Raw genomic sequence first — 227900 nt, forward strand, 5'->3', positions numbered from 1 at the left:
CGCCGCGGTCGGCGGGGTCGGCATCGCCGGGGCGCTCGGCGAGGGCGTGGCGCTGGTCGCCGATTACGGCTTCGAGGTGCGGCGCGACCAGACCGACCACGCGGTCACCGCCGGGCTCCGCATCCGCTGGTAGGCACAGAACCTACCGCGGCAGCAGCACCGTCGCCCGCAATCCACCCTCCGGCCGGTTGGCGAGCGTCACGTCGCCGCCGTGCCGCCGCAGGATGGTGCGGGCGGTGGACAGGCCCAGCCCGACGCCGCCGGTGTCGCGGGAGCGGGAGCGCTCCAGCCGGTAGAAGGGGGCGAAGACTTTCTCCGCCTCCTCCACCGGGATGCCGGGGCCGTCGTCGTCGATGGTGATGCGGGCGTTCCCGACCTCCGCCGCCAGCCCGACGCGGCAGCCGCCGCCATAGGCGATGGCGTTGTCCATCAGGTTGGCGAGCGCGCGGCGCAGCGCCACCGGCCGGCCGTCCACCGTCAGATGGCCGGGGCCCTGGTAGGTGGCGTCGCAGCCGGCGTCCACCCGGTCGTCGCACAGGCTTTGCAGCAGGTCGGCGAGGTCCAGCGGCCCGCGCGGCTCCTTCTGCGCGTCGTCGCGGGCGAAGGCCAGGGTGGCCTTGATCATCTGCTCCATCTCGTCGAGATCGGCCAGCATCTTGCGCTGCATCTCCGGGTCCTCGACCAGCTCGGCGCGCAGGCGCAGGCGGGTCAGCGGCGTGCGCAGGTCGTGGCTGATGGCGGCCAGCATCTGCGTGCGGTCGGCAACGAAGCGGCGCAGACGCTCCTGCATCAGGTTGAAGGCGCGGGTGGCGGTGCGCAGCTCGCGCGGGCCGACCTCGGCCAGCGGCGCCGCCTCGCCGTCAACGCCCAGCCGCTCCGACGCGGCGGCGAAGCCGGCGAGCGGGGCGGTCAGCCGGCGCGCCGCCCACAGCGACAGCGCCGCCACCACGGCGACGATGCCGGCCATCCACAGCCCGAAGCGCAGCATCTGGAACGGTCCGTCGGGCGGCTCACCGCTGGTGAAGACCAGCCAGCTCCCGTCGGTGAGCTGGACGAACAGCCGGACCATGCTGGGCCCACGCGGATCGTCCGGCAAGGGCAAGGGGCGCGGCGGCCCCAACCCGCGGTCGTGCCGCATCTCGATCAGGACCGGGCGGTCGGGATCGCCGATCGCCTGCCGGACGCGGCGGCGCAGGAACTCCAGCGGCATGCCGGGCGGGTCGGGCCGCACGCGCGGCGCCTTGTCGCGCCAGTCCACGCCCAGGATCGGGTCGTCGAGCGCCCGCACCACCCGCGGCCGCTCGGCCTGCGGCGTCGATTCGACGAGCTGGACGATGGCGGACACGCGGCCGACCCAGACACGGAAGCTGTGCACCGGCGGCCCCTCCGGCCGGTCGGTCAGATAGATCAGCGCGCTGACCGCCTGGGTCAGGAACAGGGCCAGCACCACGGTGGCCGCGGTGCGGGCGGCGATGCTGTCCGGCAGCAGCCGGCGGGCGATGCGGCGGATCATGGCGCGGCGGGGCCGGTGGTGACGGCGGGGGTGAATATGTAGCCGCCGCCGCGCACCGTCTTGATGATGGTGGGGTCGGCCGGGTCCGGCTCGATCTTGCGGCGCAGTCGGCTGACCTGCACATCGACCGAGCGGTCGAAGGGCACCGCCGCCCGCCCGCGCGCGAGGTCGAGAAGCTGGTCGCGGTTCAGCACCCGCTGCGGGTGCTCCACGAAGGCGACCAGCAGGTCGTATTCCCCGGCGGACAGCTGCACCAGCACGCCGTCGGGCGAGCGCAGCTCGCGCTTCGCCACGTCCAGGCTCCAGCCCTCGAAGCGCAGCAGCGTGCCGGTGGGGGCGGCGCCGGGGGCCGCCGGCACGGCGACGGCGCGGCGCAGCACCGCCTTGATGCGGGCCAGCAGCTCGCGCGGGCCGAAGGGCTTCGCCAGATAATCGTCGGCCCCCATCTCCAGCCCGATGATGCGGTCGGTCTCCTCGCCCATGGCGGTCAGCATGATGATGGGGACGGCCGCGGTGGCGGACCCGGCGCGCAGCCGGCGGCACAGCGACAGCCCGTCCTCCCCCGGCAGCATCAGGTCGAGCACGATCAGGTCGATGCGCGCCGTCTCCAGCGCCTTCATCATCTCCTGCCCGTCGCGCGCCGCGGTCACGCGGAAGCCGTGGCGCGTCAGGAACTGGGAGACGAGGCTGCGGATTTCCCGGTCGTCATCGACCACGAGAAGGTGGGGCGTGCGGTCCATGGCCGCATGATCCGCCACCGCCGCCCGGCGGTTAAGAGGAAAAGTGTTACGGCCCGTAACCAGCCCGGCGGCGGTTACACAGCGTTACGAAACCCCCCATTGGTGGACATGAAGCGGCAAAGCTCCGGCCCCATCCTTTGCTCATCGGGGCGACGGACACGAGCTTCGGACCCCGATCCGAGATCAAGGAGCACAGACCATGAAACGCACCCTTCTTTCCACCGCCATCCTGGCCGTCGGCATCGCCGTCGCGATCCCGGTCGCGGCCCAGCAGTTCGGTCCCGGTCAGGGCCGGGGCGGCATGCACGGGGCGCATTGGGGCGGCGGTCCCGGCATGGGCCGCATGTGCGAGGAGGGCGAGGCCCGCGCCGCCGGCATGCTGGCCTACGCCGAAAAGCGCCTGAACATCACCGACGCCCAGCGCGCCGCCTGGACCAAGCTGGCCGATCAGGTGCGCACCAGCGCCGCCGAGATGCAGAAGACCTGCCTCGCCAACCGCCCGCAGCCGCCGCAGCCCGGCCAGGGCCCGCAGCAGACGACCCTGCCGGATCGCCTGGGCCATATGGAAACCATGATGACGGCCGGCCTGGAGTCGATCAAGCGCGTCAAGCCCGCGCTCGACGACCTCTACGCCCAGCTCACGCCCGAGCAGAAGAAGCTCGCCGACGAGTTCGTGAACCGCGGCATGCGCGGGATGCAGGGCGGCCCCGGCAAGCCGGGCGGGCCGGGTATGCCGGGTGGTCCGGGCGCGCCGCGTCAGCCGGGCTGAGTCTCGGCACCAGCCACGGGCAACCGTTGGGTTGAGAGCGTGGCGTGACGGAGCCCGGACGGCACAAAGCCCCTGTGCCGTCCGGGCCGACCGTCCCTGGAATCCGCCTATGCATCGCCGGACGACCGCGTTACTCTACCCCGGCGCGAGCGGCGTGGGCGGACATTCGGAACAGCGCGGGCATGGCGGAGATCGCGTTAAACCACATCACCCGCTGGGCCGGCGAGAAGGACAGCCAAGACGGGCTGCCTGAACTGGTGCACCGCCTGATCCGCGAGACGCCGGGGATCCGCCGGCTGTACCTGCCCACCGGTGACGCCACCCGCTACCGCGGCTGGGACGGGCTGGCCACGGCGGTGGAGGGCGGCGGCAACATCCGCCTGCCCGCCGGCGAGTCCGCCTGGGAAATGGGCGTCACGGCCGACATCAAGGGCAAGGCCGACGAGGATTACGACAAGCGCAGCACGGCGCCACTCCCCGACACGACCTTCGTCTTCGTCACACCGCGGCAATGGCCGGGCGGCAAGGCGTGGGCCGACGCCCGCCGGGCGGAGGGGCTGTGGCGGGACGTGCGGGTGCTGGACGGCGGCGACCTGCACCAGTGGCTCGCCGATTCGCCGCGCGCCGCCCTGTGGTTCGCGGCCAAGCATCTGGGCTTGGCGGAGGCCAAGGCCGATTGGTCCGACCCCGTCATCGCCTGGGACGACGACGCGCTCCGCGTCGAGACCGGCCCGCTGGCGTGGCTGACCTGGACGGCGCGGCTGACGCCGCTGCTGGGCCGCGAGGACGAGAAGCGGGCGCTTCTGGACTGGGCGCGGACGGGCGGCGGTGTGCGCTTCCGCTTCTTGGTGGGGGAAGGCGGATCGGGCAAGACCCGTCTGGCCCACGAGGTGGCCTTCGAACTGGCCGCGTCCGATCCGCTGTGGGCGGCCGGTCGGGTGGAGGCGGACACGCCCTTCCCGCTCGACGCCGGCCTGCGCGGCTGCCTGCTGCTGGTCGATTACCCGGAGGAGCGGCGGGACGCGGTGCGCGAGCGGCTGCGCCAACTGGCCGCGGCCCCCGGCGACCCCGCCCGCCCGGTGCGCGTGCTGTTCCTCAGCCGCCGCGGCGCCGACCTCTGGCAGGACGTGGTGGACGAGGCCCGCGCCGTCACCCGCCAGGACCCCGACATCCCCTTGCCGGAAGGGCTCCCCGCCGACGACGCCTGGGCGCTGTTCCGGGCGGCGGTGCCGCGGGTGCCGCGCGCGGCGGACGGCCCCCCGCCCGCGCTGCTGGACGAAGCGGCCTTCCGGGAGTGGTTCGCGCGGATGCCGGTCAACCAGCGCCCGCTGCTGGTGACCGCCGCGGCGGTCGAGACGGCGCTGAACCCCGACCACCCGGCGGTGCGCCTGTCCGCCGACATGGTGATCGACGCGCTCGCCCGGCGGGAGGCGGAACGGCTGCACAACCTCACCCGCCTCCACGGCCTGCCGCGCCGTGCGCTGAGCCGCCTGTCGGCCCTGGCGGCGGTGCGCGGAAGCCTGGACGAGCCGGCCATCGAGCGGCTGGCGGCCCCGGCGCTCGGCCTCGACGTCGGCCCCGCCCCCGGCCTGATCGACCGCCTGACGGACACCGGCTGCCTGAAGGCCGGCGCGCTGCCGGCCCCCCAGCCCGACATCGTGGCGGCGGCCCTGCTGGTCCGCGAACTGTCCGACCGCCCCGCCAAGGCCCCCGAATGGCTGTGGACCGCACTGGACGGCCGCGAGGCGGAAGCCATCGACCGCCTGGGCCGCCTGACATGGGACGCCGAGGTGGTGCTGGGCCTGCACAAGTCCGGCTTCACCGGCTGGCTGGCCGCCATGGTCCAGGGCCGCCCGGATCGCTGCGAGCGGCTGGAACCGCTGTTGCTCGAGGTCACGCTTCCGCACGGCCTGCTGCCGCTGTCGGCTGCCGTCTACCGGACGCAAATCGAGGGCGCACCGGACGACGAAGCCCGCGCGAGGGCGGCGTCCAATCTGTCGGTGCGCCTCAGCGCGCTGGGCGACGGACCAGGGGCGCTGGCGACGATTTGGGACGCGGTGGCGATATACCGTCGTCTGGCGGCGCAGACCCCGGCGCGCTTCGAGCCGGACTTGGCTTTGAGCCTGAACAACCTGTCCAACCGTCTGTCGAACGCCGGGGAGGGTGCGGAGGCGCTGGCGGCGAGCCGGGAGGCGGTGGAGTTGTACCGTCGTCTGGCGGCGCACTCGCCGGCGCGCTTCGAGCCGGTCTTGGCGGCGAGCCTGAACAACCTGTCCGTTCAGCTGTCGAACCCCGGGGAGCGTGCGAAGGCGCTGGCGGCGAGCCGGGAGGCGGTGGAGTTGTACCGTCGTCTGGCGGCGCACTCGCCGGCGCGCTTCGAGCCGGTCTTGGCGGCGAGCCTGAACAACCTGTCCCTTTGGCTGGCAGACGCCGGGGAGGGTGCGGCGGCACTAGCGGCGATCTGGGAGGCCGTCGAGCTGTACCGTCGTTTGGCGGCGCAGGCTCCAGCGCGCTTCGAGTCGAACTTGGCAGCGAGCCTGAACAACCTGTCCGTTCAGCTGTCGAACCCCGGGGAGCGTGCGAAGGCGCTGGCGGCGAGCCGGGAGGCGGTGGCGATCCGGCGGCGTCTGGCGGCGCTGGCCCCGGCGCGATTCGAACCGGTCTTGGCGGCGAGCCTGAACAACCTGTCCGTTCAGCTGTCGAACCCCGGGGAGCGTGCGAAGGCGCTGGCGGCGAGCCGGGAGGCGGTGGCGATCCGGCGGCGTCTGGCGGCGCTGGCCCCGGCGCGATTCGAACCGGTCTTGGCGGCGAGCCTGAACAACCTGTCCCTTCGGCTGTCGGATGCCGGGGAGGGTGCGGGGGCGCTGGCGGCAATCCGGGAGACGGTGGAGCTGTACCGGCGTCTGGCGGCGCAATCCCCGGCTCGCTTCGAGCCGGACTTGGCGCGGAGCCTCTACGTCCTGGCTCTCAGGCTGGACGAGGCGGGCGCTCCCGACGACGCCCTGCCCTGCGCCGAAGAGGCGGAGCGCCTGTGCGCCCCTTACGCCGCGGCGGTTCCGGGCGGCCCCGCCGGGCGGCTGCACCGGGCGATCCTCGGCGAACTCGCCCGGCTGCGCGCCAAGGCGGCGGGGGTGGCGGAGGGGTGAGTGGCCGTTCGACAACCCGTCATGAACCGGCCGATGTGCCTTGATCCGTCATCCCCGCGAAGGCGGGGATCCAGTCTTTTCAGGGGCTTGTCGCGTCGGCCTGGATCCCCGGTCGAGCCGGGGATGACGGATCGAGGACGGATCTTCGGCGAACGCGAGGTGTCGAGGCGGTCTCCCGTGTGGCTGACGATGCTTCGGGAAGCCCGGTCGTCGTCATGCCTGCGCGGCAAAATCACCCCTCCCTCGCCTCCGGCGGGGGAGGGAGGGGCCCGGCCGAAGGCTGGGAGGGTGGGGGCTAGGTCTTGCCGGAAGAGCCGGCGCCACTGTTCTGCAACGAATGGGCGCCGGATTCTGGCAAGACCTAGCCCCCATCCGGCGTCCTTAGGACGCCACCCTCCCCCGCCGGAGGCGGGAGAGGGTTTTCCCGCTCACGCGGCCCCAGGCACGCCCTTCGACGTCGAATACTCGAAATGCAGCGCCTCGCCCGGATGCACCAACGGGTGGATGGCGTGCGCCGCCTGCGCCGCTTCGGCGAAGCCGCAGAGGATCAGTTTCAGCTTGCCGGGGTAGCTGGCGATGTCGCCGATGGCGAAGACGCCGGGGGCCGAGGTGGCGCAGGAGGGCGGCAGCACGTGGATGTGGTTGCGGTCCAGGTTCAGGCCCCAGTCGGCGATGGGGCCGAGATTCATCGACAGGCCGAAGAAGGCCAGCAGCGCGTCGGCCGGCAGGGTCTTCTCCTGCCCGTCGAGCGTGGCGACGCGCACGCCGGTGAGTTGGCCGTCCGCCCCCTCCAGCCCGGAGAGCTGGTAGGGCACCACCATCTCCACCTTGCCCGCGCGCACCAGCGCATCCATGCGGGCGACGCTTTCGGGCGCGGCGCGGAACTTGGGCCGGCGGTGGATGACGTAGACGCGCTCGGCGATGTCGGCCAGGGACAAGGTCCAGTCCACCGCACTGTCGCCGCCACCGGCGATCACCACCCGCTTGCCGGCGAAGTCCTGCTTGCGGCGCACCATGTAGAACACCGATGTGCCCTCATAGGCCGCCAGCCCGTCCAGCGGCGGGCGGTTGGGGCCGAAGGCGCCGACGCCGGCCGCCACGACCACCGCCTGGGCGTCGATCACCGTGCCGACGCTGGTGGTGAGCTGCCAGCGCCCCTCGTGCGTGCGCTCCAGCTTTTCCACCTGCTGGCCCAGATGGTAGGTAGGGGCGAAGGGGGCGGCCTGCTCGGCCAGCCGGTCGATCAGGTCGGCGGCGTCGATGCTGGGATGGCCGGGAATGTCGTAGATGGGCTTTTCCGGGTAGAGCGCCGTGCACTGGCCGCCCACCATGTCCAGCGCGTCCACCACGTGGCAGCGCATCTTCAGCATGCCGCATTCGAAGATGGCGAACAGCCCCACGGGGCCGGCCCCGATGATGGCGACATCGGTGCGATGGAAAGTGCTCGACATGGGCGTTCCCGGCGGTGAGCGATGAGGGTGGTGATGCGCGTTTCCGATGCAACGTTTCGCCCGCGCGGTCAACCCTTCGCGTCGCAGGGCCGCGCGATGCGCATGGATTGCCATGGCGACGGAGCGCAACAAATGGTAGACATGGGCTATACGGACGTATGATCGGATCGCGCCATGAAGGAGCTGCGCTGCCTCGTCTTCTCCGACCAGGAGGTGGTGAGCGCCATCATCGATCGCCGCCGTCGGCGGCGCGAGCCGAACCTGGACGGCACGGTCGCCGGCATCGCCTACAAGGCCGAGGACGGGCTGGACGCCGTGCTGCATCTGGCGACCGAGCGCGGCGACACCGAGTCGGTGGTGGTGCCGGAGGAGGAGGTGACCGCCGCCCTCATCGCCTATTGCATGAACCGCCGCATCCCGCTGCCGGCCGACGCCGACAAGTTCCTCTATCTGGTCAACGACAACCTGACCCTGATGATCACGCTGAACTTCAACCGCGCCCCGCGGCTGGTCAGCGACGCCGAGGGACGGCACGGGCGGGGTCGCCGCATCCTGCACCCGACCGCGCATTAGCGGCACGCGCGGCTTGCCCCGCCGCCCCTCCTTCGACAACAATCCGGCCCATGCCGGACACCGCCCCCCACCGCCATCTGTCCCTGCCCGACGAGGAGGCCACCGTGGCCCTCGCCCGCCGCGTCGCCGACGCGCTCAGGCCGGGCGATGTGCTGTGCCTCCGCGGCGATCTGGGGGCCGGCAAGACCGCCTTCGCCCGCGCCGCCATCCGCCACCTGTCGGGAGCGGAGGTGGAGGTGCCGTCGCCCACCTTCACGCTGGTCCAGACCTACGACACCGCCGCCGGCCCGGTCTGGCATTTCGACCTCTACCGCCTGTCCGGTCCCGACGAGGTGACCGAACTGGGGTGGGACGACGCGGTGGCGGAGGGGATCTCTCTGGTGGAATGGCCCGACCGGCTGGGGCCGCTGCTGCCCCCCGACCGGCTGGAGATCACGCTCGGGACCGTGGAGGCGGGGGCGGGGGTGCAGGCCCGCACCGCTGATGTGCGCGGCTATGGACGGTGGGCCGACCGGCTCGCCGCGGTGGAGTGGACGTGACCGACCGCATCGACGATTTTCTGCGCCGCCATGGGCTGGCCGGCGCCGCTCGCGCGCCGCTGACCGGCGACGCGTCGGCCCGGCGCTACATCCGGCTGACCGGGGCGGACGGGCGCAGCCTGCTGCTGATGGACACGCCGGCCCCGGCGGACGATCTGGTGCCCTTCATCGCCATCGGCCGGCTGCTCGCCCGGCTGGGCTTCTCCGTCCCCACCATCGTCGCGGCGGATTCGGCCGCAGGCTTGGCGTTGCTGGAGGATTTCGGGGACGACACGTTCTCCCGCCTGCTGGCCGCGGGGGCGGATCCGGAACCGCTCTACGATCTCGCCACCGACGTGCTGATCGCGCTGCACCAGCGCTTCCGTCCCGACGACGCGGAGGAGCTGGGCATCCCGCTCTACGACACCCGGCTGTTCGCCGAGCAGGTGATGCTGTTCGCCGACGTCTACATTCCCGTCGCCACCGGCGCCACCCTGCACCCGGTGGACCGTTACGCGCTCGAAACGGCCTGGATGTCGGTGATCGTTCCGGCTTGCGAAGGACCTTGGTCGCTGCTGCTGCGCGACTATCACATCGACAATCTGATGCGGCTGCCGCGGGATGGCGTGCGGGCAGCGGGGCTGCTGGATTTCCAGAACGCCGGGGTGGGGCCGGTCGCCTACGACCTCGCGTCGCTGCTGGAGGATGCGCGGCGCGACGTGCCGGCCGATCTCGCCGCCGCCATGACCAGCCGCTATCTGGACGCCTTTCCCGGCCTCAACGCCGCCGCCTTCCGCCGCTCCATGGCGGTGCTGGGCGCGGTGCGGCACGCCCGGGTCATCGCCATCTTCGCCCGGCTGGCGCTGCGCGACGGGCGCCGCGCCTACCTCGATCATCTGCCGCGCGTCTGGCGCCTTCTGGAGGGGCATCTCGCCCGGCCGGAGCTGGCGCCGGTGGCGGCCTGGTTCGACCAGCATCTCCCGCCGGACAAGCGCGGGGGCTTTATCATTCCGGAGGCGGTACAATGAGCGCGACACACGGGTCACCCAAAACGGCCATGGTGCTGGCGGCGGGGCTCGGCCTGCGCATGCGACCGCTGACGCTGGACCGCCCCAAGCCGCTGATCCCGGTGGCCGGCCGCGCCCTGCTCGACCACGCGCTCGACCGGCTGGTCGATGCCGGGGTGGAGACCGCCGTGGTGAACAGCCATTACCTGGGCGGGATGATCACCGCGCACCTTGCCGGGCGCCGCGACCTCCACATCGTTCCGTCACCGGAAGAAACCCCGCTGGACACCGGCGGGGCCGTGCGCCGTGCGCTGCCGCATCTGGGGACGGAGCCGGTCCTGACGGTGAACGCCGACATCCTCTGGCTCGACGGCCCCACCCCGGCGCTGCGCCGGCTGGCCGCCAACTGGGACCCGGAGCGGATGGACGCCCTGCTTCTGCTGATGGCGACCACCAAGTCGGTGGGCTATGACGGGCGCGGCGACTTCCACATGGACCCGCTGGGCCTGCTGTCCCGCCGCGGGGAGAGCGAGATCGCGCCCTTCGTCTACGCCGGGGTGCAGATCGTGAAGCCCGCGCTGTTCGGGCAGGACACGCCGGACGGCGCCTTCTCCACCAACCTCGTCTGGGACCGCGCGATGGAGGCGGGGCGGCTCTACGGCCTCGCCCATGACGGGGCGTGGTTCCATGTCGGCACCCCCGACGCGCTGGTGGAGTCGGAGGAGCTGCTGGCCCAGGGCGGCATGCGCTGGATCGGCCCGTGACGGCGCGCCGCGCCAACGTCTTCACCATCCCGCACGGCGTGGCCTTCGTGGACACGCTGGCGGAGGGGATCGTGGCGCGGGTGGGCGAGGATCCGCTGGATCTGGCCGCCGTGACCGTTCTGCTGCCCACCCGGCGCGCCTGCCGCAGCCTGCGCGAGGCGTTCCTGCGCCGCTCCGACGGGCGCCCCACCCTGCTGCCGCGCATGAGCCCGCTGGGCGACCTCGACGCCGACGCACTGGCCCTGGCGGCGGAGGAGCTGCCGGGCATGGCCGGCACGCTGGACCTGCCGGAGGCGGTGAGCGGGCTCGACCGCCAGCTCCGCCTCGCCACGCTGGTGATGGGGGCACCGGACCTCGCCTCCACACCGGTGCAGGCGGTGCGGCTGGCCGCCGATCTCGGCCGCTTCCTGGACGCGGTGGCGACGGAGCGGACCGGCTTCGAGAAGCTGGCCGGGCTGGTGCCTGAGGACTTCGCCGAGCACTGGCAGGTGACGCTGAAGTTCCTGGCCGTCGTCACCGAGCATTGGCCGGGCATCCTGGCCGAGACCGGCATGATCGACCCCGCCGCCCGCCGCAACACGGTGCTGGAGGCGCAGGCCGCCCTGTGGGCCGCGACGCCGCCCCCCGGCCCGGTGATCGCCGCCGGCTCCACCGGCTCCATCCCCGCCACCGCCGATCTGCTGGCGGTGATCGCCGGCCTGCCCAACGGCTCCGTGGTGCTGCCCGGCCTGGACCTGGAGGCCGACGACGCCTCGTGGGACGCCATCCGCGACGACGAGACCCACCCGCAGCACGGCATGGCGCGGTTGGTGCGCCGCCTGGCCGTCGAGCGCGCCGCCGTCCGCCCCTGGGTCGAGCGCCCCGACCCGCGCGCCGCGCGCACCCGCATCGTGGCGGAGGCGATGCGCCCCGCCGCCACGACCGAGGCGTGGCGGACGCTCGACCGGCCCGACCCGGCGGCACTCGACGGGTTGACCCGCATCGACACCGCCACCTCGGAGGACGAGGCGCTGGTGGTGGCGCTGCTGATGCGCGACGCGCTGGAGACGCCGGAGCGCACCGCGGCGCTGGTCACCCCCGACCGCGCGCTGGCCCGCCGCGTCGCCATGGCGCTGCGCCGCTGGAACGTCGAGGTGGACGACAGCGCCGGCCGGCCGCTGACCGACACCGCCGTCGGCACCTACCTGCGCCTTGCCGCGCAGTTCGCCGCCAGCCGCGCCCACCCGCTGGCCCTGCTGGCGCTCGCCAAGCACCCGCTGTCGGCCGGCGGGCGCGATCCGTCGGACTTCCGGTCCATGGCCCGCGCGCTGGAACGCGCCGTGCTGCGCGGCCCGCGTCCGCCGGAGGGGTTCGCCGGGCTGCGCGCCGCGCTGGAGGCCGCCGACCGCCACCGCTTCGACCACCGCGACCAGCGCGCGGACCTCGCCCGCTGGCTCGATCGGCTGGAGGGCCTCGCCGCCCCTCTGATGGAGCTGATGGAGCGCGAGGCGCCGCTGGCGACGCTGGTGGACGCGCACGCCCGCTTCGCCGAGGCGCTGGCTGGCGACGGTCCCAACCCCGGCGCGCTGCGGCTGTGGCGCCACGACGACGGCGAGGAGGCGGCGCGCTTCGTCCACGAGCTGCTGGACGCCGCGCCGGTCTTCCCTCCCCTGCGCGGGCGCGACTACCCCGCGCTGATCGAGGCGATGATGGCGGCGCGCGCGGTGCGCCCGCGCTATGGCCTGCACCCACGCCTGTCGATCCTGGGGCCGCTGGAGGCGCGGCTCCAGCATTACGACCTGATGATCCTCGGCGGGCTGAACGAGGGAACCTGGCCGCCCGAGCCGTCGGCCGATCCCTGGATGTCGCGCCCCATGCGCAAGGCCTTCGGCCTGCCCAGCCCGGAGCGGCAGATCGGCCTGTCCGCCCACGACTTCGCCCAGGCGCTGGGGGCGGAGCGGGTGGTGCTGACCCGCGCCCAGCGGGTGGACGGGACGCCGACCGTGCCGTCGCGCTGGCTGCTGCGACTGGAGGCGGTGCTGCGCGCGCTGGGGCTGGAGGGCGTCATCGAGCGCGGCGGCGACCGCTGGATCGGCTACGCCCACGCCATCGACGAGCCGGAGCGGGTGCAGCCGGTGCAGCCGCCCGAACCGCGCCCGCCGGTCGACGCCCGGCCGCGCCAACTGTCGGTCACCCAGGTCGAGACCTGGATGCGCGACCCCTATGCCATCTACGCCCGCCACATCCTGAGGTTGGAGCCGCTGGACCCGATCGCCGCCGATCCCGGCGCCGCCGAGCGCGGCCAGTTCATCCACGCCGCCCTCGACGCCTTCCTGCGCGCGCGGCCGGGGGTTCTGGGCGACGACGCGCTGGGCGAGCTGCTGCGCTGCGGGCGGGCGGCCTTCGGGCCGCTGCTGGAGACGCAGCCGGACGTCTGGGCATTCTGGTGGCCGCGCTTCGAGCGCATCGCCGGCTGGTTCGTGGCGCTCGAGCGGGAACGGCGGCAGACCATCCGCAACCTCGCCACCGAGCTGCGCGGGCGGCTGGAGCTGTCCGGCCCGGCCGGCCCCTTCACCCTGACCGCCAAGGCCGACCGCATCGACCGCGCCCCCGACGGCGGGCTGATCCTGATCGACTACAAGACCGGCTATCCGCCGTCGGCCCGCGAGATCGAGCTGGGCTTCGCGCCCCAACTGCCGCTGGAGGCGGCCATCGCGGAGGCCGGGGGCTTCACGGAGATCCCCGCCGGAACGGTGGGGGAGCTGGCCTTCTGGCGCCTGTCCGGCGGCGACCCGCCGGGCGAGGAGAAGCCGGTGAAGGGCGACACCGCCACCCTGGCAACCGAGGCCCGCGCCGGTCTGGAAGCCCTGATCCGCACCTTCGACGACCCCCGCACCCCCTACCCCAGCCGCCCCCGCCCGGCCATGGCCCCCCGCTACACCGACTACGCCCACCTCGCCCGCGTGCAGGAGTGGAGTGCCGGGGATGGCGGCGGGGAGGTTTAGGCCCCTTCCCTCACGCCCGGCTCATCATATCGACCACCACGTCGCGGGCCGGAACCGGCATGCCGGCGCGCTTGCGGTCCCAGTCCGCCAGGAAGGGCGCGATCCGCTCGGGCGGGAGGGGGCGGCTGACCAGCCAGCCCTGGATGGTGTCGCAGCCCAGCCGGGCCAGCGGGTCCCATTGCTCCTCCTCCTCGACCCCCTCCGCCACGACGGACAGCTTGAGGTCGCGGGCGATGCGGACGATGGAGGCGACCATGCTGCGGGCGTCGGAGCGGCGGTGGACGTCGTCGATGAAGCCCTTGTCGAGCTTGAGCGTGTGGATCGGCAGCCGGCGCAGGTAGGTGAGCGAGGAATAGCCGGTCCCGAAATCGTCGAGCGCCAGCCGCACCCCGGCGCCGCAGAGCTCGTTCAGCTTGTCGACCGAGGCTTCGAAGCACCCCATCATCAGGGACTCGGTGATCTCCAGCTCCAGCCGGCCGGCGGGAAGGCCGGTGCGCTCCAGCACCTCCAGCACGCGGGACACGAAATCCGGCTGTGCCAGTTGCACGACCGAAACGTTCACGCTGATGGTCAGGTCGGGCAGCCCCCGCTGCTTCATCCGCACGGCTTCGGCGCAGGCCGTCTCCAGCACCCACATGCCGAGCGGCACGATCAGGCCGGATTCTTCGCAGGCCGGTATGAAGCGGGCCGGAGATACGGTGCCCAGCTCGCTGTCGGTCCAACGCACCAGCGCCTCGAATCCGCGCACGGAACGATCCAAGGCCGAAGCCTGCGGCTGATAGACCAGGGTGAAGGCACCGTCGTCGAGCGTGTGCCGGATGCGGGTCAGCAACCGGACGCGATCCACCACCTTGCGGTTCATGTCGGGGGTGAAGGCGCCGACCCGGCCGCGGGCGTTGTCCTTGGCCCAGTACATGGCGGTGTCGGCGTTCTGCAGCAGTTCGTCGAAGCTGCGGCCGTCCCACGGGTGGCGGGCGATGCCGATGCTGGCGGAGATGAAGAAGTTCTGGCCTTCCACCAGGAACGGCATGGCAAGGCCCTGTTCGAGCCGCCGCGCCACCTCCATCGCGTCGGTGCCGGCGGTGCCGGGCACCACGATGACGAATTCGTCGCCGCCCAGCCGCGAGACGAAGGTCCCCTCGCCGGCGATCCGCAGGATGCGCTGTCCGAAATCCACCAGCAGGTCGTCGCCGGCCCGGTGCCCGAAGCTGTCATTGATGAACTTGAAATTGTCCATGTCGAGGAACAGCAACGATAGGGACTGCGAGCCGCCCGCGGGCCGGTCCCCCCGGATCAACTGATCCACATGCTCCGACAGCTTCAGACGGTTCGGCAGCCCGGTCAGCTGGTCGTAGTGGGCGAGATGGTCCAGCCGCGCCTGCTGGACCTTTTCGGCGGTGATGTCGGTGTAGCTGCCGGCCATGATGGTCGGCTGGCCCTGTTCGTCGAACAGTGCCTTTCCAGTGGCGTAGATCCAGATGTAATAGCCGTCGCGGTGACGCATCCTGTATTCGGCGCGGAACTCCGCCGTTTCCCCCTTCAGATGCCGCCGCAACAGGTCCTTGCAGCGGTCGATGTCGGCGGGGTGCATCCGCGCGTACCAGGCATCGACGGTGGCCAGCGCCTTGGGGTCGACACCCAGCAGTTCCTGCACGCGACCGGACATGACGCGGCGGCCGGTCTTGAAATCCCGATTCCAGATGATGTCGCGCGAGGCTTCGGCGATCAGCCGCAGCGAACGCTCGCTGTCGCGCAGCTTCTCCCGACTCTCGGTCAGCTCGGCGAGGTTGGCTTCGAGCGTGCGCCGCGAGTCGATCAAGGCCCGGTTGCTGATGCGCAGCTCGGCCTCCGCACGCCAGCGCCGGCTCAGCGCCGACGCCAGCGCGATCACCATACCCGCGAGGATCAGGATCACCCCGCCGACCCCAATGATCAGGGTGCGATAGGCATCGAAGACGCTGAAGGGCTTGTTCACGACCACGTCCGGCGGGGGGGTCAAGTCCACCGACAGCCCGAAGCGCTGGAACTGCGCGTGGTCGATCGCGCGCACGCTCGATTGCCGGGGATGGGACAGAAGCCCCTCGACCCGGCCGTTCTTCAGCACCGCCGCGGCCAGTTCGCCGACCGCCCGGCCATGCGCGCGTGCGCTGAGCAGACTGCCGCCGGCAAGGCCATGGCCCAGCAGATACTCCTGGAGCCCGAAGATCGGCACGGCGCTCCGCTCGCTCATCCGTTCCAGAAATCTCGTCGGCGGCATGGTCAGGCCGTGACCGTCGTCGGCGTAGGTGCCGAGCAGGATGGCACTGTCGGACGGCAGCGTCTCCAACAACCGCAGAAGCTGCTCGAACGGTGGGTTGGGCAATGTGTGCAGCTCCAACGGCATCTGGCCGGCCTCCACCGCCGCCATGAGCTCCGCATCGAGACCAATGCCGGACTCGGTGGTGTCACGGAGATAGTGGATGCGGCGAAGATGAGGGCCGGCAGCCATGGCCAGAGCGACGGTGCCGGGAATGTCCTTGACCTCCGTCACACCGACCGTCTCCGGCCGCCCCGCGATCAAGTCACGCCCGGCCGCAGGCAGCACGCCACCGTGGATCAGCGGAATAGCGCCATACTCGGTGTCGCGCAGGCGCAGCCCGAAGCCGAGCGCCGCGTCGTCGGTGGTCACGATGGCCTTGACACTGCCCTTGCCGTGACGGTGGCGGATCAGGGCGGCGAGCTGGTCGAGCCCGGTCGCGTCGGGATGCCGTTTCCAATCGAGATAATGGACCTCCGGCTCGATGTCGGGAGCCAGAGCGGCAAGCGCTTCCGCGATCCCGGCCGCCTGCCCGTCGGTCCATTCGTAGCCGTCGTGGTAGGAATGGATGATGAGCACCGTGTGTTCATGGCGATCCCCATCGGCAGCCGACGCGGTACCAATGATCCCGGCCAGAACGAGGCCGCACAACACTACGATGCGTAGGATCGATCTCATATCCACTCTGCGTGAACGCCATCCTCGCCTGGACAGCGACAGCATTCACTGGCACCGTCCTTGTTTCCAAGACGACATCTTGCGCCGACCTCCGGCGAAATCAACCCACCCTGAACTCATCCCACAAAAATGATCCTTTGTTCCGTGGAGAGATCGTGATTCTGAATTCTTCATCGAACCAGGCCTTTTCAGATTTTTCTCTATCGGGGTCCAAACGTGACGATCAAGCGAAAGGATCGCACACCGCTCCACCGCGGACCATCGGCCGAACGCTGCAGACCACCGGCGCAGCCCTGCACGGGCGGTGAGTCCGGCCGAAGCGGCCTGCGGGTTTTTCCACCGTTCCCTCCCGGGCCGGATCGCCTACACTGCGCGTCCCGGCGGCCGCGGCCGCTCAACCACCCGGTCCCGCCGTGACGACCCAGCTGCCCCTGCCCCTTCCGCTGGACCCCAACGTCGCGCAGCGCCGCGCGTCGGACCCCTACGCGTCGGTGTGGGTGGGGGCGTCGGCGGGGTCCGGCAAGACGAAGGTGCTGACCGACCGGGTGCTGCGGCTGATGCTGGCGGGCACGGCGCCGGCCCGCATCCTCTGCCTGACCTTCACCAAGGCGGCGGCGGCGGAGATGGCGATCCGCATCAACCGCACGCTGGGCCTGTGGGCCACCATGCCGGAGGATGCGCTGACCGACCGGCTGCACGAGCTGTGCGGCGAGATGCCGTCGGCCGCGACGCGCACGGCGGCGCGGCGGCTGTTCGCGCGGGTGGTGGACTGCCCCGGCAGCATGAAGATCCAGACCATCCACGCCTTCTGCCAGTCGCTGCTGCGCCGCTTCCCGCTGGAGGCCGGACTGCCGCCGCATTTCGAGGTGATGGACGACCGCACCGCCGCCGCCCTGCTGACCGAGGCGCGCGACGGCGCGCTGCACGCCGGCCGGCGCGCGCCGGACAGCCCGCTGGGCCGTGCCGTTGCCCGCCTGACCGCGGAACTGAACGCGGAGGATTTCGCGGCCCTGCTGGCCGAACTGGCGGGCGAGCGCGGCCGCATCGCCCGCATCCTGGAGGATCATGGCGGGCTGGACGGCACGCTGGCGGAGCTTCACCGCACGCTGGGGCTGGAGCCCGGCACGACCGAGGCCGGCGTCCTGATTGATGCCTGCGCCGACCACGCCTTCGACGCGCCCACCCTGCGCGAGGCGTGCAAGGCGCTGTCCATGGGCTCGGCGGCCGACCAGGAGCGGGGCGTCGGCCTGCAGCAGTGGATCGACGCGGCCGAACGGCGGGTGGACGCCTTCCATGCCTATGTCCGGCTGTTCCTGACCGCCGAGGGGTCGCCGCGCAAGGCGCTGATGACCAAGAAGCCGGCCGGCCTGTTCCCGCACGCGCTGCGCGCGATGGAGGAGGAGGCGGGGCGGCTGGCGCTGGTGCTCCAGGCGCTGCGCACCGCCGGGGTGGCGGCGTCCACCACCGCGCTGCTGACGCTCGCCGACGCCGTGCTCGGCCATTACGAGCGGGCCAAGCGGGCCCGCGCGCTGCTCGACTACGACGATCTGATCCACCACGCGCAGCTGCTGTTGAACGGCCGCGTGCCCTGGGTGCTGTTCAAACTGGACGGTGGGCTGGACCACATCCTGATCGACGAGGCGCAGGACACCAACCCCGAGCAGTGGCGCGTGGTGTCCGCCATCGCCGAGGAGTTCTTCGCCGGCCTGTCGGCGCGCGACGGGCAGGGGATCGTGCGCACGGTCTTCGCGGTGGGCGACGAGAAGCAGTCCATCTTCAGCTTCCAGCGCGCCGATCCCGCCGAGTTCGCCCGCATGCGCCGCCATTTCCAGGAGCGGGCGGAGGCGGCCGAGCGGACGTGGCAGGCGGTCGACCTCGACATCTCCTTCCGCTCCACCGCCGCGGTGCTGGAGACGGTGGACGCCGTCTTCGCGCTCGACCACGCGCGCGACGGCGTGGCGTCGGCGGTGGCTCCCGTCATCCGCCATCGCGCCTTCCGCCGCGGGCAGGCGGGACTGGTGGAGCTGTGGCCACCGGTGAAGCCCGCCGATCCGGAGGAGCCGCCGGCCTGGGCGCCGCCGGTGACGCGCGAGCCGGGCGAGTCGGCGTCCGCCCGCCTCGCCGCGGTGATCGCCGCCACCATCCGCGACTGGATCGACCGCGGGGAAGAGCTGCCGGCGCGCGGCCGGCCGATCCAGCCGGGCGACGTGATGATCCTGGTGCGCCGCCGCACGTCCTTCGTCGGCGAGCTGGTGCGCGCGCTGAAGGAGCGCGCGGTGCCGGTGGCGGGTGTGGACCGCATGGTGCTGACCGGCCAGCTGGCCGTGCAGGACCTGATGGCGCTGGCCGGCTTCCTGCTGCTGCCGGAGGACGACCTGACTCTCGCCACGGTGTTGAAGGGGCCGCTGATCGGCCTGACCGAGGATGAACTGTTCACGCTGGCGCACGGGCGCCACGGCTCGCTCTGGCACGCGCTGGTCGCCAGGGCCGAATTGGACGGGGCCTACCGGCCGGCGCGCGGCTGGCTCGGCACGCTGCTGGCGCGCACCGACTTCACCCCGCCCTACGAGCTGATCGCCGGCGTGCTCAGCAGCCCCTGCCCGGCCGACACGGTCAGCGGCCGGCGCGCCATCCTGCGCCGGCTCGGCCCCGACGCGCTCGACCCGCTCGACGAGTTCCTGGCGACCGCGCTGACCTTCGAGCGGACGGAGCCGCCGTCGCTCCAGAATTTCCTGGCCTGGCTGGAGGCCAGCGAGGCGGAGATCAAGCGCGAGCTGGAGCAGGGCTCGGGCCGCGTGCGCATCATGACGGTGCACGGCTCCAAGGGGCTGCAGGCACCCATCGTCTTCCTGCCCGACACGCTGGGCACACCGACCCAGGGGCCGTCCATCCTGTGGCCGGACGGCGGTGTCACCGTGCCGCTGTACGCCACCCGCCGCGGGCAGGAGGACCAGCTCTGCCAGGAAGCACGGGCCCGCGCCAACCGGCGCCGCGACCAGGAGTACCGGCGGCTGCTGTACGTGGCGCTGACGCGGGCGGAGGACCGGCTGTACGTCTGCGGCTGGCAGGGGCGCAAGGATCCGCCGGCCGGCTGCTGGTACAAGCTGGTGGCCGAGGCGATGGCCGGTATCGCCGCACCGGAGAGCTTCGATTTCACGACACTCGGCCCGATGGGCTGGGCCGGCGACGGCTGGCGGCTGCGGCACGTGCAGACGGCCCGCCCGCGGGACAGCGGGCCGGTCGCCATCGAGCGGGCCGGGGGCCACGCACCCCCGGACTGGTGGCGCTCGCCGGCCCCGCCGGAGGCCGAACCGTCGCGCCCCCTCACCCCGTCGCGCCCGGACGGGGCGGAGCCGGCCGTACGCTCGCCGCTCGGCGAGGAGGACGGCGCCCGCTTCAAGCGCGGCATCCTGATCCACCGCCTGCTCCAGACCCTGCCGGAGCTGCCCGCCGGCGCCCGCGCCGCCGCCTGCCGCCGCTTCCTGGCCCAGGCGGCGCACGGCCTGACCCCCGAGCGGCAGGCGGAGATCGCGGCGGAGACCATGGCGGTGGTGGAGGATCCCCGCTTCGCCCACCTGTTCGGGCCGGCGTCGCGCGCCGAGGTGCCGGTGGTGGGGGTGGTCGCCGGCCGCGCCCTGTCCGGCCAGATCGACCGGCTGACGGTCGACGGCGACACGGTGTGGATCGTCGATTACAAGACCAACCGGCCGCCGCCGACCGAGGTCGGGGGCGTGCCGCCCATCTATCTGCGCCAGATGGCCGCCTACCGCGAGGCGCTGGCCGCCGTCTATCCCGGCCGCGCCGTGCGCTGCGTGCTCCTGTGGACCGACGGGCCCTTCGCCATGGAGCTTCCGGGAGCGTTGCTGGACGGGGCCCTCGCGCCCACGTCATGACCGACCCCCAGCTCTTGACGCGCCCCCATGTCTTGACCGGGACGACGCCGACACCCTACATTTTGCTCAATCGACGACGGAACGGGTTGCGTCCCGGCCGGTTCTCCGGACCGCCGCCGCGGCACCCAGGAAAGAGGTAACATGAGCAGCCCCATCAAGGTCACCGACGCCAGCTTCGAACAGGACGTCCTGAAGGCGCCCGGTCCCGTTCTGGTCGACTTCTGGGCGGAATGGTGCGGTCCGTGCAAGATGATCGCCCCGGCGCTCGATGATTTGGCCGGCCAGTACGATGGCAAGGTGACCGTCGCCAAGCTCAACATCGACGAGAACCCCAACACCCCGACGCGTTACGGCGTGCGTGGCATTCCCACGCTGATGCTGTTCAAGGACGGCAACGTGGCCGCCACCAAGATCGGCGCCCTGCCGAAGTCGGGCCTGTTCAGCTGGGTCGACTCGGTTCTCTGACCCTCATTCAGACCCTCTCCCGCTCCCGGCGGGAGAGGGGGCATCACATCGCCTGGGGCACGATCAGCGACACCCGCGCCCCAGTTCCGGGCGATGACTCCACCCGCACCCGTCCGGCCAGCGGACCGGTGACGGTGTTGTAGACGATGGTCATGCCAAGCCCCTTGTGCCCGCGGTGCCGCGCGGTGGTGAAGAACGCGTCGTAAAGCTTGCGGGCGTTCTCCTCGGGGATGCCGCGACCGCGGTCGGCGACGGTCACCCGCCAAGCCGGACACTCCTCCAGCCGGTCGCCGGACACCGAGATCTCGACCTCGCGCCGCTCCACCGGGATCGCGTCCTCCGGGGGGTAGGCGTGGGCGCCGGCGTTGGACAGCAGCTCGATCACCGCCCGTTGCATGTGCGCCCGGTAGCCCAGCCAGGGCCGCGCGCGATCGTCCTGAATGCGCACCGTCAGGCGCGACTCCGGATGGTCCATGGCGAACAGGGCCGCGGTGTGCTCCAGCACCTCCACCAGATCCAGGTCTTCCAGCGGCTCGGCGTGGTGCAGGGCGGCGATGGTGGTGAAGGTCTGCACCAGATTGACCGCGCGATCCAGGTTCTCGGCCAGCAGAGCCGCCGGCTCGCGCAGCTCTTCCACGCTCACCTCGGCGAGGCTCTGGATGTGGCTGGCGGTGGTCACGCAGATGCCGAGCGGCGTGTTCAGCTCGTGCGCCAGCCCGGTGACGGCGATGGTGATGGCGCGGTGGCGGGCCACCTCCGCCTCGGCGGTTTTGGTGCGGCGCTCCAGATCCTCCTGCACAACCCGTTCGGACACGTCGCGGATCTTGCGCGACAGCTCGTGCAGCAGCTTCGCCAGCATCAGCGGGGACGGCGACACCACGTCCAGGAACACCGCGCGCTCCAGCTTGAACAGGCGGCAGGCGGTCTGGGTGACCACCGTGGCCGAGCGCGGCCCCCCGTCGATCAACGCCATTTCCCCGAAACAGTCGCCGGCCCGGCGCAGCCCGATTTCCACCGGCACGCCGATGGCGTCGCGCCGCAGCACGCGCACCATTCCTTCCAGGATGACGTAGAGCGCGTCGCCTTCGTCGTCCTGCTGCATCAGCACGCATCCCGCCGGCACCTCCAGCACCTGCCCGCGCTCGACGACGGACTGGCGCTCCTCGGGTGTGAAGCGGTCGAACAGAGGAATCCCGTCGAGCACGCCGGGCGGGCTGGCTGTCACCGGGCTTCCTCCGAAAACGTTGGACTACCACCATAGCGCATCGGGCCGTGGCAGCACGAGTGCGCGAAGCACCGAACTTACCCGACATGAAGCCGGACGATGCGCGCCACCGACGCGCCGCAGGATCCACCAAACAATCACACGTGCACAAGCAATGGATGGAGGTTGTGCGCGTCAGGGAGCGGTGGGTGTCACAGCCGCTCCCGTCGGATATGGCCGAGCAGGGCGTCGGCCCCGGTCTCCACCAGATCCAGCACCTCGGTGAAGTGCTGGCCCTCGCCGTAGTAGGGGTCCGGGACGTCGCGGCGCGGCGGGTCGGGCGTGAAGCCCATGAACAGCCGGATCTCCGCCGTACCGCCCGGCGGCGCCATGCGGCGCAGCTTCGCCAGATGCCCCTCGTCCATGGCGAGGATGTAGTCGAACTCCGTGAAATCCCGCAGCGTCACCTGCCGCGCCCGCAGGTCCGACAGATCGACGCCGCGCGTCCGGGCGGCGCGGACGCTGCGCGGGTCCGGCGGGTCGCCGATGTGGTAGTCGCTGGTGCCGGCGCTGTCGGCGCCGATGCGGTCCTCCAGCCCGGCCTCGCGGACCCGGTGGCGGAACACCCCCTCGGCGGTGGGCGAACGGCAGATGTTGCCGGTGCAGACGAACAGGACCTTGACCATCCCGGCTCCCTCGGGCTTTGGTGGCGCGTTGCGCGACCATAGCGGCAAAACGCCCGCCACCGCAAAGGGGCCACGCCCATGCTTCCCAGACTGTCTGGAAACGCGACCATCGTGATCCTGACCGGGGCCGGCATCTCCCGCGAGTCGGGGCTGGAGACGTTCCGCGATCCGGACGGCATCTGGGCGCGCGTCCGCATCGAGGATGTGGCGACGCCCGAGGCGTTCCGCCGCAACCCGAAGCTGGTCCACGAGTTCTACAACGCCAGGCGCCGCGGCCTGCTGGACCCGGCCGTGCAGCCCAACCCCGCCCACCACGCGCTGGTGGCGCTGGAACGGCGCTGGCCGGGTCGGGTGCTGGTGGTGACGCAGAACATCGACGACCTGCACGACCGCGCCGGCCAGACCAACCTGATCCACATGCACGGCGAGCTTCTGAAGATCTTCTGCGCCCATTGCCGGACGGAGCAGGAATGCCGCGGCGACCTGTCGGTGGAGGACATCTGCCCCCACTGCCAGCGCAAGGGCGGCCTGCGGCCCGACGTGGTGTGGTTCGGCGAGATGCCTTACCGGATGGAGGAGATCGGCGAGGCGTTGCGCGACGCCGACCTGTTCCTGTCCATCGGCACCTCGGGCAACGTCTACCCCGCCGCCGGCTTCGTGGCCGAGGCCAGCGCCGCCGGCGCCCACACGGTGGAGCTGAACCTGGAGCCGTCCTCGGGCGCCACCCTGTTCGATCAGGCCATCCACGGCCCTGCCAGCGCCCTTGTTCCCGCCTTCGTCGCCGAACTGCTCGGCGACCGCGCCACCGCGTGACCGGCGACACGCTCGCTGAACTGGTCGAACGCGCCCGAGCCTGCACGGTGTGCGCGGGCGCGCTGCCGCACGGCTGCCGGCCGGTGCTGCGGGCGCGGCCGACGGCGCGGCTGCTGATCGTCGGGCAGGCGCCGGGTGCGCGGGTGCACGCAACCGGCATCCCCTGGAACGACCCGTCCGGCGACCGGCTGCGCCAGTGGCTCGCCATGGACCGCGCGGCCTTCTACGACGACCGTCGTATCGCCATCGTGCCGATGGGGCTGTGCTACCCCGGCACCGACCCCAAGGGCGGCGACTTCCCCCCGCGGCCGGAATGCGCGCCGCTCTGGCACCCGCCGCTGCGCGCGGCGCTGGCGGAGGTGCGGCTGACCCTGCTGGTCGGCCAGTACGCCCAAGCCTGGTATCTGGGCGACCGGCGCCGGCGAACGATGACGGAGACGGTAGCGGCGTGGCGCGACTTCGCCCCCGATTTCATCCCCCTGCCCCACCCGAGCTGGCGCAACACCGCGTGGCTGCGCAAGAATCCCTGGTTCGACGCCGATCTGCTGCCCCATCTGCGCGGCCGGGTAGCCGAGGCCCTGGACGGCTCCTGACCCGAAGGGGGTGCCCTGTCTGCCGGTCTTCCCGCACGCGCGAAGGGGCTGATACACCGGCCGTCATGATCCTGGATGCGACCGCCACCGACCGGCTGGAAACCCGCTACGAGCTCGTGGTGATCGGCTCGGGCTTCGGGTCGCTGTTCTTCGTGCAGCGCTGGCTCGAGAAGCGTCCGGACAGCCGCGTGCTGGTGCTGGAATGGGGCGGGCACAACGACCATGCCTGGCAGATGGAGCACGACCGCACCTCCCCCATCCGCCCCGGCGACACCATCGACGCCCCGCACCCGGAGAAGGAGTGGAACTTCACCATCGGGCTCGGCGGCGGGACCAACTGCTGGTACGCGCAGTCGCCGCGGCTGCACCCCAACGACTTCCGCACGAAGAGCCTTTACGGGGTCGGCCGCGACTGGCCCATGTCCTACGACGAGCTGGAGCCCTTCTACGGGCAGGCGGAGCGGATCATGTCCATCTCCGGGCCGGAGGACATCGCCGCCGTCTACCCCCGCTCCACCCCCTACCCGCAGCCGCCGCACCGCATGACCTCGGTGGACCGGGTGATGAAGGCGGCCCAGCCCGACCGCCACTTCGTCATCCCCACCGGCCGCGCACGGCTGGCGACCGAGCAGCGCCCGGCCTGCTGCGCCAGCGGCCGCTGCTACGTCTGCCCCGCCGACGCCAAGTTCACCGCGCTGAACGGCATGCGCCCGGTGTTGGACCACCCGCGGGCGACGGTGGCGCTCGGCTGCCGGGTGACCGCCATCGAGACGGCGGGCGGTGTGGCGACCGGGGTGGTCTTCCAGAACGGCGGGCGCGAACGGCGGGTGGCCGCCGATCTGGTCGTGCTCGGCGCCAACGCCATCCACAGCCCGCACATCCTGTTGTCGTCCGGCATCGACCACCCGATGACCGGGCGCGGCCTGCACGAGCAGTTGGGCTTCGGGGTGGAGGTGCTGCTGGACGGGCTCGACAATTTCGACGGCAGCACCATCACCACCGGCATCAACCTGTCGCTGCTCGACGGCCCGTTCCGCAAGGAGCATGGCGGGGCGCTCGTCTATTTCGAGAACCGCTGGACCTACGGCCTGCGCAAGGAGTACGGGCGCTGGCGCCAGACGCTGCCGCTGGTCGTGGTGGTGGAGGACCTGCCGCAGGACGGGAACCGCGTGCTGCCCGATCCCGGCGCGCGCGCCCGCGTCGAGTACTCCGATGCCGCCGGCTACGCCCACCGCGGCGTGCAGGCCGCCATCGACAAGCTGCCGCAGGTGCTGGCCCCGCTGCCGGTGGAGGACATCATCCTGCACGCCATGCGGCGCACGGAATCGCACGTGCAGGGGACGCTGCGCATGGGCACCGACCCGGCGGAGACGGTGGTCGACCGCCACCTCGTCCACCACGGCGTGCGCAACCTGATCGCGGTCGGCACCGCGGTCTTCCCCACCTCGGCCTGCGCCAACCCCAGCCTGACCGCCGCCGCCCTGTCGCTGTGGGCGGCGGAGCATGCGGCGTGAGGAGGCTTTCATGCGCGTGACCAGACGCGGCCTGCTGGCCGGCATCGGCGGGGTGGGCGTCGCGGCGGCGGGGGGTGTCGCCCTGTTCGCCACGGCGGCGGAAGCCGGCATCGTCGAGGGGATCGTCCGCGACCGTTTCGCCCCTCTCGCCATCGATCCCGCCGAGCTCGGCCGGTTCGCCGCGGACTTCCTGGCCGCCCGCACCGGCAACGGCGCCCGCCCACCCTGGGCGGAGCCGGGGGTGCTGCCCGCCCTGTCGCGCGCCTGCTCGGTGCTCGGCATGGACGGGGTGCGCAGCCTTGCCGTGGGGCCGCTGGCCTGGCGGGTCGAAAGCCTGGAACGCTCCGTGGTGTCCGACTTCGCCCTGACCACCAACGCCGTCGAGGTCTGCGAGCGCGGCCGCGGACAGGTCCGCTATCACGGCTTCCAGGAAGCCTGCGGCAACCCCTTCGCCCGCTTCGACCTGGAGTGACGAACAGCGCCGGTCCGGCGCGCCATTCACGCGATCGACCCCAGCCCCTTGGTACGGACGAGGTTCAACAGCTTGAGGGATGTCCCTCTCGGACGCTTCTCGCCACGCTCCCACTGGCTGACGAGACCTTTGGTGACATTGAGGTAGCGTGCGAAGACCGGTTGGGAAACGTCCTCGCGCTCCCGCAGCGCCCGGATCTCCTCGGGCGACAATTCCTCGATCGGGGTGAGGCAGAGTTCGTCGAACTCGCGCATCGTCCGCGGTGCCAGGAGCCCGGCATCCGACAGGTCACTGGCCGTCTCATGGATGGCTGCCAGCGCCTCACTCCGGTAGGTCTTCGCCTTCGCCATGACACGCAACCTCCGTCAGAGCCCCACGATCAAGCAGCAAAGCCAGCTCCTGCCCGTCGAGTGCCAGCATTTCCCTGGCGAGCTTCTTGAACGCCTTCACGTCCTGACCGCCGATGTTGTCCATCGCACTCTTCGGGAATCCGAAAACGAAGAAGGCCTTATCGCCGCACCGGAACAGGATGATGCTCCGGTATCCGCCGGATTCACCTTGGCCAGGGCGTGCGATCCGTTGCTTGATCACGCCACCCCCCAGGTCGGCGTCGATGAGACCGGTTTCGGCCTTGCGCACCGCAAGGCAGAGGCTTCGATCCGGAATGCCTTCCCTGCTCGCGAACCTCACGAACCATTTGTTCTTGAACACCCGCACGGACAGCCACCCGATCACACAAAGTATGACACCGGGTGCTACACGTCAACGAACCCGGAGGCGTGATCGACCATACGCTTCCCTTGGCCCGGCCGGACCGCGACCTATCGCCCCCCGGTCGTCTCGATGCGGTCCATGTCCTCGTCGGAGAGGCCGAAATGGTGGCCGATCTCGTGGATCAGGACGTGGCGGATGACGTGGAACAGGTCCTCCCCCGTCTCGCACCAGTAATCCAGGATCGGGCGGCGGTAGAGGTAGATGGCGTCGAAGTCCGTCCGCACGTCGATCACACTCTGCCGCGTCATATCCACGCCGCGGTACAGGCCCAGCAGGTCGAAGGGGCTTTCCAGTTCCATGTCGCGCTCGGTCTCCTCGTCGGGGAAGTCCTCGACGCGGATCAGCACGTTGCCCACATGGGACAGGAGTTCCCGGGGGATGGTGTCCAACGCCTCCTCCGCCATCGTCTCGAAATCGGCGATGGTCGGCGGTGTGGTGAAAGGCCGCGGTGGCTTCTGGGTCATGGCGGTACGATACTTAGCGGAGCGGGCCGCCGACGCCAAGCGGTGGCGCGACAAAAGAAGGAGGTACGTCCATGTCGGAAAAGCTGGTGGGTGCCAAGCGCCAGACCGCGCTGAAGGAGCTGCACGGCTGGGCCGAGGTTCTGGAGCGGGACGCCATCCGCAAGACCTACCATTTCCCGGACTTTCCCACCGCCTGGGGCTTCATGAACCAGGTAGCCCTGCTGACCGAGAAGTGCGGCCACCATCCCGAATGGTTCAACGACCGCGGCCGGGTCGAGATCATCCTGTTCACGCGCGAGGTGGACGGCGTCACTGGAAAGGATGTGGAGCTGGCCCACCGCATCGACCAGATGGCGCCCGCGCACGACCGCTGAGCGGTACCGCCCCGTCGGCGCGGTGATCGGGAACGTCCGGCGCCATCGCCGGTTGGTCGACCAATGACCGCCACGGCGGTTGCTGGGGTAGACCGACCATGTCGACACGATTCACGATCGCCGCGCTGATCTATGGGATGGTCACCGCCGTGCTGTTCGGCGGCGGCACCGTTCTCGTGCTCTCCGTTCCCGCCCTGGCCGCGCAAGCCATGTGGCTGCTGCCGGCCATCGTCGGCGCCAGCGTCCTGGTGGCCGGGCCGATCGCGTGGTGGCTGGCGCCGCGGCTGCGGCTGCGTTCCCGACACGACAGCCGTGTGCGGCACCAGGATGAAGCGGGCCACTGGATCCCGCGGCATCCAGCGGAACGGGGTGCGTGAGCCGGCTCAGACCGGCTCCAGCGTCACCTTGACGTCGGCGGGCTTCGCGAAATACGGGGCCGACGTGACCAGCACGGCGCAGCCGGCCGCGGCGTAGGCGGCGGCGTTGGTCTCGTCCACGCCGCCGGCCGCCGCGATCACCGGGGCCGGGGCTAGACCCCGCGTACGCGCCACCACCCGCGCCGCCGCCTCCGGCGGCAGCTTTTCGAGCTGGATGACGTCGGCACCGGCCTCGGCCAGCATCACCGCGTCCTCGACGGAGTCCGTCTCCACCACCAGCCGCTTTTCCGGCAGCCGGCGCTTGAGGTCGGCGATCCAGTCCGCCGCCGGACGGTCGAGGAAGGCGCGGTGCTCCGGAAAGATCAGCAGCGTCTCCGACAGGCCCAGCCGGTGCATGGTCGCCCCGCCCGCCTGCACCGCCTTGACCGCGATGGGTTTGGCGCCCGGAAAGCTCTTGCGGGTGCAGGCGACAGCGGTGCCGGGGGCGGCGTCCACGATGCGGCGCGCCCGCGTGGCGATGCCGGAGGCGTATTCCATCAGCGTCTGCGCCACCTTCCACGCCCGGTGCAGCGACCCGGCCGTGCCGGTGGCGGTCAGCAGCAGCGCCCCCGGCTCCACCTCCGTGCCGCTCGCCACCACGTCGGCGGGCACCGCGCCGACGCGGGTGAAGAGCGCCGCGGCCTCCTCGCCGGCGCAGACCACCATGGCCCCGCGCGCCGCGAAGCGGATGCGGGCGGGACGCTGGGCGATGCCCAGTGCATCGGTGGTGAGATCGCCGTAAGGGACGTCCTGCGCCAGCATCGCGTCGAGTGCGGCGTCCGTCAGCGTGATCACAGCCACCCCCGCCGCCGGAAGTACCAGAGCGGCAGGATGGCCGACACGATCATCAGGGCGATCGCCATCGGGTAACCCCAGGACCAGTGCAGTTCCGGCATGTTCTCGAAGTTCATGCCATAGGCCGACGCGATCAGCGTCGGCGGCAGGAAGGCAACGGCGACGACCGAGAAGATCTTGATGATGCCGTTCTGCTCGATGTTGATCAGCCCCAGCGTGGCGTCGAGCAGGAAGTTCACCTCGTGCGCCAGGAAACCGGCGTGCTCGTTCAGGGAGCGCAGGTCGCGGGTGACGGTCTTCAGGAGCGCCTTCTGCTCCTTGCCGAGCCGCCCGGTGGTGACGGAGGTGAGGAAGGCGACCAGCCGGTCGAGGCTGGCCAGGCTGTCGCGCACCTTGTGCACGAGGTCGCCGGCGCGCCCCACCCCCTTCAGCACGTCCTGCAGCTCGTCCGGCTGCCGGCCGCGACGGCGCTTGTGCTCCAGCCCGTCGGTGAAGATGCGGGCGGACAGCCCGTCGATGCGCCCGCCGACCAGCTCGATCACGTCGGCCACCCGGTCGATCACCGCGTCGAGGATGCCGAGCAGCGCGTCGTCCGCGCTCGCCAGCAGCTCGGGCTGTCGCCCGGTGCGGGCGGCGAAGGTGGCGACCGAGCGCGGCTCGGTGAAGCGCAGCGTGATCATGTGGCGGGGGGTCAGCACGAAGGTGACCTCTCCCTGCTCCGGCATCGGCGTATCGGCGCGCGCGATGACGGTGGCGGTGAGGTAGACGGCGTCGCCCTCCACATAGGTGGTGCTGGACGCCTCGATCTCCCGCATCTCCTCGCGGGTCGGCAATTCGCAGCCGGTGAGCGCGCCCACCCGCGCCCGCTCCGCGTCGTCGGGGCGCAGCAGGTCGATCCACACCGTGCCCGGCGGCAGCGTGTCGGACGCGCCCAGCGGCTGCTCGATGACCCGGCCGTCGACCCGCCCGTAGACGGTGATCACGGGGCGGCCTCGGCCGGCACGGGTGCCCCGGCCGCGCGGCAGGCTGACGCCAGCGTGTTCAGCATCAGGCAGGCGATCGTCATCGGCCCCACCCCGCCCGGCACCGGCGTGACCGCCGACGCCACCTGCATCGCCTCCTCGAACGCCACATCGCCGACCAGCCGCGTCTTGCCCGGCTCGGCCGTCGACACGCGGTTCATGCCGACGTCGATGACCACCGCGCCCGGCTTGATCCAGTCGCCGCGCACCAGCTCGGGCCGTCCGACGGCGGCCACCAGGATGTCGGCGCGCCGGCACTCCTCCGCGATGTCCACGGTGCGGGAATGGGCGATGGTCACCGTGCAGTCGGCCTGGAGCAGGAGCTGCGCCATCGGCTTGCCGACGATGTTGGAGCGGCCGATCACCAGCGCCCGCCGGCCGCGCAGGTTCCGCCCCATGACGTCGCGCACCAGCATCAGGCAGCCCAGCGGCGTGCAGGGGATGGTGGCGCCGGGGATGCCGGCCGCGAGCTTGCCGGCGTTCACCACATGGAAGCCGTCCACGTCCTTGGCCGGGTCGATGGCGGCCAGCGCGCGGGCGGTGTCGATGTGCTTGGGAAGCGGTAGCTGGACCAGGATTCCGTTGACCGCCGGGTCGGCGTTGAGGCGCTCGATCAGCTCCAGAAGCTGCTGCTCGGTGGCCTCGGCCGGCAAGCGGTGGTCGAAGGAGGCCATGCCCGCCTCCTGCGTCGCCTTGCCCTTGGAGCGCACATAGACCTGGCTCGCCGGGTCCTCGCCGACCAGCACGACGGCAAGGCCGGGGGTCACGCCGAAATCGCGCTTCAGCGACCACACCTTCTTGGCGACGCGGGCGCGCAGGCCGAGCGCGAACTGCTTGCCGTCGATGATCCTGGCCTCAGCCATGGCTCCCCCCGTCCTCCAGCGTCGCCGGCAGGCGCCGCATCAGTTCGGCCGGATCGCCGGCCACATGCAGGATCTTGTTGCGGTCGGCGGCCCCGGCCAGCACCGTGATGCCGGTCCTGGGCACGCCCCACGCCTTGGACAACAGTTTCACGACCGCCGCGTTCGCCTTGCCGTCCTCCGGCACGGCGGTCACCGCGACCTTCAGCGCCTTGCCCCCGTCCGCGGTGTCGGCGGTGCCGGTGACGGCGTTGCGCGACGCCTTGGGCGTCACCCGCAGCGCCACCCGCACGCCGTCGGCGACCGGGGTGAAGGGACCGGGTGCCGCCATGCCCGTCAGAACCGTGGCCAGTATTCGGCGAGCAGGTTGCGGACGAAGAAGACCAGCAGGATCAGCACCATCGGCGACAGGTCGATGCCGCCGAAGTTGGGCAGGATGCCGCGGATGGGACGCAGCAGCGGTTCGGTGATGCGGTAGAGGAAATCGCCGATCACATAGATCGCGCGGTTGTTGGTGTTGATCACGTTGAACGCGATCAGCCAGCTCAGCACCGCCTGGGCGATGAGCAGCCAGACGAAGATGCCGAGGACGGTGTCGATGAGCATGTAGAGCGCAATCATTCCGCGGGTCCGTCCCTCGCTGCCGTGTGCGACGGCACCCTAAACGGAGCCGCGGGGGCTGGCAAGGGCCGCCGGGCGGGGAGCCCGGCGGGCGGCGGTGCGCGGATTCGCGGGGGCTACTTCACGCCCTTGCCGTTGAAGAAGGGGCCGTATTTCCGGTCGGTGCCCTGGATGTGCTTGACCAGCCAGTTCTTGAGGAAGTTCATGACCTCCATGCTCAGCGTGGCGGTGGCGCCGCTGTGGTATTTCTGCTGCACCTCGATCACCTGCCGGGTCAGCGCCTCGTGCTCGGCGCGGTGGGCGGCCATGTCGGGATAGCCGTGCTGCTGCATGAAGCGCTCCTCGTTGGCGAAGTGCGTCTTCGTGTAGGTGATCAGCCCGTCCAGGATTTTGCCGAGCGCGTCCTTGCCGCGCCCGCCCTGCACCGCGTCGAACAGCTCGTTCACCATGGCGACGAGCCTCTTGTGCTCGTCGTCGAACTGGGTGACGCCCACGCTCATCTTGGTGGTCCACTCCATCAGCGGCATGTTTCCGTCCCCCATCGCGGCCGAATCTTGCTTGGACCGCGAAGGCTACTGGGATCACGTCCGCGCTTCAACGCCGCCCCGCCGGCACGGCACCCCCCGCGGCAACGCGTCGCTCCCCGGCCGGCGTCGGCGCCGGTTCAGCCGGTGGCCGGTGCGATGCCGCGCAGCACGGCGGCCAGCTCCTCCGCCTGCACCCGGGCGGCGGGGAGCGCCGGGGAATTCTCCGCCTCGGCGCGCGCCAGTGCGGCGGCGACGGTCGTCTCCAGCGCGGCAAGGCGGCGCTCCAGACCCTCCTGTATGGCCTCGACACGCGCCGGCCGCAGCGGCGCGCGGAGTGCGGCGCACAGGCGCTGGACGCAGCCGGCCTGCCGGATCAGGCTGCGGAAGAAGGTGCCGCCGCGCTCCGGCCGCGCCGCGGCCTTCTCCAGCATCGTCAGCAGCGTTTCCGAAAGCTGGCCAAGGGCCCGTGCGAAGGTGTCGAACGCCTGCTGGTCGGCCGTCTCGACGAAGGCGGTGCGCTCCTCCTCCTCCGCTGCCAACGCGTCCAGGAGGCGCAGGACCACGACCAGCAGATTGTCGACCTGCGCCACGACGGAGGCGTTGTCGTACAGCGTCAGCAGGTCGCGGCCGATCAGGAAGGCATCGACGGTGGCCGTCGCCTGACGCAACGCCACCCGCGCCACCCGCCGCGAGCGGTAGGCCAGTTCCTCCGCCAACTTCCGATCGCCCAGCGTCTCCACCACCCAGCGCAGCCCCTCCAGCCGCAGCAGGTCGTAGGACAGTGCGGACAGGTCGGGAAAGTCACGCGACTCCAGCGCCGTCCGCAGCGCCTCGGAACTGCGGTCGGCGCGGTGCAGCACCGCGTCGGCCAGCACCACCGGCAGCGGCAGCCCGCCTCCCGGCCGTGCCCCGCCGGCCACCACCGGCCGCAGCGCGGCGTAGGCGTCGGCGAGCGTGATCAGGTCCGGCGCGCTCTCGGTGTCACGCAGCACCGCGGCCATCCAGGCCTCCAGCGCCGGCAGGTACACGCGCTCCAGGGCCGGGCGCAGCAGGCGGAGCATGTCCTCGCGGTGCGGCTTTATGCCGTGCTGGAGCGCGAAGGCGCGGACCAGCGCGTCCGACCGTTCGGGCGCGTCCAGCATGCGGGCGATGCGCAACGCTTCGCGCACCACGGGGAGGGAGGGGGGCGTCCGCTTCACCCCACCACTTTAGACGAGTCGCCCTGCCCCGTCACCGGTGGGAACCAACCGCCGCGCACGATGGTTCTCGCCATGACGGACGAAGGAGAACAAAGGATGAATCGCAAGACCGATGCACCGGCTGCCCACGATGCCGAAAACCCGAAGGCCGGCGACAGCTTCTCCAACCGCGACAAGGATCCGGACGATTGGGTCAGCGGCGACGAGAAGATGACCGGCGCCCAGGCCTCCTACCTCAAGACCCTGTCGGAGGAGGCGCACGAGCCGTTCGACCCCGAACTCAGCAAGGCCGAGGCGTCCAAACGCATCGACGCGCTGAAGGAGAAGACCGGCCGGGGGACGTGAGACGGGGCGAAAACGTCACGCGTTGCGCCCCCACCCCGGCCCTCCCCCATCTTCGACGGGGGAGGGAGAAACAAAAAGCCCTCCCCCGCGAAGTGGGGGAGGGTTGGGTGGGGGCCCGACGCAACAACGCCGCCTCACTCCCCCAGATACCGCCGCTCCAGATGCCGGCGGAACACCGCGGGGTCGAGCGGGCGGCCGGTGGCCTCCGCCAGGAGGGCGTCGGTGGAGTCGGGGATGCTTCCCTTGCCGTGGACGTTGGCGCGCAGCCAGCGCACCAGCGGGCCGAAGTCGCCGCGCCCCAACGCCGGGCGCAGATCCGGGTCGGCGGACGCGGCGGCGTCGAAGAGCTGGGCGGCGGTCATCGCGCCCAGCGTGTAGGTCGGGAAGTACCCCCAGCCGCCGGACGGCCAGTGGATGTCCTGGAGGCAGCCGCGCCGGTCGTCGGGCGGTACCACGCCCAGCAGCCCGCGCATCCCTTCGGCCCACGCACCCGGCAGGTCGGCCAGGGCGAGGTCGCCGGCCACCAGCGCCTTCTCCAGCCGGTAACGCAGGATGACATGCGCGGGGTAGGTCACCTCGTCCGCGTCCACGCGGATGAAGCCACGTTCGACGCGGGTGTAGAGGCGGTGCAGGTTGCCGGCTTCCCAGGCCTCACCGCTGCCGCCGAACACCTCCCGCGCCAGCGGGGCCAGCCAGCCGATGAATTCGGCGGAGCGCGATGCCTGCATCTCCACGATCAGCGATTGCGACTCGTGCGCCGCCATGCCGCGGGCACGCCCCACCGGCTGGCTCTCCAGCCCGGCCGGCCGGCCCTGCTCGTAGAGCGCGTGCCCCGTATGTCGCCTAAGCCTGTGTACTGTCCGTCCGATATCCAGCAGCTACAATGGCTTAGCGGCAGGACAGATGCCAAAATGTATATGGGGAATCTGTATATCGGGCGGCAAAATCAGCATTCCCGTCCCCTTCCCCGCCTTGGAATGCCGCACTCGCAGCCGTGCCATATACATTTTCCAGCAGGCTCCTGAACATGCTCGCGGAGCGGATGGCGGGCAGCGACACCGGGCATTCGCACCCGCCCTAAGGAGCGCTGGAACGCCATCAGCGCGGCGCTCGAGCTTGCCGAGAGGCGGTGTTCAGGACCGCCATCGACGATGCCCAACGCTCGTTTCAGGGATCCCAACCACAGCCGGTGGTCGAGGTCAGGAACCGCCTCCGCCTTCTCGCTCCCGTTCTGACCGACTTGCCCAAGACGGCGAAGATGGCGGCGCGATGGGCCAAGGCGACGCTGGAGATCAACCCCGCCAAGGACGCCCCACCCTCGTGAAAGCGACGAAACGCCTGGGCAGCACAAAGGCCGACGGCGCGCCGCCATAAAGCCCATGACGAAATTAAAGAATGTTTTCATCATCGCGCCGTCGATTCCGCTCTGCTTCTATGCGAGAGTAGGCGGCGTCAAACGTGATGCCGGAGCGAGACATATCCCTCACTCGTTTCAACTCTTCCTGACTGAGGTCCTTTAGGCGGGCATCGTTCTGCGGCTTCCATCGCTGCCCTTTTGCCTCTACGTTGCCTATAATATCTTCTTCATAAACGGATCGGCGCCCAATGTCCTCACCATACGAGACTCCCTTGTTGTAAAGCTGCTTGGCAAGAATGGTATTTTCAAGATTTGCGGTGATCGGCATTTCGGGCCACCCTCGGATTTTTCTAAGGTCAACGTTGCGGATGTCGGCGGCAAATTCAAACAGCGTTCGAGCATCCATTTGAGCGGATGTATTCTCGCGATTGAGCGTGTTGGCAACCCGTTGCCAAGCCCTTAGATACTCCCTCCGGCCAACGTCATCATGAGGCCGCCGCATGCAAAGGAGACCGAGAACACGATCCATTGGCGCATCACTATCGAGGAGATCCCTTCCGTTATCGAATTGCCCTTTCAGGTCGACAACCTCGAAGATGACTCCCGTTCCAGGCACCTGAAATTTATCCGGCATGTTTGGCGCGCCGTTTCCAGTATAATACACGCGCTGGCGCACAATAGGAAAATCCCCATTCTCATTGCGATAGTACATTAAGAGCAGAGCCTTGTATTGATACATACGCCATGGCATTTCTGGGTCATTTGAACTCTGGAATTCGATATGCCAGATGCTGTCATCCATCAATCGAATAACATTGTCCGCATGGAGCGTGCGAACAACCTGGAGCTCAGTCGGTAGGGCGCCTTTAATGTCAAATCCAGTGGCGCGCGCAAAGAATGCGCTGTTCCTTGATAGAGTTATTTGCTTTAGAGTAATATCGTTCTTTTGATCGATTCTTTTTGCTGAGGCATGATACACCAATTTCTGCTAAAGATTTGGGCGTATAAATTTGAGGACGTGCTTCGTGTCTGTCACATGCCGACCTGCATCATTGCTACGCTAGGCGCGAAGAGCTGCCACGGCAGCCAACACATCATCCCGCTTGGCGCATCCCCGGCATTGGCCGCAAGGATACTCAGAGGCATGGCAGGAGAAGGATCGCCCCAGCATGTCATCCGGGACGCCGGAGCGCAGCACGAGATCGACGGCGGTCATCGCTGCCGCCGGTGCCGTGATCCTGACGCGCCCCTCTTGCACCGCCATCAGCGCGTCCATGGCGGCCAGGAACTCCGGCCTGCCGTCGGCATGCGCGCTGTCGCTCGCGACGGTGCCGAGCATCACCTCGCTCAGTCCTTCGTTGACCAGCCGCATGCCCGCCAGCGTCACCAGCAGCTGGTTCCTGTACGGCCACCACTCCGGGGTGGGCGCCAAACGACCGATCTCGGCTTGTCCCGCCAAGTGCCCGATGCCCAGTGCCCGGCAGTCGACCCGCACGATCTCATGGCGGATGCCCAGCTTCGCGCAGGTGGCCGCCGCCACCTCGATCTCCGCGGCGGCGGGGAGTTGCCCGTAGTCGACGGTCACCGCGACGTCGGGGCGGATCCAGTGGGCGAGCGCCATGGAGTCCACCCCTCCGGACAGGAGCAGCGCCTTCACTGGACGGAGGCCCAGACCGCCCGGTAGATCGCCGTCGCGAAGTCGCCGACGATCTCGCAGCCGAGCCCGCGGGGCATGGTCAGGTCCGACGGTCGCACCGCCTCGGCCAGGACGATCACAGGGATGCCCCGGGCCCGCGCCCAGCCGACCTCGACCAGCGAGCCCGGGTCGCCGCCGTCCAGGAGCGCGAGCACGGCCGTGCAGCGCTCGAGACCAGCGATGTCAGCTTTGGCGATGACGTCGTCGGGATCACCGGTGCCAACCTCATGGAGTGGCGAGAACACGTCAGCGCCGAGCGCAAGCAGCGATGCCTGTGCCTCCTCCACCAGCCAGCGTTGGCCGATGGTGAAGAAGGGCGCCGCAATGTAGACCATCCCGGCCGTGCTGGTGCGCAACGGCGTGAGCGAAGCCAGCACCGCTGGATCGGCTGGAATGGGGAGTGCGCGCGTCCCGCAGTACAACGCCACCGCCCGCGACGCCAGATCGGCCGCTTCGGCGGGCGACTTCCCTGCTTCGGCCCAGAAGTGGGTGAACGCACCGCTGAAGACGTCCCCTGACCCAATCTTGAACACGGCGTCGGAGAAGTAGGCGGGCACCTCCGCCCGACCGCCGCCCGCCTCGTACACGGTCGCGCCCTTGGTGCCGCGCTTGGTAACGATCACGTCCGCGCCTTCGGACGCGATTAGGGCCGTGGCCGCTGCATCCAGGTCCTCCTCGTTCGCCATCGACCTGAGCTCGCTCTCGTTCAGAACGATGGTGAGCCTGTCCGCGGTCGAGCCGTTCGCCCGGAACGGCTCCCTCACTCCACCGGACTGCGGGTCGTACACCACCGTCTTCGCCTCGACGATCGCCTCACCTTCCATGAAGCTGAAGCGCAGGACCACGTCGCCTTTCACGCGCAAAGGTGCGGCGCGCGGAATGCTGGCCGGTGCCGGATGGATCTCCGGGATGGACAAGGGGTGGAAGTAGGTGAACTCCACCATCTCGCTGGAGGGTGAGGCCGTCACTCCGATTCCGTAGGTGCCCATCACGGCCTGGACCTTCTGTTCGCTGCCCGGCGGGCAGAAGGTGTGGAGTTCCGTCCCCGGTGACAGGTCGCCGACGGCCGCGGCGGCCCGGCCTCCGGAACCGAACAGCTGGTCCCAGGCCGGTAGCGTGCAGCGTTCCGTGTAGCAGCCGCCCGTGACGATCATCGCGTTCCCCCCGCCCGGCTCACAATGACGTCGCACCGCCGGTCAGCAACCAGGGTGACGCGGGCGACGTACGCCACGCGGCGCTTCAGGCACTCGATGAGTGCCGCCAATTCGTCGGAGGTGATGGATCCTGCGACCTGCCCCGTTGGGGGGTCGATGCAAACAACGATGTCGAAAGCACCCGGACGCTGGTGCTCAACGCGAAGCATGCTTCCAACGCCAAGGCCGGACAAAACGGCGGCGTTGGGACGCTGCAAGGTCGCCGCGAACAACAGGTCGCATTCGGATTGCGGAGGGGTGTCGCCCCCACCTCCACCGCCACCTAGGCCGCCGCCTCCATTACCCATGCCGTCACCAGCTCCGCCGCCCTCACCCCCGGTGCCGCCAACGTTCTTCCCGCCTCGCGGCTTGCGACGCCCGCTGCTGCCCGTCCCACCCACGCCAAACCTCCACCATCGTATACGAGGAAAAGATCATAGCGCGCAGCCTATTACGCGCAAGACTGATGACTTCAGGTGTTAAAGAGCACTTCGCTCCCATGCATTTTCGGCAGAATATCCTTAGATACCGAAGTGTCTGCCATTTTAGGACGAGTATGGGGGGTTTCCGGCACGCCCAGGATACGCATTTGCGTCCACATGATGGCGTCCAGCACGCTGGCAGGAACGCCGATGCCGGTGGCGAACGCGAGGAACCGGCGCTCGAGCGCCGCGTAGTCCCTCGGTAGCGTCCAGGTGTCTTCGATGACGCCGATCACCCGACATGCCCTAAGGATATGGATGTCGAGGATGGCGACGTCGTCCGTGCCCAACCAGTTTCTGGCGACCCAGGACGCCGTCTTGGGGCCAATGCCTGGGATGCGCAGCAGCGCATTCCGGAAGGCTAGTGGGTCGTCCTCGGATGGTGGCGCTTGATGCAGTTCCCTCATGGCGATGGCCAGCCGTGCTGCGCGCTGCCGCGGGAAGCGGTAGCGGACCTGACGACCGGCGACGGAGAGGGGCGCCATCAAGGCAGCCTCGATCGGAGTATGGTCGGCGTTCGGGGACGGGGTCAGAAGGCCGAGATCGCGTAGGCGTTCGAAGGCCGCTTGGCCGAGCTCGGCCGTGACACCGAATCCACCCAAGATGCAGAAGGCGACTTCCTCGGCCAGTGTCCCCGAATGTGAGACGAAAGCGCCGTCCCATCCCGGGCGCATTAGGGCAAGCGCCGCCCAATAGGCGGGACTCGGCACCTCGTCGGCCCGGCCCCAGCGCACTCCGGGAACGACCTCCTCGTCCTCGTTGGGCAATGTCCATTCCCGGTATTGCCCGTCCACGAGCGCGCTGACGACCTGCATGTCGATACTCCCTTGCATCTATGCGGATTATGCGTTTCTATCGCCGACATGCAAGGAGGATCGGAACGCAGTGTTGCGCGGGTCGTCGAAGACGCCCTCGCGTTGATGGATCGGGAGCGCCTGACTCAGGGCGTGCTCGCCGAGACGCTGGGCGTCAGCCAGGGACATCTGTCGCGCGTTCTCCGAGGGGAGGTGCGGCGCCGCTCAAGAACGATCAGGGCATTGGCGGAGTGGGTGGAGAGCCATGGCGGCGTTCATCGTCCCGCGGCCGGAGCGTTGGCGGTCGCCTTGGCTGAGGCGGCGATGGTCTCGCCCGAGTTCAGGGATGCGCTCGAAGAGGCCGTGGAGATAATGCGGAATATGCATTCTTAGGTATAGCCAGAGCATCGTGGCTGGTGACTTCACCTCGATTCACCGACAGCGGCACTCAGTCGAGGCCCAACGCACGGACACCAAGGCTAGGATCTTCCCACCAGAGGAGCCGCCGATCCAAACTGGAAGGAGGTTCATGGTGGTGAGCAAACGTGCAGACCGATTTTGTCCTGATGAGCGTGGAAGACGCCGCCGCTGCCGTGGAGCGGTACATCCAAACTTTCGCTTGGGATCTCCTCGTACACGAAGCCCTCCCAGGCCACGCTCAGGGAGGCGTCGCAATGGCGTCGCCGTCCTCGCCACCGTAGACCAGGATCTCGATCTCCGTCCCGTCGGCGGTCTCCCGCTCAACCAGCAGCCGGGCGATGCACTCGAGCTCTTGCCGGTGCCGTTGGATCAGGTCCTTGGCCTCGGCGTAGCCGTCCGCCAGCATCGCTGACACCTGCGCCCCCATATCAGGGCGCAGCGACAGCGTCGCGGGCAGCGTGTCCGGCGTCGGAAGGCCGCGCCAGAGCAGGCCGTCAACACCGTCATCAAGCCCGTAGGCGTTCAGCGCCGCGGCCGCCAGCATCGTCGCCTGGGCCAAGTCCGACGACGCATTCCCGCCCGAGCCGGTCGACACGTCGCCAAACACGACCTCCTCGGCGGCGCGCCCGGCCAGCAGCATCCGCAGCCGACCAGCGACCTCCTTGCGCGTGACCGGCTTCCGGTCGCGCCGGTCGGCCACGACGCCGCCCTGGGTGTCGGCGGTCTGGCGGATGGACGCGCTGACCAAGGCGCCCGGTTCCTCGACCACCAGAACCAGCGCGTGCCCAGCTTCATGAACGGCGTACCGGTACGCCTCGTCGGCGGTCCGTGCCCGCTGGAGCCCGCGTATCTCGTCGAGCACGTCGTCGATTACAAGGTCCCGGCCACCATGCCGGGCGCGCCGTCGGGCACCGCGCACCCAGCGCTCGCAGTCAGCGCCGGTACCGCCCAGCGCCAACAAGGATGCCTTGGACAAGTCCGCCTCCGGCAGGTCACCGCCCAGGTGGTGGCGCAGAATTCTGGCCAGCGCCTGCTGGTCAGGCAGCGGGATGGCGATGGTCCTGTCCAGACGCCCGGACCGCGTGATCGCCGGATCCAGGCGGCCGGGGTGGTTGCAGGCGCCGATAACGACGACGCCCTCGCGGCCACCGATTCCGTCCAGTTCCTCGAGCAATCCATTCACCACCTGGATGCTGTAATCCTTGTTATCGTGGGTGAATCTCGTCCGATCGCCGAAGGAGTCGATCTCGTCGATGAACAGGATGGCGGGCGCCGCCGCACGTGCTTCGGCGAAGGCTGCGCGCATCACCTTCAGCAGATCGTTCAGGTATCCGGCCGCCTGCCACTGGCTCAGCGTACCGCTGATCAGCGGCACGCCGCAGCTTCCGGCCAACGCCTTCGCGAACGTCGTCTTCCCGGTGCCTGGCGGACCATACAATAGGACACCGCGGTCGACCGCCGACCACGGCAAGACGCCACGCCGGTACTCGGCTAGGTCGCGCACCAGCGCCATCCCCCAGGTGACGGCCTCGTCCATGCCGTGGAGCTGGCCGAGCACCACGCCCGTAGAGGCCGCCTTGGCCTCGAGCAGGCGCCGGAGGCGGCCCATGTAGCCATTGGCATCCGTCCCGGGGCGCCACGCCAGCCGCAGGTCCTCGAGGGCGATGCGGCGGCACAGAGTTTCGGACAGAGCGGCCGTCGGCAGCGTGCCGGTCAGCACACCGAGCGTCTCGGCCAATGCCGCTGCGTCCAGTGGCGGGATGACGATCCGGAGGTCGGCGACGCGCATGAGGTCGCGCGGGAGGTGGCGCTCGGGGACCGGGCTGAAGCCGACCACCGGGCATCCGGCGCTGAGCGCGGCCGACACTCCGGCGTTCCCCCGGCCCGGGCTGAGGTCCTTCTGGGTGCCATCGCGGCGGTAGACGACCCAGGCCGTGTGGTGGGCTGGAAACCGCCAGAACGGAGTCTTGATGCTGTCACCATCCTGATCCACGTCGCTGTGCGGCCACACCACGCGCCCCCAGACCGTCTTCACCGGACCCATCCAGCCCGCTCCCGGCATCTGGACGACAACGGCGACGCCCGCGGCAGCCAGCGCCTTCTTCAAATCCGGCGCGGCGTCCAGTGCCCGGCGGAGTATCACCTCGGCGGCGGCCTCGACGGGGTCGATCTGCGGTGCCTTGGCGGCGTCCTCCGCCGCCGCGGCGCCCCTGTCGATTTCAGGATCGGCATCCTTCGGCGTCACCATGGCGTCACTTCTCCCGGCCGCGGGTCAGCTCAACGACAACAGGATGTCGTCGAGCGGGCGGAGAATGTGCAGCATCCGTCCACCGGTGACCGTGACGACGCACTCGTCGCCGAGATCGTCGAGTTCGCTCACGCCTTGGACGTCGTCCGGCCGTAGGGCATGGCGGCGCCCAGCAGCATCGCGAAGGATCACGTATCCGGTCTGGCGGGGCTGTTTGCTCATGTCCATTGGGCTCTCCCTAGTCGCTGTTGCCGACGGTGCCGATACTGGCCACATGCTCTGCCTCGACGACGGCGGTGTCGTCGCCCCAGAGCCGCAGGAGGCGGGCACCGACGAACCGGTTGGTGGTGAGCAGGCGTTCCGCTTGCGCCCAGGCGGCGTGCTCGCTGATGCAGACGAGGCGCTCGCCAGGGCACAGGGTGCTGCCCGCGGTGGCCGGATCACGCCGAGTCAGCGTTAGGACAACATGCATCTTCACGGACAACCATCCCTACTTCTTGGCGGATGGCAGGAGAATGTTCCTTAAACGTTTTCTCGGCAATACGCCTTTTGGTTCGCCTACAGAGAGGTTTTCGACGTCTTCCGCCTGCCAGGCCGGACACGAGGCGTCCTCGCCAAAGTCGGTACCTCTGAAGAGTCTGCTGCGTGGCGCTCAAAGAGATCGCGTGCGCATCCTCCCTTCGGCGACGAAGGCCCCGAGCACAAGGTGAGTCGCGGCCTTGCTGCCCATGGTAGCCGCCATAGCTGTTGAGAGAGCGATGCGACCTGGGAGGTGGTGCATGGGGGGTGATTCGGGGTGGGTCCGCACCCTCGCGGCCGTTCTGTTCGTGATCGGCGCCATCGGCTTTGTCTGGTACGTGCAGCACGCTGCCCGCGCCATCGCCCTGCTGCGGGTCATCCGCGCGCAACGACAACGGCTGCGTCGAGGCAGCGATCGTCTGACGGCGCGCAGACCGGAGCAGCCGTAGGCCTCCCCGCCGCGAACGGCGATGCTTCCTGGCAGCGCACATACCGAACTTGAACAAGAGGGTGGCGTCATGAGGCTGGAAGACAAGCTGGCGCCCCTTCGTATTCGGCGCTACAGCGATGACCGGACTCTGCGGATGGACGTGCTGGCCGAGACGGTGCACCGGGTCCGCGACGAGGCCCGGCGCGGTTTCTTCCGGCGCCGGTGACCGTAGCCCGTGCTGGCCTGCGCCAGCCCGCGGCCTGGGAACGATCGCATCCGATCAGGATGCAGGTGCAGGCGACTCAAGATGGTCGACGAAAGGAATGTCGATCCCATTCAAAGGCTTAGTCGCCGGAATCCGGGAGAATCATTGACTCTAAAGAGGACGCCCGCGGACATGGCCACCGTCAGCCGCGCCGACCTCGAACTCCCCGCGGCGTCAGGGACCTTCGTAGTAGCCGATCAATGGTGGGTTCTCCGGGTCACCCCGGCGCATCATCCTGTCCAGCGACGGCGCGACATCGGCTGGCGGCGGCGCGAAGGTCTGGTCCACGATGATGACCTGCCAGTCGGCCAGCACGCTGCCGAGCAGGGCGTACAGGTGCGCGTAAAAATTCCTGAAAATGTCCGGATTCACGTCCGGAGTGATGTTTTTCATCGGAGAGTCGATGATGAGCACCCGTGGAACCGGCAGGCGCTGCTCCGCGGCCGTTTTGTGGAGCGCCAGCGCGAAGGCGATCTTCATCAGGATCTTCTTGCCGCCGCTGCCTACGGTGAAGAAGGAGAAGGCCCGGCTTTCGTCGCCCTTCGGCCATATCACGGGGATCAGGTTGCGGCGTCCGAGCACAACCTGGTCGTTGGCCGAGAACGCCGGGAACTTGATCGCGCCGAGCACGGCTGCGTAGTTCTCCTCCAGCTTCGTCAGGTTCTGTTCGGCGCCGACGAGCTTGGCTTCCTCCTCCTCGAGCTTGCGCTGCACCGCCTCAATATCGGCCGACAGAAGGTCGGCCTGGACAAAGAGCCGGGCGATCTCGGCGGGCAGCGCCCGAATGCGCTCCAGGAACGAGGAGCGCTCCCGGATGACGGCAAGTCGCTGCTCGCCAACACGGCTTCGTGCCAGGAAGTCCGATTCATACCCGTGAAGCGACTCCGCTACGCGACCGTCCACCTCGCGCCGGGCTTGCCGTACCTCCGCGAGTTTGGCTTGCAGCGGGCCGCGTGACTTGCGGTGCCGCGACACCGAGTCCTGAAGGTCGGCGATGCGCGCATCCAAGTCCTGGCGCACGACATCCGCGGTGAGCGCCTGCCCGCGCGGCTGCTGGCCGGACGGTGTGTGGCACAGGTAGCAGGCGTCGTCCGTGTGTTCGGCTTTTACCGGGAGCCCGGACCCGCAGCGCGGGCAGCACTCGAACTCCACGCCGTCGAGGACGCGGTGGGAAATGTCCACCCGCGCCGCTTTCATCTTGAGCTGCATGAGCTCGGCCGCCAACGCCTCCTGTTCGCCGATGCGGGCGCTGACCTCGTCGATCGCGTCCTCAAGGGTCACCACCTGGGCGGCCAGCTCCTTCAGCCTCCTGCGGTTTTCATCGGAGATCCGCGTGTCCGGCCGATACCCCGCGCGCAACGCAGCAAGCTCCTCTTCGATCCGCCTTGCTTCGGCGTTCAGCTCCTCCAGCTCCGCGGCAATGCGCTCCTCAGAGTCGAACCCGAAGGGGGCCAGGAACGCGCGAACCTTCGTGATGGAGTCGCGTTGGGCGCGCTGCTCCTGCTTCAGGCGCTGAAGCTCGATCTGGAGTTCGTTCAGCCGCTCGCTCAGGTGGCCGACGAAGAACCGCAGGGTGTCTTGGCTCTTCTCCTTCCGGATCGGCACGTCGAGCAGGAAGAAGTCCGAGTCGAGGTTGTCTTGGTCGAGATAGACGAACTTGAAGATGTCGCGGATGCTGAGGCGCACCAGCGGCGAGTCGCTGTCGTAGGTGCGCCGCCGGACTTTCACGACCGGGATCCCCAGGAGCCGGAGGATCAGGTCGCTGAAACTGAAGACGTCCTCACCGAAGATCGGCTCCGCCCGCGGTCTCATGGGCGCCGACACCATGTAGGTCTCGCCCGCGGCGGTCTGCCAGGTGACCTGCGCCGAACCGGCGTCCTGGGCGACCCGCTCGATGACCACGGTGTTCGTGCCCATCCGCGTCTGCAACGCGACGGAGACGAGCTCCTGCTTGAGCGCCGGGGTGCCCGGGAACCGGCCGCCGAGGCAGAAGTCGATGAGGGCCGGGATGCTGGACTTACCGGCCGACATTTCGCCATGGAAGAACGAGACCCGTTCGGCGAAGCGCACCGTCTCGACGCTCGCACGGCAACGCAGCTGGAGGTACTCGAAGCGCAGCTTCATGGCGTGATGGCCTCGTCGTAGGCGAGCGTCGCGATCTCGGGGAAGGTGGCGTAGATGAACTTCATGATGTCCGCCGCCCCGATGTCGATCCTCTGGCGGAGCATGCGAGCACGGGCCGCCAACGGTTTGGTGGCGTCTTCTTCCGCCAACGCGGCCGCAATCTCCATCCCGCGCGCCGTCAAGGACAGCCGGACGGTGCGGCCGTCGGTGTCGACCCGTGCCAAGCCCTTGGCGGACAGGATGTTGATGAAGCGTCGGTAGCGATGGTCCCACGGCCCAAAGCGGTACCGGACCATCGTCGCTTCGACAGTGCGGCGTTCGTAGGCCTCCACCGGCACGCGCTCGGGCGTGACCCCGCGGGCGACCATCGCGCGCTCGAAGTACGACGGGTACCTGAGCAGGAAATCCAGCTTGGCGAGTTTGGTGATGCCGTGGATCGCCGCGTCATCCGGCCTGCTGAACGCCAGCAGGAGGACGAGCATGCGGGCCAGGTGAACCGGCTCGTCGCGGTCGAGGCTGGTCACGATGTCGGCGAGCGTGAGCCTCATCGGACAGCCTTCAGATCGAACCGGTCACTCCACCAGACCGTACACTCCTCGGTCAGAATCCCGGCCGTACCAAGCAGGTGCTCCCGTGCGCAATCGAACATCGGCAAGGTACTCGTACGCAGCCGATCTTCCAGCATCTGCCGAAGGGCTGTGTACATCGCGCTCGCATACTTCTGGCCCGGCTGCTCAACGGACAGCTGAGCCTCGACGCAATCGTCCCTAACCAAGGTTTTCAGATGCTGCAAACGCCGGTTGGCCTCGTCGAGACCGTAGCGGTAAACCCATTTGACATACAGTGTCTCCATGGACTTCTTGAAGTCCTTCAACGAGTCGACACGCGCCATCTGGAGGCCACCGTGCTCGAGCTTCTCGACCATGACGTCGAACCCTGGCGGAAGTGCGTCTGCCGAGACGCCTCCTGACGAGACCAGAAGGTTGTCCGCCCCTTCGACCAGGGACTGCCGGATGACCTCTTCCACCCGGTCCGCGGTGATCGTCTTGCCCGCCAGCAGCAGGGCATCCCGCTGAGCATCGAAATCCATCACCAAACTGTACAGGTCAGCGACGCTGCCGCCGAGAACGCAGCTGGAGGCCTGTTGGCAAAGGTAGATGAGGTTGTCGGCAACCCTGGTGAGGGTGTGGAACGTCTGCGTTCGCCGGTAGTCCCGAACATCGCCGACGTTTTCGCGCAGATCCTTGTACGGCCGCTCCAGGTCCGTTTGCTGACCGAGAAGAAGCAGCTTGAGCACGGCGGCAACGACGTGTGCCTCGTCACAGCCGTGCTCACCGCACAGGCCGGACACAAACTTCTTGAGCAGGTGCGCCTTGGTCAAGCCATCGAGGTTGCCACGCTCGCAGATCTGGGCGCGAATGTAGGAAAGGTTGTTCCCGTTCTCCTTCTCACCCCAAAACCCGTGGTTGGTGATGAAATGGAAGTTGTCAAACCGAGCCGGATAGGCTTTTTCAAGTTTGGCAAACCGGCCAATGCTGTTCTTGACAGCATCATCATTGGCCTTGAAGGGTTCCAAGTCGAAACGGCGTGTCTTGACCTGGAGAGCATCATAGGTCCCCCCCGGCTTCCGGAGCAGGATGTCTTCGTGATTCTCGCAATAGACGGCTTCCAGCTGGCCGGACAGCAGCCGCAGACACTGAAGAGCTGCGAAACAATGCTGGTACGAGAACCGCGCTTGGGTGTCAGCGCCGGGATCCGTCTTGTCGAGCACCGCGCCTGGGTCCGGCGACGCCGTCGTCACGCACTACTCCTCACCATTGCGCTCGATGGTTTGTTCGGCCTTTAAGGCTCAGCCTCGACCAATGGGTATGCAGCAGGCAATCTGAGTTCACAAGAACTTCTTTTTCAGGTGGTAGGTGGTGACGCCGATGTGACCGGCTTCTCGAATCCGCTGCGCCAGTTCTGCGTTGTTCGCACGGACTTGCAGAGACGCGAACGGCAGCGACTTCTCGCTGCCAACTCGGAGGAACACCCCCTCCTGAACCAAGCCGACGGGCAAGGCCTGCACCGGTAACGGAAGCTCTCCGACCTCGTGGAGGAAGAGCGCGCCGTCAGCCGCACGCAAGGCGTAGCCGCGGCGCAGCGCGTTGGCTCCGATGAATGCCCCCCTTCGCGTGCACGAACACCTCGCTGCCGATCAGGTCTGCCGGGGTGGCGGCACAGTTCACCGCCATGAAGGGCGCCTCGACGCGCTGCGAAATCCGTTGGACGAAGCTGGTCACCACCTCCTTACCTCATGGTGGGAGGATAGCTAACCGCCGGATCCTGCGCTCTACCATCAGCCAGTCATGCAAAACCGCCCCGGCATAGCCATGTAAACTATTCAGGAGAAGCTATGGAGTTTTCCACCCCGAAATCACGCACTGCATAGCGACAGTCCACGCTTCAGATGGCAGGTTTGTGCTGCCTGACGAAAGCATGGAGGCGGCGAATGGGGGTGATGACGACCAGGCACTCCGAGAAGCGTGTGCGCCAACGCGGGGTAACGGACGACGTCCTCGACACCCTTGTTGGCTGGGCGGACATCGCCATCCCGGTAGGCGGGGGTGACACCAGTCTTTGGCTGAGCCGGGAAGGAGCCGAGGAGCTTGCCGCCGAGGGGATCTCACGGCACCACCTCGACCGCATGAAGGGCTTGGCCGCGGTGGTCACCGGGGACGGCGTGGTCAAGACGGTGCTGGTGGTGCGCAAGTCGGGCCGGGGAAAGCGGCGCTACCGCCGCGGGGCCAAATGAGGAAGGCCTGATGAGCGACAAGCAGAAGCAAACCGTCAGCGAACTAATGCGCCAAGCGGAGATCGCCCGCGCCCGGGTCATCGAGCAGCGGATGGTCGAACACACCGGGAGGCTGACCGAGAAGGAGCGCGAGCGGCTTGCCATCAACCTCGGCAAGCTGCTGCAACGGGCGAAGGAGGCCGGAGTAGCGATGGGCAGTGTCGTGGCCAAATCCGGGGTGGCTCCGGGTACGGCCAAGCCCGAGAATGCCCTCGGCGCCTACCGGATTTACGAAGGCGGCAAACGGATCGCCAAGCCTCGCCTACACGGCTCCGTACGGAACTACCACAAGCTGGCGATGGCGGTGGCCGAGCTCGCCGGGATACCGGAGCACGAGGCTATCCTTGCGTTGGCACAAGGGACGATCCTCTTCGAACAACGTGTGGGTCCCGACGCCGAACTCGGTCCCGCGGAGCAAGTCTGCACACTGCTGACCACCATGTTGAGGGAGGTCGCCACCCGGCACGACCTCGACGGCTACTTCCGGGAGGTCTACGCGCTGCGCGTTCTGCCGCAATGGGAGTGGGTTGGTGACGTTCCCCAGGTGAAGGGGTGGCAATCGGAATTGCACGGTTTCGATTTCCAGGAGACGGATGCTTGGCCGGGCGTTCTGTTGACAGCCGTGATCCGGTCGACCGCCCCGGCGCGCCTCCTGGTGGACGACAAGGAGATGACCGGTGAGGTGATGTACATCGAGAAGGCATACCTCAATCTCGGATGGGACAGCGCCGCGTCCACTGTTCGGCCGTACTTGGAATTCACCGCGAACACCGCACTGCGTCCCACCGGGCGGGACGCATGGCGTTGGCTGGATGCGCCGTGGACGACATGGGGATACCCGCCGCGCACCGGCATGGGCGCCATCCACTCACAGAAGGGCAAGGTGATCAAGTTCGAGATCCGTCCAGGCAGCAAGCTGAACCTGCCGAGCGGCCTCAACGAGCCAGATAACCGTGCGCTGGCCAACCAGGATCCCTACAACTGCTCACGTCTCGAGCGGTTGGAGCCCGCCGTGCTCGTCGAGAGCTTCGTCGACCGGCGTACGCTTGCTGTGGATCGCCAATTCCTACCGATCGCGATCGACGCGAGCAGCCTGCTGTCGCCGCCGGGGTCCACGTTGGCAGTCATCGAGGGCGCTCTCCTGGCCCGGGAAAGCCTCGGCACCGCCCAACAGGACTTCGGCAATATGCCCGGGTTCATCGAGGAGCTCGACCGCAAGGCGACCATGTTGACCTCGACCTTTCGGGAATGGCGTCAGGATGCCAAGGCCAAGGCGCGGGAGGACCACCGTCGGCTGCTGGCCAAGGTGGAGGGCAGGTTGGCCGAGATGCGGATGAACGCGCCGCCGCCGGACGGGATCGTGTAAGCGATCAACAGGAGGAAAGAATGGCCTGCCTGATTGCGCCGGTGACGGAACCAACCACCGTCGGGACCCTGGCCGCCAACTTGGCTGCGAGCCATGCCGATCTTGTTCAGGCCGTGGAGCATCACCTTGCCGACGTATCGGCGGCGTCCCGGGAGCGCGCGGACTATGGCAGCCGGTTCAAGCGCGCCCGGGTGGACCTTAGGGGCGGTCTCGACCACAACTTCAGTGAAATCATCAACCAATTGGCCACGGTCGAACGTCTGATGGACGCCCTGACGTGGTTCGGCGCGTCGCCTGAATTCCGCGACCATCAGGTCATCCTTTGCAACCCGACCACCAGCAGCGCCGGTGTCTGGTTACCCGACGGGCATGTCGCAAAGAACGACCTGGTGCTCGCCGCCGCCTCGGGGCCCGTCGTCCGGTGCGAGGTGTGGGACGGCGCCGGACGCGACCGGATCAACAACGGCAAGGACAAGAGCGTCCTAGCGGCCCTGGGTTTGGTCAAGCAGGACGACAGCGCGAAGGGCGGCTACGCCCTGCTTCCGCGGTCCCCCGGCGTCGAGGAGCGCCTGCTGCTGGTGTGCAGCGACAGCGACCGCTTGAAGCTGCGCTTCGACGGAATCCGGTACGTGGACCTGGGCAAGCATGGGATCACGTGCATCGTAGAGGCTCAGCCGACAACGCCGCTGGGACGGTGAGGCGCCGCCGGTAGGCTTGCCGACTGCCGGTTGCCACCGCATCATACCGCCGGGCGACGGGGAGGCGGGTTGATAGCGACGTGCGTGTACTGCGGTTCCACGCGGAGCATGACGAAGGACCACATCGTGCCCCTGTCGATCATGTCGTCCCGGCGGCGCAAGGGAGGAGAGCACCGCTCCGGCGAGGTCGTAGACGCATGCAGCACATGCAACGCGATCCTCGGTAACAGGTACCTCCTATCAAAGGCTAAGAGGTCGATGTACTTGGTCGACCAGTATGCTAACAGATTGCTGTAGTATGACGCCCCCAGGATCAGGACGAGACGCTGGAGCGGATCAAGTCGTGCGTCCTGGGGTATGAGATACTGTGTTGACAGTCAAGCGGGTTTGAAGGGTTGGCGTGTTTTCATGACGCCGTATGCGATGACGAGGAGTTTCCGGGCAATGACGACATCATCAACCAAGGCCAAGATCCTCACCGGCTATCTGGTGCTCAAGGAGTAGGCGGGCCTGGGTTAGCCGCAAAAGAAAAGCCCGCCCGGGCAGTCCGGGCGGGAAGGCTCACTTCGGATCTGTCGGGGCGGCACCCCGACTCCAACCGGCGTCGAACGGACGGAGGCCCCATGACGTACCCCCGCGACCTCCTGGCCGACTTCGTTGGGCGCACGAAGGCGAACCTAGACCTGATCCGGGCCGAGCGGCAGCGGCGCAAGGCGGACGGGGCACCTCGGGGCGAGGGCCCCTATGAGGTGACGCAGTTGCTGAACAGCATGCTGGGGCTGCTGGTGTTCCCGCAGCAGCGGGCGCTGGACGTGCTGATCGAGGCGGTCGAGAGCGCACCCGAGGAGATGGTGAGCCGCATCAGGGTGTGGGTCGAGGGATGCCCGCGGTGCCAGCGCAACGGCACCGACGGCGAGGACGGCGGCACCGGGGTTCCGCCCTGCCCGTACTCCCAGCTGTCCGATCCGTCCGGGTTGGTCAGGATGCTGCGGAACGGCATCGCGCACTTCAACCTCGACCTGCTGGGTTCGCACGGGGGCGACATCACCGGGCTGCGGGTCTGGAATACGAAAGACGAGCAACGGACGTGGACCGCCGAGATCGACCTGCCCGACCTGGAGCGCCTGTTCGACTTCGTCACCAACCGGATGTTGGCCCTGGCGCGGAACCGCAAGATCACGGTGACGGCGGTGGGGGGAGGCTCCGACGATGTGCCGGTGCTCGCCGTCGAGGGGACCGCCGCGGCCGCCATCCTGGAGGTGGCCGACGGGTGCGCGACCAAGGCCGCCCTGCTGCTGGACGGGGCCGTACGCACGGCCCACGAGGCGTGGGCCGCCGAGACGGCGCGCCTGGGGACGCGCGCGGAGCCGCTGCGGGTGCTGAGCCACACGCCCGACCCGCCGACCGGCGCCGGGGAGGACGGACCGCCGCGCGTCACGCTAACCGCGCGCTCGGCCGAGCAGGTGCTGGAGATGGCCGTGAACCGCAAACGGGAGGCGAAGTTGGTGGCGACGCGAATCGCCCTGCTGATCGGCCGGAGGCAGCCGCTGCTGCGGTGATGCGGGAGGTCACCCTCAACAACCTTTAATGCGACAGCCGTCCGGCCGATCCCATTAAAGGTTTCCTGGATAGCCTTTAATGGCCCGCCCGAAACGACGACGGCGTCTGCCCGACCTGCCGCCGCCCGCGGGCGCCCAGTGCGCTTTACGGCGGTCCACAGCCTCCGGAAGAGATGGCCGAGGAACTCCACCGTGGTGTGCACCAGCCAGCCGAAGATGAAGAACACGGCGGCGATGATCACGCCCATATCCGCGTGCCAAAGAGGAAGAAGAGGCCATAACGTTATTGGACGGCAAATGCTGGGATGACGGGCAGCCTTCATGAGGGCAAAGGCAAGCAGGCGGTGATGAACCCTGCTGACATGCTGGCCTGGCCGATAGGCTTCCTGGAGTTGGGACCCTGCACCATAGCATTCATCGGTCTTTCACCGGCTCGATCAGGCTGTGATGAATCCATCCGGCTGGCTCCTTGTCGCCGATCTGAACCCAGTCACCCCCACGGCCGAAAACCGTAAACCGCTCGCCCCTGCGCGCGGTCTTGATGACGGGGGCGTTGGCGCCGCCGTCCTTCCGAACGTTGGCTCCCTGGGCACGCACCACGACCACATCCCGCACGGGCGTCTTGTCGGAGAGGGGCGCCTCAGTGCCTGCGGGAACCACGGCCGGGGATGGGGATGGTGAAGGAGGCGGGGGTGGAGCTGAAGGACTGGTGGCGGGTGATGCCGATGGCATTTCAGGGGCTCGCGTTTGCGATGCCGGAAGGTTGCCCGTTGCGTGATTGGCCGACGCAACCAAGTCATTTGCCGCTGTCCGAAACTCGGGAACCGTCAGCCACGCGGTCACCAGCGTCGCCGCGAACGCCACGAAAACCCCGTCAAGGACCAGGAGGGGACGCCGCCGGGGCTGAGCCTCTCCATCGGCCTCGACCTCGATCGCGGTTTCCAGCGACGCCGCATCGGCCGCGTCGGCCGCAGGGGTGATCGATGGACTGCTTTTGGCCTCGGCAGCAAGGGCCTGCTGGTAACGCGAGAACGCGCGCCCGAAGGAGAGCACCGCATCCGCGCTGCTGACCATGTAGGCCTCGTTGAGGCCGGTGTTGCTTCGAACCGTCAGCTCGCCGTAACGGGCGATCGGAACCTGGTGGTTGTTGTTGAAGCGCTTGTCGCGCGAACCGTCCTTGTTGGCCTTCTTCCAAGTGTGACCGACCACCGCGGCGTCACCTGGCACCGACTCCTCTTCAATGAAGCGGGTTTCGTTCGCCCAGATGTCCAAATCGGCAATGTCGACAAGGGCGAATTCGCCGCTCTTCTCCCGAACGAGCACAAAGCCTGGGTAGAGCCGGAGGTCCTCACCGTTCGCGTTTCCGAAGTGCAGCGCTTCCCAGCGGGCCTTTACAAGGTCACTGCGCGATACGTCGAAGCGGACCGGCCTTCTTGTCACGGATTTGTACGCTGTCGTCCTCTCGACGTAGCGGTTGGTCGCAATCTCAGTGGTTACGTCCCAAATGCGTGAACTCATGCGCAGCCGCGCGTAGGCTTGGCGAACTTCCTCGTACAGAGCCAGAGTCTGCGCATCAAAGTCGAAGTCCAGCTGGATCGTTGCGAACTCCAACTCCTGCTTGGCGGTCTCGATCTCAACGCACCGGGTTGCTGTCCGTTCCTCGAAGCGTGCAATCCAGGGACTTGTGAGAAGCCGAACGACAAACAGCTTTGAAAATCCCGTGAACACACGCCAGGCAAAAAGAGCCCGCTTGTGACCGGCAATTTCCCTCTGAAGAACGCGACGGCGATCAGCGGCCTCGTTCACAAGCATTTTCAGCTTGACCAAGCCCGGACTGGTCAGAGCGCTGACGGCCGCACTTCGGATCTCGCCGGGGAGCGCCCCGATCGGATGGGTGGTTGGTCCGGGGACGAATGACCGGCCACCAAGCGGCGAATCGGCTGTCGGCACCGCAGGGACATGCCGTTGTGGCGGTGGCGTCAGGCTGGCTCGGTATGAAATGCCGGTGCCTGGAATGCCGAGCGTCATGTGAGCCCGACCGTCCAAGCCAACGTTCAGAGACGCTCCCGGCACGCCCAGCGTCGTGCTGATCCGCCCCCCAGAGACGTTCAGCTTCACCCCAGGAAACAGCCGAACGGATTTGCGGAACCGTAACCCCATGGGTGTCCTCCTCAGGCCGCCACCGCAGGCGCGCGCTCGATTCGCTCAATCACTCCGGTCCGTGTCTTCCCGCCACTCAGGTCGATCTCAATTTCGTCCTCGAGTGCGCTGCCGAGCAGCACCTTGGCCAGCGGCTCGCCGACATGGATGATGCCGACGTCGGGCTTGTGTTCCGTCTCGCTGATCCGGACCCGGACGGGGCGGTTGGGCGTGTCGTCGTAGCGTACGACCACGAGATCTCCAGGCTCCACGGTGAGCGAGGCCGTTGCCACCGCGTCGATGTCCTCCGGCTCCGGCATGGGCACCGCATCACTCTCGGTCTGCGCCACGGGGCGGACGAGCACGGCAACGTCCCCATCATCTTCAGCCAACACCGGAACCGGCTCGGGTGCGGGTTCCGCAGCAGGAGGCGGCTCGACCTCCGCACTGACCTCACGGAACTCGGTCCAGGCACCCTGTGGCGGTTCGGCCCCGAGCGGCTCGATGCCCATGCCGTCCAGCGTGCGTTGCAGGTCCGCCAAGCTGCCCTCAGGATCGACCGTCCATTCCGACCCCCAGCAGCGCCAGAAGGTCCAGCCCAGCCGCTCGAGTGACTTCTGGCGACGGAAGTCCTCCGCCCAGCGGTCGGGGCCGTGGTAGGCGTCGCCATCGAGCTCAATCGCCAGACGACGGTCGTCGGCGCCCTCGACCACGAAGTCGATGCGGTAGCCGCCGACCGGAACCTGGGCGCGGATACGGTAGCCAAAGTCAAGCAGGCGTGCGCCGAACTCCTTCTCGAAGCCGGAGTCGCAGACGTCGAGCACGTCCTTGCGGGCGATGACCTTGCCTTCGCCCATGGGGTTGCGGAAGTGCTCGATGACCTGGAGCTTGAGATCCCCCGGCTTGAGGTCGGACGAGGAGACCGACCGCACCAACACCAGCCGGTCGCGGGCCCGCGACAAAGCCACGTTGAAGCGCTGCTCGAACATGCGCGACCGCTGCGCCATCGCCGTCCTGGGGCAGGCCACCATAGACAGGAAAACGATGTCGCGTTCCTGGCCCTGGAAGGTCGCCGCGCTGCCACACATGATGCGGTGGCGGTCGATGACGTCCGCACCGAGTTCGCGCATCAGCCGGTCGTAGATCAACTTCGCCTGCTTGTCGCCGATGAGCGAGATGATCCCGATGGTGCGCTTCTCGAAGGCCGGATCTTCGGACAGGCGCCGCACTTCCTCGACGATGACCTCGACCTCGTGCTTGTTCACGTCACCGGCCTTCTCACCATCGCGCACCAGGATGTCGATAAGCGGCGGGTCGAGGCGCTCGGTGGCCTTGGGCAGGCGCATCGGCACCAGCAGGTTCTGGTAGAACCGGGTGGAGAAGCGGATGATCGGCTCGACGCAGCGGAAGTGCTCACGCAGCAGCACCGCCTTGCCGGGGAAGATCATGCTGCCAAGTTCATAGAGCGACGTCGCCGGGTCCATCTGGTCGGCGAAGGGCAAGCCGCTCAGGTAGGTTGTGCGCAGTTGGACAATGGTGCGCTCGTCCAGGCCGATGTAGTTCGGGCTGACCTGCTTGTCGTCGCCAACGATCAGCAGCTTCTTGCCCCGCAGTACAGCGGGCAAGGCGGTGATGTCGGACTGGCTCGCCTCGTCGACGATCACCAAGTCGAAGGCGTTGAGGGTGGCGGGCAGTTGCTCGGCGACGCGCCATTCCGGCAGGATCCAACACGGCACCGCATCCGCGGCGTCGAGCGTGGCGTCGCGGATGACGCGCCGGTGGCGTCCGGCCGCCTTGCCGGTTCCGGCGCCCAGCTTGGCGATGGCCGCGGCGAACTTGGCAAGGGCCGCCTCGATGCGCCCCGTCAGCGCTCGCTTGAGGCCCAAAAACGTGCGAAGCCTCACGACCTCGGCCAAGATCACGCGCTGTCGCGCCTCGAGCTCGGAGCGTTCATCGGCCAGCTTCTGGATGGCGGCGCGGTCGCCGATGCTGCGCACGAAGCCGTCCGCCCGCGCCCATTCCCAACTGGCCCGCCAATCCAGCGGCGTCCGGCCGTCCATACCGTCGAGCACTGGGTCCGTCGTCAGCGTGTCGGCCCACCGCGGCGCGCCCGACCGGCGCACCGCGTCGGCAATTTCGTCGAGCCGCATGCGATGCGGGCGCAGAGACGACAGCCGTTCCGCTTCCGCACAGACTTGCCGCCAGCCGTCGGCGAGGTCGTTCGGGGCGACGGACGCATCGCCAAGGGCGCCAGCGAACTCCATCAGCCCGGCGTGGAATGGCAGGCCCCGCCCCCCGGCCAAGGCCACGATTTCCTGTCGGACAGCCTCGGCGTCGACGAGTTCCGCCTTCTCCAGGTTCGCCGCCAGGGCGTCGAGTGCGCGGGACACATCGCCCTCGTAGACGACGGCGCGCGCATCAAGCCCGTAGGGGAACAGGGCCTGGAGAGTATCGACGCAGGCCTTGGCCTCGGACGCGAAGCGCAGCAGTGACGCGATCAGGCGCCCCAGGCGCAGGAGTTCGCCCCGCCCGCGCGGCCAGTCGGTCGGCACCGGCGGCAGACCAAGGCTGCCGCAGATGGCCGCCCAGTTGCGCAGGAAGGCCTGTGCGTCGCGCTGCCAAGTCCGGCAGGCCTTCACCTCCTGCCACTGTTGCGGGGTGGCGGGAGCGCTGCCGCCGACCAGCACCCGAGCGAGGCGCTCCTTGAGGGGGCCCTTGCCGAACGAGAACACGCCGAACGCTTTCTCGCCGCGGGCTTGGGCGGCCACGGCCGCATCGAATGCCTGATCGTCGGGCGGCACGTCGCCCGGATCGATCCCCTTGAGGGCGAAATCGCGGCCGTCGGCATAGAGCCTGGCCCACTGGTCCAAGGCACGCCGCAGCGCTGCCACGGTCGCCTCGTCCGAGCGCCGGACCCCGAGCAGGATCTGGTAGGTGCTCACCATCCAGGTCTCGGCCCGAACCTCCTCGAAGAAGACCTGGTAGTCGGTGAGCCAGCCCTGGACCGAGCGAGCCTGCTCCAGAGCAGCCGTGGCCATGTAGGGCACGTCGCCGCTGCGCGACTGCTCCTCGAGTTCTCGTGCCCGCGCAAGCTCCTCGTGCGCGGCGAGCACGCGCGCCACATCGGGCAGGGCATCCGGGTCCGGCAGGTCGGCCACCGCATAGGCAAGATCGGCCCCGAGCCCGCAGCGTATGTCGCGCGCCTCGGCGATGTCGGCATCCGAGAAGCGTGGATTGAAGCGGCCGTCGAGATCCATGCGGTCCTCGAACCAAGCATGCAGGGAGCGGTCCTGCACGACCTGCTTGGCCAAGGCCATGGGAAGCACGCTTTCACCGGCGCTCTCGACGTTCTCGAGGTTCCGGCGGGCATAGGACAACAGTTCGCCGTCGATGACCTTGATGCGGTCTCGGATGTCGGCGAGCAGGCGCTGGTTGTCGATGATCTCCTGGCTGACCTGCTTCGGATTGATCTGCTTCGCCTCGTTCGCCAGGACCTGGACGGCCTGTTCCAGATGGCGGGCGCCCTCGCGGTCGCTGTGGATGACCGAGATGGCAAGGTCGCGGATTCCGGGCGGCAGCTTGTCTTGGAGCGCGGTCAACGCCTCGGCGGTCTTGGCGGTGACCAGCACGCGCTTGCCGGTGGCCAGGAAGTGGCAGATGACGTTCGCGATCGTGTGCGTCTTGCCGGTGCCGGGCGGCCCCTGGACGACCACACCGTCCGCCTCTTGTAGGCGACGCAGGATTTCGCGCTGGTCATCGTTGTACGGCAGAGGGAAGAAGGCGTCGGACACTTGGAGCGATGTACCGCCTGAACTTCCGCTGCCGGAACCGCCGGGGACATTCGCAGGAGACCTTCCGACGGTCTCGGGCAGGTTCCATGACGCATCGTTCAGGTCGAGGCCACCGTCGTCATAGAGCCGTTCATCACTCGGCGGCCTGACGAATTTCAATGCGGCCGGGGGCAGATCCTCCTCGGCCTCGGCTTCCTCGACGCGCTGGATGAGCTTCTGAATGTCGTCCTGGCGAAAATTCTCTGCCCGCTGGCGGACGTAGAGGACCCAGGTGTCGCTGATCCGCAGAGTGCCGTCGATGGCAAGCAGGGAACGGTCGTTGGGATCGCGTCCAGCCTCGTCCGGGACGTATGCGCCGGATGCGGACAGGCGCGCGGCGCAGGATTTGAGCAGCGGCTCAAAGGACTTCCGTTCGAACGGCGAGAAGGTGACGTCGGGATCCTCGACGATGCGCTCCAGCTGGCTTCCGGCATCCCGCTGGAGCCCCTTGGACCCTTCAACCTCTAGGGCGTGGAACGGCTTCAGGGTCAAAGACGGAGGAAGCTGTCGCGGGCCAACGGTCAGCGTACCGTCCTCGAGGAGTTCGAGCTCGACCAGCTGCTCCAGGACCGGCACGTTGATGCGGCCGTTCTCGCGCTGCCAGCGCGCGATGCCGATGCCCCACACGAGTTCGATGGCATTGTCATCGCCCGCGGCGGTGACGCGCTGCTGCACTTGGTAGAGCTTGTTGTAGACGTCGATGCTGCGACGGCGCGGCTTCTCCACCTCGGCCCACTTCGCCCACGCGCCACCAACGTACTCCTGCCAAGCCTGGCGGAACTCCGGCATTCTGTGCGTTCGCAGGATGGCGTCCATGCTGGCCGGGAACTCCTCGTCCGCATCCCGGGGCTTCATGACGTCATCGGGATCCAGCAAACCGGCTTCAGCGAGGTCCGAGATCTCTTCGATGCTGAGCCGGAGCATGCGGTGCTCGAGCAGCGTCGGCGCCTTGTCTGGAGACGGATGCGCCGCCGCCTTGACCCAGCCGTCGAACATGGGGTCGGACGCCGGGGGCTGGGTCTCCCGCAGACGCTTGAGGCGCATCCACACCTCGGCGTCAACGCCGATGGCGATGCCCTCAAGACCGCTCAGCGCCCCCTCGTGGAAGTGGGGGTGCTGCTCGGCCACCAGATCGTAGATGACCTTTTCGTTGAGGCTGACGAGCTCCTGCGTGTAGAGCAGGACGTTGCGCAGGTCCTTCTGTGTTTTGGTCAGCCCCGCCATGTCGCCTTATACCGCTATCGGTTTTGCCACAAAGCACAAATAGCAAAACCACCGACAATTGTAAACCGATGGGATATCTCGGCCGTTTTGTTACAGACTTGAAATCCGCCAAATTAGGCGAGAAATGCCATATGTTGGATGTGCTGCTTGCGCTATGATCTGCCGGTCAAGCGTTGAGCTTCAGTATCGCGGACAGAGTTTCGCACGCCCAGCTTCTTCTACCATTGGTAGCAGACGGCTTGCGTTCCCAGACTTCATGTGCGCTGGTCGATTCTCACGTCAACGGCGGTTATGATCGAGATCGTAAACACGCACTGGTTCGTTCTCCGTTGATCGCAGCGCCGCTCAGATCGCCACAAAGCCGTCACCGCCAAACCCGTCATCCTCAGCAGCGTCCCGTGGGTTCAACCTTGCCCGAACGTGCTCCACCATCCGATCGGCCGCGAGTTGATAGGTGACCTTGTGACGCTGATGTCGGCGGACGGTGAGAAGAGACCGAAGCTCGTCAGGACGCAGCAGGCGAACGTCCACATCGGCCTCCCTGGCGAGGCCGTTGGCAATGTCCTTGCAGTCCATGCAGACGGGAATCTGTTCGGGGTGGATGCCAAGGGTGCTGAGGCGTCCATGCAGGGTGCGGTCCTTGGAGAACCGGACGATGTATTTCGGCGGACGCCCGCAGCATGGGCAGGTCCATCCGGTCGGGAGGTCCTGCCATTCCGGCGCCGCCGCGAGAAACGTCGCCACCGCAGCGTCGGTCGGCGTCGGCAGCCTCTGCTGCCCGCTCTTCCGCCAGACGTGCAGCGCCTCCTCGCCCCGCTTCGTTGTGCACGAGGTGTCGATCAGGTTGAAGTTGTCCCCGGTGTTGAGCCCCATGTTGTCCAGCATGTCACTGGCTTCGGCGTTCACGTCCTCCCTGCCGGGATGACGCTCGGGCGACCGCCAGTGAACGCCGCGGGCGAGCAGTGCTACCTGTTCGGAGACGGCCGTCTTGCGGAACTCGAAGGTCTCGAGCTTGCGGCGCTCAGTGAACAGCTTCAGGGCGCGCTTCACGTCCACCTTGTGGTGTTGGTTCTGCCCGCTGGTGATGAAGTAGCGGATCTCATCCACCGCGAACGAGAACGCCTCCATGAAATCCGGCCCAAGGCGCCGGGCCTCAACCAACGCCACCTTCGCGTCCCGGTCAGCCTTGTTGCAGCTCTCGCAGATCATGACGTTCTCGAAGGCCAGGAAGGCCTCGTTGAGCGCGCGCATCACGTCCGGACGCCGGTCCCCAGCATTGTTCCACCTGGGACCCAATTGCTCCCGGAACGCCCGGTTGATGAAGTTGCCGAAGTGGTCGTGGTGATCGACGACCTTGGCGATGAGCACGCCCGACGCATTCTTGTGCGCGATCGCGTCCTTACTTCGGCCGCAGCACGGGCATTTCCAGTCCGGCTTCAGCATGGCCCACCACTGGTTCAGCTCCAGGCCGGTGGCGTTCAGGCGTTTAACCAGGGCCTCGGTGGTGGTCGACCAGTAGCCGTCGAAGTGGTCGATGACGCGGGCCTTGCTGTAGGGCGAGCGAAGTTCCTCGACCTGTTTGCGCAGGTCCTGCCGCTTGCGTCGGATGTGCTCGAGCAAGCCCTGCGTCGTGGACGCGATGATCCTCACTCCGTCCTGCTTGATAGTCGCGGCCGACGGCGCCCGGTTCTCCGACATGCTCATGCCCTTTGAAGCCGAACGCGAAGGATACATGCGAAAGATACAACCAGGCGAATCGAATTCGCAGACTTCTTAAACCAGCCCGCCGCTCGCCTACGAGCCGTCGTCTACCGGCGCCACCATCGCGCTCCGGCGCTGATCGCAACGCTCCCGTGTCGGGCCGCCATGTGCGTTGATCAACCACGCTCGCTCCAGACCGCCTTGAGGCGGCATGCGGAACGTCCACGCCGTCCGACGTCCTGACCGTCGGAGCCTGCCCCCTCACGGCCCGATCTCGCACGACGCCGGTGGCGCATCAAGGCCGGGCCTGAAGGCCCGCCGCGCAAGCGCGGTGCTGCGCAGCCTTGACGCACCCCCGGCGTCGTGCAGCCCGGTCCTCTCGCGAGGGGGCAGGCTCCGACGGTCAGGACGGGCACTGGAGCCGAATCACTCGGTCTTCGACCGATTGACCAGGAGGTGCTCGGGGGACCCTCCAACGGTCAGGAGCATGACGGTCGCACTGTTATCCGTGACGTGAAGATTGATCAGCTTTATCGTGACGTCACGATTATTCTCGGCGGCGAAGACGCGGCCCGCGCTCGCTCAATTCCAACCCGATTCGGCAGAAGAAAAGTCGAGGGTGGTCGTCTTGGTGAGCGCCTTCGGTGAATTCTCCACGGCAGCACGCAACAGTTCCATGCTCCCCACGAGCACCACGGTGTCGACTGCCCGCGTGACGGCGGTGTAGACCAGCGTCCGGTCGAGCAGCCTGCTCTTCGTGACGGGCACGATGACGCGGCGGAAGGCGCTGCCTTGCGCCTTGTGGACGGAGATGGCCCAGCCGTGCGTCAGGTCTTGAAGGTCCACAGGGCCGATCTCGTCGGCCGCACCGTCATCGAACGAGACCCAGGCACCCTTCTTGGTCGGCCGCTGGACGGCGCCGAGCGCCCCGTTCATGAAGCCATGGAAGAGCGGTTTCCCCTCCTCGCCCAAGACCTGGTTGCCGTCCCGGTCCAGCACCGGCGCCTTCGTGTAGGCGTTCTTGAGCCAGAGCACCTTGCTGCCGACGGACAGCCCCCAGTCGGCCACCTTGGGCTGATGCGCCATGTACTGGACCTCGATGGTCCGGTTCAGCGCGACGAGGCCGCCCTCCCCCGCCTTCGTCGCGCACAGGATCTGCACGTCGAGATCGTGCAGCGCCTGGGTCCGCCCGGCCTGCGGCGGCGGGCCGACCATGGCCTTCCACACATCGAGCACATGGCCGCCAACGTCATCACCGTTGGCGGGCAGCACGAAAACGCCAGGAGCAAGCGGGGTCGCGGGATCGAATTGGGGCAGGTCCGGCAGCCGACCGGCGCGGATCTCCGCCGCGACGGCCGGGATGCCCGTCCCGGCCCGCTGGCGATGGATGACGTCAAGGCGCACGCGAGGGACGGTGTCCGCTTCCACCAGCCGGTGGAACAGCAGGCCCGGACCGATGGGTGGCAGCTGGGCTTCGTCGCCGATGAAGAGCACGTCGACGGACGGTGGCACCATCCGCAGCACGCGGTACACCGAGGGCACGTCCAACATCGAGGACTCGTCGAACACTAGCAGGCCCCGCTGCATTCCCCGGCCGCCGTTCTCCAGCCGCCGCCGGAAGCGGTCGAGCGTCATGGCTTCATGACCGGTGGCTTCGGCGATCCGCTTCGCCGCCCGTCCGGCGACCGCCACCTGGGGGAACGACATCGCGCGCCGCTCCTCAGCGGGAAGCGCCAGCAGACGGCGCCTGGAAGCCGCCAGGATAGCCTTGACGACGGTCGTCTTGCCGGTGCCCGCGCCACCCGCGATGACGCTCAGCGGCGCCGTGACGGCCATGTGGACCGCCTCCCGTTGCCGGGGGGTCAGGCGGTAACCCTCCTCGCGCTCGACCTCGGCGATCGCCGCCTCGACCGCGTCGAACGGAGAGTGCATCGTCTCCCGCGCCAGGCGCTCCGCAACCATGCGCTCGAGTTCGCGTTCCATGAAGTGCGGCCCGCGGGCTTGCAGAAGACCGTCGGGGCGCTCCAGGAGCCGACCGGCCTCAACGGCCAAGTCGATGGCCCGCCTTGCCTCGGACGCCGCCCCAGGGCCCAGCAGTTGTCTCAGGTGGGGGTGCATCTGGGCGCGGGTAGCGGCCAGGTCGCCGCGGGCGAAGCGGGCGGCCATGGCTTCCTCGACGGCGGCCAGAAGGCGCCGCCGGTCGGTCAGCGACACGCCGAGCCGCAGAGCGCGAAGGTCTACATCCTTCCAGGGCTCGAGCAGCGCCAGGGTGTACGGGTTCTCCCGGATGCGCTCGATCGCCTTGGCACCCCACATCGCCGCCACTGCGGCTGCCGTGCGCGGGGAAACGCCGTAGCGGTCGAGCCACGCGAACACCTCGACCTCTTCGGCCAGAAGACCGAACCCTTCGATGATCGTCACTGCGCTGTCCGGGCCGACCGCATCGGCGAGCGCACGGTAGTCCCGGTACCGGATCAGGTCGTAGAGGCGCTCGCCAAAGGTGGCCCAGAGACGCTTCGCGGTGGCCCAGCCGATCCCGGTGAAGCGCCGGTTGGTGGCCAGGTACCGAACGATGGCCTCGCCGGACGGCAGCAGGGGCAGCGCGACGCGGGCGTGGATCTGAAGGCCGTAGTCGACGTGGGCGCGTTCCGGGCCGCTGACCCGCCACACCTCGCCTTCGATGGGGTCGCGGCCGAGCACGTCATGCGCGATGACCGCACGGCGCAACTGGCCACCCTGATCATGGCCGATCAGCACACCACCGCCAAACACCCCGCGATGGAAGGAGGTGCAGGTCACCTCCGCCGTGACGTCCGTGCTCGCCGGGTCCCCCGCCTGGAGCACGCTCATGGCAGCTTCCCGGTTTCGACCATAAGGCGCTCCAGGCGTCGGAGCCGTTCCAGCTCGGTGTTCAATGAGGCTAGCTGGGCACGGAGCTTCAGGTTGTCCGCCTCGAGCTCCGCGCGCTCCTTGTCAACTTTGGATTTGTTCTCGCGGGTGATGGCGGCTTGGTCGAGCTTGGACAGGCAACGCTTCTGGTCCGCCTGGTCAAAGTCCGCGAGCAGCGTGGAGCATTCGGGGTTCTGGTACAGGACCTGCCGGTTGACGCCGACCGCCTTGGCGATGGCACTCATGTTGAGCTGGCCACCTCGGCGCGGAAGGGCCTCACCCTTTTCCTCCATCTCCTCAAGGTATCGCCGCAGGGCCGCAACGTTCTCCTTCGCCGCCGCGCGCCCAGCCAGGTTGTCCTGCCCGCTCATTTCTTTTTCCTCTTGTCCGTTTGGTAGCGGTCGACCGGCAAAAGGGGCGCCTCCAGTATCTCCTGACTGATGCCGTGATTTTGCGCGTTGTAAATATATCGAGCAAAGCGGTCATCGTAATTGTTAAGCTGCTCCTTCCGTTCCTTAATTTCAGCCTCAAGAGCCGCAATCCGTCGCTCCAGGATTTCAAACTCCGGAGCCTTGACCTTGGGGAGCTTGCCAGTGTCTTTATACTCGTCGTAGGTGGCCCGCTTGGCTTTGTAGGCTTCGGCTATCGGCTTGTTGCGCGCCAATGCCACACGGCCCCACTCGTACCGGGCGGCCCCGGTGCCGATCGCCGCCAAGTCGACGACGTCAGGCCACGTGATGCGCTTCATGTCCGGCCAGTCTCTGATCCGGGCGACGACCAGCGCAACGTGCTGCGGCGTCAAGGGCCGAGAAGGCTTGCCGTCACTCCGCTTCAAGAGTCTTCTCCACGTCTTCGGTCAACACCACCTCGCCGTCGACGGTCAGCTGAACCAGCCATCCGTCGGGAATGAGGTTACTACGGTGGATGCTGATGATCGTCTCGAGCCGCTGGCACGTGCGCTCGTGACGCTCAAGCCAAGCATCCGCACCGTAGGTTTCCTGATCGCGTTCAGCGCGCGCCATCTCGACCAGCCAACGATGCTCTTCCAGCTGCCTCTCGGCCTCCGCCCTGTGGTCAGCCCTGCCCTTGCAGATCAGGTGCTCGGAGCAGTGAACATGTTCTTCATGGTGAGGGCACGGCGACACAGACCAGTCGTGAATGCACAGCCCAAGCTCAGTGAAGAGCGCCGCAGCGCCGAAGGTCGCGGTTTTGAAATTGTCCCTGCGCACCGGGTCGTTAATGCGCTTCACCTGATCGGCAGCCGGTCCGATGACTTGGCCCTTCTCCAACTTGTCCAGCACGTCCCGGGCCATCTTCCGACCAGAAACATGGTTATAGGAGGAGTTGTGAGTGATCTTGGCGCGCCCAGCATAAAGGGCACGCTCCATCTCACCCAAACCGCCCTCGGCCATCATGGTATCCATGAGATGACGGAACTGATGGGAGTTCGCCTTCAGAGGCTTCCCGTCACTTCCTTTCAGTCCATATCTTTCAAATACGCTTTTCTGCATCCCATCGTGGCGGCCTGCTAGAAAATCTCTAATTTTCCCATAATCCACATTCATCACGTTAAAAAAAACGATGCCATCTTCGGCTTTCGTCCTGAAAAATTTGACCGGCACCACAATCAATGCACCATCCAGGTAAAGATTACCAACCCCGTCTGGAAGCAAGTTCCTCTCGTGATTCGATTTGAGGACCAACCCTCTAACCAAGTCCGCCTTCAATACGTACTCAGGAAGCCCATTCTTTTTTCTTGTCGGATGAGGAAGCGCGTGAATCGGCACCCCAAGAGCCTTCAAAGCATGCCTAGCCTGTTGTTTTACAACGCACTCGGCGGCCCCTCTGTTGGCGGCAGCCACCCGCAGCAAGCGGGCGACGTCCATCAGGTCAATCCGGGTGTCGTCTGGCATGGAATCCCACGGCTCGCCCAACCGGGTGCGCCCCGGGTTGGACCGCATGTACTGCGCCAGTTCAGCAAAGGGCTGCGTGACCCTCAGCAGTTCGGCGATCGCCCGCCGCACAATAGACCGGTACTGCCTCGGGAACGTCTTCATCCCCGTCACCGTATGGCCACCTTTCGCGGGCCAATACCGCAAGTTGACATCCACCTCAGGCGCCCCATTAGAATCGAGAACCGCTTCACCGTGCTCATCAAGCTCGGGCGTCTCGACGAGCGTATCCCGCGGTAGCGACAGAACCTCCGTGATCCGGAACCCACCAAGAACTATCAGGTCGATGATGCGCATGCACACGAGATCGCGGATCGGCAAGTCAGTCCGGCTGGACAGATGGCCAAGCGCAGCGATGACGTCGTTGGTCGGCAACTTGGCCCTACGAATTTCCTCGAAATCATCTCCCACCTTGGCGCGCCTTGCGCCTGCCCCTTCTTCAAAACGAATAGTCTTTTTCCATTGAAAAATTACTACTGTCAGTCGTTTGCCGTAGATTGTACTCGCAATCATTTCCAGAACACCGGCCGTGTTCCCTCGGCCATGACCAGTCCGCTCCTTATCGATCAACTTTTCGGCCTCGGTGAAATGGGCCGCAAGCAGGTCAGCAACGTTGATTTTCGACCCCGCCGCCCGACACAGATACCCCAGCGCGTCGACGATCCTGTTGAGCGCTACCCGGTCAACCCCGCCTCCTGAATCCGATATGCACTTGCTCACGAAAGCTCGGACGTAGTCGAAAAAATTCGGCGGAAACGGGCTCTCGCCCCTGTGAGTGGACGATCGTGACTTCACCACATCGAACCAGACGGTCGTGTTCCGCTTGACCCTGCTGTTCTTGCCAACATAAGGCCACCCCGGAGCATCCCAATGTTGCCCACGCTCGGCGGTCAGCTTCTTTTGTTGAGCAATGAAGCGATCAAGGTTTTCCTTGGCGCTTCGCTCCTTAGCCGTTGGGAGCCGTTTTGCGGTCATTCCGCTCCCCGCGAAGTCTCGGCCGCCCTCATAGCCTCGCAGGCGCGTACCGTCTGGGCGCAGGCAATGATCACATCGTCCAGGAGCTTGATGATGGTCGGCGCCATCCCAGCTTCTTCCTTCATCGCCCGTTCCTCGAGGAGGCTGTCGAGAACCCGTTCATGAGGGGCATCCAGCCAAGGCCTGAACAGGCGGCACGGGTAGCAAGCCTTGGGCATGGCAAGAGCACAGTGGTCGAAGGTCCCGCAGCTGCCGATCTGGCTGAGCGTCTTCTCCGTGTGATGAGGCCAAGTGATCGGCGGCTTGACGTCGTCGCCCTTGGGTGCGTCCTCACGGCGGATCACTTGGCCCAGAAAGAGTTGGCTGATCGCCGCCAACTCCAAGGCCATTTTCTTTTCCATCCTTCGGGCAAGCATCTCCCGGCCGTTAAAGTACACCATGACATGGTGCGTCGAGCTGTGATCCAATGCCTCGGCAACCTCGATCGGGGCGGCGCCGAGGCTGACCAGCCGAGTGGCGTAGCTGTACCTCAGCCGCCGGAAAGTCAGACACAACGGTTTCTTGTCACTTCCCTTCAGGCCAAAGGCAGTAACTATGCTGCCCAAGATCCTGTTGAATACAACCTGCGTCAAACGGTACGTTTCCTGCCGAAACGCTCCATCAGCGACGAGATCGGTGTAAACACCGCGGAACAGGGGCCGGTGGAATTCATCATCATTCCAACGCGGGTCGGCGGCGATAGCTTTGGCGTTTGCGGCGATCAATTCCTGAATCACTGCACCGATCCTCGGGTCGAGAGCGCGAACCTTCCATTGCTCCCGCGGGACTTCTACTCGTTTCTTTAGCCGTGGAACGCGCAAGAAATGGCTCACGGACCCGTCGCTAAGTGATTCCGTGTAGTAGTCTTCCTCGTTCAGAAGTTGCAAATGACGTCCATACAAGCCGAACGACATCGCAAGGAGGCCCACGACGACGTCACGCACAGGAATGGAGCGTTGCCCGGGGAGTGTCTGGGCCCGCAAGGCGTTGGACAGGGCCAAGAACTCGTGCTCCCTCAGCGGCCCGTGCTTCGGGTCGTTCCGCAGCACCGCCTCGTTCGCTGCGAAGGTCCCGAAGACCTTGTCCTCCAACGCCGTCGCGACATCAGGATCAAACCCATCAAATCCTGCGTCGGCCGCCCAGATGTAGAACCGACGTTGGCTGAGCACGATGTCGTTGGTGTATCGCTTGCTGTAGCCGCGCGCCTTACATACCTTCTCGAGGTCGGTGAAGAACTCCTCTCCCAGGCTACCGGTATCGAGACAGTGCTGATCCTCCCGGATCGGGCATTGAACAACGGCGGCTTCAAGGCGCCCGAACTCGCTCCCCACCGACCGCGCAGCGGCTGTTCTGATGAGGTGCCGAGCGAACTCACGACAGGCTCTCACGTAAAATTCGGGAGCCGACGAAAAGCTATCCCAATCGATCCTTTCTGTCGGCGATATGCGCCAGATGGAAGAACTCGTGTCGACGGGATGCTTAGAAAGGCTTACAATAACACCTGTCGATTCGGCCGCCTCAACTTGGAGCGTTCGCGCACGCATTACAGGTCATCCTTGCCAAGGATTTGCGCCTGAAGAGTCAGCGATTTCTTGTTGCCAATTGAATGATGATGGCGCGCGCATATTTTTCCGGTTGCGTCGACCGATCACTCCACCCGTTCATGTAGATTTGCTGGTCACGGCTATCCCGGTTGTGCTGAAGACGCTCCCGTGGTGGCAGGTGCTGTACCTCTCTGTCCACTGCCTCGACCCACCGGCAGTTCCAGTCATGACGCAAGAAATGCGTGCTCAAGTTTGACGGCAGACTTGGATGCGCCGCTCTTAGAGTATCGAATATTGACGAGATACCATGAGCCGTGAGGGGGTCGCCGTCATCATTCACGAAAACAAACGGCGTCTTGGCCGCCCTGGGGAACTGCTCCCTGTTCCTCCGGTGAACCATGATCCATTCATAAATGGCGCCCCTCACCTTATCGGTGAACATGAGGACTCGCGCACGGGTCTTTGCAGCGGGGGCCCGGGTACGCTTGTCTGCTTCGTTGTCGTGGCGGCGGTGAACGGTCAACGACCCCGGCGCTCCGCTGAAGTCGAGGTCGGCCGCCTTGAGGCCGAGCAGTTCTCCCGCCCGAAGGGGAAGATGGTACGCGGTGAGCAGGTAGGCGTAGTTCCGATGCTGGAGGTCCTCGCGGAAAGGATTTTCAGGGCTGCCCGGCACGATCGCCCGAAGGAAAAGCTCACGCTGAGCAGGCGTCATCATTTTCGTCTCGCCGGGGTTTTCCTCGGCAACAGATGATTCACGTTTTGGACCGATGGCCTTCGCGGCCCGAAGAAATGCCGCTTTGCCCTCCAGCGCGACCCGCCGGTTATTGTCGTTGGTGATCCGGTCAATGACCGGGGCGATAATCCATTCGACGTACCTGATGAATGCCCAGAACCGTTGCGCCGCGGTCGTGCGGTTGACGACCTCGGTACGTCTGCCGCGGCGCATGAAGTCGTGCAAGACGCCCAGTTCCGCTGACGTCAGCATCGTCCCTCGGACAGCGCGTCGCACGAGGTTGATGTCCCTGGCTTCGCAGAACATCATTCCAAGGGCAATGCCGCGCAACGCGAGTTCAATGGAATTCGGCACGAGGCGCGAACGCAGCGCAGTCAGCGTGTACCGGGTGACCAACGGGTCCGGCGGCGAAAAGCGATCGCCCCAACACAGAAGCGGCAGGCGCTCACCGGCGGCGTCGCCGGTCGACATGACGCACCAACGGATGCTGAACGGCGGAGCAGACGCTGCCATGGCTCCTCGCGAACGAAACAAGAACGTCCGCAATCATATACATTCTGAAGCCAGGCTATACAACGCACCAAAAAGGCACAACCACTAAAGATGTGGCAGAAACGTTACCGCGCTGATTTTTATTGCTGTTTTGCGTTCCGTATACAAAAACCGGAACAGGCGACAAACTGCCCCGTCTCGTGCAGCACGCCCATGAGCGATGAGGTGAAGTCCGCCTCGTCGTAACGCGTGGTGATGCGCACGTCGCCGGTGGCGCCGCCGCAGAAGGGGTGCAGGGACACGTCGAGCCGGCCGCGGGCGAAATCGAACCCGGCCTGCCGCATCAGCGTCTCGCCCAGCGCCTTCTGCCGGTCCACCGGAAAGGGGCCGGAGGGTGCAACGGGCGCCGGGTCGGCCGCCTGCCGGTCGATGACCCGCCGGATCAGGTCCGGCAGGTCGGCGGCGAGCGCATCGAACACGGTGTCGATGCGCTCGCCGCGGGCGCCGGGGTCGTACTGGTCGAGCAGCGCGTCGTAGGGGGTCAGACCGAAGGCCGCCGCCTTGGCCGCCGCCGTCTCCCGCGTCAACCGCAGCACCTCCGCCAGCGACGGCAGCAGGGCGGCGAAGTCGCTGTCGGCGCGCGCGGTGCGCCACACCATCTCGCAGCGGGTGGTGGCCTTGGTGACGGCTTCCACGAGGTCGGAGGGGACGGCGGTCGCGTGGCGGTGATCGCGGGCCATCTCGCGCAGGTTGGCGGCCTGCACGGGGTCCAGCCCGCCCTCACGCTCCGCCTCGGCCAGCCAGTCGCCGACCTCCGGCGCGGTCAGCATCTCGTGCGCCAGCACCGACAGGGTGGCGGTCTGCTCGCCCCGCCCGTCGGCGGCGCCGTCCGGCATCATGGTCTGCTGGTCCCAACCCAGGATGCCCAACGCGTCGCCGATGGCGGCGATGCGGGCGAAGCGGCGCTCCAGGTGCTGGTAGGCGTTCATCGGCGGCTGCGCCATTGCGAAATCCCGTAGATGACCAGAAGGACGACCGCCAAGCTGTACCAGGTGAAGGCGTATTGCAGATGGTTGTTGGGCAGTTCGACCCGCGGCGGGATGCCGGCCGGCACCCCGCCGGTGGGCGCCTGCTCCACCACCAGCGGGACGGTGGACGGCAGGCCGGCGGCGGCGGCCATGGCCGCCGTGTCGATGCGCATCCACACCCCGTCGGCGCTGCGCCCGTCCGGCTGGAACCAGCCGGGGGGCTGCGGCAACCGGGCGACCCCGGTCACCGTGACGGTGCCGTCCGGCCCGCCGCGAGCGGCGTCCTTGCGGTCCATCGGCACGAAGCCACGGTTGATCAGCACCGGCGGTCCGTCGGCGCGCTCGAGCGGTGTCACCAGCTCATAGCCGATGCGCCCCTGCTGCGGCCGGGCCAGTGTCAGCATGGATTTGTCGGTAAGGAAGCGCCCGGTGACCGTGACCGGGCGGAAGTCCCAGGCCGGCGCTTCGTCGATCGCGGCGGGAAGCGGCACCGGTGCGGCGTGGGAGCGCTGCTCGATCCGGCCGATCAGCTCCTGCTTCCATCCCAGCCGCTGCACCTGCCAGGTGCCGAGCGCCAGCATGACCGGGACCGCGATCACGGTCAGGATGGTGGCCCAGCGGGACGGGCGAAAACCCCGCTCCGCCACAGCCGTCACGATTCCGCCCCTCCGGTGAAGGCGGAGCGGTTGTGGCGGTACTGGAGGGCGATGAAATAGGCCTTGGCCGGGCGCAGCATGCCGAGCGTCAGGCCCAGGATCACCGTCCCCCACAACACCGTGTGCAGCCACAACGGCCAGTCGACGTTCATCGAGACGATCAGCGCCACCGGGACGACCAGGAAGCCCAGCACGAAGATGAGCAGAACGGCCGGGCCGTCGCCGCTGTCGTTGCGCGCCAGTTCCAGCCCGCAGACGGAGCAGCGCTCCGCCAGGGTCAGATAGCCCGAATACAAGTTTCCCCGGCCGCAGCGGGGGCATGCGCAGCGCATGCCCGCCGTGACCGGGGAAACGTTGGGGTGGTAGCTCGCGCCCAAGCGGTTACGAACCCCACCAGTAGACCGACACGTAGAGGAACAGCCAGACCACGTCCACGAAGTGCCAGTACCAGGCGGCGGCCTCGAAGCCGAAATGGCTCTTCGGGGTGAAGTGCCCCTTCTGCACGCGGAACCAGCAGACCGCCAGGAAGATGGTGCCGATGATGACGTGGAAGCCGTGGAAGCCGGTGGCCATGTAGAAGGTGGACGGGAAGATGCCGTCCTGGAAGCCGAAGGCGGCGTGGCTGTACTCGTAGCCCTGGAAGAACGAGAACATGACGCCGAGCAGCACGGTGATGCCGAGCGCCTTGGCCGCCTCGTTGTTCTTGCCTTCCTGCAGCGCGTGGTGCGCCCAGGTGACGGTGACGCCCGACAGCAGCAGGATCAGCGTCATCATCAGCGGCAGGTGGAACGGATCGAAGGTCTCGATCTTCGGCGGAGGCCACACGCCGGCCGGGTTGTCCGGCGACACCTTGGGGAACAGCGCGGCGTCGTAGAAGGCCCAGAAGAAGGCCGAGAAGAACATCACCTCCGAGGCGATGAAAAGCGACATGCCGTAGCGCAGGCCGATCTTCACGATGGGGGTGTGCGCCTTCTCCTTCACCGACTCCTTGATGATGTCGCGCCACCAGCCGAACATCACGCCCAGCACGCTGAGGAAGCCCAGCAGCGCGATGATCCAGGTGCCCCCGTGCATGTAGATGACCATGCCGGTCGCCAGCAGACCGGCAGCGAAGGCGCCGAGCAGCGGCCACGGGCTCGGGTTCAGCAGGTGGTAGGGATGCGGGATCGCCTCCCCCGCCCCCGCCGTCGTTTCAGTGGGCGTGTGCCCGTGCGTGATATCCGCCATCGTCATCCAACCCCGTGTGATCCGATCGTCTTCGTTTGGTCTTCGATCAATTGCTCTCGGCCCCGCCGGCACGGGCGGCCGTCTGGGCCAGGACCTTCTTCTCGTCCAGCGCGCGGAAGAAGGTGTAGGAAAGGGTGATGGTCGTCACGTCGTCCATGTCCGGGTCCTTCGCCATCGCCGGATCGACGAAGAACAGCACGGGCATATCGACCTCGCGGCCCGGCTCCAGGATCTGCTCGTTGAAGCAGAAGCACTGGATCTTGTTGAAGTATTTGCCCGCCTTGTCGGGCGTGACGTTGAAGGTGGCGGTGCCGACCATGGCCTGCCCGGCGCGGTTGGCGGCACGATAGCTGGTGAGCTGCTGCTCGCCCAGCGCCACCGTGATCTCGCGGTCCACCGGCCGGAATGACCAGGGAAGCTGTCCGTTCACATCGGCGTTGAAGCGCACGGCGACCGTGCGCCCGATGGCCTGCGCCGGGGCGGCGTCCGCCCGCTGCGTGGTGCCGCCGAAACCGGTCACCTTGCAGAAAAGGTCGTAGAGCGGCACCGACGCGAAGGCGAGCCCGGTCATGCCCGCGACGAGCACGAAGCAGGCGCCCATCAGGCGCAGGTTCCGCCGCTTGACGCCCTCGTCCATCTCAGCCACCGCTCATCCGCACGATGGTGATCACATAGAACAGCGCCACCAGCGCCAGCAGCGCCGCCAGCAGGGCGTAGTTGCGGCTGCGCACGCGGCGGCGGCGTTCGTCGTCGTGTCCGTGCTCCATGAGCATCACACCCCTCCACGCAGCAGATGTTCGCCGCCCAGCAGCGCGAACAGCAGGAACAGATACAGGATCGAGAAGCCGAACATCTGCCTGGCCGGCTTGTGGTCGTCGCTCCGCAGCACGCGCAGCGCGCAGACGACGAAGATCGCACCCAACACCAGCGACCCCGCCAGATAGGTCGGCCCGGCGAAACCCAGCCACCAGGGCGCCGCCGCCACCGGCAGCAGCACCAGCGTGTAGACCAGCATCTGCACCTTGGTCGCCCGCTCGCCCGCCACCACCGGCATCATCGGCACGCCGGCGCGCGTATAGTCGGCGTTGCGGAACAGCGCCAGCGCCCAGAAATGCGGCGGCGTCCACAGGAAGATCAGCAGGAACAGCACCAGCGGGGCGATGTCCAGGCTGCCGGTCACCGCCGTCCAGCCGATCATCGGCGGGAAGGCGCCGGCGGCACCGCCGATCACGATGTTCTGCGGCGTCCGCCGCTTCAGCCACATGGTGTAGACGAAGACGTAGAAGGCGGTCGCCAGCGCCAGGATGGAGGCGGCCGCCCAATTGACCGCCAGGCCCATCACCACCACGGCCGCCACCGCCAGGAACACGCCGAAACCCAGCGCGTCCTGCGGCTCGACGCGGCCGGACGGGATCGGGCGCTTGGCGGTGCGCGCCATCACCGCGTCGATGTCGCGGTCGTACCACATGTTGATGGCGCCCGACGCGCCGGCGCCCACGGCGATGCACAGCACCGCCACCGCCGCCAGCACCGGGTGCAGGTGGCCGGGGGCCACCAGCAGTCCGATGAAACCGGTGAACACCACGAGCGACATCACCCGCGGCTTCAGCAGCTCGATGTAGTCGGTCGCGGTGGGCACCGAGACCCGTTGCAGCGTCAGGTCCGTCATCGGTCTCTCTACTCCCATCCGGGGCGGGGGTTCCTTCCCCCGTCCCCGTCCTCAACAGTGCGGCATCACTTGATGCGCGGCAGGTTCTCGAAGCAGTGGAACGGCGGCGGCGAGCTCACGGTCCACTCCAGCGTCGTCGCGGTCGGCCCCCAGTAGGCGGCGTCCACCCGCTTGCCGCGGGTCATCGTCCAGATGGCGATGCCGACGAACAGCAGCGTCGCGGCGAAGGAGATGTAGGCGCCGATCGACGAGACCATGTTCCAGCCCGCGTAGGCGTCCGGATAGTCCGGGATGCGGCGCGGCATGCCGGCCAGACCCAGGAAGTGCTGCGGGAAGAACAGCAGGTTGACGCCGACGAAGGTCATCCAGAAATGCACCTTGCCCCAGAACTCCGGGTACTGGCGGCCGGACATCTTGCCGATCCAGTAGTACCAGCCCGCGAAGATCGAGAACACCGCACCCAGCGACAGCACGTAGTGGAAGTGCGCCACGACGTAGTAGGTGTCGTGCAGCACCACGTCCATGCCGCCGTTGGCCAGCACCACGCCGGTCACGCCACCCAGCGTGAACAGGAAGATGAAGCCGATGGCCCACAGCATCGGCGTCTTGAACTCGAGGGAGCCGCCCCACATGGTGGCGATCCACGAGAAGATCTTGATGCCGGTCGGGACCGCGATGATCATCGTCGCCGCGGTGAAGTAGGCCTTGGTGTCGACGTCGAGGCCGACCGTGTACATGTGGTGCGCCCACACCACGAAGCCGACCACGCCGATGGCGACCATCGCGTACGCCATGCCGAGGTAGCCGAACACCGGCTTCTTCGAGAAGGTCGACACGATGTGGCTGATGATGCCGAAGGCCGGCAGGATCATGATGTAGACTTCGGGATGGCCGAAGAACCAGAACAGGTGCTGGAACAGGATCGGGTCGCCGCCGCCCTCCGGGTTGAAGAACGCGGTGCCGAAGTTGCGGTCGGTCAGCAGCATGGTGATGGCGCCGCCCAGCACCGGCACGGCCAGCAGCAGCAGGAACGCGGTCACCAGCATCGCCCACACGAACAGCGGCATCTTGTGCAGCGTCATGCCGGGGGCGCGCATGTTGAAGATGGTGGTGATGAAGTTCACAGCGCCCAGGATCGAGCTGGCACCCGCCAGGTGCAGGGCGAAGATGCCCATGTCCACCGACGGTCCGCTGTGTCCGAGTGCGGAGGACAGCGGCGGGTAGATGGTCCAGCCGGTACCGGCACCGGTGCCGACGAAGGCCGAGCCCAGCAGCAGCAGGAAGGCCGGCACGATCAGCCAGAAGCTGATGTTGTTCATGCGCGGGAACGCCATGTCCGGCGAGCCGATCATGAGCGGCACGAACCAGTTGCCGAAGCCGCCGATCAGCGCGGGCATGACCACGAAGAACACCATGATCAGGCCGTGGGCGGTGATGAACACGTTCCACGACTGGCCGTCGGCGACGAACTGCATGCCCGGAGACTGCAGCTCCATGCGCATGATGACGGAGAACAGGCCGCCGATCAGCCCGGCGATGACCGAGAAGATCAGGTAGAGGGTGCCGATGTCCTTGTGGTTGGTCGAGAAGAACCAGCGCGCCACGAAGCCCGGCATGTGGTGGTCGTGATGGTCATGGGCGTGCGCCCCATGCCCCCCGCCCTGCCCGACCGGCTGACCGCCCGTGTGGTTTTCCATTGTCGTCTATCCTTCGCGTCGGCGTGTCGTTCGATTACCGCTGGGCCGCGGCCGGAGCCGGGGCCTGGGCGAGCTGCCGGTCGCCCTGCGGACCGAAGGCGACCTTGGCCTTCTGGACCCATTCGTTGAACTTTTCCTTGGAGACCACTTCGACGGCGATCGGCATGAAGCCGTGGTTGACGCCGCAGATCTCCGAGCACTGTCCGTAATAGACGCCCTCGCGCTCCGCCTTGAACCAGGTCTCGTTGAGGCGGCCGGGGACCGCGTCCTTCTTCACGCCGAAAGCCGGCATGGCCCAGGAATGGAGGACGTCGCCCGCGGTGACCTGCAGCCGCACGGTGGTGTCCACCGGAACCACTACCCGATTGTCGACCTCCAGCAGGCGGCGCTGCCCCGGCTTGAGGTCGCTTTCGGGGATCATGTAGCTGGAGAAGGCGATGTTGCCCTGGTCCGGATACTCGTAATCCCAGTACCACTGCCGGCCCGTCACCTTGATGGTCATGTCCGCCTTCGGCACCACCTCGAGGAAGTAGAGCACGCGGAAGGACGGCACCGCGATGACGATCAGGATGACCACCGGAATGACCGTCCACGCCACCTCCAGGATGGTGTTGTGCGAAGTGCGCGACGGCGTGGGGTTGTTCTTCGCGGAGAAGCGCACGCAGACATAGACGAGCAGCGCCAGCACCAGCAGCGTGATGGCCGTGATGATGACGAGCAGCAGGTCGTGGAAGCTGTCGAGCTGGTCCTTCACCGGGGAGGCGGGCGCCTGCAGGCCGAGCTGCCAGGGATGCGGCTCGTTCGCGAGCGCCTGACCCGCCATTCCATACACGAAAGCGATGGCCGCCCCGACGGCGGCGCGCGCAGAGAGCCTCTTCATCCCCAACCCTTCGTTCTGTAGGCGCCGGACGGTGCCGCCCGTGCGCCGTGATCCCGTTCCCTGAGCGGCCCGGAGACCGCGAATCCATCAAACAAAACCGCGCACTACGGGCGCACGGGCGTGCCACGCCCCTGCGACAAAACCCCGCGGCGGCGCAGCTTAATCGCTGGCAGCCGCCGGATACAAGGTATTCCTCTCCCCCGCAAGTGCCTTGTCGACCCGTGGTCGAACGACCGTTGCGCAGCCGGAAAACCCAGCATGATCAATCATTGACCACACCCACCGCTCTGCACAGTGCGGCCGAATGCCGCAGGAGCTGCGCAGGCTCAGTGCCCGCCGGCCAGCACCTTGCGGATGCGGCGCACGCCGCTCCACACCAGCGCCAGCACCACCGGGATCATCAGCCCCGCCGCCACGTCCGGATCGACCGGCAGCCCGGCGCCCTTCAGCCCCTTGGCCGCGTAACCGACGAGGCCGATGAGGTAGTAGCTGATGGCGACGACCGACAGCCCCTCCACGGTCTCCTGGAGCCGGAGCTGCAACTGCGCCCGCCGGTCCATGGAGCGCAGCAGTTCCGCGTTCTGCCCCTCCACCGCGATCTCGACGCGGGTGCGCAGCAGGTTGCTGGCGCGCGCCATGCGCTGCGACAGCGCGTCGATGCGGGCCTGCGCCGCCTCGCAGGTGCGCACGGCCGGGGTCAGGCGGCGGGCCATGAACTCGGCGAGCGTCGGCAACCCCTCGATGCGCACCTCGCGCAGCTCCTCGATCCGCCGCTCGACGAGCTGGTGGTAGGCGCGCGCCGCGCCGAAGCGGTAGGCGGTCTCCGCCGCCAGCCGCTCGGTCTCCGCCGACAGCCGGGTCAACCGGTCGAGCGCCTCGCGCTCGTCGGCGAGGTCGCGCAGCGCCGTGGTGCGCTGGGCCAGCTCCAGCAGCCCCTGCTCGATGGCGGCGACACGGGGCAGCACGGTGCGGGCGACCGGCAGGGCCAGCAGCGCCGTCATGCGGTAGGTCTCGATCTCCATCAACCGCTGCACCACGCGACCCGCCTGGTTGCCGGTCATCGCGTGGTCGGCCACCAGGATGCGCGAGAAGCCGTCGCCGTGGATGCGCATGTCGGTCCAGGCGGTGGCCTTGCCGCCCGACACCAGGCTGCCGATGTAGCCGTCCGACCCGAAGACCGCCGCCAGCCGCCCCGACTCGAAGCTGTCGCGGTCGCCCTGCACCACCGCCAGATGGATGCCGACCAGCAGATCCCCCGGCAGCCCGCCCACCCAGTCGCGCGGCAGCGCCGCCAGCGCCGGGTCGGCGAAGGGATCGGGCACGGCGCCGGGACGGAAGACGGTCCAGGTCGAGAACTCCGTATGGCGCTCCCACTTCAGCCGGAAGCTGCCGAAGGCGCCGCTGAAATGGGTGGCCCCGGCCGCCGGCCGGGCGATGCCGGCCCAGTCGCAGAGCTGTTCCAGGTGCCGCCGCTCCGCCTCCCCCGCCTGCTCGCCGGAGAGCATGGCGAGCATGGTGGCGCGCACGGGGGCCTTCAGCACCTCCGGCGGGCGGGCGTGCACCTCGTTGGTCAGCGCCACGCGCAGGGGATGGTCGGCCAGCGGGTAGCCGGTCGATTCGCGGACGCGGGCGGGGGGCGGCTCGGTGCTGGCGGTCCTAGCGGTCATGGGGGGTCCTGCGCTCGTCCCGGCTACGGCGACGCTTGCCGCGGGGGCGGGGCGACGCCACACTATTGATGTGCGCAACGTTACCCCACGCGCGGCCGGTCCGCACCGTCGGCGTGGGCGCGCCCACCGTTCCAAGCCCCGGAGTTGCCATGAGCGCCCTTGCCGTCACCGACGATCTGTTCTTCAACCGCGCCGGCCTGGACCGCGCCCGCGTGGAAGGGATCGCCTCCGAAGCCCTGCATGGCGCCGACGACGGAGAGCTGTTCCTCGAATACTCGCAGAGCGAGAGCCTGGGCTGGGACGACGGCAAGCTGAAGGCCGCCAGCTTCGACACCACCCAGGGCTTCGGCCTGCGCGCCATCGCCGGCGAATCCGCCGGCTACGCCCACGCCTCGGTGCTCGACGAGGCAGCCATCCGCCGCGCCGCCGACACCGTGCGCGCCGTGCACGCCGGCCATGACGGCACGCTGGCGGAGCCGCCGGTCGGCACCAACCGCGCCCTCTACATGCCGGAGAACCCGCTGCACCTCGTCCCCTTCGAGGACAAGGTCAGGCTGCTGGCCGCCATCGACGCCTACGCCCGCGGCAAGGATCCGCGCGTGCGGCAGGTGAGCTGCTCGATCAGCGGCGAGTGGCAGGCGGTGCAGATCATTCGCGGCGACGGGCTGCGGGTGGCCGACCTGCGTCCGCTGGTGCGCCTGAACGTTTCCGTCGTCGTGCAGGACGGCGAACGGATGGAAAGCGGCGGCCACGGCGGTGGCGGCCGGGTCACCTACGAGCAGTACATGCAGCCGGAGACCTGGCAGGCTTTTGTTGACGAGGCGCTGCGCCAGGCGCTGGTGAACCTGCAGTCGGTGCCGGCCCCGGCCGGCGAGATGACGGTGGTGCTCGGCAACGGCTGGCCCGGCATCCTGCTGCACGAGGCCATCGGCCACGGGCTGGAGGGCGACTTCAACCGCAAGAAGACCTCCGCCTTCGCCGGGCTGATGGGCCAGCGCATCGCCGCCCCCGGCGTCACCATCGTGGACGACGGCACCATCGAGAACCGCCGCGGCTCCATCACCGTGGACGACGAGGGCACGCCCGGCCAGTGCACCACCCTGATCGAGGACGGCATCCTCGTCGGCTACATGCAGGACCGCATGAACGCCCGGCTGATGGGCATGCGCCCGACGGGCAACGGCCGCCGGCAGAGCTTCGCCTACCACCCGATGCCGCGCATGACCAACACGGTGATGCGCCCCGGCAACCACGCGCCGGAGGAGATCATCGCCTCGGTGAAGAAGGGTCTCTACGCCAAGAATTTCGGTGGCGGGCAGGTGGACATCACCTCGGGCAAGTTCGTGTTCTCGGCCTCCGAGGCCTACCTGATCGAGGACGGCAAGCTGGGCGCCGCGGTCAAGGGCGCCACGCTGATCGGCAACGGCCCCGACAGCCTGACCCGCGTCAGCATGATCGGCAACGACACGGCACTCGACCCCGGCGTCGGCACCTGTGGCAAGGACGGCCAGGGCGTGCCGGTCGGAGTCGGCCAGCCGACGCTGCGGCTGGACGGGCTGACGGTCGGCGGCACCGCGGCCTGACCGCCCAACGGAGGGAAGGCGCCGCGGCCGGTTCAACCGGCCGTGGCGGCAACCTCGCAGCCGGACCGTTCCAGCCACGCCATGTAGTCGGCCTGGCGGCGGACCGGCCCGACGTCGCCGGACGCGACCAGTCCTTCCAGGGCAGCGGCGGTGGCGACGAGATCGAGCACCACGCTGGCGACGGCCACCTCCACGGACACGTAGCTGAGCGCCCAGGTCGATCCCACCATCACCGCCAGCGCTGCGCTCAGCACACCGGCCGACGATGCGCCGGCACCCGGCACCTCCACGTACCGTCCGGCCGGGATACCGGCCGCGCACACCCCTTCCGAGAAGTATTTCTTCGGCACCGTGAAACCGGCGGCCGACGCGACATCCATGACGCCCAGCAGCCCGGCCGTCGAGTTGATGCCGAAGCGGACCATCGACTCACCGGCCTTCGCGCCCTCCCCGGCCATCGCCCAGGACAGGGCGGTCACCGGCTCGGTCAGGTTGGCGTAGGCGTTCGCCCCCATCGCCTGCATGAAGGGCGGCAGCTTCCGATAGGCGTCGAGTGCCGGAACGACCACATGGCCGGCCAACGTGTGGTTGATCGCGAGGGTGGCGGCGTTGAACGCATCCAGCCCGTCGGCACGGGCAGTTCCGGCACCGAACGCGGTCAGGAGGATGAGGACGCCAAGAGTGCGGCGGAACGCGGCGGCCATGGGACTCCCCGGATGGGTGACGATAGCCCCATTGTTCTTGGCAAATCGACGGAGCGCAAGCCTTGCCGTCCTTTCCGTGCGAATCGGCCGACACGGATTGGTTTGCGGCAGGATGCCGCAAGCCGGCCGGATGTCATCGGACTGACACGGGTCGGCGCGAGCATGGCGGTGCCCACCCAGGAGACCACCATGCTCCGTCCTCCGCGCGTCGATCCGTCCCGACGTTCCCTGCTCCGCCTCGTCCTTGCGCTCGCCGCCTTGGGGTTTCCGGCTGCCGTCGTCCGGCGCGCGGCGCTGGCCGCCGACCCGCGTCTGGGTGAGATCTGGCGCTGCGGCGCCAGCGAGTGCCCCGGTTACGAATACGACCCTCTGCTGGGCGATCCCGACAGTGGCGTCGCTCCCGGAACGGCGTTCCAGGATCTGCCGGACGACTGGTTCTGCCCGCGCTGCGGCGCCGGCAAGAGCGAATTCCGGCGCCTCTCGGCATCAACGATAAAATCGTAGCGAGATTTTAATTTTTCCTGTATATATTGCTGTCATGGACGAGATTGACAGAAAATTGATTGCGCACGCCCAGAATGACGGACGCGCCTCCTACGCCGAGATGGGGGCCGCCGTGGGGCTGTCCGTGTCGGCGGTGAACGAGCGGCTGAAGAAGCTGCAGGCGTCCGGTGCCATCACCGGCTGGGGCGCCCGTGCGTCGGCGGAGGCGCTGGGGCTGGACCTGCTGGCCTTCGTGCATGTGTTGCTGGAGCGGCCGGAGCACGAAGCGGCCTTCCGGCAGACCATGCGCGACACCCCCGCGGTGCAGGAATGCCACCACGTGACGGGGGAATGGTCCTACCTGCTCAAGGTCCGGGTGGCGAACACCGCGGCGCTGGAGCGCTTCCTGACCGAGCGGCTGAAGACGGTGCCGGGGCTGGGCCGCTCGCACACGGTGATCGTGCTGTCCACGGTCAAGGAAACCCCCGCCCTGCCCACGGAGTGACGCGATGGACGTGTTGGCTTTTTTGGCAAAGGGCCTGCTGGTCGGATTCTCGATCGCGGCACCGGTCGGGCCGATCGGGCTGCTGTGCATCCGCCGCACGCTGGCGGACGGGGCGGCCGCCGGATTCGCCAGCGGTCTGGGGGCGGCGAGCGCCGATGCGGTCTATGGCGCCATCGCCGGCTTCGGGCTGGCCGCGGTCACCGACTGGATGATGGGGTGGGAAGCCGCCCTGCGGCTGGCCGGCGGGCTGGTGCTGCTGTGGCTCGGGCTGGCCACCCTGCGCGCACGCCCGGCCGAACGGGCGGCGGAGGCGCCGGGCGCGGCCGGTCTCGCCGGGGCCTACGCCAGCACCTTCGCGCTGACGCTCGCCAATCCGGCGACCATCGTCAGCTTCCTGGCGGTGTTCGGGGGGCTCGGGCTGGCCGGCGGGTCGGACTGGACCGGTGCGGCGGCGCTGGTGTCCGGTGTCTTCGCCGGCTCCGCCCTGTGGTGGCTTGGCCTCAGCACAGGGATCGGACTCCTGCGGGCCAAAGTCACGATCAGGGCGATGCTGTGGATCAACCGTGTATCGGGCATGATCCTGATGGGATTCGGCGTCGTGGCGCTCGCCACTCTTCTGCCGGTCCTCAGGAGCTGATGCCGCTTACAGGAAGCTGAATGTCAGCGGTCCACCCAACAGGGCCGCGGCCGCAACCAGCAGAACCACCGCGCCAACCCGCTCCACCGCGGTCCAACGCTGCCAATCCTTGCGAAAGCTCTTCAACTGATCTGCCATGGCATCCTCGGCGCCACATGAACTCAGGTCTTAGCACCTGCAACACATAGCAACGACACTGCGGCCAATCAATTGACCAGTGGTTAACGCCGCGGGGTGGTCTTGTGATCGTCAGGGCTCGTTGTAAAAATGTCTCAGGTCGGCCAGTGGTTCCCATGACCTGGATCAAATTTTGGGTAAGTTGCCACACCCCATGTTTCGTATCCGTCACCTGTGTTGTGCGTCCGTCGCATATAACCCTTGCGAAATGGGTAGAGCCGATGCGACCACCGGCCACTGGCAAGCTCCGGACGAGGGCCCACATTCCGGCAGGCTCCGAGGCCGCCGGGCTCTGAGACCGCCAGACTCTGAAGAAGGATGCGGACGGTGCAGGCACGAAGGATCGGTCTGGCCCTGGGCAGCGGAGCGGCGCGCGGGTGGGCCCACATCGGGGTGCTGCGGGCACTGGCCGAGATCGGCGTGGAGCCGGACATCCTCTGCGGCACCAGCATCGGCGCCTGTGTCGCCGCCGCCCACCTCACCGACCAGCTCGACGAGCTTCAGGGCTGGGCACAGAACATGGGCCTGCTGGGCATGCTCGGGCTGATCGACCTGACCATGCGGCGCGGCGGGCTGGTGTCGGCCGAACGGGCCTTCGAGCGCTTCCGCAACGCGCGCACCGAGGTGCGCATCGAGGACCTGCCAAGACCCTTCGCCGCCGTGGCCTGCGAGCTGGGCACGGGGCGGGAGATCTGGCTGCGCGACGGGCCGCTGCTCGACGCGGTGCGCGCGTCGGCCGCCATGGCCGGGCTGTTCCCGGCCGTGCGCCGCGATGGACACTGGTTGACCGACGGGGCGCTGGTCAACCCGGTGCCGGTGTCGCTGTGCCGGGCGCTGGGGGCGGACGTGGTGATCGCGGTCAACCTGAACAGCGAGATCGCGGCCTTGCCCCGCCCGGTGGTGCCGGCCACCCAGACGGCACAGGCGGCCCCCACCGCCCCGCCGCTCGGCCAGATCACCCAGCAGATGGCCGCCTGGCTCGGCCGCAAGCCCGGCGAGCGGGCGGGCGTCATCACCGGCGACCCGGCCGGCCCGCCGCAACCCAGCCCGACGGTGATGGAGACCATCGCCGGCTCGCTCGACATCATGCAGGACCGCATCACCCGCGCCCGCCTCGCCGGCGAACCGCCCGACGTGCTGATCGCCCCCCGCCTCGGCCACATCGGCATCCTGGAGTTCGACCGCGTGCAGGAGGTGATGGCCATCGGCTACGACGCCGCCCGCATCGCCGGACCGGCGATCGAGATGGCGCTCAAGCGGGCCTGAGCAAGGGGGTGTGTCCGGAGGGATGGTGTCCGCGGCGGGATTCGAACCCACGGCCCCAGGATTAGGAATCCTGTGCTCTATCCTGCTGAGCTACGCGGACACGTGATCCCATCCTTACCGCCAAACGGGTCGTGTGGCAACACGCCGGCGCGGCACCGACCGGAGGAGCCCGAACGTGGTGGTTCGCCACCGTGCCGCCGTGTAGGATGCGCCGATGGTCCGTATGCTGTTCCTTCGCGACATCGACACCGACGTGGACATCCGCTGCCGGGACTGCGGCCATGGCGGGGTGCTGCCGCGCGCGATGCTGGTGCGGCGGTTCGGGCCGAGCTATCCGGTGCTGTCCATTGCGCCGCATTACCGCTGCTCCCGCTGCGACTCGCGGGACACCGAATGCCGCCCGGCCCCGCCGCCGGAGCCCGAGGTGTCGTTCGGAGCCGGCGCGCCGGCGGACGACGGCGGTGCCGCGTTCGACGCCACCATCGCGGCGCTGCGCGGGATGGTCGATGCCGCGCAGGAATACCGCACCGGGCCGGCGGCTGCCGCCGATGAGGATCCCGACGACACGGTGATCCGTCCGTCGGCGCGCAATGCGCTGTGGGAGGAGCTTGCGGAACCGTCGCTCCCTCCGGAGGAGGCCGACGCGGACGACGGGTGGTCGCGACCGCCGGCGGCGTTCCACGAGCCGGTGGCGGCGGACCCGCCGGAGGAGCAGGAACCCGACGGGTCCGGCCTGCCGCCGGATTTCGCAGCCCTGTTCGAACGCGCCTACGCCGACGATCCGGAGGAGGACGCCCCCCCGCCACAGCGGGACCGGCCGGTCTTCACAGCCGACTGGGACGACGAGGAGCCAGACGGGGAGGAGCCAGACGGGGAGGAGCCAGACGGGGAGGAGCCAGACGGGGAGGAGCCAGACGGGGAGGAGCCAGACGGGGAGGAGGCGGACGCGGATGTCCGCGCTCTGTTCGCCGATCCCCCGGACAGGGCCCCCGCGGTGATGACCGACGCGGAGGAGGAGCCGGAACCGTCCGACGCGGAAATCCTCTCCTTCGCCATCCGCGACCGCGACGAGGACAGCGCCCCTCGCAACCGGCGCTCCACCGCCGCCAGGGCGGAGGATGAGTCCGACGCCACGCTCAGCATGCAGAAGACGCTGGCCGCCCTGCGCGGGATGATCGAGAACGCGGCGGCCGAACCGGGAGATCTGCCGCCGCCGACGAAGGCGCCGCCCCCGCAACCACCGGCCAAGCCGCCCACCGGCACCGGCGCGGCCTCGCTGGACGACACGCTGGCGAAGCTCCGCGGCCTGCTGGATCTGGAAAACCCCGGCGACGACGGCGGGCGGAACGGGGAGCGGCCGACCGGCGGACGGCGGCGTTAGGCCCCGGTGTCGGCCGGCGGCCCGGGCGGCGGGGCCTGCGTCATCACGGCGGCGATCATGGACAGCCAGTCGGGCCGGCGGCCGGGCTGGATGTGCCGGACCGGCAGGCCGGCCTGCCGGTAGGCGGCGTCGTTCTCCGCGTCGCGGCGGCGGCGGTTCGGCTGGCGGTGACTGCTGTCATCCAGTTCGATGACCAGCCGCGGCCGTGACTCGGCATCGATGACGAGAAAATCGACGCTGCGCTGGCGGATCCGGCGGTGCGCCGCGGAACGTGCCTGTTCCGATCCGCCGATGACCGACAGGAAATCGCCCACGCGCACCTGCGGGCAGACATGCCAGTCCGGCGGAACGGCGGTGCGGAGGGCGGCCAGCGCCTCCCGCTCCCACGGTGATAACAACACCCGCAACGCGTGCCGCGGCTCCGCGCCGAAGACGAGTCGGCGCAGGGCCGGCAGCAGGACGACCAGCAGAAGAACGCCGATCACCAGCGCGGCGGGCAGCACGCCGGTCGTCGCGAACAACGCACTCAACTGGTCCACGGGTTCCTCCCTGTCCGGGTGGTCGGCATGGGCGGCCTCACCCGTTCTCCGCCAGAACCGATCCTGCCAGATAGAGCGAGCCGCAGACCAGCACACGCGCCGGGGGACCGCCGGCTTCCAGAATGGCGTCGAGCGCCGCCGCCACCGACCGCACCGCGACGGCATCCGCGATCCCCACCGCGCGCGCGGCGGCGGCGGCGGCGGCCGCGTCCAGCGACGCCTCCTCGCTCGGGATGTGCACCGCGCGCAGGCGACCGATGTGGGGGGCGAGCGGGGCCAGGAACTCCTCCGGCTGCTTGCTGCTCAGCATGCCGTAGACGGCGTGCAGCGGCTTGGCGTCGGCCCGCGTCCAGGCCGCCGCCTGCGCCGCCAGCACCTCGCCGGCTGAATCGTTGTGCCCGCCGTCCAGCCACAGCTCCCACCCCGGCGGCAACCGCTCCGCCAGCGGGCCGCGGGTCAGCCGTTGCAGGCGCGCCGGCCATTCCACCGTCGCCATGCCCCGCCGCACCGCGTCGTCCGGCACGGTCATCGACAGCGCGCCGAGGCAGGCGATGGCCACGCCGGCGTTGACGAACTGATGGGCGCCGGGCAGCGCCGGGGCCGGCAGGTCGAGCCCCCGGCCCGGCCCCTCGAACCGGAAGCCGCCGTCCGGCAACGGCTCCACCCGCCAGTCCACCACAGGCGCGCCGAGCGCCGCGGCGCGGTCGCGGAACAGGCGGGTCACCACGGAGTCCGGCTGCGGCGCGAAGACGGCCGGCACGCCGGGCTTCAGGATGCCGGCCTTCTCGCCCGCGATCGCCTCCAGCGTGTCGCCCAGGAACTGGCGGTGGTCGTAGGAGATGCGGGTGATGGCGGTCACCGCCGGGCGGTCGATCACGTTGGTGGCGTCCAGCCGCCCGCCCAGCCCCACCTCCAGCAGCAGGACATCCGCCGGGTTGCGGGAGAAGGCGAGGAAGGCCGCGGCGGTCGTCACCTCGAAGAAGGTTATGGGACCGCCGTCGTTGGCCGCCTCCACCTCCTCCAGCAGGGCGGTGAGGGCGTCGTCGCCGATCAGCCGGCCGGCCAACCGGATGCGCTCGTGGAAGCGCACGAGATGCGGTGAGGTGTAGGCGTGCACCCGGTGCCCCGCCGCCTCCAGCATGGCACGCAGGAAGGCGACGGTGGAGCCCTTGCCGTTGGTGCCGGCCACATGGACCACCGGCGGCAGGCGCCGTTCCGGATGGTCCAGCGCGGCCAGCAGCCGCTCCAACCGCTCCAGCGACAGGTCGATGACCTTCGGGTGCAGGGCCTTCAGCCGGTCGAGAACCGGGTCGGAACCGGCCATGGGCGGCACTCCGTCAGGCGCGGTCGGCGGAGTGGGCCGCGGGCTGGGCGGCCTGGGCCTGCGGCGCATCGTTGGATGCGGCGTCGGGCTGCGCCGTCTCCTCCGCGCGGGGCATGTGCGACAGGGCGGGAATGTCCAGGTCGGGCTCCAGCACCTCGTCCTTCACCGGGCGGGTGAGCAGGTCGATCAGCCGGGAGAGCGTCGCGCGCAGGTCCTTGCGGTGGACGACCATATCCACCATGCCGTGCTCCAGCAGATACTCGGAGCGCTGGAAACCCTCCGGCAGCGTCTCGCGGATGGTGCTCTCGATGACGCGGGCGCCGGCGAAGCCGATCTGTGCGCCCTTCTCCGCGATGTGCACGTCACCCAGCATGGCGAAGGACGCGGTGACGCCGCCGGTGGTCGGGTCGGTCAGCACCACCAGATAGGGCAGCCCGGCCTCCTTCACCATCTCCACCGCGATGGTGGTGCGCGGCATCTGCATCAGGGACAGGATGCCCTCCTGCATGCGGGCACCGCCGGAAGCCGGCACCACGACCAGCGGCGCCTTCATCTCCACCGCCAGCTTCGCCGCGGTCAGCAGCCCCTCGCCCACCGCGATGCCCATGGAGCCACCCATGAAGCCGAAGTCAAAGGCGGCGACGACCGCCGGCAGCCCGCCGACGGACCCATGCCCGACAACGATGGCGTCGCCGCGGCCGGTCTTGGCCTGGGCCTCCTTCAGGCGGTCGGTGTAGCGCTTCTGGTCGCGGAACTTGAGGGGGTCGGCGACCGACTTCGGCAGTTCCACCGTCTGGTACTGCCCCTCGTCGAACAGCATGGCCATCCGCTTGAGCGGGTCGAGCCGCATGTGGAAGCCGCAATGCTGACAGACGTGCAGATGTTCCTCCAGGTCGCGGTGGAACAGCATCGCCTCGCAGTTCGGGCATTTGTGCCAGAGGTTGTCCGGCACCTCCTTGCGGGCGTAGAGCGCACGGATCTTCGGTCGGACGTAGTTGGTCAGCCAGTTCATGGGGTTTCGCTCATCTGCCGGGCGATATCCTGGATTTCCTTGACCCTCAACGCGAAGTCCTCCTCCTGGAGGAGTGGCCGGCCATGGGCAAGGTGATTGCGGATATCGTGAAGTTCCTTGATCTTGTTGTACGTGCTCGCACCTTTTTCGGTCAGGAGTGCGGCTCGGTTCATGAATGGAATTGTGCGAATCCGGTCCCCGCTCTCATCCAGGATATCCCAGACACGCCGCTCCTCCCATGAGGTCGCTCCCTTCCGGCGCCGGATCAGATCCCGGCACAGCTGGTTTACACGATCTTCGAACTGCGAGAACAGCAGCATGAAGTACGCGGCGGCATTGACCTTCCGTAAATCGGAAAACACCGCGCCCGATTCAGGCTCGCCGCGTTCGTGTTCGCCCTCGACCAAGTCTTCGAAATGCCGGTCGGAATGAAAGAACGCGGTGGCCACCGATGTCTCGTCGATCATCGTGCCTCTCCGATCAATGCCGCGATCGCTCCGGCGGTCAGGGCAACGCCGCCGTCCTGCCATGTCATCGGATCGAACAGCCGCCAGTCCGCCGTTCCCGGCCCTTCCGACAGATCGAGCAGCCGCGCCGGGCGGCGGGTGCCGAGGATCATGACCCGTCCGCGCGTTCCGGAAACCCACCGGGCATCGGGGATGAATTTCACGGTGGCCTTACCAGGACCGTGAAGTTCGAGAATGCTGAGCGGGTAGGCCGGAATGCCCCTGAGCTGCATGATCCGTTCGCTGATGACCGATGTGCGGGAGTCGTCGGCCGTCCAACCGCCGAGCCCAGCGGCGACACTACGGATCATCGCGAACAACTCTGCGATCCGACGCTTCCAATCCTCGATTTCCGCACGCGCTTCCTCGGCGGTCGGGACCTTCTCAGGCTCGGCATCATCGACGGTCAAGAACGCCATGGCGACAACCTCCCGATGCCCGCCTACCCCCGGGCGCCGCGCACGCCGGCGGCGAGATCGCGGACGAAGCCCAGCACATCCTCGACCAGATCCGGCTTGGGCAGGCCGTCGCCGTCCAGCCCCGCGGCCACGCGGTTGACGATGGCGGATCCCACCACGGCGGCGTCGGCGGTGCGGGCGACGGCGGCCGCCTGCTCCGGCGTCTTGATGCCGAAGCCGACAGCGACCGGCAGGTCGGTGTGGCGCTTCAGCCGCTCCACCGCGATGGCGATCTCGGCATCGCCGGCGCTGGCCGCCCCGGTGATGCCGGTGACCGAGACGTAATAGACGAAGCCCGAGGTGTTGCGCAGCACGGTGGGGAGGCGCTTGTCGTCGGTGGTCGGCGTCGCCAGCCGGATGAAGTTGACGCCGGCCTTCAGCGCCGGCAGGCACAGCTCCTCGTCCTCCTCCGGCGGCAGGTCGACGACGATCAGCCCGTCCACCCCCGCGGCCTTGGCGTCGGTGAGGAAGCGGTCGACGCCGTAGGAATGGATGGGGTTGTAGTAGCCCATCAGCACCACCGGTGTCTCGTCGTCCCTGGCGCGCAGGGCGCGGACGAGGTCGAGGGTGTGGACGGTGGTCGCCCCGGCCTTGAGCGCGCGCAGCCCCGCCGCCTGGATGGCGGGGCCGTCGGCCATCGGGTCGGTGAAGGGCATGCCCAGCTCGATCACGTCGGCCCCGGCCTCCGGCAACCCTTCCAGGATGGCGCGGCTGGTCTCGTGGTCGGGGTCGCCGGCGGTGATGAAGGCGACCAGACCGGCGCGCCCCTCGGCCTTCAGGCGGGCGAAACGGCGGGCGATGCGTTCGGCGCTCACAGCGAGACCCCCAGATGCTTGGCGACGGTGAAGATGTCCTTGTCGCCGCGGCCGGACAGGCAGAGCACCATCAGATGCTCCGGGCTCAGCGTCGGCGCGCGCCGCATCACCTCGACCAGCGCGTGGGCCGACTCCAGCGCCGGCAGGATGCCCTCGGTGCGCGAGCAGTATTGGAACGCCTTCAGCGTCTCGTCGTCGGTGGCCGATACGTATTCGACCCGGCCGCTGTCGTGCAGCCACGCGTGCTCCGGCCCGACGCCGGGGTAGTCGAGCCCGGCGGAGATCGAGTGCCCGTCGCGGATCTGACCGTCCGCATCCTGCAGCAGGTAGGTGCGGTTGCCGTGCAGCACCCCCGGCCGGCCGCCGGCGATGGAGGCGGCGTGGTCGTCCGGCCCCTTGTCCAGCCCGTGGCCGGCGGCCTCGACACCGATCAGCTTCACCGACGGCTCGTCGAGGAAGGGGTGGAAGATGCCGATGGCGTTGGAGCCGCCGCCGATGCAGGCGACGATGCTGTCGGGCAGCCGGCCCTCCTGCTCCTGCATCTGGGCCTTCACCTCCTCGCCGATCACCGACTGGAAGTCGCGGACCATCATGGGATAGGGGTGCGGGCCGGCGGCGGTGCCGATCAGGTAATAGGTGTCGGCGACGTTGGTCACCCAGTCGCGCAGGGCGTCGTTCATCGCGTCCTTCAGCGTCCGCGCGCCCGACGTGACCGAGCGGACCTCGGCACCCAGCAGCTTCATGCGGAACACGTTCGGCTGCTGCCGGGCGATGTCCACCTCGCCCATGTAGATCACGCAGGGCATGTCGAACAGCGCGCAGACGGTGGCCGTCGCCACGCCGTGCTGGCCGGCGCCCGTCTCCGCGATGATGCGCTTCTTGCCCATGCGCCGGGCCAGCAGGATCTGGCCGATGCAGTTGTTGATCTTGTGCGCGCCGGTGTGGTTCAGCTCCTCGCGCTTGAAGAAGATCTTGGCCCCCCCCAGCTCGCGGGTCATCCGCTCCGCGAAGTAGAGCGGATTCGGGCGACCGACATACTGCTTCAGCCGGGTCTTCAGGTCCCCCTCGAAGTCAGGGTCGGCGCGGGCGTCGCTGTAGGCCCGCTCGACGTCGAGGATGAGGGGCATCAGCGTCTCGGCGACGAAGCGCCCGCCAAAGATTCCGAAATGCCCGCGCTCGTCCGGGCCGGAGCGGAAGGTGTTGGGTCTGGTCATCGCGACGGGGAAACCATTCTGATCGGACGGGCCCGCTGCCCGTGAAGCCGGCACCATAGCGGCGCTTTCAGCGGATTTGAAGGGCCGGGCGCGCTTTTCAAGCCCCGGCGCCGTTGGTTCCGTCATCCCCCCAGCGGCGGGGCGTACATCAGGCCGCCGCGGTTCCACAGCGCGTTCTGCCCACGGTCGATGCCCAGCCGCGAGCCGGCCCCGAGGTTGCGGTCGAAGATCTCGCCGAAGTTGCCGACCGCGCTGATCACCCGCAGGGCCCAGCGGTCGTCGAGCCCGAGCCCGGTGCCGATCCCCGGCGTCAGACCCAGGAGGCGCCCGACCTCCGGGTCGGGGCTGTCCTTCACCATGGGGGCCTTGGCCTCCGTCAGGCCCTTCTCCTCCGCAACGATGGTGGCGAGGATGACCCACCGGACCAGCTCCCGCCACCGGTCGTCGCCCGCGCGCACCATCGGCCCCAGCGGCTCCTTCGAGATGACCTCGGGCAGAATCACATAGTCCGCCGGGTTCGGCGCGTTGAGCAGGCGCTGCGCGAACAGCCCGATGCGGTCGTTGGTGTACAGGTCGCAATGGTGGTTGAAGAAGGCGCTCAGCGCGCCTTCGGTGGACTGGACGCGGCGGATGGTCAACCGGGTCCCGGTCTCCGCCTGCCAGGCCTCCAGGTTGCGGATGCTGGTGGTGCGCTCGATCACGCAGACGGTGGCGTCGGCGATGTCGGCCAGCGAGCGGATGCCGCGCGAGCGATGCGCCATGAAGCCTTGCCCGTCGTACATGTAGATGATCGGGAAATCGACGGGCCGCGTCATGTCGCGCTCCAGCGTCCAGGTCGTCCCCTCCATGCTGACGTCGACGGAGCCGTCCTCCACGGTCTTGAAACGGTTCTGCGAACTCAGCTCGACGTACTCGACATTGTCGGCACCACCGGTCGCCGCCGCCGCCACGGCGCGGCACAGATCGACGAAGAAGCCCTTCCAATGGCCGCCCTCGTCCATCACCGCCAGCCCGACGCCACTCGTCGTCACCCCGCAGCGGAGCACGCCGCGCTCGCGCACGCGTTCCAGCGTGTCCCCGAACGCCGCGGACGCCGACACCACCGGCCCGGACAGGACCGCGGCCAGCGTCACGACCCAAAGAAGCCACCCGGAACGCATAGGACACCTCCGCCGATGCGGCTAGGATCAATCCTTAGAGGGCGGGCGGTCAAGCCTCCGCCGCAATCGGGCGTGCACCCCGCATGGACGGGGCCGCGCCCCGCGTGTTATGGGGAACCGTTTGCGCTCGTGAGAAAGATGCCGCTGATGCGAATGCCCCGGCTCGGTGTTGCGTTCCGCATCCTCGCCGGCCTGACGGTCATCGGGGGGCTCACCGCCGCCACCAGCGGGGTGGCCGTTTCGTTGTTCACCCGGTTCCAGGACGGCTTCGAGCAGATCGCCACCGCCAAGGTGCCGGGACTCGTCAGCGCCTCGCAGCTCGCCCAGCAAAGCGGCACCATCGCCGCCAACGCTCCGGCCTTGGTGGCCGTGCAGGGGCAGTCGATGCGCGAGGCGGTCATGGCGCGCGTCGCCGACCAGATCGGCATTCTGGAAGACCTGATCGGTCGTCTGCGCCAGCGCGGTGGAGGCGACGCCGACCTGGCCGAGCTGGAGCGCCGCAAGACCGAACTGCTGACCAACCTGCGCGCGCTGAACCAGCAGGTCGAGCGCCAGCTGGCGGCGACGGAGGAGACGGCGGCGCTGGTCACCCGTGTGATCGAGCTGTCCGACCGCAACCGCGACGCCGCGAAGGCCCTGCTGGCCGGGCTCGACCAAACGGATGCCGCGGCGGCGGAGCCGCTGGAGCGGTCTCTGGAGGGCTGGATGGACGGGAGCGGACGCGCCGCCCTGCTGCTTCTCGCCGCCGCCCGCGCCGAGCACGAGGCGCGGCTGGACCGCATGCGCGACCAGTTCCGCGACGCGCTGGAGCAGGCGGCGCGCCATCTCTCCCTCATGCCCCCCGACCGCACCGCCCTGCTGGAGCCGCTGCACCGCGAGCTGGCGTCGCTGGGGTTCGGGGAGCGCAACCTGTTCTCCAGCCGCGCCGCCGAGATCGCGACCCAGCGTTCGATCCGCGGCGCCGTCACCCGCAACCAGAACGTCTCCGACCGGCTGGTGGCGACGGTGTCCGACTATTTCCTCGCCATCGAGCAGGACATCACCCGCCGCTCGCTGGAGTTCGAGGCCGCCATCCTCACCGGCGAGCGGGCGATCATCGCACTAGCCCTGCTGACGATCCTGGGGGCCAGCGCCATCTTCGTCTACATCGACCGGCAGGTGGTGCGCCGGCTGCGCGTCCTCCAGGCCGCCATGGTCGCGCATGAATCCGGTCAGACGGTGGCGATCCCCACCCGCGGCCGGGACGAGATCGGCGACATGGCCCGCGCCCTCCAGTTCTTCGTCACCACCATCCGCGAGAACGAGCGCGACCTGCGCGACAGCGAGCGCCGGCTGCGCACCATCCTGGAACAGAGCCCGGTCGGCGTCAGCATCGGGCGCGCCGAGGGGACGGTGGCCTTCGCCAACGCCCGCGCGGCGGAGCTGGCGGGGGTGCCGCTGGACCGCTTCGTCGGCCACCCCCACGGCCTCGCCCCCGGCACCGCGACGCCGCTCCCGCCCGCCGCCCGGGGGGAGGCCGGGGTGGTGGCGCGCGACGTGGAGGTGGCGATCGACCGGCCGGACGGCAGCCGCGTCTGGGCGCTCCAGACCCTGCAGCGGACCGAGTTCGAGGGACAGCCGGCGGTGCTCGCCTGGAGCTACGACATCACCGGCCGCAAGCGGGCGGAGGAGGCGCTGCGCGCCGCCAAGGAGCAGGCGGAGATCGCCGCCCGCTCCAAGTCCGAGTTCCTGGCGACCATGAGCCACGAGATCCGCACGCCGATGAACGGTGTGCTGGGCATGCTGGAGCTGATCGCCCTGACCCCGCTCAGCGACGAGCAGACGGGGCTGGTCACCACGGTGCGGGACAGCGCCACCGCGCTTCTACGCATCATCGACGACATCCTGGACCTGTCGAAGATCGAAGCCGGCAAGCTGGAGCTGGAGGAGCTGGACCTCTCCCCCGCCCTGCTGCTGGAGGGGGTGGCGGATCTGCTGGCACCGCAGGCGCATCAGAAGCGGCTGGCGCTGGTGTGCGACGTGGACGCGTCGGCCCCGGCCGCGGTCCGCGGCGATCCCGGCCGCCTGCGGCAGGTGCTGTTCAATCTGACCGGCAACGCCATCAAATTCACCGAAGGTGGACGTGTGGTGCTGCGGGTGATGTCCGGCAGCGGCGCACGGCCCGGATTCACCCGGCTGCGCTTCGAGGTGGACGACACCGGCATCGGCATCAGCGCGGAAGGGCAGTCGCGGCTGTTCCAGCCCTTCAGCCAGGCCGACAGCTCCACCACCCGGCGCTTCGGCGGCACCGGGCTCGGGCTCGCCATCTGCACGCGGCTGGTGGAGCGCATGGGCGGTCGCATCGGGGTGGTGTCGGCTCCGGCGCGCGGCTCCATCTTCTGGTTCACGGTCGACCTGCCCCAGGGCGAGGCGCCGGCCACGACCGCGCCCGACCTGTCCGACCTCTCCGTCATCGTCGCCGAGGGGGAGGCGGCGCAGCGCGCCGTGCTCATCCGTTATCTGGAGGAATGCGGTGCCGCGGTCGTGGAAGCCACCTGCGCGACCGACGCGCTGGAGCTGCACGAGCTGGAGCCGCCCGACGTGCTGGTGCTGGCGTCGCGCCTTCCCGACGGCGACGCCGCCGCGGTGCTGGCACGACTGGCGGAGGACGGGGGCGCGCCGCCGGCCCTGCTGCTGACCGACGGCCGCGCGCCGCCGGCCAGCCCCGCCCCCAACGCCCCCGCCCTCAACGCCCCTGGCCCGCCGGTGCTGCACGCCACGCGCCCCATACACCGGGCGGCCTTCCTCGCCACGGTGGCGGCCCTGGCCGGCCGCGCCGCACCGGTTGCGGAGGGCGGCCTTGCGGAGACCGACGCCGCGGCGGCGGCCCCCCTGCCGCTGCGCTCCGGCACCGGGGACGCCGCGATCCTGGTGGCGGAGGACCATCCCACCAACCAGCAGGTGGTCCTCCGCCAGCTCCGGCAGCTCGGTCACGGCGCCGACATCGTGAGTGACGGGGTGGAGGCGCTGTCGGCGTGGCGCGGGCGTCGTTACCGGCTGCTGATCACCGACTGCCACATGCCACGCATGGACGGCTACGAGCTGGCCCGCCAGATCCGCGCGGCGGAGGCGGAGGCGGAGGCGGAGGCCGGCGACGGCCGGCGCACCCCCATCGTGGCGATGACCGCCAACGCGTTGGCGGGCGAGGTGGAACGCTGCCTCGCCGCCGGCATGGACGGCTATCTCGCCAAGCCCGTCACGCTGCGCCAGCTCTCCGGCGTGCTGGACCGCTGGCTGGAGGATGCGGACGGCACAACCGCACCGGCCGGTGCCGAAACGGTCGCCCCGCCGTCGATCACCCTGGACGACCGGCCGGCGCTCGACCTGGAGCATGTCCGCGCGACCTTCGGCGCGCTGGATCTGGAGCATGTCCGCGCGACCTTCGGCGCGCTGGACGAGGGCGCGGCGGCGATGCTGGAATATTTCGTCGAGACCACCGAGCCGCTGCTCGCGGACCTAGCCGCGGCGCTCGGGGACGGCGACCTGGAGCGGCTGCGATCCGCCGCCCACGCCGGCGCCGGGGCGGCGCGCACCGCCGGGGCGCCGGCTCTGGCGGAGGCCTGCTCGACGCTGGAACGGGCCGCCGTCGCGGCGGACCACGCCGCGGCCGGGCGCGCGCTGGCCGCGGCGCAGGCGGCCTTTCCGCCGGTGGCGGCCGCCATCGCAGCCCTGGCCGCGAGCACCCGGAGCCGCACCGGCGTGACAACGGCCGCGTTTCATGGTTGAAACATTATTCATCATCCGTGTGCACCGCGGCTTGTGGTGCCAACACCCGTGGACTAGTCTGGCGGTCGTGACGGCTTCGACCAAAACATTCGTCCCGGCATCGGCCGCGCTGGGACTGGCGGTGGGGTTCGCGCTGGCCCTGGTGGCGGCGGCGCCTCCCATTCTGTGCCTGTTGGCGGCGGTGGTCGTGGCGGCGGCGGCGGCGCTGGGCTGGCACACGCTGGCGGTCCGCAACCGCGCATCGCATCTCTCGACCGAGATGGACCGGCTGGACGCGGTGCTCGCGGCTTCCCCCACCGCGTGGTGCGGCTGGACAGCCGACGGCCACCGCACGGCAGCACCCGGTTTCGCCGCCCTGCTCGACAACCGGCCATGCGACACGCCGGAGGAGGTGGCCGCGGCCTTCCTACCTCCCGATGCCGATGCCGTCGCCGGGGCGCTGGAGCGGCTGCGCCGCAAGGGCGAGCCGTTCGACCTCGTGGCCGTGTCGCGAGGGGGCCGGCACCTGCGGTTGTACGGACGGCGTGGCAGCGGCTCCCTCACGGCCGGCACGGTGGACGCGCTGTGGATCGACGACGTCACCCCGGCACGGCACGAGGTGGAGGCGTTGCAGGAGGCGCAGACACTCGACCGGGCCTCGCTGGACAGCCTGCGCGCGGGTCTCGACGCCCTGCCCATCCCGGTGTGGATCCGCGACGACGGGCTCTCCCTGTCCTGGTGCAACCGCGCCTACGGCCGTGCGGTGGATGCGGAACCCGACACCGCCGCGCGCGAACAGCGGGAGCTGCTGTCCGCCGGCGGCGGGCGGCGGCTGGCCGAACGGGCGCGCGCCACCGGCATGGCGCAGTCGGAGCGGGTGCCTGTCGTGATCGGCACCGACCGCCGCCTGCTGGAGGTCACCGAGACGTTGCTGCCGGCCGCCGGCGGCGGCGGACCGGTGGCGGTCGGCTACGCCATCGACCGCACCGAGCTGGAGGACGGGCGCGCCGAGCTGCGCCGCCACCAGACCGCGCACGCCGAGGTTCTGGAGCGGCTGGGCTCGGCCATCCTCATCTTCGGCCCGGACACCCGCATCACCTTCTTCAACCAGGCCTTCGTCCGGCTGTGGGACCTGGACGAGGAATGGCTGCGCGGCGAACCGACCCACGGCGAGTTGCTGGAGGAGCTGCGCAGCCGCCGCAAGCTGCCGGAATACGCCGACTTCCAGAGCTTCAAGCGCGAGCGTCTCACCCGCTACACCCGGCTGATGGAAGCGGCCGAGGAGCTGATGCATCTGCCCGATGGGACGACGTTGAGGGTGCTGACCGCGCCGCACCCGCTGGGCGGGCTGATCCTGATCCTCGAGGATGTGACCAACACGCTGGCGCTGGAATCCTCCTACAACACCCTGATCGCCGTGCAGCAGGAGACGCTGGACAATCTGGCGGAGGGCATCGCGGTGTTCGGCGGGGACGGGCGGCTGAAACTGTCCAACCCCTCCTTCGCCCGCGTCTGGGACTTGCGCGACGAGGATCTGCAGGGCGAGCCGCACATCACCGCCGTGTTCGAGCGGATGCGGCCCTTCTTCGTGGACGACAACGGCGACGATCCCGGCGGCTGGGACGTGCTGAAGGAGGAGATGATCGCCGCCACGCTGGACCGCGCCGTGCGCTCCGGCCGGCTGGAGCGGTCCGACGGCTCGGTGGTCGAGTTCTCCACCCTGCCCCTGCCCGACGGGGCCGTGCTCAACAGCTACCTCGACGTCACCGACAGCGCCCGGCTTGAGCAGGCGTTGCGCGCCTCCAACGCCGCGCTGGAGGCGGCCGACCAGTTGAAGAGCGAGTTCATCGCCAACGTCTCCCACCACCTGCGCACGCCGCTGAACGGCATCATCGGCTTCGCCGAGGTGCTGGCGAACGAGTATTTCGGCCCGCTCACCCCGCGCCAGAGCGAGTATGTGAAGGGCATCCTCGGCGGTGGCGGGCGGCTGCTGGAACTGATCGACGACATCGTCGACCTCACCAGCGTGGGCCAGAGCGTCAGCGCTTTGGAGCGCGGATCCGTGGACGTGTCGGAGCTGGTGGAGTCCGTCGCCGGCCTGACCCGCGAATGGGCGCGCCGCGAGGGGCTGCGGCTGGAGGTGGCGGTGCAGCCCCGCATCGGCACGGTCACCGCCGACGGGCGGCGGCTGAAGCAGGCGCTCTTCAACCTCGTGGTCGCCGCCATCCGCCAGCCGCCGCCGCAGGGACGCATCCGCCTGTCGGCGGAGCGGACCGACGGCATCCTGACCCTGACCGTCGGCGATCCGACCCTGCCACCGGCCGACCCCGCCCGCGGCAGCCGTGTGCTGTCCACCGACGGTCTCGGCCTCGGCATGGCGCTGGTGCGCAGCGTGGTCGATCTGCACGGCGGCCGGCTGCTGCTGGACGGCGAACCCGGCCACGGCAACCGCGTCCGCTGCGTGCTGCCGGCGGGTGACTGACCAAGCGCCGCCAAATCATCCGCGACGCTGAGAATCAGACTGACCGATAAGTCCCGATAGCCCTCCATAAGACGGACATCGCTTCCCCCGGTACTCGTGGACGCACTGGATCCGCGCCCGCGACGAAGGAGGAAACCCATGAAACTCGCGCTGACGGCCACCGCCGCACTCGCCCTGGCGCTCGCCACCGCCCCGGCAGCCGCCCAGACGGCGAAACCCGTCGAGCTGCGCATCGCGTCCTTCAACGTCGGGTCGAGCTGGTTCGTCTATGGCGTGACGCTGGCCGAGGTGCTGCGCGGCAAGCTGCCCCAGGGCTCCAAGGTGGACGCCCCGCCGCTCGGCGGCGGCACCGCCAACCCGCAGCTCGTCGAGCGCGGCAAGGCCGACATCGGGCTGAGCTTCGCCGTGGTCAACGCCTGGGCCGTGAAGGGCACTTTCGCCTTCGACAAGCCGCAGGGAAAGGTCCGCACCCTGATGGGCGGGCTCGACGACTATTATCTGGGCATCGTCGCCAACGGCAAGGACCGCGGGCCGGACCTCAACGAGTTCCTCGACAAACAGAAGCCCGACACCCGGATCATGCTGCTGAAGAAGGGCAGCTTCGGCTCCTTCGCCGGTCAGCAGATTCTCGACGTGGCCGGATCCGGGGAGAAGGAGGTGGCGGCGCGCGGCGGCCGGTACGACTTCGCCGACTTCCCCGTCATCCAGGCCGCCTTCCCCGCCGGCACCGCCGACCTGTTCATCCAGGTCATCACCCGCGGCCACCCGGCCGTGACGGAAATGGCCGAGACCGGCAACGTCACCCTCCTGGAGCCGTCGCAGAAGGTATTGGCGGCGATGACGGAGAAGTTCGGCTGGTCCGTGGACACGCTGCCCAAGGGGTCCTTCCACGGCCAGACCCGCGATCTGACCCTGCCCGGCACCACCACCGCCATCATCGCCTCGTCCGACATGACCGACGACCTCGCCTACACCATCGTCAAGACCGTGTGCGAGAACCAGGACGCCTTCAAGGCCGGCCACAAGGCGCTGTCGGGCTTCGACTGCGCCACCAAGGCCTGGAAGGCCGACAATCTCGGCGCGCCGCTGCACCCGGGTGCCGCCCGCTACTACCGCGAGCGCGGCTGGATGTGACGATGACCACGCGAGAGAGCCCCACCCGGCCCGCCGCCCCCGAGGGGTGGGCCGCCATCCGTCAGCCCGTGGCGCTGGTGGCGCTGGCCTGGTCGCTGTTCCAGATCGCCATCTACGTCTTCCCGACGATGGACATCATGATCCGGCGCGGCGGCCATGTGGCCTTCGGCATCGCCCTCGCCTTCCTCACGCTCAAGGGCGGCTCGCCGCCGGGCTGGGTGCGGTGGACGCTGGCGGGGCTGGTGATGGCGGTGCCGGTCTATCTGTGGACGCAGCTCGACCGGCTCTACGACCGCATCGCCGACCTGGACCCGGTGCTGACCGGCGATTATCTCGCGGCCGGGCTGCTGCTGGTGCTGCTGGTCGAGGCGACGCGGCGGCGCATGGGAACCGGCATGGCGCTGCTGATCCTGGGCTTCATCGCCTACATGCTGTTCGGCGCGCATCTGCCGGGGCTGCTGGCCCACCAGGTCGACAGCGTCGAGACCTTCATCGACGTGATGTTCCTGACCGAGCGCGGCATCTTCGGCATTCCGACCGGCGTGTCGGCGGAGGTGGTGTTCTACTTCGTGCTGTTCGCCGCGGTGTTCGACGTGTACGGCGGCGGCCGGCTGATCATCGACCTTGCCGTCTGCGCGACCGGCCGACGGGTCGGCGGCCCGGCCAAGGCGGCGGTGCTGGCGTCGGGCCTGACCGGCAGCGTGTCGGGCAGCGCCGTCGCCAACGTCATGAGCACGGGCATCTTCACCATCCCGCTGATGCGGCGGGTCGGCTACGACCCCCGCTTCGCCGCCTCGGTGGAGGCGGTGGCGTCCACCGGCGGCCAGATCATGCCGCCGGTCATGGGGGCCGGGGCCTTCATCATGGCGGACTTCCTGCAATTGCCCTACGGCCAGATCGCGCTGGCCGCGGTTCTGCCCTCGCTGCTCTATTTCGCCAGCCTGATCTGGGCCGTGCATCTGGAGGCGCGCAACAGCGACCTGCCGGTGCTGCCGGAAGGCGAGATCGGCCGTTTCGGCCCGATCCTGCGGGAGCGCTGGCACCTGCTGATCCCGCTGGCCTGGCTTGCCGTGCTGATCGTGCAGGGCTATGCGGTGGTGGACGCGGCCATCCAGTCCATCGTGCTGACCATCGTCATCGGCTCGCTGCGCGGCACCACCCGCCAGGGACCACTGGCGCTGGTCGAAGCGCTGGTGGCGACGGCGAAGCGCTCGGTGTCGGTGGCCCTGCCCTGCGCCGGGGCGTCGGTGATCGTGGCGGTGATCAGCTTCACCGGGCTGGGTACCAAGTTCACCGCGCTGATGCTGGCCGCGTCCGGCGGCGTCGCCGCGGTGGCGGTGGTCATGGCGGCGCTGGGCGCGCTGGTGCTGGGGGCCGGCATGCCGACCACCTCGGCCTACATCATGGGTGCCGTGCTGGTGGTGCCGGCGCTGGCGCAGTTCGCCATCGAGCCGCTGGTGGCGCACATGTTCATCTTCTACTTCGCCATCATGTCGATGGTGACTCCGCCGGTGGCGCTGGCCGCCTACGCCGCCGCGACCATCGCCGACACCGACCCGACGCGCACCGGCTACCGCTCCGTCCTGCTGGCGGTCCCCTGCCTGATCGTTCCCTTCGGCTTCGTGCTGCACCCGGCGCTGCTGACCCTGCCCGGCGTGGCGGCGGTTGGCTGGGCGCTGGTCGTGCTGGCGGTGGTGGTGTGGGCGGTCACCATCGCGCTGATCGGCTGGTTCGGCCGCCGGCTGGCGCCCTGGCACCGGCTCGCCATCGGGCTGGCGGGGTTGGCCGCCCTGTGGCCCGACCCGCTGGTCTTCGCCGGCACCGTCGCGGCCCTGGCGGTGCTGCTGCTGCCGCTGGCGGGCGGGCTGTCCCTGCCGGGACGACCGGGACGGGCCGGACCGTCGGACCGACCGGTCAGAAGCGAAGGCCGGCCATAGGACGGCGACACCCCGCCGGCGCCGGCCTCCCCGCCCGCACCCGCAACCCACCCCGCCACCCGAAGGGACTGCGCCATGAGTGATCTCGCCCTGGTCCTGGCAACGGCCGCCGCCAAGGCGCCGACCGCCACGGCTGTGGTGGACGGCACGTTGCGGCTGGATTACGCGCGGCTCAACCGGCTGGCGCGGCGGACCGCCGCGGGGCTTGCCCGGCTGGGCCTGCGGTCGGGCGACCGGCTGGTCACCCTGCTGCCCATCCGGTGGGAGGCGGTGGTGCTGCACTGGGCCTGCCAGATCGGCGGCTTCGCCATCGTGCCGCTCGACACCGACGAAAGCCCGGCCACCCTGCGCACCCTGCTGGCGGAGGTGGAGCCCGCCGCCGTCGCCGTCGATGCCGCCTCCGCCGCTCTACTGGATGCTTCCGCGATCGGCGGGGCGTATCGGCTGGCGATCGATGCGACCGGCGGCGGGGCGGACGGCGCCACACCCTTTCCGACGCTGCTGGAGGCCGGTGAGATCGGCCAGGCCGGCGGGCTGGGTGCCGCCGTCTCGGCGCTGGTCTACACCGCCGGCACCACCGATGCCGGCAAGGGCGTGCTGCGCAGCCAGGCGGCCGAATGGCAGGCAACCCGCGCCCATGTGGCGGAAAGCGGCTACGCCGCCGGGGAGCGCACGCTGGGCGCCGTGCCGCTCTGCCATCCCATCGGCATCCGGGCGCTGCTGGCGATGGCGCTGGTGGCCGGGACCTATGTCTGCCTGCGACGCTTCGACCCGGCGGAGGCGGTGCACCTGATCGAGCGGGAGGGGGTGACCGCCCTCTACCTGCCACCGCCCCTGCTCGACGCCGTGCTGGCGGAGGCGGACGCGGCGGACGCCGCCCTGGCCGGCCTGCGCCGCATCGGCGTGGTCGGCGCCCCGGCACCCGAGCGGCTGCTGGCGGAGATCGGGCGGCGCGCCGGCGGCGCGGCGCTCGCCAACCATTACGGCACTGTGGAGGTGAGCGTCGCGGCGCTGCGCCGCGACCCGGCGGCCAAGCCGGGATCGGTCGGGCGGCCTTTGCGCGACCAGCGCATCCGCATCGTCTCCACTGGGGCCACCGGCGCCACCGGTGCGGAGGAGGATCTGCCCGCCGGCGCCGAGGGGGAACTGCTGATCCGGCTGGGCGGCAGCGCCTTCGCCGGCTACTGGCGCCGGCCGGAGGCCGAGGCCGCCGCCCTGATGGGCGACTGGTTCCGCAGCGGCGACACCGGCTACCGCGACGAGGACGGTGAGCTGTTCGTCACCGGCCGGGTCCGCGACCTGATCGAGGCGACGGACGGCACGCTGGTGCCCCCGGCGGCGGTGGAAGCGGTTTTGCGCCGGCACGGCGCGGTGCGCGACGCCGTCGTGGCCGCGGTGCCCGGCTGCCGCGGGGAGCGGCGCCTGATCGCCTTCCTGCGGCTCGACCACACCATCGAGCTGGCCACACTCGACCGGGTCTGCCGGGAGGCGGGCGTGCCGCGGCCCGGCGAGTACGTGATCGTCAACGACATCCCCCGCTCGCGCTTCGGCACGCTGCGCCGGCGCGACCTGCTCGAACGGTCCTACCGGACCGACCTGACGGCACTGAGCGACCGCTGAAAAGCAAACCGCGCCCGCCATCAACGGGACGGCAATCGGCACCGCGGCGCCCCACCGGCGCCGCGGTTTTCGTTTGCGCCCCAAACTGCGCCCTCCGCCGAAAATGAGACTGTAGGGTAAATCGCGACACTCCCCGGTAACGGGGTTTCGCTCCCCCCGCGGTAGCCTTCCCCCGTTCGAGAGGAAGGCGATGACAGCGATCCCCACACAACACGGCTATGTCGGCCGCCCGGTACCGCGGGTGGAGGACGCCGCGCTGCTGACCGGCAGCGCGCGCTACGCCGACGATCTGCCGGTGAAGCCGGGCACGCTGCACGCGGCGATCCTGCGCTCCCCCCACGCGCACGCGGAGTTGCTGGGCATCGACACGGCGGCGGCGCGGACCGTGCCCGGCGTGGCGGCGGTGATCACAGGGGAGGAGGCGAAGCGCTTCTCCAGCCCCTTCCTGGTCGGCGTGAAGGCGCCGATGGAGCATTGGTGCCTGGCCGTCGATCGCGTGCGCTATGTCGGCGAGCCGGTGGCGGTGGTGCTGGCCGACAGCCGCTATGTGGCGGAGGACGCGCTGGACCGGATCGGGGCGCGCTACCGCCCGCTGCCGCCGGTCATGACCTTCGACCAGGCGTTCGACGCCGCGTCCGAGCCGCTGCACCCCGCACTCGGCTCCAACCTCGTGAACCGGCGCGACTTCACCTACGGCGACGTGGACGGCGCCTTCGCCGCCGCCAACTGGCGCGTGTCGGTCGAGGTGGAGTTCCCGCGCAACTCCTGCACGCCGATGGAGTGTTTCGTCGTTCTCGCCGACTTCGACGCGGCGGAGGGCGGGTACGAGGTGCTGTCAAACTTCTCCGGCCCCTTCGCCGTGCACCCGGTGATGGCCCGCGCGCTGAAGGTGCCGGGATCGAAGCTGCGGCTGAAATCGCCGCCCCATTCCGGCGGCAGCTTCGGCAACAAGCAGGCGGTGTTCCCCTATATCGTCCTGATGGGGGTGTGCGCGCGCGCCACCGGCCGCCCGGTCAAGTGGGTGGAGGACCGGCTGGAGCACCTGATGGCCGCCACGTCGGCCACCGCCCGCCGGATGGCGCTGGAGGCGGCGGTCGCAGCGGACGGCCGCGTGCTGGCGCTGCGCATGGAGCAGACGGAGGATTGCGGCGCCTACCTGCGGGCACCCGAGCCGGCATCGCTCTACCGCAACCACGGCAACCTGACCGGCGCCTACGACATCCCCACGCTGTCGGTGGTCAACCGCATCGTCCTGACCAACAAGACCCCGACCGGCCTGAACCGCGGCTTCGGCGGCGGGCAGCTCTATTACGGGCTGGAGCGGCTGATGCACCGGGTGGCGGTGGAGCTTGGGCTCGATCCGCTCGACGTCATCCGCCGGAACCTCGTGCCCGCAGCCGCCATGCCCCACGCCACCGCGTCGGGCGGTAGCCTCGACAGCGGCGACTTCCACGCCTGCCTGGAGGAGGCGGTGGAGCGCGGCGACCTCGAGGGGCTGAAGGCCAAGCGCGACGCCGCCCGCGCGGAGGGGCGGCTCTACGGCATCGGCTACGCCGCGGTGGTGGAGCCGTCCGTCTCCAACATGGGCTACATCACCACCGTCCTGACGGCGGAGGAGCGGCGCAAGGCAGGCCCCAAGAACGGGGCGCAGGCGTCGGCCACCGTCGCCGTGGACCCCACCGGCGGCGTGTCGGTCAGCGTCGAATCGGTGCCGCAGGGCCAGGGTCACCGCACGGTGCTGGCCCAGGTGGCGGCCGACGTGTTCGGGCTGCCGATGGAGCAGATCACCGTCGTCACCGACTTCGACACGGCAAAGGACGCCTGGTCCATCGCCGCCGGCAACTACTCCAGCCGCTTCGCCGGCGCGGTCGCCGGCACCGCCCACCTCGCCGCCACCCGCCTGCGCGACCGCATGGCGCGGCTGGCAGCCCCACAGTTGAACGTGGCGGCGGAGGAGCTGGTGTTCGCCGGGGGCAAGGTGTTCGCCGCCGGCAACCCGGACAACGCGCTGTCCTTCTCCCGCGTCGCCGCGGCGGGGCACTGGTCGCCCGGCACCCTGCCCGACGGGCAGGAGGCGGCGCTGCGCGAGACCGTGTTCTGGACGCCGGAGCCGCTGAAGGCGCCGACCGACGCCGACCACATCAACAGCTCCGCCTGCTACGGCTTCATCATCGACTTCTGCGGGGTGGAGGTCGACCGCGACACCGGCCGCGTGCGCATCGACCGCTATGTCACCATGCACGACGCCGGCCGCATCCTGAACCCGCTCCTGGCGGAGGGGCAGATCCAGGGCGGCTTCGCCCATGCGGTGGGTGCCGCGCTGTACGAGGAATACGCCTACGGCGACGATGGGCGCTTCCTGTCCGGCACTTTCGCCGACTACCTCGTCCCGACCGCCTGCGAGGTACCGGTGCCGGTGATCCTGCACCGCGAATCCCCCTCCCCCGTCACGCCGCTGGGTGCGAAGGGCGTGGGCGAGGGCAACTGCATGAGCACACCGGTCTGCCTCGCCAACGCGGTGGCCGACGCGCTGGGGGTGGAGACGGTGACCCTACCCCTCACCCCCCACCGCGTCGCCGCCCTGATCCACGGGGAGGAGCCGCCCCGCCCCGCCGGCTCCACCGCGCCCGCCCGGCCCGCTGCCGCAACCGGCAAGCCCGGTGGCCGCGGCCTGACCGGCGAGGGAAGCCGCGCCGTTCCCGCCACGCCCGAACAGGTTTGGGCCATCCTGCTCGACCCCAAGGAGTTGGCGGCCCTGCTGCCGGGGTGCGAGGCGCTGGACCTCGTCGGCCCCAACGCCTACCGGGCGGAGGTGGTGGTCGGCGTCGGCCCCGTCCGCGGGCGCTATGTGGCGGAGGTGGCCTTGAGCGACCTCGACCCGCCCAACTCCCTGACCCTATCCGGCAGCGGTAGCAGCGCGCTCGGCACCGGTCGCGGCAGCGGCCATGTGACGCTCGAACGGCACGGCGACGGCACGCTGGTCACCTACCGATACACGGCGGAGGTCGGCGGCAAGGTGGCCGCGGTCGGCGGGCGCATGCTGGACAGCGCCGCGCGCCTGATCATCGGCCAGTTCTTCGACAAGCTGATCGCGCGCGCCGGCGGGCCGGAGGCGGTACCCGAGCGCCCGTCGCTTCTGGCGCGGCTGCTGCGCCTGCTGGGAATCCGCCCATGAAGCCCGCACCCTTCGACTATCTCCGCCCCGCCACGGTCGCCGACGCGCTGGCCGCCCTGGCGGCGGGCGGCGACGACGCCCGGCTGATCGCCGGCGGGCAGTCGCTGATGCCCATGCTGAACATGCGGCTGGTCACCCCGCGCACGCTGATCGACCTTTCCGCCCTGCCCGAGCTGCGCCGGGTGGAGGTGGCGGACGGCTGGCTGACGGTGGGCGCCGCGGTCACCCAGAACGAGCTGCTGGCCCGTCCCACCCTGGCCACGGAAGCGCCGCTGCTGGCCGCCGCCCTGCCCTGGGTCGGGCATTTCCAGACGCGCAACCGCGGCACCGTCGGCGGCTCCGTCGCCCACGCCGATCCCAGCGCCGAAATCCCGCTCTGCCTCGTGGCGCTGGAGGGGGAGGTGGTGCTGCGCTCCGCCCGCAAGCGGCGGACGGTGCCGGCCTCCGGCTTCTTCATCGGGCCGCTGACCACGGCGCGCGCCGCCGACGAGATCGTGGAGGCCGTACGCTTCCGCCTGCGCAAGCCCGGTGCCGCGTACGGCTTCCGCGAAATGGGCATGCGGCACGGCGATTTCGCCATCACCGCGCTCGCCGCCACGGTGGAGGCGGACCGCATCCGGCTCTCCGTCGGCGGGGTGGCCGACCGCCCGACCGCCCGCGACTGGCCGCGGTTGGAAGGGGCGGCGCTGGACGAGGCGCTGAACGCCTTCGCCTGGGACCTCGGCGGGGACGACGACCAGCACGCCACCGCCACCTACCGCCGCACCCTCGTCCGCCGCCTCGGCCGCGCGGTCATCGAAGACGCCCAAACGGAGTTGACGCCATGACGGCGCTCGCCGCCGGGACCCGGCATCCCGTCACCATCACGCTGAACGGACAGCCGCGCACCGGTCACGCCCACCCGCGCACGCTGTTGAGCGACTTCCTGCGTCACGAGCTGGGCGCGCACAGCACCCGCGTGGGGTGCGAGCACGGGGTGTGCGGGGCCTGCACCGTACGCATCGACGGCGTCGCCCAGCGCGCCTGCCTGACGCTGGCCGTGCAGGTGGACGGCCGCCGGGTGGACACGGTGGAGGGCCTCGCCCGCGAGGGGCGGATGACCGCGCTACAGGACGCCTTCCACCGCCACCACGCCCTGCAATGCGGCTTCTGCACCGCCGGCATCCTGATGTCGCTGGCCGACTGGCTGGTGCGGGTGCCGAAGCCGACCGAGGCGGAGCTGCGAGACATGCTGAGCGGCCATCTGTGCCGCTGCACCGGCTACGCCGCCATCGTCCGTGCGGTGATGGATGTGACCGGCCAGACCACGGAGTCCGTTCATGTTTGACCTTGGCCGCAGTTTCCTCGCCACCGTCGAGCGCAGCCCGCGGGCGCTCGCCATCGTGGACGGGGACGTACGCCTGACCTACGCGCAGTGGGACGTGCGCGTGCGTCGTCTCGTCGGCGCCTTCGACGCGCTGGGCCTGAAGCCCGGCGACTGCATCGCCACCGCGCTGCAGAACACCTGGCGGATGGCGACCATCCATTGGGCCTGCCAGATCGCCGGCCTCACCATCGCGCCGCTGAACTGGCGCATCAAGGCGGAGGAGCTCGACTACTGCCTGCCCAACGCCTCGGCCCGGCTGCTGGTCTTCCAGGACGTGTCGGCCGACGAGGTGGCGGCGTCGGCGGCGGCACGCGCCATCCCGCGCGTGGCGGTTGACGACGCTCCCGGCGGCACCCACGGGTTCGACGCGCTGCTGGCCACGGACCCCGCGCCCGCAGCACCGCGCGCGTCGGCGGAGGACATCTCGCTGCTGCTCTACACCTCCGGCACCACCGGCAAGCCCAAGGGCGTGCCGCGCCGGCACCGGACGGAGCGCGCGGCGGCGGTCGCCCATGTGGCGCAGAACTGCTACGCGCGGGGCGAGCGCACGCTGGGCGTCATGCCGCTCTACCACACCATGGGTGTGCGCTCGCTGCTGTCCATGGCGCTGATCGACGGCTGCTTCGTCTGCCAGCCCCGCTTCGACGCCGGCCAAGCGCTGGAGCTGATCGCGGCGGAGCGGCTGACCTGCCTGTATCTGGTGCCGACGCTCTACCACGACCTGCTGGCGCACGCGGAGTTCGCGCGTACGGACGTGTCGTCGGTGCGCAAGCTGGGCTTCGCCGGGGCGCCGATGACGGACGGCCTGCTGAAGCGGCTCCAGGCCGCCTTCCGGCCGGAGCTGTTCGTCAACCATTACGGCTCGTCGGAGGTCTACACCTTCACCATCAACCAGGACGCCGCGGCCAAATGCGGCTCCGCCGGGCGGGCGGCGCTGAACCAGCGCATCCGGGTGGTCAAGCTGGGATCCTTCGATCCCGACGAGACCGCGGCGGTGGGCGAGGAGGGGCAGATCATCGCCGACCTCGAAGGCGACGAGGCGTTCGAGGGCTACCTGAACCGGCCGGAGGCGGACGCCAAGGCGCTGCATGGCGGCTGGTACTTCACCGGCGACACCGGGTATTTCGACGCCGACGGCGACCTGTACGTCTCCGGCCGGGTGGACGACATGATCATCACCGGCGGCGAGAACGTCTCCCCCGTGGAGATCGAGAGCGTGCTGTCGCTCCACCCCGCGGTGTCGGAGGTGGCGGTCGCCGGCCTTCCCGACGAGCGCTGGGGGCAGAAGGTGGTGGCCTTCGTCAAGCGAACAGGTGCGGTGGACGCCGCAGCCTTGGACACCCATTGCCGCGGCTCCGGCCTCGCCAACTTCAAGCGCCCCCGCGAGTACGTGTTCCTCCAGGACATCCCGAAATCGCCGGTGGGGAAGATCCTGCGCCGCAAGCTCCAGGCCGGCGAATTCCAGACGGACCAGTTGGCGCGGCCGAACGCCGCCCAGTGACAGGAGAGTTTCCGATGACCGCCTATTCCTTCGCCGCCGACCTGCTCAAGGAGCTCGACGGCTTCCGCGTCGAGTTCGACGAGGCCCACGAGCGCGCCGACATCGTGCTGCACCGGCCGCCGATGAACATCGTTTCCATGCGCCAGCGCGACCAAGTCCGCGCCGTGTTCGAGACGCTGGACGCCGACGACCGCGTGCGCGTCATCGTGCTGCGGGCGGAGGGGGCGAATTTCTCCTCCGGCGGCAACATCGCCGGCTTCATGGAGGCCAGCCCCGAGCATGTGTCGGAGCTGGCCCGGAACATCGCGGCCCCCGAGCGCTGCCGCAAGCCGGTGATCGCCCAGGTCCGCGGCTACTGCTTCGGCGTCGGCTTCGAGCTGTCGCTGGCCTGCGACTTCCGCATCGCGTCGGAGACCGCGCAGTTCGCCCTGCCGGAGATGCGCATCGGCATGATCCCCGGCTCCGGCGGCTCGGCGCGCCTGCTGCACATGATCGGCATCGCCCGCACCAAGGACATGGTGATGCGCGCCAAGCGCATTCCCGGCCGGAAGGCCGCCGAGTGGGGCTTCGTGACCGAGTGCGTCGCCGACGCCGAGCTGGAGGCCACCGTTGACGCGCTGGCGGAGGAGCTGCGCGGTTTCTCCCCGTTGGCCCAGCGCACCATCAAGGGCGTGCTGAACAGCGGCAACAACGTGTCGGTCAACGGCGCCATCGAGATCGAGGGGCAGGCGTACGGCCGGCTGCGCGGCTCGGAGGACTTCAAGGAGGGCGTCGCGTCCTTCCACGAGAAGCGCAAGCCGGTCTTCACGGGCAAGTGAGGCCAGCCCCCACCCAACCCTCCCCCGCTGGGCGGGGGAGGGCTCTTCTCCTCCCCCCGCCCAGCGGGGGGAGGTCGGGAGGGGGGCCAACGTGTACGCCCAGCACCAACCACCAACATCACAGCAGGGGAGGTTCCGTTGACCAGGATGACCACGGCGGCCGTGACGGCCGCGCTGCTACTCACCGCCTCGACCGCGGCGCTGGCTGCCGAGCCCATCCGCGTCGGCGTGGTGACGCCGCTGTCGGGCACCTACACGCCGATCGGCCAGCAGGTCCGCTGGGGCCTGGAGCTGGCGGCGAAGGAGATCAACGCGGCGGGTGGCGTCGCCGGCCGCCCGCTCGAACTGATGTTCGAGGACGAGGAGGCCAACCCCGCCGTCGCCGTGCAGAAGGCGGAGAAGCTGTTCCAGGTCGGCAAGGTCGATTTCCTGACCGGCACCGTCAATTCCGGCTCGACTCTGGCGGTGGGTCAGGTGGCGGAACGCAACGACCGGCTGATCGCCACCACCGTGTCCTTCGCCGACAGCATCACCGCCGACAAGTGCTCGCCCAACGTCTTCCGCGTCAACGCCCGCGCCGGGCAGCAATCGGCGGCGCTGGCCGAGTGGCTGTCGAAGGAGAAGCCCAAGAGCAAGGTCTTCTACCTTGGCCCCGACTACGAGATGGGCCGCTCCACCGTCGCCGCCTTCAAGAAGGCCGCGACCGACAAGGGCTCGGCGGAAGTCGGCGAGGTCTTCGCGCCGCTCGACAACAAGGATTACTCCCAGTATTTCGGCCAGCTCCGCGCCTCGCGCCCGGCGGTGCTGTACACCTCGGTCGCCGGCAACGACACCGTGCGCCTGCTGTCGCAGATGGAGGAGTACGGGCTGCTGAAGAACCTGCTGGTGGTCGGCGCCTCGGGCACCGTCACCTCCCAGAACATCGGCGCCATCGGCAAGGCGGCGGAGGGTTTTGTGACCGGTGTGGGCTATTCGCCGGAGATCGACACGCCCGCCAACAAGGCCTTCGTCAAGGCCTTCACCGCCGCCTACGGCAAGGACCCGGACCTGTACGGCGCGGACAGCTACGGCCTGCTGTACTTCTACAAGGCCGCGGTCGAGAAGGCCGGTGCCACCGACACGGCGTCCGTACGCAAGGCGATGGAAGGCATCCAGTGGGCGACGCCGCAGGGCACCAAGACCATGCGCGCCGGTGACCACCAGGCGGTGCAGGACATGTACGCCGTGCGCGTCACGGGGGGCAAGTTCACCATCGTCGGCTCGGTGCCGGGCGAGGCCGCCATCGGGCCGGACGCCTGCACGAAGTTCTGAGCCGGATCCCTCCCCCGCCCCGGCGGGGGAGGGCTTGCATGAGGTCTCCCATGGCCGAGTTCCTGGATTACACGCAGTTCGTGCTGGCGCCACAGGTGCTGAACGGTCTGTCCCTCGGCGTCGCCGTCATCCTGATGGCACTGGGACTGACCATCATCTTCGGGCTGCTCGACGTCATCAACATGGCGCATGGCGAATTCTACGCCATCGGCGCCTTCCTGGCGTTGGCGCTGGGCGCCTTGGGCCTGAACTTCTGGATCCTGCTGGCGCTGGTGCCGCTGCTGATGGTGCCGCTCGGCTGGCTGACGGAGCGGGCGCTGATCCAGCGCGTGTTCCACAGCCGCGAGCGCCACATCCTGACGCTGCTGCTGACCTTCGGCTTCGGCATGATCCTGGAGGATGTGCTGAAGCTGGTGTTCGGCGCCAACACCCAGAAGCCGCCGATGCCGATCACCGGCGGCACCGAGATCCTGGGCGTGTTCCTGCCCAACTACCGGCTGTTCCTGATCCTGTTCGGCGCGGCGCTGATCCTGGCGGTTTGGGTGGCGGTGTTCCGCACGCGCCTCGGCGCGATGGTGCGGGCGGCGGCCTACGACAAGGACATGGCCTCCTCGCTGGGCGTGCCGGTGCGCGCGGTCTATTCCGGCACCTTCGCCTTCGGGGTGGCTCTGGCCGGGCTGTCGGGGGTGCTGCTGGCGCCGATCTACTCCGTCTTCCCCACCATGGGGCGCGACTTCATCCTGATGGCCTTCACGGTGGTGATCGTCGGCGGCATGGGGTCGATCCAGGGTGCGGTTGTCGCCGGCATCCTGCTGACGCAGGTGCAGGCGATCTCCAGCCTCTACATCTCGCCGGTGTGGACCGACCCGCTCGTCTTCGGGATCATGGTGATGGTCCTGATGGTGCGACCGCAGGGTCTGTTCGGCCGGCTCGGCAACGCGTGAGGGCCGCCGCCATGCTGATCGACCGGGCACCCGCCCCCACCCTGCCCCGCGCCCGCGACGCGGTGCACGCAATCGCGGTCCTGTTCTTCACCGCCGCCCTGGCGCTGGGGGCGCTCGGCTGGTGGGCCGGGGACAGCTTCTACCTGCGGCTCGCCACCGAGGCGCTGATCTTCGCCGGGCTGGCGATGAGCGTCGACATCCTGCTGGGCTACACCGGGCTCCTCTCGCTGGGGCAGGCGCTGTGGTTCGGGGTGGGCGCGTACACCTCGGCCGTCATCCTGCGCGACGTGGCCGCGTCCTTCTGGCTTGCCATGGGGGCGACGCTGGTGGTGACCACGCTGGCCGGCACGGTCGGCGGCCTGATCGCCAACCGGGTGAAGGGGGTGTATTTCGCGCTCATCACCTTCGGGCTGGCGCAGGTGGTCGCCAAGGTCGTCTACAACACGCGCGAGCTGGGCGCGTCGGACGGGCTGATCGGCGTGCCGGAGATCACCATCCCGCTCGGCTTCGCCACCGTGGACGCCGCCAACCCGGCCGGCTTCTTCCTGCTGGTGCTGGCGCTGGTGGCGCTGCTGTACGCGGGGCTCGCCTATCTGATGGACGCGCCGTTCGGCCGCACGCTGATCGCCATCCGCGCCAACGAGAAGCGCGTGCCCTTCCTGGGCTTCAACCCGCTGGTCCACCGGATGCTGGCCTATGTGCTGGCCGCCAACGTCGCGGCGCTGGCCGGCGCGCTCTACCCCATGCTGCGCGGTTTCGTGTCGCCGGAGCTGCTGTTCTTCCAGACCTCCGGCAACGCGGTGATCACCGTGATCGTCGGCGGGGTGGGCACGCTGATCGGGCCTGTCGTCGGCAGCGTGCTGCTGACCGCGCTGCGCTCCGTCGTCGGCACCTGGACCGAGCATCACCTGATCGTCATCGGCGTGCTGTTCATGCTGTCGGTCGTGGTCATGCCCAAGGGGCTGGTGGGCGCCGTACGCCCCTGGCTGCAACGCCGCCTTTCGGGATCGGAGAGCCCGCGATGACCGCCGCCTTGTCCGTGCGCGACCTGACCGTCAATTTCGGCGCGCTGGTCGCCGTCAATGCCATGAGCTTCGACGCCGCCCCCGGCCGCATCACCTCGGTGATCGGGCCGAACGGGGCGGGCAAGAGCTCCCTGTTCAACCTGATCAGCGGCGCCATCCGCCCGACCGCGGGCCGGGTGCAGTTGGACGGCCGCGACGTGACGGGACAACCGCCGTACCGGCTGCTGGCCGCCGGCCTCGCCCGCTCCTTCCAGATCACCAACCTGTTCTTCGAGCTGCCGGTCTTCGAGAATCTGCGGCTCGCCGCGCAGATCCACGAGACGCCGCTGAAAGCGCTGCTGCCCACCCGCCGCAGCGCCCGCGCGCTCGACCGGGCCGAGGAGCTGCTGGACCGTTTCGGCCTGACCGCCAAGGCGCAGGAGCTCGCCGGCAACCTGTCGCACGGCGAGCAGCGACGGCTGGAGATCGCGGTGGCGCTGGCCGCCCGCCCGCGGGTGCTGCTGCTGGACGAGCCGACCCAGGGCATGAGCCACGGCGACACCGCCGAGACCGCCGACATGATCCGGCGCCTGGCGGGCGAGATGACGGTGCTGCTGATCGAGCACGACATCGGCGTCGTCATGGCGTTGTCCGACCACGTCGTGGTCATGCACCAGGGCCGCAAATTGGCCGAGGGCGCGCCGGCCGTGGTGCGCGCCGACCCGGCCGTCCAGGCCGCCTATTTCGGGCACGCGTGACACCATGCTGGAGATCACCGACCTGCACGCCCATTACGGCCTCAGCCACGTGCTCCAGGGCGTCACCCTCACCGGCGCCGCCGGCGAGGTGGTGAGCCTGTTCGGCCGCAACGGCGTGGGCAAGACCACCATCATCAAGACCATCGCCGGCTGGGTCCGCCCGACCTCCGGCAGCATCCGGCTGGACGGGGCGGATATCGGCGGCCGGCCGGCCGACCGCATCTGCCGCATGGGCCTGGGCATCGTGCCGGAGGACCGGCGCATCTTTCCCGGCCTCAGCGTGCTGGAAAATCTGGAGCTCGGCCTGCACCAGACCGCCGGCCGCTCGCGCTCCGAAAAGCGCGAGGCGCTGGACCGGGTGCTGGAGCGCTTCCCCCGCCTGAAGGAGCGCCGCGCCCAGATGGGCACCACCCTGTCCGGCGGCGAGCAGCAGATGCTGGCCATGGCCCGCGTCATGGTGGGCGCCCCGCGCGTGCTGCTGATCGACGAGCCGACCGAGGGGCTGGCGCCGATGATCGTGGACGAGATCTTCGGGATCATCACCACGCTCCGCGACCAGGGGCTGCTGATCCTGCTGGTGGAGCAGAACGTCCACCGCGCCATCGCGGTGACCAGCCGCTTCTACGCCATCGAGCGCGGCCAGGTGGTGTTCACCGGCTCCGCCGCCAACGCCGACGACCGGGAGCGGCTGTTCGGGACGATCGCGGTGTGATGGCAAGCCCTCTCCCGCCTCCGGCGGAAGAGGGAGGGTGAGGGCACGGTCTTCCCGAAAATCCCAGCCCTCACCCTTCCCACGCTTCGCGCGGGCCCCTTCCCTCTCCCGCCGGGGGCGGGAGAGGGGGTCAATGCGACCGGCCGCCGCTCATGGCGAACTCCTCCTCCGGCGACAGCACCAGCTTGTGGCGGCCGACGGCGGCGAAGTAGCCGATCCCCAGCGCGTACCAGATGGCCGCGCCGATCACGCCCGCCCGGTAGACGGGGTCGAGGAGCTGGTAGTAGATGGTGACCGCGGCGACGACGATGGTCACGGCCGCCCCGGCGATCCCGAGCGGGCTGCGGTAGGGGCGCTCGATGTGCGGGAAGTGCAGCCGCAGGCGGATGAAGGCGGTCGCCTGCATCATGTAGCTGATCATCGCCCCGAACACCGCCATGTTGAGCAGCGTGCCGCCGATGAAGGCGCCGCCCGCCTCCCCCGCCACGACCCACACCACCAGCAGCACCGCCAGCCCGACCAGCGCCCCGGCCACCAGCGCCACATGCGGCGTGCGGCGCGTGCCGTGGGTGACCGACAGGAAGGTCGGGAAGTAGCCGGCGCGCGACAGCGAGTAGATCTGCCGGCCATAGGCGAAGATGATGGTGTGGAAGCTGGCGATCAGCCCGATCACCGCGATCAGCGCCAGGATCTTCGCGGTGTCCGCCCCGTAGATGGCCTTGAAGCCGTCGAGCAGCGGTTCGCCCGAGCTGGACAGCGCGAAGGCCCCGTTGGGAATGCCGGTGTTCAGGAACAGCACCATGAAGGCGGAGAAGATCAGCGTGAAGATGCCGAGGATCAGCCCCTTCGGCATGTCACGCTTGGGATCGACCGACTCCTCCGCCGCCAGCGGCAACTGCTCGATGGCGAGGAACAGCCAGACCGCGAAGGGCAGCGCCGCCAGCGCCCCGCCGATGCCGAAGGGCAGGAATGTCCCGCCGCCGTCCGGCAGTTGCACCGGCGCTCCGTCCGGCCCAACCCCGATGTTCAGCGACCAGCGGGAGAAGTCGAACAATGGGATGGCGCTGATCCAGAAGACGGCGAGGATGGCGAGTGCGGCCAGCGTCACCACCAGCGACACCCGGAAGGACAGATCCACCCCGATCAGGTTCAGCGTCACGAACAGGATGTAGCAGCCGATCCACCACACCGGCTGGAATCCCGGCCCGGTTTCGAAGATGCCGCCGAGGTAGGAACCGATGAAGAAGACGATGACGGCCGGCGTCAGCACGAACTCCATGTTCTCGGCCAGCCCGGTGACGAAGCCGCCCCATGGCCCCATGGTCGTGCGCGCGAAGGAATAGGCCCCGCCGGTGTGCGGCAGCGCCGGCGACATTTCCGCCAGCGAGAAGCAGAGCCCCAGATACATGCACATGATGATGGCGGTGGCGATCGCCATGCCGCCGAAGCCGCCCGCGGCAAGCCCCAGGTTCCAGCCCGAGAAATGGCCGGAGATCACCGCCCCGACCCCCAGTGCCCAAAGCGACCAGACACCCGCGTAGCGGGTCAGCCCGCGCTTTTCGAAGTAACCGGCGTCCACCGCGTTGTAGGTGACGCCCGCGGCCGACGCTTTCGGCCGCACCCCCATCCCCTGCTCCACCATGTGACCTCCTGTGCGCCGGCCACGGTTTTTTGTGGTCCGGCCTTTTCGTTGGGAGGCGCTTCCCCGTGACGAGGAGGATGGATGTGCAACCGCGGGGATGTCAATGCGGCTTGCGGCGGGTTGCCGCAGGGGCGGCGCGCGGGCCGGTCACGGCCGGAACACCGCGCGCAGGCAGGAATCGGCCTTGTGCTTGAACAGACGGTAGCCCTCCGGCCCGTCGTCCAGCGCCATCGGGTGGGTCATCAGGTAGGAGGGGTCGAGCTCGCCCTTGGCGATGTGATCGAACAGGCGCTTCACATAGGCCTGCCCGTGCTGCTGCCCCATGCGGAAGGTCAGGCCCTTGTTCATGGCCGCCCCCATGGGGAACTTGTCGATCACCCCGCCATAGACGCCGACGATGGACAGCGTGCCGCCCTTGCGGCAGGCGCGGATCATCTGCCGCAGCACCATGGCCCGATCCGTTTCCAGCCGCAGCGCCTGCTTGGTGCGGTCGTAGAGCCTCTGCACACTGCCGGCGTCGTCGTCCGCTTCCATGCCCACGGCGTCGATGCAGACGTCCGGCCCACGGCCACCGGTCATCGCCATCAGCGCGTCGTGGATGTCCACGCGGGTGAAGTCCAGCGGCTCCGCTCCCGCCTTGATCTGGGCCAGCCGCAGCCGGTCGGGAAGCCGGTCGATGCCGATCACCTGCTCGGCGCCCAGCAGCCAGGCCGCGCGGATCGCCATCTGCCCGACCCCGCCGCAGCCCCACACCGCCACGATGTCGCCCGGCCGGATGTTGGCCATGTCGGCCGCCATGTAGCCGGTGGGCACCGCGTCGGACACGAAGACGGCCTGCTCGTCGCTCACCCCCTCCGGCACCGCGAAGCAGCCATGGTCGGCGTAGGGCACGCGGATGTATTCGGCGTGGCTGCCGGCGTAGCCGCCGAAGGCGTGGCTGTAGCCGAAGATGCCGGCGCCGCACTGCCCGTAGGCCGTCTCCGTCCAGTCCGGCTGCGGGTTGGAGTTGTCGCACAGCGACCACTGGTCGTGCCGGCAGTGCCAGCACTCGCCGCAGCCGATGACCGAGACGGTGATCACCCGGTCGCCGCGGTTGAGGCGGCGCACCTCCGGCCCCTTCTCCACCACCTCGCCCAGGAACTCGTGGCCGATGATGTCGCCGGGCTTCATGGTAGGAACGTAACCGTCGAGCAGGTGCAGATCCGACCCGCAGACCGAGGACAGCGACACCTTCACGATGGCGTCCTTCGGATCGAGGATTTTCGGGTACGGCACCCGCTCGACCCGCAGGTCGTTCACGCCGTTGTAGCAGAGCGCCCGCATCATCCGACCAACTCCCGCAGCCCGCGACTGCCATGCGGCTGTCCCTCGATGGTGGGGAGCGAGCCGGTCTCCGTCAGCCGCTTCAGCCGGCGCAGCGCCTCGCCCGCCTGCCGCTCCGGCGACGCCCCGAACAGCCGCGCCACCGCACGGCCCCCCGCCCCGCCCGGCGGGTGGTAGATCAGCGTGAGGCGCACCTGCGTGCCGCGCTCGCCGGGTGCGGGCAGGAACAGGACGGAGCCGCGGTGCGGCAACTCCGCCCCCTCCAGCGTGTGCCAGGACAGGAGGGCGTCCTCGTGCTCGCCGTCCACCTCCGACCGCCAGCGGATCTCGGCTCCGCCGGGACCGCGCGCGATCCAGGTGGAATGCCGGGCGTCCTCGATCTCCACCCGCTCCAGGTGGGGGAACAGCTTGGGGTGGTTGGCGAAGTTGCGCCAGAAGCGGAACAGCGTCTGCGCCGGCGCCAGGATGGTGACGTTGGCCTGCACCTTCACCGGCTCGTCCGCCACCGGCAGCAGCCCGACGGCGTCCTGGCCGAGGTTGGCGGCAAGCGCCCCGGCCCCCGTCCGCTCCAGCAGCGACACGCCGGCAGCCCCGGCCAGGAACAGCCCGCCTCCGGCGGTGGCGACCAGCGCCCCGACCGGGTCGCCGCGGCGCAGCCCCGCGAAGGCCAGCGCCGCACCGGTCAGGATGGTCGCGTAGCGTTCCGCCGGGCCGGCGCCGGCGCGCGCGCTCACGACGCCCCCCGCGTCAGCAGGTCCAGCTCGTACAGACCCTTCATCAGATACTCGCGAAGCTGCACCTTCTCCGCGATGTCGCGGTAATCGCTGGCGTCCGGCGGCCGGCCGGCGTCGTCGAGCGCCGTGTCCCACTGGTTGCCCGCGTAGTCGCCGCGCCCCACCAGCATGACCGCCCGCAGCTCCACCCGCTGCTCGGCGTCGAGACCGGACAGGAAGCCCTGCAACTCGTCCAGCGCGGCGCTGGCGCCGTCGGGCATGATGTCGAGGGCGTCGAGATCGGTGGGGTTGCGCGAGCCGCGCTCGTCCTCCTGGTCGCCCAGATCGATGTTGCGCATGCCGGCCAGGAAACTCTCCCGCTCGGTGCGCGCCTCCTCCGCAAGATCGGCGGCGCGCTTCACCTCATCGACCGTGATCCGTTTCAGCATGGTTCCCACTTTTGCTGGTGGTTGGTTGTGGGGTTCAACAGCCGGGACGGGCGTTCGTCGCAGGGGAGAGGTGGATACGGAGGTTAGCCCCCAACCCGACCCTCCCCCGTTTCTCGCGCAAGCGGAGCTTGCGCTGACAGCGTCAGGCGAAGCTCCGCTTCGCCGAGAGCTGGGCGGGGGAGGGAGAAACAAAAAACCCTCCCCTGCGAAGCGGGGGAGGGTGGGCGCGAAGCGGCCGGGTGGGGGCATTCCGGCAGGAACGTCCCCCTACGCCCCCGGTGGCCGCACCCGCCAGATCGCACACGGGTTGGCGTTCGGGTCCAGCCACACATGCTGGTACTTGCCGACCCAGGTGAAGCGGTGGCCGGTCAGCAGATCCTCGACCTCCAGATGGGCATGATCGGGCAGGCCGAATTCCCACAAGGGCGCCTCGATGGTGCCGCCGTGGCCGTTGTGCGGGTCGAGGTTGACGGCGATCAGGACGAAGTTGTCCTTCGCCGCGGTCATCTTGCCGTAATACAGGATGTTGTCGTCGTGCGCGGGGTAGAAGCGCAGGTTGGTCAGGGTGTGCAGCGCCGGGTTTTCCTTGCGGATGTGGTTCAGGCGCGTGATGTAGTCGCGGATGTTGCCGGGCTGGTCCCAATCCCAGTGACGAATCTCGTATTTTTCGGAGTGGTTGTACTCCTGCTTGCCGGGGTACGCCTTCGCCTCGCACAGGATGTAGGGGCCGTAGAGGCCGTAGACGGACGACAGGGTCGCTGCCAGCACCGCCCGCGACATGTGCGCGGGCCGCCCGCCCCGGGTCAGGATCGGGGGCAGGATGTCGGGGGTGTTGGGGAAGAAGTTGGGGCGCATGTACTCGCGCAGCTCGGTCTGCGTCAGCTCCGTCAGGTACTCGGTCAGCTCCTGCTTGCTGTTGCGCCAGGTGAAGTAGGTGTAGGACTGGGTGTAGCCGACCTTGGCAAGGCGCTGCATCAGCTTGGGCCGGGTGAAGGCTTCGGCGAGGAAGAGGGCGTCGGGGTACTGGTCCTGCACCTCGCGGATCATCCATTCCCAGAAGGGGAATGGCTTGGTATGCGGGTTGTCCACGCGGAAGATGCGCACGCCCTCCCGGCACCAGAACAGCACCACGTCGCGCAGCGCGTACCACAGGTCCGGGTAGGATTTTCGGTAGAAGCTGACGTTGACGATGTCCTGGTACTTCTTGGGCGGGTTCTCGGCGTAGCGGATGCTGCCGTCCGGGCGCCAATAGAACCATTCCGGATGCTGGCGGATCCAGGGATGGTCGGGGGAGCACTGGATGGCGAAGTCCAGCGCGATCTCCAGCCCGTGGCGGTGCGCCTCCTTTACCAGCCGGCGGAAGCCGTCGAAATCGCCGATCATCGGGTCGATGGCGTCGTGCCCGCCTTCGGTGGCGCCGATGGCGTAAGGCACGCCGGGGTCGTCCGGGCCGGCGTTCAGCGTGTTGTTCCGCCCCTTGCGGAAGGAGCGTCCGATGGGGTGGATGGGCGGGAAGTACAGAACGTCGAAGCCCATCTCCCGCACCATCGGCAGCAGGCCGATCACGTCGTCGAAGTTGCCGGGCCGCGTCGGGTCGGGGGAGGCGGAGCGCGGGAAGATCTCGAACCACGCGGAGAAGACCGCCGCCTTGCGGTCCACATACACCTCCAATTGGCGGTGGTAGCAGGACAGGTACGGCCGTTCCCCGTATGCCTTCATCGCCGCGCGCGGCTCGTCCGACAGCGCATAGGCGGTCAGCTCCGGCCCGGTCAGCGCCTTCATGCGGTCGACCACGGCCTGGAGGACGGCCCTGCCCTCCCCTTGCGCCTTGGCGGCGGACTGCTCGACGAACTCCCGCCCCTCGATCAGCTCCAGCGAAACATCCAGGCCGGCGTCGTTCTTCTTCACGAAGTCGGCGCGCCAGCTTTCCCACACGTCGCGCCAACCTTCCACCGTGTAGGTGTAACGGCTGTTGCGGGTCAGCGGCACACGGCCGACCCAGCGGTCGTTGTCGTGGAAGACCATGGGCGCGCGGGTCCAGTCCGTCTCGTCCGCCGCGCGGTACAACACCTCGCCCGCCAGCACGAAGGTGCCGTCGGTGAAGATGTCGGCCCACACCTCCATCAGGTCGCCGACGACCCGCTTGACCGGGAAGCGCCCGCCGTCGAGTTCCGGATAGACCGCCTCCACCGTGATCCGGTGGGTGGCGATCTCGTCCATCCAGGCCTTCGCCTCGGCGTCCTTGTCGGCGCCACGGATCTCCACCGGGCGCGTGGCTTCGGCACGGCCGCGGAACAGCCGCAGTTCGAGCGGGCGCAGGGTAAGGGTCTGGCCGGGCTCGAAGGACAACGGCTCGGCCTCCGGCGTCACGTCCTCGAAGCCGTCGTAGGCGCCGCCGGTTTCCGCCATCAGCGGACCGGCGTCGATGCTGTGGGTGCGGGTCTCGTCCGGGTTCAGCAGCAGGACGGAGCAGCCCTCCGCCCCGCCGTTCACCGTGCGCATCAGCCCCATCACGGGGTTGTGCGGGGCGGTGATGCGGCGCTGCGGCCCCTCCACGTTGAGCGACGGGGTGTCGCGCTTCATGGCGTTGACCGCGCCGATGAAGCCGGTGAGGTCGAGCTTCGGCTCCTCCCAATCCTCCGGCCGGGTGTTGACCACGTCCAGCTTGCGGGTGAAGCCGTATTCGTAGCCGACCGGCACCATGACGCCGGTCGAGAAGCCGGCGGCGAACAGGTAATGCATCTTCAGATGCCGGGCCAGCCGCTCGCTGTCCTGGCTGCCCACCTCGGCGGCCAACCGGTCGGTGTCATGGCTTTCCGGGAAGGCGACGGTGGGAGCGATCCAGCGGTAGGTGTCGTACTGCTCCAGCAGCCAATCCGACTTGAAGTCCCACCATTTGGCGGAATTGAACAGGAAGTCGAAACCCGCCCCGCGCAGGTCGCGCACCTGATCGACGGTGCAGCCCAGCGTCTCCGCGAAGAAGACCACCTCCGGGTCGACCTCCCGCGCGCGGCCGATCAGATCCGCCCACACCTCGGCCGGCACCTGATAGGCGGCGTCGCAGCGGAAACCCTTCACCCCCAGTGCTACGTAATGACGCAGATAGCGGCCCCAATAGTCGATCAACCCGGCCCGCGCCTCGGCCCGGCCATAGTCCAGCTCGGCGAGATCACCCCACACCGTCACCTTGGACGGGTCCACCGGGTCCACCGCGCGCGGGCTCCGCAGATCCCCGCCCGCCTCGCGCAGGAACCAGTCGGGATGCTCGCCCACCAGCAGCGCGTCACGGGCGGTGTGGTTGACGACGAGGTCCAGCATCACCGACACGCCGTGGTCGCGCGCCTGATCCACGAAGCGGCGCAGAAGCTCGTCCGCCGGTTCGCCCTGCCCGCCCTGCACCACGTCGTGCAGACGGTAGGGGTCCTTCACCGCGTAGAGGCTGCCGGAGAAGCCCGGATAATGGATCGGGTTCAGGAACACCCAGTCGAAACCCATTCCCTGTATCCGCGGGAGATGGCCTGCCCAGTCGCGGGTGGAACCGGCGAGCAGCGGGAACAGGTTGTAGATGCGGGGTCCGGCGGTCGGCATGGGCGTCCTCGTCGTTCGTCCGGTCGGTGAGGTCGGGCGGCGTGAAGGGGATCGAAAAATGGGGGTTGCGGAACACGCCGCCAGTTCGACAATGGCCGAATGGGGCAACCGCTGAAACCCGCCCGCAACCCGGAAGTTCCACACCGGGTCCCCCCGTACTGGAGGAAACGCCTGATGCCGAACGGCAAAATCCGTCTTTCCAAACTCGACATGAAGACCGCCGACCTGGAAAGCCGGGCTGATTATGAACGCCGACTCGGCAAGCTGCAAACCCGCCTTCTGCATATCCAACAAACCTACTGGCACGAGAAGAGGCGGGCCGTTCTTGTGTTCGAAGGTTGGGACGCCGCCGGCAAGGGTGGTGCCATCCGCCGCCTTACCGAGCCGCTGGACCCACGCGGCTTCCACGTCTGGCCGATCAGCGCCCCCACCGCGGAGGAGCAGAGCAAGCATTACCTCTACCGCTTCTGGACCAAGCTGCCGGCCGGCGGCAGCTTCGCCATCTTCGACCGCTCCTGGTACGGCCGCGTGCTGGTGGAGCGGGTCGAGGGCTACGCGAAGAAGGAGGAGTGGAAGCGCGCCTACGACGAGATCGTGCAGTTCGAAAAGATGCTGACGGACGACGGCGTGCGCATCGTCAAGATCTTCATGCACCTGACGCAGGAGGAGCAGCTCAACCGCTTCCGCGAGCGGCTGACCAACCCCTACAAGCGCTGGAAGCTGACCGAGGAGGATCTGCGCAACCGCGGGCGCTGGACCGACTATGTCAAGGCGATCGAGGCGATGTTCGACCACACCTCGACCGACAACGCCACTTGGCACGCCGTGCCCGCCGATTCAAAATGGTACGCCCGCATCCGCACGCTGGAGATCGTCACCGCCGCCCTGGAGGACGGCGTCAACATCGGCCCCCCGCCGCTCGACCTGAGCGTCGCCAAGGCCGCCGCCGAGGTCCTGGGCATCCACGTCGGCGCCTTGCAGGCGGCGAAGAAGGGGTGACGGGGGGGCGGGGCCTGATCGAGGTCGTAGGAACCCGGATGGCGTGCCTGCCTCGGCTTTCCAGCCGGCTTACGGGCGCTCGCTTTCCAAGCGCACGATCAGACGGGCGCCCGTTGCCGTCGCGAAGCGCTCCAGCGTGCGGATACCGGGCATGCGACGGCCACTTTCCAGCCGGGCGATGGCGGACTGGGTGGTCCCCATCCGCTCGGCCAACTGTTCCTGCGTCAGACCGGCGCGGACACGCGCCGCGATCAGTTCGCGGGTGAGGGAAAATTCGGGCTCGAGCGCGTCGTAGGCGTCCCGATACTCGGCATCGCCAAGCCAATCCCGGTGCAGGTCGGAAACCCTCGCCATAGCAACCCTGCCTCCTTGCCTCTCCGACGCGCCGTCGCCAGGGCCGACGCCGGAGTTTTCTGCGTCTTCTTGGCGAAGACATGCAGAACCACCAGGCGGCGCTCCACCGCGGTGACATAGACCGCCCGAGCGATGCCGTCCTTCCCCTTCATGCGCATTTCCCAGAGCTTGTCGCCAAGCGGCTTCACATGGGGTTCACGCACCGCAAACGGACCATACTCTTCCAGCAACTGCGCGATCCGCACGAAGCGGGCGCGCAGGTCTGGCGACAGGGCACGCAACTCGTCATCCACCCGATGATCAAGTGTCTCGACGGTCCATGTCATCATAGCAAATCGGCTATGCCCATGCCTGATTCACATATAGAAAAGCCCCGCCGGTCTCCCGGCGGGGCTTTCCGCAACCAAGGCACAAACCGGCGTTACGCCGCCACGGTCACCTCGTCCGCCACCTCGCTGAAGGCGGGGATCTGGTCGAAGTTCATGTAGCGGTAGATGTCGGCGGCCTTCTGGTTCACGACGCTGACCTGCGCCATGTACTCCTCGACCGTCGGGATCTTGCCCATCAGCGCGCAGACGGCGGCCAGCTCGGCGGAGCCGAGATAGACGCGGGTGTCCAGGCCCAGCCGGTTGGGGAAGTTGCGGGTGGAGGTGGACATGGCGGTCGAGCCCTTGCGGATCTGCGCCTGGTTGCCCATGCAGAGCGAGCAGCCCGGCATCTCCATCCGCGCGCCGGACTTGCCGAGCACGCTGTAGTAGCCCTCCTCGTTGAGGATCATCGCGTCCATCTTGGTGGGCGGGGCGATCCACAGGCGGGTCGGGATGTCGGTCTTGCCGTCCAGCACCTTGCCGGCCGCACGGAAGTGGCCGATGTTGGTCATGCAGGAGCCGATGAACACCTCGTCGATCGTGTCGCCGGCGACCTCGGACAGCGTCTTCACGTCGTCCGGGTCGTTCGGGCAGGCGACGATCGGCTCCTTGATGTCGGCCAGATCGATCTCGATCACCGCCGCGTACTCCGCGTCGGCGTCCGGGGCCAGCAGGTTCGGGCTGGCGATCCAGCTTTCCATCGCCTTGATGCGGCGCTCCAGGGTGCGGCGCTCCTGGTAGCCGTTGGCGATCATCCACTTCATCAGGGTGATGTTGGAGCGCATGTACTCGATGATCGGCGCCTCGCTCAGGCGCACGGTGCAGCCGGCGGCCGAACGCTCGGCCGACGCGTCGGACAGCTCGAAGGCCTGCTCCACCTTCAGGTCAGGCAGCCCCTCGATCTCCAGGATGCGGCCGGAGAAGATGTTCTTCTTGCCCTTCTTCTCCACCGTCAGCAGCCCGGCCCGGATGGCGTAGAGCGGGATGGCGTTGACGAGGTCGCGGAGCGTGACGCCCGGCTGCATCGCGCCCTTGAAGCGGACCAGCACGCTTTCCGGCATGTCGAGCGGCATGACGCCCGTCGCCGCGGCGAAGGCCACGAGGCCGGAGCCGGCCGGGAAGGAGATGCCGATCGGGAAGCGGGTGTGGCTGTCGCCGCCAGTGCCCACCGTGTCGGGCATCAGCAGGCGGTTCAGCCAGGAGTGGATGACGCCGTCACCCGGCCGCAGGCTCACGCCGCCGCGGGTGGAGATGAAGGTCGGCAGCTCGTGGTGCATCTTCACATCCACGAGCTTCGGGTAGGCCGCGGTGTGGCAGAAGGACTGCATCACCAGATCGGCCGAGAAGCCGAGGCAGGCGAGGTCCTTCAGCTCGTCGCGGGTCATCGGGCCGGTGGTGTCCTGGCTGCCCACCGTGGTCATCTTCGGCTCGCAGTAGGTGCCGGGGCGGATGCCCTGCCCCTCCGCCAGACCGCAGGCGCGCCCGACCATCTTCTGCGCCAGCGTGAAGCCCTTGCCGCTGTCGGCCGGCGACGCCGGCAGGCGGAACAGCGAGGAGGCCGGCAGGCCCAGCGCCTCGCGGGCCCGCGCGGTCAGACCGCGACCGATGATCAGCGGGATGCGGCCGCCGGCGCGCACCTCGTCGAAGATCACGTCGGACTTCACGGTGAACTCGGCGATCACCGCGCCGTTCTTGAACGCCTTGCCCTCGTAGGGGCGCAGCTCGACCACGTCGCCCATCTCCATCTGGGAAACGTCGAGCTCGATGGGGAGCGCGCCGGCGTCCTCCATCGTGTTGTAGAAGATCGGCGCGATCTTGGAGCCCAGGCAGACCCCGCCGAAGCGCTTGTTGGGGACGAAGGGGATGTCCTCGCCCGTCCACCACAGCACGGAGTTGGTGGCCGACTTGCGCGAGGAGCCGGTGCCGACGACGTCGCCGACATAGGCCACCAGATGCCCCTTGGCCTTCAGATCCTCGATGTGCTTCACCGGCCCGCGGGTGCCCGGCTGCTCCGGCTCGATGCCCGGGCGCGGGTTCTTCAGCATGGCCAGCGCGTGCAGCGGGATGTCCGGGCGCGACCACGCATCGGGGGCCGGCGACAGGTCGTCGGTGTTGGTCTCGCCCGACACCTTGAAGATGGTGACGGTCAGGCTCGCCGGAACCTCGGGGCGCGAGGTGAACCACTCCGCGTCGGCCCAGGACTGGATCACCGCCTTGGCGTTGGCGTTGCCGGCGTCGGCCAGTTCCTTGACGTCGTGGAAGTAGTCGAACATCAGCAGGGTCTTCTTCAGACCCTCCGCCGCGGCCGAGCCGCACACGTCGTCGGACAGCAGTTCGATCAGCGGCTTGATGTTGAAGCCGCCGAGCATGGTGCCCAGCAGCTCGGTCGCCTTCACCCGGCTGATCAGCGCGTTCGCCTCCGCCCCCTTGGCGACGGCGGCCAGGAAGCCCGCCTTCACCCGCGCCGCGTCGTCCACGCCCGCCGGCACGCGGTGGGTGATGAGGTCGACCAGGAAGGCCTCCTCACCCGCCGGAGGGGCCTGGAGCAGGGCGATCAGCTCGTCGGTCTGCTTGGCGGAGAGCGGCAGGGGCGGGATGCCGAGCGCAGCGCGCTCCGCGACATGCTGGCGATAGGCTTCGAGCACGGGCAGGTTCCTCATCGAAGGCTGGGGCAGGGTCGCACCCCTTCCAAAAACGGACGACTCTTAAGGCCACGCCGTCGCTTCGTCAAGTTTACCTGTGATGCCATGCGATATTCGGTCGCGACCAGGGCAAGTGGTAGGACAACTTGCCCCGTCCGTTGCTTCTTCTTTGGGCGTTGAGAATTGGTATCACCTGTTACGGGTGGGCGTTTTGCAGGGGATTGATTTGGACCGTCAACGGTTCAGTGGCTGTCGCACCCGGCTTTGGACGGTTCCGCGCGTCAGAAATCCAGATCGGCGTAGTGCTTCGGCGGCGGGCAGCCGGGGATGTTGTCGGCGAGGATGTTGCGGAAGCTCGGCCGCGACTTGATGCGGGCGTACCAGTCCTTCGCTTCCGGGTGCTCGTCCCACGGCACGTCGCCCACGTAATCGACGCAGGAAAGCTGCGCCGCCGCCGCCGCGTCGGCCAGCGTGAAGCCGGCCCCGGCCAGCCAGGGCCGCCGCTCCGCCAGGAAGGCGATGTAGTCGAGATGGTAGTGGATGTTGGCCAGCCCGGCCCGGATCGCCGGGGCGGACGGGTAGCCGTGCCCGGACAGGCGGCGCAGCATCTTCTCGCCGACCAGATTGTCGGTCACCTCGCGGTCGAACTTGGCGAGGAACCAGGCGAGCAGCCGCCGCACCTCCGCCCGCTGCGCCACCTCGCGCGGCAGCAGCGGGGTGTCGGGGTAGGCCTCCTCCAGATATTCGAGCACCGCCCAGCCGCCGGCGACGACGGTGCCGTCGGCCTCGACCAGCACCGGAACCTCGGCGGCGGGGTTGAGCGCCAGGAAGATGTCGCGCCGTTCCCACGGCTTCTCGACCTGGGATTCGAACGGCAGCTCCTTCTCGGCCAGGGCCACGCGGGCCAGCCGGGAGAAGGGCGACAGGGGGTGATGGAAGAGTGTCCGCATGGCGGGCGGGACTGTACCCCATGCGCCGCGGAAATCACCAGCCCGTGCGTGGCGCGAACGGCGGAGTCTGGGGTGGTGGCGCTACCGCTTCAGGGCCAGACAGGCATCTTCCGGTATACGACGTGGGCGTCGGCCTCCTCCGCCGGCACCGGCGTCCAGCCCTGATGCTCGTAGAAGGCGCGCGCGGCGCGGTTGCGGACGGAGCAGGTGAGCTGCGCCGCCCCCTGCAGCGCCAGCAGCGCCCGGCCCAGCAGGTGCGATCCGATGCCCCGGTTCTGCCAATGGCGGTCGATGAACAGGGCGTGGATGACATGGTCCGGCGAATCGATGGCGACGAAGCCGACGATGATGCCATCCAGCTCCGCCACCAGCACGTCGGTGTCGGCGGTGCAGTCGTAATAGTCGTCGAGCCGGAAACGCTCCGCCGGCTGCCAGGGGAAAGCGCTCCGCCGCCCCTCCAGAAAGATGTCCGCACAGCGCGGGGCATCGGCCTCCACCGCGCGCCGCACCGTGATCCGCAAGCCACCCGGTCCCGGCATGATGCAGCCTCCGCATCGCCCCCGTCGGTCATCGTTCCCGCCGGCCGTCGTCCCCATCGACCGACGAACGACGAACGACGCCCGAAACAACCACCATGGCCCGAGATTATTCCAGGCGCGGAGGGCGGGCCTAGGACGCGGACGCCACAGCCGGGAAAAATCGCCCCGCCGGTGACCGGCCGCTACTCGGCCGCCTGCTGCGCCTTCTCCTGCACCACGCGGGGCAGCCGCAGGGTGAAGGTGACGCCGCCGCCGCGCCGGCTGGTGACGGCGATCTGGCCCTGCAGGTTGCCGGTGACGATGTTGTGCACGATGTTCAGACCGAGCCCGGTCGAACCGGCCCCGCGCTTGGTGGTGAAGAAGGGGTCGAAGATCTTGCCCAGGAATTCCGGGGCGATGCCGCGCCCGTCGTCGGAATAGGCCAGCACCACGGTGGCGGCGTCGGGCGCGGTGGCGGTCAGCCGCAGCGTGCCGGCCACCCCCTCGTCATAGGCGTGCACCAGCGAGTTCATGACGAGGTTGGTCACCACCTGCGACAGCAGGCCGGGAAAGCCGACCATCTCGATGCCGTCCTCGCACTCGATGACGATGCGGTGCGGGCTCTTGCGCAGGGTCGGCGACAGGCTGTTGACGATGTCCTCCAGGTAGCGCTTCAGCTCGAAGGCGCGCTTCAGTTCGCTGGTGCGGTCGGTGGCGACCTGCTTGAAGCTCTGGATCAGCGACGACGCCCGCTCCATGTTCTGCAGCAGCAGCCGCGCCGCCTCCTCCGCCACCTCCAGATAGCCGGTCAGGTCCTGGCGGCGCAGCGCGTTCTGGTCGAACTGCGTGCGCACCTCCCGCGTGCGATCGGACAGGTGGGACGCGGCGGTGACGGCGACGCCGACGGGGGTGTTGATCTCGTGCGCCACGCCGGCCACCAGCGCGCCGAGCGAGGCCAGCTTCTCCGAGCGCACCAGCTCGGCCTGGGCGCGGTGCAGGCTCTCCAGCGTGTCGTGCAGTTCCGCGTTGGCGCGGGTGAGGGCGGCCGTGCGCTCCTCCACCCGCTGCTCCAGGAGGCTGCGCGCCTGCTGGTGCAGCGTGATGTCGCGGCCGGTGCCGCGGTAGCCGGTGAAGCGTCCGTCGCGGTCGTAGACCGGCAGCCCCGACAGCCGGGCGAAGCGCGGCAGCGCCTCGCCGCGCCGCTGCTTCTCCAGCCAGGTCACGTCGAAATCCTGCACCGGCTCGTGCCGGCCGAGCCGCTCCATCAGCCGCTCCCAGCCGCCGGTCTCGACCGGGACCACCCCCAGCTCGTCGGCCGGCCGGCCGATCGGCGAGGCCGGCGGCTTCACCAGCTCGAAGAAGCGGTCGGACACGGCGACGTAGCGCAGCGACTGGTCCAGCTCCCAGTACCAGTCGGAGGAGGCGGCGGCGAAATCGCGGAAACGCGATTCGCTTTGGCGCAGCTCCTCCTCCGCCGCGGCACGCTGGCGGGCGCGCTTGTCGAGGTCGGCGGCCATGTGGTTCACGCCGTCCTCCAGCAGGCCCAGCTCGTCCGCCCCGACGGCCAGCGGCGGCACATGCTTCTCCCCGGCCCCGATGCGGCGGACGAAGCCGGCCAGCAGGCCGATGCGCCGCAGCACCATGGCGCGCAGGGTCAGCACGATGATGGCCGAGGTCAGAGCCACGCACAGCAGCGACAGCAGCGCCACGTTGACGAGAAGCTGGAGCTTCTGCCCGGTCAGGCCGGTGGTGTTGATCTTGATGTAGGCGAAGAGGGTCGGCGCCTCCGCCCCGCGCACGAACAGCGGCGTCACCGCCACCAGATGGGTGCTGCCGTTCTCCTCCACCTCCACCACCGCCGGCTTGCGCGCCTTGGGGTTGAACCAGGACGGTTCGATCCCGGCGATCTGGCGGATGTCCCGGCCCAGATGCTCGGGATCGAGGGCGTGGAAGACGTTCCAGTTGGCGCCGACCACCATGCCCTCCTCCAGCTCCTGGCCGATGAGGTTCGCCATGATGTTGCGGTCGGCAACCGATTCGTAGGCCAGCACACCGCGCTCCATCAGCGCGCCCGGCACGATGATGCGGTCACGGGTGCGGCGGTCCACCTCCTGCGACAGGCGGTCGACCGCGAACCCACCGATGGAGATGAGGACCGCCACCTCGATGGCGACCACCGAGGCACCGATGCGGAAGGCGAGGCTCTTCAGGAAGCTGTGCATGGCGGTCGCCGGCTCACGGTGCGATGAAGTATTGCGCCGTGTTGGACGGCGCCGGCGTCGGGTAGGCCCAGGCCTCCGGCATGGAGCGGGGCACGTTGTGGAAATCGCGGCGTGCCAGCGCCTTGTATCCGGGATGGGAGGAGATGCCGATGGTCGGGAACTGCTCGGCCGTGATGCCGAGGATCGAGCGCATGAGCCGGTCCTGCTCGTCGGGGTCGGGGGTGCGCTGGAGCGCCGCGAACAGGTCCATCTGCCGGAGCACGGCCGGCGGCGGCTCGATCGCGCCGGGCGCGGCGGGATCGGCGGACCAGCGCGCCCACAGCGGCGCGTAGGTGGAGTTCGCCCGCATCACCGGGATGAAGGCATAGGCCTCGCGGATCGAATCCATGCCGCCGTCGGTCGACCCGATCATGGCGTCGAAGCCGTTGGTCTGCATGATCTTCACCAACTCCGCGCGGTCCCGCCGCTCCAGGCTGATCTCCACCCCGATCCGCTGCCAGTCCCGGCCGACCATGGCCAGCGCCTGCTCGTGGTGGGGCCGGTCGAGACGGACCATGACGACGAATCCGAGCCGCCGCCCGTCGGGAAGCCGGCGCACACCGTCCGCCCCGCGGACCAGCCCCAGCCGGTCGAGCGTCGCGTTGGCGGCCTCCAGATCCTGCGTGGTGTGCTGCAGCGCCAGGGTCTCGTCGAAGAAGCGCGATTCCCGGCGTGGCGCCACCTGGAACGGCTCCCCCTCGCCGCCATAGACCGTGTCGATGATGGCGCGGCGGTCGATCGCCTGTGACAGGGCAATGCGGAACCCGCGGTCGCCGAACAGGGCGCGCAGGACCGGGTCCGCGTGCGTCAGGTTCAGGTAGATCGGCACCGTGTTGGACTCCGACGACTGCAGCGCGATGGCGCGGTAGCCACCGTCCAGATAGCGCTGGAGCTCCGCCTGGATCGCCGGAGCCACCACATGCCGCGCCTGCATGCCGATGCGGCGGTCGCGCAGAAACCCGGCGAACTCCTCCTGCGAGCCGGCCAGCAGGAACTCCGCCCGGTCGATGTAGGGGAGCTGATGCCCGGCCGGGTCGATCTTCCAGTAATAGGGGTTGCGCTCCGCCACCAGCCGGGGCGGGGAGCCGGGCTCCAGCCGGTCGATGACCCAGGCGCACAAGGTGGGCACCGGCACCGCCCGCTCCACCCGGTCGATGGCGTCCGCCACGGGACGGCGCAGCAGGGAGGTCGGGTCCGAACGCCCGGACCGCACGCCGGCCCTCAGCATGAACAGCTCGCGCCAGTCGGCCAGCCCCTCGGCCTTCGCCTCGGCGTCGGCGCCCTCGGGGTTGTAGCGCTTGTGGTAGCGCATCAAGGCGTGACGCGGGAAGGCGGTGCCGGCCGACACGTCGCTTCCCGACGCGAGCGCCGGCAGGAACAGTCCGTTCGGCTGGGCGAAGACGAACCGAACGGTGTAGGGGTCGTCGATCTCCAGCCGCACCGCCCCCGCCGGCTTCGGCAGCCAGGTCGGTTCGGGCAGGTCCATGTCGGGGGACAGCAGCACGTCCTCGAACCAGAAGCGGATGTCGTCGGCCGTGTAGGGGGCGCCGTCCGACCATCTCAACCCGGGCCGCAATCGGAACGTGTAGGTCATGGCGTCGGCGCTGACCTGGAAAGACTGGGCGACGTTCGGGATCACCCGTCGCCATGCCGGATCCCAGCGGACCAGATGCTCATAGTCGATGCTGCGGTAGATCAGCGCCGAATCGCCGTTGCCGACCATGGCCTGCGTCCAGGTGCCACCGTAGCGGCCGATCTCGTCCTCGACGCTCAACAGCAGCGGGTTGCGTGGCAGCCGCTTCTCGAGCGGCGGCAGGGCCCCGTCGCGCACGCGCGCCGTCAACTCGGGCGATTCCCGGTAGAAGGCCTGCGCCACCGCCGCCACCGGCAGGCACAGCACGAGCGCGAACGCCGCGGCGGCCAGGGGGCACAACCGGGAGCCGTCTCCACCGATAGCACTGGTCCGTTGGAATCGGCGCAGCATGCATGGAATCCCGGCACCACTTTCCCTTTTACTGGTACCACGAAGGGTCCGTAAGAGGAAGCGGCGTGGAACCGCCCGGCATGTTACGGCGGTGCAATAAAATACTGGGACGGATTGGTCGGAGCCGGGGCCGGATAGAGCCAGGATTCGGTCATCAGCCGCGGCACGTTGCGGAAATCCGTGGGCACGACACCGGTGCGCGGCGCCTGGGTGGAAATACCGATGCTGAAGAACTGGTCAGCGGCGATGTCCAGGATGCTGGACACATGACGGGCCTGGAGCTCGGGATCGGGGCTTTCCTGCAGCTTGGCGTAAAGCGCGAGCTGCTCCATCACCGAGGGCGGCGGCTGTTCGGAATCCGGTGCGCCGGGGTCGTCCACCCAGCGCACCCAGGCCGGGGCAAAGAAGCTCTCGTGCAGAAGCGGCACATAGGCGTAGGCCTCCAGCACCGCGTCCATGCCGCCGTCACCGCTGCTCAGCGCCACCTCGTAGCGGTTGGACGCCACCAGATCCCGCAGCTCCTTCCGGTCGACCGGCCGCACCAGCGCCTCCACCCCCAGCTGCCGCCAGTCGCGGGCGACCATGGTCATGGCTTCCGTCTGGTGGGGGCGGTCGCGGCGGGTCAGCAGGGTCAGCCGGAACCGGTCGCCGGAGCTGTCGAGGCGGAAGCCCTCCCCGTCGCGGGCGGTGAAGCCCAGCGCGTCGAGCATCGCGTTGGCGCGCCGCGGGTCGTGGTCGAGGTGCTGGCGTGCCAGTCGGGCCGAGAAGTAGCGCGACTCCGGCCGCGGCGCCATCTGGTACGGCTCGCCCTGGCCGTTGTAGACGCGGTCGATGATGGCGCGGCGGTTGATGGCCAGCGACAGCGCGATGCGCAGATCCTTGCTGGTCAGGATGGCGCGCCGTGCCGGGTCGGGGTGGGTCTGGTTGAAGGCGAGCGGCAGCGTGTTGCTGTCCGACGGCAGCACCGTCAGCGCGCGGTAGCCACCGCGCTCCAGGATCGCCGGGATCTCGTCCTGGATGCTCTGGCCGGTGACGTGGCGGGCCTGCATGCCGATCACCCCGCGCATCAGCAGCCCCTTGAGCTGCTGGGCGTTGGCGATCTCCAGGAACTCCACCTGGTCGATGTAGGGGAGCTGGTTTCCGGCCGGATCGACCTTCCAGTAATAGGGGTTGCGCCGCGCCACCACGCGCGCCGGATCGCCGGGCTCGCGCCGGTCGATGACCCAGGCGTTGAGGGTCGGGACCGGCTCGGCCGCCACCACCGACGACAGGTCGGGGTTGCGCTTGCGCAGCAGCGAGCCGGCGTCGGACTGGGAATTGTTGACGCGGGCGACGAGCTGGAAGCGCTCCTCCCAGCTCTTGAAGCCGAGATCCAGCGCCTCGTGGTCGGCGTCGGGATTGTAGCGGCGGTGGAAGCGCTTCAGCGCGTGCTGGGGATAGTCGGTGGCGCCGCCGAAATCCTGGCCGCCGGCGAGCGTCGCCAGGAACAGCGCGTTGGGCTGGTCGAACCGGAAGACCACGGTGTGCTCGCCTTCGACCCGCACCTGCACGCCCTGCCGGCCGCGCGGCATCCAGTGCGGCGGCTCCCCGCCCAGTTCGCCCTCCATGAGGACGTCGTCGAACCAGAAGCGCACATCCTCCGCGGTGAAGGGGACGCCGTCCGACCAGCGCAGGCCGGGCCGCAGCTGGAAGGTGAAGACGGTTGCGTTGCCGTTGACCTGGTAGGACTGCGCCACGTTCGGCATCAGCCGCCGCCACGCCGCGTCCCAGCGCACCAGCGGCTCATAACCGATGGTGCGGTATGGCAGCAGCCCGTCGCCCTTGCCGACCATGCCCAGCCGCCAGGTCCCGCCATAGCGGCCGATCTCCTCCTCGACCTGGAGCAGGAGCGGGTTCTTGGGCAGCCGCTGGTCGACCGGCGGCAGCTCCTTGCGCAGCGCGCGGGCCGTCAGCTCCGGCGCTTCCCGATAGAAGGACTGTGCCGCGGTCGGGGCGAAGGGCAGCGCAACCAGGACCAGTGCCGCAAGCGCCACTGTCCAAGGTCCCACCCGCAACGGGCGCCCATGACCGCTCAACCACGCTCCACGCATCACGACCCCACGCCGCGCCTTTTGCGCCCTGCCTGCCCGTCCGTACGGAACGGTTCGGCGTTCGATTTCAATTTGGAAATTAACATTTTGGATTAAAAACGCAATCGATCCGTTATCCACGTATGCGGGACAGAGCGCGCCAGTCGCTCCACCCCGCCCGATGCGAGACATGACCCGGATATCCGCAAGCTGTCCATACCCACAACCATGCAATCGGCGGACGCGGCGCTTTTTTGCGCCGCAGCGTAAGGTCTGTGCCGGGAATTTATCCCATAGTCTGATATTCGCCGTTGGGGCCGGTAAAATGCCGGGAATGGCGGTTGACCCCGCGGGTGCCGTTCGCTTGGATACCGAACTGTTAGGATCTGGATTCGCACGCCCAGGCCCCGCCCGCAGGGCGGGGCAACCAAGAAGGCGGCGAAACGGGGAGCCGGCGGGCGGGCAGCCGCATGCCGGGGAAAGGAATCGGATGACGACGGCGCTCAACATCCTGCACGGGGCGTTCGGCCGCGTGGCCCTGCTCGACATGGACCAGTCGCTGGTTCCGCACGCGCACCACCACTGCCACGTCCTGCTGAAGGGGTCGGGCGCGGACCAGGACTTCGTCGTGCGCGGCGAGACCTGCCCGCTGGAAGATGACACCGCGGTGCTCGTCAACTCCTGGGCCGAGCACGCCTACCGCCATCGGCCGGGGGAGGACCGCACGCTCATCCTGGCGCTCTACATCGAACCCGGCTGGCTGTCCGACCTCGATCTCGCCCTGACCTCCAGCGTGCACCCGACCTTCTTCTCCCAACCCTGCGTGCGCATCACGCCGGAGGTGCGGCGGCTGGCCGGGCAGATGGCCGACATCCTGAACCTGGGCGTGGAGCTGGAGCCGGACGAGGCGGAGACGATGATCTTCGACCTGATGATCGCGGTGATCGACCGCTTCTCCAACTGGCGCGCCTTCCGCGGCGTCCGCGCCCTGCCCGGCCGCGTCACCGATTTCCGCATCCGCCGCGCCATCGCCGCCATGCGCGCCAGCCCCATCGAGTCCGTCGACATCAACAAGCTGGCGGAGATCGCCGGCCTGTCGCGCCCGCGCTTCTTCCAGCTCTTCAAGCAGAGCACCGGCATCACCCCCTTCATGTACGCCAACGTGCTGCGGGTGGAACAGGCGGTGCGCGCGCTCAGCACCACCCGCAACCCGATCATCGACATCTCGATGGATCTGGGCTTCGACGCGCAGAGCAACTTCACCCGCTTCTTCCGGCAGAACGTCGGCGTCACCCCGCGCGAGTACCGGAAGACGGTCAGTGTTCTGGCCCACGGATAATCAGACGCAGGGATAAAACGCGAGAGCCGCCGACAGGCGGGCGCCGCCCCGCTCCGCCATCATCGCCGCCGTTCGCAGACCGACAACGGAAGGGGACGGGCGATGGGCCGGCTGCAGGCCAAGGTGGCGCAGGTGACCGGTGCGGCGCAGGGGATCGGGGCGACCGACACCCGCGCGCTGGCGGCCGAAGGTGCGCGCGTGGACGACGGCTCCGTCACCCACCGACCGGCCCATCCCTGAAGGACACGCCATGACCACGACCGCCGCCGCCGCGGAGCGGCGCCCTGTCACCACGCTGCGCGACTGGCTGACCCGGCTGGCCGACACCGACCGGCTGGCCGTGGTCAAGCCGGGGGTGTCGCTGCGCCACGAGCTGGCCGCCATCTCCAAGCGGCTGGACGGCCGCAAGGCGACCGTCTTCCCCGAGCCCGACGGCCACCCTGTGCCGGTGGTCTCGGGGCTGGTGTCGTCGCGGGGCTGGATCGCCGAGGCGATGGGCGTACCGGAGAGCGCGCTGCTCGCCACCTTCCAGCACGCCTGCCTGAACCCGCTGCCCAGCCGGGAAATCACCGACGCCCCTGTGCAGCAGGTGGTGCACCGGGAGGTTGACCTGCTGCGCCAGCTTCCCGTTCCCACCCACAACGAGCATGACAGCGGCCCCTACGTCACCGCCGGGCTGGTGATCACCCGCAACCCGAAGACCGGGGTGCAGAATGTCTCCATCAACCGCTGCCAGATCAGCGGCCCCGACCGCATCGGCATCCTGATCCTGCCGCGCCACACCATGGCCTACTACCGCATGGCGGAGGAGGCGGGGGAGCCGCTGGAGGTCGCCATCGTCGTCGGCGTTGACCCGCTGACCCTGCTCGCCTCCCAGGCCATCGTGCCGCTCGACCACGACGAGCTGGAGATCGCCGGCGCGCTGCACGGGGCGCCGCTCGACGTCGTGCAATGCCGGACCAACCGGGTGAAGGTCCCCGCCAACGCCGAGATCGTCATCGAGGGCCGCATCCTGCCGCAGGTGCGCGAGCCGGAGGGGCCGTTCGGCGAGTTCCCGCAGTACTACGGGCCGCGCGACGACCGCCACGTGATCCAGGTGGACGCCGTCACCCATCGGCGCGGCGCGCTGTTCCACACCATCGTCGGCGGCGCGCTGGAACACCTGATGCTGGGTGGCATCCCGCGCGAGGCGACGCTTCTGGGCCATCTGCAGCGCAGCTTCACCGGCGTGCGCGACGTGCATCTGTCGCTGGGCGGGGTGTGCCGCTACCACCTCGTCGTGCAGATCGACAAGCGCAACGAGGGCGAGCCGCGCAACATCATGATGGGGGCCTTCGCCGGCCACTACGACGTCAAGCAGGTCATCGTCGTCGACAAGGACGTCGACATCCACAATGCCGACGAGGTGCAGTGGGCGGTCGCCACCCGCTTCCAGGCCGACCGCGACCTGCTGGTGGTGCCGAACGCGCTGGGCTCCAAGCTCGACCCGTCCGCCCGCGACGGCATCAGCGCCAAGATGGGGCTGGACTGCACGGTGCCGCTCAGCGCCCACGAGATGGAGTTCAAGCGCATCCGCGTGCCGGGCGAGGAGTCCGTGGACCCAGCCGCCGTGGTGCAGCCCGATGCCTCCGCCCTGCTGGCCGCCCTGCTCGGCCGCAACGCCACGGCGTCCGAAGGAGACTCCGCGTGACCCGCCAGCCGGATCACGCCAGCCGGATCACGCCAACCGGATCACCGCGGCCCCCGCCGCGATCAGCGCCGTGGCGGCCAGCCGCGCCGGGCCGATGCGTTCCTTGAGCACCAGTGCCGAGATGGCGGTGGCGAAGAGGATCGAGCTTTCGCGCAGCACGGCCACCACGGCCACCGGCGCCATGGTCATCGCCCACAGCGCCAGCCCGTAGGAGCCCAGCGTGCCCGCCCCGCCGAGCAGCCCCAGGTGCCAGCGTCCGCGTGTGCCCCGCCACAAGCGGCCGGGATGGCGCAGCCGCATCCAGGCGAGCAGCGGCAGGGCGGTGATGATGGCGAGCCACAGCGTGTAGGCGGCCGGTGCTCCGGACAGCCGCACCCCAATCCCGTCGATCAGCGTGTAGCTGGCGATGGCCAGCGCGTTGACCAGCGCGAAGCGCACCGCGGCCGGGTTGCCGCCGGTGCGCCGCCCGGACTCCAGTGCCATGCCCAACACCCCGCCGCACACCAGCACGATGCCGGCCCAGGCCGGCAGCGACAGCGTCTCCCCCATCAGCGGGCCGCTGGCGACCGCCACCAGCAGCGGCGCCGTGCCGCGCATGAGCGGGTATACCTGGCTCATGTCCCCCACGCGGTAGGCGGCGGCGACCAGCGAGAAGTAGACGACCTGCGCCACCATGGACGCGGCGAGGAAGGGCCAGGACTCCGGGGCCGGCTGCGGCAGGAAGGGCAGGACGGCCGCGGCGATCCCGGCACCCGCGGCGTTCACCATCACGATGGTGGCGAGCTTGTCGCCATCCGCCTTCACCACCGCGTTCCACACCGCGTGCAGGAACGCACCGAACAGCACGATCAGCAGGACCGACGCGCTCATCACCCCTCCGGCCCGCCGCGACCCATGGGCCTCCGGCCCGCAAAAAGGTTCATGGGGCTGTCATAGCAGCCGACGCGTGGGCGTCCTCAGATGGTTCGGAATACCAGCACTGCGTTGAGCCCGCCGAAGGCGAAGGAGTTGGACATGGCCGCCGCCACGGGAACACGGCGCGCCTCGTTCGGCACCACGTCCAGGTCGCAGGCGGGGTCCGGCCCGGTGAAGTTGATGGTGGGCGGGATCGTGCCATGCCGCAGCGCCAGCACCGTCGCCGCCGCCTCCAGCGCCCCGGCGGCCCCCAGCGCGTGACCCAGCATGGACTTGCTGGACGACACCATCAGCCGGTCGGCGTGGACGCCGAAGACCGACCGGATCGCGGTGGTTTCCGTCGCGTCGTTGGCGGTGGTGCCGGTGCCGTGGGCGTTGACGTAGCCCACCTCCTCCGCCGCCATCCGGGCGTCGGCCAGCGCCGCGCGCATGGCCCGGGCGGCCCCGGCGGCGTCCGGGGCCGTGATGTCCTTCGCGTCCGCCGACATGCCGAAGCCGGCCAGCTCCGCCAGGATCGCCGCGCCGCGGGCCTGCGCGTGCTCAAGCGCCTCCAGCACCAGCACGGCGGCTCCCTCCCCCAGCACCAGCCCGTTGCGATCGCGGGAGAAGGGGCGGCAGCCGTCCGGGCTGGCGACGCGCAGCGCCTCCCACCCCTTGAGCGCGCCGACGGTCAGGCTCGCCTCCGCCCCGCCGGTGACGGCGATGTCGGCCAGCCCGCCGCGGATCAGCCCGGCCGCCATGCCGATGGCGTGCCCGGCCGAGGCGCAGGCGCTGGCCGTCGTGAAGGCCGGGCCGGTCAGGCCGAGATCCATGGAGACGTGCGAGGTCGGGGCGCTGACCATCAGCTTCGGAATGGTGAAGGGGTGGAGCCGCGACGCGCCTTCCGCGTAAAGCCGGTGGAAGCCCTCGTCCAGCGTGGTGATGCCGCCGACACCGGTGCCGAGCACGGTCGCCGTCCGCTCCCCCGCCCCGCCGGCGAAGTCGATGCCGGAGGCCACCGCCGCCTCCCGCGCGGCCACCACAGCCATGGCGCTGACCCGGTCGTAGAGGGAGAGCTTGCGCGCGTCGATGTGGGCGGCCGCATCGAAGCCCGGCACCTGGGCGGCGATGCGGAGGGACAGGCGGTCGGTGGGCACCAGCGTCAACGGCCCGATCCCGCAGCGCCCGGCGAACAGCGCCTCGCGGAAGGCCGGCAGCCCGATGCCGATGGGCGACAGGACGCCCAGGCCGGTGACGACGACGCGCCTCACGCCGCCCTTCACGCCGAGGCCGGCTTCGCCGCCACCACCGCCCGCACGGCCTCCAGAACGTCGCCGACCGTCACGAACTCCGTGCGGGCGTCGTTGGGGTTGAAGGGGATCTCGACGCCCAGCCGGTCCTCGATGGCGAAGACGATCTCGATCACGTCGAGCGAGGCGATGCCGAGGTCGGCCAACTTGGCGTCGGGGGTCAGGGCGGCGCGCTCGACCCGGCCCTTCTCGGCCATGATGGCCAGAACATCCTCGGCGGCATCGGTCATCGGTCGGTCTCCGGCGGCGGATCGACGGACAGGGTAGCGCGGCCTTCGAGCGACAACAGCCGGCTCTTAAGCTCTGCCACGTCCGCGAACACCCTCTTCAGCCGGCCGACATACTTGAAATTCTCGAAGGCGCGCTTCTTCGGTATGGCCGGCGTGCCGAGATAGACGGAGAAGGGCGGCACGTCGGTGCCGACCCCGGAACAGGCCGCGATCACCGAATCATGCCCGATGGTGATGTGGTCGGCCACACCCACCTTGCCCGCCATCACCACCCGGTCGCCGACCTTGGTGCTGCCGGCGATGCCGACCTGTCCGCAGAGCATGCAGTTGCTGCCGACCTCGACGTTGTGACCGATCTGGACCTGGTTGTCGATCTTGGTGCCGGAGCCGATGCGGGTGGCGGTGACGGTGCCGCGGTCGATGCAGGCGCCGGCACCGATCTCCACCTCGTCGCCGCAGATCACCGTGCCGATGGAGTTGACGCGGCGGATCAACAGGTTGGTGGCGCCGACCTTGCCGGTGGCCTTGGCCGTCTCCACGCTGCCCGGCTCCGGCGTCACGAAGCTGAAGCCATCGTTGCCAACCGCGGCGTTGGGGTGGACGATGCAGCGCCGGCCCAGCTCCACCCGCTCGCCGATGCGGGCACCGGGGTGGATCAGCGTGTCGTCGCCGACGCGCGCGTCGGCACCGACCATGGCGTGCGGCAAAACGACCACGCGGTCGCCCAGCACCGCCTTCGGCCCGATGTAGGCGAAAGGCGCCACCGACACCCCCTCGCCCAGCACCGCGTCGGGCGCCACGAAGGCCAGCGGGTGGACGCCCGGCTCCCGGTGCACCGGCTTCTCGAACAGGTCGAGCAGCCCGGCCATGGCGTAGCGCGGGCGCTTGACCACGATCCAGCCCTGGAGCGTGTCGGGGACCGGCACGCCGTCCGCGACCACGGCGGCGCGGGCCGGCGAATCCGGCAGCAGCACCAGCAGGTCCTTGTCCATGGCGAGCGCCAGATCGCCCGGCCCCGTCGCCTCGGACGGGTGGACGGCGCGGGTGATCTCCAGCGAGCCGTCACCTTCCAGACGGGCGTCGAGGGCGGCGGCGATGTCGGCAAGCTTCATGGCGAAAACCGGGTCTGTCGTCGAAAGAGCCGCGACCCTAGCACGCAAGCCCGCCGGGACGGGAGAGGGTCAGGCGCCGCGCCAGGGGTCCAGAAGCGGAATGCCGAACACTTCGAAATCCCGCAGGTTGCGGGTCGCAACGGCCATGCCGTGCTTGCGGGCGACGGCGGCGATCTGGGCATCGCCCATCTGGGAAGGACGGCCTTGTGCGAGTGCACCCGCGATCAGACGTCCATACAGGCGCGCCGCCGCCGTGTCGAAGGGCAGGATGCGGTTCGCAAAATCCACCGCGATCAGGCGATCGAGCCAAGTCTCGAACGCGCTTCGACGGGCTCCCGCCTGCATCCGTTCGATGCCGTCCGCGATCTCGCCGACGACGGTGGCCGTGATGTAGAGGCTGTCGGCAGACTGTGCCGTCATCCATTCACGGACGCGCGGATCAGGCACTAACCGGGTCGGCTCCGACACCACGCATGTGTCGAGGATGATGGCCATCAGTCGAACTCCGCCGGTCGCGGGGTCTGATCGGCGCTGGACTCCAACTCGCCCGGAAGCAGCCGCGTGTCGCATCGCGACAGGCTGTCCCACAGATCCGCCCCCGTCCGCACCGGCGTCATCGCCTCCTCCAGCACGGCGCGATGCTCCGCCTCCACCGAGCGGCCGTGGAGTGCGGCGCGTTCCTTGAGGCGGTGGATGGTCTCGTCGCTCAGGTTCCGCACGAGAAGATTCCCCATGGGCCACCTCCATAGCCGAATATGCTATCGCACGATAGCACAGCCGCCCCCGCCCCGTCACTCCCCCGTCTGAAGCAAGGCCCCGCGCACGCGGGCCTGGCGGAAGGCGAACAGGAAGGTGGCGACGCCGGCCGCCATGTAGAGGCCGTTCAGCGCCACCGCCCAGGCCAGCTCGCCCCAGCGGACGGCGCCGTCGAACAGCACGCCGCGCATGCCCTCGAACACATGGCTGGACGGCAGCAGGAAGGCGACCCATTGCAGCCATTCCGGCAGCACGGTCACCGGGTAGTAGACGGCGCTGACCGGGGCCAGCAGGAAGACCACGATCCAGGCCAGCCCCTCCGCCCCCATGCCGTAGCGCAGGATCAGGGCGATCACCAGCAGCCCCAGCCACCAGCCCATGGCGATCAGGTTGGCGAAGAACAGCGCCAGCGGCAGCCCGAGGTCGAAGACCGAATAGCCGAAGAAGGGGATGGCGAGCAGCGCCGCCGGGACGATGCCGATCAGGGTGCGGATCAGGCTCATGGTCATGAGCGCGGTCAGCCACTCGCCGGGGCGCAGCGGGCTGACGAAGAGGTGGCCCAGGTTGCGCGACCACATCTCCTCCAGGAAGGAGACGGAAACGCCGAGCTGACCGCGGAACAGCACGTCCCACAGCAGCACCGCGGCGATCAGCACGCCCGCCCCCTGCGCCACCCAGGCGCTGTTGGCGGCCATGAACTGGTTGATGTAGCCCCACAGGATCATCTGCATGGTCGGCCAGTAGGCCAGCTCCAGGATGCGCGGCCAGGATCCACGCAGCAGGTACCAGTAGCGCAGCACCATCGCGCCGATGCGGCGCGGGCTGGGCGCCGGGAAGACGGTCGGCGGGTCACTCGGCGGCATTGGCCAGCCCCTCCCGCCGGTCCCGCGCGATGTCGAGGAACACGTCCTCCATGCTGTCGCGCCCGTATTTCTCCAGCAGTTCGGCGGGTGTGCCGCGGTCCACGATGTGCCCACGGCGCATCATCAGCACGCGGTCGCACAGCCGCTCCACCTCCGGCATGTTGTGCGACGCCAGCAGCACCGTGGCGCCGCTCGCCCGCCGGTAAGCCTCCAGATAGCTGCGCAGGCGGTCGGCGGTGTCGGGGTCGAGCGAGGCGGTCGGCTCGTCCAGCAGAAGCACCTGCGGGCGGTTGAGCAGCGCCTTGGCGAGCGCCACCCGCGTCTTCTGCCCGGCCGACAGGCTGCCCGCCGGCCGGTCGAGGAAGGCCGTCAGATCCAGCTCCTCCGCCAGCTCCTCCACCCGCCGGCGCACCCCGGCCACGCCATAGAGATGGGCGTAGACGACGAGGTTCTCCTTCACCGTCAGCCGGTGCGGCAGCTCCACATAGGGGGAGGAGAAGTTCATCCGCGGCAGCACCGCGTGACGGTTCCGCGCCATATCGACGCCCAGCACCCGGATGCTCCCCTCCGTGGGCAGCAGCAGGCCCAGGAGCATGGAGATGGTGGTGGTCTTGCCGGCGCCGTTGCCGCCCAGGAGCCCGGTGACCGAGCCGCGCGGCACGGCGAAGTCGATGGCGTCCACGGCGGTCACGGCCCCGAAGCGCTTGGTCAGCCGGACGGCCTTGATCGCATCCTCGGTCATGGGCCACAAATATGGCCGCGCGGACGCCCCACACCAGGGGGCCCGGGCCAACGACAACACCAAAACGCCGGAACGTGCCCGATGACCTTCGTGCCTGCGACCATCGCGGACACCCATCCCCTGCCCTCCTCCTTCTGGACCACGGGGGACGGGCGGATCACGCTGCGCACGCTGATCCTGATCCGCTGGGTCGGCATCATCGGCCAGCTCGCCACGGTGGCCGTCGTGCACGGGCTGCTCGGTTTCGCCCTACCGCTGGGGCCGGTGCTGGCGGCGGTCGGCGCCTCGGTGCTGCTCAACATCGTGGCGATGGCGCAGCGCGGCGGCCGGATGCGGCTGGCCGACCGCGACGCCGCGCTGTATCTCGGCTACGACCTGTTGCAGCTCACCCTGCTGCTCTACCTGACGGGTGGTCTGGCGAACCCCTTCTCCATCCTGCTGCTGGCGCCGATGACGGTGGGTGCCGCCATCCTGTCGCGTTACAGCGTGGTGCTGCTGACCGGACTCAACCTCGTCTGCCTGACGGTGCTGGCGCTCTGGCACTTCCCGCTGCCCTGGCCGGACCCGATGCCGGCTGTGGCGCCGCTCTACGCCTTCGGCATCTGGCTGGCGCTGACGGTGTCGGCGGTCTTCATCTCCGGCTACGTGTTCCGGGTGGCGGAGGAGGCCCGGCGCTTCGCCGCCGCGCTGTCGGCCTCGCAGGTGGCCCTGGCGCGGGAGCAGCGGCTGGGTGCCCTGGGTGCCCTCGCCGCGGCCGCCGCGCACGAGCTGGGCTCGCCGCTCGGCACCATCGCTGTGGTCGCCAAGGAGCTGGCGCGCGACCTGCCGGGCGACAGCCCCTATGGCGAGGATGTGGCCCTGCTGATCAGCCAGGTCGGGCGCTGCCGCGAGATCCTGGCCGAGCTGGCCCGCAAGCCGGAGGCGGACGGCGGCGACCCGTTCGAGCGGCTGCCGCTGACGGCGCTGATCGACGCCGCCGGCGCGCCCCACCGGTTGGGCACCGTGGACTTCGTGGTGCAGCCGCCGGCGGATGCCCGGACGGAGGAGCCGATCGTCCGCCGCAGCCCGGAGATCATCCACGGCCTCGGCAACTTCATCCAGAATGCCCACCAGTTCGCCGGCCGCCGCGTGACCGTCGCCGCGAGCTGGGACGAGCGGTCGGCGACGGTGGCGGTGATGGACGACGGCCCGGGATTCCCGCCCCATCTCTTGAGCCGCATCGGCGAACCCTATCTGTCCTCGCGCGCCGACCGCTCCGGCCACATGGGATTGGGCATCTTCATTGCCCAGACGCTTCTCGAGAAGACCGGCGCCACGGTTGCGTACAGCAATAACCGTAGCGGTGGCGCGCGAGTTGTCGTACGCTGGGAACGATCCTGGCTAGAACCAAAGGACTAGTGGTGGAATCCGTCATGTCATCGGACGAGAGTCCCGCGGGCGAGGCCGCAAAGCTCACGTTCAACGGCGACGTCACCCGCAGCCTGCTCATCGTGGACGACGACGCCCCCTTCCGCACCCGCCTCGCGCGGGCCATGGAAAAGCGCGGCTTCAACGTGGTCGCGGTGGAAAGCGTGCAGTTGGGCATGGAGGTCGCGCAGGAATCGGCCCCCGCCTTCGCGGTGGTCGACCTGCGGCTTGCCGACGGCAGCGGGCTCGACGTGGTGAAGACCCTGCGCGACGCACGCCCCGACGCGCGCATCGTCATGCTGACCGGATACGGCAACATCGCCACGGCGGTGGCCGCGGTGAAGGCCGGGGCGGTCGACTATCTGCCCAAGCCCGCCGACGCCGACGCGGTGGAATCCGCCCTGCTGGCCGACGGCCGCCCGCTGCCGGCGCCGCCGGACAACCCGATGTCCGCCGACCGCGTGCGGTGGGAGCACATCCAGCGCGTCTTCGAGCAGTGCGACCGCAACGTCTCGGAAACCGCCCGCCGCCTGAAGATGCACCGCCGCACCCTGCAGCGCATCCTCAACAAGCACGCGCCGCGGGGGTGAAACCCGACGGCGTTCGGGGCGGGTGTCTGCTCGTTACCGCCCCGGCCGAACCGCGCTGACCACCCGCACCGCGCCCTCGATCCCTTGGGCCAGCGCCCGGGCGACGCAGTCGTAGCCGGCGTCGGTGTGGTGGATGCCGTCGGGGCCGATCAGGTCGGCCATGCCGGCGCGGCGCGTCTCCACCAGCCAGCGCATCAGCCCGAAGCGGCGGAACAGGCCGATCCGCTCCTCCATCGCGATGCGCTGGAGGCGCATCGTCATCTCGTCGTGCCGGGGACGGGCCAACACGGCGGGAGCATATTGCGTGTCCATCAGGATCACGTCGATGCCCGCCTCGCGCAGCATCTCCACACCCTCGCGGACCTCCCGGTCGACGCCCTCGTAGCTGCCGTCGCGCAGCACCGTGTTGGCCCCGGCCTGCCAGATCACCAGATCGGGAGCGAGCGCGAACACATCGTCGGAGAAGCGCGCCAGCATCTGGGCGGTGGTCTCGCCGTTGACGCCCTTGTTGAGCACCTCGACGGGCAGCCGTGGGAACAGCGTTTTCAAATGGTGGGCAAGCCGCGCGGGGTAGCTGCGCTCGGGCACGCTCGCTCCCGCACCGGCGGTGGAGGAGGAACCGATGGCGACGATCCGCAGCCGCGCGCCCTGCGCCACGGCGTCGGTGACATGCGGCAGCGGGGCCGACAAGGCTGCCGCCTCGGCGGGCGGGGCGCAATCGACACGCGGCTGAGCGGCGGCGGGTGCTGCGATCGCCAGCAGCAGCGCGGCGGCGGACAGAAGTTTGCGGAGGATCATGGGGCCTTGGCGGTGACGTTGCCGATCATGGCGGTGATGCTGCCGGCAAGCAGGCGGGCGATGCAGCCGTGCACGAAGGCGTAGGCGCGCCGGCGCGCCTCCGGCGTCTCCGTGGTGAAGTCCACCATGTTCTCATCGACCCAGTACCTCATGATCGCGTAGCGCGGGAAATGCAGCACGCCGGTGTTCTGCGCCACCCACCCCATGTTCTCGACATAGGGCTCGAAGTCGATGAGCTGGGTCGTCTGCAAGCTGTATTGCATCCCCATCAGGATGATGTCGGTGCCGCTCTTGTGCGCCAGCGCGATGCCGTCGGTCAGCGCGTCGTCGAAGGCTTCGGTGTCGATGCGGCGCATGGCGTCCACGGTGCCGGTCTGCCAGATCACCAGGGCCGGGCGTTTCTCGGTGATCGCGGCGGACAGCGCCGGCAGCATCGTCGCCGCCGTGGCGTTGGGCAGGTTGCGGATGGTCACCTCCGCCCGGCGTCCGGCGAGCCTGCGGTTCAGCTCGCCTTCCAGTCGGGCGGGATAGGGTGCTTCCACCCGATCCGCCACCGGCTTGGCGGTGTTGAGGATCAGGATCGACAGCGGTGCCCCACGCGCCATGCGGTCGCGCACGCGCGGCAGATCGGCACCGACCGCCATCACCGTGTCGGGAACGGCGCAGGGCTCGGCCGGCGCGTCGGCCATGGCCGCGCGCGGCACGGCGGTCGCGACCGCCGCGGCGAGGACCAGAGCGGACAGACCCACCTTCATGTGCCGGAATCCCTCAAGACCGGGGCCGCCGCACGGGGCGGACGGTCGGCCGACTGGTACCAGGACAGCAGCCTGGCCAGCAGCACCATCCCGGAAATGCCCATCACTGTGACACTGAATTGGGAAAAAAGCGAGGCATCGAACTGGACCAGGATTGTTTGCCCGGCGAACGATAGCAGGATGCTCGCGCAGAACACCTGGAGCGACTGCCGCCCGCACAGGATGACCGGCCGCAGGACCGGCCGGGCGAGCCACCCGGCGTTGCGGGGCACGAGCAGCACAATCAGATAGACCATCGCCAGGAAATGCGTCACCCGCAGCGGATCCAGATCGGTCTTGCTCAACGGGTAGATCAGCTCCGACACCCATTGCGGGGTGAGCGCGCCGATGAAGGCGAACTGCCAGGACAGCGCCAGATAGAGCGAGAGCAGCAGCACCACGGCTGCCACCACCACCATCCACCAGCGCCGCGCCGCCAACAGCGCCGCAATCCCGGGCGCCTGCTGCAACGCGCCGCCCAGCACGAAAAGAAACTGCCAAGCGAAGGGGTTGAAGTACCACACGCCGCCCGCCGGGTAGGTGGGCAGGTTCCAGTCCAGCCGCCGCGCCGCGACGTAGAGCGCCGTCGACACCGCCAGCACCACCAGCGGCTGCCGCCGCAGCGCCGGCAGCATTAGCGGGAAACACAGCAGCAGCAGGATGTAGAGCGGCAGCACGTCGAGGTTGGCCGGCCGGAACTTCAGCACCAGCGCCTGGGTCAGCGCGGCGGCCGGATCGGCGAAATAGGCCGCGATGCCCATCTCCTCCGCGAAGAGCGGGTTGTCGAACACCCGCGCGGTGTAGGCGACCTGGGCCGTGAAGGCGGTGAACAGCACGATGTAGGTGACGTAGAGCGTCCAGCAGCGGTGCAGCACCCGCACCGCGGCCAGCGCGAAACCACGCTCCGCCAGCACCTTGGCGTAGACCAGCGACGCCGTGTAGCCGGAGATGAACACGAACATCTCCGTGGCGTCGCTGATGCCGAAGTTGCGCGGTGTGACCCAGGCGAACTGGTTGGCGGGGATATGGTCGATGAAGATGAACCACAGGGCCAGCCCGCGGAAGAAGTCGAGCCGCAGATCCCGCTCGCCGCCACCGCCCCCGCCCCCGCCGATGGTTGCCGATCCGCCCATACCCGCCCTGCGCCGCCGTCCGGCGCAAGCTTTACGCGCCCGCACCGCACCGCACAAGGGTTGTGCAGGCCGGCCGCGCCGAGACCCGCCCCACGCCGCCACAACGATTCTCATTGTTTCGATTTCAAAATAATATCAATCAATTCCGGTATTGTTGCGACTTCGTATTCATACGTCCAGCCGGCCGGTGGGATATTAAACCTCGCATTAACCAAATTGCCGTATCGTCCGTGACCGAACGTCGCCATCGCGGCGAGCGTTGGACGATATCCCGATCGGGCTGGGTGACATGACACGGACGGGTTGGCGACGCGTGCTCCTGGGGGTCGCTATCCTGGCGGCGGGGGCCGGCATTGCCGCCTTCGGGGTGGAGGAGGCCCGCACATCGCGGCTGCAGGCACGGCTGCTGTCCGGCTACGCCGAGGGCATCGGCTTTTCCCTGCGCGAGGGACCGAACCCACAGGCCCGCTACCCCACTGCCGGCCCCTACGACGAACGTCTCGGCTACACCGCGATCCCCGGCTATCTGAAGGCGCTGACGCAGGATCTTTACGCGGTCGAAATGCAGGCGGTGCTGTCGCCGTCGCTCGACCGCTTCATGGCCTTGGGCGGCAACGCCGTCTATCCCGAGAAGACCCGCGCCGGCTTGACGTTGCAGGACCGGAACGGTGCCAACCTGTATTCGGTGCGCTACCCGGAACGGGTGTTCAACCGGTTCGAGGAGGTGCCGCCGCTGGTCGCCGACACCCTGCTGTTCATCGAGAACCGCGAGCTGCTCGACGACTCCGAACCGCGCCGCAATCCGGCGGTGGAGTGGGACCGTTTCGCCGGCGCGGTGGCGACCCTGCCGGTGCAGTGGGTGCGGCCGGGCCAGCGGGTGGCCGGCGGCTCCACACTCGCCACCCAGATCGAGAAGTACCGCCATTCCCCCGACGGCCAGACCACCGGGGCCACGGAAAAGCTGCGCCAGATGGTGTCGGCCAGCCTGCGCGCCTACATCGACGGCGAGGACACCAGCGCGCAGCGTCGCCGCATCCTCGTCGATTACCTGAACTCCACCCCGCTCACCGCGCGGCCGGGCTTCGGCGAGGTGAACGGGCTGGGTGACGGGCTGTGGGCGTGGTTCGGCACCGACCTCACCGTGGCGTCCAAGGTGCTGCGCGAGCCGGCCATGGACCTGCGCTCGCTCCAGCTCAAGGCGCTTGCCTACAAGCAGGTGCTGAGCCTGATCCTGGCGCAGCGGCGGCCCTCCCACTACCTGATCGCCGACCGCGAGGCGCTCGACCGGCTGGCCAACAGCCACCTGCGGCTGCTGGCCGACTCCGGCGTCGTCGACGCAGCCCTGCGCGACGCGGCCCTGGCCCTGAAGGTCGAGTTCCGGGAGGACGCGCCGCCGCCGCCGACCACCAGCTTCGTGGAGCAGAAGGCGCCCAACGCCATCCGCGCGCGGCTGCTGGGCATGCTGGGGGTGCCCAGCCTTTACCAGCTCGACCGGCTCGACCTGACCGCCCAGTCCACGCTGGACGCGCCGACCCAGGCGCGGGTGGTGGAGACGCTGGGCAAGCTGGCCGACCCCACCTTCGCCGCGCAGATCGGGCTGACCGGCGAGCGGCTGCTCGATGCCAAGACCAACGACCTGTCGAAGATCATCTACAGCTTCACCCTGTTCGAGCGGGGGCCGGACGCCAACTACATGCGCGTCCAGGCCGACAACCTCGACCAGCCGCTCGACATCAACGAGGGGGCGAAGCTCGACCTCGGCTCCACCGCCAAGCTTCGCACGCTGGTCTCCTACCTGGAGATCATGGCCGAGTTGCACACCCGCTACGCCCATCTGCCCAAGGACCTGCTGGCCGACGTCGGCGAGGAGGCGTCGGACAACCTGACGCGCTGGGCGGTCGAATGGCTGACCACCAGCCGCGACCGCAGCCTGACCGCCATGCTCGACGCCGCCATGGAGCGGCGCTATTCCGCCAGCCCCGGCGAGGCCTTCTTCACCGGCGGCGGGCTGCACAGCTTCGTCAACTTCAACCCGCTGGACAACGGCTCGATCCTGACGGTCACCCAGTCGCTGCGCAACTCCGTCAACCTGCCCTTCATCCGCATGATGCGGGAGATCGTGCAGTTCCACATCGCCGAGGGGGGCGAGGACAGCGGCGACATCCTGCACAAGCCCGACCACCCCGCGCGCCAGGCCTACCTCGCCCGCTTCGCCGACAAGGAGGGGGCGGAGTTCCTGAACCGCTTCTACACCGATTACCGCAAGCGCACGCCCGACGAGGCTTTGGCCCGGCTGGCCAGCCGCTCGCGCCCGGTGCCCTACCGGCTGGCGGTGATCTTCCGCACCGTTCGGCCGAAGGCGGATCTGGCGGCCTTCACCGCCTTCCTGCGCGGCCGGCTGCCGGACGCCGCCCTGTCCGACTCCGAGCTGAGCCGCCTGTACGCGCAGTACGCGCCGGGCAAGTTCCCGCTGAACGACCTCGGCTACCTCGCGCGTGTGCACCCGCTGGAGCTGTGGCTGGTCAAGCATCTCCAGACCAACCCGGAGGCCAAGCGGCAGGAGGTGCTGGACGCCAGCGCCCGCGAGCGGCAGGAAAGCTACGCGTGGCTGTTCAAGGCGCGGCAGGCGGCGCAGAACACCCGCATCCGCATCGGGCTGGAGGAGGAGGCGTTCCAGCGCATCGCCGAGAGCTGGAAGCGGCTGGGCTACCCGTTCGAGTCGTTGACCCCGTCGCTGGCCACCGCCATCGGCAGCTCCGCCGACCGGCCGGCCGCCCTGGCGGAGCTGATGGGCATCCTGCTCAACGACGGGGTCCGGGTGCCCAGCGTGCGCGTGAAGAAGCTTCATTTCGCGGCCGGAACGCCCTTCGAGGCGGTGGTCGGGCTGGGGCCGCTGGAGGGCAAGCGGGTGCTGCGGCCGGAGATTTGCCGCGCCGCGCTGAAGGCGCTGATGGACGTGGCGCAGAACGGCACCGCCAAGCGGGTGTGGGGCACCTTCAAGGACCCCGCCGGCCAGCCCCTGCCGATCGGCGGCAAGACCGGCACCGGCGACCACCGGCTCGACCGTTACGGCCCCGGCGGCCGGCTGATCGAGAGCCGGGCGGTGGCGCGCACGGCGACCTTCGTCTTCTACCTCGGCGACCGCTTCTTCGGCACCATGACCGCCTTCGTGCAGGGGCCGGAGGCCGATGGTTACCACTTCACCAGCGCGCTGCCCGCCCAGCTCCTCAAGAGCCTCGCCCCCGCCCTCCAGCCCCTGCTGGTGCCGGGCATGCAGACCACGGCGGAGACGGCGCGGCCGACGGGGTTGTGATCCCATCGGCCACGCCGATCACCACCATCGATTCAATCGAATTCCGCTGCCCACCACCCCGCCCTAGGATGGCACCCGGATCAGCGCGACGGGGAGGGGGATCGGTCCATGCACGCACGGGAATCCGTTCACCGGCTCATCGACGAACTCGAGCGGCACGGGGTCAGTCTGGCCGCCGACGGGCGTTTGCGGTTGCAGGGGGAGGCGCCGGCGCCGTTGTTGATGCGCGCCCACCGCAACCGGCGCGCCCTGGCTGCGGCGCTGCGCGCACAACGGACATGACTCCGCAGGAAATCCGCAATATCGATTGAAGGTTCGGGCTCAATCGGTATCCTCTATCGGTCAGCCGATCGAAAGGGGATGTCGGTTCCGTGAACCTCCGCGACCTCCGCTACCTGCTCGCGATTGCCGAGCACCGTCATTTCGGCCGCGCGGCCGAGGCGTGCCATGTCAGCCAGCCGACGCTGAGCGGCCAGATCCGCAAGCTGGAGGAGTATCTGGGCGTCACCCTGTTCGAGCGCACCACCAAATCCGTCGTCCCCACCGACATCGGGGAGCGGGTTCTGGCGCTGGCGGCCCAGGCGGTCGAGCACGCCGACGCCATCGAGACGGTGGCCCGCACCGCCCGCGACCCGCTGGTCGGGCCGCTGAAGCTGGGGGTGATCCCGACTCTCGGGCCGTACCTGATGCCGCTGGTCTTCGGCCCGCTGAAGCAGGCCCATCCCGAGCTTCTGCTGGAGCTGTGGGAGGATGTGACCGACAGCCTGCTCGACCGGCTGCGCACCCACCGGCTGGACGCCGCCCTGATCGCCACCGACCCCGACGACGCCGACCTGATCCAGCGCGACCTGTTCACCGAGCCCTTCCTGGCCGCCCTGCCCGCCCGCCACCCGCTGTCCGACCGGGCGCGGCTGGACGAGGCGGACCTCGCCCCCGACCTGCTGGTGCTGGCCGACGGCCATTGCCTGCGCGACCAGACGCTGGCCGCCTGCGGCCGCAACGACCCGCAGAGCGGCGCCTTCCGCGCCGCCGGGCTGGAAACGCTGGTCAACATGGTCGCCGCCGGCTTCGGCACCACCCTGATCCCCGGCCTCGCCGCCGGGGCGATGCAGGGCAAGCCCATCGTGCTGCGCCCCCTGACCGGCCCCACCGCCCGCACCGTCCGCCTCGTCGGCCGCGCCGGCTACCCCCGCGCCGCCGCCCTCGACGCCGTCGCCGAGGTGATCCGCAGCGCCATGGCCGCCTTCCAGGCGCGACCAACCGTCGGGGGGCGGTGATGCGAAGCCCCTCTCCCGCCCAGCGGGGGAGGGGTTGGGGTGGGGGGCCGAGGAAGGAAGTCGCCACCGGAGCCGGCTTCGACGCCCTGCTTTCCTGGGCACCGCGAAGTGGCCTTCCACGTCAACAAGGGTGGCTGGGCCGAACAGCTCCGCCACATCGAGGCTCACCTCGCTCCCAGTGCCACCGTCTGACCACCCCCACCTGCGACTGACGGCGGCTCCCAGACGGCGATCCCCGTGATGGTTGCCCAGGCCGCCGTCTTCGCCGTTCCGGGCGACCCGACTCACCTGTCGCTCCTGCACATCCCAAGCGACAGTCGCACCCGCAAAGGCCGCAGAAACCTCTTCGGCTTTCGCCCGTACAGTGTCTCCGAAGCCCGCGCCTGTTTGGACGGCGTGTCCGGGCAGTGGAACGACACGCCGGGGTAGCTTCGTGAATTTTTTCGAAGGCAGCGCATCTTTCTATCGAATTAAGTAATTCATCGTCATATCTGATTTATTTCATCGATAAGAATCAGAAAGCGTTCTTCTTCGTCGATTTTACACCCTCGAATCTTTCAATACTCGCAAACCGTCGAAAATCTAATTCTGATCGAAGGATCCTTAATACAAACCATATCCGGGTATGATACCTCACGCGCCAACGTGATAAAATTTAACCTTTATTGACGATCAAGATTAAGCTATTGATGCCTTATTTGATCCTTCAGCGTCTCGCTCGTCGGATCACCGGGGAGGCCGTCATGCAAAGATCCTTCATTGTCGCGATCACTCTTGCATTAGTTGCACTATCCGCGCCCGTGCGTGCGGATAGCATCGCTTCTAACTTCCCGATTGGAGCCTCGTTCGAAGGCACGGTGAGAGTGGCGCGTACTCAAATACCACTGCCACTTGGCAAATGGGAGGTAACGGCTCTAAACGAGGAAAAGAATAACAACGGAGATACAATCGCAACGCTGACGCTCGCAAACTTCGTCGCTGGAAGATTTTTCGGATTTATATCGATCCGGACGAACGTGGATGTCGCTAGAGGCGGATGGGTGCTTTCAGCGTTCTGTGATCGCAAGGACATATACTACATACTTAAAGACGCAAACTATCAACACGAGCAGGCTTGCTGGGGCATCAACCACTTCGTCAACAATCCGACCAGCACTTACAAGCCGCTATACGGCAAGAACATCCGGATGGTGTTGGCTGACAAGGGCATGGACATGCCCCGCGTGACGATCGTCACCACACTCAATCTTGCCAAATCATCATCCTTCATATTCTACGAAATCGTTCTCAATCCGGAGTACTTCGGATTCTCAGCCGACAATGAAGGCAATTGGGAGAGCAGCACTTGGCATAAAGATCTAATACACAAAGATCCAAGAAAACATCAATTCCTTGATCAAATAAGATCTCGGTACGAGCCACTGTACGCCCAACTCAAGCAACAATATCGGTAAGGATCTCGAAGATGGCACATTTCATCCGCTTAATCGCCCTTATCGCCTTCAGCATCAGCCTGCAGGCATGCGCTTCAATCACAGCGGGGACCACACAATCGGTTGCGGTGGACACAACGCCGGTTCAGCAGGCGGCGTGCACCGTGCAGAACGAAAAGGGTCAATGGACGATTGCCAGGACGCCCGGCATAGCAACGGTAACCAAGGCTTACGGCCCCCTGTCGGTGCAATGCCGAACCGAGGCCGGCCACTCCGGCTCATCGTCGGTGCAATCGACAACGGCGGGCGCTGCGTTCGGCAACATCCTCGCCGGCGGCATCATCGGCGCCGCGGTGGACATGGGTTCGGGCGCGGCCTACCAGTACCCTGCGCAGGTCCTCGTATCCATGACTCCTCCTGCAAACCAACCGCCGCCAACCGCCCCGGCCGCGGCGTTGCCCGCGCCGTCGCTCGCTCTCTGCCGGATCGGCAAGATTGAAGAGTATCGGGAAGAGGATTGGTGTCGGCAGGCGGGCGGCAAGGTGATTCGGGTTGGCCCGCCTCCACAACCCCCTTCCGTAACACCAGCCAATGTCGCGCCGTCATCGCCCCCATCGGCCACACCACCCACGGCGGGCGGTTCGGCTCCATCCAACGCCTCCCAAGCGGGAAACTGTTATCTGCCGGACGGCCGCAAGGAAGTGACGACCTTGGACGTCTGCACATCGAAAATGGGATTCATCGGCGCGTAGCGTACGCCGAATCCCTTTGCACCCCCCGCACCCCCGCGCTATGGTGCATCCATGGACCGCCTGATCCCCATCCGTGCCCTGTCGGCACCGCGATACTGGCGCCGCCGGTTTAAGCCGGCGGCATAGGGATCACGCGCACCAGTCGCCGATACCGAAGCCGCCCGACACCGCAAGCGGCTTCGATCATGCGATCTTCCTGACTGTCGTCATCGGCGCTTGTGGTTTCCCGGGCGGCTCTTTCAACCGAAGGAGCCTGTCATGTTCGATTTCGACGTCGTCACCGGTCCCACCCAGCCGCCCCGCCGCGAGCCCGAGCCGGAGGCCGCCCCCGAACCGGCGCGCGACGCAGCACCGGCCGAGAGCGGCCCACCCCCGGTCTGATCGTCAGAACTGATCCTCGGCCAGCGCCATCACGGTGCGGCCGGCGGTCAGGATCGGCACCAGCAGGCCGGGGGCCGTGGCCAGGATCTGCTCGGCGTAGAAGCGGGCGGTGACCAGCTTGGCCTCCAGGAAGCGGTGGTCGGCGCCGGGGGTGCGCAGGCCCTGCATGGCCTTGGCCGCCGACAGCGCCATCATCCAGCCGCCGGCCACCGTGCCCCACAGCCGCAGGTAGCCGGCGGCCCCCGCGGCGGCGGTGCGGGCGTCGCCCTGCTTCTGCGTGGCGATCATCCAGGCGGTGGCCTGCTCCAGCGCGTCCAGACCCTGGGCGAGGTTGGTGCGCACCGCCTCGATGTCGTCGCCGGGCAGGGATTCCAGCTCGGCCACGGTGGCCCGCATCTCCGCGACGAAGGCCGCGGCGGCGGCCCCGCCGTCGCGCCCGACCTTGCGGAAGGCAAGGTCGTTGGCGTGGATGCCGTTGGTGCCCTCGTAGATCGGGGTGATGCGGGCGTCGCGGTAATGCTGGGCGGCCCCCGTCTCCTCGATGAAGCCCATGCCGCCATGCACCTGCACGCCGGTGGAGGCCACCTCGCAGCCGAGATCGGTGGACCACGCCTTGACGATGGGGGTCAGCAGGTCGGCGCGCGCGGCCGCCGCGGCGCGGGCGGCCTCGTCGGGGTGGCGGCGGCCGGTGTCGAGCTGGGTGCCGGCGTAGAGCGCCAGCGCCCGCATCGCCTCCGTCTTCGCGCGCATGTCCAGCAGCATGCGGCGCACGTCGGGGTGGCGGATGATGGCGACCGGGTCGCCCTTGGGATCGGCCAGATCCTTGCTCTGCACCCGGTCGCGGGCGAAGTTGCGGGCCTGCTGGTAGGCGCGCTCCGCCACCGCCACGCCCTGGATGCCGACGCCGAGCCGGGCGTTGTTCATCATGGTGAACATGCACTCGATGCCGCGGTTCTCCGCGCCCACCAGATAGCCGGTGCAGGCGCCGTCGTCGCCGAAGGCCATGACGCAGGTCGGGCTCGCCATGATGCCCATCTTGTGCTCGATGCTGGCGCAGCGCAGGTCGTTGCGCCGGCCGGGGTTGCCCTCGGCGTCGGGCAGGAACTTGGGCACGATGAACAGCGAGATGCCCTTGATGCCCGGCGGCGCGTCGGGAAGCCGCGCCAGCACCATGTGCACGATGTTCTCCGCCAGATCGTGCTCGCCGTAGGTGATGAAGATCTTCTGGCCGCTGATGCGGTAGGTGCCATCGTCGGCCCGCACCGCCTTGGTGCGCACCGCCGCGAGGTCGGAGCCCGCCTGCGGCTCGGTCAGGTTCATGGTGCCGGTCCACTCGCCGGAGATCAGGCGGGTGAGGTAGACGCGCTTCTGCTCCTCGCTGCCATGCTCGGTCAGCAGGTCGACCGCGCCTTGCGTCAGCAGCGGGCACAACCCGAAGGACAGGTTCGCCGACTGCCACATCTCATTGACCGCGAAGGCCACCGTCCAGGGCAGCCCCTGGCCGCCATGATCGGGGTCGAAGGGCAGGCTGTTCCAGCCGGCCTCCACGAACTGGTTGTAGGCCTCCTTCCAGCCGGTCGGCGTGCGCACCACGCCGTTTTCAAGCTTGGAGCCCTCCTTGTCGCCGACGCGGTTGAGCGGGGCCAGCACGCCGGAGGCGAACTTCCCGGCCTCCTCCAGCACCGCATCGACCAGATCGGGGGCGGCGCTGTCGCAGCCGGGCAGTGCGGCGACGCGGTCGAGACCGACCACCTCGTTGAGCACGAAACGCAGGTCGGCGACCGGAGCTGTGTAGGACGTCATGGACGGAGCGGCCCTCCCGAGACCGGAAACGGATGTCTGTCTGTTGCCGGAACTATAGCGCGCCGCCCGTGGCTTGACACGCCCCCGCCGCCGACCCGCACAATCGGGGCTCCCGCCACCCGGAGCCCCCCGCCGTGACCGACCATCCCGTCACCGTCCGCGCCCTGTCCACCGCCGAAGCCGCGGCGCACAACGACGCGCTCTGCGACATCCTGATCGACTGCGTGGAGGGCGGTGCCTCCGTCAGCTTCATGGCGCCGCTCGACCGGGCCAGGGCTGCGGCGTTTTGGCGCGGCGTCGCCGTGGGCGTGGAGCGCGGCGAGCGCATCCTTCTGGTGGCGGAGGATGCCGGCGGCCCGGTCGGCACCGTGCAGATCGTGCTGGCCCAGCCCGAGAACCAGCCGCACCGCGGCGACCTCTCCAAGATGCTGGTCCACCGCCGCGGCCGCCGCCGCGGCATCGGCGCCGCCCTGATGCGCGCCGCCGAGGACGCCGCGCGCGCCGCCGGCAAGACCCTGCTGGTCCTCGACACCGCGTCCGGCGATGCCGAACGGCTCTACGAGCGGTCGGGCTGGGTGCGGGTGGGAACCATCCCCGGCTTCGCCCTGTGGCCGGACGGCGGGCTGTGCGCGACAACGTTCTTTTACAAGGCGCTCGCCTGACCCCCTCCCCCGCTCACACGATCTCCGCCAGCGCGTCGGCGTCGCGGGCCAGGGTGGTGGCGATGCGGGTCAGGGCGGCGTGCAGGGTGTCGCGGTCGGGGGCCGCACCCAGCGACAGGCGCAGGGCCCGGCCCTCGGGCGTGCCGGTGGTGAAGGCGCTGTCGGGCACCACGGCCAGGCCGCTGCGCCGCACCTCCCCGGCGAAGGCGGTGGCGGTCCAGGGGGCGGACAGGCGCAGCCACAGGTGATGCCCCTGCGGGTGCGCGTCGAAGGAGCCCGGCGGCAGCAGCCGGCGGGCGAGATCCTGGCGGGCGGTGGACTCCGCACGCACGGCGTCGCGGATGGCGTGGGCGGTGCCGTCGCGGATCCAGCGGGTGGCGATGGCGGCGGACAGCGGCGGCGCCATCTGTGCCGTGGCGCGCAGCGCCGTGCCGGCGCGGGCGGCGCGCGCCGCGTCGGGCGCCACCAGGTAGGCGATGCGCAGGCCCGGCAGCAGGCTCTTGGACAGGGTCGCCAGATACCAGACGAGGTCGGGGACCAGCGCCGCGAGCGGAGCCAGCGGGGCCGGGGGCAGCGCGCCGTAGGCGTCGTCCTCGATCACCGGCAGCGCGTGGCGCCGCAGCACGGCGGCGACGGCCGCGCGCCGCGCCGCGGGCATGGTGGCGGTGGTCGGGTTGTGGATGGTCGGCACGGTGTAGAGCGCCCGCGGCTGGTGGCGGGCGACGGCCTCCTCCAGCGCGTCGGGCAGCAGCCCGTCTCCGTCCATCGCCACCCCCTCCACCCGCAGGCCGAGCTGGGCGGCGGCAGCGCGGAAGCCGGGGTAGGTGACGCGTTCCGCCAGCACCGTGTCGCCGCAGCGCGCCAGCGTGGTCAGCAGCGCCGTCAACGCCGCCTGCCCGCCGCCGCAGACCAGCACCCGTTCCGCCGGCAGGCCGGGCAGCAGCGGCGCCAACCACGCCGCACCCGCGGCCCGGTCCTCGGCCCCGCCGCCGCCTGGGCGGTAGGTCATCAGCCGGGCAGGATCGGCGCCGCGCAGGACGGCGGCCGTGGCCTGGGCCAGCCGCTCGCGCACCGCGGCCGCCGCCGGCTGCGGCGGCAGGTTCATGGACAGGTCGATCTCCGCCGGCACCGGCCGGTCGCCGGCGCCCGGCGCCCCCCGCACATGGGTGCCGCGCCCGACCGTGCCATCGATCAGACCGCGCCGCCGCGCCTCGCCATAGGCGCGGGTCACCGTGGTCAGATCCACCCCCAGCTCCGCCGCCAGCGCCCGGTGGGTGGGCAGACGCTGCCCGGGCACCAGCACGCCCGCGGCGATGTCGGCCGCGATGGCGTCGGCGATGGCCTTGTAGATGGGGCCGGCGCTGCCGCCGATGTCCGGCGTCCAGAGGGGGGAAGGGCCGCTCGTCACGCGCGTCGGGTCCTGGCGGTCGTCGGGATTGTATGGAGCGTAGGGCGCCGCGGCGGGCGGCGCAAGCGCTGCCGTGTCAGGGTTCGTTGCGGTCGTCCAGCCGCGCTTCCCGCGCACGGCGCAGATACTGGGCGCAGACCAGCCAGCCCTTCAGCGGCCGCAGCAGCGCCATGCACGACCCGACCAGCAGGGGCAGCGAGGTCACCAGATGCACCCAGACCGGAGCCTGGAAGGCGATTTCCAGCCACGCCGCGAAGGCCGTGATGGGGAAGGCCACGATCGACATGGCGAAAAAGGCCGGCCCGTCCGCCGGGTCGGCGAAGGAATAGTCCAGCCCGCACAGCTCGCAGCGCGGCGCCAGCCGCAGGTAGCCGGCAAAGATGTGCCCCTTGCCGCAGCGCGGGCAGCGCCCGCGGATGCCCAGCTCCATCGGCGACTTGTCGGCCACCGCGGAATGCCCGTCCATGCTTCTCTCCATCGCGCGCATTTGCATGGAGGCAATGTATCCATACAAAATCGTCGATTGAAGGGAAATCGAGAGGTCGCGATGCATGGCTGGGCGGCGCCCTGCGGTTGGCATCCCGCTTGCTTGATGATGGGCAGCCCTTTCGTGAGGACCGTCGCCATGAACCTCTCCGCCGTCGCTTCCACCGTGCAATCCGGCCGCGCCCCCGCCTCCGTGGAAGCCGCCGTCCGGTCGGCCAGCGCCCGGACCGGGGTCGATTTTTCCTACCTCATGGAAAAAGCTGCCGTGGAGAGCGGGTTCCAGACCGATGCGAAGGCCGGCACCTCCTCGGCCACGGGCCTCTACCAGTTCATCGACAGCACCTGGCTCACCACGCTGAAGGAGAACGGGGCGAAGCACGGGCTGGGCAAATTCGCCAACGCCATCGAGACGCGGCGCGACGGCCGCCCCTTCGTCGCCGACCCGCAGATGCGCCAGCAGATCCTCGATCTGCGCAAGGACCCGCAGGTGTCGGCCCTGATGGCGGCGGAGTTCACCCGCGGCAACAAGGAGCATCTGGAGACCAACGTCGGCGGCGCCATCGGCTCCACCGACCTGTACATGGCGCATTTCCTGGGCGCCCATGGCGCGTCCAAGTTCCTCAACGCCATGAAGCAGGACCCGCTGCGCACGGGCGCCGAACTGTTCCCGGAGGCGGCGGCGGCCAACCGCGCCGTGTTCTACTACAAGGACGGCAAGGCCAAGCCGCTGCAGGCCATCTACGACAATTTCGACCGCAAGTTCCGCGACGGCGATCCCACCCAATCCGCCGGTGCCGCGGTGGCCGAGCGGGTGCGGCGCGGCGACATGCCCGACGGTTTCGTCGTGCAGACACCGACCAACCCCACCAAGACGCTGGGGGCGAGCGCCCTGTCGATCTACCAGATCCTGGCGCTGAACGCGCTGGAGACCCCGGACGAGGCGCGCACCGACAAGCCGCAGACCAAGGAGGAGGCCAAGCGCGTGCGCGACCAGCCCGTGCGCACGGTGCAGGACGGCGACGTCAAGCTGGGGCTCGGGCTGGCGCTCGGCAACGCCTGACCGGCTGCGTGGACGGGGCGGCTCAGGCCGCCCGCATCTCGCTCAGGAAGCGTTCCACCTCGCCGCGCAGGTCGGACGAGACCTGGGCCATGGCGGCGGACGCCTCCGACACCTCCTCCATGCGCTCGCGGGTCTGCGTGGCGGTGTCGCTGACCGACGACACCTCGCGGCTGATCACGCGGGCCCCTTCCGCCGTCTCCTCGATGGATCGGGCGATGCTGCCGGTGGCCGATTCCTGCTGCTGGACGGCCGCCGACACGCTGTCGGCGATGCGCGCGATCTCGTCGATGATGCCGCGGATGTCCTGCACGGCCCCGGCGGCGGCACCGGTCACACCGCGCATGGCGGTGATCTGGCTGGTGATCTCCTCCGTCGCCTTGGCGGTCTGGCCGGCGAGGTTCTTGACCTCGGTCGCCACCACCGCGAAGCCCTTTCCGGCCTCCCCCGCCCGCGCCGCCTCGATGGTGGCGTTGAGGGCGAGCAGGTTGGTCTGGCCGGCGATGGCGTTGATCAGCCCGACGATCTGCCCGATCCGCTCGGCGGCCTCCAACATGTCGCCGACGGTGCGGTCGGCCTCCGCGGCGCGGGTGCGGGCACGGCCGCTGACCTCCGCGGCCGAGGCGACCAGCCCACCGATGTCATGGATGGCGTCGGCGAGCTGGCTGGAGGCGGCGGCGACGGACTGGGCGTTGGCGGCGGTCTGGCCGACCATCGCCTGGACGCTGGCCGCCTCGCCGGAGATCGCCTCGGCGCCCGAGCTGGTCTCGGTCACCGCGCCCAGCACGGTGCGCGCGGTGACCGCCACCCGGTCGGCCAGCGCCATCACCTGCCGCTCGAAGGCGTCGGCCAGAGCCCGCTGGCGGGTGATCACGGTCCAGGTGACCATCGGGCCGACATAGTTGCCCTGCCGGTCGAAGGTGGCGCTGACCCGCTGGTCGATCCATTCCGTGCCCACATGGATGCGCGTCACGTGGGGCAGCCCGGCGGGATCGGCGATGACGCGCCGCGCCGCCGCCGGCTCCTTGTGGAAGACGTCGATGGACTGGCCGACGATCCGGTCGACAGGCACCGGCAGCGCCGAGGCGACGCCGGCCAGCACCTCGCGGGTGGCACGGTTGGCGAAGGTGATGCGCCCGTCCCGGTCGGCCAGCATGACGCTGACCGGCATGTCCTCCACCATCTGGCGGAGGTGGAACGCCTCCCCCACCGCGTCGCCGAGGCGGCGGAGCGCGGCGAAGATCCGCGACAACTCGTCCCGGCCGCCGCCGTCGGGAATGGCGACCCCGGCCTCGCCCGCGGCGATCCGGTCGATCAGCGCCGCCGCCTGCGAGACCGGGTGCGAGATCGAGCGGGCGATCAGCACGGCGATCACCGCCATCACCAGCACCACCAGCGCCGTCTCAAGGGCTACCATCCCGACCTCCTTCAGGAAGGCGGCCTCCACATCGTCGGTGTAGACGCCGGTGCCGATCACCCAGCCCCAGGGCTGGAAGGCGGCGACGTAGGACACCTTCGGCACCGGCCGGTCCGATCCGGGCTTCGGCCACAGGTAATCCACCCACCCCGCTCCGCCGGCGCGCGCCACGGCGATGAACTCGGCGAACAGGTTCTTGCCATCGGGATCGCGCAACGACAGCACGCTCGTGCCGTCAAGGTCGGGGCGCATGGGGTGCATCACCATCACCCCTGCCATGTCGTTGATCCAGAAATACTCGGTCCCCGAATAGCGGAGCGCCCGCACCGCCGCCATCGCCATGCGCCGCGCGTCGGTGTCGCCGACGGCGCCCGAGCGGGCCAGCGCGTGGTGGTGCTCGACCACGCCGCGCGCGACCTCCGTCAGGGTGCGCACGCGCTCCCGGCTGGCCTCGACCAGGGTCGACCGTGTCTCGGAAAGCTGGATGGCGGCGATGGCGGCGAATCCGGCACCGATCACCGCCATCAGCAGGATCAAACGATGGACGATGCGCAGCCGTGCGATGCCCATGGCGGTTCCTCCCGAACGCATTTTACGCGAATGTCCATAGTAATATGCACGTATGCATAGGCCGTGGACATGCGCCAAATCGTCCGGCGGGAAACCGCCGCGGGGTCAGGGCAGGACCTTGCCCGGGTTCATGATGCCCTTGGGATCGAGCGTGGCCTTGACCATGCGCATCAGGTCCAGCTCCACCGCGCTCTTGATGTGGGGCATCTCGTCCTTCTTGAAGCGGCCGATGCCGTGCTCGGCGGAGATGGAGCCGCCGAGATCCAGCACCACCTCGTTGACCACGTGGCAGATCTCGTCCCAGCGGTCGAGATAGGCGGCCTTGTCCATGCCCACCGGCTGGCTGAGGTTGTAGTGGATGTTGCCGTCGCCGACATGGCCGAAGGCGGTCGGGCGGATGCCGGGGCAGGCGGCCTCCACCGCGGCGTTGGCGCGCTCCAGGAACTCGGCCACCTTGCTGACGGGGACCGACACGTCGTTCTTGATGGAGCCGCCCTCGAAGCCCTGCGATTCGACGATGGCCTCGCGCAGGAACCAGAGCTGTCCGGCCTGCGTCTCCGACGCGGCCAGCGTGGCGTCGAGCACCAGCTCCGCCTCCACCGCCTCGCCCAGCGCCGTCTCCAGCATGTCGCGGAAGCCGTCGGACCGGGTGCCGGCGGTCAGCTCGGTCAGCACGTACCAGGGGGCCGGCTCCTGCAGCGGGTCGATGCTGCCGGGCACATGGCGCAGCGCGAACTCCAGGATGCGGCGCTCCAGGATCTCGAACCGGGTGACCTGGTCGCCGGACGCCTCGCGCAGCCGCGCCAGCAGCGCGATGGCCGCCGTCGGGCTGGGCACCGCGACGAAGGCGGTCTCCGACTGGCGCGGGCGGGGGAACAGCTTCAGCACCGCGCCGGTGATGATGCCCAGCGTGCCCTCCGCCCCCATGAAGAGCTGCTTCAGGTCGTAGCCGGTGTTGTTCTTGCGCAAGGACCGCAAACCGTCCCACACGCGGCCGTCGGGCAGCACGACCTCCAGCCCCATCACCAGCTCGCGCATGTTGCCGTAGCGCAGCACCGTCTGGCCGCCCGCGTTGGTGGAGATCAGGCCGCCGATCTGGCAGGTTCCCTCCGCCCCCAGGCTCATCGGCAGCAGCCGGTCCTCCTCGGCCGCAGCGTCCACGGCGGTGCGCAGCACCACGCCCGCGTCCACCGTCATCGTGTAATTCAGCGCGTCGATGGAGCGGATGCGGTTCAGGCGCGACAGGCTCAGGACGATCTCGCGCCCCTCCTCATAGGGGATGGAGCCGCCGACCAGGCTGGTGTTGCCACCCTGCGGCACGATGGGGACGCCGGCCTCCGCGCAGGCGGCGACGACCTTCGCCACCTCCTCCGTCGTGGCCGGGCGGACCACGGCCGGACTGTTGCCCTTGAAGCGCCCGCGCCATTCCGCGAGATAGGCGGCCTTGTCCTCCGGCGCCGTCAGGATGCCCTTCGGGCCGACGATGGACAGGAGGCGGTCGAGGAGGGCGGCGGTGTCGGTCATGGCGGGGGAGGTCCATCGGCGGTGAAGATCGGCGCACCGCCGGCGGGCGGCGCCGCGACAGGAATAACGCGCGGAACATCGCGATTCCAGCGCCGCACACACGGGGCGGCTGTGCGGTTGCCGCGGATCGGCCGCCCGTGGCATCGTCCGCCACACCTGCCCCTTGGATGGAACGACCGTGCCGGCCAGCAGCCTCCCGACGACCCCCGCCATCGCCCTTCTCACGGCCCTGTGCGCCACCACCCTTCCCCTCCGTCCAGCCGCCGCGCTGGACTGCAAGAACGCCGTCTCGACGCCGGAGATGGTCGCCTGCGCCGATGCCGAGCGGGAGGTGGAGGACAAGCGGCTCAACCGGATCTACCAGACCCTGATGAAGCTTGAGTCGATGGACGAGCAGGCGCGCGGACTTCTGCGCGACGCCCAGCGCAAATGGGTTCAGTACCGCGACGCCCGGTGCAGCTTCGAGGCGGACGCCTGGCGCGGCGGCACCGGCGCGTCGCTGCTCTATGTCGGTTGCCTGGCCGCCGCCACAAAAGCGCGTGCGGACGAGCTGGAGACGGACATCGAGCAGCGACGGTGAGGTCGCGCCGCCGGAGAGCCGCTCAGCGCACGCCGACGCGGTTGACCGGACCGCCGGTGTTGGCGCCGACCCCGGGACCAGCGGCGGGGGCGACGCCGACACCCGGCGCGCCGACACCCACGCCCGGCGCCACCCCGACGCCCGGCGCGCCGACGCCCGGCGCAACGACGGCGGCGCCCGCCGCCGGGCGGGCCACGCAACCCACCGGCACGCCAGGGCTCGTGCAGTAGATCACCCGCGCCGCCGGGCGCGGACGCACGACGCAGCCCTGCGGCACGCCCGCGGTCTTGCAATAGACCACGGCGGCGGCCTCGCGGGGCTCCATGACCGCCCCGGCGACCAGAGCGGCAGCGAACACGGCCATCGTCAGCGCAAACTTCATCGTCCATCCCCAGTGTGTGCGGCGGCCCTAGCGGCCGGCGGCGTTGCCATGCGCGGAAACCGCGAACGCGCGCGGTCCGTTCGCATGTCAAGGGAAGGTAGACGGGCCATCGGGAGCGGTCAATGCGCGGGTTGCGGCGGAAACAACGCGACGACATTTGTCATCGAAACACCGTGCAAGGCGGCAATCCATGCCCGTCGCATCCCTCCGGCCCCACCGCCGCCGGCGCGCCGGCGGTGAGCGCGGCGACAGGCCTTTCCCCTAACCCCGCGGTGCCGCCGCCCGCCGCAGCCGGTCGTTGATCGCCACGCCCAGCCCCTGCTCGGGGATCGGCATCACGGCGATGGCGCGGATGCCGGGCTTGTCGAGCTGGCGCAGGTGGTGGAACAGGTTGGCCGCCGCCTCGTTGAGGTCGCCCTGGGTGGACAGGTTGAGGCGTGCGGCACCGCCGCGCACGAAGCGGTCGGGGCCGAAGGTCAGGAAGGCCTCGTCCGCCGCGGCCTCGCCCGCCTCCAGCCGCACCGGCGCCGAGGGCGCGTAGTGGCTGGCGAGCTGGCCGGGGGATTTGGGTGCCTCGGGGTCGTCCGTCCCCACCGTCACCGGGCCGATCAGCCGCTCGATCTCCTCCCGCAGCACGGCACCCGGCCGCAGCAGCGCCGGCGTCGGGCCGGACAGGTCGAGCACGGTCGATTCCAGCCCCACCGGGCAGCGCCCGCCGGCCAGCACCACATCGACCCGGTCGCCCAGGCTTTCCAGCACATGATGGGGCGCGGTCGGGCTGACCGCGCCCGAGCGGTTGGCGCTGGGAGCGGCCAGCGGCCGGTCGCAGGCGGCCAGCAGCGCCTGCGCCACCGGATGGTCGGGCGCGCGGATCGCCACCGTGTCGAGCCCGGCGGAGACCAGCAGCGACAATCCCCCCTCGGCACGGCGCGGCAGCACCAGCGTCAGCGGGCCGGGCCAATAGACCTCCATCAGCGCGGTGGCGCGCTCGTCCACCACGGCGTAACGCTCCGCCGTGGCGGCGTCCGGCACATGGACGATCAGCGGGTTGAAGCTGGGGCGGCCCTTGGCGGCGAAGATGGCGGCGACCGCGCGGTCGCTGGTGGCATCGCCGCCCAGCCCGTACACCGTCTCGGTCGGGAAGGCGACAAGGCCGCCGGCGCGCAGCACCTCGGCCGCGCGCGCGATCGCCGCGGGGCCGGGGGGGAGGAGGTCTGGGCGTTTCTCGGTCACGGCCCCAGCTTTTACCTGCCCTGCCCCATAAGTCAAAGGACGCGGACGGTGGTTGCCAAGATTCGCCCCAACGTTTAGGAGGGAAGACCACGACAACATCCACCGACGGAGCGGGCATGCCGGGCAGGGTCTTCACCGTCGCGCAGCAGAAGGGCGGGGCCGGCAAGACGACGCTGGCCGCCCACCTCGCCATCGCCTGGACCCAGCTCGGATTCACCGTCGCCACCGTGGACATCGACCCGCAGGGCAGCCTGTCCCGCTGGTACGACGTGCGGGCGGAGGCCACCGGCGGCAACCCCGGCTTCGCCCACGCCCGCATCACCGGCTGGCGCACCCAGGCGGAGGTGGAGAAGCTGACCCGCGACCACGACGTGGTGGTGATCGACAGCCCGCCGCACGCCCAGACGGAGGCGCGCATCGCCGTGCGCGTCGCCAGCCTCGTCATCGCACCCGTCCAGCCAAGCCCGATGGATCTGTGGGCCATCCACCCCACGCTGGATCTGGCGAAGCAGGAGAAGCGCCGGCTGCTGATGGTGCTGAACCGCGTGCCGCCACGCACCAGGCTGGCGGAAGGGCTGATCGCCGAGATCCAGGCGCTGATCGACCCGCCCGCGGTGGAACTGGCCGACACCCAGGTCGGCAACCGCACCGCCTACGCCGGCACATTGCTGACCGGCCTGTCCGTCACCGAAGCCGCCCGCAAGACTCAGGCCGCCGCCGAGATGCAGGCGCTGGCCGCGGAGATCCTGGAGCGGGCGGGTTGACCCGCCCCCTTCACCAACACAGCAACACGAGAGAGTGCGACCCGTGACCGACATCGACCCCGCCGACGTTGCCGCCGAGCTGTCGACCGTGCGCGACTTCCTGCGCTACGCGGTCAGCCGCTTCACAGCGGCGTCGCTGGCCTACGGGCACGGCACCACCGGCCCCTACGACGAGGCGGCCTTCATCGTGCTGGAGGGGTTGCGGCTGCCCATCGACCAGCTCGAGCCCTGGACCGACGCGCGGCTGCTGCCGCACGAGCGCCGCCGGCTGGCCGAGCTGATCGAGGCGCGGGTCGCCACCCGCAAGCCGGCCTCCTACCTGCTCAACCGTGCCTACATCCAGGGCCAGCCCTTCTTCGTGGATGAGCGGGTGATCGTGCCACGCTCCTACATCGGCGAGCTGCTGTTCTCCGACCTGTTCGGCGGCGAGGGGGAGACGGTGCTGGTGGAGGACCCCTTCGCGGTGGAGGGGGTGCTGGATCTGTGCACCGGCTCCGGCTGCCTCGCCATCCTGGCGGCGCGCGTCTTCCCCGACGCCGCGATCGACGCGGTCGACCTGTCGGAGGACGCGCTCGACGTGGCGCGCGTCAACGTCGCCGACCACGGGCTGGAGGAGCGCATCACGCTGTTCCACGGCGACCTGTACAAGCCGCTGAAGGCGCGCCGCTACGACGTCATCCTGACCAACCCGCCCTATGTGGACGCCGACGCCATGGCGGCCCTGCCGCCCGAGTTCCGGCACGAGCCGGTGATGGCGCTGGCCGCCGGCGACGACGGGCTGGACGTCGTCCGCCGCATCCTGAAGGACGCGCCCAAGCACCTGAACCCCGGCGGCGGCATCCTGTGCGAGGTCGGCACCGGCCGCGCGGCGCTGGAGGAGGCGTTCCCCGAGTTGGACTTCCTCTGGCTCGACAGCGCCGAAAGCTCCGGCGAGGTGTTCTGGCTGACCCGCGAGCAGCTGGCGGGGCGGACGTAACCCTCCGCTCACGCACCCCGCATCCGGCGCAGCAGCAGCGGCCCCAGCGCCACCACCAGCCCGAGATGGGCGAAGGCCACGCCCCAGCCGGTCAGCGAGGCCGCGCCGCCGCCCAGATCCAGCAGCAGGCCGAAGGCCACCGGCGCCACGAAGGCGGCGCCGAAGCCGAACAGTGAGTGGATGGCCATGGCCGCCCCGCGCCGCCCGCCGGGGGCGGCCCCCACCAGGCCCACGGTCAGCGACGCGCTGTCGGCCGTGACCGTGCAGCCGTAGACCATGACCAGCAGCGCCAGCAGCGCGAAGGGCAGCCCGGCGGTGAAGCCGATGACGGCGGCCAGCGCGGCCGAGGCCAGCATGATCGCGGTCAGGAAGCGGTCGCGGCCCCAGCGCACCGCGGCCTCGTTGCCCAGGATGCTGGCCGGCACGCCGAGCAGGATGGCGACGGTGCCGAGCACCGCGGCCTCCGCCGGCACCACGCCGGCCGGCGCGCCCAGCGCGAAGGCCAGGAAGGCGACCAGCCAGGCGCGGAAGCCGAACAGCTCCCAGCAATGGGCGGCGTAGGCCAGCACATAGCCCATGGCCGCGCGGTTGCGCAGCACCGGGCGGAAGTCGAAGACGGCACCCGGCCCGGCGGGGGCGGCGGGGCGCGTCGCCGGCACCCAGCGCAGCGCCAGCAGCACCGTCAGCCCGCCCAGCGCCGCCGCCGTCCAGAAGGCCCAGCGCCAGTGCGCCCATTCCGCCAGCAGCCCCGCCAGCGCGACCGACAGCGCCGTGCCGATGCCGTAGGTGGCGGTGTAGAAGGACAGGTAGCGGCTCTGCTGCGGGTGCCCGGCGGTGTGGTCGTTGAGGATGCGCAGCCCCGGCATGTAGGTGCCGGCCAGCCCGATCCCGCCCAGCGCCCGCCACGCCATCGCCGACCAGAAACCGTCGGCGAAGGCCGCGAAGCCGGCGCAGGATACGGCCGACAGCGCCGTGCAGGCGATGTAGATGCGGCGGCTGTCCAGCCGGTCGGTCAGCGACAGCAGCGGCAGCACCGCCGCCACATAGCCGAGCTGCACCACCCCCGACAGCCAGCCGGCGGCGGTGTTGGACAGCCCCCAGTCGTCCTTGAAGACCGGCAGCAGCGCCGGCACCGTCATCGTCCCCATCATGCCCAGCACCTCGGCGAGCAGCAGGACGGTCACGAGCGTGCGGGGGGGACGGGTGTGGCGGCATCGGTCCGGGGAGGAAGCGGCGGGCGGGACCGGCCGGAGGCCGGCGGGCGGGGGACGAGGGGTGGCGGATGATCGCGGTGGCAGACTACCCGCCACCCCCGGACGGCGCCACGCCGCGGCCCCTGCGCGCCGCGCGCGGGAGCATTGCTTTCGCAATCCCGAAGGCGGGCCGCTATCATCGTCGCGACGGAACAGCGCCCGCGGGCGGGCGTTCCCGACGCTTCGTCCCCCGCTTTCCGACCAAGGGTCCGCCGATGCTGTTCATCCCGCTGTACGACGACAACCCGACCCGGCGGACGCCGGTGGTCACCTACGGGCTGGTCGGGCTGTGCGTCGCCGTCTTCCTCTGGCAGACCTCGCTGGGGGATCGGGGGGAAACGCTGGCCGTCTTCTCCTATGGCATGATCCCGGCGGTGCTGTTCGGCCATGCGGAACTGCCGGCCGGGCTGGACAAGGTACCGGCCTGGACCACCGTCTTCACGTCCATGTTCATGCACGGCGGGGTCCTGCACCTTGCCGGCAACATGCTCTATCTGTGGATCTTCGGGAACAATGTGGAAGACAGCATGGGGCGCGGGCGCTTCATCGTCTTCTATCTGCTGTGCGGCGTGGCCGCGGCGCTGGCACAGTCCGCCGCCAACCCGGCGTCGGAGGTGCCGATGATCGGGGCCAGCGGCGCCATCGGCGGGGTGCTGGGCGCCTATCTGGTGCTGCACCCGCGGGCCAATGTGCGGGTGTTCTTCTGGTTCCTGATCATCGTCCGGCTGCTGAACATCCCCGCCATCATCGTGCTCGGCTTCTGGTTCGCCGGGCAGGTGCTGAGCGGCGTCGCCACCCCCACCGACGGCGACGGCGGCGGGGTCGCCTTCTGGGCGCATGTCGGCGGCTTCGTCGCCGGAGCGGTGCTGATCCTGGTCTTCAAGCGCCGCGGCGTCCAGCTTCTGGAGCCCGCCCACAGCGTGCCCTTCAGCGTCGCCCCGGCCCCGCGCTTCCGGCGCGGCAGCGTGCCCAGCGCCGGGGACCGGCGGCGCTGGCCGCCGTCCTGAGGCATCACCCCCCCGCGCCCGTCGCTCCCAGTGCCAGCCCCACCACCGCCAAGCCGGACACGATGAGGGAGGAGACGGCGCGGCAGCCAGCCAGCACCGCGCGCGGCCGGTCGCCGCGTTCGGCCAGGGAATCCGCCGCCATGGCGCCGAAGCAGGCGGAGACCAGCGCCATCAGATGCACCAGGGCGAGCGCCATGGTGACGGGCACCGCCAGCAGGACGGAGGTGAGTCCGAGCAGCCCCACCTGGAACAGCGCGCCGCTGCCGATCATCGCCCAGTGCTGCCGGGCGATGAAGTCCTCCAGCGTCGGGCCGCCGGGGCGGTCGTCGGTGCCGTAGCTCATCGTCGCTCCTCCTTCCATGCTTCTGACGGCCGTGCCGCCGATCGTTCCCGGTCGGGTCGGGCTCAGGCCCTCCGCCGGGGGCCGCGGGCGTCGGCCAGGTCGAATTCCGCCGGGTCCAGAGCCAGCTGCTCACACAGGAGCAGCAGGATCGTGCGCTCCTCGCCGTCCAGCTGGGTGTCGGCCGCCGCGACGGCGGTGCAGGCCCGCAGGATCTCGCGGGAGCGGCTCGGCGTGCCGCGGAAGGGCTCGACCCGCTCGAAAGCGGCCTGCTCGGCCGTGTCGTGGTCGCGGGCGAAGGCGTCGGTCACCTCGTCGAAGAGCTGTCCCACCTCCTCGACGGGAAAGGCGGCCAGCGCGTCGCAGGACCGCAGGGCGCCGAGCAGGCGCCGCCGCTCCTCCCGCGTCACCCAGCCGTCGGCGTAGGCGACCGCGGCGCAGGCGGACACCACCGCGACCAGGAACTCCTCATTGCGCTGCATCACGAACTCGCCCGCCAGATGCGAGCGCGATCGGTCATGGGTGACGGTCGGCGTGGGCATGGCTGGAACTCCGTGCGCTGTGATTGGGTGGTGTCCGGAGCGGGCGGCCGGGCCGGGCCGCCCGCATCGGTACGGTCAGGCGGCCAGCCCGTTCAGGCGGACCTGGAAGCCCGGCTGGTTGTTCGGGTGGTTGGCGTTGGTGAAGACGGTGCGGTCGTTCTTCATCAGGATCACCTCGAAGAACGGACGGAACTGCTCGTCGCTGATGCCGAACGCCTGCTGCGCCTTGCCGATCAGCTCCTGCTCCTGGATCTCGGCCTGCCCGTCGGACATGGCGCTGTCCACCATGTTGGTCAGGATGCACAGCTTCTGCGCGTCGGTCAGCAGCGGGGCGGCCTCCGCCAGGAAATTCTCGAAGCGGTTCTGGCGGCAGTAGCGCACCGCGCTGTCGAGCAGCGCCCGGTTGTTGGCGCCGACACCGATGCCGCCGCCGCTGCTTTCACCGCCGAGCACGGAGAGCAGGTGCCCGACCTCCTCGGGGTCCATCTCCCCGTCGGCACCCATGCAGTAGATGAGCGAGCAGGCGAACGCCTTGTGCGGCGTCATCGCGGCCCCGCTGTCGCTCTTGAACATGCTGAACAGACCCATCGTGCGTCTCCCTGAAACGTCCCTGTTCGGACGCCCCTGGAGATGCGGACGCATCGGTACCGTTCAATAGGGGGAAGACTTTACAAATATTTCATCTTGCTCGGGCGCGGGGTCGCCCCCGCGCCCGACACCGTGATCGTCCGGTTACTCGTAGGTCGCCGAGGTCTGGCCGGTGCTGCGGTTGTAGTGGATGTTGATCTTCGAAATCTGGCAGAGGTCGAACCCGTCCCACTCCGCCTTCTCGTCGTCGTCGTAGACCACCTTCAGGTCCCACTTGCAGGTCTTGGTGCTGCGGTTGAAGGTGATGTGCACGGACTCCCCGTTGCCCAGCACGTCCTGGCCGAGCACGTCCTCATCCCAGTCGTCGGAGCTGGTCGGCGAGACGTAGACCTTGTCGATCCGGTAGCCGGTCTTGTTCACCAGAGTGAAGTCCTGCTTGCCCTGCGCCATGGCCGAACCCGCAAACGCCAGTCCGGCGACGAGCGCGGCAGCCCCCACAAAAAGCTTCATCGTTTTGCCCCTGTATACAGAGCGCGAGCCTGCGCCCATAAGGCGGAAAATTACCACTTCCGTATTAGGCGTCCATCGGAAAGGCATAAGGAGCTGGGACAACCGAAAGCCCTCGATTCCGGCGGTGCATGTTGTTATCGGTAGGGCGAACACGCCCCCGCCAATCGGGAATCACCCACCCATGCCGATCACCTTCGACGACGCCACGGTGATCCAGGCCATCGGTCTGGTGGGCACTCTGGGCGGGGTGACGTGGCCGATGTTCGCGACTCGGCTGGGCATGCTGCTGGGGCAGCTCTTCACCAACCTGTGCTTCCTGGCGCATTTCGCCCTGCTGGGGGCGGAGACGGCGACGCTGGTCAACGTGCTGTCGGCGCTGCAGGTGGCGGCGGCCATCCCGCTGGGCACACGGCCCGGCTTCCGCCACGTCTATCTGGCGACGGTGCCGCTGATCGCCGGGGTGCTGCTGTGGTCCTGGAGCGGGGTGCCGTCGCTGTTCGCCGCACTCGGGGCCGGGCTGATCAGCCTTGGCCGCTATCAGACGGATGTCGGGCGCTTCCGGCTGGTGATGCTGCTGGCGCTGCCCTGTTGGTTCACCCACAACGCGCTGGTCGGCTCGGTGCCGGGCATGATCTCCGACACCGTCGGCTTCGCGCTCAACGCGATGATGCTGGCGCGGATGGGGGCCTTCCGGCGACGGACGGCCTGAACGGCGGCGGGGAGGACGGGATGGCGACGGAACCGGCGCGGCTGAAACCCCAGGACGCGGCGCAGATCCGCGCGGTGCCGCTGTTCCAGACCTTGGCGGAACGGGCGCTCGATGCGCTGGTCGCCTCCTCCACGCTGCGTACCGTGCCGCGCGGCACCACCCTGTTCCTGCAGGACGAGCCGGCCGACCGCTTCTTCGTGCTGCTCGACGGCTGGGTGAAGCTGTACCGGCTGACCCGCGACGGCAGCGAGGCGGTGGTGCATGTGATCGCCCCCGGCGAGAGCTTCGCGGAGGCCGCCATGTTCGCCAACGGGCGCTTCCCGGTGTGCGGCGAGGCCGTGTCGGACGCCCGGGTGATGACGCTGACCGCGGCCGGCTTCGCCCGCTGCCTGCGCGAGGACGACGCGGTCGCCTTCGCCATGCTCGGCTCCCTGTCGCTGCGGCTGCGCCATCTGGTCACGCAGATCGAGCAGCTCCAGGTGCAGCCGGCCCCGCAGCGCGTCGCCTCCTTCCTGCTGCGCTTCTGCCCCGAGGGCGGCGGCCGGGCCGTCTTCACCCTGCCCTTCGACAAGGCGCTGGTCGCCCGCCGCCTCGGCATGCAGCCGGAAACACTGTCGCGCGCGCTGGCCCGGCTGCGCACGGCGGGGGTGGAGACCCAAGGCTCCCAGGTCACCGTGGCCGATCTGGACGCGCTGCGCCGCATCGGCGAGGACGGCGCGGAGGGGGAGGTCTGATCCTCCGGCCCGATCCTCGCCAGGGACGGCGCCGACCGCGGTGCGCCGGCTGTTCACGCGCGCGGACGCTGTGGTATCGTGCCCGCCGTCGAAGGGGCGACCCCGGCCGCGGCAGCGCCCGCGGGGCGGTGGGTGCGATCGGCCGGACCGACCGCCGGACGCGAGGCGGCCCGCGGTTCGGCCCGGAGGTCGGGATGAGCGATGAGTTTCTGTTCGCCGACGAGGAGCCGGTCGCCGAGTCCGATCCGGACCCCGTGCGCGAGGCGGTACCCCCCGAGCCGGTCGAGCCCTGGCTGATCCTGATCGTCGACGATGACCCCGCCATCCACGCCACCACCAAGATGGTGCTGCGCGGCTTCGCCTTTGAAGGCCGACCGGCGCAGTTCCTGTCCGCCTCCACCGCGGCGGAGGCGCGCACCGTGCTGGCCGAGAACCCGGCGATCGCCGTGGTGCTGCTGGACGTGGTGATGGAATCCGACGACGCCGGCCTGCGGCTGGTGCGCCATATCCGCAGCGACCTGGAAAACCGGCGGGTGCGGATCATCCTGCGCACCGGGCAGCCCGGGCAGGCGCCGGAACGCGACGTCATCCTCAATTACGACATCAACGACTACAAGTCGAAGACCGAGCTGACGGCGCAGAAGCTGTTCACCTCGGTGGTCGCGGCCCTGCGCGGCTACCAGGACATCACCGCCATCGAGCAGCACCGCCAGGGGCTGGAGCGCATCCTGGATGCCTCCTCCTCGCTGCTCGACAAGCGCAGCATGGCGGACTACGTGGAAGGCGCGGTCCAGCAGATCGAAGCGGTCATCCCCGCCTGCACCGGCGTGGTCCTGTGCAGCCGCCCGCGCGAGCCGGAGGGCGGCATCGCCCGCGACGCCGCGGTGCTGGGCGGTGGCGGCGCCTTCGCCGGGCTGTCCGGCCGGCTGGTGCGCGCGGCACTCGCCGCCGACGTGCGGGCGGCGCTGGACGAGGCGCTGACCGGCATGCGCAACCGGTACGAGCGGGATCACAGCCTGCTGGTCTTCCGCTCGACCTCGCGCCACCACGACACCGCGTTCTACCTGCGCCACAGCCGCCCGCCCACCGAGGACGAGCGGCGGCTGCTGGAGGTGTTCTGCTCCAAGGTCGCGGTGGGGTTCGACAACGTCCACCTCTACGACGAGCTGACCCAGCTCAACCGCAACCTGGAAAGCCAGGTGGCCGACCGCACCCGGGCGCTGGTCGCCGCCACCCGCGCGGCGGAGGCCGCCCGCACCGAGGCGGAGGCGGCCAATCAGGCCAAGTCGCTGTTCCTCGCCACCATGAGCCACGAGATCCGCACGCCCATGAACGGCGTGCAGGGCATGCTGGAGCTGCTGGAGTTCACCCCCCTGTCACCCGAGCAGCGCGAGCTGGTGGCGGTGGTGCGGGAATCGGCCGGGGCGCTGCTGACCATCATCAACGACATCCTCGATTTCTCCAAGATCGAGGCGGGACGCCTGGATCTGGAGCGGGTGCCGGTCTCGCTGGCCTCGGTGATCGAGGGGGTGGCGGAAACGCTGGCCCCGGCGGCGCGCAAGAAGGATCTGGCGCTCGTCACCTATGTCGATCCCGACCTGCCGGCCACCATCCTGGGCGACCCCGTGCGCATCCGGCAGGTGCTGTTCAACATCGCCGGCAACGCCGTCAAGTTCACCAACGACGGCTCCGTCAAGGTGCGGGCCGAACTGGCCCGCTTCGAGGACGGCAAGGCGACCATCCGCATCACCGTCGCCGACACCGGCATCGGCATCGCGCGGGACGTCCAGGCCAACCTGTTCAAGCCCTTCACCCAGGCGGAGGCGTCCACCACCCGCCGCTTCGGCGGCACCGGGCTGGGCCTGTCCATCTGCCGGCGGCTGGCCGAACTGATGGGCGGCGAGATCGGCGTGGAGAGCGAGCCGGGCCGCGGCGCCACCTTCTGGTTCACCTTCGTGGCCGAACTGCCGGACGGGGTGGAGCGCGCCGACGCCCCGCCGGCCGCCCTGCCCCTGGCCGGGGTCGCGGCGCTGGTGCTGGCCGCCGATGCGGACGAGCGCCGGCTGCTCACCCGCTACCTGATCGCCGACGGCGCCATCGTGGTGGACGCGGCGGACGGCGCGGAGGCGCTGGCGCTGGTCCCGCCCGGCACCACCGTGGACGCGCTGGTGGTCACCGATGGCACCGACGCGCGCGCGCTCGACGCCGACGACAGCGCGATCGCCGTGCATGGCCGGGTGCTGGTCGTGAGCCAGCCGCAGGGTGCCGCCGCCGGCACGGTGACGCCGCTGGCCCGGCCGGTCCGCCGCTCGCACCTCGTCCGGACCGTGCTGGTGGCCGCCGGCCGCCGTGCCGCCGACCCGGAGGCCGGTTCCGAGGCGCCGCCGCCGGCCTCCGGCGGGGTGCCGTCGCTGGAGGCCGCGCGCGAGGCCGGCCGCCTGATCCTCGTGGCCGAGGACCACCCGACCAACCGGCTGGTGATCCAGCGCCAGCTCGGGCTGCTCGGCCACGTGGCGGAGATCGCCGCCGACGGGCGCGAGGCTCTGGAGCTCTGGCGCAAGGGGCGCTACGCGCTGCTGCTGACCGATTGCCAGATGCCGGAAATGGACGGCTTCGACCTGACACGCGCGATCCGCGCGGAGGAGCTGGACGCCGGGGACGGCCGCCGCATCCCCATCGTCGCCATCACCGCCAACGCCATGGAGGGGGAGGCGCAGAAGTGCCTCGCCGCCGGCATGGACCACACCATCTCCAAGCCGGTCGAGATCGACAACCTCCGCCGCATCGTCGAGCGCTGCATGGCCGGCACGGCGGACGCCGCGACCGCAGCCGCCCCGCAAGCGACGGAACCGCCGGTTCCGGCCGCCGACCCGCTGGACACCACGCTGCTGGCCACCCTGTTCGACAATGACCAGAGTTTCATCCGGCAGCTTCTGGACGAGTTCCTGTCGTCCAACCGCGAATCGCAGCAGCGGCTGGAAGAGGCGCTGGCGGACGCCCTGTGGGACGAGATGCGGCAGGCCGCGCACAAGATGGCCGGCTCCTCCCGCACCATCGGCGCGCGAGATCTCGCGGCGGCCGGCGACGCGATCGAGCTGGCGATGGTCGAGCGGCGGCACGACGGCATCGACGCGTTGGTGGCCCGCGCCGGCCGCGAGCTGGCCCGCGTCGCCGACTTCATCGGCCGGATGTGAGGGCGCGATGACGACGGACGCCGCACCGGAGCTCGACGCGTTCCCGCTGCTGGCCGGGCTGGAAGCGGACTCGCTGGCCCTGCTGCGGCAATCGGCCGCAAGGCTGGAGATCCCCCGCGGCACCGTGCTGTTCCAGCCCGGCAGCCTGTGCCAGAGCTTCCTGATGATGATCGATGGCTCGGTGCGGGTGCAGATGCTGTCGGAGACCGGGCGGGAGATCGTGCTCTACCGCGTCGGCCGGGGGGAGACCTGCATCCTCACCACCGTCTGCCTGATGACCCGCCAGGACTACAGCGCCGAGGGGGTGGCGGAGACGGATCTGCGCGCGCTGGGGCTGGGCGCCCGGCCCTTCCAGGAGCTGCTGGCCCGCTCCGCCCTGTTCCGGGAGTTCGTCTTCGCCTCCTTCGGCAGCCGGCTGAACGGTTTCATGATGCTGGTGGAGGAGGTGGCCTTCCGCCGCATCGACCTGCGCCTCGCACGCTTTCTGCTGGATCACCGCGACACGCGCGGCGGGCTCGACACCACCCATCAGGCGCTGGCGGTCGAGCTTGGCACCGCGCGGGAGGTGGTCAGCCGCCAGCTCAAGGAGTTCGAGCGGCGCGGCTTCGTCGATCTTGCCCGCGGCCACATCCTGCTGCGCGATCCGGCGGGGCTGGAGCGGCTGTCCGGCGACGCCGTGTGATTACGTCACAGACGCACCCGGTGCCGCGGGCGTAGGACAGGGCACCCGCTGTCCAGCCCTACGCCAAGGAGAAGTCCCATGCCCGTGAACGTCGGCACCATCGACCGCGCGCTGCGCGCCATCGTCGGCCTCATCCTGATCGCGCTCGTCTTCGTCGGCCCGCAGACCGCCTGGGGCTGGATCGGCGTCGTGCCCCTGCTGACCGCCTTCATCGGCTTCTGCCCGGCCTACACCCTGCTCGGCGTGAAGACCTGCTCGGTGAAGGACAAGGCGGCATAAACGGGCGTTCGGCGTTTCCGCATCCGGCCCCCCGCCCGACCCTCCCCCATCTTACGACGGGGGAGGGCTTTTTTTACCCCCGCTCACGCCAGGGCGGCTCGTCGATCACCAGCTTCTCCGCCTCCCCCACCGGCAGCGGCCGGGCGAAGTGGTAGCCCTGGCCGTAGTCCACGGCGAGCGCGCGCAACAGGTTGGCGTCGGCCATGGTCTCGATGCCCTCGGCGATCACGTCGAAGCCCAGGATGCGGGCGAGATCGACGATGATGCGCACGATGGCCCGGTTCTCCTCCGACTGGTGCATCGCCGACACGAAGGAGCGGTCGACCTTCAGGCTGTCGATCGGCAGCCGGTGCAGGTAGCTCAGGCTGGAATAGCCGGTGCCGAAATCGTCGATCGACATCTTGATGCCGAGCGCCCGCAGCTCCTGCAGGATGGCGATGGCCTGCTCGGCCTTGTCCATCACCGCGCTCTCGGTGATCTCCAGCTTCAGCCACTGCGGCTCGCAGCCGGTTTCGCGCAGGATGCCGCGCACCGTCTTGACGAATCCGGGGTCCACGAGCTGACGCGGCGACAGGTTGACGCTCATGAACAGAGGGGCCGATCCCGGCAGCCGCTTGTCCTGCCAATCGACGATCTGGCGGCAGGCCTCGCGCAGCACCCAGCGGCCGAGCGCCACCACCAGCCCCGTGCTCTCCGCGATCGGGATGAACACGCCCGGCGGCAGGTTGCCGCGCTCCGGGTGGTTCCAGCGCGCCAGCGCCTCGAATCCGGCCAGACCGCCCGTCACCAGCTCTACGATCGGCTGATAGGCCAGCCACAGCCCGCTTTCCCGCTCCAGCGCGCCACGCAGGTCGTGCTCCAGGCTGACCTGCTCGACCACGCGGGCGTGCATCCCCGGCTCGAACCAGGCCCGCCGTCCACCGCCGCCCTCTCGCGCGCGGGACGCGGCGATCTCGGCGTCGCGCAGCACGTCCTCGGCCCGCTCAGGGATATCGCCGGTGGCCTTGACCCCGATGCTGGCGGACAGGAACACCGCGGCCCCGGTGCTGGAGCGAGCCTGCCGCACGATGGCCGACACCGTCTCCAGCCGGCGTTCGATCACCGGCACGTCGCAGGGGCCGGAGATGAGCAGGCCGAATCCATGGTCGCTGACCCGCGCCAGCAGGTCCACCGGCCCGCCGTCGCGGGTCAGCCGCTCGGCCAGATCGCCCAGCAGCTCGTCGGCGAAGGCCTGGCCGAGGCTGCTGCGGATGTCGGGGTAGCGGTCGATCTCGACCACGATCAGGGTGAACTGCTCGCCCATGGCGCGGAAATCGCCCATGTGCTTGAGCATCAGCGCGCGGTTGGCGAGCGCGGTGACGGGATCGTAGTAGGCGAGCCGGAACAGGTCGTCCTGCGACTGCCGCCGCTCGGTCATGTCCTGGAGCAGGGTGAAGCAGCCGGCGACGCTGCCGTCCTCCGCCCGGTGCGGGGCCAGCACGCGCAGCATGTAGCATTGGCCGCCGCGCGGGTTGGGCATCCAACCCTCGGTCTGCACCGTCTCGCCACGCATCACCCGCTCGATGGCGGAGTGTGCCGCGCGGTGGAAATCCTCCCCCAGCACCTCGGCCATGGACAGGCCGTCCAGCTCGTCCATCGAGCGTCCGGTGAATTCCAGATACGCGTGGTTGGCGAAGACGTGACGGCGGCGCTCATCGACGAGGCCGATCATCACCGGCATCGCGTCGAGAAGGTGGCGGAACGCGTCCAGCCCGGCGGCCGCCGAACCGCGACCGGACAGAGCACGTGCAAGCGTGTCGAGTGGGCGATCCGGGGTCATGGACTGGTCGGGCTACACGGCACCAATGGAGAGCAACACCGAACAATTACGCGAAAGGCGACCCGTCCGTCAAAACAAAGCGCCGCGATTTTCGACATGGACTGATCCAGCGCAGGGACATCCCGATCGCCGGGCGCGCATCATCGTTCCATGCCGGCCGCAATCGCAAGGGGAGGGCCGGTGCAGACGGGCCGGGAGGACACCGGCCGCCCCAAGGAGTAAGAGACCATGGCACTGAAGGATCTGCTGGTCCTCGTGGACAACCAGCCCTCCGCCGCCGCCCGGATCGCGGCCGCGGCGCAGGTGGCCGCACGCAACGACGCGCATCTCACCGGACTCTACGTCATCGGCCAGGGCCCCCTGCCCGCCTACATCGAGGCGGAGCTGCCGGAATCCGTGCGCATCACCCAGCGCGAGGTGGAAATGGAGCAGGCGCAGGCCGCGCGCGACCTGTTCGACGACGCCATGCGCCGCTTCGGCCTGACCGACCGCTCGGAATGGCGCGTCGTGCGCGGCCATCCCACCGACGTGGCGGCGGTGCACGGGCGCTACGCCGACCTGGTGGTGGTCGGCCAGCCCGACCCGCGGCGCGAGCGCGACATTCCCGTGGCGCTGCCGGAGGATCTGCTGTTCGAATGCGGCCGGCCGCTGCTGGTCGTGCCGTACGCCGGGCACTGGGACAGCATCGGCGAGCGCATCGTCGTCGGCTGGAACGCCAGCCGCGAGGCCGCCCGCGCCGTCGGCGACGCCATGCCGCTGCTGTCGCGCGCCGCCCGCGTCACCATCATGGCGGTCAACCCCAAGGGCGTGCTGGGCGACGAGCCCGGTGCCGACATCGCCCGCCACCTGTCGCGCCACGGCTGCCGCGTGGAAGCCGCGCATGTGACCACCGAGCAGGTGGACCCCGGCGACATGATGCTGAACACCGTGGCCGACGAGTCCGCCGATCTGGTCGTGATGGGCGCCTATGGCCGGTCGCGGCTGCGCGAGCTGGTGCTGGGCGGCATGACCCGCCACATGCTCCAGCACATGACCGTGCCCGTGCTGATGAGCCACTGAAACACAGCCTGCGGTCGCGCGTGCGGGGGGACTCGCTCCGTACGCGCGACCGCATTCCGTCGCCATACTATTGACTTCGGTCAATGTCGTATGGCTCTTCGGAAACAAAGATGCGATCCTGTGCCTCGAAAGGGTCATCGCCGGCTGGTCGGCCAGGCGACGGGCACGGCACCGGTGGACAGACGGATACGGAACCGACGCGATGGATTACGAGAGCTTCTTCCGGCAGCAGATCGGCACACTGAGGCAGGACGGGCGCTACCGCGTCTTCGCGGATCTCGAGCGTCACGCCGGGGCGTTCCCGCGGGCCACCTACCGCGATGCCGGCGGGGTGGAGCGGCCGGTCACCGTCTGGTGCTCCAACGACTATCTGGGCATGGGCCAGAACCCGGTGGTGCTGGAGGCGATGCACGCCGCGCTGGACGAGTGCGGCGCCGGGGCCGGCGGCACCCGCAACATCTCCGGCACTAACCATTACCACGTGCTGCTGGAGCGCGAGCTGGCCGACCTGCACGGCAAGGAGGCGGCACTCCTCTTCACCTCCGGCTACATCTCCAACGAGGCGACGCTGTCCACGCTGGGGAAGATCCTGCCGGGCTGCGTCATCCTGTCGGACGCGCTGAACCACAATTCCATGATCACCGGCATCCGCAACAGCGGCGCCGAGAAGCACATCTTCCGCCACAACGACCCGGCCCACCTGCACGAGCTGCTGTCGCAGATCGACCCGGCCCGGCCGAAGCTGGTGGCGTTCGAGAGCGTCTACTCGATGGACGGCGACATCGCCCCCATCCACGACCTGTGCGACGTCGCCGACCGCCACGGCGCCATGACCTATCTGGACGAGGTGCACGCGGTCGGCATGTACGGCGAACGCGGCGCCGGCGTGGCCGAGCGTGACGGGGCCATGGACCGGCTGACCATCATCGAGGGCACGCTGGGCAAGGCCTTCGGCGTGATGGGCGGCTATGTCACCGGTTCGGCGGCGCTGATCGACTGCGTGCGCAGCTTCGCCCCCGGCTTCATCTTCACCACCTCGCTGGCCCCGGTGCTGGCGGCGGGGGCGCTCGCCTCGATCCGCCACCTGAAGCGCAGCCAGATCGAGCGCGCCCGCCACCAGGAGCGCGCCGCAACCCTGAAGGAGATGATGCGAAAGGCCGGCCTGCCGGTCATGCCGTCGGTGTCGCACATCGTGCCGGTGATGGTGGGCGACGCCCACCGCTGCAAGCGCGCGTCGGACGAGCTGCTGGAGCGTCACGGCGTGTATGTCCAGCCGATCAACTACCCCACCGTGCCGCGCGGCACCGAGCGCCTGCGCTTCACCCCCAGCCCGCTGCACGACGACGCCATGATGGCCCATCTGGTGGAGGCCATGCTCGACGTCTGGAGCCGGCTGGACCTGCGCAAACTGGCCGCCTGATCCTTGCCCACCCTCTCCCGCCCCCGGCGGGAGAGGGTCATCCCGCCGTTACTGCCCGCTGCCCTGCAGCTGCTCCCGCGGTTTGGCGTTGGTGGCCCCGGTTCCCATCCCTCCGTCGCTCCGGCCGGCCGCGTCCGGCGGGCTGGTGGTCGGGCGGCGGGTGGGGTCCGCCGGGCTGGTGAGGTTGTCATCGGGCCGGCTGGTGCCGTACTGCTCGCCCACGCCCTTCTCGCCAGGATCATAGTCGCGGTCGGTGTCGCCGAGCTGCCCGGGCGTTCCGCGCTCCACCGGGGCCGGGTTGGACTGCGCGGGATTCGCCGGACGCTGCCCCTGGCTCTGCGCCGACGCGGACGGGACCGCGGCCAGCAGGAACAGTCCGGCTGTCATGGCGGCGATGCTCTTCGCGTGTGTGGTCACGTGTCTGGCTCCTTCGAACGCGACCGCGCATCGACGCGGCCTCCGCCGGCACAAACAGGCACCCTCCCCCGGCGTTCCGGTTGGGGTCATCCGTGCTGCGCCGCATGGTCGCCCTGGACAGCGACCCTCGCCCGTCCTACATTGGAGTTGAGAATGGCTATCAACGGGCCGGGGCACGGATCATGTACCGCGACAATTCGCTGATGCCGAAAGAGGCCGTGCGCCTCGTCGTTCTCGGAACCCTCATCCAGCAAGGGCCGCTGCGCTACGCCGAGCTGGCCTCGTCGGTGCGTCATTTCCTCGACCGCATCATGGGGCCGTCGCTGGACCTGATGGGCACCTCGCTGGAGCTGCTGCGCTACGAAGGGCTGATCGAGGCGCTGGACGGCACGGGGATGGAAGACAACGCGCTGCTCGGCCCCACCGCCGCCGGGCGGGTGGAGTTCGACACGCTGATCCGCGCCAATCTGCGCGCCCCCTCCACCGACGGCTTCAACAAGCTGGTGGTCGCCCTGAAGCTGCGGTTCCTGCATCTGCTCGACCGCGAGGCGCAGCGCGACCAGATCGACCAGCTCGCCTCCCTGCACGAGACGGAGCTGGCGCGGCTGGGCGACCTCGTGCACCGTCATGCTGGTGACAGCGGCCACCTGACGGAGTGGCTGAGCCACGACATCGCGCAGACCCGCGAGCGACTCGCTTGGTTCAACCAGCTCATGGATCGCCTCTAGCCTCCGGTTGCGGCGAACCGCAGCGGGTCGCGTGCGGCACTGTCCGCGGCTATCCGTTTGGTGTACCCTGCATCAGCCCCATGGTGCCGGAACACCCAAGAACGGAAACGCCCGATGGCCATCGCAAACCTGCACGACGACCTGGAAGAACGGCTGCGGCTCGAATTCGTCGATGACGCCCGTGACCGGTTGCAATCCCTTTACGACGTGCTGGACGGTGTAGCCAAGGGCACCCGCGAGGCGGCCGACGTGGTCGGGGTCGTCCGGCTGGAAGCGCACAACCTCAAGGGCATGGGCACGTCCTTCGGCTACCCGACGGTCAGCCTGATCGCCCACCGGCTGGAGGATTACCTGAACGGCATCCGCACGGTGACGCCGCCGCAGATCGCCGACCTCCAGGTCTTCCTCGACCGCATCGCCGAGGTGGTCGATCGCGCCGAGCAGCCAGCGCTGGCAGAGACCAACCAGATCATCCGCGCCCTGCCCGTCCGCTACCAGTTCGAGATCACCGATGTCGAGATTCGCGACGTCGAGGTGATGCTGGTGACCCCGTCCAAGGTGGTGGCGCGCAAGGTGGGCTTGGAGCTGGCGGCCTGCGGCTTCCGCATCGTGAAGGTGAACGACCCCATCGAGTCGATCGGCCACGCCGTGCGCGTGCCGCCCGACATGCTGATCGCCAGCATGGTCATGGACGGCCTGTCCGGCCTCGACCTGATCCGCGGCCTCAAGGCCATGAGCGCCACCAAGGATGTGAAAATGGCGCTGCTCACGTCGATGAGCCTCGACAACCCGGTCCTGCGCGAGGTGCCGCCGGGTGTCGCCATCATCCGCGTCGGCGAGCATTTCAGCGACGATTTCGCCAACGCGGTGGCCGCATTCGATCTGGGGTGAGGCAATCGGATCGCAAGCCGGCCTACAAGGAAAAGCCCTTCCCGGCGAACCGGGAAGGGCTTTTGTGCAATTCGACACCCTGCGGCGGATGATGTAGGAGCGGCATCAATCCTTGTAGAGGCGATCGACCTCCTCGACGGCGATCCGGGAGTTCCGGTCGAACTTGGTCAGCACGAAGGTTGCCGGGTTGCTGTTGACGAAGACGACCCCCAGGTCGGGCTGCGACAGCGGGCTGACGCGCATCACGACCTGTTCGAGTGCGATGTCGATGTGGCGCAGCGACGAACCGCCGATGCCGCTCTCCGAGAACTGCTTGTACGCCTTGATCACGCTCGGAATTTCCGCCGCGATATCCTCGTAGTTCAGCATTTTCGTCTTTTCCTTGTAGTCGTTTTCCTCGATCACCCCGCCGTTGACGAAATCGACGATGAACGCGGCGTCGATGCAGTTGTCCTTCTTGGCGAGTTCCGAAAGGTACTCGCCGAGCGTCTTTTCGATCTTGCTGCTGTCAACGCGCTTAATGATCGCCATGATGCCTGCTCCTTCGTTCGACTCGGTTTCTTCCATCGTTACGGCTTTGGCCAAATGCAGTTCGCCGAGCGCGTCGATCAGTTTGATGATCGTGTCGGGCACGGGCGAGTTGCCGGCCTCCCAATTCAGGACGGTGCGCCGGGACACGCCCAGATGCTCGGCGGCACCGGCTTGCGTGAAGTTCTTGGCGCGCCGCCACTGAATGAACTCCTCCTTGGTGAACATGCGTGGCTTTGCCCTCCTCTCGGCAGATCGCAAAGCTGTTGAGCGCACATCTTGCAATCAGTGTCGGATACGATCAGGATCCGGCACTGATTGCTGGACTTGCGCTATTTTCCGCGAATCGACCTTTCACTCGTGTATCGTATCCGCAGCTTGACCGCGGGAAGACGAGCAATCAGATCCACGATCCACCGCCTTGCGCGGGATCCCCGATCCTTATCCCGGTCTCCCCAATCCTCCTCATCGTCGAAGGGCGCCCGCTCTACCATCACCGCCTCCGTGCATGAATTGCATAGGCAAATTCGTACATTACCCCTGCGCTTCGTCAAGTCATTTATTGCACCTTTGCGGAGAATTTCGCCAACATACACACGTATTCGTATGTAGTAAAAGCGTATGATTGGTGCGCGCCGTCTGATTGGGGAGTTGGCGTGCGCAAATTTGCGCTTACTCCGACCGGCTGCGCATCGGCCGCCGCGCCGCAGGTCCTGGTTTGAATTTAGGTATTTGGCGGATGATCGTGCGTCCGAGAAATGCGGATGGACGTTCTGGGTATGGGCAAGATTGCGCTTTTTCCCGGTCGGCAACCGCCGGGCGCTCGTTCCGCAATGCCAGTGCTGACCGGACAAGGACCATCATCCGGATCCCGCAAGAGCAGCATCCGGCGGCATATCCGTCGTGGCTGATGCCTTGGAAAACGGCGTTCGGAGCTAGAACAGGTGCTGGCCGCCGGTGATGAAGATCTCCGTGCCCGTCACGTAGCCCGAATCGGGGCCGCTCAGGTAGTAGATCACCGCCGCCACATCCTCCGGCGTTCCCATGCGCTTCAAGGGGATGCGCGGGATCAGCACGTCGTATTCGGGGCCGGTCATGGCGGTCTCGATCTCGCCGGGGGCCACCGCGTTGGCGCGCACGCCGATCTCCGCGAACTCCACCGCCATCTCCCGCGTCAGGCCGGACAGGGCGGCCTTGGACGTCGAATAGGCGGAGCCGGCGAAGGGGTGAACCTGATGCCCGGCGATCGAGGTGACGTTGACGATCGCGCCCTTGCCGCGTGACAGCGCCGCGGCAAAACCACGGGCCAGCACCAGCGGTGCGAAGAAGTTCAGCTCGAACACGCGGTACCAGCCGGCGATGTCGCCGTTCAGGCAGCCCAGCCGCTCCTTGATCGGTGTCTTGGGCGACACGCCGGCGTTGTTGACCAGCGCGTGCAGCGGATCACCGCCGAGCACGCGGTTCGCCTCCTCCACGAAGGCCATGCGGCTGGCGGGGTCGGCAAGGTCGGCGGTGATGTGGTGGGTCCAGTTGGGGTCGCGGCGGCAATGCGCCGGCACGTCCTCCCGCGAGCAGGAGATGACGCGCCATCCCTCCGCGCTGAAGCGGCTGACGGTGGAGTGTCCGATACCCCGGCTGGCGCCGGTGAGGATGACGGTCTTGCGGTGCGGCATGACCGGAAGGATAGCGCGGAACGGGCCTGTCCGCCAGCGCCGCCCCCCAACCGCATCGGCATGGTTGACCAGACGCCCCCCGCACCCAACCTCCATGGCTGGAGCTTGACGGAGGGAGAGAAAGACCCGTGCGTGCCGCCCTGGTCCTGACCCTGTTCCTGGCCGCCTGCGTCGGCGAGGAACCGGCCGTCCGTCACGCCGCCGCGGCCGAATCGGCGTCCGGCCTCTGTGTGGCCCCGGGCTTCTGGGCGACCGGGGCCGGACGGCCGTTGGAGACGGCGGGCCTGATCGCCCGCGCCGCCCGCGCCCCCGCCGTGCTGCTGGGCGAGCATCACGACAGCCCGGAGCACCACCGCTGGCAGCTCCAGACCATCGCCGCCATCCACGCCCGCAACCCGGACATCGCCATCGGGCTGGAGATGTTTCCCCGGCGCGCGCAGCCGGCGCTCGACCGCTGGACCGCCGGTCAGACCGGCGAGGCGGAGTTCCTGCGCGAGAGCGACTGGGACCGCGTCTGGGGCTATCCGGCGGAGCTCTACCTGCCGATCCTGCACTTCGCCCGCATGAACCGCATCCCGCTGGTGGCGCTGAACGTCGAGCGCGCGCTGGTGTCGCGCACCGCACGGGAGGGCTGGGCCGCCATTCCCGCGGCCGACCGCGAGGGGGTGGGCAACCCCGCCCGCCCCACCGACGCCTATCTGGAGCGGCTGTCCGAGGCCATGGCCGCGCACGGGCCGGGCGAGCGCCAGTCGGCCGGTTTCCAGCGTTTCGTGGAGGCGCAGTCGGTGTGGGACCGCGCCATGGCCGAGCGCATCGCCGAGACCAGCCACGCCACCGGCCGCACCGTCGTAGCCATCATGGGCATGGCCCATGTGGAGGGGCGGAACGGCGTTCCGCACCAGCTCGCCGACCTCGGCATCGCCGATGCGGTCGTGCTGCTGCCGTGGGAGGCGGCGCGCGGCTGCGAGGATCTGGACGACGGACTGGCCGACGCGGTGTTCGGGCTCGGGCCCGTGCAGGGGGCGGAGACACCGCGCCCCAGGCTGGGTGTCCGGCTGGAGGACACCGCCGAGGGTGCCGTGATCCGCGCGGTGCAGGCGGGCGGCGTCGCCGACGCGGCCGGTCTGAAGCCCGGCGATGTCGTGACCGCCGCGGCGGGCACCCCGGTGCGCCGCGCCGCCGACCTCACCGCCGCCGTGCAGCGCCAGCCGCCCGGCACCTGGCTGCCCCTGACCATCGCGCGCGACCGCGCCGTGCGCGATGTGGTGGCGAAGTTCCCGGCGGCGCCGGGCGGCTGACGCGCGCCTACCCCTCCGCCGGCGCGTCCGCGGCGAACTGCAACCGGTACAGCCGGGCGTAGGCGCCGCCCTGCGCCAGCAGGTCGTCGTGGGTGCCCTGCTCCACCACCCGGCCATCCTCCATCACCACGATGCGGTCGGCGTTGCGCACGGTGGCGAGGCGGTGGGCGATGACCAGGGTGGTGCGCCCGCGGGTCAGCCGCTCCAGCGCCTCCTGCACCAGCCGTTCCGATTCCGAATCGAGCGCGCTGGTCGCCTCGTCCAGCAGCAGGATGGGGGCGTCCTTCAGGAAGGCGCGGGCGAGCGCCACCCGCTGGCGTTCGCCGCCGGACAGCTTCACGCCGCGGTCGCCGATGATGGTGGCGTATCCTTCCGGCATCGCCGCGATGAAGTCGTGCGCCGCGGCCGCGCGCGCCGCGGCCTCGATCTCCGCGTCGCTGGCGTCGAGCCGGCCGAAGGCGATGTTGGCGCGCAGCGTGTCGTTGAACAGAACCGTGTCCTGGCTGACCACGGCGACGGCGCGGCGCAGGCTGGCCAGCGTCACCCCCCGCACGTCCTGCCCGTCCACCAGCACCCGCCCGCCGCTCACGTCGTAGAGCCGCGGGATCAGGTTGAAGACGGTGGATTTGCCGGCGCCGCTGCGCCCGACCAACGCCACCGTGGTGCCCGGTGCCACGTCCAGCGACACCCCCTTCAACGTGTCGGCCCCCGGCTCGTAGGCGAAGGCCACATCCTCCAGCCGCACCGCACCGCGCTCCAGCCGCAGCGGTGCGGCGTCCGGCCGGTCGCGGATCGCGGGCGGGGCGTCGATCACCTCCAGGATGCGCTGGGCGGCGGCCAGACCCTCCTGCAGAGCCGTGTTCAGCGTGCCGATGGCGCGCACCGGCTGGGCCGCGATCAGCAGCGCCCCGACGAAGCCCGAGAACTCCCCCACCGTGCCGGAGCCGCTGGTGATGCGCCAGCCGGCGAAAGCGATCACCCCGGCCACCGCGACGCCGCCGAGAACCTCCAGCATCGGGTCGAGGCGGGAGCGCTGGCGCGTCGCCTGCATGGTCAGGCGGAAATTCTCCTCGAACGCCGCATCGGCGCGTTTCGTCTCGTAAGCTTCCAGGTTGAAGGTCTTGACCATGCGGGCGCCGGACAGGCTTTCCGACAGCAGCGCCGTCATGTCGCCCATCTGCGCCTGCGTCTCACGGCTGACCTGCCGGATGTGGCGGCCGATGCGCACGATGGGGATGGCGGCCAGCGGGTAGACCACGAAGAAGATCAGCGACAGCGCCCAGTCCAGGTAGAACATGGAGCCGACCAGCGCCACCACCGTCAGCACGTCGCGGATCAGCCCGGTCAGCACGCGGCTCAGCGCGTTGCGGATCAGGTCGACGTCGTTGATGAAGCGGCTGGTCAGGGTGCCGGTGGGGGCGGCGTGGAGCTGTGCCATGTCGGCGGTCAGCAGATGTTTGAACATGGCGAGCCGCACGTCGGCGATGACCCGCTGCACCACCGCCGCGGTGACCACCGTCTGGGCGTAGAGGGCCGTCGCCTTGACCACCGTCACCAGCACGATGGCGAACGGGATGAGCAACAGCATCGCCCGGTCGTCCGCCTGGAACATGGCGTAGGACTGCTCGATCAGCAGCGGGTACGCGCCGGTGGCCGCGGCCACCACGCCCATCAGCAGCATGGCGACCACCAGACGGCCACGGTAGGGGCGGACCCATTCCCGCCACAGGCGGCCGGCCAGCTTGCCGGTCGCCGCGTCGAGCGGCAGCTTGCCCTTGTGTGTCTTCGCCACGTCTTCCGTTCCCAACGCAGGTCCAAGGCGGGGGAGCCTTAAGCCATTTCGCCGGATGCTGTCCACCGCCGCGGCCGTTCGAGGTGCGGCCGGGGTGCGGCCGGGGTGCGGCGCAATCGCACGGCCCCGCGGTCGGGCGGCTCCGGACGGACCGTTGCGCGAACGCTAATGCTTTCGTAAGATCGTGACCACACTATAAAAGTTGGTGCCGACGATGACCGCACCCGACGGCTTCTCCTTCGATCCGCTGCCCGGCGCGGCGGAAGGGGTGGCGTTTCCAGGTGCCAGCGTTTCGGCCGGCACCGCCCTGCCGGGCGCCACGGTCCAGCAGCCGGTGCCCTGCGATCCCGGCTTCGCCCGGCGGGTGGCGGAGCTCGCGGCCCGGCGCGGTGGCACCCCGACCGCCATCGCCTCCGCCGCCCTGTTGCTGGGCTCCGCGGCGGCGGAGGACCCCGGCCCCGGCCCCGGTGTGCTGGTGTTGCACCTGCCGCGGCGGGAGGATCCCGCCGCTGTCCGCCGCGCGCTGGCCGCGGCGCTGGACCTTGCCGAGGGGGCGACGGTCCCGGCGGCGCAGGCCGACCGGCTGCGAAACCGGGTGGAAACGCTGGAATACCGCGCCAAATCGCTCGCCAACGCGCTGGAGCGGGTGTCCTTCCGGCCGCTGGACGGCGGCGTGCGCGAGGTGCGGGACGCCGCGCAGATCTTCGGGTTCGGGAACGAATGGTGCTTCGACGAGGATCGCGTCGTCCGCCGCTTCCGCGAACTGGCCCCCGTCTACCACCCCGACACCGGCGTGGTCGCCTGCCGCGAGCGCATGGCGCAACTCATCGAGGCCCGCAACCTGCTGATCCGCCACGTGCGCGTGGCGTACCGGGCGGGAGCGTGGCGGCACCGCGGATAGGCCGTCCCCTACTCCCGCAGCCCGATCACCTCGGCCAGGGTGGCGCCATCCAGCACCGCGCCGTCCAGGTCCGCCCCCGTCAGGTCGGCGCCGGTCAGGTCCGCCTCGCTCAGGTTGGCGCCGGAAAGGTCGGCGCCGACGAGGCTGGCCCCGGACAGGTTGGCCTTGCGTAGGTCGGCCCCCTTCAGGATCGCCATCCCCAACCGCGCGCGCTGCAGGTTGGCGCGCCAGACGTGGCTGCTCGATGCCTGGATGTGGACGGGGCCGAGCTGGGCGCCGGTGAGGTCGGCGTTGTTGAGGGTCGCCCGCTCGAAATTCACCCCGCGCAGGTCGGCGCGGGTGAAGTCGGCCTTGCGCAGGTCGCTGAGCGACAGGTCGGCTATCGCCAACGTCGCTCCCGACAGCGATGCCCCGCGCAGTGTGATGCACTGGAGCACCGCGGCCGACAGGTTCACGCCGTCAAGCTTGCGGCCGGACAGGTCCACCGTCGACAGGTCCGCCCGCCGCCCTGACTTGCCGCCGCTTTCGATCCAGGCGAGATGGCTGCGCAGTATGACCGTCAGCTCCGCCTCCGGGTTGTCGAGCCCCTTGGCAAGCACCGCCCCTTGCAGGTTGGGGGAGCGGAGCTGGGCCGAATCCAGGATGGCGCCGATCAGCACGGCGTTGGTGAAGTTGGCGCGGCTGATGGCGCAGCCGGTCATCACCGCGCCCGACAGCTTGGCGCCGGTCAGATTAGCCTCCGACAGGTCGGCGTCGGTCAGGTCGCAACCGGTCAGGTTGGCGTTGGTCAGGTTGGCGCGCATGAACTTGGTGCCGCGCAGGATCGCGTCGGTCATGTCCGTCTGCATGACGAAGGCGTTCGCCACCTTCGCCCGCGACATGTCGGCCCCGCGCACGTTGGCCGAGGTCAGCTCCGCCGTCAGCACGCCGTTCTCGAAGCTGTGCTCGCGCATGCTGCCGTCCTGGTAATGCAGCAGCGTGCCGTCGCGCAGGTCAACCTCCACCAGCACCGCCTCGGTCAGCACCGCACCGCGCAGGCAGGCGCCGCGCAGGTCGGCGCGCCGCAGGTCCACCTTCTCCAGGTTGGCGAGGCGCAGGTCGGCGGCGTAGAGGTTGGCGTTCTGCAGGTTGGCGCCGGTGAGCTTCGCGCTGAACAGCTTGGCGCCCGACAGGTCGGCGTCCGACAGGTCGATTCCGCTGAGGTCCAGGTGCGACAGATCGCGCAGCTTCAGGTTCGCGCGCACCCCGCCCGGCTGGCTTTTGCGGAACGCCTGGTGCCGCAGAAGGATGGCGTTGAGCTGGCTCTGCGTCAGCTTTCCGCTCTGCGATCCCATTCCGAGTTCCTGACCGGCCGGCATAAAGAGACACCCTGCTACGTTGAGCGACCGATTGTGACGTTCATGCGCAAAAAAAGGGTTAAACCCCGGTAAGGCTAATGCGGCACGGCAGCAACTGCGATACGACCTTGATCCTATGAAGTCGCGATCAAGGGGCTGCGGCCGGCGCCTTGATCGCGCGTGTTGACTCCGACGCCGCCACCGCCTAAGGTCTGCGTCCCTGCCCCGTCGAGCCGATCGACACGGGCGCTCCCCGATCAGGGGAACGTCTCCGCCAGTCCGCGAGTGTCGCGCACTGGCGCGATTGTGCTTGGAGCGGTGGTGGGGAAGGACCCGATTTTAGGACATCGCACGCATGTTCGAAGGCCTGACCGGACGCCTGGGCGACATCTTCGACAAGTTGCGCCGCCGCGGCGCGCTGACGGAGGAGGACGTCTCCGCCGCGCTGCGCGAGGTGCGCGTGGCGATGCTGGAGGCCGACGTCGCCCTGCCGGTGGTGAAGGACTTCGTCACCCAGGTGCGCGAGCGCGCCGTGGGCAAGGAGGTGCTGCGCTCCGTCACCCCCGGCCAGCAGGTCATCAAGATCGTCCACGACCATCTGGTCGAGATGCTGGGCGAGGGCCAGGACATCAACCTGAACGCCGCCCCGCCGGTGCCGATCCTGATGGTCGGCCTGCAGGGCTCGGGCAAGACCACCAGCACCGCCAAGATCGCGCTGCGCCTGAAGACCAGGGACCGCAAGAAGGTCCTGATGGCCTCGCTCGACGTGCGCCGCCCGGCGGCGCAGGAGCAGCTGAAGGTGCTGGGCGAGCAGACCGGCGTCGCCACCCTGCCCATCGTGCCCGGCCAGGATCCGGTCGCCATCGCCCGCCGTGCCATGGACACCGGCCGGCGCGAAGGCTACGACGTGGTCATGCTGGACACCGCCGGCCGGCTGTCCATCGACGAGGAGCTGATGGCGGAGGTCGCGGCCGTCCGCGACGCCACCAAACCGGTCGAGACGCTGCTGGTCGCCGACGCCATGACCGGCCAGGACGCGGTCACGGTCGCCACCAACTTCAACGACAAGGTCGGCATCACCGGCATCATGCTGACCCGCGTGGACGGCGACGCCCGCGGCGGTGCCGCCCTGTCGATGCGCCAGATCACCGGCAAGCCGATCAAGCTGCTGGGTGTCGGCGAGAAGATCGACGCGCTGGAGTCCTTCCACCCCGACCGCATCGCCGGCCGCATCCTCGGCATGGGCGACGTGGTCAGCCTGGTGGAGAAGGCGGTCGAGACCATCGACAAGGACGAGGCCGAGAAGCTCGCCCGCAAGATCGAGAAGGGCCAGGGCTTCGACCTCGACGACATGGCGTCGCAGTTCCGGCAGCTCCGCAAGATGGGTGGCATGTCCGGCCTGATGGGGCTGCTGCCGGGCGTCGGCAAGATCAAGGCGCAGCTCAAGGACGCCAAGATCGACGACGGCATCCTCAAGCGTCAGGAGGCGATCATCTCCTCCATGACCAAGAAGGAGCGCAAGAACCCCGACCTCATCAAGGCCTCGCGCCGCAAGCGCATCGCCGCCGGCTCCGGCACCACGGTGCAGGACGTCAACAAGCTGCTGAAGCAGTTCGACGACATGCGCTCGATGATGAAGAAGGTCCAGAAGCTGGGCAAGCAGGGCATGCTGCGCGGCGGCATGCCCGGCCTCCAGAACCTCCTCCCGCCGGGCTTCCCCGGCAAGGGCGGTGGCGGTGGAGGCTGGCGCCCGTAACCCCCATTCCCGCCCGTGGGACCTTCCCGCGGGCCGGGTCACCGTTCGAACCACCAGACAGGAAAGCGTACCGACCAATGTCCCTGAAGATCCGTCTCGCCCGTGGTGGCGCCAAGAAGCGGCCGTTCTACAGCATCGTCGTGGCCGACGCCCGCAGCCCGCGCGACGGCCGTTTCATCGAGAAGATCGGCACCTACAACCCGATGCTGGAGCGCGAGCACCCGCAGCGCGTGGTGCTGAACGGCGAGCGCGCGAAGCACTGGCTGTCCGTCGGCGCCCAGCCGACCGACCGCGTGGTGCTGTTCCTGGCCAACGCCGGCCTGGTCGAGAAGCCCGCCTTCCGCGAGACCCCGAAGAAGTCCGCGCCGAAGGCGAAGGCGCAGGAGCGCGCCAAGCTGGAAGCGCAGCGCGCCGCCGAGGGCTGAGCGGGGCCTTCCCCTCGCCATTGAGCACACGCCATGTCCAGCACCAGGGTCTGCGTCGGGCAGTTCGCCGGGGCGCACGGAGTCCGGGGTCAGGTGAAGCTGCGCAGCTTCACCGGCGACCCGGAGGCTGTCGTGTCCTACGGCCCGCTGTCCGACGAGGAGGGGCGGCGGAGCTTCCGCGTGTCCCTGACCGGCACGGCCAAGGATGCGTTCCTGGCGCGCGTCGAGGGTGTCGCGACCCGCGAGGCGGCGGAGGCTCTGACCGGCCTGCGCCTCTATGTGGATCGCGCCGCCCTGCCCGACACCGGTGACGCGGACGAATTCTACCACGCCGATCTGATCGGGCTGCGGGCCGAGTTGTCCGACGGCACGGCCTTCGGCACGGTGAAGGCGGTCTTCGATTTCGGGGCCGGCGACATGCTGGAGATCCGCACCGCCGCCGGCACCCTGGACCTGCTGCCCTTCACCCGCGCCTGCGTGCCGCTGGTGGATGTGAGGGGCGGACGCATCGTCGTCTCCCCGCCGGAAACGGTGGAGGTGAAGCCGGAGGGCAGCCGCGGACCCGGCGACGAGGTGGAGGACGGGGCGGAGGATCAGCCGTGAATCACGGCGCTTCGGGTCCCTGCGTCTGGACCGTGAAGGTGCTGACGCTGTTCCCGGAGATGTTTCCGGGCCCGCTCGGCCACAGCCTGGCCGGGAAGGCTCTGGAAAATGGTGTCTGGGCGCTCGAAACAGTGGACATCCGCGGTTTCGCGCGCGATAAACACCGCTCCGTCGACGACGCCCCTTTCGGTGGGGGCGCCGGTATGGTCATGCGTCCCGATGTCCTGGATGCGGCGCTTGCCGCCGCCGCGGGACGGCCGGGCGACGAAGGCCGCGGCCGGGTCTTGTACCTGTCGCCCCGCGGCCGGGTGCTGGACCAGACGCTGGTCAAGGAGCTGGCGGCCACCCCGGTGGTCACCATCCTCTGTGGCCGGTACGAGGGGGTCGACGAACGGGTGCTGGAAGCCCAGGCGCTTGAGGAGGTCAGCCTCGGCGACTTCGTGCTGTCCGGCGGCGAACCCGCGGCGCTGTGCCTGATCGATGCGGTGGTGCGGCTGCTCCCCGGTGTCATGGGCAACGAGGCGACGGCGGGGGAGGAGAGTTTCGAACGGGGATTGCTGGAGTATCCCCACTACACGCGCCCGGCGGTGTGGACCGACGCGGCGGGTGTGGAACGACCGGTGCCGGACGTCTTGCTGTCCGGTCACCACGAACGGGTTCGCGCCTGGCGGCTGGCCGAGGCGGAGCGGATCACACGGGCCCGGCGGCCCGACCTGTGGTCCCTCCACGAGGCACGCCGCGAGGCGTCGGTGAAGAAACGGGGTCGCCGACGCGCCCCATTGGATGATGACGGGTCCGCCGAGAGGCGCACCGAAGACAAGGGGTGAGTGTCATGAACCTGTTGCAGAAGCTCGAGCAGGAGCAGATCGAGAAGGTCCTGGGGACCAAGATCATCCCGGAATTCTCGCCGGGCGACACCGTGCGGGTGAACGTGAAGGTGGTCGAGGGCTCCCGCGAGCGCGTGCAGGCCTATGAGGGCGTGTGCATCGCCCGCAAGAACGCCGGCGTGAACTCCTCCTTCGTCGTGCGCAAGATCAGCTACGGCGAGGGTGTCGAGCGTATCTTCCCGCTCTACAGCCCGCGCATCGACTCGATCGAGCTGGTCCGCAAGGGCGACGTCCGCCGCGCCAAGCTCTATTACCTGCGCGACCGCCGCGGCAAGTCGGCCCGCATCGCCGAGCGCACCACCGGCCGCGGCATGAACGAGAAGACCGGAAGCTAATCTCCCGTTGTCAGCCGTTCCATGCGAACGCCCGCCGCGGGATGCCGCGGCGGGCGTTCGCGTTTGCGCGTGACCGCACCGGCCTCCCGGCCTGGCCCCACGGTCAAGGGCCCCACGGTCAAGGGCCCCACGGTCAAGACTCAATTTTACGAAAACTCAACTTATCACAGACATCGTTCGTGTGCCGGCAATGCCCGCCGGCGTTCGCCATCACCCTGGCACCGGACGGACGAAGACTCATGCCGACAATGACGGTGTCGCTGACGCCGAATGCCCAAACGACCGCGGTGATGACCGCCAAAACGGCGCGGATCACGTTCCAATCCCTTCGAGCCCGGCTCTGGGTGGCGGCCCTGTCCCGGACCTCGTCCACGGTCTCCATTCCCTGGCACTGCGGCAACAGCCTGGCGCGCTTCCAGTCCGGCCTGACGGTGCGGATGCGGAAATCCGTCTATGGCGGCTACATCCTGGTCGCCGACGGCAGCATCGTCGATTCGGGCCGCACCCACCGCTTCCGGAACCTCGTGATCGGCAGCTACACGCCCTGACACGTCCCGCCGCCCCACGGTTCGCGGATGCACGCCACGCAACGGACGAGACCCCATGGCGACGACCACCACGACGCTGACGATGAGCACCCAGGCGAAGGCGACCACCAGTTCCTCATCCGCCACCGTCCAATGCCTGATCAACACCATGCTCTATTGGCAGGCGAACGTGTCGGACAGCTACAGCACGGCGACCTCGACCAGGGACTACGGGAACGGTACGGCCACCTACAAGAGCGGCTTCAAGGTGACGTTCAAGCGGACCTCGTCCGGCGGCTACAACGTCTACGCCACCGGGACCATCATCGACTGTGGCGACACCTACATGCTCACCAACTTCCCGATCGGCAGCTATCCGGGCTGAGGCACGCCCACCGGCCGCCGCTGCCGCGCGGCTTGCGGTTCCGGAGCCGGTGTGCCACATGGGGGCCATGCCACCCGCCATCTTCAAGCCCTTCCGCATCCAGTTCGCCCGCCCCCGCGCGATCCGCCCCGGCCGCTCCGAGCGCGACGTGCACGCCGAGGCGCTGAAGCGCTTCGTGTCCGCCAACGGCATGGCCGGCGACCTGCACTCCATCAACCCCTCCTCCGCCTACGGCATCCTGGAGGTCCACTGCACCGAACGCCTCGCCCGCCGGGTGATGGACATGCCGGAGGTGGAAACGGTGATGGAGGGGTGAGGCGGGGTTACCCCAGCACGTCCTCGACCGCATCCGGGTGACGGTCGATCACCGCCAACAGGATGCGGCTCGACCGATCCGGGGCGTAGCGGCCCTGTTCCCAATTCTGGACGGAATCGAGATCGAAGCAGAAGCGCGTCGCGAATTCCGCCTGCGTCAGTCCAAGACGGCTGCGGATCGCCTTCACATCGACCCGCGACGGCGGCTGCGGGACGCTCGCGGCAACGCCGAGCCTGCCCAGAGCGGCAGCCAGTTCCGCCGGCTCCGGGGCCGAGGACAGCAGGATCGGGACTGGGCCGCCATCAGCCAGCCTCGTCACCACCGCATGAGCCTTCCTCAGGCCGAGCCCCCACCCGGCAAGGGTCCGGATCAGGGTCACCGGCTGATCGACCGCCCCCGCCAACCGCAGAACCACACGGACGGGGGAACCGGATGGGGCTTGGCGTTCGCCCGCGGTATCGTCCCGTCGTTCGAGTCGCTCCCTGAACGACAACTTCGCGGACATTGGCAACCTCCAGCAGCTTGCGACCGACGGCGTTCAGCCCGGCCCGACCCAGCACACCCGGGGCCAGCCCTTCGACATGGGCCTGATCGACAACCAGCACATCTCCGACGACCGACAGGTTGCCGGCAATCCGTAACACCCCGCGGGGTGTGGCAACCGTGATGATCGCCACCGGCCACTCGGCGTCGTCGAGATCGACCGTTATGTCGTCCCTATCCCACATGCTTATATAGTACGCGTGGCGCGGAGTGCTGGCAAGGTTGGGTCAGCCACCCAACGCCGCGAACCTCCCCAGCATGGCGACGTGGGAGCGGATGCCGTTGTGCAGGCAGCGCAGCTCGAACTTCTCGTTAGGGGAATGGATGCGGTCGTCCTCCAGCCCGAAGCCGACGAGCAGCGAGTCGTAGCCCAGCTCCTTGCGGACGTAGGTGGCGACGGGGATGGAGCCGCCGCTGCCCACCAGCACCGCCGGCCGGTCGAACACGTCGCCCATCCCGTCCAGCGCCGCGCGCAGGAAGCGCGAGCCCGGCTCCACCCGGTAGGCGGGGGAGGCGCCGAAATGGCGCAGCTCGATGCGCGCGTCGGCCGGCTTGCGCTCCTCCAGGAAGCGGCGGAAGCCGTCGAGCACGGCCATCGGCTCCTGCCCCGCCACCAGCCGGAAGGACACCTTGGCCGACGCCTGCGCGGCGATCACCGTCTTGGAGCCTTCGCCGGTGTAGCCGCCCCAGATGCCGTTGATGTCGGCGGTCGGGCGCGACCACAGCCGCTCCAGCGCCATGCGCCCGGCCTCCCCCATCGGGGTCGCGAGGCCGACGCCGCCGAGGAAGGCCGCCTCGTCGAAGCCCAGCCCGCGCCACATCGCCAGTTCCTCGGCCGAGGGGTCCTCGATCCCGTCGTAGAAACCCGGCACCTGCACGCGCCCGTCGGCGTCGTGCAGCCCGCCCAGCAGCCGGGCCAGCGCGTTGATCGGGTTCAGCACCATGCCGCCGTAGAGGCCGGAATGCAGGTCGCGGCTGGGGCCGTGCAGCGTCACCTCGGTGTAGAGCATGCCGCGCAGGCGTGTGGTGACGGCGGGGGTGTCGATGTCCCAGGCGTTGGTGTCGGTGATGACGCAGACGTCGGCCTTCAGCTCCTCCCTGTTGGCCTTCAGGAAGGGAACGAGGCTGGGGCTGCCCGTCTCCTCCTCCCCCTCCAACAGGACGGTGACGCGCACCGGCAGCGTGCCGTGCACGGCGACCCAGGCGCGGAACGCCTCCAGGAAGGTCATCACCTGGCCCTTGTCGTCCACCGCCCCGCGCGCCACCACGCGCCGGCCGCGCTCGGCCTCGACGATGGCCGGCTCGAAGGGCGGGCTGGTCCACAGCTCCAGCGGCTCCGGCGGCTGCACGTCGTAATGGCCGTAATAGAGCAGATGCGGGCCGTCCCCACCCGGCCCCGGATGGTGGGCGACCACCATCGGGTGCATCGGCGTGTCGCGGATCGTGGCCTCGAAGCCCAGACCGGCCAGCTCCGCCCGCATCCACTCCGCCGCCCGCCGCACCTCGCCGGCGTAGGCCGGATCGGTGCTGACGCTGGGGATGCGCAGCAGGTCGCAGAGGCGGGACACCGACTCCTCGAAGTGTCGGTCGGCGTGGGCAAGGACGGAATCGACGGGCAGCATGACGGCCTTCGGGTTGGATGCGGTCGTTGCACCGAAGATGGACCGTCGCGGCCTGGAGCGCCAGAGGCCGACTGTTGCGCTGGGCCGCGCGCCTGCGTAACCATCCGTCCCACGCACCGCTGGAGCCCACCCCATGACCACCATCCGCCACGAGCACGACCGGCGGCCGGACGACCTCCACCTCATGTACAACCGGAAACTGAGGCTGGACATCGGCGCCTTCACCTACATCGACGGGCCGCTGACCATCCGCTGGTTCGAGGAGCGGACGACCATCGGCATCGGCCGCTACTGCTCCTTCGCGGAGGGCGTCGAAATCATGGCCGGCGGCGACCACCACATGGACCGGGTCTCCACCTACCCGCTCGTCTTCCTCACCGACCTGTGGCCGGAGTTCCAGGACGCCGAGGACGACACGGTGCGGCTGAAGGGCCCCATCTCCATCGGCCATGACGTGTGGGTCGGCAACGGCGCGCTGATCCTGCCGGGGATCACCATCGGCCATGGCGCCGTCATCGGCGCCCGCGCGGTGGTCACCAAGGACGTCGAACCCTACACCGTCGTCGCCGGCAACCCCGCCCGTGCCATCCGCAGCCGCCTGCCACCGGAGGACGTGGCCTTCCTGCTCGACCTCGCCTGGTGGAACTGGGACCACACCCGCCTGCGCCGCCACGGCCGCCACCTGTTCATGGGCCGCGTGGCGGAGCTGCGGGAGGCGCTGGCGGGGGAGGGTTAGGGGCGGGTCACCCCACCACCATCGCCTCCAGCGTCTCCACCCGGTCGGCTTCCTGCGGGGGTTTGTCCCAGCGGATGCGGTGGATGCGGGGGAAGCGCATGGCCAGCCCGCTCTTGTGGCGGGTGGAGCGGTGGACGCTGTCGAAGGCGACCTCCAGCACCAGCCCGGCGGAGACCTCGCGCACCGGGCCGTAGCGGCGGGTGGTGTGGTTGCGGACCCAGCGGTCGAGTTCCGCCAGCTCGGCGTCGGTGAAGCCGGAATAGGCCTTGCCGACCGGCACCAGCTCCTCCCCCCGCCACGCACCGAAGGTGTAGTCGGAATAGAAGCTGGAGCGTTTGCCGTGGCCGCGCTGGGCGTACATCATCACGCAGTCGAGCGTCAGGGCACCACGCTTCCACTTGAACCACGGTCCCTTCGGACGCCCCGACACGTACGGGCTGTCGGCCCGCTTCAGCATCAGCCCCTCGATCCCGGCGGCCCGCGCGCCGTCTCGCAGGTCCGCCAGCTCGCCCCACGAGGCGAAGGGCACGAGGGGGGAGAGGTCCATGCGGCGCGGCGCGTTGGCCTCCCGCCACGCCTCCAGCCTTGCGCGCCGTTCCTCGAAGCCCAGCGGGCGCAAGTCTTCACCACCGTCGAACAGCAGGTCGTAGAGCCGCACCCAGGCCGGGAAGTCCTGGAGCATGCGGGCGGTGGGGGATTTGCGGTTCAGCCGCTGCTGCAGGTCGTTGAAGGGCGCCACCACGCCGTCGCGCGCCACCAGCAGCTCGCCGTCCAGCACCGCGTCGAACAGCATGTGATCGAGGATGTCGGGAAAGGCGCCGGAGATGTCGTCGCCGGTGCGGCTGTAGATGCGCTTCTCGCCACCGCGGGAGACGAGCTGCACGCGGATGCCGTCCCACTTCCATTCCGCGCGGTAGGCGGTGGGGTCGAGCCCGGCCGCGTCCTCCTCCTCCAGCGGGGTGGCCAGCATCAGCGGGCGGAAGCCGGCCCCGGCCGACGCCTCCGGCGGGCCGGCCTTGCCCTCCAGCCACGCGAAGAGCGGCTCATAAGGCGGGGTCAGCCCGTGCCAGCACTCCTCCAGCGCATCGACCTCCACCCCGCCCCACTCGGCGAGCGCGGTCTTGGCGAGGCGGGCGGACACGCCCACCCGCAAGGATCCGGTGATCAGCTTCAGCAGCGCGAAGCGGCCGGACGCGTCCAGACTGTCCAGCCAGCCCTCGATCAGCCCCATCACCTCGGCCCGGCGCGCGGTGCGCAGGGCATCCACCACCTCGGTGAGGGAGGGCGGCTGACTGTTGGCGCGTTCCGGCCGCTCGGGCCAGATCAGCGCCACCGTCTCGGCGAGGTCGCCCACATAGTCGTAGGACCAGCCGAACAGCACCGGGTCCACCCGCTCCATGGCGAGCTGGCGGATGGCGGCGGGCTTGGCCTCGGCGAAGCTCAGGCTGCCGGTCAGGGCGGCCAGCGCCCAGCCGCGGTCGGGATCGGGGGTGGTGGCGGCGTAGTCGGCGATCAGCCGCATCTTGCCGTTGCGCGACGGCATGAAGACGAGGCCGTCCACCAGCTCGGCGAAACGCTTCACGCCCCCTCCTCCTCGAAGCCGACCAGGGCCAGGGCGCGGGCGCGGATGCCGCGGCCGGTGGCGTGGTGGACCAGCGCCTCCTCCCGACCGTGGGTGACCCAGACCTCCGGTGCGCCGACATCGTCCAGCGTTTGCACCAGCTCGTCCCAGTCGGCGTGGTCGGAGATGACCAGCGGCAGCTCCACCCCGCGCTGGCGCGCCCGCTGGCGCACCCGCATCCAGCCCGAGGCCATGGCGGTCACCGGATCCGCCAGCCGCCGCGCCCAGCGGTCGGCGATGGCGGACGGCGGGGCCAGCACGACGGCCCCCTTCAGATCCTCCTTCGCCGCCACCGTCGCCGGCCGCAGCTCCCCCAGCTCCACCCCCTGCGCGCGGTAGAGGTCGCAGATCGGCATCAGCGCGCCGTGCAGATAGACCGGCCGGTCATAACCGGCGGCGCGCAGCAGCGTGATCAGCCGCTGGCATTTGCCCAGCGCGTACACCCCCACCACATGGCTGCGCTCGGGGAAGACGCGCAGCGAATGCAGCAGCTTGGCGATCTCCCCCAGGTCCGGCGGGTGGCGGAAGACCGGCAGGCCGAAGGTCGCTTCGGTCACGAACACGTCGCAGGGCACCGGCTCGAACGGGGCGCAGGTGCGATCATGCGTGCGCTTGTAGTCGCCGGACAGCACGATCCGGGACCCGCCATGCTCGATCACCACCTGCGCGCTGCCCAGCACATGGCCGGCGGGGACGAGTCGCACCGTCACGTCGCCGATGCGGATCGTCTCGCCGTAGGCCAGCGGCTGCCGGCCGGCCCCGGCACCCTCGCCCAGCCGCTCCCGCATGATGGCGAGCGTGCCTGGGGTCGCCAGCACCTTGTCGTGGCCGGGCCGGGCGTGGTCGGAATGGCCGTGGGTGATCACCGCCCGCTCCACCGGACGCACGGGATCCACGTAGAAGCCGCCGGGCTCGACATACACACCCTCCGGGAGGATGCGGATCCAGCGATCGGGGTGGAGGCGGCCTGAATTGGGAGGGTCTGGGGGTAGGCGCGGCGGGATCATGCGCGCTATATGGTGTGCCGCGGCAAGGGGAGCGAGGACCATGCGCGAACATCTGTTCATCCATCCCGAGGTGGCCGACGCGCTGGCCAAGCGCCAGCCGGTCGTCGCGCTGGAATCCACCGTGCTGACCCACGGCATGCCCCACCCCCGCAACGTCGAGACCGCCCGCCGGGTCGAAGCCGCGGTGCGCGAGGGTGGTGCTGTCCCCGCCACCATCGCGGTGCTGGACGGCCGCATCCGCGTCGGGCTGGACGACGACGACCTGCAACGGCTGGGGGAGGTTGGCCGCAAGGCATGGAAGCTCAGCCGCCGCGACCTGCCCGTCGCGCTGGCGCTGGGGGTGGAGGGCTCCACCACCGTGGCCGCCACCATGATCGGGGCGGAGCTGGCCGGCATCCCCATTTTCGCCACCGGCGGCATCGGCGGCGTGCACCGCGGGGCGGAGCTGAGCTTCGACGTTTCCGCCGACCTGGAGGAGCTGGCGCGCAGCTCGGTCTGCGTCGTCACCGCCGGCGCCAAGGCGGTGCTCGACCTGCCCAAGACGCTGGAGGTGCTGGAGACGCGCGGGGTGCCGGTGCTGGGCTTCGGCACCGACCGTTTCCCGGCCTTCTACACCCGCGACAGCGGCCTGCCCGCCCGCCGGGTCGACGGCGCCGAGGAGGTCGCGCGCATCCTGCACGTGAAGTGGCGGCTGGGGCTGGACGGCGGCGTGGTGGTCGCCAACCCGATCCCGGAGGCCGACGCGCTCGACCCGGCGGTGGTCGGGTCGGCCATCGACGAGGCGCTGGAGCAGGCCCGCGCGCACGGCATCGCCGGCGGCGACGTCACCCCCTTCCTGCTGGAGCGGATGGAGGCGTTGACCGGCGGCCGCAGCCTGGAGGCCAACGTCGCGCTGATCATCCACAACGCCCGCGTCGGGTCCGCCATCGCACGGGCGCTGTGTGCGTTGCAGAACAGCAACACGCTTCCACCCAAGGCGCCGCAGCAAAGGCCGAGGTATTGAGACGGTGGCGGGTCCTATCCCTCCGTGGTACGTCTTATTCCCAACGGTGGTTTAAGTCCCCATTAACCTCCGAAAGTCACTCTGACCTCGCCCATCAGCGGAGGTCAATATGCGTTCGACGAGCCCGTCCACCCTGGTTTCCCGGATGATCGCCATGGCCGCCGGGCCCGAGCAGACCCCCGAAAAGGACGAGCGGGGCGCCGCCCGCGTGAAGCGCATCGTCTGGGCTTCCCAGGCCGCCGTCCTGCGCTCCACCCTGCCCTGCCATCTTGTGCACCAGATCGAAGCCGCGGTCGCCGCCGATCTCGACGCGATGGAGCTGCCGGAGATCTTCTTCACCTCCGTGGAAGCGATGGGCCGCGTGGTGACCTGCGATCTCGACGCCGGCGGCACCGCCTCGATCTTCGGGCTGATCGACCCCACCGAGTATGACGATCTGGTCGAGGAAGCCGGCGACGACGCGCTGTTCGGCGTGGATTGGGATGGCGTGTACGTCACCCCCGCCCGCACCCGGCACTGACGTCCGACCGCTCTACGACCCCCGCAGCAGCAGCACCAGCAGCATCACCCAGACGCCGGCGTCGGCCAGCACCGCCATGCGGTCGCCGGCCGGCCCCGGCCGCCAGACCCCGGCCAGCCGGCGCAAAGACGGCAACGCCGGACCGACCGCCGCCCGGTCGAACAGCCGCACCCCCCGGCGCCGCAGCACCAAGGTCAGCAACAGCCCCGCCGCGAAGCCGCCCAGATGCGCCTCCCACGCGATGGCGGAGATCGCCAGTTCCGGCGGCGGCGGGAACAGCGCCAGCGCCGTGTTGACGCCGAGATCGCAGCCGACCGGAACCGCCAGCGGGATCAGCACCGGCGCGCGCACCACAAGCGGCAGGCGCAGCACCGCCCGCGGGTGCAGAAGCAGGAAGGCGCCCATGACGCCGCTGACGGCACCGCTGGCGCCCAGCATCGGCACCGTCGGATCGTCGGTCAGCCACCCCTCCGTCAGCGCCCCCGCCGCCGCCGTCAGCAGGAAGAACAGCAGGAAGCGCGCACCGCCCAGCGCCGCCTCCACCCGCCCGCCGAACAGCCGCAGCACCGCCATGTTGGTCACGAGGTGCAGCGCATCCGCGTGCACGAAGGCGTGGCCGACCAGCCCTCGCCAGCCGTCCGCCACCGGCAGCGGTCCCTCCAGATCGGCCGTGCCGAACAGATAGGCCGGCACGAAGGCGAAGGGCTCCACCGGGATGTCCAGCAGGAACACCACCGCGCAGAGCAACACGAGGGCTGTGGTGACGGGAGCCCCCCGTTCGGGGGCCGGGGGGGCCGGGGGTGCCGGACCGTCACTCGCCTGCCGCACCCGCGCCCCCGGTTCTGTCGCTGCGGCGCTAGCCTACCACATCCGCATACTCGCGATGCCGGCGCATCCACGCGGCGGCGTAGCTGCAGATGGGCACGATGCGCAGACCGTCACGGCGCGCCGTCTCCATGATCGCGCGCATCAGGCGGTCGGCGGCGCCGGTGCCGCGCAGCGACGGCGGCGCCTCGACATGGGGGATGAGGACGGTGTCGCCGTCGCGGCGGTAGTTGGCGAAGACGATGCGGCCGTCCACGTCGTATTCGAAGCGGCTGCGGGCGGCGTTGTCGGTGATCGGCACGGTGTCGGGCATGGATGGGCTGTCCTGGCTGCGGCACGGACCTGCGGGACGTCCTCTTCACTTCGGGTGCGTCCGGCACCCTGTCAACCACACCGTCGCCGCCACGTTCCCGGCATCGCCACCCGCGGGCAGGCTGTCCTATAGTGCGCAGCCATGGACCACCGCGACACCACCCCGTCCCTGCTGCCCCCCAACGTCGCCGGCTGGTTCCGCTCGCGCGGCTGGGCACCGCACGCGCACCAGCTCGCCATGGTGCAGGCGGCGGCCGAGGGCGTCTCGGCGCTGCTGATCGCGCCGACCGGCGGCGGCAAGACGCTGGCCGGGTTCCTGCCCAGCCTGATCGAGCTGTCGGAACGCCCGCGCGAGGGGCTGCACACCCTCTACATCTCGCCGCTCAAGGCGCTGGCGGTGGACATCCAGCGCAACCTGGAGCACCCGGTCGCCGAGATGCGGCTGCCCATCCGCACGGAGACGCGTACGGGCGACACGCCGGAGGCCAAGCGGCGGCGCCAGCGCGCCCACCCCCCGCAGATCCTGATGACCACGCCGGAAAGCCTGGCCCTGCTGCTCTCCTACGCCGACGCCGGCAGCATCTTCGGCACGCTGCGCTGCGTCATCGTGGACGAGCTGCACGCGCTCGCCGGCACCAAGCGCGGCGACCTGCTGGCGCTGGGGCTGGCGCGGCTCGCCCGCCTCGCCCCCGCCGCCCGGCGCGTCGGGCTGTCGGCCACGGTGGCGGAGCCGGACCAGCTCGTGGCGTGGCTGTCGCGCACGGGGACGACAGACGGAGGAGACGTCCGGCTGGTGCAAGGACGCGCCGGGGCGGACCCGGTCATCGACATCCTGACCACGCGCGAGCGGCTGCCCTGGGCCGGCCACATGGCCCTGCACGCCCTGAAGGAGGTGTACGCGCGCATACGGGAGCACCGGACCACCTTGCTCTTCGTCAACACCCGCGCGCAGGCGGAGCTGGTGTTCCAGGCGCTGTGGCGGATCAACGACGAGAATCTGCCGATCGCGTTGCACCACGGCTCGCTGGCGGTCGAACAGCGCCGCAAGGTGGAGGCGGCGATGGCGCGGGGGGACCTGCGGGCGGTGGTCGCCACCTCCTCGCTCGATCTCGGCATCGACTGGGCGGCGGTGGATCTGGTGGTGCAGATCGGCGCTCCCAAGGGGGCCAGCCGGCTCGTGCAGCGCATCGGCCGCGCCAACCACCGTATGGACGAGCCGAGCCGCGCCCTGCTGGTGCCCGCCAACCGCTTCGAGGTGCTGGAGTGCCGGGCGGCGCTGGACGCCGTCCGCGCGCACACGCTGGATGGCGAACGGCCGCGGCCGGGCGGGCTGGACGTGCTGGCCCAGCACATCCTCGGTATGGCCTGCGCCGCCCCCTTCCTCCCGGACGAGCTGTATGACGAGATCGTGTGCGCCGCCCCCTACGCCGGCCTGTCGCGCGACGAGTTCGACGACGTGCTGGATTTCGTGGCGACCGGCGGCTACGCGCTGGGCTCCTACGAGCGGTTCCACCGGCTGAAGACCCGCGAGGATGGACGCATGGCCGCGGCCGGGCCGATGGTGGCGCGCCAGTACCGGCTGAACGTCGGCACCATTGTTCAGGAGGCGATGCTGCGCGTGCGCCTCAACCGCGGCCCGGTGCTGGGCGAGGTGGAGGAGTATTTCATCCAGGGCCTGACCCCCGGCGACAGCTTCGTCTTCGCCGGCCAGCTCCTCAAATTCCTCGGCGTGCGCGAGATGGAGGCGATGGTCGCCAAGGGGGGCGAGGGCGACCCGCAGGTGCCCGCCTACGCCGGCGGGCGCCTGCCGCTGTCCACCCATCTGGCGGAGCGCGTGCGCGCCATCCTGCACGACCCGGACACCTGGCCCGGCCTGCCGGAGGATGTGCAGGAATGGCTGCGGCTGCAGCGCTGGCGCTCCGTCCTGCCGCCGACCGACGGGCTGCTGGTGGAGACCTTCCCCCGCAACGGCAAACGCTTCCTGGTGGTGTACGCCTTCGAGGGGCGCAACGCGCACCAGACGCTGGGCATGCTGCTGACCCGCCGGATGGAGCGGATGGGGGCGGCGCCGCTGGGCTTCGTCGCCACCGACTATGTGCTGGCGGTGTGGAGCCTGCGCACGCCGTCCGACCTCGACGCGCTGTTCGACCGCGACATGCTGGGCGACGATCTGGAGGCGTGGATGGACGAGTCGTCGATGCTCCGCCGCACCTTCCGCAACGTCGCCATCATCGCCGGGGTGATCGACCGCCGCCATCCCGGGCAGGAGAAGACCGGCCGGCAGGTCACCTTCAGCTCCGACCTGATCTACGACGTGCTGCGCAAGCACGACCCCGGCCACATCCTGCTGCGCGCCACCCGCGCCGACGCCGCCGGCGGGCTGACCGACATCCGCCGCCTGTCCGACTTCCTGGCCCGCATCGAGGGCCGCATCCTGCACAAGGACCTCGACCGCATCAGCCCGCTGGCGGTCCCGGTCATCCTGGAGATCGGCCGCGAGCAGGTCTACGGCTCCGCCACCGACGAGCTGCTGGAGCAGGCGACCGCCGAGCTGGTGGCCGAGGCGATGCCGGAGCTGGTGCCGCGGGGGGATGGGCAGGGGCGGTTGCTGTGAGGGGCGGCCTTGCTCCAGCCGGTTCTGGAACCCCTCTTGAGACCGCCGTCAATATTAGTAATAATAATCATTCTCATGATATCGCGATCAACCCTGCATGGGAGCACCGCGAACGATGCCCTTCCCCGTCACACACTCCCGCTGCGCCATACCGCCGACGCGTGCGCGCGACAGCCGAAGCGACGCCCACCGGGTGCTGGTGGAGCGCGCGTGATGGACCATGCATTGCTGCGGCGGCGGACTCTGCTCACCGGGGGCCTGCTGGCTGTGCTTCCACGTCCAACCGCCACCGCCGACGCCGCGGACCGGTCGTCCTCCGAGCGGAGAGTGGAGGTCTTCGACCTGTCCTCCGGCGGGAACGGTGGGGTGTACCGCGTGTTTCTGGTGCACCCCGTGACCCCGCCGCCGCCTTCGGGATTCCCGGTGCTCACGATGCTCGATGGCAACGCCACGGTGCCGCTGGCGCTCAAGGCGCTGCCGCAGGTGCCGGGCGACGCCGCGGTGATCGTCGGGGTCGGCTATCCGGTCGAGGGGCGTTTCGACGTGGAGCGCCGCTATCTCGACCTGACCCCGCCGACCGCGGCGGAGTTCCTTCCGCCGCGGCGGGGGAACCCGATCGTAACCGGCGGGCGCGATGCCTTCCGCTCCTTCCTGGAGACGGAGGTGATGGCGGCCGTCGAGGCGCGGGTGCCGGTCGATCGGCGGCGGCGATGGCTCTATGGCCATTCCCTGGGCGGACTGTTCGTGTTGCACATGCTGTTCCGGCGGAGCGGTGGCTTCCAGGGCTTCATCGCCGCCGACCCGTCGGTCTGGTGGAACGGCCGCTCGATCCTCGACGAGATGGCGGCCTTCATCGCGGGTGGCGACGGCGGCGGCGCGTCCATCCTGATCGAGACCTCCGGCACCCGGCCGCCCCGACCCGGCCAGACCAGCGCCGATGCGGCGCGCATGGAGGCTCTGCGCTCCGGACCCGACGGACGCGATGTGGCGGCGGCCCTGGCGCGGGTGCCCGGTCTCGGCGTTGACGTGCGGCATTTTCCGGAGGAGACGCACGGCTCACTCATCGAGCCGACAGTCGCCGACGCCCTGCGGGTCGCGTTCGGCCGGGCAACGCGGTAGGGGGCTGACCGGCGTTCACGGGAGCGACGCTCAGCTCTTCTTCGCCGGCTTGCTTCCCGCCTTGCCCGGTTCGCAGCGGTAGCCCGCGATGGCGTAGTTCTCCACCACCCGCATTGGGGAGCCGCCGATCGGCATCGGCATGGTGCCGGCGTCGCGGCAGCCCACCGCCGCCCCCTCGAACACCGCGCGCCGGTTCTCCCGCCCGCACCAGTCCGCCGCCGCCGCCGCGGTCTCCTCCAGATCGACGATGATCGGCTGGTACCAGAAATCGATCCCGTTGCGGTCGCTCCGCAGCAGGCGGACACCGGGCAGCGTCGTGCTCTGCGGCTTCTTGAAGTGCTTGGTCAGTTCGTTGAGGACGATCTGCTCGTCCAGCACCGAGCCTGTCTTGTCGAGCCCGATGGCGGCTCCAAAGCCTTTCGCCAGATCCACGGAGAGCTGGTCGAGCGGCGCGCCCATCGACCGCTCCGGGTTGCACACGGCCATCGCCTGTGCCGCCGTCAACGCCACCGGACGCAGCGGCCCGTAGCTGGTCCGGGTCATGCCGGCAAAGAACTGCTTGCGGATGGTTTCGGAATCCCTGCCCATCGTCTGGCACGCGGACAGCGCCAGACAACCGGCGACCACAATCAGGAAACGGATCATGGAGCCCCCGATGATACGAAAACGGGTGTCCTATGCTACCACTTCCCGCGTACGACGGTAAGCCCTATGGGTTGCGCACGGGCACGTCCCAGGTCAGGCGGATATCGACCTCGCGGTCGATGTAGTCCCATTCGGGGGTGGCGCGCAGCCGGGCGACCAGCTCCTCGAAGCGGTCGGACTCCTCCGGTGCGTACTCGAACCAGGTGAGGAAATCGAACGGCTCCCCCAGGTCGCGGCAATGGTGCAGGCGCCGGGCGACGGCCGGCAGATAGTCCAGCCCGATGGCGATGTGGCGCGACTGTGCCTCGAACACCGCACGCCGCTCGTCCTGCGCCAGCGCCCACCACGCCGCGGTCTTGCGGATGGGGATGAGGGCGGCGCGCGTCGCGGCCGGCCGGCCCAGCCCCTCCTGGCGCGCCGTCAGCGCGTCCAGCTCGGCGCGTTCGGTGTAGCGGGTGTTGCTGGTGAAGGAACGGAGGACCCAAGCGGCGCCGGGGCCGGACCCGCCGGCATCGCCGCCTGTGACCGCGAGACGGGGCGCCCAGGGGAGCGAAGCCCCGATCACCGGATCGATGCGGTCGATCCGCCAGGGACCTTCGCCGCCCGCCGCATGGACGATCAATGGAACCGGCATTAGCCACCTCCGCTGCGTTTTCGCACATGCGAAACCTACACGATCGGACGGGGCGCGACGAGGGCCGCCCATTGCCCCAATCTCCTCCCCATGGACGGGGCCGCCGCCTGTGGTAATACTGACGGTACGCGCGCGCATCGTCGGCAGGAGCATTCACCCATGGCGCTCAAGGTTCGCGAGGACTATCGCACCCTCACAGGCCCGGAGAAGGCCGCGATCATGATGCTCGCCCTGGGGGAGGAGCACTCGGCCAAGCTCTTCTCGATGATGGACGACGAGGAGATCAAGGAACTGTCCCAGGTGATGGCGAACCTCGGCACGGTGTCCGCCAACATCATCGAGCGTCTGTTCGTCGAGTTCGCGGAGCAGATGTCGGCCACCGGCTCGCTGGTCGGCACCTTCGACAGCACAGAGCGGCTGCTGCTGAAGACCCTGCCCAAGGACAAGGTCGACGCGATCATGGAGGAAATCCGTGGTCCCGCCGGCCGCACCATGTGGGACAAGCTCGGCAACGTGAACGAGACGGTGCTGGCCAACTATCTGAAGAACGAGTACCCGCAGACCGTCGCCGTCGTGCTGTCCAAGATCCGCTCCGAACACGCCGGCCGGGTGCTGACGCTGCTGCCGGAGAGCTTCGCCATGGAGGTCATCATGCGCATGCTGCGCATGGAGGCCGTGCAGAAGGAGGTGCTGGACGACGTGGAGCGCACGCTGCGCACGGAGTTCATGACCAACCTCGCCCGCACCAGCCGGCGCGACAGCCACGAGCTGCTGGCGGAAATCTTCAACAACCTGGACCGCACCACCGAGCACCGCTTCATGGCGGCGCTGGAGGAACGCAACCGTGACAGCGCCGAACGCATCAAGGCGCTGATGTTCACCTTCGAGGACCTGTCGAAGCTCGACCCGTCCGGCGTGCAGACGCTGATGCGCAACGTCGACAAGGCGAAGATGGGCACCGCGTTGAAGGGTGCCTCGGAAACGCTGAAGGACCTGTTCTTCTCCAACATGTCCGAGCGCGCCGCCAAGATCCTGCGCGAGGACATGGCCGCCATGGGCCCCGTGCGCGTCCGCGAGGTGGACGAGGCGCAGATGTACATGGTCCAGCTCGCCAAGGACCTCGCCGCCCGCGGCGAGATCGTCATCTCCGAGGGCAGCGGCGAGAACGAGCTGATCTATTGAGGAACCGGCGCCCATGGCGGCGGTTCGCGCTGGACATTCCAGGCCGGATCACCGACAAGAACGCATGCCTGATGTTCGTGATACGTTCCAAAACCTGTCCCCCCTCCGCCTGAACGGCGCCGACCTGCTCGCCGACTCGTCCGGGGCGTTGCTGTGGCCCGAACGGCGGGTGATGGTGGTGGCGGATCTGCACCTGGAGAAGGGATCGGGGTTTGCCGCGCGCGGGCGGATGCTGCCGCCCTACGACACGCGGGCAACACTGGAGCGGCTGGGCGAGGCGATGGCGCGGCTGACGCCGGCGACCCTGCTGTGCCTGGGCGACAGCTTCCACGACCGGAAGGCCGAGACGCGCATGGCCCCGGACGACGCGGAGGCGCTGCGCGCGCTCACCGCGTCGGTGGACTGGGTGTGGATCACCGGCAACCATGACCCGGAGCCGCCGCGCGGGCTGGGCGGACGCGCCGCGGCGGAGGTGACGCTGGGACCGCTGGTCTTCCGGCACGAGGCGGTGCCGGGTGCGGTGGGTGAGCTGTCGGGGCACCTGCACCCGGTGGCGACCGTACGCGTGACCAGCGGACGCGTACGCGCCCGCTGCTTCGCGGAGGACGGCAACCGGCTGGTGATGCCGGCCTTCGGCGCCTTCGCCGGCGGGCTGAACGTCATGGACCCCGCCGTGCGTGGCCTGTTCCCCGGCGGCTTCGCTGTGCACATGATCGTCCGCGACCGCGTGCACCGCTTCCCCGCCGGGCGCCTCCAGGCCGGGGCGGCGTAGGACGCTACAGCGCCCTGGCCGCCTTCAGCACCGCCTCCACGTGGCCGGGCACCTTGACCTTGCGCCAGATCTCGCGCACCACGCCCTCGCGGTCGATCAGGAAGGTGGCGCGATCGAGCCCCATGTACTTGCGGCCATACATGGATTTCTCCACCCACACGCCGTACGCCTCGGCGACCCCGGTGTCCTTGTCGGACGCCAGGGTGAAGGGCAGTTCGTACTTGGCCTTGAACTTGTCGTGGCTGGCGACGCTGTCCTTGGACACGCCGATCACCACGGCGTCGATGCCGCCGAAGTCCGGGAACTGGTCGCGGAAGCCGCAGGCCTCCTTGGTGCAGCCGGACGTGTCGTCCTTGGGGTAGAAATACAGGATCACCGGCTTGCCCTTCAGGGCGGACAGCGTGACGCTGCCGCCGCCGTCGGTCGGCATGGTGAAATCCGGGGCGGGGGATCCGGCCTCGACGCTCATGGGACAGGCTTCTCCTCGGCAAGGGGTGCTGGGGTGTTGACGGGTGGCAGCTGTGCTGCCGGCTCATCGACCAGACGGCGGTAATGGTCGTGGGCGCGGGCGGCCAGCGCACGGACTCTGGTGTCGAGAGCGGCGAAGTCAACCGGCGGTGGGTCGTCGGGAAAGGCGGCACGCCCCAGGCCGGGCACCAGCGACGGGGACGCCTGCGCCGGGTCGAGCACGCCGTCCGTCGTCAACCGCAGGAAGCCCTGCACCCGCCGCCATGTCCTCAGCGCCGCCACCAGCTCCTCCGCAACAGCCGCATCCAGCAGGCCGCTGCGCGCGGCGTTGCCGATGGCCGCGGCCGTGTGCACGGACAGGATGTCCGGGTGCGCCGCGCCATGGCGGAGCTGAAGGTACTGCGCCACGAACTCGATGTCGATCAGGCCGCCGCGGGCGTATTTCACGTTCCAGACGTTGGGCGTGCCGAACTCCTTGTCGATGCGGCGGCGCATGTCGGCCACGTCGCGCAGCAGCCGGTCGGGGTCGCGCTCCGCCGTCAGCACGGCCCGCACGGCGGCATCGACGCGGGCCGCCAGAGCCGGGTCGCCGCCGATCACGCGGGCGCGGGTCAGCGCCATGTGCTCCCAGGTCCAGGCGTCCTTGCCCTGATACTTCACGAAGGCTTCCAGCGAGGTGGCGAGCGGCCCGGCGTTGCCGGACGGGCGCAGCCGCATGTCCACCTCGTAGAGCCGCCCGTCGGCCATCGGCGCGGTGATGGCGTTGGTCAGGCGCTGCGTCAGCTTGATGAAATACTCGTTGGGCGCCAGCGCTTTCGGCCCATCGGACTGACGCGAATCGGCGGGCGCGTCGTAGACGACGATCAGGTCGATGTCCGACGTGATGGTGAGCTGCCGGCTGCCCAGCTTGCCCATGGCGACCACCACCCAGGAGCCGCCCGGCACCCGCCCGTGCCGGCGCGCGAACTCCTCCGCCACCCGGTTCGCGAGGTCGGCGACCACCACGTCGGCAAGGTCGGCCAGGAAGGGACCGCTGCGGTCGCCGTCGGTGATGCCGCGCAGGATCTGCGCCCCGGCGCGGAAGCGCTGGTCGTTGGTCCAGGAGCGCGAGAGCGCCAGCGCGTCCTCGAAATCGCGCGCCGCGGCCATGGCGCGGGCGTGCTCCGCCGCGATCGCGTCGCGGCCGGGCAGCGCGTCGAAGAAGTCGGGCGACAGCACGGCGTCCAGCAGCAGCGGGTTGCGCGACAGGGTGAGCGCCAGCTGCGGCGCGGTGCCCATGATCTCCGCCACCAGCGTCAGCAGCCAGGGGTTGGCGTAGAACAGCGAGAACAGCCCCACCCCGGCGGGCAGCTTGCCCAGGAAGGAGTCGACGTTGACCAGCGCCGCGTCCGGCTGTGGCGTGCCGGCGAGCGCCTCCAGCAGCCCCGGCGCCAGCTCGGTCAGCAGCTCGCGCGCGCGGGTCGAACGGGTGGCGCGGTAGCGACCGCGGTGCCAGCCGGACACGATGGCGATCACCCGCGACGGGTCCTGGAAGCCCATGCGGGCCAGCGTCTCCACCGTGCCGGGGTCGTCATCGGTGCCGGTGAAGACGAGGTTGCCGGGACCGGACAGCGGCGGCGCCTCCTCGAACAGTTCGGCGTAGCGGTCCTCCACCCGGCCGAGCCGGGCCAGCAGTGCCGCGCGGAACGCCTCGCCGTCGGGGTAGCCGAGGAAGGTGGCGAGGTGAGCCACCCCCTCGGCCGTCTCCGGGATGCGATGGGTCTGGCGGTCGTCGATCATCTGCACCCGGTGCTCCACCCGGCGCAGGAAGTGGTAGGCCTCGGTCAGCTCCTCCAGCGCCGCGGCGGGCACGCGGCCCGTGTCGGTCAGGGCGCCGATGGCCTTCAGCGTCGGCGCGATGCGCACCCGGGGATCGCGGCCGCCGAAGATGAGCTGCTGGGTCTGGGCGAAGAACTCGATCTCGCGGATGCCGCCGCGCCCGACCTTGATGTCGTGGCCGTTGACCGTGATCTCCCGGTGGCCCTTGTGCGCGTTGATCTGGCGCTTGATGGAGTGGATGTCCTGGATGGCGGCGAAATCCAGGTGCCGGCGCCAGACGAAGGGCTCCAGCGTGCGCAGGAAGGCCGCCCCCGCCTCCGGATCGCCGGCGACGGGGCGCGCCTTGATCATCGCCGCCCGCTCCCAGTTCTGGCCGACGCTGGCGTAATAGACCTCCGCCGCGCTGACCGACACCGCCAGCGGGGTGGCACCAGGGTCCGGGCGCAGGCGCAGGTCGGTGCGGAACACGTAGCCGTCCTTCGTCCGCTCCTCCATAATGCGGACAAGATCGCGGGCCAGACGGATGAAGGTGCGCGCGAGATGGTCCGGCTTCGGCGTGCGCACGACCTCGTCGTCGTACAGCACGATGAGGTCGACGTCGCTTGAGTAGTTGAGTTCGCGCGCACCGAGTTTGCCCATGGCGAGGACGATGAGCCCAGACCCCACCCACGGCCGCTCCGGATCGGGAAGCGTCAGCATCCCGCCGTCCGCCGCCTTGCGCAGCAGATGCGCCGAGGCGAGCCGCAGGGCGGTCTCCGCCAACTCGCTCAGCGCACCGGTCACCCGCTCCAGCGGCCAGGCGCCGGCGATGTCGGCCATGGCGATCAACAGCGCCGCGCGCCGCTTGGCAACGCGCAGTGTGGCCATCAGCGCGTCGGTGTTGCGCTCCCCCGCCCCGTCCCGCTCCACCCCGACCATCAGCGCGGCGAAGGCGGCGTCGTGTCCTTCCTCCACGATGCGGCGGACGGTGGACAGTTCGCGTGTCAGGATCTGCCCGAGGAAGGGGCTGTTGCCGGCGACAGCCTCCAGCAGCGCGCGGCCGTCGGCGTCGTCTACGAAGGCTTCCGCCCAGGCGCCCAATTCCCCGCCCGCCGCCTGCGCCTCCTGGCGCCAGCGCTCCATCCCGCGTTCGGCGAGCCCGGTATCGAAGGGTTTCGGCAGCGCACTGGTCGGCATCTCGGTCTTCCCTGCCCAACAAACGGGCATGACCCTGCACGGGCCGCGCTGTGGGGTCAACGGGGTTGAGCGCGAACGGCCGTCGCGCCCGGCCCCCACCCAAACCCTTCCCCACTCCGCGGGGGAGGGCTTTTTCTCCTCCCCCTGCGAAGTGGGGGGAGGTCGGGAGGGGGGCCCGGCTCCGCAACGCCACACCGCAAGAGGCCCGCGTACGTGATCCGGAAAGGCTTGCGGATCGCTGTCGCTTCCCTGCTCGCCGTGACCGCCGTTCTGGGCGCCGGCGCCGGGTTTTTCGTGTGGCGGCTGGCCCAGGGGCCGATCGCGCTGGACGCGGCGGTGCCGCTGCTGGAACGCGAGATGGCGCCGCCCGACGGGCGTTTCCGCGTCGATATCGACGGGCTGGTGCTGGCCTGGGTGGACGACGACGAACGCGGCAGCCGCATCGACCTGCGGGCGCTGCGGGTGCGGGCGCTGAACGCCGAGGGCGCCACGCTGGCCGAGGTGCCGGAGATGGGCGTCGGCTTCTCCGTCCCGGCGCTGCTGACGGCCCATCTGCGCCCAACGCGGATGGAGCTGATCCATCCCCGCGTCACCATCCTGCGCGACCAGGGCGACCACTACGGTTTCGACCTCGCCACGCCGGACAGCCCCGCCGCCGCGGACGCGGACCAGGATGAAAGCGGCACACCGGTCGCGGCGGATCTGTTGGCGGCGCTGCGCCAACCGCCCGACGTCGCCGAGCCGCTGGGGCTGCTGCGCACGGTCACCATCACCGGGGCGGAGCTGCGGCTGGTGGACCGGGTGTCCGGCGTGACGTGGCGCGCCTCCCGCGCCGACATCACGCTGGCGCGGGGGGCGGCCGGCATCGTCGGCAGCGGCCGGCTGGCGCTCGACCTCGGCGACCGCGAGGCGCCGGTGGAGGCCACCCTGCACCATTGGACGGGCGACGGCAGCACCAGCCTGTCGCTCGGCGTCGCCAACCTGGAGCCGGCGTCGCTCGCCCGGCTGATCCCCGACGCCGCCCCGCTGGCGGCGCTCCGGGCGCCGGTGGACGGGCGGCTGGACCTGACGCTCGACGCCGCCTTCCACCCGACGCGGGCCGCCGCCGATCTGTCGGTCGGGTCGGGCCAGGCGGTGCTGCCGGCGCTCCGACCCGCACCCTTCGCGGTGGCCGGGGCGACGCTGCGCGCCAGCGCCGACATTGCCGCGCGCACGGTGAGCGTGGAGGGGTTCTCGCTGGCGCTGGACGAGGCCGGAGGCCGGCTGGCGCTCACCGGCAACGCCGAACTGACCGGGGCGCCCGGTGCACGCGGCGGACGGGCCGAGCTGGCGGTGGAGACCGGCGGGCGCACGGCGCGGCTGGGCCTCGAGGCGGCGCCGATCGGCGACGGCGGCTCGCGGGTCGTTGCCACTCTGGACGGGCTGGAGCCGGCGCTGTTCGCGAAGCTCGCGCCGGCGCTGGAGCCGCTGGCGGCGGCGGCGCTGCCGGTGGGCGGCCGGGCGGAGCTGACGCTGGACCGCGGCTTTGCGCCCCTGGCCGGCTCGGCGGATCTGCGCGGCGGCGCCGGCCGGCTGGTGCTTCCCGACCTGTTCCCGGAGCCGCTGGCCGTGTCCGGCGTGGCGCTGCGCGGCAGCGCCGACCGGGCCGCCGGGCAGTACCGGCTGGAGCGGGCGGCGCTGGAGCTCGGCGGGCCGGTGATCGAGCTGTCGGGCAACGGGCGCACCCACGACGGCCGGCTGGAGCTGGACAGCCTGCTGCGGCTGCTCGCCGTGCCCTTCGACGATCTTCCGCGCTACTGGCCGGCCAAGCTCAAGCCGATCGTGCGGACCTGGATCACCGAGAACCTGTCGCGCGGTGTGGTGCAGGAGGCGCGGCTGGAACTGGCCGGGACGGCACCGCTGTCCGACCCCGCCGCCTTCGACCCCACCCATGTCCACGCCACCATCTCGGCCACCGACACCACCCTGCGCTACTTCAAGCCGCTGCCGCCGGCGACCGGCATCGAGCGGGTGGAGGCTGTGAGCGATGGCCAGACCTTCTGGGTGCGCACCCATGGCGGCCGTATAGAGGATGTGGAGGCCGGCGAGGGCCATGTGACCATCGTCAATCTCGGCTCCGTGCGCGAGGACATCGACATCCGCATCCCCGTGCGCGGCCCGGTCAACACGGTGATGGGCATCATCGACCTGCCGCCGCTGGGCTATCCCACCCGTTTCGACCTGGACCCCAAACGCACCCGCGGCACGGTGGAGGCCGACCTGCGCTTCGCCTTCCCGCTGTTCGAGGATCTGAAGGTCGAGGACATCGACGTGGGCGTGGAGGCGCGGCTGAAGGGTGCGGCGGCCGAGAATGTGGCGCTGGGCCAGCCGGTGACCGACGGTGAGCTCGGCCTGTCGCTGACCACCAAGGGCATGACGGTCAAGGGCAAGGCGAAGTTCGCCGGGGTTCCGATCACCGTCGATTGGCGCGAGCAGTTCGAGGACGTGATCAAGGGTCCGCGCACCCGCATCGCCATCAAGGGGGACGCCGACCTCGCCGAGCTGAAGCGCCATGGGATCGACACCGCACCCTGGGCGCAGGGCATGGTGGGCGCGGACATGACCTACACCGTGGACGCCCAGAAGCGCGCCACCTTGGCCGGTGTCCTCGACCTCGCGAAGACCCGCCTGACCGCCACCGAGCTGGGTTGGGAAAAGCCGCCGGGCACCGCGGCCGAGGGGCATTTCACCCTGGAGATCCCCAAGGGCAGGCCGCCGCGCCTGTCCAGCGTCCGGCTCGACGGCGGCGGCATGAAGGCGTCGGCGGCCGTGGAGTTCGGCGCCGACGGCCGGCTGGCCGCCGTGCGCAACGCCCGCATCGCCACCGGCCGCACCGATCTGGTGGCCGAGCTGGAGCAGGCAGGCGGCCGCTACACCGCCACGCTGAAGGGCACCGGCTTCGACGCCCGCGGCCTGATGAAGAGTGATGGGAAGGACGGCAAGGACGACAAGCCGCTGCCGCCCATCGACCTGACGGCGACGCTCGACCGCGTGGTGTTCGGCGACGACCGGGTGCTCGACCGCGTGAAAGCCAAGGCGGTGCGCAACCCCACCGCTTGGACGCGGATCGAGCTGGACGCCGCGGTGCCGCCCGCCGGAAAGCGGCTGGTGCTACGCTTCCTGCCCACCGGGACCGACCAGTCGCTGCTGGCCGAGACCGACGACCTCGGCGGGGCGCTGCGGGCGCTCGACCTCACCGACCGGCTGCGCGGCGGGAAGATGCGCGTGACCGGCACCACCTCGGGCCCTGGCCACCGGGCGCCCCTCACCGGCCGCATCGAAGTGACCGACTACACGCTGGTCGATGCCCCGGCGCTCGCCCGCATCCTGAACAGCATGTCGGTGGGCGGGGTGGCGGAGCTGCTCGGCGGCGGCCAGGGCATCACCTTCGGCCGCCTGCAGGGCGAGTTCCGCCGCCAGGGCGACGTTGTGGCGTTGAAGGACGTGCGGACCTCCGGCAACGCGCTGGGTCTGACGCTGGAGGGCGACGTGAACGTGGAGAAGGAGATGGCGGCGCTGCGCGGCACCATCGTGCCCGTCTACGGCATCAACCGCATCATCGGCCAGATCCCGGTGCTCGGCGATTGGCTCAGCGGCGGCAGCGGCCAGGGCATCTTCGCCGCCACCTGGCACGCCAGCGGCCCCTTCGAGAACCTTGACGTCTCGGTCAACCCGCTGGCCGTGCTCGCCCCCGGCTTCCTGCGCAACCTCTTCTTCCTCGGCGACGGCAGCCCCGCCCCGCCGCCCAAAGACGAGGTGCCATGGCACCAGCGGGCGAATTAGGGGTCTGGTCGGGGGCGTGCCTGAGTTGGGGACCCCTCCCGACCTCCCCCCACGTCGCGGGGGAGGGTTTGGGTGGGGGCGCCGTGCGGCGACGCTCCCGGCCCGTCACACCGCCTTCACCAGCGCGTGCCGCTTCTTGCCGGCCGACAGCTTGATCACCCCGTCCACCACGTCGGCCGACGTGGCCTTCGCCGCCTCGTCGGTGACGGGCTGGTCGTTGAGGCGGGCGCCGCCGCCCTTGATCAGGCGGCGCGCCTCGCCCTTGGACGGGGCCATGCCGGCGGCGACGAGAAGGTCCACCACCGCCATGCCGGCGGCGAGGTCGGCACCGGCGATCTCCACGGTCGGCAGCCCCTCGGCCGCGGCGCCCTGCTCGAAGGTGCGGCGCGCGGTCTCGGCGGCGGCCTCCGCGGCTGCGGCCCCGTGCGCGAGCGTGGTGACGGCGTTGGCGAGGATCTTCTTGGCCTCGTTGATCTCCGCCCCCGGAAGGCTTTCCAGCCGGCGCACCTCGTCCAGCGGCAGTTCGGTGTAGAGGCGCAGGAAGCGGCCGACGTCGGCATCCTCGGTGTTGCGCCAGTACTGCCAGAACTCGTAGGCCGGCAGCTTGTCGTCGGTCAGCCACACCGCCCCCGCCGCCGTCTTGCCCATCTTGGCGCCGGACGCGGTGGTGAGCAGCGGCGTGGTCAGCCCGTACAGCTCGGCCTGATCGGTTCGGCGGCCCAGCTCGACCCCGTTGACGATGTTGCCCCACTGGTCGGAGCCGCCCATCTGCAGCACGCAGCGGTGGCGCCGGTACAGCTCGGTGAAGTCGTAGGCCTGGAGGATCATGTAGTTGAATTCCAGGAAGGTCAGCGGCTGCTCACGGTCCAGCCGCAGGCGGACCGAATCGAAGGTCAGCATGCGGTTGATGGTGAAGTGCGGGCCGATGGTGCGCAGCATGTCGATGTAGCCGAGCTTGTCCAGCCAGTCGGCGTTGTTGACCATCACCGCGTCGGTCGGCCCGTCGCCGAAGCTCAGGTAACGGCCGAAGATGCGCTTGATGCCGGCCATGTTCTCCTCGATCCGCTCGGGCGTGAGGAGCTGGCGCTGCTCGTCCTTGCCCGACGGATCGCCGATCTTGGTGGTGCCGCCGCCCATCAGCACGATCGGCTTGTGACCGGTCTTCTGCAGCCAGCGCAGCATCATGATGGGCAGCAGGCTGCCCACATGCAGGCTGGTGGCCGTGCAGTCGAAGCCGATATAGGCCGTGACCGGACCCTTCAGGCACAGCGCGTCGAGACCGGCGAGGTCGGTGCACTGGTGAATGAAGCCGCGCTCCTGAAGGGTGCGCAGGAAGTCCGAGGTCGGCGTGCTCATGGTTGTTGATCCAAACTGTGGTGATGCGGGTCCGCCACGCGGGCGACCCCGGTCTGATAGCATGGTCTGTTAGCATGGACCCGGACCCGCGGACAATCGGGCGCCGCGGAGCGTGACCCTTTGAGACCGGCGGCCGGCGGGGGCGTTCCGTTGACGGGATCCCCGTCCGAACGGTATAGCCTAGCCCGGCCGGGGCAATCCGCCCGCGGCCCACTGCCCCGGCTGACCGGGCGAACCGCGGATGTGCGCGCCGATGCTGGCCGAAGATCTTGCCCCCGCCGAGGCGCCGCCACGGCCCCGTTCCGACGACGCTTGCGAACTCACCATCCTCATGCCCTGCCTGAACGAGGCGGAGACGCTGGCCGTCTGCATCGACAAGGCGATGGGCTTCCTGGCGCGCAGCGGCACCGTGGGCGAGGTGCTGATCGCCGACAACGGCAGCACCGACGGCTCGCCGGAGATCGCGCGGGCGCTCGGCGCGCGCGTGGTGGCGGTACCCGAGAAGGGCTATGGCGCGGCGCTGTCCGGCGGCATCGCGGCGGCGCGCGGGCGCTACGTGGTGATGGGCGACGCCGACGACAGCTACGACTTCGCCAATCTCGACGCCTTCCTGGCGGAGCTGCGGGCGGGGCGGCAGCTCGTCATGGGCAACCGCTTCCGCGGCGGCATCGCGCCGGGCGCCATGCCGCCGCTGCACCGCTGGCTCGGCAACCCGGTGCTCAGCTTCATCGGCCGGCTGCTGTTCCGCAGCCCCTGCGGCGACTTCCATTGTGGGCTGCGCGGCTTCGACCGGCAGGCGATGCTGGACCTGAAGCTGCACACCACCGGCATGGAATTCGCCAGCGAGATGGTGGTGAAGGCCACGCTGCACCGCCTGTCCATCGCCGAGGTGCCGACCACCCTGTCGCCCGACGGGCGCAGCCGCCCGCCGCACCTGCGGAGCTGGCGCGACGGCTGGCGCCACCTGCGCTTCCTGCTGATGTTCAGCCCGCGCTGGCTGTTCCTCTACCCCGGACTGGCGCTGCTGCTGCTGGGCACGGCCGGACTGCTGGCGCTGCTCGCCGGGCCGCTGCGCATCGGCGGCACCACCTTCGACGTGCACAGCATGCTGGTCTCGTCGCTCGCCATCCTGGTCGGCGCGCAGGCGGTGACCTTCTGCGTGCTGGCGCGGGAATACGCGGTCGCCAACGGCCTGCTGCCCGCCGACGAGGGCGGCACGCTGGGCATCGAGCGGCTGTCGCTGGAGGGCTGGCTGATCGCCGGCGGCGTGCTGGCGGCGGCCGGGCTGGCCGCCATCGCCACCGCGGTGACGGTGTGGGCCGGGCGCGATTTCGGCCCGCTGGAGGGCTCGGCCGTGCTGCGGCTGGTGATCCCCGGCGTGACCGCGGCGGCGCTGGGGGTGCAGCTCGTCTTCTCCGGCTTCTTCCGCAGCATCGTGAAGCTGCGGGCGCGCTGAGCCATGGTGAGGGGTTGGATTGCCGCCTGCGCCGCGGTGGCCGTGGTCTGGCTGCTGCTGATGGCGTCGCTGCCGATCCTGGCGATGCCGCGCGCGGCGCTGGACGACGCATTGTTCGTGCGGCAGGCCGCCTATCTGCTGAGCGGCCAGTGGCTCGGCCCCTACGACCACTCCACCCTCGCCAAGGGGCCCTTCTACCCCATGGTGATCGCCGCGAGCTGGGCGGCCGGGCTGCCGCTGATGGTGGTGCAGGCGCTCGCCTACGCCGCCGCCTGCTGGGCGCTGGTGCGGGGTTTGCGCCCGTGGCTCGGCCGGGAGGGGGTGGCGGCCGGCATCTTCCTGCTGCTTCTGCTGAATCCGATGGTCTATGCCACGGCGAATCTGCGGGTGATGCGGGAGGGGATCTATGTGCCGCTGACCCTGCTGGTGGTCGCCGGCCTCGTCTGGTGGGTGCGGCTGGCGGACGCCCGACTGCGGGCGCGGCTGGCGCTCGCGGCCGGGCTCGGCGCCACCCTCGCCGCCTTCTGGCTGACGCGGGAGGAGGGGGTGTGGATTCTGCCCTCCCTGCTGCTGGCCGCCGGTCTGTGGGCGGTGGTGCTGGGCCGCGCGGGCGGCCTGCGCGCGCTGCGGACGGAGGCGGCGCTGGCCGTGGTCGCCGCGGCGGTGGCGGTGGCCGGCGTCGGAACCGTGGCGCTCGCCAACCGCGCCGTCTACGGCGTCGCCGACATCGTGGAGTTCAAGCAGGACGCCTTCACCGGCGCCTATGGCGCCCTCTCCCGCGTCCGCCACGCGGCCGAGACGCCCTATGTACCGGTGCCCCGCACGGTGCTGGAGCAGGTCTTCGCGGTCAGCCCGGCGGCGGCCGAACTGCGCGACGGGCTCGGCGCGCCGGCCGACAAGTTCGTCCGGGCGGGATGCGCCGTCTACGCGGTGGAGCCCTGCGACGGGGAGATCCGCGCGGCCTGGTTCATGTGGGCGCTGCGGCAGGCGGCGGCCGACGCCGGGCACCACACCGAAGCCCGCGACGCCAGCGCCTTCTACGGTCGCCTTGCCGACGAGGTGGACGCCGCCTGCGCCGACGGGCGGCTCGACTGCGGCCCGCCGCGGCGCGGCATGTCGCCGCCCTTCCGCTGGGACACGGCATGGCCGACCGTCCGCGCCACGGCGCGCGCCCTCCTGTTCATCGCCACGCTGGAGGGCGGCGGGGCGCCGCGTGACGCCCATTCCTGCCGCATCGACGATTGCCGGGAGCCCTGGACCCTGCCGGTCATCCTGGATCTGACCGGCGCCGACCTGTTCGTGCTCGCCGCCGGCACCCCGGACCCGATCGCCCACAACCGCCTGGCCGGCGGTCAGGCGCTGCCCTCGCAGCAGCGGGCGGCGCTGGCGGCGGGACTGCTCGACCGCGTGTACGGGCTGTACCGGATCGTCCTGCCCTGGGCGGTCGTGGCGGCGCTGGCCGGTCTCGGCTGGCACCTCGCACGCGCCCTGCGCGGGCGGCGGGCGCCCGATCCGCTGGCGGCGGTGGCGCTGGTGGCGCTCGCCGCGGTCGGCACGCGGGCGGTGCTGATGGCCTATCTGGAGGTGGTGGCGATGCCCGCCATCAACCCGCTCTACCTGTCCCCCGCCTATCCCCTGCTGCTTCTGTTCTGCGCGGCGGCGATCGGTGCGGCGATCAAGTCTCCTGGCGCACAACCCATCCGCGTCGATTTTGCTGACCCCGCACGCGGCGTTTCAGCGTAGACTGGACGCAAGCGATCGGAACCCGCGGGAGGACCCATGACCGACATCCTGTCCGGATACCCGGAAACCGGCACGCAGGAGGAGCGGCTGGAGTGGCTGAAGGCCAAGGTGGTCGAGCTGCACGCCTACGCCGACGGCCGCATCGCCGCGCTCGAGTCCCGCCACGCCGAGGTGATCCGCCGCATGCAGCGCTGTGAGGACCGGCTCCGCGAGCAGGAGCGCCGGATCGACGCCATCGAGGCGACGCTGGACGCCGTGCGGCGCGGCGACGTCCAGCCGGACGAGATCGAGCCCCTGATCCCGACACGGCATTGAGCAGCGGCTTGTCCCCCCACCCCCTGCGGACCGTCATCGGTCTGATGAGCGGCACGTCGATGGATGGCATCGACGCCGCACTCCTGCGCACCGACGGCATCGACACGGCCGAGCCCGGTGCCTTCATCACCATCCCCTACAGCGACGGTTTCCGGGCCGAGCTGCGCTCCTGCCTGGGCGGCCAGGGGCCGATTCCCGACGTGGAGCGCGCCCTGACCGAGGCGCACGCCCGCGCCGTCAAGGCTCTGTTGGCCGACGCCGGGCTGCGCGCCGCCGACGTGGACCTGATCGGCTTCCACGGCCACACCATCCTGCACGCCCCGGAGCAGCGCCGCACCTGGCAGATCGGCGACGGCGCCCTGCTGGCCCGGCTGACCGGCATTCCCGTGGTGGCCGACTTCCGCACCGCCGACGTGGCGTCCGGCGGCCAGGGCGCGCCGCTGGCACCGCTCTACCACCGCGGGCTGGCGGCCGGGCTGGCGAAGCCGCTGGCCGTGCTCAACATCGGCGGCGTCGCCAACGTCACCTGGATCGGTGCGGATGGCGAGCTGATCGCCTGCGACACCGGGCCGGGGAACGCGCTGGTGGACGACTGGATGCTGGCCCGCACCGGGAGGCGCTACGACGACCGCGGTGCCTTCGCCCGCACCGGCTCGATCGATGCGGTGGCGCTGACCGCGCTGCTCGACCACCCCTATTTCGAGCGGCCGGCACCGAAGTCGCTGGACCGCGACGCCTTCGACCCCGCCCCCGTGGCCGGGCTGTCGGCGGAGGACGGGGCGGCGACGCTGACCGCCTTCACCGCCTTCTCGGTCGAGCGGGTCCTGGAGCATCTGCCGGCCCCCCCCGTCCGCTGGCTGGTCACCGGCGGCGGACGCCACAACGCGACGCTGATGGAGATGCTGGCCGACCGGCTGCGGGTGCCGGTGGAGCCGGTGGAGGCGGTCGGCTGGAACGGCGACGCGCTGGAGGCCCAGGCCTTCGCCTACCTCGCGGTGCGCAGCCGCCTGGACCTGCCGCTCAGCGAGCCCGGCACCACCGGTGCGCCGCGGCCGGTCACCGGCGGGCGCTTCAACCCGGTGGCGTAGAGGGTGGGTGGCGGCTCAGCCCGCCGCCTCTACAACCAGCCCGAGCAGATCGACGGCGTCCGCACCACGCACCCGCCGCGGTCGCTTTGTGGCATCGGAGCAGAGCTGCGCCACCGCGAGCCGGAGCCGCGGGACCACGCCGATCGCCTGCCCATCGCTGCCCAGCGCCAAGCTGGCGCCGGGGCCGAAGCGGCCGGCCGGTGGCAGCGTCCACCAGAGATAGCCGTAGCCCAGGCTGCCCGCGTCGGTGGCCGACCACGCGGTGACGGACTCCGCGATCCAGGCTGCCGGCACCACCGTCCGCCCGTTCCAGTTCCCACGGTTGAGAACCAGATGGCCGACGCGGGCGAGGTCACGCGCGGTCAACGCCATGACGTAGGCCGGATGGTCGGAGGCCGGATCGAAGACCCGCCGCCCATCGGCCGCCATGTAGTCCTGCATGCCGATCGGCCGGGCGATGCGGCTCTCGAAACCGCGGAAGATGTCCTCCCCGGTGAGCCGCTCGTAGATGGTGCCCAGCGCGTTGAAGTCCCAGTTGTTGTAGTACCACCGCTCGTCCGGCCCGGCGCTGCCGCGCGGCGGGCGCTTGGCCTTCATCGCGTCGTTCTCGTAGGCGGTGGGGTGGTAGACGCCGGAACGGGCCTTGAGCAGATGGCGGATGGTGGCGCGCTTCTCCGCCGCGGTCAGCCGCGGCTCGCGGTCGTCGATGCCCAGACGGTCCAGGCTGCGGTCGAGGTCGATCCTCCCCTCCGCCACAGCGATGCCGTACAGCAGTCCGAGCAGGCTCTTGCGCACCGACCGCACATTCACCTTGCGGTCCTGCGGCCCCCAGGAGGCGACGAGGCGGCCGTCCTGCACCACCGTCAGCGAGGTCACCCCCAGCGCCCGGACCCGCCCATCCAGCTGTTCCAGCGCTGGCCGGGACCAGCCGAGCGCCAGCGCGTCCGCCGTTTCCCAGCGAGCGTCCGGCCAACCGGCGACCGCCGCCGCGTCGAACGCCCACCCCGCCCCGGCCGCGACAGCGACGCCGGCCCCACTGGCCAGCAGACCGCGCCGGCCGATCACTCCGCAACCAATCACTCGGCGACGGCCGCCACCGGGTTGTTCAGCGCGCGGTCGAGGTAATCGTCCACCTCCCGCGCCAGTTCGTCGGTGCGGTTCAGGAAGAAGTGGTTGGCGCCGGGCACGACGCGGTGGTCGATGCGGATGTCCTTCTGGTGCGACAGCTTGGTGACCAGCTTGGTCACCGCGGTCTGCGGCACGATCTCGTCCTTGTCGCCATGGATGATCAGACCGGACGACGGACACGGCGCCAGGAAGGAGAAGTCGAAATGGTTGGCCGGCGGCGACACCGTGATGAAGCCGTCGATCTCCGGCCGGCGCATCAGGAGCTGCATGCCGATCCACGACCCGAAGGACACGCCGGCGATCCAGCACAGCGCGGCGTTGGGGTTGTAGGTCTGCAGCCAGTCGAGCGCCGCCGCCGCGTCGGCCAGCTCGCCCTCCCCCTTGTCGTAGGTGCCCTGGCTGCGGCCGACCCCGCGGAAGTTGAAGCGCAGCACCGAATGGCCGCGCTTCACGAAGGACTGGAAGACGGTGAACAGCACCTTGTTGTTCATCGACCCGCCATGCTGCGGGTGCGGGTGCAACAGCAACGCCACCGGGGCGTTGGGTGTCTTGCCGTGGGTGTAGCGGCCTTCCAGGCGTCCCGCGGGACCGTTGATCATCACTTCGGGCATGCGTGCTGCGATCCTGGCGGGTGCGTCGGATGGGAAACGCCGCGGGCGGGACAGTGATCCCGCCGGACGGCACTGGTGCGCGAACGGACAGCGAAGGTCAAGCTTTTCGCCAACACAATTCTTGACCGTTTTGGTTGGTCATCATATATGCGTCTTAGGCGTTCCGGGCCACCCCGTGCAACCGGACAGGCCGGGCCATGCCGCGGTTGCCGGAGAGGACCGGTCCGAAACGAGCGCGGATCATACCACGGCGGGTGACGGCGTGTTCAAGCATCTTCGCGAAGAGATCGACGGGATCATGGCACGCGACCCGGCCGCAAGGTCGCGGATCGAGGTGGCTCTGTGCTATCCGGGCCTGCACGCCCTGGTCATCCACCGTGTCGCCCACTGGTGCTGGGAACAGGGCTGGCGTCTGACCGGCCGCTTCCTGTCCCACATCGGCCGGGTCGCCACCGGCATCGAGATCCACCCCGGTGCCACCATCGGCCGCCGCTTCTTCATCGACCACGGCATGGGCGTGGTGATCGGCGAGACGGCGGTCATCGGCGACGACGTGATGCTCTATCATGGCGTTACGCTGGGCGGCACCTCGCTGAACCCCGGCAAGCGCCACCCGACGCTGGAGGACGGCGTGATCGTCGGCGCCGGAGCCAAGGTGCTGGGCAACATCACCATGGGTGCGGGGTCGCGGGTCGGCTCCAACGCGGTGGTGGTGACCGACGTGGCGCCCGGTGCCACGGTCGTCGGCATCCCCGCCAGGGTGGTGGTCCCGCGCGACAAGGTGGACCCGTCGAAGTTCCTGCCCTACGGCACGCCCTGCGGCGACATCCCCGACCCCGTGGCGCGCGCCCTGAACGGCCTGCTCGATCAGGTGCAGGGCCTGCGCCGCCGGGTGGAGGAGCTGGAGGCGGAGCGGGGCGGGCTGGACGGCCCCGCTCCCCGGCGCCCGGAACCGGCGCTGGCCCCGGCGCTGGCAGACGCGGCCGGGCGCGACCGCGTCTCCGACGCCGCGCCGACGCCCTGCTGACAGCGCCCACTATCCTTGAAACAGGGAGACGAGAGATGAGGCTCAGCACCAAGGGACGCTACGCCGTCATGGCCATGGTGGATCTCGCGGCCACCAGCAACGGCAGCCCGGTGGCGCTCGCGGACATCGCCGAGCGGCAGGAGATCTCGCTCTCCTATCTGGAGCAGCTCTTCGCCAAGCTGCGCAAGGGCGGG

The 227900-nt window shown here is 69.5% G+C and carries 210 protein-coding genes, 1 tRNA gene and 1 pseudogene (2 of these 212 running past the window's edge); 97 read left to right on the forward strand and 115 right to left on the reverse strand.

Annotated elements, in window-relative coordinates:
- A protein-coding gene (locus HL658_RS12260) for an autotransporter domain-containing protein (protein WP_180282261.1) crosses the window boundary here: on the forward strand, positions 1-133 show its final stretch. It extends 2783 nt beyond the left edge of the window; only the last 133 of its 2916 coding nucleotides appear in the window; its start codon lies off the left edge, out of view; it ends in the stop codon at positions 131-133.
- 9 nt (positions 134-142) lie between these two features.
- Here HL658_RS12260 and HL658_RS12265 read toward each other — a convergent pair whose 3' ends face one another.
- A complete protein-coding gene (locus tag HL658_RS12265) occupies positions 143-1513 on the reverse strand; it encodes an ATP-binding protein (RefSeq protein WP_180282262.1) in 1371 nt (456 codons plus the stop codon).
- On the reverse strand, positions 1510-2253 hold the full coding sequence (locus tag HL658_RS12270; RefSeq protein WP_180282263.1) for a response regulator: 744 nt from the start codon (positions 2251-2253) through the stop codon (positions 1510-1512). The genes HL658_RS12265 and HL658_RS12270 overlap by 4 nt, the downstream gene beginning before the upstream one ends.
- A 199-nt stretch (positions 2254-2452) precedes the next feature.
- Here HL658_RS12270 and HL658_RS12275 point away from each other — a divergent pair, with 199 nt between their 5' ends.
- Together HL658_RS12275 and HL658_RS12280 are read left to right on the forward strand one after the other, a co-directional pair.
- Positions 2453-3022 (forward strand): Spy/CpxP family protein refolding chaperone, encoded by a 570-nt coding sequence (locus HL658_RS12275; RefSeq protein WP_180282264.1) that lies wholly within the window; start codon positions 2453-2455, stop codon positions 3020-3022.
- Between the two features lie 182 nt (positions 3023-3204).
- Positions 3205-6168: an ATP-binding protein gene (locus tag HL658_RS12280; RefSeq protein WP_180287634.1), complete on the forward strand. Its 2964-nt coding sequence runs from the start codon at positions 3205-3207 to the stop codon at positions 6166-6168.
- Between the two features lie 428 nt (positions 6169-6596).
- On the opposite strand, the gene HL658_RS12285 is transcribed toward HL658_RS12280, so the two are convergent.
- Complete coding sequence (locus HL658_RS12285; RefSeq protein WP_180282266.1) at positions 6597-7619, reverse strand: NAD(P)/FAD-dependent oxidoreductase; 1023 nt, start codon at positions 7617-7619, stop codon at positions 6597-6599.
- A gap of 174 nt (positions 7620-7793) precedes the next feature.
- Here HL658_RS12285 and HL658_RS12290 point away from each other — a divergent pair, with 174 nt between their 5' ends.
- From HL658_RS12290 to addB, 5 genes are read left to right on the forward strand one after another with little or no spacing between them, the layout of a single operon-like run.
- Positions 7794-8192: a hypothetical protein gene (locus tag HL658_RS12290; protein WP_180282267.1), complete on the forward strand. Its 399-nt coding sequence runs from the start codon at positions 7794-7796 to the stop codon at positions 8190-8192.
- Positions 8193-8242: 50 nt separating this feature from the next.
- Positions 8243-8731, forward strand: a complete 489-nt coding sequence (gene tsaE, locus HL658_RS12295) for a tRNA (adenosine(37)-N6)-threonylcarbamoyltransferase complex ATPase subunit type 1 TsaE (RefSeq protein WP_180282268.1) — start codon at positions 8243-8245, stop codon at positions 8729-8731.
- Positions 8728-9738, forward strand: a complete 1011-nt coding sequence (locus HL658_RS12300) for an aminoglycoside phosphotransferase family protein (protein ID WP_343055079.1) — start codon at positions 8728-8730, stop codon at positions 9736-9738. Before tsaE ends, HL658_RS12300 begins: the two co-directional genes overlap by 4 nt.
- Positions 9735-10481 carry a nucleotidyltransferase family protein gene (locus HL658_RS12305; RefSeq protein ID WP_180282270.1) on the forward strand — a complete coding sequence of 249 codons (747 nt, stop codon included), beginning with the start codon at positions 9735-9737 and terminating at the stop codon, positions 10479-10481. Before HL658_RS12300 ends, HL658_RS12305 begins: the two co-directional genes overlap by 4 nt.
- The gene (addB, locus tag HL658_RS12310) at positions 10478-13465 is read left to right on the forward strand and encodes a double-strand break repair protein AddB (protein ID WP_180282271.1); all 2988 of its coding nucleotides are present in this window, start codon (positions 10478-10480) and stop codon (positions 13463-13465) included. The genes HL658_RS12305 and addB overlap by 4 nt, the downstream gene beginning before the upstream one ends.
- 10 nt (positions 13466-13475) lie before the next feature.
- On the opposite strand, the gene HL658_RS12315 is transcribed toward addB, so the two are convergent.
- The gene (locus HL658_RS12315) at positions 13476-16340 is read right to left on the reverse strand and encodes an EAL domain-containing protein (protein WP_343055080.1); all 2865 of its coding nucleotides are present in this window, start codon (positions 16338-16340) and stop codon (positions 13476-13478) included.
- 512 nt (positions 16341-16852) lie between these two features.
- On the opposite strand from HL658_RS12315, the gene addA reads away from it, so the two are divergent.
- Positions 16853-20332, forward strand: coding sequence for a double-strand break repair helicase AddA (addA, locus tag HL658_RS12320; protein ID WP_180282273.1), 3480 nt, complete (start codon positions 16853-16855; stop codon positions 20330-20332).
- A gap of 141 nt (positions 20333-20473) precedes the next feature.
- The gene (gene trxA / locus HL658_RS12325; RefSeq protein WP_180282274.1) at positions 20474-20797 is read left to right on the forward strand and encodes a thioredoxin TrxA; all 324 of its coding nucleotides are present in this window, start codon (positions 20474-20476) and stop codon (positions 20795-20797) included.
- Positions 20798-20840: 43 nt separating this feature from the next.
- Here trxA and HL658_RS12330 read toward each other — a convergent pair whose 3' ends face one another.
- On the reverse strand, positions 20841-22022 hold the full coding sequence (locus HL658_RS12330; RefSeq protein ID WP_180282275.1) for a cyclic nucleotide-binding domain-containing protein: 1182 nt from the start codon (positions 22020-22022) through the stop codon (positions 20841-20843).
- A gap of 191 nt (positions 22023-22213) precedes the next feature.
- The gene (locus tag HL658_RS12335; RefSeq protein ID WP_180282276.1) at positions 22214-22687 is read right to left on the reverse strand and encodes a low molecular weight protein-tyrosine-phosphatase; all 474 of its coding nucleotides are present in this window, start codon (positions 22685-22687) and stop codon (positions 22214-22216) included.
- Between the two features lie 78 nt (positions 22688-22765).
- Between HL658_RS12335 and cobB the strand changes: the two genes are divergently transcribed.
- The 4 genes from cobB (at position 22766) to HL658_RS12355 (ending at position 26079) form a co-directional block, all read left to right on the forward strand.
- Positions 22766-23500, forward strand: coding sequence for a Sir2 family NAD+-dependent deacetylase (gene cobB / locus HL658_RS12340; RefSeq protein ID WP_180282277.1), 735 nt, complete (start codon positions 22766-22768; stop codon positions 23498-23500).
- Positions 23497-24093, forward strand: a complete 597-nt coding sequence (locus tag HL658_RS12345; protein WP_180282278.1) for a uracil-DNA glycosylase family protein — start codon at positions 23497-23499, stop codon at positions 24091-24093. Before cobB ends, HL658_RS12345 begins: the two co-directional genes overlap by 4 nt.
- A 65-nt stretch (positions 24094-24158) precedes the next feature.
- Positions 24159-25607: a GMC oxidoreductase gene (locus tag HL658_RS12350; protein WP_180282279.1), complete on the forward strand. Its 1449-nt coding sequence runs from the start codon at positions 24159-24161 to the stop codon at positions 25605-25607.
- 10 nt (positions 25608-25617) lie between these two features.
- Positions 25618-26079 (forward strand): hypothetical protein, encoded by a 462-nt coding sequence (locus HL658_RS12355; protein ID WP_180282280.1) that lies wholly within the window; start codon positions 25618-25620, stop codon positions 26077-26079.
- Positions 26080-26105: 26 nt separating this feature from the next.
- Here the strand turns inward: HL658_RS12355 and HL658_RS12360 are convergent, their stop codons facing one another.
- The 3 genes from HL658_RS12360 to HL658_RS12370 all read right to left on the reverse strand — a co-directional run bounded on the left by HL658_RS12360 (position 26106) and on the right by HL658_RS12370 (position 27317).
- Complete coding sequence (locus HL658_RS12360) at positions 26106-26429, reverse strand: helix-turn-helix domain-containing protein (RefSeq protein ID WP_180282281.1); 324 nt, start codon at positions 26427-26429, stop codon at positions 26106-26108.
- Positions 26401-26796, reverse strand: a complete 396-nt coding sequence (locus HL658_RS12365; protein ID WP_180282282.1) for a type II toxin-antitoxin system RelE/ParE family toxin — start codon at positions 26794-26796, stop codon at positions 26401-26403. The genes HL658_RS12360 and HL658_RS12365 overlap by 29 nt, the downstream gene beginning before the upstream one ends.
- 104 nt (positions 26797-26900) lie before the next feature.
- Entirely contained in the window at positions 26901-27317 is a 417-nt protein-coding gene (locus HL658_RS12370) for a metallopeptidase family protein (RefSeq protein WP_180282283.1), read from the reverse strand.
- 71 nt (positions 27318-27388) lie between these two features.
- Here HL658_RS12370 and HL658_RS12375 point away from each other — a divergent pair, with 71 nt between their 5' ends.
- Together HL658_RS12375 and HL658_RS12380 are read left to right on the forward strand one after the other, a co-directional pair.
- A complete protein-coding gene (locus tag HL658_RS12375) occupies positions 27389-27691 on the forward strand; it encodes a 4a-hydroxytetrahydrobiopterin dehydratase (RefSeq protein ID WP_180282284.1) in 303 nt (100 codons plus the stop codon).
- Between the two features lie 98 nt (positions 27692-27789).
- Positions 27790-28068: a hypothetical protein gene (locus HL658_RS12380; protein ID WP_211109720.1), complete on the forward strand. Its 279-nt coding sequence runs from the start codon at positions 27790-27792 to the stop codon at positions 28066-28068.
- A gap of 6 nt (positions 28069-28074) precedes the next feature.
- Here the strand turns inward: HL658_RS12380 and modD are convergent, their stop codons facing one another.
- From modD to HL658_RS12415, 7 genes are all read right to left on the reverse strand, one after another.
- Entirely contained in the window at positions 28075-28908 is an 834-nt protein-coding gene (gene modD / locus HL658_RS12385; RefSeq protein WP_180282285.1) for a ModD protein, read from the reverse strand.
- Entirely contained in the window at positions 28899-29885 is a 987-nt protein-coding gene (locus HL658_RS12390) for a magnesium transporter CorA family protein (RefSeq protein WP_180282286.1), read from the reverse strand. The genes modD and HL658_RS12390 overlap by 10 nt, the downstream gene beginning before the upstream one ends.
- Positions 29882-30787, reverse strand: a complete 906-nt coding sequence (gene folD, locus HL658_RS12395; RefSeq protein ID WP_180282287.1) for a bifunctional methylenetetrahydrofolate dehydrogenase/methenyltetrahydrofolate cyclohydrolase FolD — start codon at positions 30785-30787, stop codon at positions 29882-29884. The genes HL658_RS12390 and folD overlap by 4 nt, the downstream gene beginning before the upstream one ends.
- The gene (locus tag HL658_RS12400) at positions 30780-31115 is read right to left on the reverse strand and encodes a DUF167 domain-containing protein (protein WP_180282288.1); all 336 of its coding nucleotides are present in this window, start codon (positions 31113-31115) and stop codon (positions 30780-30782) included. The genes folD and HL658_RS12400 overlap by 8 nt, the downstream gene beginning before the upstream one ends.
- A gap of 5 nt (positions 31116-31120) precedes the next feature.
- The gene (locus HL658_RS12405) at positions 31121-31405 is read right to left on the reverse strand and encodes a YggT family protein (RefSeq protein WP_180282289.1); all 285 of its coding nucleotides are present in this window, start codon (positions 31403-31405) and stop codon (positions 31121-31123) included.
- 116 nt (positions 31406-31521) lie between these two features.
- Complete coding sequence (locus tag HL658_RS12410; protein ID WP_180282290.1) at positions 31522-31932, reverse strand: bacteriohemerythrin; 411 nt, start codon at positions 31930-31932, stop codon at positions 31522-31524.
- A gap of 137 nt (positions 31933-32069) precedes the next feature.
- Positions 32070-33131: a hypothetical protein gene (locus HL658_RS12415; protein WP_180282291.1), complete on the reverse strand. Its 1062-nt coding sequence runs from the start codon at positions 33129-33131 to the stop codon at positions 32070-32072.
- A gap of 96 nt (positions 33132-33227) precedes the next feature.
- Between HL658_RS12415 and HL658_RS12420 the strand changes: the two genes are divergently transcribed.
- Complete coding sequence (locus tag HL658_RS12420; RefSeq protein WP_246337539.1) at positions 33228-33476, forward strand: DUF3072 domain-containing protein; 249 nt, start codon at positions 33228-33230, stop codon at positions 33474-33476.
- 134 nt (positions 33477-33610) lie between these two features.
- Here HL658_RS12420 and HL658_RS12425 read toward each other — a convergent pair.
- Positions 33611-34312, reverse strand: a pseudogene (locus HL658_RS12425) (carboxypeptidase M32); the annotation flags it as partial.
- Positions 34313-34665: 353 nt separating this feature from the next.
- Here HL658_RS12425 and HL658_RS37705 point away from each other — a divergent pair.
- Positions 34666-34800, forward strand: a complete 135-nt coding sequence (locus HL658_RS37705) for a hypothetical protein (protein WP_281378745.1) — start codon at positions 34666-34668, stop codon at positions 34798-34800.
- A 64-nt stretch (positions 34801-34864) separates the two neighbouring features.
- On the opposite strand, the gene HL658_RS12430 is transcribed toward HL658_RS37705, so the two are convergent.
- From HL658_RS12430 to HL658_RS12460, 7 genes are all read right to left on the reverse strand, one after another.
- The gene (locus HL658_RS12430; protein WP_180282293.1) at positions 34865-35635 is read right to left on the reverse strand and encodes an RpnC/YadD family protein; all 771 of its coding nucleotides are present in this window, start codon (positions 35633-35635) and stop codon (positions 34865-34867) included.
- A gap of 258 nt (positions 35636-35893) precedes the next feature.
- Positions 35894-36490: a 7-cyano-7-deazaguanine synthase gene (locus HL658_RS12435; protein WP_180282294.1), complete on the reverse strand. Its 597-nt coding sequence runs from the start codon at positions 36488-36490 to the stop codon at positions 35894-35896.
- Positions 36487-37683 (reverse strand): PfkB family carbohydrate kinase, encoded by a 1197-nt coding sequence (locus HL658_RS12440; protein ID WP_180282295.1) that lies wholly within the window; start codon positions 37681-37683, stop codon positions 36487-36489. The genes HL658_RS12435 and HL658_RS12440 overlap by 4 nt, the downstream gene beginning before the upstream one ends.
- Positions 37684-38194: 511 nt before the next feature.
- On the reverse strand, positions 38195-39019 hold the full coding sequence (locus HL658_RS12445) for an 8-oxoguanine DNA glycosylase (protein WP_180282296.1): 825 nt from the start codon (positions 39017-39019) through the stop codon (positions 38195-38197).
- 637 nt (positions 39020-39656) lie between these two features.
- A complete protein-coding gene (locus HL658_RS12450; protein ID WP_180282297.1) occupies positions 39657-41666 on the reverse strand; it encodes an AAA family ATPase in 2010 nt (669 codons plus the stop codon).
- Between the two features lie 24 nt (positions 41667-41690).
- Positions 41691-41894, reverse strand: coding sequence for a hypothetical protein (locus tag HL658_RS12455; protein ID WP_180282298.1), 204 nt, complete (start codon positions 41892-41894; stop codon positions 41691-41693).
- Positions 41895-41904: 10 nt separating this feature from the next.
- The gene (locus HL658_RS12460; protein WP_180282299.1) at positions 41905-42144 is read right to left on the reverse strand and encodes a hypothetical protein; all 240 of its coding nucleotides are present in this window, start codon (positions 42142-42144) and stop codon (positions 41905-41907) included.
- Positions 42145-42445: 301 nt separating this feature from the next.
- On the opposite strand from HL658_RS12460, the gene HL658_RS12465 reads away from it, so the two are divergent.
- Positions 42446-42634 carry a hypothetical protein gene (locus tag HL658_RS12465; RefSeq protein WP_180282300.1) on the forward strand — a complete coding sequence of 63 codons (189 nt, stop codon included), beginning with the start codon at positions 42446-42448 and terminating at the stop codon, positions 42632-42634.
- Between the two features lie 69 nt (positions 42635-42703).
- Positions 42704-42841 (forward strand): hypothetical protein, encoded by a 138-nt coding sequence (locus HL658_RS12470; RefSeq protein ID WP_180282301.1) that lies wholly within the window; start codon positions 42704-42706, stop codon positions 42839-42841.
- 213 nt (positions 42842-43054) lie between these two features.
- On the opposite strand, the gene HL658_RS12475 is transcribed toward HL658_RS12470, so the two are convergent.
- The 5 genes from HL658_RS12475 to HL658_RS12495 all read right to left on the reverse strand — a co-directional run bounded on the left by HL658_RS12475 (position 43055) and on the right by HL658_RS12495 (position 47286).
- Positions 43055-45004 (reverse strand): AAA family ATPase, encoded by a 1950-nt coding sequence (locus tag HL658_RS12475; protein ID WP_180282302.1) that lies wholly within the window; start codon positions 45002-45004, stop codon positions 43055-43057.
- Positions 45001-45552 carry a hypothetical protein gene (locus HL658_RS12480; RefSeq protein WP_180282303.1) on the reverse strand — a complete coding sequence of 184 codons (552 nt, stop codon included), beginning with the start codon at positions 45550-45552 and terminating at the stop codon, positions 45001-45003. The genes HL658_RS12475 and HL658_RS12480 overlap by 4 nt, the downstream gene beginning before the upstream one ends.
- Positions 45549-46805 carry a dsDNA nuclease domain-containing protein gene (locus HL658_RS12485; protein ID WP_180282304.1) on the reverse strand — a complete coding sequence of 419 codons (1257 nt, stop codon included), beginning with the start codon at positions 46803-46805 and terminating at the stop codon, positions 45549-45551. Before HL658_RS12485 ends, HL658_RS12480 begins: the two co-directional genes overlap by 4 nt.
- Positions 46806-46892: 87 nt before the next feature.
- A complete protein-coding gene (locus HL658_RS12490; protein WP_246337540.1) occupies positions 46893-47129 on the reverse strand; it encodes a sigma 54-interacting transcriptional regulator in 237 nt (78 codons plus the stop codon).
- On the reverse strand, positions 47116-47286 hold the full coding sequence (locus HL658_RS12495) for a sigma 54-interacting transcriptional regulator (RefSeq protein ID WP_180282305.1): 171 nt from the start codon (positions 47284-47286) through the stop codon (positions 47116-47118). Before HL658_RS12495 ends, HL658_RS12490 begins: the two co-directional genes overlap by 14 nt.
- Before the next feature lie 218 nt (positions 47287-47504).
- Between HL658_RS12495 and HL658_RS12500 the strand changes: the two genes are divergently transcribed.
- The 5 genes from HL658_RS12500 to HL658_RS12520 all read left to right on the forward strand — a co-directional run bounded on the left by HL658_RS12500 (position 47505) and on the right by HL658_RS12520 (position 51460).
- Entirely contained in the window at positions 47505-47798 is a 294-nt protein-coding gene (locus tag HL658_RS12500; protein ID WP_180282306.1) for a hypothetical protein, read from the forward strand.
- A gap of 10 nt (positions 47799-47808) precedes the next feature.
- Entirely contained in the window at positions 47809-49203 is a 1395-nt protein-coding gene (locus tag HL658_RS12505; RefSeq protein ID WP_180282307.1) for a hypothetical protein, read from the forward strand.
- A 20-nt stretch (positions 49204-49223) separates the two neighbouring features.
- Positions 49224-49901, forward strand: a complete 678-nt coding sequence (locus tag HL658_RS12510; RefSeq protein ID WP_180282308.1) for a hypothetical protein — start codon at positions 49224-49226, stop codon at positions 49899-49901.
- Positions 49902-49985: 84 nt separating this feature from the next.
- Positions 49986-50198, forward strand: a complete 213-nt coding sequence (locus HL658_RS38150; RefSeq protein ID WP_425485334.1) for an HNH endonuclease — start codon at positions 49986-49988, stop codon at positions 50196-50198.
- A 326-nt stretch (positions 50199-50524) separates the two neighbouring features.
- On the forward strand, positions 50525-51460 hold the full coding sequence (locus HL658_RS12520; protein WP_180282310.1) for a HEPN family nuclease: 936 nt from the start codon (positions 50525-50527) through the stop codon (positions 51458-51460).
- 414 nt (positions 51461-51874) lie between these two features.
- Here the strand turns inward: HL658_RS12520 and HL658_RS12525 are convergent, their stop codons facing one another.
- The 19 genes from HL658_RS12525 to HL658_RS12610 form a co-directional block, all read right to left on the reverse strand.
- Positions 51875-53620, reverse strand: coding sequence for a DUF4236 domain-containing protein (locus HL658_RS12525; RefSeq protein WP_180282311.1), 1746 nt, complete (start codon positions 53618-53620; stop codon positions 51875-51877).
- 11 nt (positions 53621-53631) lie between these two features.
- The gene (locus tag HL658_RS12530; protein ID WP_180282312.1) at positions 53632-58653 is read right to left on the reverse strand and encodes an AAA domain-containing protein; all 5022 of its coding nucleotides are present in this window, start codon (positions 58651-58653) and stop codon (positions 53632-53634) included.
- 345 nt (positions 58654-58998) lie between these two features.
- Positions 58999-60357, reverse strand: coding sequence for a hypothetical protein (locus tag HL658_RS12535; RefSeq protein ID WP_180282313.1), 1359 nt, complete (start codon positions 60355-60357; stop codon positions 58999-59001).
- Positions 60358-60936: 579 nt separating this feature from the next.
- Positions 60937-63204: an AAA family ATPase gene (locus HL658_RS12540; RefSeq protein ID WP_211109721.1), complete on the reverse strand. Its 2268-nt coding sequence runs from the start codon at positions 63202-63204 to the stop codon at positions 60937-60939.
- Positions 63201-63614, reverse strand: coding sequence for a hypothetical protein (locus HL658_RS12545; RefSeq protein WP_180282314.1), 414 nt, complete (start codon positions 63612-63614; stop codon positions 63201-63203). The genes HL658_RS12540 and HL658_RS12545 overlap by 4 nt, the downstream gene beginning before the upstream one ends.
- A complete protein-coding gene (locus tag HL658_RS12550) occupies positions 63611-64078 on the reverse strand; it encodes a hypothetical protein (RefSeq protein ID WP_180282315.1) in 468 nt (155 codons plus the stop codon). Before HL658_RS12550 ends, HL658_RS12545 begins: the two co-directional genes overlap by 4 nt.
- Positions 64065-66170 (reverse strand): hypothetical protein, encoded by a 2106-nt coding sequence (locus HL658_RS12555; protein WP_180282316.1) that lies wholly within the window; start codon positions 66168-66170, stop codon positions 64065-64067. Before HL658_RS12555 ends, HL658_RS12550 begins: the two co-directional genes overlap by 14 nt.
- Positions 66167-67753 (reverse strand): site-specific integrase, encoded by a 1587-nt coding sequence (locus HL658_RS12560; protein WP_180282317.1) that lies wholly within the window; start codon positions 67751-67753, stop codon positions 66167-66169. The genes HL658_RS12555 and HL658_RS12560 overlap by 4 nt, the downstream gene beginning before the upstream one ends.
- 37 nt (positions 67754-67790) lie before the next feature.
- Positions 67791-68957, reverse strand: coding sequence for a site-specific integrase (locus HL658_RS12565; RefSeq protein ID WP_180282318.1), 1167 nt, complete (start codon positions 68955-68957; stop codon positions 67791-67793).
- 161 nt (positions 68958-69118) lie between these two features.
- Positions 69119-69982: a hypothetical protein gene (locus HL658_RS12570; RefSeq protein ID WP_425485332.1), complete on the reverse strand. Its 864-nt coding sequence runs from the start codon at positions 69980-69982 to the stop codon at positions 69119-69121.
- The gene (locus HL658_RS12575) at positions 69964-70662 is read right to left on the reverse strand and encodes an SURF1 family protein (RefSeq protein WP_343055081.1); all 699 of its coding nucleotides are present in this window, start codon (positions 70660-70662) and stop codon (positions 69964-69966) included. The genes HL658_RS12570 and HL658_RS12575 overlap by 19 nt, the downstream gene beginning before the upstream one ends.
- Positions 70659-70958 (reverse strand): DUF983 domain-containing protein, encoded by a 300-nt coding sequence (locus tag HL658_RS12580; protein ID WP_343055082.1) that lies wholly within the window; start codon positions 70956-70958, stop codon positions 70659-70661. The genes HL658_RS12575 and HL658_RS12580 overlap by 4 nt, the downstream gene beginning before the upstream one ends.
- Positions 70959-71043: 85 nt before the next feature.
- Positions 71044-71889: a cytochrome c oxidase subunit 3 gene (locus tag HL658_RS12585; RefSeq protein ID WP_180282554.1), complete on the reverse strand. Its 846-nt coding sequence runs from the start codon at positions 71887-71889 to the stop codon at positions 71044-71046.
- A 46-nt stretch (positions 71890-71935) separates the two neighbouring features.
- Positions 71936-72526, reverse strand: a complete 591-nt coding sequence (locus HL658_RS12590; protein ID WP_180282556.1) for a cytochrome c oxidase assembly protein — start codon at positions 72524-72526, stop codon at positions 71936-71938.
- Between the two features lies 1 nt (position 72527).
- A complete protein-coding gene (locus HL658_RS37710) occupies positions 72528-72662 on the reverse strand; it encodes a hypothetical protein (protein WP_281378748.1) in 135 nt (44 codons plus the stop codon).
- Complete coding sequence (cyoE, locus tag HL658_RS12595; protein ID WP_180282320.1) at positions 72662-73558, reverse strand: heme o synthase; 897 nt, start codon at positions 73556-73558, stop codon at positions 72662-72664. The genes HL658_RS37710 and cyoE overlap by 1 nt, the downstream gene beginning before the upstream one ends.
- A gap of 65 nt (positions 73559-73623) precedes the next feature.
- Entirely contained in the window at positions 73624-75255 is a 1632-nt protein-coding gene (ctaD, locus tag HL658_RS12600) for a cytochrome c oxidase subunit I (RefSeq protein ID WP_180282321.1), read from the reverse strand.
- Between the two features lie 34 nt (positions 75256-75289).
- Positions 75290-76135, reverse strand: a complete 846-nt coding sequence (coxB, locus tag HL658_RS12605; RefSeq protein ID WP_180282322.1) for a cytochrome c oxidase subunit II — start codon at positions 76133-76135, stop codon at positions 75290-75292.
- Positions 76136-76461: 326 nt separating this feature from the next.
- Complete coding sequence (locus HL658_RS12610; RefSeq protein WP_180282323.1) at positions 76462-77802, reverse strand: DUF3422 family protein; 1341 nt, start codon at positions 77800-77802, stop codon at positions 76462-76464.
- A gap of 149 nt (positions 77803-77951) precedes the next feature.
- On the opposite strand from HL658_RS12610, the gene tldD reads away from it, so the two are divergent.
- Complete coding sequence (gene tldD, locus HL658_RS12615; protein ID WP_180282324.1) at positions 77952-79385, forward strand: metalloprotease TldD; 1434 nt, start codon at positions 77952-77954, stop codon at positions 79383-79385.
- A gap of 32 nt (positions 79386-79417) precedes the next feature.
- Here the strand turns inward: tldD and HL658_RS12620 are convergent, their stop codons facing one another.
- Positions 79418-80089 carry an MlaA family lipoprotein gene (locus HL658_RS12620; protein WP_180282325.1) on the reverse strand — a complete coding sequence of 224 codons (672 nt, stop codon included), beginning with the start codon at positions 80087-80089 and terminating at the stop codon, positions 79418-79420.
- A 189-nt stretch (positions 80090-80278) separates the two neighbouring features.
- Between HL658_RS12620 and HL658_RS38155 the strand changes: the two genes are divergently transcribed.
- The 3 genes from HL658_RS38155 to HL658_RS12635 are packed head-to-tail and all read left to right on the forward strand — an operon-like array spanning position 80279 to position 81714.
- A complete protein-coding gene (locus HL658_RS38155; protein WP_180282326.1) occupies positions 80279-80593 on the forward strand; it encodes a rubredoxin in 315 nt (104 codons plus the stop codon).
- A gap of 34 nt (positions 80594-80627) precedes the next feature.
- Positions 80628-81077, forward strand: a complete 450-nt coding sequence (locus tag HL658_RS12630; RefSeq protein ID WP_180282327.1) for an Lrp/AsnC family transcriptional regulator — start codon at positions 80628-80630, stop codon at positions 81075-81077.
- Positions 81078-81081: 4 nt separating this feature from the next.
- Complete coding sequence (locus tag HL658_RS12635; RefSeq protein WP_180282328.1) at positions 81082-81714, forward strand: LysE family translocator; 633 nt, start codon at positions 81082-81084, stop codon at positions 81712-81714.
- 6 nt (positions 81715-81720) lie between these two features.
- On the opposite strand, the gene HL658_RS37715 is transcribed toward HL658_RS12635, so the two are convergent.
- Entirely contained in the window at positions 81721-81852 is a 132-nt protein-coding gene (locus tag HL658_RS37715; protein ID WP_281378751.1) for a hypothetical protein, read from the reverse strand.
- Between the two features lie 357 nt (positions 81853-82209).
- Between HL658_RS37715 and HL658_RS12640 the strand changes: the two genes are divergently transcribed.
- Positions 82210-83157, forward strand: a complete 948-nt coding sequence (locus tag HL658_RS12640) for a patatin-like phospholipase family protein (RefSeq protein WP_180282329.1) — start codon at positions 82210-82212, stop codon at positions 83155-83157.
- Positions 83158-83180: 23 nt separating this feature from the next.
- On the opposite strand, the gene HL658_RS12645 is transcribed toward HL658_RS12640, so the two are convergent.
- Positions 83181-83257: transfer RNA gene (locus HL658_RS12645), tRNA-Arg, on the reverse strand.
- Positions 83258-83371: 114 nt separating this feature from the next.
- Here HL658_RS12645 and HL658_RS12650 point away from each other — a divergent pair.
- A complete protein-coding gene (locus HL658_RS12650; RefSeq protein WP_180287635.1) occupies positions 83372-84538 on the forward strand; it encodes a chromosomal replication initiator protein DnaA in 1167 nt (388 codons plus the stop codon).
- Here HL658_RS12650 and HL658_RS12655 read toward each other — a convergent pair.
- From HL658_RS12655 to HL658_RS12690, 8 genes are all read right to left on the reverse strand, one after another.
- Positions 84535-85077 carry a DUF2726 domain-containing protein gene (locus HL658_RS12655; RefSeq protein ID WP_180282331.1) on the reverse strand — a complete coding sequence of 181 codons (543 nt, stop codon included), beginning with the start codon at positions 85075-85077 and terminating at the stop codon, positions 84535-84537. The two genes, HL658_RS12650 and HL658_RS12655, sit on opposite strands and share 4 nt — an antisense overlap.
- 37 nt (positions 85078-85114) lie before the next feature.
- Positions 85115-86401 carry a bifunctional folylpolyglutamate synthase/dihydrofolate synthase gene (locus tag HL658_RS12660; RefSeq protein ID WP_180282332.1) on the reverse strand — a complete coding sequence of 429 codons (1287 nt, stop codon included), beginning with the start codon at positions 86399-86401 and terminating at the stop codon, positions 85115-85117.
- 13 nt (positions 86402-86414) lie between these two features.
- Positions 86415-87413 (reverse strand): acetyl-CoA carboxylase, carboxyltransferase subunit beta, encoded by a 999-nt coding sequence (accD, locus tag HL658_RS12665; RefSeq protein WP_180282333.1) that lies wholly within the window; start codon positions 87411-87413, stop codon positions 86415-86417.
- Positions 87410-87880 (reverse strand): P-loop NTPase family protein, encoded by a 471-nt coding sequence (locus tag HL658_RS12670; protein WP_180282334.1) that lies wholly within the window; start codon positions 87878-87880, stop codon positions 87410-87412. The genes accD and HL658_RS12670 overlap by 4 nt, the downstream gene beginning before the upstream one ends.
- Positions 87877-88338, reverse strand: a complete 462-nt coding sequence (locus HL658_RS12675) for a hypothetical protein (RefSeq protein WP_180282335.1) — start codon at positions 88336-88338, stop codon at positions 87877-87879. The genes HL658_RS12670 and HL658_RS12675 overlap by 4 nt, the downstream gene beginning before the upstream one ends.
- Positions 88339-88361: 23 nt before the next feature.
- Positions 88362-89192 (reverse strand): tryptophan synthase subunit alpha, encoded by an 831-nt coding sequence (gene trpA, locus HL658_RS12680; RefSeq protein ID WP_180282336.1) that lies wholly within the window; start codon positions 89190-89192, stop codon positions 88362-88364.
- Positions 89189-90406, reverse strand: coding sequence for a tryptophan synthase subunit beta (trpB, locus tag HL658_RS12685; RefSeq protein WP_180282337.1), 1218 nt, complete (start codon positions 90404-90406; stop codon positions 89189-89191). Before trpB ends, trpA begins: the two co-directional genes overlap by 4 nt.
- A gap of 122 nt (positions 90407-90528) precedes the next feature.
- Positions 90529-91566, reverse strand: coding sequence for an amino acid ABC transporter substrate-binding protein (locus tag HL658_RS12690; protein WP_180282338.1), 1038 nt, complete (start codon positions 91564-91566; stop codon positions 90529-90531).
- Positions 91567-91713: 147 nt separating this feature from the next.
- On the opposite strand from HL658_RS12690, the gene HL658_RS12695 reads away from it, so the two are divergent.
- The 15 genes from HL658_RS12695 (at position 91714) to HL658_RS12765 (ending at position 114072) form a co-directional block, all read left to right on the forward strand.
- Entirely contained in the window at positions 91714-95331 is a 3618-nt protein-coding gene (locus tag HL658_RS12695) for a response regulator (protein WP_180287636.1), read from the forward strand.
- A gap of 67 nt (positions 95332-95398) precedes the next feature.
- Complete coding sequence (locus tag HL658_RS12700) at positions 95399-97792, forward strand: sensor histidine kinase (RefSeq protein ID WP_343055084.1); 2394 nt, start codon at positions 95399-95401, stop codon at positions 97790-97792.
- Positions 97793-97930: 138 nt separating this feature from the next.
- Positions 97931-98926 carry a TAXI family TRAP transporter solute-binding subunit gene (locus HL658_RS12705; RefSeq protein ID WP_180282341.1) on the forward strand — a complete coding sequence of 332 codons (996 nt, stop codon included), beginning with the start codon at positions 97931-97933 and terminating at the stop codon, positions 98924-98926.
- A 2-nt stretch (positions 98927-98928) separates the two neighbouring features.
- The gene (locus HL658_RS12710; RefSeq protein WP_180282342.1) at positions 98929-100863 is read left to right on the forward strand and encodes a TRAP transporter permease; all 1935 of its coding nucleotides are present in this window, start codon (positions 98929-98931) and stop codon (positions 100861-100863) included.
- 75 nt (positions 100864-100938) lie between these two features.
- Positions 100939-102483 carry a class I adenylate-forming enzyme family protein gene (locus tag HL658_RS12715; protein WP_180282343.1) on the forward strand — a complete coding sequence of 515 codons (1545 nt, stop codon included), beginning with the start codon at positions 100939-100941 and terminating at the stop codon, positions 102481-102483.
- 190 nt (positions 102484-102673) lie between these two features.
- The gene (locus HL658_RS12720; protein ID WP_180282344.1) at positions 102674-105658 is read left to right on the forward strand and encodes a xanthine dehydrogenase family protein molybdopterin-binding subunit; all 2985 of its coding nucleotides are present in this window, start codon (positions 102674-102676) and stop codon (positions 105656-105658) included.
- Positions 105655-106485 carry an FAD binding domain-containing protein gene (locus HL658_RS12725; RefSeq protein WP_180282345.1) on the forward strand — a complete coding sequence of 277 codons (831 nt, stop codon included), beginning with the start codon at positions 105655-105657 and terminating at the stop codon, positions 106483-106485. Before HL658_RS12720 ends, HL658_RS12725 begins: the two co-directional genes overlap by 4 nt.
- Positions 106482-106985, forward strand: a complete 504-nt coding sequence (locus tag HL658_RS12730; protein ID WP_180282346.1) for a (2Fe-2S)-binding protein — start codon at positions 106482-106484, stop codon at positions 106983-106985. The genes HL658_RS12725 and HL658_RS12730 overlap by 4 nt, the downstream gene beginning before the upstream one ends.
- Complete coding sequence (locus HL658_RS12735; protein ID WP_180282347.1) at positions 106978-108525, forward strand: AMP-binding protein; 1548 nt, start codon at positions 106978-106980, stop codon at positions 108523-108525. Before HL658_RS12730 ends, HL658_RS12735 begins: the two co-directional genes overlap by 8 nt.
- Before the next feature lie 14 nt (positions 108526-108539).
- The gene (locus HL658_RS12740) at positions 108540-109343 is read left to right on the forward strand and encodes an enoyl-CoA hydratase/isomerase family protein (RefSeq protein WP_180282348.1); all 804 of its coding nucleotides are present in this window, start codon (positions 108540-108542) and stop codon (positions 109341-109343) included.
- Positions 109344-109490: 147 nt separating this feature from the next.
- The gene (locus HL658_RS12745; protein ID WP_180282557.1) at positions 109491-110654 is read left to right on the forward strand and encodes an ABC transporter substrate-binding protein; all 1164 of its coding nucleotides are present in this window, start codon (positions 109491-109493) and stop codon (positions 110652-110654) included.
- A gap of 38 nt (positions 110655-110692) precedes the next feature.
- Positions 110693-111598 carry a branched-chain amino acid ABC transporter permease gene (locus tag HL658_RS12750; RefSeq protein WP_211109723.1) on the forward strand — a complete coding sequence of 302 codons (906 nt, stop codon included), beginning with the start codon at positions 110693-110695 and terminating at the stop codon, positions 111596-111598.
- 11 nt (positions 111599-111609) lie between these two features.
- Positions 111610-112623, forward strand: a complete 1014-nt coding sequence (locus HL658_RS12755; protein WP_180282349.1) for a branched-chain amino acid ABC transporter permease — start codon at positions 111610-111612, stop codon at positions 112621-112623.
- Entirely contained in the window at positions 112620-113360 is a 741-nt protein-coding gene (locus tag HL658_RS12760; protein WP_180282350.1) for an ABC transporter ATP-binding protein, read from the forward strand. Before HL658_RS12755 ends, HL658_RS12760 begins: the two co-directional genes overlap by 4 nt.
- A gap of 4 nt (positions 113361-113364) precedes the next feature.
- Positions 113365-114072, forward strand: a complete 708-nt coding sequence (locus tag HL658_RS12765) for an ABC transporter ATP-binding protein (protein WP_180282351.1) — start codon at positions 113365-113367, stop codon at positions 114070-114072.
- Between the two features lie 130 nt (positions 114073-114202).
- On the opposite strand, the gene HL658_RS12770 is transcribed toward HL658_RS12765, so the two are convergent.
- From HL658_RS12770 to HL658_RS12790, 5 genes are all read right to left on the reverse strand, one after another.
- Positions 114203-115714: an amino acid permease gene (locus HL658_RS12770; protein ID WP_211109724.1), complete on the reverse strand. Its 1512-nt coding sequence runs from the start codon at positions 115712-115714 to the stop codon at positions 114203-114205.
- A gap of 147 nt (positions 115715-115861) precedes the next feature.
- A complete protein-coding gene (locus HL658_RS12775) occupies positions 115862-117037 on the reverse strand; it encodes a zinc-dependent alcohol dehydrogenase (RefSeq protein ID WP_180282560.1) in 1176 nt (391 codons plus the stop codon).
- A complete protein-coding gene (locus HL658_RS37075) occupies positions 117037-117771 on the reverse strand; it encodes an SRPBCC family protein (protein WP_180282352.1) in 735 nt (244 codons plus the stop codon). Before HL658_RS37075 ends, HL658_RS12775 begins: the two co-directional genes overlap by 1 nt.
- Entirely contained in the window at positions 117768-118199 is a 432-nt protein-coding gene (locus HL658_RS12785; RefSeq protein WP_180282353.1) for a DUF3775 domain-containing protein, read from the reverse strand. The genes HL658_RS37075 and HL658_RS12785 overlap by 4 nt, the downstream gene beginning before the upstream one ends.
- A gap of 267 nt (positions 118200-118466) precedes the next feature.
- Positions 118467-121787 (reverse strand): maltotransferase domain-containing protein, encoded by a 3321-nt coding sequence (locus HL658_RS12790; protein WP_180282354.1) that lies wholly within the window; start codon positions 121785-121787, stop codon positions 118467-118469.
- A gap of 174 nt (positions 121788-121961) precedes the next feature.
- Between HL658_RS12790 and HL658_RS12795 the strand changes: the two genes are divergently transcribed.
- The gene (locus HL658_RS12795) at positions 121962-122786 is read left to right on the forward strand and encodes a polyphosphate kinase 2 family protein (protein WP_180282355.1); all 825 of its coding nucleotides are present in this window, start codon (positions 121962-121964) and stop codon (positions 122784-122786) included.
- Between the two features lie 69 nt (positions 122787-122855).
- Here the strand turns inward: HL658_RS12795 and HL658_RS12800 are convergent, their stop codons facing one another.
- From HL658_RS12800 to HL658_RS12835, 8 genes are all read right to left on the reverse strand, one after another.
- On the reverse strand, positions 122856-123140 hold the full coding sequence (locus tag HL658_RS12800) for a helix-turn-helix domain-containing protein (RefSeq protein WP_180282356.1): 285 nt from the start codon (positions 123138-123140) through the stop codon (positions 122856-122858).
- On the reverse strand, positions 123038-123469 hold the full coding sequence (locus tag HL658_RS12805; protein WP_343055085.1) for a type II toxin-antitoxin system RelE/ParE family toxin: 432 nt from the start codon (positions 123467-123469) through the stop codon (positions 123038-123040). The genes HL658_RS12800 and HL658_RS12805 overlap by 103 nt, the downstream gene beginning before the upstream one ends.
- 92 nt (positions 123470-123561) lie before the next feature.
- Complete coding sequence (gene acnB, locus HL658_RS12810; protein ID WP_180282358.1) at positions 123562-126153, reverse strand: bifunctional aconitate hydratase 2/2-methylisocitrate dehydratase; 2592 nt, start codon at positions 126151-126153, stop codon at positions 123562-123564.
- Between the two features lie 278 nt (positions 126154-126431).
- Entirely contained in the window at positions 126432-127100 is a 669-nt protein-coding gene (locus HL658_RS12815) for a glutathione S-transferase family protein (protein ID WP_180282359.1), read from the reverse strand.
- A gap of 89 nt (positions 127101-127189) precedes the next feature.
- On the reverse strand, positions 127190-127639 hold the full coding sequence (locus tag HL658_RS12820) for a GNAT family N-acetyltransferase (protein WP_180282360.1): 450 nt from the start codon (positions 127637-127639) through the stop codon (positions 127190-127192).
- A 182-nt stretch (positions 127640-127821) separates the two neighbouring features.
- Positions 127822-129840 carry a PAS domain-containing sensor histidine kinase gene (locus HL658_RS12825; protein WP_180282361.1) on the reverse strand — a complete coding sequence of 673 codons (2019 nt, stop codon included), beginning with the start codon at positions 129838-129840 and terminating at the stop codon, positions 127822-127824.
- Positions 129841-129853: 13 nt separating this feature from the next.
- Positions 129854-131812, reverse strand: coding sequence for an ABC transporter substrate-binding protein (locus tag HL658_RS12830; protein ID WP_180282362.1), 1959 nt, complete (start codon positions 131810-131812; stop codon positions 129854-129856).
- Between the two features lie 134 nt (positions 131813-131946).
- Positions 131947-133896, reverse strand: a complete 1950-nt coding sequence (locus HL658_RS12835) for an ABC transporter substrate-binding protein (RefSeq protein WP_180282363.1) — start codon at positions 133894-133896, stop codon at positions 131947-131949.
- A gap of 526 nt (positions 133897-134422) precedes the next feature.
- Here HL658_RS12835 and HL658_RS12840 point away from each other — a divergent pair.
- The 3 genes from HL658_RS12840 (at position 134423) to HL658_RS12850 (ending at position 136961) form a co-directional block, all read left to right on the forward strand.
- Entirely contained in the window at positions 134423-135271 is an 849-nt protein-coding gene (locus HL658_RS12840; protein ID WP_180282364.1) for an AraC family transcriptional regulator, read from the forward strand.
- 102 nt (positions 135272-135373) lie between these two features.
- Complete coding sequence (locus HL658_RS12845) at positions 135374-135511, forward strand: hypothetical protein (RefSeq protein WP_211109725.1); 138 nt, start codon at positions 135374-135376, stop codon at positions 135509-135511.
- 10 nt (positions 135512-135521) lie between these two features.
- The gene (locus HL658_RS12850; protein ID WP_180282365.1) at positions 135522-136961 is read left to right on the forward strand and encodes a UbiD family decarboxylase; all 1440 of its coding nucleotides are present in this window, start codon (positions 135522-135524) and stop codon (positions 136959-136961) included.
- Between the two features lie 27 nt (positions 136962-136988).
- Here the strand turns inward: HL658_RS12850 and HL658_RS12855 are convergent, their stop codons facing one another.
- From HL658_RS12855 to HL658_RS12890, 8 genes are all read right to left on the reverse strand, one after another.
- Positions 136989-137831 carry an EamA family transporter gene (locus HL658_RS12855; RefSeq protein ID WP_180282366.1) on the reverse strand — a complete coding sequence of 281 codons (843 nt, stop codon included), beginning with the start codon at positions 137829-137831 and terminating at the stop codon, positions 136989-136991.
- 86 nt (positions 137832-137917) lie between these two features.
- Positions 137918-139126 carry a beta-ketoacyl-ACP synthase II gene (locus HL658_RS12860; protein ID WP_180282367.1) on the reverse strand — a complete coding sequence of 403 codons (1209 nt, stop codon included), beginning with the start codon at positions 139124-139126 and terminating at the stop codon, positions 137918-137920.
- An 8-nt stretch (positions 139127-139134) separates the two neighbouring features.
- Positions 139135-139395, reverse strand: a complete 261-nt coding sequence (locus tag HL658_RS12865) for a phosphopantetheine-binding protein (RefSeq protein WP_180282368.1) — start codon at positions 139393-139395, stop codon at positions 139135-139137.
- Complete coding sequence (gene lpxD, locus HL658_RS12870) at positions 139392-140507, reverse strand: UDP-3-O-(3-hydroxymyristoyl)glucosamine N-acyltransferase (RefSeq protein ID WP_180282369.1); 1116 nt, start codon at positions 140505-140507, stop codon at positions 139392-139394. Before lpxD ends, HL658_RS12865 begins: the two co-directional genes overlap by 4 nt.
- A gap of 69 nt (positions 140508-140576) precedes the next feature.
- Positions 140577-141002, reverse strand: coding sequence for a type II toxin-antitoxin system VapC family toxin (locus tag HL658_RS12875; RefSeq protein ID WP_180282370.1), 426 nt, complete (start codon positions 141000-141002; stop codon positions 140577-140579).
- Positions 141002-141241, reverse strand: coding sequence for a FitA-like ribbon-helix-helix domain-containing protein (locus HL658_RS12880; protein WP_180282371.1), 240 nt, complete (start codon positions 141239-141241; stop codon positions 141002-141004). The genes HL658_RS12875 and HL658_RS12880 overlap by 1 nt, the downstream gene beginning before the upstream one ends.
- Before the next feature lie 57 nt (positions 141242-141298).
- Positions 141299-142126, reverse strand: coding sequence for an ABC transporter permease (locus HL658_RS12885; protein ID WP_180282372.1), 828 nt, complete (start codon positions 142124-142126; stop codon positions 141299-141301).
- Positions 142113-142868: an ABC transporter ATP-binding protein gene (locus HL658_RS12890; RefSeq protein ID WP_180282373.1), complete on the reverse strand. Its 756-nt coding sequence runs from the start codon at positions 142866-142868 to the stop codon at positions 142113-142115. Before HL658_RS12890 ends, HL658_RS12885 begins: the two co-directional genes overlap by 14 nt.
- A gap of 81 nt (positions 142869-142949) precedes the next feature.
- On the opposite strand from HL658_RS12890, the gene HL658_RS12895 reads away from it, so the two are divergent.
- Together HL658_RS12895 and HL658_RS12900 are read left to right on the forward strand one after the other, a co-directional pair.
- Positions 142950-144266, forward strand: a complete 1317-nt coding sequence (locus tag HL658_RS12895) for an ActS/PrrB/RegB family redox-sensitive histidine kinase (protein ID WP_180282374.1) — start codon at positions 142950-142952, stop codon at positions 144264-144266.
- Positions 144267-144280: 14 nt separating this feature from the next.
- Positions 144281-144865, forward strand: coding sequence for an ActR/PrrA/RegA family redox response regulator transcription factor (locus HL658_RS12900; protein WP_246337543.1), 585 nt, complete (start codon positions 144281-144283; stop codon positions 144863-144865).
- 33 nt (positions 144866-144898) lie between these two features.
- Here HL658_RS12900 and HL658_RS12905 read toward each other — a convergent pair whose 3' ends face one another.
- Genes HL658_RS12905 through HL658_RS12915 form a run of 3 tightly spaced genes read right to left on the reverse strand, consistent with a single transcriptional unit; the run spans position 144899 to position 147590 of the window.
- On the reverse strand, positions 144899-145663 hold the full coding sequence (locus tag HL658_RS12905) for an SGNH/GDSL hydrolase family protein (RefSeq protein ID WP_180282375.1): 765 nt from the start codon (positions 145661-145663) through the stop codon (positions 144899-144901).
- Positions 145660-146418, reverse strand: coding sequence for an SGNH/GDSL hydrolase family protein (locus HL658_RS12910; protein ID WP_180282376.1), 759 nt, complete (start codon positions 146416-146418; stop codon positions 145660-145662). The genes HL658_RS12905 and HL658_RS12910 overlap by 4 nt, the downstream gene beginning before the upstream one ends.
- Positions 146415-147590 carry an OpgC family protein gene (locus HL658_RS12915; RefSeq protein ID WP_180282377.1) on the reverse strand — a complete coding sequence of 392 codons (1176 nt, stop codon included), beginning with the start codon at positions 147588-147590 and terminating at the stop codon, positions 146415-146417. The genes HL658_RS12910 and HL658_RS12915 overlap by 4 nt, the downstream gene beginning before the upstream one ends.
- 313 nt (positions 147591-147903) lie before the next feature.
- On the opposite strand from HL658_RS12915, the gene HL658_RS12920 reads away from it, so the two are divergent.
- The 6 genes from HL658_RS12920 (at position 147904) to HL658_RS37725 (ending at position 154746) form a co-directional block, all read left to right on the forward strand.
- Positions 147904-150903 (forward strand): transglycosylase domain-containing protein, encoded by a 3000-nt coding sequence (locus HL658_RS12920; RefSeq protein ID WP_343055086.1) that lies wholly within the window; start codon positions 147904-147906, stop codon positions 150901-150903.
- Positions 150904-151011: 108 nt separating this feature from the next.
- On the forward strand, positions 151012-151185 hold the full coding sequence (locus HL658_RS12925; protein WP_180282379.1) for a hypothetical protein: 174 nt from the start codon (positions 151012-151014) through the stop codon (positions 151183-151185).
- A gap of 89 nt (positions 151186-151274) precedes the next feature.
- Positions 151275-152180, forward strand: coding sequence for a LysR substrate-binding domain-containing protein (locus tag HL658_RS12930; protein ID WP_180282380.1), 906 nt, complete (start codon positions 151275-151277; stop codon positions 152178-152180).
- Between the two features lie 743 nt (positions 152181-152923).
- On the forward strand, positions 152924-153634 hold the full coding sequence (locus HL658_RS12935) for a hypothetical protein (protein ID WP_180282381.1): 711 nt from the start codon (positions 152924-152926) through the stop codon (positions 153632-153634).
- Between the two features lie 11 nt (positions 153635-153645).
- Positions 153646-154365 carry a hypothetical protein gene (locus HL658_RS12940; protein WP_180282382.1) on the forward strand — a complete coding sequence of 240 codons (720 nt, stop codon included), beginning with the start codon at positions 153646-153648 and terminating at the stop codon, positions 154363-154365.
- 258 nt (positions 154366-154623) lie between these two features.
- On the forward strand, positions 154624-154746 hold the full coding sequence (locus tag HL658_RS37725; RefSeq protein WP_281378754.1) for a hypothetical protein: 123 nt from the start codon (positions 154624-154626) through the stop codon (positions 154744-154746).
- 3 nt (positions 154747-154749) lie between these two features.
- Here HL658_RS37725 and HL658_RS12945 read toward each other — a convergent pair whose 3' ends face one another.
- Complete coding sequence (locus HL658_RS12945) at positions 154750-156549, reverse strand: acyl-CoA dehydrogenase (protein ID WP_180282383.1); 1800 nt, start codon at positions 156547-156549, stop codon at positions 154750-154752.
- A gap of 134 nt (positions 156550-156683) precedes the next feature.
- Here HL658_RS12945 and HL658_RS12950 point away from each other — a divergent pair, with 134 nt between their 5' ends.
- Positions 156684-157211, forward strand: coding sequence for a GNAT family N-acetyltransferase (locus HL658_RS12950; protein WP_180282384.1), 528 nt, complete (start codon positions 156684-156686; stop codon positions 157209-157211).
- 13 nt (positions 157212-157224) lie between these two features.
- Here the strand turns inward: HL658_RS12950 and HL658_RS12955 are convergent, their stop codons facing one another.
- Positions 157225-158619 (reverse strand): aminotransferase class I/II-fold pyridoxal phosphate-dependent enzyme, encoded by a 1395-nt coding sequence (locus HL658_RS12955; RefSeq protein WP_180282385.1) that lies wholly within the window; start codon positions 158617-158619, stop codon positions 157225-157227.
- 76 nt (positions 158620-158695) lie between these two features.
- Positions 158696-159085: a DUF983 domain-containing protein gene (locus tag HL658_RS12960; protein ID WP_180282386.1), complete on the reverse strand. Its 390-nt coding sequence runs from the start codon at positions 159083-159085 to the stop codon at positions 158696-158698.
- 159 nt (positions 159086-159244) lie between these two features.
- Here HL658_RS12960 and HL658_RS12965 point away from each other — a divergent pair, with 159 nt between their 5' ends.
- A complete protein-coding gene (locus HL658_RS12965) occupies positions 159245-160165 on the forward strand; it encodes a lysozyme family protein (protein WP_180282387.1) in 921 nt (306 codons plus the stop codon).
- Positions 160166-160187: 22 nt separating this feature from the next.
- Here the strand turns inward: HL658_RS12965 and HL658_RS12970 are convergent, their stop codons facing one another.
- Positions 160188-162149 (reverse strand): cache domain-containing protein, encoded by a 1962-nt coding sequence (locus HL658_RS12970; RefSeq protein WP_180282388.1) that lies wholly within the window; start codon positions 162147-162149, stop codon positions 160188-160190.
- Positions 162150-162254: 105 nt separating this feature from the next.
- Positions 162255-163673 carry an FAD-binding oxidoreductase gene (locus tag HL658_RS12975; RefSeq protein ID WP_180282389.1) on the reverse strand — a complete coding sequence of 473 codons (1419 nt, stop codon included), beginning with the start codon at positions 163671-163673 and terminating at the stop codon, positions 162255-162257.
- Between the two features lie 178 nt (positions 163674-163851).
- Between HL658_RS12975 and HL658_RS12980 the strand changes: the two genes are divergently transcribed.
- Positions 163852-164253 carry a lysozyme inhibitor LprI family protein gene (locus tag HL658_RS12980; protein ID WP_180282390.1) on the forward strand — a complete coding sequence of 134 codons (402 nt, stop codon included), beginning with the start codon at positions 163852-163854 and terminating at the stop codon, positions 164251-164253.
- A 22-nt stretch (positions 164254-164275) separates the two neighbouring features.
- Here the strand turns inward: HL658_RS12980 and HL658_RS12985 are convergent, their stop codons facing one another.
- Together HL658_RS12985 and HL658_RS12990 are read right to left on the reverse strand one after the other, a co-directional pair.
- Positions 164276-164635, reverse strand: a complete 360-nt coding sequence (locus tag HL658_RS12985; protein WP_211109726.1) for a hypothetical protein — start codon at positions 164633-164635, stop codon at positions 164276-164278.
- A gap of 261 nt (positions 164636-164896) precedes the next feature.
- Positions 164897-165868: an L-threonylcarbamoyladenylate synthase gene (locus HL658_RS12990; protein ID WP_343055087.1), complete on the reverse strand. Its 972-nt coding sequence runs from the start codon at positions 165866-165868 to the stop codon at positions 164897-164899.
- A gap of 116 nt (positions 165869-165984) precedes the next feature.
- On the opposite strand from HL658_RS12990, the gene parA reads away from it, so the two are divergent.
- Together parA and prmB are read left to right on the forward strand one after the other, a co-directional pair.
- Positions 165985-166632: a ParA family partition ATPase gene (gene parA / locus HL658_RS12995; RefSeq protein ID WP_180282392.1), complete on the forward strand. Its 648-nt coding sequence runs from the start codon at positions 165985-165987 to the stop codon at positions 166630-166632.
- A gap of 43 nt (positions 166633-166675) precedes the next feature.
- Positions 166676-167608: a 50S ribosomal protein L3 N(5)-glutamine methyltransferase gene (prmB, locus tag HL658_RS13000; RefSeq protein ID WP_180282393.1), complete on the forward strand. Its 933-nt coding sequence runs from the start codon at positions 166676-166678 to the stop codon at positions 167606-167608.
- 8 nt (positions 167609-167616) lie between these two features.
- On the opposite strand, the gene HL658_RS13005 is transcribed toward prmB, so the two are convergent.
- On the reverse strand, positions 167617-168792 hold the full coding sequence (locus tag HL658_RS13005; RefSeq protein WP_343055088.1) for an MFS transporter: 1176 nt from the start codon (positions 168790-168792) through the stop codon (positions 167617-167619).
- Positions 168793-169076: 284 nt separating this feature from the next.
- On the opposite strand from HL658_RS13005, the gene HL658_RS13010 reads away from it, so the two are divergent.
- A complete protein-coding gene (locus tag HL658_RS13010) occupies positions 169077-169868 on the forward strand; it encodes a rhomboid family intramembrane serine protease (protein ID WP_180282395.1) in 792 nt (263 codons plus the stop codon).
- A 4-nt stretch (positions 169869-169872) separates the two neighbouring features.
- Here the strand turns inward: HL658_RS13010 and HL658_RS13015 are convergent, their stop codons facing one another.
- The 4 genes from HL658_RS13015 to HL658_RS13030 form a co-directional block, all read right to left on the reverse strand.
- Positions 169873-170211 (reverse strand): hypothetical protein, encoded by a 339-nt coding sequence (locus HL658_RS13015; RefSeq protein WP_180282396.1) that lies wholly within the window; start codon positions 170209-170211, stop codon positions 169873-169875.
- Positions 170212-170273: 62 nt separating this feature from the next.
- Positions 170274-170750 carry a TerB family tellurite resistance protein gene (locus tag HL658_RS13020; protein WP_180282397.1) on the reverse strand — a complete coding sequence of 159 codons (477 nt, stop codon included), beginning with the start codon at positions 170748-170750 and terminating at the stop codon, positions 170274-170276.
- 75 nt (positions 170751-170825) lie between these two features.
- Positions 170826-171338 carry a tellurite resistance TerB family protein gene (locus HL658_RS13025; protein WP_180282398.1) on the reverse strand — a complete coding sequence of 171 codons (513 nt, stop codon included), beginning with the start codon at positions 171336-171338 and terminating at the stop codon, positions 170826-170828.
- 144 nt (positions 171339-171482) lie between these two features.
- On the reverse strand, positions 171483-171848 hold the full coding sequence (locus HL658_RS13030) for a hypothetical protein (protein WP_180282399.1): 366 nt from the start codon (positions 171846-171848) through the stop codon (positions 171483-171485).
- 181 nt (positions 171849-172029) lie between these two features.
- On the opposite strand from HL658_RS13030, the gene HL658_RS13035 reads away from it, so the two are divergent.
- The 5 genes from HL658_RS13035 (at position 172030) to HL658_RS13055 (ending at position 177446) form a co-directional block, all read left to right on the forward strand.
- Positions 172030-172557 carry a YgjV family protein gene (locus HL658_RS13035; protein WP_180282400.1) on the forward strand — a complete coding sequence of 176 codons (528 nt, stop codon included), beginning with the start codon at positions 172030-172032 and terminating at the stop codon, positions 172555-172557.
- A gap of 20 nt (positions 172558-172577) precedes the next feature.
- Positions 172578-173291 (forward strand): Crp/Fnr family transcriptional regulator, encoded by a 714-nt coding sequence (locus HL658_RS13040; protein ID WP_180282401.1) that lies wholly within the window; start codon positions 172578-172580, stop codon positions 173289-173291.
- Between the two features lie 194 nt (positions 173292-173485).
- Positions 173486-176485 carry a DUF3369 domain-containing protein gene (locus HL658_RS13045; RefSeq protein WP_180282402.1) on the forward strand — a complete coding sequence of 1000 codons (3000 nt, stop codon included), beginning with the start codon at positions 173486-173488 and terminating at the stop codon, positions 176483-176485.
- Positions 176486-176492: 7 nt separating this feature from the next.
- Positions 176493-177167 carry a Crp/Fnr family transcriptional regulator gene (locus tag HL658_RS13050; RefSeq protein ID WP_180282403.1) on the forward strand — a complete coding sequence of 225 codons (675 nt, stop codon included), beginning with the start codon at positions 176493-176495 and terminating at the stop codon, positions 177165-177167.
- 78 nt (positions 177168-177245) lie between these two features.
- Positions 177246-177446 carry a YgaP family membrane protein gene (locus HL658_RS13055; RefSeq protein WP_180282404.1) on the forward strand — a complete coding sequence of 67 codons (201 nt, stop codon included), beginning with the start codon at positions 177246-177248 and terminating at the stop codon, positions 177444-177446.
- A gap of 73 nt (positions 177447-177519) precedes the next feature.
- Here HL658_RS13055 and HL658_RS13060 read toward each other — a convergent pair whose 3' ends face one another.
- Positions 177520-179265: a putative bifunctional diguanylate cyclase/phosphodiesterase gene (locus tag HL658_RS13060; RefSeq protein WP_180282405.1), complete on the reverse strand. Its 1746-nt coding sequence runs from the start codon at positions 179263-179265 to the stop codon at positions 177520-177522.
- Positions 179266-179493: 228 nt separating this feature from the next.
- Here HL658_RS13060 and HL658_RS13065 point away from each other — a divergent pair, with 228 nt between their 5' ends.
- Complete coding sequence (locus tag HL658_RS13065) at positions 179494-180324, forward strand: universal stress protein (protein ID WP_180282406.1); 831 nt, start codon at positions 179494-179496, stop codon at positions 180322-180324.
- 202 nt (positions 180325-180526) lie between these two features.
- Positions 180527-181744 (forward strand): 5-aminolevulinate synthase, encoded by a 1218-nt coding sequence (hemA, locus tag HL658_RS13070; protein WP_180282407.1) that lies wholly within the window; start codon positions 180527-180529, stop codon positions 181742-181744.
- Positions 181745-181792: 48 nt separating this feature from the next.
- Here hemA and HL658_RS13075 read toward each other — a convergent pair whose 3' ends face one another.
- Positions 181793-182161, reverse strand: a complete 369-nt coding sequence (locus HL658_RS13075; RefSeq protein ID WP_180282408.1) for a hypothetical protein — start codon at positions 182159-182161, stop codon at positions 181793-181795.
- A gap of 182 nt (positions 182162-182343) precedes the next feature.
- On the opposite strand from HL658_RS13075, the gene HL658_RS13080 reads away from it, so the two are divergent.
- On the forward strand, positions 182344-182889 hold the full coding sequence (locus tag HL658_RS13080) for a hypothetical protein (RefSeq protein WP_180282409.1): 546 nt from the start codon (positions 182344-182346) through the stop codon (positions 182887-182889).
- A 114-nt stretch (positions 182890-183003) separates the two neighbouring features.
- The gene (locus HL658_RS13085) at positions 183004-183780 is read left to right on the forward strand and encodes an Hpt domain-containing protein (RefSeq protein WP_180282410.1); all 777 of its coding nucleotides are present in this window, start codon (positions 183004-183006) and stop codon (positions 183778-183780) included.
- Positions 183781-183885: 105 nt separating this feature from the next.
- On the opposite strand, the gene HL658_RS13090 is transcribed toward HL658_RS13085, so the two are convergent.
- Complete coding sequence (locus HL658_RS13090; RefSeq protein WP_180282411.1) at positions 183886-184536, reverse strand: helix-turn-helix domain-containing protein; 651 nt, start codon at positions 184534-184536, stop codon at positions 183886-183888.
- Between the two features lie 707 nt (positions 184537-185243).
- Positions 185244-185981 carry an SDR family NAD(P)-dependent oxidoreductase gene (locus HL658_RS13095; protein WP_180282412.1) on the reverse strand — a complete coding sequence of 246 codons (738 nt, stop codon included), beginning with the start codon at positions 185979-185981 and terminating at the stop codon, positions 185244-185246.
- 128 nt (positions 185982-186109) lie between these two features.
- On the opposite strand from HL658_RS13095, the gene HL658_RS13100 reads away from it, so the two are divergent.
- Positions 186110-187279 (forward strand): ChaN family lipoprotein, encoded by a 1170-nt coding sequence (locus HL658_RS13100; RefSeq protein ID WP_343055089.1) that lies wholly within the window; start codon positions 186110-186112, stop codon positions 187277-187279.
- Positions 187280-187286: 7 nt separating this feature from the next.
- Here HL658_RS13100 and HL658_RS13105 read toward each other — a convergent pair whose 3' ends face one another.
- Positions 187287-189071 (reverse strand): ABC transporter ATP-binding protein, encoded by a 1785-nt coding sequence (locus HL658_RS13105; protein WP_343055090.1) that lies wholly within the window; start codon positions 189069-189071, stop codon positions 187287-187289.
- A 214-nt stretch (positions 189072-189285) separates the two neighbouring features.
- Between HL658_RS13105 and HL658_RS13110 the strand changes: the two genes are divergently transcribed.
- Positions 189286-189972, forward strand: coding sequence for a hypothetical protein (locus HL658_RS13110; RefSeq protein WP_180282413.1), 687 nt, complete (start codon positions 189286-189288; stop codon positions 189970-189972).
- 8 nt (positions 189973-189980) lie between these two features.
- On the opposite strand, the gene HL658_RS13115 is transcribed toward HL658_RS13110, so the two are convergent.
- Entirely contained in the window at positions 189981-191306 is a 1326-nt protein-coding gene (locus HL658_RS13115; protein ID WP_246337545.1) for a pentapeptide repeat-containing protein, read from the reverse strand.
- 358 nt (positions 191307-191664) lie between these two features.
- Between HL658_RS13115 and ffh the strand changes: the two genes are divergently transcribed.
- From ffh to rplS, 5 genes are all read left to right on the forward strand, one after another.
- Positions 191665-193065 (forward strand): signal recognition particle protein, encoded by a 1401-nt coding sequence (gene ffh / locus HL658_RS13120; protein WP_180282415.1) that lies wholly within the window; start codon positions 191665-191667, stop codon positions 193063-193065.
- Positions 193066-193142: 77 nt separating this feature from the next.
- Positions 193143-193490: a 30S ribosomal protein S16 gene (rpsP, locus tag HL658_RS13125; RefSeq protein ID WP_180282416.1), complete on the forward strand. Its 348-nt coding sequence runs from the start codon at positions 193143-193145 to the stop codon at positions 193488-193490.
- 33 nt (positions 193491-193523) lie between these two features.
- Positions 193524-194093, forward strand: coding sequence for a ribosome maturation factor RimM (rimM, locus tag HL658_RS13130; protein WP_180282417.1), 570 nt, complete (start codon positions 193524-193526; stop codon positions 194091-194093).
- A complete protein-coding gene (gene trmD / locus HL658_RS13135) occupies positions 194090-194920 on the forward strand; it encodes a tRNA (guanosine(37)-N1)-methyltransferase TrmD (RefSeq protein WP_180282418.1) in 831 nt (276 codons plus the stop codon). The genes rimM and trmD overlap by 4 nt, the downstream gene beginning before the upstream one ends.
- A 5-nt stretch (positions 194921-194925) precedes the next feature.
- Positions 194926-195315: a 50S ribosomal protein L19 gene (gene rplS / locus HL658_RS13140; RefSeq protein ID WP_180282419.1), complete on the forward strand. Its 390-nt coding sequence runs from the start codon at positions 194926-194928 to the stop codon at positions 195313-195315.
- A gap of 133 nt (positions 195316-195448) precedes the next feature.
- Here rplS and HL658_RS13145 read toward each other — a convergent pair whose 3' ends face one another.
- Complete coding sequence (locus HL658_RS13145) at positions 195449-195631, reverse strand: hypothetical protein (RefSeq protein ID WP_180282420.1); 183 nt, start codon at positions 195629-195631, stop codon at positions 195449-195451.
- A gap of 28 nt (positions 195632-195659) precedes the next feature.
- Here HL658_RS13145 and HL658_RS13150 point away from each other — a divergent pair, with 28 nt between their 5' ends.
- From HL658_RS13150 to HL658_RS13160, 3 genes are read left to right on the forward strand one after another with little or no spacing between them, the layout of a single operon-like run.
- Positions 195660-195863, forward strand: coding sequence for a hypothetical protein (locus tag HL658_RS13150; RefSeq protein ID WP_180282421.1), 204 nt, complete (start codon positions 195660-195662; stop codon positions 195861-195863).
- Between the two features lie 55 nt (positions 195864-195918).
- On the forward strand, positions 195919-196227 hold the full coding sequence (locus HL658_RS13155; protein WP_180282422.1) for a hypothetical protein: 309 nt from the start codon (positions 195919-195921) through the stop codon (positions 196225-196227).
- Between the two features lie 58 nt (positions 196228-196285).
- Positions 196286-196543, forward strand: a complete 258-nt coding sequence (locus HL658_RS13160; RefSeq protein ID WP_246337547.1) for a hypothetical protein — start codon at positions 196286-196288, stop codon at positions 196541-196543.
- 7 nt (positions 196544-196550) lie between these two features.
- Here the strand turns inward: HL658_RS13160 and HL658_RS13165 are convergent, their stop codons facing one another.
- Together HL658_RS13165 and HL658_RS13170 are read right to left on the reverse strand one after the other, a co-directional pair.
- The gene (locus HL658_RS13165; protein ID WP_180282423.1) at positions 196551-197048 is read right to left on the reverse strand and encodes a helix-turn-helix domain-containing protein; all 498 of its coding nucleotides are present in this window, start codon (positions 197046-197048) and stop codon (positions 196551-196553) included.
- Positions 197049-197313: 265 nt separating this feature from the next.
- Entirely contained in the window at positions 197314-198708 is a 1395-nt protein-coding gene (locus tag HL658_RS13170) for a M20/M25/M40 family metallo-hydrolase (RefSeq protein WP_180282424.1), read from the reverse strand.
- A 133-nt stretch (positions 198709-198841) separates the two neighbouring features.
- On the opposite strand from HL658_RS13170, the gene HL658_RS13175 reads away from it, so the two are divergent.
- Entirely contained in the window at positions 198842-199444 is a 603-nt protein-coding gene (locus HL658_RS13175) for a CatB-related O-acetyltransferase (RefSeq protein WP_180282425.1), read from the forward strand.
- A 7-nt stretch (positions 199445-199451) separates the two neighbouring features.
- Here HL658_RS13175 and HL658_RS13180 read toward each other — a convergent pair whose 3' ends face one another.
- Positions 199452-201026 carry a cisplatin damage response ATP-dependent DNA ligase gene (locus tag HL658_RS13180; RefSeq protein WP_180282426.1) on the reverse strand — a complete coding sequence of 525 codons (1575 nt, stop codon included), beginning with the start codon at positions 201024-201026 and terminating at the stop codon, positions 199452-199454.
- On the reverse strand, positions 201023-202072 hold the full coding sequence (locus HL658_RS13185) for a ligase-associated DNA damage response exonuclease (protein WP_180282427.1): 1050 nt from the start codon (positions 202070-202072) through the stop codon (positions 201023-201025). Before HL658_RS13185 ends, HL658_RS13180 begins: the two co-directional genes overlap by 4 nt.
- Before the next feature lie 40 nt (positions 202073-202112).
- Here HL658_RS13185 and HL658_RS13190 point away from each other — a divergent pair, with 40 nt between their 5' ends.
- Together HL658_RS13190 and HL658_RS13195 are read left to right on the forward strand one after the other, a co-directional pair.
- Positions 202113-203075 (forward strand): pseudouridine-5'-phosphate glycosidase, encoded by a 963-nt coding sequence (locus HL658_RS13190; RefSeq protein ID WP_180282428.1) that lies wholly within the window; start codon positions 202113-202115, stop codon positions 203073-203075.
- Between the two features lie 109 nt (positions 203076-203184).
- A complete protein-coding gene (locus HL658_RS13195) occupies positions 203185-203595 on the forward strand; it encodes a hypothetical protein (RefSeq protein ID WP_180282429.1) in 411 nt (136 codons plus the stop codon).
- A 12-nt stretch (positions 203596-203607) separates the two neighbouring features.
- Here HL658_RS13195 and HL658_RS13200 read toward each other — a convergent pair whose 3' ends face one another.
- Together HL658_RS13200 and HL658_RS13205 are read right to left on the reverse strand one after the other, a co-directional pair.
- Positions 203608-204423 carry a rhomboid family intramembrane serine protease gene (locus tag HL658_RS13200; RefSeq protein WP_180282430.1) on the reverse strand — a complete coding sequence of 272 codons (816 nt, stop codon included), beginning with the start codon at positions 204421-204423 and terminating at the stop codon, positions 203608-203610.
- Between the two features lie 28 nt (positions 204424-204451).
- Positions 204452-204733: a GNAT family N-acetyltransferase gene (locus HL658_RS13205; RefSeq protein ID WP_180282431.1), complete on the reverse strand. Its 282-nt coding sequence runs from the start codon at positions 204731-204733 to the stop codon at positions 204452-204454.
- 141 nt (positions 204734-204874) lie between these two features.
- Here HL658_RS13205 and HL658_RS13210 point away from each other — a divergent pair, with 141 nt between their 5' ends.
- Together HL658_RS13210 and HL658_RS13215 are read left to right on the forward strand one after the other, a co-directional pair.
- A complete protein-coding gene (locus HL658_RS13210) occupies positions 204875-207346 on the forward strand; it encodes a ligase-associated DNA damage response DEXH box helicase (RefSeq protein WP_180282432.1) in 2472 nt (823 codons plus the stop codon).
- A 213-nt stretch (positions 207347-207559) separates the two neighbouring features.
- Entirely contained in the window at positions 207560-208465 is a 906-nt protein-coding gene (locus HL658_RS13215; protein WP_180282433.1) for an alpha/beta hydrolase, read from the forward strand.
- A 30-nt stretch (positions 208466-208495) separates the two neighbouring features.
- On the opposite strand, the gene HL658_RS13220 is transcribed toward HL658_RS13215, so the two are convergent.
- Both HL658_RS13220 and HL658_RS13225 read right to left on the reverse strand, forming a co-directional pair.
- Complete coding sequence (locus HL658_RS13220; RefSeq protein WP_180282434.1) at positions 208496-209110, reverse strand: hypothetical protein; 615 nt, start codon at positions 209108-209110, stop codon at positions 208496-208498.
- A 64-nt stretch (positions 209111-209174) separates the two neighbouring features.
- The gene (locus HL658_RS13225) at positions 209175-209744 is read right to left on the reverse strand and encodes a chlorite dismutase family protein (protein ID WP_180282435.1); all 570 of its coding nucleotides are present in this window, start codon (positions 209742-209744) and stop codon (positions 209175-209177) included.
- 159 nt (positions 209745-209903) lie between these two features.
- Between HL658_RS13225 and fliG the strand changes: the two genes are divergently transcribed.
- Together fliG and pdeM are read left to right on the forward strand one after the other, a co-directional pair.
- Entirely contained in the window at positions 209904-210926 is a 1023-nt protein-coding gene (gene fliG, locus HL658_RS13230; protein WP_180282436.1) for a flagellar motor switch protein FliG, read from the forward strand.
- A 64-nt stretch (positions 210927-210990) separates the two neighbouring features.
- Positions 210991-211698, forward strand: coding sequence for a ligase-associated DNA damage response endonuclease PdeM (gene pdeM / locus HL658_RS13235; RefSeq protein ID WP_180282437.1), 708 nt, complete (start codon positions 210991-210993; stop codon positions 211696-211698).
- Positions 211699-211702: 4 nt separating this feature from the next.
- Here the strand turns inward: pdeM and bcp are convergent, their stop codons facing one another.
- The gene (gene bcp / locus HL658_RS13240) at positions 211703-212167 is read right to left on the reverse strand and encodes a thioredoxin-dependent thiol peroxidase (protein WP_180282438.1); all 465 of its coding nucleotides are present in this window, start codon (positions 212165-212167) and stop codon (positions 211703-211705) included.
- On the reverse strand, positions 212164-215160 hold the full coding sequence (locus HL658_RS13245; RefSeq protein ID WP_246337548.1) for a bifunctional [glutamine synthetase] adenylyltransferase/[glutamine synthetase]-adenylyl-L-tyrosine phosphorylase: 2997 nt from the start codon (positions 215158-215160) through the stop codon (positions 212164-212166). Before HL658_RS13245 ends, bcp begins: the two co-directional genes overlap by 4 nt.
- Positions 215161-215388: 228 nt before the next feature.
- On the opposite strand from HL658_RS13245, the gene HL658_RS13250 reads away from it, so the two are divergent.
- Positions 215389-218982: a YhdP family protein gene (locus HL658_RS13250; protein ID WP_180282440.1), complete on the forward strand. Its 3594-nt coding sequence runs from the start codon at positions 215389-215391 to the stop codon at positions 218980-218982.
- A gap of 105 nt (positions 218983-219087) precedes the next feature.
- Here the strand turns inward: HL658_RS13250 and tyrS are convergent, their stop codons facing one another.
- Entirely contained in the window at positions 219088-220338 is a 1251-nt protein-coding gene (gene tyrS / locus HL658_RS13255) for a tyrosine--tRNA ligase (protein ID WP_180282441.1), read from the reverse strand.
- Between the two features lie 253 nt (positions 220339-220591).
- Here tyrS and HL658_RS13260 point away from each other — a divergent pair, with 253 nt between their 5' ends.
- Genes HL658_RS13260 through HL658_RS13275 form a run of 4 tightly spaced genes read left to right on the forward strand, consistent with a single transcriptional unit; the run spans position 220592 to position 224940 of the window.
- Complete coding sequence (locus HL658_RS13260) at positions 220592-221794, forward strand: glycosyltransferase family 2 protein (protein WP_180282442.1); 1203 nt, start codon at positions 220592-220594, stop codon at positions 221792-221794.
- 3 nt (positions 221795-221797) lie between these two features.
- Positions 221798-223537, forward strand: a complete 1740-nt coding sequence (locus HL658_RS13265) for a hypothetical protein (RefSeq protein ID WP_180282443.1) — start codon at positions 221798-221800, stop codon at positions 223535-223537.
- A gap of 36 nt (positions 223538-223573) precedes the next feature.
- Positions 223574-223852 (forward strand): hypothetical protein, encoded by a 279-nt coding sequence (locus HL658_RS13270; protein WP_180282444.1) that lies wholly within the window; start codon positions 223574-223576, stop codon positions 223850-223852.
- Positions 223853-223860: 8 nt separating this feature from the next.
- Positions 223861-224940, forward strand: coding sequence for an anhydro-N-acetylmuramic acid kinase (locus tag HL658_RS13275; RefSeq protein WP_281378757.1), 1080 nt, complete (start codon positions 223861-223863; stop codon positions 224938-224940).
- Between the two features lie 15 nt (positions 224941-224955).
- On the opposite strand, the gene HL658_RS13280 is transcribed toward HL658_RS13275, so the two are convergent.
- Together HL658_RS13280 and HL658_RS13285 are read right to left on the reverse strand one after the other, a co-directional pair.
- Positions 224956-226005, reverse strand: a complete 1050-nt coding sequence (locus HL658_RS13280; protein ID WP_211109728.1) for a serine hydrolase domain-containing protein — start codon at positions 226003-226005, stop codon at positions 224956-224958.
- A gap of 11 nt (positions 226006-226016) precedes the next feature.
- Positions 226017-226679 carry an alpha/beta hydrolase gene (locus HL658_RS13285; protein WP_180282445.1) on the reverse strand — a complete coding sequence of 221 codons (663 nt, stop codon included), beginning with the start codon at positions 226677-226679 and terminating at the stop codon, positions 226017-226019.
- Positions 226680-226941: 262 nt separating this feature from the next.
- Between HL658_RS13285 and cysE the strand changes: the two genes are divergently transcribed.
- Together cysE and HL658_RS13295 are read left to right on the forward strand one after the other, a co-directional pair.
- Complete coding sequence (gene cysE / locus HL658_RS13290; RefSeq protein ID WP_180282446.1) at positions 226942-227706, forward strand: serine O-acetyltransferase; 765 nt, start codon at positions 226942-226944, stop codon at positions 227704-227706.
- Between the two features lie 35 nt (positions 227707-227741).
- Positions 227742-227900: the beginning of an Rrf2 family transcriptional regulator gene (locus tag HL658_RS13295; protein WP_180282447.1), read on the forward strand. 318 nt of this gene lie beyond the right edge of the window; the window shows 159 of its 477 coding nt (coding positions 1-159); it begins with the start codon at positions 227742-227744; the stop codon falls past the right edge of the window.

This window comes from Azospirillum oleiclasticum (assembly GCF_013423485.1).
In the GTDB taxonomy this organism is placed as follows: domain Bacteria; phylum Pseudomonadota; class Alphaproteobacteria; order Azospirillales; family Azospirillaceae; genus Azospirillum; species Azospirillum oleiclasticum.

Excerpts from the sequence above, each read along its gene's own strand:
- HL658_RS13160 (WP_246337547.1), top strand. The coding sequence starts at position 196,286 with ATGGGGGCCATGCCACCCGCCATCTTCAAGCCCTTCCGCATCCAGTTC.
- HL658_RS13260 (WP_180282442.1), top strand. The coding sequence starts at position 220,592 with ATGCTGGCCGAAGATCTTGCCCCCGCCGAGGCGCCGCCACGGCCCCGT.
- rimM (WP_180282417.1), top strand. The coding sequence starts at position 193,524 with ATGTCCAGCACCAGGGTCTGCGTCGGGCAGTTCGCCGGGGCGCACGGA.
- HL658_RS12530 (WP_180282312.1), bottom strand. The coding sequence starts at position 58,653 with ATGGCGGGGCTGACCAAAACACAGAAGGACCTGCGCAACGTCCTGCTC.
- HL658_RS37725 (WP_281378754.1), top strand. The coding sequence starts at position 154,624 with ATGTTCGATTTCGACGTCGTCACCGGTCCCACCCAGCCGCCCCGCCGC.
- HL658_RS12620 (WP_180282325.1), bottom strand. The coding sequence starts at position 80,089 with ATGGCCGCCGCGTTCCGCCGCACTCTTGGCGTCCTCATCCTCCTGACC.
- HL658_RS12670 (WP_180282334.1), bottom strand. The coding sequence starts at position 87,880 with ATGATCGACGAGACATCGGTGGCCACCGCGTTCTTTCATTCCGACCGG.
- HL658_RS13040 (WP_180282401.1), top strand. The coding sequence starts at position 172,578 with ATGGCGACGGAACCGGCGCGGCTGAAACCCCAGGACGCGGCGCAGATC.
- HL658_RS13245 (WP_246337548.1), bottom strand. The coding sequence starts at position 215,160 with ATGCCGACCAGTGCGCTGCCGAAACCCTTCGATACCGGGCTCGCCGAA.
- HL658_RS12505 (WP_180282307.1), top strand. The coding sequence starts at position 47,809 with ATGAGCGACAAGCAGAAGCAAACCGTCAGCGAACTAATGCGCCAAGCG.
- HL658_RS13225 (WP_180282435.1), bottom strand. The coding sequence starts at position 209,744 with ATGCCGGTTCCATTGATCGTCCATGCGGCGGGCGGCGAAGGTCCCTGG.
- HL658_RS12375 (WP_180282284.1), top strand. The coding sequence starts at position 27,389 with ATGTCGGAAAAGCTGGTGGGTGCCAAGCGCCAGACCGCGCTGAAGGAG.
- HL658_RS12420 (WP_246337539.1), top strand. The coding sequence starts at position 33,228 with ATGAATCGCAAGACCGATGCACCGGCTGCCCACGATGCCGAAAACCCG.
- HL658_RS12445 (WP_180282296.1), bottom strand. The coding sequence starts at position 39,019 with ATGCAGGTCGTCAGCGCGCTCGTGGACGGGCAATACCGGGAATGGACA.
- HL658_RS12355 (WP_180282280.1), top strand. The coding sequence starts at position 25,618 with ATGCGCGTGACCAGACGCGGCCTGCTGGCCGGCATCGGCGGGGTGGGC.
- HL658_RS12900 (WP_246337543.1), top strand. The coding sequence starts at position 144,281 with ATGTCATCGGACGAGAGTCCCGCGGGCGAGGCCGCAAAGCTCACGTTC.
- tldD (WP_180282324.1), top strand. The coding sequence starts at position 77,952 with ATGAGCGCCCTTGCCGTCACCGACGATCTGTTCTTCAACCGCGCCGGC.
- HL658_RS12470 (WP_180282301.1), top strand. The coding sequence starts at position 42,704 with ATGAGGCTGGAAGACAAGCTGGCGCCCCTTCGTATTCGGCGCTACAGC.
- HL658_RS12815 (WP_180282359.1), bottom strand. The coding sequence starts at position 127,100 with ATGCGGACACTCTTCCATCACCCCCTGTCGCCCTTCTCCCGGCTGGCC.
- HL658_RS12715 (WP_180282343.1), top strand. The coding sequence starts at position 100,939 with ATGAGTGATCTCGCCCTGGTCCTGGCAACGGCCGCCGCCAAGGCGCCG.
- HL658_RS12450 (WP_180282297.1), bottom strand. The coding sequence starts at position 41,666 with ATGGTGACGCCGAAGGATGCCGATCCTGAAATCGACAGGGGCGCCGCG.
- HL658_RS12935 (WP_180282381.1), top strand. The coding sequence starts at position 152,924 with ATGCAAAGATCCTTCATTGTCGCGATCACTCTTGCATTAGTTGCACTA.
- HL658_RS12745 (WP_180282557.1), top strand. The coding sequence starts at position 109,491 with ATGACCACGGCGGCCGTGACGGCCGCGCTGCTACTCACCGCCTCGACC.
- HL658_RS13050 (WP_180282403.1), top strand. The coding sequence starts at position 176,493 with ATGACGACGGACGCCGCACCGGAGCTCGACGCGTTCCCGCTGCTGGCC.
- HL658_RS13210 (WP_180282432.1), top strand. The coding sequence starts at position 204,875 with ATGGACCACCGCGACACCACCCCGTCCCTGCTGCCCCCCAACGTCGCC.
- HL658_RS12805 (WP_343055085.1), bottom strand. The coding sequence starts at position 123,469 with ATGATGACATGGACCGTCGAGACACTTGATCATCGGGTGGATGACGAG.
- HL658_RS12630 (WP_180282327.1), top strand. The coding sequence starts at position 80,628 with ATGGACGAGATTGACAGAAAATTGATTGCGCACGCCCAGAATGACGGA.
- HL658_RS13270 (WP_180282444.1), top strand. The coding sequence starts at position 223,574 with ATGACCGACATCCTGTCCGGATACCCGGAAACCGGCACGCAGGAGGAG.
- rplS (WP_180282419.1), top strand. The coding sequence starts at position 194,926 with ATGAACCTGTTGCAGAAGCTCGAGCAGGAGCAGATCGAGAAGGTCCTG.
- HL658_RS37710 (WP_281378748.1), bottom strand. The coding sequence starts at position 72,662 with ATGCTCATGGAGCACGGACACGACGACGAACGCCGCCGCCGCGTGCGC.
- HL658_RS12410 (WP_180282290.1), bottom strand. The coding sequence starts at position 31,932 with ATGCCGCTGATGGAGTGGACCACCAAGATGAGCGTGGGCGTCACCCAG.
- HL658_RS13185 (WP_180282427.1), bottom strand. The coding sequence starts at position 202,072 with ATGATCCCGCCGCGCCTACCCCCAGACCCTCCCAATTCAGGCCGCCTC.
- HL658_RS12910 (WP_180282376.1), bottom strand. The coding sequence starts at position 146,418 with ATGAAGGTGGGTCTGTCCGCTCTGGTCCTCGCCGCGGCGGTCGCGACC.
- HL658_RS12380 (WP_211109720.1), top strand. The coding sequence starts at position 27,790 with ATGTCGACACGATTCACGATCGCCGCGCTGATCTATGGGATGGTCACC.
- HL658_RS37715 (WP_281378751.1), bottom strand. The coding sequence starts at position 81,852 with ATGGCAGATCAGTTGAAGAGCTTTCGCAAGGATTGGCAGCGTTGGACC.
- HL658_RS12475 (WP_180282302.1), bottom strand. The coding sequence starts at position 45,004 with ATGAAGCTGCGCTTCGAGTACCTCCAGCTGCGTTGCCGTGCGAGCGTC.
- ffh (WP_180282415.1), top strand. The coding sequence starts at position 191,665 with ATGTTCGAAGGCCTGACCGGACGCCTGGGCGACATCTTCGACAAGTTG.
- HL658_RS12710 (WP_180282342.1), top strand. The coding sequence starts at position 98,929 with ATGACCACGCGAGAGAGCCCCACCCGGCCCGCCGCCCCCGAGGGGTGG.
- HL658_RS13015 (WP_180282396.1), bottom strand. The coding sequence starts at position 170,211 with ATGAGCTACGGCACCGACGACCGCCCCGGCGGCCCGACGCTGGAGGAC.
- HL658_RS12520 (WP_180282310.1), top strand. The coding sequence starts at position 50,525 with ATGACGTACCCCCGCGACCTCCTGGCCGACTTCGTTGGGCGCACGAAG.
- HL658_RS12370 (WP_180282283.1), bottom strand. The coding sequence starts at position 27,317 with ATGACCCAGAAGCCACCGCGGCCTTTCACCACACCGCCGACCATCGCC.
- HL658_RS12735 (WP_180282347.1), top strand. The coding sequence starts at position 106,978 with ATGTTTGACCTTGGCCGCAGTTTCCTCGCCACCGTCGAGCGCAGCCCG.
- bcp (WP_180282438.1), bottom strand. The coding sequence starts at position 212,167 with ATGAGCGTCGAGGCCGGATCCCCCGCCCCGGATTTCACCATGCCGACC.
- HL658_RS12865 (WP_180282368.1), bottom strand. The coding sequence starts at position 139,395 with ATGACCGATGCCGCCGAGGATGTTCTGGCCATCATGGCCGAGAAGGGC.
- HL658_RS12895 (WP_180282374.1), top strand. The coding sequence starts at position 142,950 with ATGACCTTCGTGCCTGCGACCATCGCGGACACCCATCCCCTGCCCTCC.
- HL658_RS12695 (WP_180287636.1), top strand. The coding sequence starts at position 91,714 with ATGCGAATGCCCCGGCTCGGTGTTGCGTTCCGCATCCTCGCCGGCCTG.
- HL658_RS12555 (WP_180282316.1), bottom strand. The coding sequence starts at position 66,170 with ATGACCGCAAAACGGCTCCCAACGGCTAAGGAGCGAAGCGCCAAGGAA.
- HL658_RS12360 (WP_180282281.1), bottom strand. The coding sequence starts at position 26,429 with ATGGCGAAGGCGAAGACCTACCGGAGTGAGGCGCTGGCAGCCATCCAT.
- HL658_RS12960 (WP_180282386.1), bottom strand. The coding sequence starts at position 159,085 with ATGGACGGGCATTCCGCGGTGGCCGACAAGTCGCCGATGGAGCTGGGC.
- HL658_RS12500 (WP_180282306.1), top strand. The coding sequence starts at position 47,505 with ATGACGACCAGGCACTCCGAGAAGCGTGTGCGCCAACGCGGGGTAACG.
- HL658_RS13090 (WP_180282411.1), bottom strand. The coding sequence starts at position 184,536 with ATGTTCACCAAGGAGGAGTTCATTCAGTGGCGGCGCGCCAAGAACTTC.
- folD (WP_180282287.1), bottom strand. The coding sequence starts at position 30,787 with ATGGCTGAGGCCAGGATCATCGACGGCAAGCAGTTCGCGCTCGGCCTG.
- HL658_RS12270 (WP_180282263.1), bottom strand. The coding sequence starts at position 2,253 with ATGGACCGCACGCCCCACCTTCTCGTGGTCGATGACGACCGGGAAATC.
- HL658_RS12440 (WP_180282295.1), bottom strand. The coding sequence starts at position 37,683 with ATGATCGTCACGGGCGGCTGCTACACGGAACGCTGCACGCTACCGGCC.
- HL658_RS12725 (WP_180282345.1), top strand. The coding sequence starts at position 105,655 with ATGAAGCCCGCACCCTTCGACTATCTCCGCCCCGCCACGGTCGCCGAC.
- HL658_RS12975 (WP_180282389.1), bottom strand. The coding sequence starts at position 163,673 with ATGACCGACACCGCCGCCCTCCTCGACCGCCTCCTGTCCATCGTCGGC.
- trxA (WP_180282274.1), top strand. The coding sequence starts at position 20,474 with ATGAGCAGCCCCATCAAGGTCACCGACGCCAGCTTCGAACAGGACGTC.
- HL658_RS12875 (WP_180282370.1), bottom strand. The coding sequence starts at position 141,002 with ATGGCCATCATCCTCGACACATGCGTGGTGTCGGAGCCGACCCGGTTA.
- HL658_RS12335 (WP_180282276.1), bottom strand. The coding sequence starts at position 22,687 with ATGGTCAAGGTCCTGTTCGTCTGCACCGGCAACATCTGCCGTTCGCCC.
- HL658_RS12840 (WP_180282364.1), top strand. The coding sequence starts at position 134,423 with ATGACGACGGCGCTCAACATCCTGCACGGGGCGTTCGGCCGCGTGGCC.
- HL658_RS12455 (WP_180282298.1), bottom strand. The coding sequence starts at position 41,894 with ATGGACATGAGCAAACAGCCCCGCCAGACCGGATACGTGATCCTTCGC.
- HL658_RS12465 (WP_180282300.1), top strand. The coding sequence starts at position 42,446 with ATGGGGGGTGATTCGGGGTGGGTCCGCACCCTCGCGGCCGTTCTGTTC.
- HL658_RS12720 (WP_180282344.1), top strand. The coding sequence starts at position 102,674 with ATGACAGCGATCCCCACACAACACGGCTATGTCGGCCGCCCGGTACCG.
- HL658_RS13030 (WP_180282399.1), bottom strand. The coding sequence starts at position 171,848 with ATGAAGCTTTTTGTGGGGGCTGCCGCGCTCGTCGCCGGACTGGCGTTT.
- HL658_RS13285 (WP_180282445.1), bottom strand. The coding sequence starts at position 226,679 with ATGCCCGAAGTGATGATCAACGGTCCCGCGGGACGCCTGGAAGGCCGC.
- HL658_RS12635 (WP_180282328.1), top strand. The coding sequence starts at position 81,082 with ATGGACGTGTTGGCTTTTTTGGCAAAGGGCCTGCTGGTCGGATTCTCG.
- HL658_RS12535 (WP_180282313.1), bottom strand. The coding sequence starts at position 60,357 with ATGAGCATGTCGGAGAACCGGGCGCCGTCGGCCGCGACTATCAAGCAG.
- HL658_RS12400 (WP_180282288.1), bottom strand. The coding sequence starts at position 31,115 with ATGGCGGCACCCGGTCCCTTCACCCCGGTCGCCGACGGCGTGCGGGTG.
- rpsP (WP_180282416.1), top strand. The coding sequence starts at position 193,143 with ATGTCCCTGAAGATCCGTCTCGCCCGTGGTGGCGCCAAGAAGCGGCCG.
- HL658_RS13195 (WP_180282429.1), top strand. The coding sequence starts at position 203,185 with ATGCGTTCGACGAGCCCGTCCACCCTGGTTTCCCGGATGATCGCCATG.
- HL658_RS12890 (WP_180282373.1), bottom strand. The coding sequence starts at position 142,868 with ATGACCGAGGATGCGATCAAGGCCGTCCGGCTGACCAAGCGCTTCGGG.
- HL658_RS13190 (WP_180282428.1), top strand. The coding sequence starts at position 202,113 with ATGCGCGAACATCTGTTCATCCATCCCGAGGTGGCCGACGCGCTGGCC.
- HL658_RS12965 (WP_180282387.1), top strand. The coding sequence starts at position 159,245 with ATGAACCTCTCCGCCGTCGCTTCCACCGTGCAATCCGGCCGCGCCCCC.
- HL658_RS12945 (WP_180282383.1), bottom strand. The coding sequence starts at position 156,549 with ATGACGTCCTACACAGCTCCGGTCGCCGACCTGCGTTTCGTGCTCAAC.
- HL658_RS13220 (WP_180282434.1), bottom strand. The coding sequence starts at position 209,110 with ATGATCCGTTTCCTGATTGTGGTCGCCGGTTGTCTGGCGCTGTCCGCG.
- HL658_RS12565 (WP_180282318.1), bottom strand. The coding sequence starts at position 68,957 with ATGTCGACCGGCGACGCCGCCGGTGAGCGCCTGCCGCTTCTGTGTTGG.
- HL658_RS12760 (WP_180282350.1), top strand. The coding sequence starts at position 112,620 with ATGACCGCCGCCTTGTCCGTGCGCGACCTGACCGTCAATTTCGGCGCG.
- HL658_RS12430 (WP_180282293.1), bottom strand. The coding sequence starts at position 35,635 with ATGGATGACAGCATCTGGCATATCGAATTCCAGAGTTCAAATGACCCA.
- HL658_RS13065 (WP_180282406.1), top strand. The coding sequence starts at position 179,494 with ATGGCACTGAAGGATCTGCTGGTCCTCGTGGACAACCAGCCCTCCGCC.
- HL658_RS12640 (WP_180282329.1), top strand. The coding sequence starts at position 82,210 with ATGCGGACGGTGCAGGCACGAAGGATCGGTCTGGCCCTGGGCAGCGGA.
- cyoE (WP_180282320.1), bottom strand. The coding sequence starts at position 73,558 with ATGACGGACCTGACGCTGCAACGGGTCTCGGTGCCCACCGCGACCGAC.
- HL658_RS13165 (WP_180282423.1), bottom strand. The coding sequence starts at position 197,048 with ATGTCCGCGAAGTTGTCGTTCAGGGAGCGACTCGAACGACGGGACGAT.
- HL658_RS13265 (WP_180282443.1), top strand. The coding sequence starts at position 221,798 with ATGGTGAGGGGTTGGATTGCCGCCTGCGCCGCGGTGGCCGTGGTCTGG.
- HL658_RS12850 (WP_180282365.1), top strand. The coding sequence starts at position 135,522 with ATGACCACGACCGCCGCCGCCGCGGAGCGGCGCCCTGTCACCACGCTG.
- tsaE (WP_180282268.1), top strand. The coding sequence starts at position 8,243 with ATGCCGGACACCGCCCCCCACCGCCATCTGTCCCTGCCCGACGAGGAG.
- HL658_RS12570 (WP_425485332.1), bottom strand. The coding sequence starts at position 69,982 with ATGGCGCAGCCGCCGATGAACGCCTACCAGCACCTGGAGCGCCGCTTC.
- HL658_RS13205 (WP_180282431.1), bottom strand. The coding sequence starts at position 204,733 with ATGCCCGACACCGTGCCGATCACCGACAACGCCGCCCGCAGCCGCTTC.
- HL658_RS12985 (WP_211109726.1), bottom strand. The coding sequence starts at position 164,635 with ATGAAGTTTGCGCTGACGATGGCCGTGTTCGCTGCCGCTCTGGTCGCC.
- HL658_RS12885 (WP_180282372.1), bottom strand. The coding sequence starts at position 142,126 with ATGCCGCCGAGTGACCCGCCGACCGTCTTCCCGGCGCCCAGCCCGCGC.
- HL658_RS12970 (WP_180282388.1), bottom strand. The coding sequence starts at position 162,149 with ATGGGCATCGCACGGCTGCGCATCGTCCATCGTTTGATCCTGCTGATG.
- HL658_RS12560 (WP_180282317.1), bottom strand. The coding sequence starts at position 67,753 with ATGCGTGCGCGAACGCTCCAAGTTGAGGCGGCCGAATCGACAGGTGTT.
- HL658_RS12590 (WP_180282556.1), bottom strand. The coding sequence starts at position 72,526 with ATGGACGAGGGCGTCAAGCGGCGGAACCTGCGCCTGATGGGCGCCTGC.
- HL658_RS13010 (WP_180282395.1), top strand. The coding sequence starts at position 169,077 with ATGCTGTTCATCCCGCTGTACGACGACAACCCGACCCGGCGGACGCCG.
- HL658_RS13215 (WP_180282433.1), top strand. The coding sequence starts at position 207,560 with ATGGACCATGCATTGCTGCGGCGGCGGACTCTGCTCACCGGGGGCCTG.
- HL658_RS13060 (WP_180282405.1), bottom strand. The coding sequence starts at position 179,265 with ATGACCCCGGATCGCCCACTCGACACGCTTGCACGTGCTCTGTCCGGT.
- HL658_RS13170 (WP_180282424.1), bottom strand. The coding sequence starts at position 198,708 with ATGCTGCCCGTCGATTCCGTCCTTGCCCACGCCGACCGACACTTCGAG.
- HL658_RS12585 (WP_180282554.1), bottom strand. The coding sequence starts at position 71,889 with ATGGCGGATATCACGCACGGGCACACGCCCACTGAAACGACGGCGGGG.
- HL658_RS13095 (WP_180282412.1), bottom strand. The coding sequence starts at position 185,981 with ATGCCGCACCGCAAGACCGTCATCCTCACCGGCGCCAGCCGGGGTATC.
- HL658_RS12915 (WP_180282377.1), bottom strand. The coding sequence starts at position 147,590 with ATGGGCGGATCGGCAACCATCGGCGGGGGCGGGGGCGGTGGCGGCGAG.
- HL658_RS12880 (WP_180282371.1), bottom strand. The coding sequence starts at position 141,241 with ATGGGGAATCTTCTCGTGCGGAACCTGAGCGACGAGACCATCCACCGC.
- HL658_RS12825 (WP_180282361.1), bottom strand. The coding sequence starts at position 129,840 with ATGCACAGCTTCCTGAAGAGCCTCGCCTTCCGCATCGGTGCCTCGGTG.
- HL658_RS12285 (WP_180282266.1), bottom strand. The coding sequence starts at position 7,619 with ATGTCGAGCACTTTCCATCGCACCGATGTCGCCATCATCGGGGCCGGC.
- HL658_RS13080 (WP_180282409.1), top strand. The coding sequence starts at position 182,344 with ATGTACCGCGACAATTCGCTGATGCCGAAAGAGGCCGTGCGCCTCGTC.
- HL658_RS12510 (WP_180282308.1), top strand. The coding sequence starts at position 49,224 with ATGGCCTGCCTGATTGCGCCGGTGACGGAACCAACCACCGTCGGGACC.
- HL658_RS12845 (WP_211109725.1), top strand. The coding sequence starts at position 135,374 with ATGGGCCGGCTGCAGGCCAAGGTGGCGCAGGTGACCGGTGCGGCGCAG.
- HL658_RS13110 (WP_180282413.1), top strand. The coding sequence starts at position 189,286 with ATGACCGCACCCGACGGCTTCTCCTTCGATCCGCTGCCCGGCGCGGCG.
- HL658_RS12650 (WP_180287635.1), top strand. The coding sequence starts at position 83,372 with ATGGTCCGTATGCTGTTCCTTCGCGACATCGACACCGACGTGGACATC.
- HL658_RS12525 (WP_180282311.1), bottom strand. The coding sequence starts at position 53,620 with ATGGGGTTACGGTTCCGCAAATCCGTTCGGCTGTTTCCTGGGGTGAAG.
- HL658_RS12755 (WP_180282349.1), top strand. The coding sequence starts at position 111,610 with ATGCTGATCGACCGGGCACCCGCCCCCACCCTGCCCCGCGCCCGCGAC.
- HL658_RS12350 (WP_180282279.1), top strand. The coding sequence starts at position 24,159 with ATGATCCTGGATGCGACCGCCACCGACCGGCTGGAAACCCGCTACGAG.
- HL658_RS12690 (WP_180282338.1), bottom strand. The coding sequence starts at position 91,566 with ATGCGTTCCGGGTGGCTTCTTTGGGTCGTGACGCTGGCCGCGGTCCTG.
- HL658_RS12790 (WP_180282354.1), bottom strand. The coding sequence starts at position 121,787 with ATGCCGACCGCCGGACCCCGCATCTACAACCTGTTCCCGCTGCTCGCC.
- HL658_RS12905 (WP_180282375.1), bottom strand. The coding sequence starts at position 145,663 with ATGATCCTCCGCAAACTTCTGTCCGCCGCCGCGCTGCTGCTGGCGATC.
- HL658_RS12730 (WP_180282346.1), top strand. The coding sequence starts at position 106,482 with ATGACGGCGCTCGCCGCCGGGACCCGGCATCCCGTCACCATCACGCTG.
- HL658_RS12940 (WP_180282382.1), top strand. The coding sequence starts at position 153,646 with ATGGCACATTTCATCCGCTTAATCGCCCTTATCGCCTTCAGCATCAGC.
- tyrS (WP_180282441.1), bottom strand. The coding sequence starts at position 220,338 with ATGAGCACGCCGACCTCGGACTTCCTGCGCACCCTTCAGGAGCGCGGC.
- cobB (WP_180282277.1), top strand. The coding sequence starts at position 22,766 with ATGCTTCCCAGACTGTCTGGAAACGCGACCATCGTGATCCTGACCGGG.
- HL658_RS12750 (WP_211109723.1), top strand. The coding sequence starts at position 110,693 with ATGAGGTCTCCCATGGCCGAGTTCCTGGATTACACGCAGTTCGTGCTG.
- HL658_RS12660 (WP_180282332.1), bottom strand. The coding sequence starts at position 86,401 with ATGGCCGGTTCCGACCCGGTTCTCGACCGGCTGAAGGCCCTGCACCCG.
- HL658_RS12675 (WP_180282335.1), bottom strand. The coding sequence starts at position 88,338 with ATGGCGTTCTTGACCGTCGATGATGCCGAGCCTGAGAAGGTCCCGACC.
- HL658_RS12740 (WP_180282348.1), top strand. The coding sequence starts at position 108,540 with ATGACCGCCTATTCCTTCGCCGCCGACCTGCTCAAGGAGCTCGACGGC.
- HL658_RS12775 (WP_180282560.1), bottom strand. The coding sequence starts at position 117,037 with ATGCGGGCGCTCTGCTACAACGGCGTGAACGACCTGCGGGTCGAGCGG.
- lpxD (WP_180282369.1), bottom strand. The coding sequence starts at position 140,507 with ATGAAGCTTGCCGACATCGCCGCCGCCCTCGACGCCCGTCTGGAAGGT.
- HL658_RS38155 (WP_180282326.1), top strand. The coding sequence starts at position 80,279 with ATGCTCCGTCCTCCGCGCGTCGATCCGTCCCGACGTTCCCTGCTCCGC.
- HL658_RS12290 (WP_180282267.1), top strand. The coding sequence starts at position 7,794 with ATGAAGGAGCTGCGCTGCCTCGTCTTCTCCGACCAGGAGGTGGTGAGC.
- HL658_RS13035 (WP_180282400.1), top strand. The coding sequence starts at position 172,030 with ATGCCGATCACCTTCGACGACGCCACGGTGATCCAGGCCATCGGTCTG.
- HL658_RS13175 (WP_180282425.1), top strand. The coding sequence starts at position 198,842 with ATGACCACCATCCGCCACGAGCACGACCGGCGGCCGGACGACCTCCAC.
- HL658_RS12480 (WP_180282303.1), bottom strand. The coding sequence starts at position 45,552 with ATGAGGCTCACGCTCGCCGACATCGTGACCAGCCTCGACCGCGACGAG.
- pdeM (WP_180282437.1), top strand. The coding sequence starts at position 210,991 with ATGCCTGATGTTCGTGATACGTTCCAAAACCTGTCCCCCCTCCGCCTG.
- HL658_RS12540 (WP_211109721.1), bottom strand. The coding sequence starts at position 63,204 with ATGAGCGTGCTCCAGGCGGGGGACCCGGCGAGCACGGACGTCACGGCG.
- HL658_RS12545 (WP_180282314.1), bottom strand. The coding sequence starts at position 63,614 with ATGAGCGGGCAGGACAACCTGGCTGGGCGCGCGGCGGCGAAGGAGAAC.
- trpB (WP_180282337.1), bottom strand. The coding sequence starts at position 90,406 with ATGACCAGACCCAACACCTTCCGCTCCGGCCCGGACGAGCGCGGGCAT.
- HL658_RS13085 (WP_180282410.1), top strand. The coding sequence starts at position 183,004 with ATGGCCATCGCAAACCTGCACGACGACCTGGAAGAACGGCTGCGGCTC.
- HL658_RS12305 (WP_180282270.1), top strand. The coding sequence starts at position 9,735 with ATGAGCGCGACACACGGGTCACCCAAAACGGCCATGGTGCTGGCGGCG.
- fliG (WP_180282436.1), top strand. The coding sequence starts at position 209,904 with ATGGCGCTCAAGGTTCGCGAGGACTATCGCACCCTCACAGGCCCGGAG.
- HL658_RS13045 (WP_180282402.1), top strand. The coding sequence starts at position 173,486 with ATGAGCGATGAGTTTCTGTTCGCCGACGAGGAGCCGGTCGCCGAGTCC.
- HL658_RS12265 (WP_180282262.1), bottom strand. The coding sequence starts at position 1,513 with ATGATCCGCCGCATCGCCCGCCGGCTGCTGCCGGACAGCATCGCCGCC.
- HL658_RS12770 (WP_211109724.1), bottom strand. The coding sequence starts at position 115,714 with ATGGTGGAGCAGGGGATGGGGGTGCGGCCGAAAGCGTCGGCCGCGGGC.
- HL658_RS13115 (WP_246337545.1), bottom strand. The coding sequence starts at position 191,306 with ATGGGATCGCAGAGCGGAAAGCTGACGCAGAGCCAGCTCAACGCCATC.
- HL658_RS13155 (WP_180282422.1), top strand. The coding sequence starts at position 195,919 with ATGGCGACGACCACCACGACGCTGACGATGAGCACCCAGGCGAAGGCG.
- HL658_RS12925 (WP_180282379.1), top strand. The coding sequence starts at position 151,012 with ATGCACGCACGGGAATCCGTTCACCGGCTCATCGACGAACTCGAGCGG.
- coxB (WP_180282322.1), bottom strand. The coding sequence starts at position 76,135 with ATGAAGAGGCTCTCTGCGCGCGCCGCCGTCGGGGCGGCCATCGCTTTC.
- HL658_RS12785 (WP_180282353.1), bottom strand. The coding sequence starts at position 118,199 with ATGCTGAAACGGATCACGGTCGATGAGGTGAAGCGCGCCGCCGATCTT.
- HL658_RS12795 (WP_180282355.1), top strand. The coding sequence starts at position 121,962 with ATGCCGAACGGCAAAATCCGTCTTTCCAAACTCGACATGAAGACCGCC.
- HL658_RS13025 (WP_180282398.1), bottom strand. The coding sequence starts at position 171,338 with ATGGGTCTGTTCAGCATGTTCAAGAGCGACAGCGGGGCCGCGATGACG.
- hemA (WP_180282407.1), top strand. The coding sequence starts at position 180,527 with ATGGATTACGAGAGCTTCTTCCGGCAGCAGATCGGCACACTGAGGCAG.
- HL658_RS13020 (WP_180282397.1), bottom strand. The coding sequence starts at position 170,750 with ATGCCCACGCCGACCGTCACCCATGACCGATCGCGCTCGCATCTGGCG.
- HL658_RS12705 (WP_180282341.1), top strand. The coding sequence starts at position 97,931 with ATGAAACTCGCGCTGACGGCCACCGCCGCACTCGCCCTGGCGCTCGCC.
- HL658_RS12405 (WP_180282289.1), bottom strand. The coding sequence starts at position 31,405 with ATGATTGCGCTCTACATGCTCATCGACACCGTCCTCGGCATCTTCGTC.
- HL658_RS12820 (WP_180282360.1), bottom strand. The coding sequence starts at position 127,639 with ATGCCGGGACCGGGTGGCTTGCGGATCACGGTGCGGCGCGCGGTGGAG.
- parA (WP_180282392.1), top strand. The coding sequence starts at position 165,985 with ATGCCGGGCAGGGTCTTCACCGTCGCGCAGCAGAAGGGCGGGGCCGGC.
- accD (WP_180282333.1), bottom strand. The coding sequence starts at position 87,413 with ATGAACTGGCTGACCAACTACGTCCGACCGAAGATCCGTGCGCTCTAC.
- HL658_RS12765 (WP_180282351.1), top strand. The coding sequence starts at position 113,365 with ATGCTGGAGATCACCGACCTGCACGCCCATTACGGCCTCAGCCACGTG.
- HL658_RS13055 (WP_180282404.1), top strand. The coding sequence starts at position 177,246 with ATGCCCGTGAACGTCGGCACCATCGACCGCGCGCTGCGCGCCATCGTC.
- HL658_RS12275 (WP_180282264.1), top strand. The coding sequence starts at position 2,453 with ATGAAACGCACCCTTCTTTCCACCGCCATCCTGGCCGTCGGCATCGCC.
- HL658_RS12610 (WP_180282323.1), bottom strand. The coding sequence starts at position 77,802 with ATGACCGCTAGGACCGCCAGCACCGAGCCGCCCCCCGCCCGCGTCCGC.
- ctaD (WP_180282321.1), bottom strand. The coding sequence starts at position 75,255 with ATGGAAAACCACACGGGCGGTCAGCCGGTCGGGCAGGGCGGGGGGCAT.
- HL658_RS12280 (WP_180287634.1), top strand. The coding sequence starts at position 3,205 with ATGGCGGAGATCGCGTTAAACCACATCACCCGCTGGGCCGGCGAGAAG.
- HL658_RS12855 (WP_180282366.1), bottom strand. The coding sequence starts at position 137,831 with ATGAGCGCGTCGGTCCTGCTGATCGTGCTGTTCGGTGCGTTCCTGCAC.
- HL658_RS12800 (WP_180282356.1), bottom strand. The coding sequence starts at position 123,140 with ATGGCGAGGGTTTCCGACCTGCACCGGGATTGGCTTGGCGATGCCGAG.